The following is a 230,686-nucleotide window of genomic DNA, read 5'->3' as shown; positions in this document are numbered from 1 at the left end:
TATTTTCATTGACCTGGGCACCGTCTGTTGTGCTGAGTAGCTTTCCATCTTTGATCCATACAACATAGGGAACGCCCTGATGCGGAAACAAGGGATGAAAGAGCTGGTCTCCTGCTACGGAGACAACATTATTGAAACGCTGACCGTTTTTGGAGGTAAAGAACTTTTCAAGGGTCTGGCGGTCCTGGTTGCTTACTGCCAGGATCTTTACTTTATCCCCGAACTGTTCCTTAAGCTGTTCCATTTTGGGAAACGCTTTCAGGCAGGCACTACACCAGGTGTTCCAGAAGTCAAGCAGGATGAGTTTGTTCCTATCCTCAGAAAGGTCTAAGGTTTTTTGTGGATGGTTGACCACCTGAAAAGAAGTTGTCCAGAAGCTATCTGGAAGAAATTCTCCAACTTTAATAGATTTATTCTGGGCAAAGGAAATTGTGGCCACCCAAAGGGTAAAAACAAGGGACAGGATTCTCCTGCAAAAGATATTTTTCATACTTTTGAATAGGTTTTTAATAATTATTAATCACTGATTATGCTCTTTCCGTTTGGTCGCCAAACTCTTGCGGAAAGGGCTTTTTCTTTTCTAATGGTTACTGTAAATTATCTGTGTCTTATATCTGTTTTAGTTGTTGCTTGAAATGATATGCTTGAGAGGAGGCATCCTTTGCGGAGGTAAACCTCCTGCCCAAACAATCATAAAAAAATTAATATAAATGAAATTGTTTCCCGTGAAAGCTGTAAGCCGCAATGAGTTGTACACCTCATTGTATTGTGTCTTATGATACTGTATTTTGAAAGCAGCTTAGATTTGTAGAAATAGCGGACAGCATAGGTAATAAAAACGGCGTGGAACTCTACATTATCAGCTTTTGAGGCACTGGTATACCGAGAGACAGACAAGAGAGCCCACGCCTAGGTCGTGAGCTTAAAAACTTATCCTCTTGTCTCAATTAAAAATTACCAGTTTTCAAAAGCAAGATTCTAAGCAATAGCTTCTATTATTTTGTTGAAGTATCGCAAAGTTACATTTCAGTAACTTGTTTTACAAATATAGCAAAAATATTGACAATTCGGATTTAAGTCCGAATTATTTAGTAAAATATCACTTTTATTTGTTTACATGAAAATTGCAAATAGAAAGATTGTTGAATTTATAAGGGATAAATGGGTTATTCCTTTGAACAATAATAGTCAATTTGCAACTGAAAACAATATTGATGAGAAGACAGTAAGAAGAATTAGAGAAGATGAAACTTACCAAGTTAGTTTAATTACTATAATGAGAATATGTGAGGCTAAAAATATTAAATTATCCAAATTCTTTGAAATGGTTGGTCTTTAAAATAGATTAAAAATAAAAAAATCCTGACGAGAGTTAGGATTTTTTTATTTTACGGAAAACCGTAATGATATAATATTATACATCTTTACATTTACTTTACTAACCAAAAATTATTTATTATGAGCGACGATTTAAGTAATAGAAGACCTCAAGATGCAAGTAAAGTAAATGTGAACGAAACTTGGGAACTGGAATACTGGTCAAAAAAGTTTGGTGTAACCAAAGAGAAGTTGCAAGAAGCAGTTGAGGCTGTTGGAACTTCTGCTGCTGCGGCACAGAAGTATCTTGGGAAATAGTGAGTTTTTAATTTAATTAATGAATCCTGACGAAAGGTAGGATTTATTATTGCAGATTATACAAACCTTTTAAAATAATTAAAAAAATTAGTAAAAATACTGAGTGGAAACTTTGTAACGTTTTTTATTTTTGTTTTTTACGGAAAACCGTAATTATCCAATATTAAAAATATTTATTATTGTTAATAACGAAAATTATTTAATCTCTTTTTAGATATGAATATTTATTCAGAATTACATTTGTTTGACAAGTAATGAGAAATTGTGTAGACCTATTAAGAAAAATGAAACCAAAATGAATAATAAAAAAAAATATGCTAACATAGTAGTAGTTTTGTAAAACTGTTTGAAAAGGAAAAAATATACCTAATAAAATAATATACTGTTTTGCAAAACATTAAAAATTATATTTTATTGAAAGAAATAAACTTATATATAAAGTAAATTTTTGCGAGTCTAAAAAAGGATAATTTGAAGAGGTTTTTTAATTCCGAAGGGCTTTCTCCTAAAAAGTCGAGATAAATGATCACAATTGAATAAAATAATTAATTTCTCATCATTGAATTTTTTTTTAAAAAAATTGATTGCATTAATATACTTTTTAAATACAACACGACATACAATGAAATATATAATAGACTCATTTTCCAAGTTTAAAAAAGATGTTCTTTCAAGAGTTTTTTACGATGTACTAAAATATATCTTTCTTACATTCATTCTGGTGATCGTTCTAAAATATATACCATATATAAAAGAAAAACTTGAATTAGAAATTTCACTCACTTTTTGGACAGTTACAATTCTGTCATTGGTAATAGCACTGGCTTGTTTTACATTTTCATTTGTACTTTTTAATAATAGGTTCAAATCAATACAAGCAAAAAACCAAATTGATGAATTAACTGGTCTAAAAAATTATAAAGCATTAGAAAATGACTTAGAAAATTTAGAAAAAGGTAGAGAAAGTAAAGAAGAACGAATTTCTATTATTCTGTTTGATATAGATGATTTTAAAAAATTTAACGATAAGAATAGCTATGAGGTCGCTGACAAAATTCTAACAAAACTTGGAGATCTTTTAGCAAAGGATAGTCGAATAACGGATGAAACGTACAGATATTTTATGCGGGGCGATGAATTTTTAATTATTGCAAGACAAACATCATTATATAATGCTCAAGTTGCAGCAGATAGAAAGAGAAAACTTATTGCTAATTCTTCATTTGATATAGATGAAAATCATTTTAAGCTTACTGTTTCTTGTGGCGTAACTGAATTTAATAAGGGGGAATTGAAAATTGATGTATTAAATAGAGTTAGTAAAGCTTTGCAAAATGCTAAGAAGAAACAAAATAAAAATTGCACAGAAATAATAGTTTAAGATATGGCAAAATATTCCGAAGATACATTAACTAGTTGGACTAAACCACCAAGTGAAACAGAACAGACAAAGCTTGAGAACTCAGAAAGAATGGTTCGAGAAGCCATTAATGATGACCCAAAACTTAAAACAAAATCTACTGAAACTTTTGGTCAGGGTTCTTATGCGAATGATACCAATGTAAAGCTTAATAGTGACATTGATATTAATGTTAGATATACTGGTGGGTTTTACTTCGAATTACCAGAAAACACAACAGAAACAGACATTGGTCTAGATAAACTTGGTTCTACTGCATATACTTTCAAGGAGTTTAAGGATGATGTTGAAAATGCCTTAGTAAGAAAATTTGGAAGAAGCGAAGTGGTCAGAAATGACAAATGCATAACAATTAAAGAAAATACTTATAGAATACAGACTGATGTTGTTCCCACATGGAATTATAGACGCTATAATAAAAATGGAACCTTTGTTCTCGGAGCTAAATTTTTTCCTGACAACTCAGCTTGGGGAATTGTAAATTTTCCAAAGCAACATATTGAAAATGCGATAAATAAAAATTCAAATACTTCTAGAAGATTTAAACGATTGACTAGACTCCATCGAAAAGTTCGATACAAAATGATTGATGATGGAATAAAAGTAAGTGACAACATCACATCCTTTTTGCTTGAATGCTTAGTATGGAATACACCAAACCAAATTATGAATGAATATGACAGTTGGACAGAAAGATTAAAGCAATCAATAATTTATATTTACCAACAAACTACGGAGGATAGCACTTGCAAAGAATGGGGTGAAGTTTCTGAATTACTTTATCTATTTTACAGTGGTAGAAAGTGGTCAAGGTCAGACGTAAATGAATATATGGTTCAGCTTTGGAATTATTTAGAATTTTAGATTATGGTTAAACACAATATAAGAATTTTTGCATTTGCGATTTTATGGCTTGCATTTATTGTATATGCTATAATTTTTGTATCAACACAAAATTTAGATAGTATTGATTTTCAAAAGGCTATAACACATATATCTACGACAATTTCTATAAATATAGTTATATGGATGATATTTATAACCTGGGCTTGGAAATGGAAAATATTTTATCCTTGGCTTGTCCCTTTTCCTAATTTATCTGGAAATTGGGTAGGAACAGTTAAATCAAACTGGAAAGAAAAGCAACTTGAACCAATCCCGATTGAAATTTCAATAATTCAAAATTTCTTTAATATTCAAGTAAAAATTAAAACTAATGAAAGCCGTAGCTACAGTATAGGAGCATCATTTGATATTGATACTGAGCGCGGATTTCAACAACTATTTTATTCCTATTTAAACACTCCTAAATCTGGAGTAAGAGAAAGAAGCGAAATGCATTATGGCTCTACAATTTTGAACTTTGACGGTTTTAAAGTTGAAAAAATGGACGGTGAATATTGGACCGATAGAGAAACAACGGGTGAAATAACTTTAGAAAAAAAGAACAACTTATAAAATTGAAACTGTCTTATGAATATAAATGAATTATTAAATTCACTTAGTAAAGTTAATAATAAAGTTAATTCTTCATTATTTAGTTCCTCATTATCTTTACAACTTCAGGAATTATCTCAAAAAACTACTTTAAGTTTAAGCGCGCAAACTATGGCAGCATTTATGCCAATGTCTGAAGTATTCAAGAGTTATCAATTTAACGGACTTTTAGAGAGTCAAAAAAAAATGATGAATAGTCTTTCAGCGTTCAGTTCAATATCTTCAATATTACAACAAATTGCAGCTCCAAAAATTCCAGATTCGACAGTTATCGCATTGCAAGGAATTACTAGTTTACAAAGTATTCAATATTTTGAAACTTTAAAATCAATACAAAATGCAACATCCGTTTCTAAGCTTATCAATCCAACTTTGGAGATGCAAAAAATTGGAAATATAAATATAGCTTTTAATTCTCTTACTGCAAGACTAACACAACTAGCCTCAAATAATAATGAATGGGAAATATTAGAAGATTACCAAAGTTTTGTAAGTGAAGCACTCGAATTTTCAGATAATATAATTGAAAATACTGAAGAACAATTAGAAACATTTAACTTATTGTTCGATAAATTCACATTTTACTACGATAAACATAAGCAATCTGGTGCAATTATCCTTAAATTTTTTGAAATATTAATGATGTTTACAGCGATGCATCAATATTACGATTTTATACAAACTAAGCCTGAAATGGCCACAAAAAAAGATGTTATCGAATTAAAACAAGTGCAACAAAAAACTTTAGAATATGTAAAAAAAATAGAAAGTCATAGAGAGAAAAATATTGAAGAACAAAAGTTAATTCATACATCTAAAGTACTTTTGAAGCCCAACAAAAGAGCGAGCATAATTAATGAACTTCCTAAAAATTATTTTGTTGAGGTTTGGAAAAAGCAACCAACTTGGATTTTAATAAAATATATAGATCCAAAAGATGGAGTTCCGCAAATGGGATGGATTTTAAGAGATAATATAGAGTTTTAAAAGTGACTACAAAAATATGGCATTGATTTATAATAGAACAATTTTCAATAATATCTGTTTCAATTTGCTATTAAATTTTATAAATTCATTTCAGATTGGGGTACGGAATTTTTTAATTACTCCTTCCAATATGAGCTGCAAGAACATTTTATAAAATACAGACCCATAAAGCCCAGATCCCCCTCATCTAAATGGTAAAGTAGAAAGAACCAACAGACTAGCAAATCCGAATTCTGGTCGCTAGTGGATCTATCTAATCCAGATCTTGATTTAAATGCTTTAGCTATTGAATGGCAGGAGTTTTACAATAAGAAAAGACCACACTCTTCTTTGAAAGGAAAAACGCCTTGGGAAAAATTACAGTCTTTGGAACATCTCATCCCTATTCAGCCTGATGTTACTGCAAAATTTTGGGACGCAAATGAAGAAATATTGGCCAGAAATTATACTTACTTAAGTTACATAAGACAAAAAAATATTAATTTATTCTCAAAGCCTAAGAGGAAGTAGCCCTGCTGGGGAGCAACCTACCAGCAATAGGCTTTTAGATATACGAAAAGGGAGACCCAAAAAGGTCTCCTCTTTTTATTTCCGGTATCTTCTATAACTAAGAAAACCCTCTCTTAATTTGTAGCGAATCTATTGTTATAGCACACTTAATTCCTCTCTTAATCACAGTTTTTGAGCTATCTCCTGTTCTGTTTCTATAATCTCAATTTGATCTTTAACTTTTTCCAAATCAATTTTAGTACTATTCAACAACGTAAATGAAGGTTCAATTGATTTTTGTTTAATTTGGTGTGTAATTAAACGTATTTTTTCAATATTTTCATCATGATTTGAGAAGATCCCAGCAAAGAGCGAATGAAACCTCGTAACTAAACCTAGGTATTTCTTTTGCTCCGCAATGAACATCATGTTTTTGTCAATTAAGCCTTGCAACGCCTGTGCAATTTCACTATTCGCAGGGTTGCTAATCGCTGCTAACTTTCCTTCGTATATCCTTTCAAGCGACGTTAGCTTTTTAGGTCTAGCGTCTGCCAGACTTAAGTTCAATGTATTAAAGAAATCTTCGTTAAAAATTGATTTAAGCCGTTCCCTAGCTTTTTCTTGGAATGTTCTATGATGGCGTTGTGTCATTTTATTTAAATCATTTCTGAATTTGGCAAAAACGTTACCTGCAAGCGCCCATACCGCACTGCTAATCAGCCCAAATCCTATCGTCCAGCGAACGGAAGTGGGAGTAATCATATTCAGTTTTACCAAAAAGAAGTAGAATAAGATACCACAACCAGCAGCGATACTTGTCCATTTAATAATTGCTGTCCGCCTTGTTTTTCTCTGCTTTTTCTGTTGCCCGCTAAATTCCAGAAAATGCCCTCTATGGCTCTCAAAAGCAGTCATTAGTTTCTCCTTATATAACCTATTGACCTCGGTCTCCAACGAAAGCACTGCTTCCTCCATTACATCTGCAATTTTATATTCACCCTTTTGAAAGAAATTATTAATAGTCGAATCTCTTTTTATAGAAGAAGCCCCCAATTCTCTTTTGAGTTCCAAGATACGATCTTCTATTGCAGCCATATCTTTCTTCATATCCAATATCTTTTCATCTTTTTTCGGGTATATGGTAGAAATCGCTTCATCTTTTTTTGTTAATTTGTATTCCTCTGGGAATTCATCATCCAAATCGTCAAGTTGTTTTCCTATCCTTAATTTTTGAATGGTGTCTTTTGTATTTTTAGTCAGTACGCTTGCTTTGTACATTTCAATAACATCGAAATATTTATCGAAATTTTCCGAAATCGTATCTGCCCCTTGTTTATAGATATCTTCAAGCGCATTAATTAACTGCTGTCTGTTCATTACCCCTAAAAACTGTTCTAATCTTGCTATTAACGAGCTTCTTTGCTCATCTGCCAAGCGGTAAAGCCTATTAAGATAGTTAATCATTGGGGCATCCATTTTTGGAAAATCGATTTCCAGTTTTTCATCGATCTCTGAAAGATTTAGTCTTGCCGGAAAAGCCTCCCTGATATCTTCGACCGCCAAATCCGTATCATCGTTATCCAGAATGTTGTCGATATCCTGCTTAATTGCGAGGATTTTACCTTTTGAGAGATTATATAACTCAGCGGTGAACCTACCAATATTACCATTTGATTGATTTTCGATAAAAGTGGCCATACTTCTCTTTTCTATTGACATCTCTTCGGTATTGGACAGCATTGTTGGAACATTCGTTTTTATCATTCCGTCTAATTGCTCATGCTCTGCCTGTAGCGCCCTTTTAAGCTTCCGGTCGCCATCGGCCCAGACGTTTCTCAATTTCTCGTTGTTGACCTCTACCGCTGCATCGAATTTATGTATGTTTTCACCGGCAGTCCTTAAGAAATCTCCTGTAACCTTAATTTTTTCTTTTATGGTATTAAGAAAAAACAATTCTAGGTCCTTAAGGTTGCGGGAATAGAATTCCAATTTATGGCTGTGATTGTTCCATATTGAACTCTGCTCAAGTTCCGTAGACCAGTCGGAAATTTTTGTCCTCAGTTCTTCTATATTATACCCCTCCTTATTGTCTATAAAAACAAAATTCTTTTCAGAAAGCTCAGAAGCATCTGCAAATTCCTTAAGCCTGGACATCAATTGTCCTGTAAAACCATTCCTTTTACTTGTATCAATATTCCCTTCAGAAAGCGGGCGATCAACAACCAGTTTGAACTCATCTGATCTGGTTACAATAAAATACAAAGGAATGAATGGAAGTTTTTTATTTTTTTGAAGAAGCAATGGAATATCAGCCTGATCCACAGGATTCGCGGCTGAAACGAAATAAAATATGTAATCGCATATTGGTAGGAAATCCTGGATAAGCTCATTGGCTATATTGGGGTCGCCTGAGCCGGGTGTATCGGCAATGACCAGATTCTTCAAAAAAACTGAATCAATCGTTGCTGTTCTAACGGGAACGTAGACGCTCTCTTTTGTCATGTGGATGATCTTTTGCGAGTTTGCCTTATCAGTTATCAGCGTAATCGTCGTATCTGTTGGATTGAGGTCTGTATTCCTTTCATCTCTACTTCCTTTAATTTTTAGGATACTGTTGATGGTACTCGACTTGCCAGAAGAATAGTGACCAACAAAACCAACATAAACCAAATTTTGTTCCTTTGCTATATATTGTTCCAGACTAGAAACAAGCCGATCCAAAAGCCTTTTATTTTCTGCACTGATAGCAGCTTCTTTGATTTCGAGTGCTTTTGCAGCCAGATCCTTATTTATAATTACGTTAAGTTCCTTAGCCTTATAAAGGATTTTTCTTATTTGAGTTTCGTCCATGTGGTCATTAATTTAGATTTGAAAAATAAACAGATTTTGTTCGCCTACAATTTATGAAAATTTATAAAACCCAAAAGCCCAGCTGTACAATATTTTTGCCATATTGTATACGACTAAAGAATGTGATCCCTAATTATTTACCGCTAAAGTGCAAGTTGAAAAATGCTATAAAACTTCATAATAAGAATCTTATAAAGTAGTTATGAATCTGAATTTCTTATTAGATTAGAATTTTAAAATGTCTAAAAAAGTTTTAATTCCATTTTAATTTCATAAATATTATGAATGACCCTTTTAGAAGTTATTATTTTCTCCTCAGGTATTTTACAAGTAATGTGATCCTCAGTTTTTGTACTATATCTAAACAGCTGGGTTTCTTTTTTTGATTTTTTCATAAAAATTAAGATATTCAGAAGTGATAGTTTTAATAATCTTTTTAATATTACTATTAATTAATACATCACTAGATAAAATTTGATAATGATTATCTGCTCTTGGTTCAAAAAAGTCATTTAAATTAATTTGAGAAATTATATCAGGTATTTCAGATTGGGTTAAAATATGAATGTGAGAAAAGAAAATCTCTTTATACTGTTCTATATCTTCTCCAAATTCTTTAAAAGCCAACTCTATTTGGCTAAAATCATGGGAACCATCAATACTATTATAGCAGCGGCAGACATCTATTTGAGAATATATACTTTGAAATATACACCCATATAATGTACTAACTATATCCTCAAATTCCTGCATATTTGATTGTCCATTATAAGCAAATTTTTTAGGGTGGTTCCTCCTATGTTTTGCTTTTACTAACCCAGCATATTTATCATTATTGTACCAAATGTCAATATTAACAGGCTCTGAATATTCAAAATTTTCAAATAAAATTTGGTGTGCAACAAAATGACCTAGTTCATGAATCAAAACTTTTTTTAATTCATCTTCTTTGTAGTAGCTCATATTTTTAATTATTTTAATGCTTCTATTGCTTGATTAGCATTATTTCTAAGATGTCTATGTTTCAACATACCATCAAAAATATCTAGAGCTTGATTAATTAAAGTTTTATTTTTAATTATTTCTGAAACCAATTTACTATAAATTGCCAGGATTAATTGGATTGGTTCTTTGTCATAATATCCACTATCTTGAATATCAGGTTTGTCTCTAAAATCTATGTTTTGAAGTAATTCTAAGCATTTTTCAGGATGATTTTTTGAACATGTTGAAAGGTATTGCAAAAAGTATCTTGGGTCTTTTCTACATAATACTGTTTTTGAGTATTCATTAAGGAATGAGAAAAAAAATTGAAAATTTTCTGGTTTAAACTTTCTTAGAATCACACAAGAATATTCTTCTGCAAATTCTTTATCAGTTTCTGATAAAAACTCTGAAAGTATTTCTAATGCTTTTATATTTATTAATCCTGTATCCTCATTTATCAGAAATTCTTCAGCAACATCTATAGCGCATAACTTTGCATCTTTACCTTTTTCAATGAATTTGTTATATAGTTTTTTTTCATTGTCTAAATCCAGTAGCCAACTAGAAATCAATACATAATTTTGTTTATATATTTCAGGACATTCTAATACTCTTTTAAAATAACCATCCATTTTATTATGAAATCTGTTGTTAAAATATTGTGAAGGATTAATTGAATGTTTTAAGATTGTATGATCTGTGGTGTTAGTTAACTTCTCAAAAATTCTAAAAGCTCTATTAATATCTAAACGGTTAAGATGTGCTAAATCACTTAATAACATTATTTTTACAGAATTATTGCAAGTTGGTTTTTCAATCAGCTTCTCAATTGTAGAAAATATTATCTCTTCAAACTCTTTATTATAAAAACAATGAATTAATTCACTCACAGCAGAGCCTACAACCGAATTTACTGCATCATGTAATGGATAATTAGGATTATGTTCTTTCTCTTTATTAGGGTAATTAAGAGCTAAATCACTTAAATAAAGGACAATATCACTGTCAACATTCTTATTTTCAATAAAGTATCGAATATAATGGTTAACAATACTTCCATAATAACTATTAATAATATCAAGAGTAATTAATTGTTTGAATAGTTTCTTAACTTTATTAGGATTATAATTTCCATCAATTAATCCTCCAACTCCTCTTAAAATATACTTTTCTGAAATTTGGTTATCATTAAATAAGCTTTCTATGAATTCATAAAATTTACTTGGATCTTCTTTAACAATATTTTGGAATACTTTAGAGTGCTCCTCAATATTGCCAAATGCCCATCTATCTGACTTATAATTTTCATTGTACTTAATCATGCTTTTTTTCCAATGTTTCAAAGTCATTTTTTTACAAGCAGATTCTGATAAAGGAGGACTTACTGAAGACCATGTAGCTCCAGAAGTATCAGTAGCTATTCTAGGATTTAGATCTCCAAATTTTCTATCAAGCTCTTTGTAGGTTTTGAAGAGTAATTTGTTTTTAATTAATTCATCAAAAGGAAGAGCTTTTATAAAGAGATATTTCTTTTTTCCAAACTCATTTAAACTGATTCTTCTTTTTCCATTTTCATCTTTCCAAATCCAATAGTCATATGTGGTTCTAAGATCTAATAAGATATTATTAATGAATTCTCTTTGTTCTTTTTCTAATAATTTATAAACATTACTAATTATAATTCTGAGTTGAAGTTGCAAATGATCATCACTACCTCCAAATATATTTTTATAAGAAAGTATTTCAATCAATTCAAGAATTTCATTCTTATAAAATGAATAGTTAGAATCTAATTTTTTTATAATCATTTTTAGTAATAGAGTATCATCGGAATTTTTATAGTTCTGATAAAATTCTAAGAAAAATTTTGTGTTACTATTTAGAATAAATTCTTCCAAATAATCATCTAATCTATGTTCTCCAGAATAAATTCGATGAGAATCTTTATCATTTATTTTTGAACTCTTATAAAGGGGAGATTGAATTTTTCCATAATAGAAATATGGTATCTTTGTTTTATCAACTATTTCTTCATAGATGGAAAATAAATATTTAAAAGACTCTAATGGGGCTACAATACAAAAGTCTTTGACAATTTCATTTAAAGAGTATTCAAATCTATAATTGAATTCAAATTTTTCATAGAAATCAATAATAGCAATCCCAAGCATTTTATAAGCATAGCCTTTATTATGATAAAAGATTTTTTTTAATGCTTCATAAAAGTAGTGATTGTCTCTTTTTCCTTCAGATTCTTTTTTAAAAGGAATATATTTTTCAAAAAAAGGTAATAATTTTAGGTCACTCCAATCATCAATATAAATCATTAAGTCCGAAATGAAAGCTTCTTTTTTTTCAAAATCTAATGACTCTAAGTAGTTTAGAATCATTATTGGATTATTATTTATGTTATTTACAAACATAGACCAATTATAATTGAAATATTTTTTCTTCTCAAATATAAATTCCTCATCAGTATCAAAATTATTACTTTGTATGGAAAAATAGGTAAGAGGAATGTTTTCTGATATAAGAAATTTAACCCAATTTTCTGATTGCATAGAACTCATAAAAACATCTTCATAGTCAGGATTTTTTAGTATTTCATCAATTAAAAGTTTTTTTTCGAGATTACACGGGTTTTTAACAGCTCCTAAGTTGTTTATTATTAAGGACTTTATATGAAATCTATAATTAGATGAAGCAAGTATGTTTTTAATAGTGTTTACATATTTAGTAATGTCTGATTCTCTTAAATACTCCAAAACCATTTTTATCACTGACCTAACATATAAACTTTGTTCATTATCTATAATAAAATCTTCCAGATTACCTTGATTATCTACAAATTGTTTTGCAAATACATATTCATAAAATGTTTGATGAAAGAATTGAATTTCTTTATCATATTCAACTAGTATACTATTTGAATTTAGATATCCTATTTCAGAAAAATAATCATCTTCATAGATGTTTCCTACAGAAATTCTTTGTTCTTGATACATCCTTTGAACTACTTTAAATATAAGCTCCTTAAGTTTAAGTTCTTTCTGTGGAGAAATATATTTTTTCCATAAATGATCATATAAATCTTTTAGTGTATTAATTGAATCAATCTCACGCTTTGAACTATTATCATATATTCTACAAAAAATATCTAAATGATTAGGAGTCCTTAGTAAATGCAAAACTTTTTGTGAAGGGTGTTTAATATTAAAGGTTGTAAGAATACTTTTAACTTCTTCCTCAGAAAAAATATTAACCGATATTTTTTTATAACTGTCAGAATTATATATACTAAGTTCAGCATCATATTTTAAGTCATATGATCTGGAAGAAATAATAATTCTAATATTTTGATAGGTTTGTAATTTAGAAATAAGTTTATTATAGGTTTCAATATATTCTCTATTTGAGGAGAGTGTAAGAGACATAGCATCAATTTGATCAATTAAAACAACTAGCTTTTCTCCTTTTCCTACTGTTTCTTTAATTAACTTATCAAATGAAAGTAACTTATCAAATAATTTATTTTCAAGTTCCACAATTGATTTACAATAGAACTTATCTGCTTTTAATCCTAAAACATTATACTTCTCTAAGCTAAGTCGCTCATATAAATCTTTTAATATAGCAGACTTTCCTAATCCCTTTTCCCCTTTTAAAACCAAAACATTTTTTTGATTTAATGGTATATCTTGGATTATCCAATTATATATAGATGTAACTTCAGCTCTGACAATATGGGCGCTTGTTTTATCTTCAATGTAATTTCTAACTTGTAATAATGCATAGGAAGTATTCTTTAAAATACTTTCAATATCAATCTGTGAATCTCCCTTAACTAATACCTCATGAATTTCTTTTATTTTAATACTATCCTCTAATTCAAAGGATTGATTGTAAAGATTATATTCTTTTAGTAAATCAATTAGCTCATTTCCTTCTTTTAATGAAATGAAATCACTAGATAATTGATAAGTTTCTTCATTCTTATTTTTCCAAGAAGTCCACCATTTATTTTGTTGTAAATCTAAAGTGTTTATTATACATAGAGTCCAGCTTTTAACTTCATATTCTTGTGAAAACATTGCAGTTTTAAAAGATTCTCTAATTTGATTTTTTTGTGAATCACCAATACCAGAAACAAAAAACTTACATTGGATTACATCTATGGGTTCAATACCAATCTCACCTATAAATATATCAATTCCTCCATCACCTTGATTTACTCTTACAGTCCTTACTGTTTTTTTGGGATTTAGTTTTCTAAATAATCCCTCACAAATATTTTCGAATTTTGTTCTAGCACTTGCTTCATCAAACTTTTGGACTAAAACTAGCCAATCTTTATTCATTTCCATTTTATTTTAAGAAAAACTGATGTGATATTTTAATTCAAAAATTAATATTTTATTTTCAAAATTTTCTTCCATTGTCGAAATTATAGCAGGATTGATATTTACCTCATCTAATTCTAAATTAAATGAAATAAGAGAATTATATTCCTCCTTATTAATACATTTAGCTAGTTCAATAGAAAAACCATTTTTTAATAAAATAATTGTTTTTCTGTCACCACTTCCATATTTAACCTTATCGAAAAATGTGTGATCTACTAATTCCAATTCGCTTAATACTTCGATATATTTTAATAGATTAAATTCAATGAAATCTTGTTCTTCTTTAATTCTTAGTATTGCAATATTTACCCTTTCTGGTATATCTTTGTTTCTTAAGTCAATATATAAAGGCATTCTATCTGTAAAACTTCTTTTATCAACTCCCCATTTTGTCCCCACATAAATTAATAAATCCTCTCCTCTTAATGTTTCCCAATAGCGTAAAAAACTTGAAATCATTTCTTTATAAGATGCACTTCTACTACGCCATTCTACTAACATTGAATAAAATCTTCTTGCTGGAGGGTTTACTAAACGACTAATATTACTATCCTTTAAATCTATTTCATTAAAGAATATTGAAGCAATAGCTTCAATAAGATCATTGCTATTATTGATGATTGAGAAAAGTTGTCTCTTATAATTGTTCAGATTTTCAATAAGTTGTTTTTCAGATGTTTTTATGTCAAAATCATTAATATTGTTTTTATAACAGAGCTTTGCAATTTCTGATTGAACATAATATGGATTTTCTAAATCAGTAGTATTAGGTTCAATATTTTCTAAAGACTCTAATGAGTTTTTAAGTATTTCTTTTTCTTCAATATTTAAATCACCTACTGTTTTTAACAAAACATTATTAATATTATCTTCAATTTGGGATTCAATTCTAGCTCTTTGAGAAACAAAATTTTTAATATTTGCATTGCTAGCTGTATATTTATTTTTTAGTATATAAATATTAGGTTCCAATAATCGTAAATCTCCTGTTTCATTATTAAAAATTTCACTGAAACGATTTACTCTTCCTATTAAATTTTTGAATTGAGAATTTGTCAGATTTGTATTTTTTCCCTTCTTGATGGATAAAAGAAAAATTTTCTCTGCTGGTATATTGATTCCTTCTAGCAATGTAGAACTTGTTATAATAAATGAGATAAAATTATATTTTGAAAATATATCTTCTACATATAATCTTATCATTTCAGGCATACCTCCATGATGATATACAATTCCCTTTTTTATACAATTTATAAGTTTATAATTTGGATGTATGAAATCTGAAATTGTTTCCTCTATATCATCTATCTCGAAGGTATCCTCAATTTTATCCATTAGATCATTTGACAGCTCTTCAATATGCATAGGACGATTCAAATAGATGATATTTTTTTTTGAATTTTCATTTAGTAATAAATCAAAAATATCTTCATATTCAATATTCGTATTAAAAAACTGGTTAGAGAATTGATCATATAATTCTAATTGATTTTTGCCATTACGTAAATCACAAATAAAATACTTTTCAGTCTTAATAAACTCATCAATATTTTCAGATTCAAGCTCAAGTTCAATTTGGTTTATTTTTAAATTATTAAAGTCTGCAATAAAGGGAGAATAAAAATTTAATGATATATTAGGGTTCCTTTTCTTCAAAATAATTACTACCTGGGCTAAAAGAATTGCTCTTTCATCATCTTTTTTGTCCCCAAAAATATTATGAGCTTCATCAATTAAAATCAAATCAAGAGATAATTCTTCATTTTTTTGGAGTAATCTCAGTAATCTTTCTTGTGTTAATACTGAAATAAAACTTTCTTCAGTTCCTTTGTACATTTCAGGGTGAGTTATAACTCTCTGAATTTGATAATCAGAAATTGATTGATTAAGTAATCTTTTTTTTGTTTGAGCTAGTAATGCTTTACTAGGAACGATTACGCATATTTTCTTATTTAAATTATCCAGAATTTTCTTGATAATTATCTCTGATTTTCCATAAGAAGTGGGTGCAATGATTACAAGGTTTTTATCAGAACTGTTAGAAAATTCTGTTAGCTTTTTTTGACCATTTGACAAGTAATAGCTCTGCTCTTTAAAATTCTCATGAAATGCTGAAAAAAACATCTCAAAAAAGCTATCCTTTTCTGTACTATTTTTAGATTCTATAAACTTAGATATTGGTATAAAACCTTTGTTAATTGCAAAATCATATAATGGTTTGTAATCATTATATCTGTTAGAATAAACAACTAATATTTTATATCCTAACTTTTGGAGATAAGTATCCCCAAAATTCAAAAAGAATATTGCTGTTTTTAATAAATATTGTATTTCTTCATCAGAAATTTCTTTATTAAGTATTAATTTTTCAAAAAGACTTGTGAAGTCACTATTTTGACTTTTTTTTCTAAAATCTAATAACTTTAATTCACTCATGATATTGATTCAGATGTTAAAAAGTCTGCAATTGTTTCAAACATTCTTTTTTGTATACTTATGACTATTATATCTTCAAAGGTATCTTGAGTAATGGTGTCATCTGTAAAATCTGAAACACTCATTTCCTCTATTAATTCTGATAGTTCATTATATAAAACTGATGTTATGATCACATTCTTTTTTTGATTAGGATTGAAGCTTGGGGAATCATTAGCTAATAATCTTCTGATATCTGGAAGTCCATTTTCCTGTTTTATCATTAAGCTTGCATCTAATAAAGCAGACTCCCATAATGATTGTCTTCTTTCTTCAATCATGGAGGAAATAGCACTTCTTGATCTTTTCAAAAGAACTACATTAGCATCTGAACAATTTGGAGATTCATTTTTATGACCTGATTTCACTTCTGTATACCAAAGCTTGATATTTTCTAAATTATAATAAATGATATCAAATCCTTTTTTAACTTGTCTCTCTTCTTTATTCTTTAAAATAGATAAACATTTAAGATCATCCAATTCATTACCAAGTATAATATGACATAATAGTTCACCAATTATGCCTTTTTTTGCATCATCATGTTTACTGTTATATCTGTCAAGAAATGACTTTAAGGTGTTTTGATATGAATAAAATTCTTCTAATGACTCATATTCAGAAAAACCATGAAAAATACCTTGTAATTGACTTCTAATTAGCTCTTGAAGTTCATCAGAAAAACTTTCAATATAGAAAATAAGATATTTTCCATTTTGTATTGTTCTAATTCCATTAATTGCCATTCTATGATTATTAGTTTTAAGCTAATTTAATAAATATAAATGTTACTCATGAGGTTAGTTATATTAAAAATCAATATTTGCTGACTTGTTATATTGAGAAACTTAGCCTACTTCAAAGTTATAATAACTACATTAAAAAGTTAAGGGCATAGGAAATTTTGAAGGTTATACCTATCAACAAATTTAAAATCGAAATTTTGGACATTACTGATAGTGTATTCTTGCTAGAATAATATCCAATACATTTATAAATATGAGAAGCTGTTTTCCCCAAATATTATTGTATTAAATTTGGTTCAAGTGGAAATTTCAAATCTAAATCCGATGGTAAGGTTTATCCTTAAAGTACATTTCTTCTACTTTTAAGTTCCTGAAAAAAATCTAATGTTCGGTCAATTGCATCATTTGGCAAAAGACTCAAAAGTATGATAACGTATATCACCTTCGTTTTATAATATATTTTAGTTTTAATATAAATGCTATTTGTTTGCTTTACTTACATCTATTATTACTTTTCAATGATTATCATTCAGGGATTATTAGCTAAATCACCAAATGTTCATTGCTATATAAAGCAAACATGAGATTCCAATTAAAATAATCTACGTTTGTCAAGTCTTTTTAATTGTTATCTAAGACATTTTAAATATTATCTATATCTATGTATTAGATGATTAGAAAGTCCTTTACTGTTTACAAATAAGATAAAACATGAGGTCGTCTCAAAAGTGACCCATTTCTCGGAATCCTGTCTGATTAATTTTGCCGATTAAGAGACTCTCAGAGTATTATCAGTACTTTTTGAGGCGGTCTCATTTTAATCTTTAACTCTACTTAAATCCTGCAGTTTATTTCGTAAAACCGCCATGTCATCACTCACTTTCTTATCCAGAATCTTCGCATAATGCTGAGTAGTCTTAATATTCGTATGACCAAGCATTTTACTCACACTTTCAATGGGAACGCCATTGGACAAAGTAACAGTAGTAGCAAAAGTATGCCTTGCAATATGGAATGTTAAATCCTTATTGATGCCACAGACACTCGCAATTTCTTTTAGATACGAATTCATTTTCTGATTACTGAGAACAGGAAATAGAACATCTGAATTGACACACTGAGGATGATTCTCGTATTTTAAAACCAGTTCCTGAGCCACAGGCAATAACGGAACCCTGGTTGGGGTATCGGTCTTTTGACGATGGGTAAAAATCCATTGGTCCCCATCAATCCCAATATTGATGTTAGATTTTGACAATTGCTTGACATCCACATAAGCCAAGCCCGTATAGCAACTGAAAAGAAAAATATCGCGAACTTGGTTCAATCGGTCTGATGCAAATTCCTTTTCATAAATCATCTGAATTTCTTCTTTGGTAAGATAAGGACGTTCGACAGCTTTAATCTTTGCTTTGTAACCTAGAAAAGGGTCTTTAGTAATCCAGCCGTGCGCCATACATAGACGGATAATCTTTTTGAAATTCTTGAGATATTTCACAGCCGTATTATTTCCGCATTTACGCACACTGCGCAACCAGAAATCATAATCACTGATAAAACCGTGATCGATTTGCGTGATATCAATATCAGAAACTTTGTACTTCCAGTTAATGAATTCCTGTGTATGCTTTAAAGAAGTTTTATAACGCTCTAATGTTCCTGGGGCAAAATCCTGACCGACCAAAGCTTCAACTTTGTCATTATGCTCCTGAAAAATGGGAATAAGCATTCTTTGCTCGATATCCGTTCCAAGCAGTTTAGATTTTAAACTCTCTGCAGTTACAAAGTTTTCTTCTTTCAGCATCAGATAGTGGAAATCATAAACTTTTTGTTCCAAAGTTTTAAGATAGAGATTCAGTGTTTTGGCTTCTTGCGAATTACCTAATGCCTTGTGTGCTTTAACATCCCATTTCTTAGGATCAATATACCTTTTAGCAGCAATGTCGGCTGCCTTGCCGTCTATCGTGATTCGTAAATAGATGGGAGCGGTTCCGTTTGTTCTGATTTTATTCTTTTTGATAAAGAATAACAGGTTGAATGTTTTGTTCATTGTGTGATAACTTTAATGGTTTAATAATTTACTTTTTGTTACCACTTTTTGCAAGATGTACAATCGTTAGACTGCCTATTGGTCGGGCTTTCCTTGATTTTTCGTGACCCATTTTTGTAATTTTTTGAATGGGACACGAAATAGGACATATAAATCGTGACCTATTTTGATTTTTTTTGATACTGCGCTAAAATAAAAAACGCTGTAAACATTGATGTTTACAGCGTTTTAGCTTATTTTGGTTTCTAACCTGGCGGAGAGTGAGGGATTCGAACCCCCGGACCTGTTACAGTCAACAGTTTTCAAGACTGCCGCAATCGACCACTCTGCCAACTCTCCTTACTTGCTACGATTTCTCGTTTTCAGTGGTGCAAATATAGAAACCTTTTCCATTAAGACCAAATTATATTTGCAAAAAAAATTTAATTCTCTAATTATCAAAGCCTAAAATTAACTCTTCAGCATCTGAAAGCCTAAAAACACCATTATTAAACCTAAAATAAGACTTGATAAAGCATATAAAATCAACATTCCATAATTACCATTTTGCCAAAGTGAATAATTCTCCGCAGAAAAAGTGGAGAATGTAGTATAACCACCACAAACTCCTGTTATCAAAAGATATCTCAAAGAATTATCGACCTTCAGGAAATAAGCTGACAAAATACCAATCAGGAAGCATCCTGTCATATTAACAACGAATGTCCCCATAGGGAACCCATCTATGTTCCAAAGTTTCTGACTATAATTCGAGATCATGAAACGTGCAACGCTACCCAAGCCTCCTCCCAAGAAGATATAAATCAAATTTCTCATCTTGCTAAATTATAAAAAACAAAGAAAAACAGACTTCGGTACAGCCTTATTTTATTTGATTATAAATTGTATTTTTGAAAAAATCAAAGATCTGGACGCAATTTGGAGCTAAATCAAATTCTCCGATAAAGTAATTTTATATTTTTGTAATTATTAGTTATGAAAAAAATTGTTCTGATAGAAGATGAGTCCAGCGTTGTTTCCTTTATAAAAAAGGGATTACAGGAGTTGGGTTACGAGATTTCCGTAGCTCTGGATGGCTCTACAGGGATAAAGCTTGTGGAAGAAAATAGCTTTGACATAATCATTCTCGACATCATGTTGCCCGACATCAATGGGCTGGAGGTCTGCAAAGAGATCAGAAAAAAGAACAAAACCGTCCCTATCCTATTCCTTACAGCTTTGGATTCCTCAGAAAATATAGTGCTAGGGCTGGAAAGCGGAGGCGATGATTACCTGGTAAAGCCCTTCAAGTTCATCGAGCTTGTTGCCCGAATCAAATCTCTACTGAGAAGAAGCGGACATCATAACGGGCCAGAAACAACTGAGATCGATAATGAGAACATCTATCAATTTTCTGATCTCACGGTCAATGACTATACCAAAAAAGTAACCCGTGCCGGCATAGAGGTCTCTTTGACCTCCACAGAATACAAGCTCCTACTCTACTTTCTGAACAACCCTGAAAAAGTGATATCCAGAGCCGAAATACTGGAAGCCGTCTGGGGTGTGAACTACGAATTAGGAACAAACGTTGTGGACGTATATGTCAATTACTTAAGAAAAAAATTAGACAATCAGGAAGATGACAAGATCATCCATACCGTTATAGGAATGGGATACGTACTCAAAAAACCATAAACAATGCTGAAAAAGATAACCACCAATCAAACCAAGACCATGCTTCTATTGATGCTGGTTTTTTCAGTCGTCATCCTGCTGTTCAGTGGTTTGGTATATTTTTCCATCGTTAATTTTTCCCATCAACGTTTTTATGAACTGCTCAAGATCAGGGCAACCACCATCGTACAGATCGAAAAAAGCAAAGAACATCTCGACATCCCGGAAAATCACATTCTGAACAGCCTGAATGACGAAGAGCTGCCAATGGAAAAAGACTACGTATTTGCAGTTCCCGCAGATTCCAATTTCAGTACGATATCGAAGGAAGTTCATATACCTGATTCTTTTTTCAAGAATATCGTCAGAAAAGGCGAGGCCAATTATAACGACAAAGAGTTCTACTACATCGGGCAATCCTTCAGATCAGACAACAAAGAGTACATTGCCATTGCCTCTGCAAAGAACCATTATGTGGTGTATTATCTTGGGTTTCTGAAGAGAACATTGATCACTTGCATGATCCTCTCTTTCTTCTTTTCCATGATATTTTCTTTTTACCTTTCCAAGACCTTATTCAGACCTATCCTGAAGATCACCGGCAAGGTAAAGGAAATAAGTTCAGAAAACCTCCACCTGAGACTAGAAGCGCACCCGGGGAATACAGAACTGAATGAGCTTGTCGATACCTTCAACGATATGCTGAACAGGATAGAGACCTCCTTCGAGACACAGAATCATCTGATCGGTAATGTTTCCCATGAACTCAGGACTCCTTTGACCTCGATCATGGGCGAGGCGGATGTCGCATTATCTATAAACCGATCCGAAGAGCATTACCGGGAAACCCTTCAGATCATTCTGAACGAAGCCGAAAAACTTGACAGAAAGATCAAGGCCTTATTGATGATCGCCCAGACCGGCTTCGACGGGAAGATCCAGAAAATGGACAAAGTAAGGATGGACCAGCTCCTCTGGGATGTGATCGATACTGCAAAAAGAATCAACTCCAAGAACAATGTCTATATGGACATCAGCATGCTGCCGGACAACCCAAAAAAACTGAAAGTGCAGGGCAACGAGCAACTCCTGCATCTTGCCATGGCAAACATCATCAACAATGGCTGCAAATACTCCAACTTCCAACAGGTAAAAGTCTCTCTCGGTGCAACAGACGACCACCTTTATGTGATCATCAAAGACAGTGGGATCGGGATTCCGGATTCTGAGATGGACAAGATCTATGACCCTTTTTTCCGTGCATCCAACACCAAGAATTATGAAGGCTACGGGATCGGGTTGCCACTGGCCAGAAACATCATCAGGATGCATAATGGCGAGCTGATCGTCAATTCCAAGATCAATGTCGGTACCACGGTTCAGATCCGTTTTCCGATCTATGTTCGGATATCTGAGGTTTAAAATTAAAAAAAATAAAAGCGGTCAAGAACCGCTTTTATCATCTATTGAGGAGGATTGTAACTTCCTGATGCTTTCGCAGGATTAGAGTTCTTCGCCGCTTTCACCAGCTCATTGACATCTGCATAGAAAAGCTGCCAGTCGGCAACATCTTTCATAGCTGTGATCAGGTTCAGGAAAGATTTCAAAGACTTTTCCAGATCTTTGCGGATTCCCGATGCACTCTTCTGATTCCGAAGGTCGGCATTGGCGGAGGCTTGTTCTGCAAAGAGTTTTTCGAAATCCGCCTGCTTATCCTTCATATCATTAAAGGCAGCTGTGAGTTCCAGGTCTTTGATCTTTTGAAAGTTCTCTGCTTTCTCCAGTTCCTCGATCAGTTTTTTCATTTGAGCGGTTTGGGAAGAGTAACTCATTCTGTCTAGATTCAGACCGAATTGTCTGAAAATCCCATAGAGGTCATCTGCGGATTGATAGTTTGGTAAGGTTAGCATTTTGCGATAGCTGTTGAGGAAAGCTTTCAGGGTTGTGAAAGCCAGATCTCTTTCCCGATCTGCATTGGCAACATCATTTCCTATTCCGCTGAATGTCATTTTTGTATAGACCGCATCATAATCTGCATACTTTAGCTTAAGTTCTGCCAGAAGCGGATGACCATCGATAACTGGATAATTGCCTGACTCGGATGTGTTGATTGTTCTCTGCACAAGCGTTGCTAAATCTTTCGTACTTAGCTTTCTTAATGTGATTTTCATAAATCAAATGTGTTTTTGTTAATAATTTATTTAACTAATTCTTTGTTTAAATATATTATTTTTTTTAATTTACTGCAAAACAATCTGTTTAAACTAAAAATATTTTGTGTTTTGGTTTAAACGATCTGTTTAGAGAAAATCACAGTTGTGTTTTACTTTAAACAGGCTCGCGGAACAAAAAAACAGTTGTGGTTTGGTCTAAACAAGTTGTTTGGAGGAAATGTCAGTTGAGGTTTGGTTTAAACGGGGTATTTTTGATTTTGGAAGTTTTTATTAATTGCAGTATAAATACGGAAGAATGAGAATTCGGATTGTTTTATTTTTGACGTTACGGAAAACCGTATTTACATTGATATTGAGTTTGTATATTTGAGAATATTTTTATATAAAATTTCATCAGATTTTAATTATTTAAAATCAATTTATAATTATCAACAATTTATATATGATAAAAATAAAAGAAGTTTCCATCTACAATTATAAGTCTTGTATTAAAACAAGTTTTATAATTAATAATAATCTGTCTGCATTTATTGGTGTAAATGGTGCAGGAAAAAGTAACATTTTAACCTCTCTATTATTATTAAAAAATGTTACCAACCGTCATTTTTACAAAACTGATCTACATGATGAAGATAAATTTTTAAAAACAAGATTAGATTTATCATTAGATATTGATGAAATAGTCTACAATTTAAAAAGTGATTTTGTTGTAGATATTGATGAAAATAATAACGATGTTGTCAAATTTTCAAACTTAAGATTTAGAAACATTACCAATAAAGAAAAATTCAAATCATTGAATGAAGAGGTCATCGACGTTTATAAATATTTAGAACCAAGAACTTCAAATCCTCATTATCAAAGAATGAGTAAAGATTTGCTCGGTAGATTAAATTTAAGTGAGGAAGTAATTTCCTTTCATTTTAAATTAATAGAATATGTTTCTAATATAAATTATTATAGCGCAACCCAGTTTTCCAATCCAAAAAATTGTCCTACTTCAATTGATTTAGATAATTATAGATTATTGAGCTCACGTAAAAGAAGCTCACATGAAAGATTTATATATGATCTTTATACATCATATAAAGATGGTAAAAAATTGTATAAAAAATTTATTAATATGGTCGGGGGCTTAGGATTAGAACTTATTGAAAACATAAAATTCTATGAACATACTATTCCCAATAGCCAATTTAAAGTTAAGTCAGGAGGAAAAATTGAAAAAATTGATACTCTACGTAAAATTATTGTTCCTTCATTTATAATTGACAGTTTGAATTTATCGCCAAATCAATTATCAGAAGGAACTTTTAAAACTCTCGCTTTAATATTTTATATACTTAAAGACAATAGCAATTTATTAATTATTGAAGAGCCAGAAGTCTGTGTTCATCATGGCTTATTAAATAGTATCATTGAATTAATTAAATTTGAATCAAAAAATAAACAAATTTTTGTCAGCACCCATTCTGATTATATTTTAGATAAGTTAAAACCTGAAAATGTAATTTTAGTTGATAAGAGTAAAATAAAAGGGACAACAGCATATCCTTTATTAGAGTCATTCAGCAATGATAGTATGAATGATTTAAAAGAATATTTAGATTCCTCGGGTAATTTAGGAGAGTATTGGAAAGAAACTGGTTTTGATATATGAGCATAATTAAAACAGTTGGCATAATTGCGGAAGACAATAGTGATTTCGACACTATAAAAACAATTATAAATAAGTTCACTAGAAAAAAACTTAGTTATAAAAAAAATATTGGGAATGGTTGTGGTAAAATTAAAAGAAAATGTAAAGATTATATTGATGATTTGGAAAAAAGAAATTGCGATTTAGTCTTATTATTTCATGACTTAGATAGAAATGATTATAAATCTTTATATGATTCATTAAATTATAAAATAAAGGGTTGTAATATTAACAAAAAATTTATTTGTATACCAGTTGAAGAAATAGAAGCATGGTTTTTATCAGATGTCGATGCAATTAAGAATACATTTAAAATAAAAAAACAATTTAAAATAAGGGGAAATCCAGAAACTATTCCTTCTCCGAAAGAATTTCTTCAAGATTTAGTGTATAAGAATTCTAATAAAACTATTGTTTTTAACAATGTAAAACATAATAATAAGATTGCTGAAAATTTAGATTTAAATTTAGTAAGCAAATCTTGCCCCTCATTTAATAAATTAGAAAAATTCTTAAATAATTTAAAATTCTAAATTAAGATAAAAAAACCTGCTCAAAAGCAGGTTTTCATATTTATAAAGTAAAAATCTTAATGTCCAGATTTAGCATCCGCATCTTGTTTTACGTGACTAAGATATTTAGTACAATACGCACCAAAAATCAAAATCACAAGATAACAGAACACAGGAATAATAAAAGAATGTTGTACTCCAAAAGTATCTGCCAAATAACCTTGGAAAATCGGAACAATTGCCCCACCTAAGATAGCCATTACGACTAATGATGAACCTTGGCTCGTGTATTTTCCTAATCCTGAAATCGCCAATGTATAGATATTAGAGAACATAATAGAGTTGAAAATCCCAATTCCTAAGATGCTGTACATTGCCAATGGACCTTGATTCAACATTGCGGAAATTAATAAAACAACGTTCACTGCAGCAAAGATAGATAAAGTTCTTGCCGGAGCAGATTTCCCAATAAAGAATGCTACGAAGTTCAATGCAATAAATACCAAGAAGAAACTGATCTGTGCAAACGTCAAATCAACAATACTGAAAATAACCAAGAAAACAGCAGCTGCCGTACCTAACATATACAAAGCTTTCTTCCCTTGACCGATAGAATGATTCAATGAAATTGCTCCAAGGAAACGTCCAATCATCGCACCACCCCAATATAGAGACAGGTAGTTTTTACTTACAGATTCGGAAAGGTTCATCACTTGTGGCTGCTCCAAAAAGCTGATGATGAAACTTCCTACCGCTACTTCCCCACCAACATAACAAAACATTGCCAAAACTCCGAACTTCAAATGATTAAATTTCAAGGCACCAAAACCTTTTACCAGCTCCTCGCCTTCTGTTTTGAAATCAGGAAGTTTTACACGCGAAATCATCAAAGCAACCAATAGGAGAATCGCTGCAAAAATCAGATAAGGAATTTTAGTGGCAGATGCAGAGAAAGACCCGTCTGCCTCGGAGAACAATTCGAAGATCAAATGTCCACCCAAAACCGGCGCAATTGTTGTCCCGAAAGCATTGAAAGCCTGGGTCATATTCAGTCGGCTGGATGCAGAATCTTCCGGTCCCAAAAGAGAAACGTAAGCATTCGCCGTGATTTGCAACACTGTAAATCCAAGTCCCAAGATGAATAAAGCGCCTAAAAACAATGGATAAGAAACCAGACTAGCTGCAGGAAAAAATAATACGCAACCCAATGCTGCCAAAAAAATCCCGAAAAGGATTCCTTTCTTGTAGCCGACTTTATCAATCGGGTCGCCTTTGGTCGTCGAAACAAGAAAATAAATTAATGAGCCGATAAAATAAGCTCCGAAGAAACAGAACTGCACCAGCATCGATTCGAAGAACGAAAGCTTGAAAAGCTGTTTAAGGTAAGGAATGAGGATATCATTCATACACGTGATGAATCCCCACATAAAGAATAAAAGTGTAATGGTAATCAAAGGAACAGTATAGCTCCTTTTGGCTCCGGCGTCATTACTTATCATATTTTTTCATATTTTAAAAGAGGCTAAAGATAGCCCCTTTCGTTGATAATAACTGATTTTGAGACATTAAATTTATCATTAAAAATTTCTTTTTATAATGTCTTCGACTACGCTCAGACTGACATTCAATTTAGGCATTTAGCATTAGAGATGTCACACTGAGCCTGTCGAAGTGTCTTTTATTTAAGGTTTCAAATCTTCAAATTTAGTATCCGCAGGTAAAATGTGCTGTACTTTTTCTACCACCAATTCTTTCGGAACAGAGAATTCTGCCGTTTGTTTAAGGTCTAAAGAAGATGCTCCGACAAATACTTTGTAATTTCCGGCTTCTGCAACCCACGCAGATTTTGCGGTTTCATAGGATGCTAAATCTTTTGGATTAAGAGTCAAAGTAATCGTTTGAGATTCTCCAGGTTTCAAATCTCTGGTTTTAGCATACGCTTTCAGTTCAGATTTTGGCTTGTCAATATTTTTTCCCGGAGCTGAAAGATACAATTCTACTACTTCTTTTCCGGCAACCTTACCTGTATTTTTTACATCAACCATAACTTCTAATTTATTATTAAAAGTTGTTGAATTGGTTTTAATATTCGAATAAGCAAAATCCGTGTAAGACTTACCATAACCGAATTCATAAGAAGGTTTTACGCCAAACGTATTGAAATAACGGTATCCAACATACACACCTTCCTGATACGTCACATCTTTCGGATTATCCGCAGGAATTCCCGGAAAATTCTTTGCTGAAGCGTGGTCTGCGTAATTCACAGGGAAAGTCATCGTCAGTTTTCCGGAAGGATTTACTTTTCCTGAAATTACATCTGCAACAGAATGTCCACCTTCCTGTCCCGGCTGCCAAGCCAAAAGAATGGCATCAACTTTGTCTTTCCAGGAAGCGGTTTCGATAACACCACCGATGTTCAGAATCACCACCACTTTTTTTCCTTTTGCGTGAAAGGCTTTGGAGATTTTATCCAGCATTTCGATTTCTTCCGTCGCCAGATTGAAATCATTATCAACAACTCTGTCACCGCCTTCGCCTGAATTTCTTCCCAACGTCACGAAAGCAATTTCCGAAGTTTCTGCTTTTTTCGCATAGAAAGCATCGTCTAATTTCATTTCTGGAAGTCTTTCCGGCAAAGCCAAAATTCCTTTTGCTTTTCTTCTTTCTTTTTCAGCAGCGACTTCTTTTTCAGCGTGTGGTGTATATAAATCAACCAATTCTTTGTCTAATTTGTAATCTGCCGCATTCAAACCTTCCAAAAGAGAAACGGTGTGCTTGTTGTTCACACTTCCGCTTCCTGTTCCGCCTGTAATCCACGCGTAAGAAGTCACTCCAAATAACGAAACTTCTTTCTGCTTGTTGTCAAAAGGCAAAGTATTTTGTTCATTTTTAAGCAAAACCATTCCTTCTGTTGCAGCGTTTCTGGTTACTTCTGCGTGTTCTGCAAGATTAGGTTTGTCGCTGTATTGGTATCGGGCAAAAGTTGGTGTTTTGAAAACATATTCCAGGATTCTTTTCACATTGAGGTTGGCAACTTCCTGAGATACTTTCCCTGAATTTAAAGCTTCCAACAATACTTTTTTCTGTGCCGGGATTCCAGGCATCAAAAGGTCGTTTCCTGCATTCATCTGTTTTACAACATCGGAAATTCCGCCGCTTCTGATGGATTCAAATCCCGGGAAACCTCCGAACCAGTCGGTCATTACAATGCCTTTGAAACCCCATTCGTTTCTCAAAATCTGAGTTAATAAATCTTTTGAATCTGAAGTATAAACGCCATTCACTTTGTTGTAAGACGACATTACTGTCCAAGGCTGAGATTCTTTAACGGCGATTTCGAAGTTTCTAAGGTACAATTCCCTCATCGCTCTTTCAGAAACGTGAGCATTGATGGTTAAACGGTTGGTTTCTTCATTATTCGCAGCGAAATGTTTGATGGAAGTTCCCACACCCTGAGACTGAATTCCGTTCACAATGGCAGCGGCTGTTTTTCCTGAAATTAAAGGATCTTCAGAATAATATTCGAAGTTTCTTCCGTTCAATGGATTTCTTTGAATATTCAAAGCCGGCGCTAAAAGTACGTCCACACCATATTCTTTCACTTCATTTCCCATTGCTTTTCCAACCTGCTCCAGTAATGCTTTATTCCAGGTTGAAGCCAAAGCTGTTCCCACAGGAAACGCTGTTGCATAATACGTTTTTGAATCATTTTTTCTGGTTGGTGCAATTCTCAAACCGGCAGGTCCGTCCGCAACTACCGTCGCAGGAATTCCGAATCTCTCGAAATCTGCCGTTCCACCCGCCGCTCCGGGAACCAATCCTTGCTTTGAATCTCCGACAGGCCCTGTCAGAACTTCGATTCCGGGCATTCCGGTTCCGATAAGAAGATTGACCTTTTCTTCGTTGGTCATCTGTTTGATAATCGCATCAATTCTTTTGTCCGCAGAAAGTCTTGTATCTTCCCAGACATCGAGTTTACCATTTTTATTAAGGTCTTTGAATGTCTTTCTACCAACGGTAACCGTCGGATTATTTTGAGCTTTTGCTACAGACGATGCAACCAGTAAAGCAATGAACATTCCTGCGTATTTTGCTTTTTGAGAAATTGTTATCAATGTTGATATGTTCTTTTTCATTTCTTGATATTTTATATTTTCTGATTTATTTTTGATAGGATTTTATCCTATCCTTTAGTAAATCGTCCCTTAGGGACTAAATAAATGATGTTTAGAATATCTCGCTGGTTTTACAACTTTTGCAGATGAGAAATCTGCTTAATCTGCCTAATCTGCGAGAACAAAAACTATAAAAACTTATGGAATCTTAACCAATCCAGATAAACATTCGACCAGTTATCAACCGGACTATCCTGTTTTGCCATTCCGAAACCGTGACCACCTTTTTCATAAATATGAAGTTCTACAGGTTGTTTTGCATCGTGCCATTTGGTGTATAATAAAATAGATTTCGGAGCTAATTTCAACTGGTCATCACTTGCTGCACAAATGAATAATGGAAGTGGAGATTTCGGAATTTCTGTATCTAAAATTTCCTGACTTGGTCCGCCGTAGATTGAAGCTGCGAAATTTGGCAAAGTTGAAGTATCTTTGCTGTGAAGAACGCTTTCCAAAATTACACTTGCTCCAGCCGAGAACCCGATTACACCAAGTTTTTCAGGATTAATATTCAACTCTTTTGCGTGAGTTCTTACATAAGAAATTGCTGTTTTGATATCTTCACCTGCCATTACTTTGATTGGAGCCGTTCTTTTATCAAAAGCTGGTCTGTCTTTGATGTTTTCCATCATTTCTTTGGCTGGGTCATTGGATTTGGTTTCCAATAGTCTGTATTTTAAAACCACAGCGGTAATTCCGTTTTCTGCGAGTTTTTTTGCCATATCAATTCCTTCTCGGTTAATGGATAAACTTTGGAAACCTCCACCCGGAGCGACAACGACAACTGTTCCGTTGGCTTTTGATTTATCGGCTTCAAAAACCAAAATTGAAGGTTGTGTAACGTTGAAAACAACTTCTGTTTTAAACAATTCGTTGAATTGCTGTGCTTCTTTCTGTGTCCAGTTTTCTGTTCCCGGCGCTTTACCTTTATATAATGGAATTGATTTTTGAGCGTTGATACTTGTTAAACCTGCAAGAAATAGATTTGCTATGATTAATTTTTTCATTTTGATTTGATTTTAAATTTTAACGCAAAGAGCGCTAAGGTTTTTTGATTATTAAACTGTTTTTAAGTTCGCAAAGGCGTTTCACTTAGCAAAAACAGCATTAGATTGACAGTTAGTTTGTCATTCCGTAGGAATCTAAGCATAGAATTTTAAAATCATCGTTGAGATTCCTACGGAATGACAAAAAGATTGTTGAATTATTTTGTTAATTTTAACAGCGAATTTCACGCAGCCCGACTTGAGCGGAAATCCTTTTTTGCTTATACTTTAAGTTCTAGTAACCTGAAATCGTCTTGCAAATAAGATTGGGAGCCCTTCGACTTCGCTCAGGATAAACTTCAGGCGGAAATAGCTGCCCAAATAAATACTATTTTATTTGAACAACTGTGGAACAAATTCATTCAAATACGTTCTCCAATTGCTCCAAGTATGTCCGCCTTCTGATTCTACATATTGATATTTAAAGTTCATTTTGTCGAGCTTCTGACGGTATTCTGTGACGTTTTTGTAAAGAAAATCGGTCTTTCCGATGGCAATCCAATACAGTTTGTATGAATTGGTTTGCTGGGTTTTCAGTTTTTGGTCAAGATTCTGATAAACCGGACTTTTCTTTTCGTCAGGAGGAAGAATCGCCGGAGAAAAAAGACCGATGTAATCAAATGTTTTAGGCTGATTGGCAGAAATGTACAGCGAATGAAAACCACCCATCGAAAGTCCGGCAATCGCACGGTTTTTGGCATCCGCTTTTACCCGATAATTTGATTCTGTGAAATCCATAATTTCCTTGAAATACGTTTCCATATCACCACTGAAAATATCCGGCGTCCTCATATCGATTTTATAAAACCCTCTCGAAGATTCGCCCGGCGCTGCGGCATTGCTGATGTGACCGTTGGGCATTACGACAATCATCGGTTTTGCTTTTCCCTGGGCAATTAAATTATCCAAAATCTGCGATGCTCTTCCCAAAGTCATCCACGCCTCTTCGTCGCCACCCATCCCGTGAAGCAAATACAAAACAGGGAATTTCTCTTTCGTGTTTTCGTAACCTGGAGGTGTATAAACAGTCAGTCTTCTGTCTTCTTTCAGTCCGTTTGAATGGTACCATCTTTTGGAAACTGTTCCGTGCGGGACATTTTGAACTTTATAATTTTCGGATTGTTTTCCGTCAATCAAAATCATGCTCATCACCGACGAAACATCACGCACCTGGTAAGAATTGTTCGGGTCGTTGGCTTTTACGCCGTCAACAACGAATGAGTAGGTATAAATATCGGGGTTGAAATCATTTTTTGTAAACGACCAAACACCGTCTTTGTCTTTCTGTAAATCTACGGAACCGGGTTCCATTCCTTTGGACGGAAACCAGTTTCCCTGCAGTTTTACGCTGTTCGCATTGGGAGCGAGCAAACGAAAGGTCACATTCTGACCGTTGATTTCGGGAGAAATTAAGTTTTTCTTTCCGCTGAAATCAAGGTTTTCCTGAGCAAACATTAATGAACTTAGCATTAATGAATAGATTGTGTATCTGATTTTCATTTTCAATTTTTTGGCTTGTGATTTTAGCAACGCTTTCATTCAAAAATAAAATTCTGAGCCTGTACAATACAGACCCAGAATCATCAATTATTTTTTATATTTCTCAGTTCTCGCATCTTTAATAACACCAGACCAGTTCATTCCGTATCCGAAATCATAGTTATGACCTTCGGAATCTTTGTGCGTTTCCATATCGTAAGGTAAATCTTCTTTTTGCTTTTCAACGGTTGCCATATTCGCCGGCATCTGAAGCGGAAGCAACCCTGAAGGCTCATATTTTCCGGTAATGATATCAACAACCGCCTGATTTGACACATTGAAGTTCATTAAAATTGCATCAGCGTGCTTTTCAAATTCGTTGAAAACCATAGGCTTAGAAGCTGTTACAGAAACAATGACAGGCTTTCCGTTCATTGCTTTGTAAGCATTTTCAATGGCTAACAAATCAGTAAAATTGGTCGCAGTAGAAGTTTTATTTTTGAATGTTCTGTCGTGAACATTGGGTGCAACAACCGGGTCGCCCGCTGCGATACTTTTTTCACGAGCTTCTGTTGCTGTGTACGTTTTGTATTGAAGAGAAATCGGAAGGTAACCGTTTCCGCCTTCTTTAGCATCGATGTCGCTGTAACCGCCTTCTTCACTGTGTGGACTTTTCACGAAAACCAATGCAAAATCTGCTTTTGAAGGGTCTTCGGTTACGTTGAAATGTTTTTTTACTTTCTCGATATCAACGGGATATTCTAAAGACGGTGCGGTATAAACGCCCCACCAGTTGAACGTGGCCGGAGAATATCTCTTCGGAATGTAAACCGTTTTTCTTTCTTTGATTGGAAGAATATTCGCTTTGTTTTTCAACAGTACGATAGATTTCACCTGAGCTTCGTAACCAGCTTTCATAAATTCAGGATTACCAACGATTTTCTTGGTTTCTTCAACATTGACATAAGGATTTTCAAACAATCCTGTTCTAAAGAAATTTCTCAGCAAACGAACCGCAGACTGCTCAAATTTAGCACGATATGCTTTTTCGCCGTGTTCTTTCACGCCCATTTGATAGGCTTCCAAAACTGGGCCTTTGTCATTATTTCCTCCGAATTGGTCAACACCAGCTTCCAAAACTTTGTAATGACGCTGAGCGATTGATAATTTTTCAGCACCCCAAGGTTTTCCGGCAAATCCACCCGGCGTTTTTGGTTCGTCTGCAGTAATTAGCCAGTCTGTACAAACTACGCCGTCATATTTGTATTTTCCACGAAGTAAATCTGTGATTAAATATTTACTGTAACCATTTCCAACATTTTCGCCGTTCTTTGTGTCCTGATTAAAGCTAATCGTGTAATAAGGCATCACCGCAGAAGCTTCTTTAGTTCCGCCAGTTAGTTTGAAAGCACCTTCTGTAAAAGGTTTTACGTGATTTTGGAAATTATTTCCCGGATAAACAGCGAATTTTCCCATTGCCCAATGACCGTCGCGACCGCCTTCTTCAGGTCCGCCTCCCGGCCAGTGTTTTACCATTGCATTAACACTTTTATTTCCCCAACCATTCTTGCTTCCGTTGGTGGTTTGGAAACCGTCAATATAGCCTCTGGCCATATCTGCTGTCAATTCCGGACTTTCAGAGAAAACATAGGCGATTCTGTACCAACGCGGTTCTGTTCCTAAGTCGATTTGAGGTGACAATGCGGTTGAAATTCCTAATGCTCTGTATTCCTGAGCGGCAATATTTCCGAATTTTTTAACCAATTCCGGGTCGAATGTTGCGCCCATTGCTAAACCATCCGGCCAAAGAGAAATCTGTCCGCCGGCTCCTTCATTAAATTCGGCTGTTACCGTTGCGGAATGTCTCGGGTCTGTACTGTTGTTCGCAGGAATTCCCAATCCCAAACCTTCAATATAAGCCTGGATATTATTACTCCATTGTGCTGCAATTGCAGGAGATTCAACCGTTGTTACCAAAACGTGACGAAGGTTGTCTTCCTTTAAAAATTTCTTTTGCTGGTCTGTTAAATCAGAGGCTTTTGCGCCGCTTTCTTTATAAAATTTGCCGTTGTATTTTCCTGCCCTAATACCATCTGGCGGTGCAGGAACCGATTGATGGCCACTGTACAACATCAAACCTGCAATCTGCTCGACCGTCATTTTTGAAGCCAAATCTTTCGCTCTTTCATCAACAGGAAGTCTCCAGTCTTCGTATTTATCTAGTTTTCCGTTTTTGTTTAAATCCTTGAATTTATTTCCGCCAACCGTCAGAATTTTCACACCTGAATCTGCAGAATATCCCAAAACAGGACCTTTAGAATTCGTAACTGTCTGAATGTTTTGCGAAAATGCTGTTACTCCTAAAAATAATGCGGCAACATTTAAAACTGTTCTTTTCATTGTTTACATTTTAGAAATTAAAGCTTACTGATAACTGACCTGTTAGTGGCATAATGTACGTTCCTGTCAACAATTTTCCATAATATGGACTAGCATCGGTAATCAGTTCGGCACCGTTGATGGTTCCGCTTGCCCCTCTCTGGTTCAAGAAGTTGATGACTGTTGCACCAATGTTGATATTTTTGTTAACTGTATAACTTACCCCACCAAAAGTTTCCCATCTTGGAGCGAAGTATAAGGCATTCGTAAGGTTCGCATATTGTTTTGAGAAATACCTGAAACTTGCCCAGAACCTCCATTTGTCAATAGAATAACTAGGGTCGATTTCCATGAGAACTTTAGCAACGCCTAACACATTGTTATCACTGTAATTATAATCTTTTCCGAAGGCATTGAAATTAAATTTCTTATAAACCGGATTTTGGAACGTCACGAGATAATGTAAATTAAATCCTTTGAATGGTTTTAAAACAAAATCCGTCGTCCAGCCCAAAGTCTGAATATCGTAATAAACCGTTGTAGTCTGAGCTTGAGAACTGTTGGCAGGATTTACAAGGTTGTATCGGTTCAGGTTGTTGTTCTTTTTAAGATAAGTTGCCTGGGAAATCAGTTGAATCCAATTGGTATTCCAGAAAACTCCGAATGCGCCCAACGGACTTTTGATTTTATTGGTATTGGGTTCGAAAGCCTGTGAATAACTTTCAAGCCTCCTGTTTTCTTCAGTATACAAGAAGTTGGCTAACACTCCAAAGTTCTTAGTAATGTTATAAGTGGCATTCAAACTTCCTGCAATCTGGAAGAAACTTTGACTGATATGGTTGAACTGACTCGGGTCTGTAAAGCTGAAACCTACAGTTCTCGGCGTCAAAGAATATTCTCCGTCAAGGATGTGGTTTCTCAAATGTAAACCATAGCTCAGATTAAAGTTGTCGGTAACTTTCCATTCATCTGTACCATACAGTGAAAGTTTGTTCTCTGTTCCGCTATGGTATTCTCCACCTGCATTGTAGTTGTAGAATCCGTCAGCATCCGTATTTGGACCAATTAGTCTCTGAGGCTGTGGTTCAACACTCTGGAAGAAAAAAGTACGGTTGGATGTGAATTTGTCAACGTGATAGTACTGTTCCAATACTCCCAATGTCACGTTATGATTCCCTAGCTGTTTATTCAAAGAAAAACGACCGGCAACACTGGTAATCGGAGTCTCCGGTGTGTACATTCCCAAAATAGTTCCCACCTGCCCTGAATAAGGCTGACCATTGGAAGCCAAAGTATATCCTGCTGTAGAATTAGCATTGAAAATACTTAAAGGAATCATATTGGCCATCTTCACTTTTGAAAAATGCGCTCTTGTAGTGAATTTGAAATTCCAGCCGTTGCTTAATAGGTAATTACCAAAAATATCAATGTTGTGTGATGTCGACCTGTTATCTTTGCCACTCATGGACGCCCAATAAGATTCTCCCGTAAGAATATCTTTAATTTTCATCTGCCCGTCTCGTACGACATAAGAATCTCTACCAATTTTGAAATTATCAAGTTCTGTTACTTTCCCGTTTTCGCCGTATTGGAAAACTGCATAATTGGTAATGCTGTAAGAATCTGCATATTTGTATAAAATTGAGATTTTACCTTTATCATTATTGAAATATTTGGTAACTCCCGCTCTGAAAATCTTGGTCTCATCAGCATCTCTGGCAAAACCTAGTTTGTACGTACTTGGGTCAAAATTGGCAAAAGCACCTACAGTGTACGTCCAGCCGTTTTTAGAAATCGGTCCTGAAGCATTTACATCACCTTGTAACCAACCGAAAGTACTCGTTGTGAATTTTCCTTTTAATTTAAAATCCTTGGTTCCGGTTTGGGAGTAAGAATTCACCGCAAAACCGAGGTCGCCCATCGTATTGGCTAACTGGTCCATTTTCAACAATCCTGTTTTTTCCAAGCCTACACTTTGCCTCCATGTTTTGTTCGGAAGTTCCGGCCAGAAGAAATACACAGCTGGCAAATCATTTTCAAGAATGGTAATTCCGCCTACGGTTGATGGTAAGCCGATATTCACATCTCTCGGACTCGTGTTGTTGGCCGCATTCAACATGACATTCCTATTGTTGTCTTCCTTTGAAGATGTAGCCACGGTTTTTACGCCTTCTTCCTGTTTGGCTGCGGCATTTACCACATTTTTTACAGCAAGTGTATCTGTCTTTTCCTGACCAAAAGCTGTGGCGAAAGAAAACAGCAAACCTAATGCTGAAATTTTTAAAGTTGATTTTCTCATTGTACAGTTACAGTTATATATATTTTAATTTTTTTTAAAAAACAATAACAAGAAATATAGCAACATCAAAACATGAAGTTGTCAATAACACAATGATATTTAGGAATTTACTTCTGAATTATTTCAGTTTGAAATCGGATTTGTGGTGTTAAAAAATTTCTATGTTATATTTTAATATTCTCTTACTTTCTTAATGCTTCATATTGAAACATTACAATTGTACATCAAAAATTTTTATCCGCCAAATAAATGTTAATAAAAATTAACAATGTAAATAAAATACTGAAAATCAATTAATTAAATAATAGAAATAAAATTATTTTTCATTGTTTCCAATAGAATCAATGAAAAATAAGAATAAAATTCTTACCATTTTTATAGGTTAGGAGCCATTATTCTTATATTAACTAAAATTAATGCTAAATTTGCCTGTCTAGACTTTAATGAAACAGATGGATTCTAAGCAACAGATTTTGCTTCGCTCGGATGAAGCAAAAGGAATTTACTTATCACATATTTCTGCGGACCCTGTTATTTTCGGATTTGATGATAACAGGTTAAAAGTTCTGATGTTACAATTGAACTATCGTCAAAAATGGCTGTTACCAGGAGGTTACGTAAGAAAAGACGAAGATATGGACGATGCAGTTGTCAGAATTTTAAGAGAAAGAGCAGGTATTTCTGATGCTTACCTGGAAGAATTTGGTGTATTCGGGAAGAAAGACAGGAGCGAGTTCTTTTTTGAGGATTTTGATGATACCCTGTTCCATAAGCAGCGTTTTATCTCCATTGGATATTTAGCATTGTACAACCCATCTAACACAACACTGGTGAAAGATGACATCAGTAATGCCTGTGATTGGATATTTCTTGATGAACTGGACAATATCGATATTGCCATGGACCACAGGGAAATCATCGACAAAGCATTGCTTACCTTGAGAGAAAGAATTTCTATAAAACCAATAGGTTACAATCTCCTTCCTGAAAAATTCACTTTATCAGAATTACAAAAATTATACGAAACCATCTTGGGAAAAGAACTTAACAGAGGAAATTTTTATCGTAAAATAAAAAATCTGGGCATCCTGAAAAAACTGGATGAACAAAGACGTGGAGGTGCACATAAAGCTCCGGACCTATACTCCTTCGATGAACAGAACTACAACAAGGCCTTGGAAAATGGTTTGAATAATTGGTAAAACCATAATTATTTTCCGCCAGTATAATCAATATATTTTTATTAGTAATATATTCGTACAATAAAGTCAATGTTATGAGAAAAATAATTGTTTCTGTTTGTGCTATTGCTGTTTTAAATTCTTGTATTGTTTCTACAGCAGCAAAAGTTGTAAAAGGTGCTGCCACAGTTGGGTATAAAGCTGTGAAAGGAACCGTAAAGGGTGTTGGCTGGGCGGTAAGCAAAGCCAAAGGAAAAATAGATGACGATCGTATAGACGGAACCTGGAAAGTCATAGGCGTTTATAAAGGTTCTTTTGAAGCTTTTAGCAATGACCAAGCTCCCGACAGCTCTTTCAACAGTGAATGTGTAGAAGGTTTTGACCAAATTGTTTTCAATTCTAAAAAGTCAAAGTTCAAACCTGTCCACTGTAGCACAGAGAAAGAAGACTGGCAAAAGTATGATTTCGAGTTCGGGAAAAATCCTCTTACGAAAGAGAAAGAAAATTATATCGAATATAATTCCAACAATTATATTTCGGTTATTGATATCAATAACAAAACGATGGTCTTAGAAGGAAACCTGATGCCTAAATTGGCTTTTTCCGGAGCCAAACTGTACCTCTTGGAAAAAGTAAAATAAAAAAAAACGACCAAAATTATTTGGTCGTTTTTTAAGTAATTTTCAACTTTGCAGAGAGGAAGGGATTCGAACCCTCGATACAGTTACCCGTATACTACCTTTCCAGGGTAGCTCCTTCAACCACTCGGACACCTCTCTAATTGAGGTTGCAAATATAATGAAATATCCCGATTCCCAAAATATTATTGAAAGTCTTCTGTAACTTCTCCACAAATATTTTTGGTAAAGAGCTCCGAGAAGCTTTTATCGTACTTTGGATTTTTTAAAATATGCATACATTTGGTAATCGCCGATTCAGCAGTCATATCATTTCCACTGATAGCGCCAACTTTGGTAAAAATATTGCTATTGCTGTATTTCCCAAAACTAATTCCCCCTGAAACACATTGACTAATTACTACTATCTCGATTCCCCGAACCCTCAATTCCTGAAGAACAGACAAGGTTTTATCGCTATTGAAAATCGTTCCGGAACCAAAAACCTGTAAAACAATAGCTTCAGGTGTTTTCAACTCCAACAGAGATTCGAAGTTCATTCCAGGGAAGATCCTGTAGAAAAGAACATTTTCATTGAGATAAGTATCTAATTCGAAATCATTTTTGGGTTTCCAGAGCAAATCTTTTTCGATATTGAGATGAACACCAGACTGACCAAGAATCGGATAATTCGGGCTTTGATAAGCATCGAAGAATTCCGCTGAATATTTCAGGCTTCGGTTTCCGCGAAGAAGTTTGTATTCAAAATAAACAGCGACTTCTTTGATGACTGCTTCATCATTTTCATATAGACTTGCATAATAAAGACTTGTCAGGAGATTTTCCTTAGCATCCGTCCGCAGATCTCCAATGGGCAACTGAGAACCTGTAAGAATTACTGGTTTTCCAAGATTCTTGAGCATAAAACTAAGCGCGGAAGCGGTGTAAGACATTGTATCAGTTCCATGAAGAATTAGGAACCCGTCAAACAAATCGTAATTTTTATGAATCCATTCCGCAATCATTCGCCATTCATCCGGTCCCATATCAGAAGAATCGACAGGTTTTTCGAACGGATGAACAGAAACCTCACATTCGAGAAGATTCATTTCCGGGATCCTCTTGAAAATAGTGGAAAAATCAAACGGAACAAGACTTCCGGTTATGTAATCTTTTTCCATCCCGATGGTTCCGCCGGTGTAAATAAGTAAGACTTTTCTTTTCATAAGAGAATGTTGATTCAAAGGTGAAACTGCAGCTTACTTCGACTTCGCTCAGTATAAACTTTTTGAACGAATCCCGATGTAAAATCGGGAGGGAGCGGAAGACGGATTAAGCTGCCATAAAAACCTCAGCAAAAGTAAAATTTTAATACGAATCGGGAAAATAAAAAATGCCCGCTAAAAAAACGAGCATTATATTGTTATTTAAGTTAAATTATTTAACCAAAAGGATGCTGGCAATTTGATTGGCCAACTCAGTCCCTATTCTGTCCTGAGCTTCTTCCGTAGCCGCACCTGTATGAGGCGTCAAAGAGATTTTTGGATGCGTCAATATTTTTTCAGAAGGTGTTGGTTCATTCTCGAAAACGTCAAGACCTGCAAATGCTAATTTTCCAGAATCCAAAGCTTCTACCAAAGCTTCTTCGTCAATCACACCTCCTCTTGCACAGTTGACAATAGCTGCTCCGGTCTTCATTTTTTCCAATTCCGCTTTTCCAATGATCGGTCCATCCTGAGCCGGGACATGAAGCGTGATGAAATCAGAATGCTGGATCAATTGCTCCAACGGCTCCGTTTCTATTTCCACATTGATGTATTGCTGATTGTAAAAATCCACACGTACACTTGCTTTCCCGATTCTCGTGTCAGAAGCGATCACTTTCATTCCCAATCCAAGTGCGATTCTTGCAACCTCCTGTCCTATTCTTCCGATCCCTACTATTCCGATGGTCTTACCTCTCAGCTCAACACCTTTTTCGTAAGCTTTTTTCAATTTAGCAAATTCAGTATTACCTTTCACAGGCATCTGTCTGTTAGAATCCTGTAAAAATCTGCTTCCGGAAAAAAGATGTGCAAATACCAATTCCGCAACAGATTCCGAAGAGGCAGCAGGCGTATTGATCACATGTTTTCCTTTTTCCCTTGCATAAGCCACCTCGATGTTGTCCATTCCCACACCACCTCTACCGATGATTTCCAGGCTTGGACAGTTGTCCACCATTTCCTTCGTCACTTTCGTCGCACTTCTTACAAGTAAAACCGTGATCTGATTTTCATTGATATAAGTGATTAGATTTTCCTGAGCCACTTTGTATGTGATTACCTCGAATCCGTTTTCTTTCAGCGCATCTATTCCGGATTGCGTCAATCCGTCATTAGCAAGTACTTTCATTATAAATTGTATATTTTTTTGAAGAACAGAATCTGTTCAATAATTAATTGGTTTAGGAGCTTAATCCCGCTTTCCGCTATATCTTTTCCTTTTTTAGAAAAAAAAGAAAAAGGATACCGCTGCAATCGGGGCTATGGGTTTTGTCTTCAAATCAAAAATTCCCGAAATTATGAGACTCGGGAATTTTTGATTTAAAATATTTTTAGTCACGGAAAACCTCTATGGTCACTTGTTTTTCAACCATATCCGTGAATTTTCCTTTGTATCTTGTTGCTCTCACAAGGTGATTGTCTATCCAGTGATAATTTCCACCTCTTGGTTTTCCAAGCAAAACACTATGATATTTGAAACCATGTTTTTTCAGCCAAGTTTCTGTAATTTCTCTTAGATCCTCTGTTCTGGAAGTGAAGAAACAAATCTGATGGCCCTCGTCATACCATTTGTTAATAGTTGCCAAAGCATCCGGAAATGGCTCGCAAGTTACCATTCTTTCCGGTTCTTCGTTAGGAACATCGTCTGTAATCGTTCCATCGATATCGATCAGATAATTCTTGATATCGCCTTTCAGCATCGGGCTCAGATGTTCTTTGTATTCTAATTCCATATTTGTTAAAATTGAAGTTGCAAAATTATATATTTCCACCCAGACTAACAAATTATTATCAAAAGCTTAATAAAACTTTAATTTTATAGAATATTTTTAAGAATTTTATTCTTTTAGATTTATCCAAATAACCTTTCTAATGGATATTTTTAACCCAAATAAAAAAAACAGAGACTTTTGAAAAGAAGCCTCTGCTAAGATTAATTAGAGCTAGAAAACCAATAAACCCTGGCTATTTAAATTATTTCAAAGTTACTTCATTCACAACAACTCTTTTCTAGTATTTTTGAATACACAAAAGCAATAAAATTAACAGAATATGAATCTCTCAAGGTCATTGATAGTATATCATAAATTTAAGAAGTTATTTTATTCGAACTAGTTCAGCTTTGTAACGACCATTCGGCTAGAACCATCTGTTGTAAGCACATTGTTAGTATTATTACTTACTCCCTCAACAGTTATAATATCTCCCACTACACCTTGTATTACCATGGATATTGAGCATCTTGTAGTTGGTGACGGAATAAGATTATTAACCGATCCATTTCCATATGCGACAACAACTGAATTTTGTTTGATTGCACCAAATAAAGTCGCACTGTTTACAACACCAGCCATACTAACATTTACTAAAAATATCCCTGATGATGTTAAAGTATATGTAAATACAGATGAAGGAGTATTAGTAAGTGTGACCGTCGAAGAAACTGATTGAGTAGAAACAATACTAGCGCCACTTCCGCCACTACTCGGCGTTGACCAAGTTCCATCGCCTCTAAGATACGTGGAAGAACCTGCTGTTCCTGATGTCGTAGAAATTTTAGCTATAGTTACCGCACCGTCATTGATTTTACTTGTAGTAATTGCATTTGCAGCAATAGTGGTTACAGCTGATGAATTTATGGTAACATCGCCAGTTACCGTTTGAGGAACTCCGGGAGAATATGGTGCTACGGCACTGGTCAGAATAATCTGAGCACCTGTAGTTCCATTAGAAATACCGGCACCAGTACTACCTGTTGGTCCTGTAGGGCCAATCGCTCCTGTAGCTCCCTGAACACCTGCTGGACCTATTGCTCCAACCGGCCCTTGAGGACCAGTCGCTCCAGTAACACCTTGCGCACCTGTTGCGCCAGTTGCGCCTGCAGGGCCAGTATTACCCGTAACACCCTGAATGCCTTGGATTCCCTGAGGACCTGTTGCGCCAGTCGCTCCTACCGCACCTGTTATACCTTGTGCGCCTGCAGGGCCAGTATTACCCGTAACACCCTGAATGCCTTGGATTCCCTGAGGACCTGTTGCGCCAGTCGCTCCTACCGCATCTTATATTTTATACCATTATTGTATAAAATTTTAAACAAAAGAAATGATTTACGGATACATCAGAGTAAGCACAGACAAACAAACAGTAGAAAATCAAAGATTTGAAATCAATCATTTTTGTGACAAGCAACAAATTGTTGTGAACAAATGGATCGAAGAAACTATTTCAGGAGCAAAGAATGTTGATGACAGAAAATTAGGAAAACTTTTAAAAAAAATGAAAAAAGGAGATGTTTTAATTTGCTCAGAATTATCCAGGCTTGGAAGAAATCTTCTGATGATTATGGGCGTACTTAATGAATGTATGAATCGTGATATTCAAGTTTGGACCATTAAAGACAATTATCGCTTAGGAAGTGATATTAATTCTAAAGTGTTGGCATTTGCATTTGGTTTATCAGCCGAAATTGAAAGAAACCTTATATCCCAAAGAACTAAAGAAGCATTAGCTCGAAAAAGAGCAGAAGGTGTAATTTTAGGCCGTCCTGTGGGTAGTAAATCTTCTAAGACAAAATTAACTGGTCAGGAAAAGAAGATTCAAGAATTGATTGAAAAGAAAGTTTCATATTCTGCAATAGGTAGGATTTTAGGTGTGCACAGATTAACCGTTTCTAGTTTTGTAAAAGAAAGAATGAACTAATTACAACTACAAATTAAAATAAAAAACAGAAACCAAAGGTAATTCGCTTCCCAGTCCACCACCTAAATTCTGTCAAGGTCAAGCCCTCCGGATTTTCAGAAAAAGTTTTTGCGTATAACTATCTACGCAAAAACTTTTTCCAAAAAACCTTGACAGAATGCCACGCTCATTTTCAAAAGGCTTTCTTTTTTTCTTTTTTTTCGGTTTTTTCTTCGTTTTCTTTTAGGAATATTTCATCTGAGGAATTTCTTAAAAGAAAAAATGTTGTTAAATTTCAAATATGAATTCAAAAAACTTGTTAAAAATTTAGTAATCTTTACTTGCAAATTCAAACGAAAATTCCTAGTTTTACTACGTAAAATTTAAATTAGGATTTTACCACTTTTTTGCAAATGTCCTATTTGAGGCCATTCACAGAGATACTACAGCGAAAATCTTATCAATAAAGCGATGAGAAATGGGTACAAAATCCCTCACTCTCCGCCAGTTGGAGAAACAAACAAAATCAAAAGCCTTTAAATCTTAGTATTTAAAGGCTTTTTTGTTATTTTGGACCTTTGAAACGTATCAAATAAATACAAATTGAAAGGGAGTCATTCGGTGAGTACTATAAGACATTAGTTTGGACTCACCGAATTGCAGGCAAACAGCCTGTTCATCGGTTAAACATCTTGTAGGTTTTAAGATTCGCAAATACATTTATTAATCTTAAAACATCAACTGGTATGAACACTTACAATTTGCTATTCTATGCAAAGAAGACTAAAAACAAGCCCAAGATCTCTACCATTTATTTGCGGATAACCATTTTTGGTAAACGTACCGAGATATCGACAGGGCAAAAGATACCAACATCACAATGGAATATAAAGTCTGGAAAAATAACCGGCAATACTCCCAATGCAAAAAACTTGAACGCATTGCTGGAAGGGATACGTTCGAAAGTGTTCGAATGTTATACTTCACTTTTTAACAACGGTAAAGAGATCACCTGTGAGAGCCTACGAAATAAATATCTGAAGATCGATGAAAGAAAGATCACTCTCATGAATGTTTTCGAAGACCATAACTCAAGGATGAAAGAACTGATAGGTAAGGAATTTTCCAAAGGGACGTGGGAGAGATATGAGACTTCTTTAAGACATACCCGATCATTTTTGAAATGGAAATTTAATATTTCAGATATAGATGTTTGTAACATTAACCCTGCGTTTATTGCTGATTATGAGTTTTATCTTCGTACAGTCCGGGATTGTTCAAACAATACTGCCGTAAAATACATCAAGAATTTTCAGAAAATCATTAATATTTGTCTAAATAATGAATGGATCAGTAAAAGCCCTTTTATAAGATACAAGTCTAAAATAGAAAATGTCGATGTACGTTTCCTGACCGATTTACAATTAAAAAATATTCAATCTAAGGGCTTTGTTTCAGAACGCTTAAGAATCGTCAGGGATATATTTGTCTTCTGCTGCTATACTGGTCTAGCCTATGTCGACGTTAAGAATCTGACAAAAGGTAAGGTAAGTATTGGTATCGATGGAGAACTATGGATAAAAATTAAAAGAACAAAAACTAATATTGAAGCCAGTATTCCCTTGTTACCTGAAGCAAAGGAGATCTTAAAGAGGTATGAAGACCATCCAAGATGTATAAACGAGAATACTGCTTTACCTGTTATGAGTAACCAGAAAATGAATGAGTACCTAAAAGAGATCGGAGCCATATGCGATGTTGATTTTGACATTACTTTTCATACCGCAAGACATACATTTGCAACGACAATCACGCTTAACAATGGTGTCCCTTTGGAAACAGTGAGTAAAATGCTTGGTCACACCAACATACGAATGACCCAGCATTATGCAAAAATACAGGATAAAAAATTGGGAAGGATATATCTAATTTAAGAAATGTATTGATGGAGAATAAGTATGGATCGTAGTTATTTCTAAAAAAATCTCCTAGTAAACAATGAATAAAATTTAGCTCCGTGGACTAAATATATAAATAAAGATCATAATGATATACTTAAACATACCATATGAGAGCATGTACCGGTGAAAAGTGTGTGAAATAAGTGCAATTCATAAAGAACAATTATGTTATTTTTGCAGTGCTGTCGAATGTTTAACATGTTATCAATAAAGCCTTGAATAAGATTACTTATTTTTTGAATACCAATTTAAACATCCGGCTCAATTTTTATGCAGGATCAGTGTTGAGTTGCTTAATTTTCGAGCCGATTTTAATCTGACCTGTGCACATTTTGCGGAGGTTTCAGGTTTACGTGTATTAGATTATGCAGATTTATGATAGATGATTCATTAATCTCTTATACTAAGATTGATTATATTTGATTTACTTTGAAGTTTTTAAATGAATAACTTTTGTAAAGAAGCCGATGAATTACCAGACATTTGAACCGGATCGGGACTTGACAGCATTTATCAAATGTTATTGGACATTGGAAAGCCCGAAAGAAGAAACGCCTGAAAAACAAACCATCGTTCCTGACGGATGTATTGAGATGATCTTTCATTATGGCGATCTATACAAACAATACTTTGATAATGGGAATAGCATTATCCAGCCCAGATGTTTTGTTATCGGACAACTGACACGGCCACTGGAAATAGAGCCGACCGGCGAAACCGGAATTTTCTCCGTCCGTTTTCAGCCGGAAGGATTTTTGCCTTTTACCACTAATTCCATAAAAGAGATGGAAAATACCGCCGTTTCATTGGAAAAGCTTTTTGGAAAAGATGGACAGGAAATTGAGCAACAGATCTTAAATGCCAATTCTACTACGGAGAGAATAAAGCTCATTGAAATATTTTTACTAGATCGGTTGACTGACCTTGAAACTGTTGACCGCATTGTAAAATCAACGGTTGAAACGATTATAACAGCCAATGGACAACTTCCGGTTGACGAATTGTCCAAGCTTACCCAAGTCGATCGAAGACAATTGTTACGCAAATTTTCTTCAGCCATTGGTCTAAGCCCTAAACAACTATCCAGAACGATTCGATTGCAGGCTGCACTCAAAATGTTGTTGAACGATCAGTTCTCAAACCTTTCAAACCTTGCTTACGAAAACGAATATTATGACCAAGCGCACTTTATCAAAGAGTTTAAAGAATTTACCGGATCTACGCCCAAAGAATTTTATGGCACTCACCTCAAAATGTCTTCACTTTTTTACGGAACGGATTAGAATTGTCCCATTTTTACAATTTTAGTTTTTAAAAACATTACAACTTTGTCATCTAAACTTTCAGCAAGGAAGTTATCCAGTGTTTGAAATCGAATAAAATGACAATTATTCAATGAGCTAAGATTATGAAAACAGGAACAAAATTTTTTATTACGGTTGTTAGTTTGGCTATTCTTTATGGCTGGACAATAAAGCAGACAAAAGACATTCAAAAAGCTGGATGGCTGATCGGTACCTGGGAAAATAAAACCCAGAGAGGCAGCATCTATGAAGCCTGGACCAAAACTGGCGATAATGAATTTTCGGGGAAAAGTTATAGTGTCAGAGGCAAAGACACGATCGTTTTTGAAAATATCCGACTCGTGCAGGAAAATAAAAAGTTGTTTTACATTCCAATTGTTAAAAATCAAAATGAAGGTCTGCCTGTTCGTTTTGCCGCCAAAACTATTTCTGAAAATCAATTGGTCTTTGAAAATCCACAACACGACTTTCCGCAGATCATCGCTTACACAAAAATCACTTCAGATTCATTGATAGCCGAAATTTCAGGGACAAAAAACGGACAGAAACGCAAACAGACCTTCCCAATGAAACGAGTGAAAAGATAAAAACGTAATTAATATTTTATTGCAGCTAATTATTATTTCGGATATTTGAATATTGGCTAATTAAAATTTATGGGAAATAATGTTCACCTAAAAAGCTTCTTCTCATTTACCTTGTTGATCGTCTGTCTGGGAATGATTGTCTCTTGTTCGGCAACTAGGCATTCCCAGAATGCAATTCTTCAGACAACAGATCCGCTGTATAAAGAAATTGAAACATTAGGTAATGTAATAGCCACGACTTTATCTGACAATTATTTTTAAACCCTAACTGTCAGATAAAGTCGTGGCTATTACATTTTAGTTAACTACCCTTATAATTGATACAACAAAGCAAAATGGTACATTAAAGTATATAGTTGTCTTTTTTTATTCGCCAAATTCAAATACATATTTGCCTGGCTTTGAACGCCGCAATCTACTAATTCCTATTCTCATGGTTAGTTAAACGAAGCCCTAAACTCCAATGGCGTTTGATTGGTTTTGGTTTTAAATAGCTTACTGAACGATTGCGAATGCTCAAAGCCTAATTCATAGGCAATCTCAGATACAGATAAACTGGTTGTCGAAAGTTTTTCCTTGGCTTTATCAATCAACTTTTCATGAATATAATGTTGTGTATTTTGGCCGGTCAGCATTTTGAGAAGACCACGCAAATAGTTAGTAGAAACATTCAGCTGTTCAGAGATATGCTGAACGCTTGGCAAACCTCTTGTAACAAGGTCGTCGCCGTTGAAGTAATCATTCAACAAAACAGATAACCGGTCGAGGATTTGATGGTTGGACTTTTCCCTGGTGATAAATTGACGGTTGTAAAACCTTTCGGCATAACTCAAGAGATTTTCAAGATGTGAAACTATGATCTGCTTACTGAATTTGTCTATATTAGAATAATATTCGCTCCGTATATTATCGGCAATTCCATTGATGATGGCCTGCTCCTTTTCTGATAGAAACAATGCCTCGTTTACAGAATATTGAAAAAATTCATATTCCTTTATCTTTTTTGCCAAAGATGTATTCCAAAAAAAATCAGGATGTATGAACATCATCCAGCCCTTTGGCTGAGGTGCATCTAAATTATCTCTTACACCCAAGAGTTGATTAGGTCCCATAAAAGCCATCATTCCCTCATCAAAATCGTATTTCTGTTGCCCATAAGGAATTTTATCACAATCTGTTTTTAGGGAGATGGTGTATAGATCCAACATTACTCTTACGCCCGGTAGGCCAACTTTTCTCGGATGCATATCCTGACAATTCACAATGCTGATGAGCGGATGCGCAGGTGGTGGCAATTGTTGGGCTTTGTGACCGTCTGCTATTGTCTTTATATGAATTATTTTATTTTCCATTGTTGTAATCAATTAAATTTAAAAGGATATTTCAACAAGATCAATAGGAGTGGCATTGCCAAAAAGGGAATTTCTATTAATGCCATTTTATAGTTCCCCGCTTTTAGAGATAATGTCATTATTAATACTATTATGATCGCACGAAGCACATTGCTGATGAAAAATGTTTTTGGATGAAGCAACATCAGGCCGATAAGAACGGAAAATATTCCAAAATATGGCATGATCGCTTCATTGACACCCAGTATTGACATCATTTCCGCCTGTTCGGGAGTTGATGGTCGGAAAGCATCCCAACCGTGTTTAAAATTCAGGAATGCTGAGATTACCAAAAGTATGATACTAATAGTTTTCATTTTGTTTTCTAGTTGTTTAGTATTCTGATTTAAGATTTTATATTTATTAATGATTTCAACATTACACAATTTTTTCGGATTTTAAATAGGGAATTAATTTTCTGCTTATTATAAAACAACAAATCCCTGAAAGAACTATGAACAATGGCGATATCAGCAGTCCCATCTTCAAGCCGTTATCAACACCTGCAGCCGTAGCCGCATCGCTGATGATACCTACCAGAAGTGGTGACAGTGCAGCCGGCAAAAGTCCTGAACCCAGCATCAGTAACCCGGAAGATAAAGCCTGCTTTCCGGCACCAGCCACCAGATGTCCCGCTCCGAATCCATGAGGCAAGAGAAAGGCAAACGAGAACATACCAGGTATAAACAATGTAATGGACATCCAGCTTGCAGGCATGAACAAAGCTGCAGTGGTTGTTATAGCTGCTATACTAAAGACAATTGCCGGCGGGTTCATCAATCTACGTGAACCTCGGCTTACCGCCCTGTCAAACAACCTGCCCCCAAGAAGTGTACCTGCAACACCCATTAAACCTTGTAAAATACCGAACGATAAACCCACTTCCGCAGCAGTAAGTCCATAAGTTCTTATCAAAAACGGTGATACAAAAATGTAAAAAGGTGCAGATGCAAACCCAAGCAAATTGGTAGCAACAAACAACCATCGGAATGTGGGATTGGCCAATAAGTTTTTAGCAGAGGAAAAGAAATTCCCGGTATTGGCAATAACCGGTTTTGTTCTATTATTTTTTTGGATAAACAGAACCACCATGATCAATACAAATACGCCGAAAGCACCTGCTACGAAAAACGCATTTCTCCAGCCGATTGTATCATTTGCCCAACCACCAATAGAAAAACCAAACATTGTACCCAAAGGAATGCCCATCGAAAATAAGCCCAATGCTCTTCCCCTGAACTTTTCGGAAATTTTGTGGACGATAATGGCATGGCTTGCAGGAGTTCCTCCTGCTTCACCCAGTGCAACACCGAAGCGGGAAAGTGCCAATGTTACAAAACCTGTTGTCAAACCGCCAAAACCTGTCATAATGCTCCAGATTATAATGCACCAAAACAAAACCTGTTTTGCCAAACCATTGTCCGAAATTCGCGCAAAGGGTAAAGATGCAAAAGAATAACACGCTGAAAATGCCAGACCAGTTATCAACCCAAGCTGGGTATCGCTCAAATTTAAATCTGCTTTTATAGATTCTGCCATGATAAATGGTAAAATACGGTCTATCTGACTGAATATACTTACCAGCAAAAGGGTTGTCAGCAGCATATTTCTGCGCCAGCCTGTAAGCCATTGGTTCTTGTCTGTAATTATGTTTTTTTGGGAGTTATTCATCGGTGTTATTATTTTACACGGGTCCATTTAAATGTCTTACCTATCATCGGAACACCTTTATAACCTCTTGTTTCCAGACTATTCTCGCTCTTCAAAACTATAAGTATTACCGTCCTGAACGCTGTACAATTTACCATTAATAAATTCGCCGTCCTTATAGATCAGTTCTGTAATGTGTGTAATGCCTTGTCTGGAACGGTTTCTAAGCTTTTCATCGGGATTTTTACTGTCCCTCTTCGGTGTTTTGCCGTCTGCTTCAAATATATCTTTTGCCCATAACAATTTTGCCGAATAGGTTTGTCCGGATTTGAATATTTCAATTTTGAAATCGTCACACTTCCATACACCTGCAATCTCCGGGGGTAATTTCTGTGCGAAAGAAGCAACCGATATAAGTAACATCAAGGTTGAAGCAATCAGCTTTCTCATAAGGCTATTTCTTATTTTTTAATTGTTTAAGTTTTTTAAATTCTCCGTGCCCGAAGCTGATGAGGGAATTCGGGATTAGCCTGCTAAGTACTTTTATAACCCGTGCAAGACCTGGTGTTATCTCCTGCCTATCTTTCAAAATTCCGTTGATGACATCGCTTACCATTTTATCGGCTTCCATCATTCTTTCTTCCGGTGGTGGTAGTTCCCAACCTTTTTGGAGATTGGTTTTAACACCCGGCGGCAAAACCTCCATTACCTTTACATTGGTATTTTCCAATTGCAGGCGGAGCGCTTTTGTGTACGCATGGGCGCCTGCTTTTGATGCACTGTAAATAGGCGTAATGCTGTACGGAAGAAATGCAATGCTGGATGTAACATTGATGATGGCTGCCGATTTCTGAGTCAACAGATGGGGCAGAAACCGATGGTTCATTTGTATAATTCCCGTAAGATTGGTAGCTATTTCACGATTGATGTCTTCCAGGTTCAATGAGCTGTCCTGCAAATCTATCTGCCGCATGATTCCGGCGTTGTTGATAAGGATGCTCAACTCAGGGAATTGTTTTGTAACATCTTTGTACAAAGCTTCGATGTCTTGTGCCTTGCTCACATCGCTTTGGAAAGTGTGTACATCCGGAAACTGGTGTTTTATTTTGTATAATGCTTCAGGGTTACGCCCCGTAACGATGATATTGGCTCCTTGTCCGGTCAATTGTTTCACAAACTCCAGGCCGATTCCACTTGTTCCGCCTGTAATAAGGACAGTACGATTTTTTAATTTCATTATTCTTAATTTTTCTGTTCCTATAATTCTACCCTCACGCCAAATGTTGGGAAAACACCCAACCCTATATTGGAAATCCTGCCTGTTTCAGGAATGAACAATTCGGAGTTTACATTGAACCTGTTGGATATATTTACCATATCTACAAAGGCAGAAAAAGTTCCCCATTTTCTTTGTACGTTGTAATCTACCCTGATATCCAGACTGAAAAAATCAGGTAATCTTTCGCCGTTTACTTCGGTTATTTCCTGGGAATAGCGAAGCATATTGGGATCGTTCAATACATCGGAGTGAATGATATACTTATCGGTAGGACGGCCTGTACTGTAACGGAATTTACTTGAAAAAATCCATTTATCATTGGGTTTGTAACTTCCCATCAAGCTAACAGTATGCGGTATGTTGAAGATATAATTGTATTCGCCCATACCATCATTATCGTCTCTCTTGCTTTGCATATACGAGTAGCTGATGGAACCATAATAATTTTTTGAGAGCCTTTTTGTCAAGCTGAAATCGGCACCATATGCATATCCATCTCCATCATTTGTAAGGTAACTTTGTGCCCTGTTTGGTTGTACTACCACGTCGCTAAACTGTTTATGCCAAGCTTCTGCAACAAATTTCAAATCATTTGAAAACTGCATCTTATATCCAAGGATGGATTGGATTGAACGTTCATTTTTAAGCTTGTTGAAAGCAGACTGCCCGGCAATATCGGAATAGGCGGCATCCTGATAATAAATACCTGTGGCAAAATTGATGCTTTGTTTATCATTCAGCAAAACACTTCCGCTTAATCTTGGCGATATGGTATGCTGTTCAGAAAATCCGGTATAATCGTAACGTACTCCAGGATTAAGAGTCAACCTGTCCGTAACCTTCCAAGATAAATTAACATATCCCGACCCGTTAAAAGCAGAATCATCAAAAGCAGAATTAAACATTGACGGGTCCAGAACCTGATAATATCTTGTAGGATCACTGGCAATTTCTCTAGAGCGGAAAGAGTAAAGCGTATCGATACGGCTTAGCGTCCTTGCATAGTCAAGTTTGATCATCATTGCATCTACTCCTGCAGTAAGCGTTACTTTGTTGAAACGTTTTGTATAAATAGAACGGTAGCCGATCTCCTGCTGGTTATTTTTGATCTTTCTTAAACTATTTTCATATCCTCCATATACAGGATTTAGTATAACACCGTCTGCGTCAAAAGAAGGATTGAAGCGTCCAAAATTATTATCAACAGTAGATGAACGGAAGTACAGTACATTTTTGATATAACTTTTAGAATTGATCAATGTTCTCAGATTAAGGCCCACCAAAGTTTTACTGTCTCTATGATCCCATAGTATATTACGTCCGCTGTTGTCATCATTTAAATTGACTCCGGCTTCTACGTCATCAATGGTTCTGCTGGTATTTTCAGGATTGTACATGGCAATCACCGAAAGTTTGTTTTTGTCATTGAGTTGTGTGGTAGTTTTTATAATATAATCACCAAATGCTACTGTAGCAGGGTTTTCACCGATAAGATTGATAAGCATACCAAAATTTTGGTATCGGGCAGAAGTAAAAATGCTCGTTTTTTTGGATATAGGACCATCTGCGATCAACGTTCCTCCCAATAAATCGAGCTGACCGCTCAAACTCCAGGATTCTTTATTCCCTTCTTTGACGCCAAGTCCTAGATAAGATGAGGATCTCCTACCATTTGTAACATCAAAGCCACCGTTCTGAAATTGTACATTATCAATGATCCTTGGCGCAAAGATGCTGAACCTGCCACCATTTGGGTCATTAAAACCCGAATTAAAACCTTCTGCCTCCAGATGCGACAGATTGAACATCGGAATATCATCTACCATATAGACATTATCCTGAGTTCCCTGTCCTCTTGCTGCAATGGCTGAAAACTGGGAACCACCGCTTACAACGCCAGGCAAACTGGACAAAGCCCGCATAATATCGCCTTGAGCGCCCGGACTCCTGAAAATCTCTTCTCTGGAATAGGAATAAGAGGAAACCGGCGTCATAGGATTGTTTTCTCCTCTAAATGACCTGATCGTAACACCTTCCAATGTTGTTGATTTTTCAAGTAATTCTATTTCTGAGTAATAGGTCTTATTGGAAGAAATAATAATATCCGTAATATTTTTGGTCTGAAATCCGTCTGATGAAATCGTGACAGAATAGGTACCTGCAGGTATGTTGTTAATAGTAAAAATTCCTGTAGAATCCGTAGCACTTATTAACTGGGTGCCGTCAATTGTTACAGTAACGTCAGTAATTGATTGTTTGGTAGACTGCTCTATAATTTTCCCTTTCAAACTTCCTGTTGACTGGGCAAAAGTGATTCCGCTAACCAAGCATAAAACTAAAGTAATGAAGAAGTTGTTTACACTGTTTTTTAAATCCATAATTATTTTATTTTTTGATAAAACAAAATTGCAATGGTTTTAAAAAATACATGTAGCCTAAACGGCTTTTCTTGTAGTCTAAAGTTAGGCAACTAAATATTTCGATGTACCAAGTATATCATATAAAATAGTTAAGTATATGATCACCCATTTAAAACAACTTCTTTCCAACCGACACGCCTAGATGGATATTGCGTATCCAAATCATTGATTGTATCACCAGCTCTTAAGATTTGTTCCTTTTCATTAAAAAACTCTTGCCACATGTTCAAGTTTCTTCAGAAGACGAAGAGGTAAAATATCGAGATTTTTTTGTTTTAGGTCAAATGATCTATATTTGTTTAGAACATGCAATGCGAATGCAGCGGCAGAAAATGATCATTTAAATAATAGAAATGAGAAATACAACGATTCTACATGAGGCCAATGAATTTGTATCAAAAGGCGATTATGAAAGTTTTTTAGCTTATTGTACATCCGACACACGATGGGTATTTGTTGGTGGACGTATCTTAAATGGGAAAGAAGAGGTCCGAGCTTACATGAAAGAGTTCTACATCGAACCACCTGTCTTCAATGTTGAAAAGGCGATCGAAGACAGTGATCTTGTTATGGTGACGGGGGAGATTCGATTAAAAAATAAGGCGGGAAGCTATGATGATTTTGATTACTGTGATATCTGGAAATTCGAAGATGGGAAGATATCGGAGCTCAAAGCATTTGTTATTGAGAAAAAGCATTTACCGTAGTGATCTATTAGACAAAAAAGCTGCTCACTTGTCAGTATATGTCTTTCTGCTTGATTCCTATAAATGTGTCGCCGTATCGGATCTCATCAGATGTATGATGAGGATGATTAACAGTTTATATTGAATTGCAGTTATTGACAACCCATTTGATATTAGTCGTACAATCAAGTGTAAGGTTATAATTGCCTTTTACAACTAAAAGGTAAATTAGTTAAAATTATAGTTCCTGAAAAACTAACGGACCTTTGTCTTTTTGTTAGGCTCCGTTATTTTTTACCATATGATAAATGAGTGTTTTGAGCTCTGTATTATCTTTACATGATGAAAGCAATGATAAATTTTATCCTGCAATTTGGAGACCTGAACAAACGGCAGACCGAGTTTTTGCTGAGTAAGGTGGAAACCCTCGAATTCAAAAAAGGCGACTACCTCTCAGAAGCCGGGAAGGTGCCCCGTTATGTTGCGTTCGTTTTGGAAGGTGTTTTCCGCTTTTGTTATTATAACAATAAGGGTGAAGAGGTTACCAACTATTTTGTGGACGAAGGCAATTTTGTAGTTGATAATGAAAAATTTGAATCGCAGATCGTTGCATCGGAATATGTACAGGCGGTTACCGACTGCAAAGTGCTCGCTTTTAACAAAAAGGATTGGGACGAAATATCTGATACCATTGTTGGCTGGGAAATGATGAAGGCGAAGATGGTAAAAAAATGTCTTACGTTGGCTATGGAGCGGCGCAGCCCGTTGGTTTCAGAAGATGCGACCACACGTTATCTGTCGTTCATTGAGGCTTTTCCCAACCTTATCAACCGCATTCCGCTCTCATATGTCGCTTCGTATTTGGGCGTTACCCAACAATCGTTAAGCCGTATACGCCGCAATATCCGTTAACTTCACTTTTTACCATTTGGTAAATGTTTTTTTACTTTCATTTCCAATATTTGCATAGTCATTAAATAATAAAAAGATGAGCAAAAAGATCGTATTAATAACCGGAACAAATAGTGGTTTTGGCTGGCTTACCGCCCATAGTGTAGCCGCTTTAGGACACAAAGTGTACGCTACCATGCGTGATACTCAGGGCCGTAATGCTGATAAAGCAGCTGCCCTTGAGGCCTTAGACAACGTAACTGTTTTAGATGTTACCCTGACAGATGACGACAGCGTGAAACAAGCTGTTGACACCATTTTAGACAAAGAAGGCACTATTGATGTGCTGGTAAATAACGCAGGTTACGGTATGACCGGTGTAGCCGAGAGCTTTACCACGGCCGATGTACACACCACCTTTGATATCAACGTTTATGCCCCTTGGCGACTGATGAAACAAGTGCTGCCCGCCATGCGCAAACAATCCGAAGGACTGATCATTAACGTAACCAGCGGCTTTGGGCGGGTGTCATTTCCGTTCGCTACTATTTATGCAGCTTCAAAGTTTGCACTGGAGGGAATAAGTGAGGGCTTGCATTACGAGGTAAAGCGCTTAGGCATTGATGTAGCCATTGTGGAGCCGGGTGCTTTCCCTACGGAAATGCAGCAAAAGAACAACCCTGCATCTGATCAGGGGGTATTTGAAGGGTATGCTGCCATTGCCGATATCCCTAACAAAATGGTAGCCGCATTAGGTGGAGAGATGCAGGATAAAAAGCCTGATCCACAGGATGTTGCTGATGCCATTGTAAAACTTATTGATACTCCAAAAGGAAGCAGACCGTTACGCACCGTGGTTGACCCTATCACTGGTCAATATATTGAGTCTGCTAACCAAGCGGTAGCCGAACAATTTGCCAAAGGATTGACGGTGTTCGGAATGGGAGAGTTATTGTAAGCAGGAACAGATTTTAATAAACGGCAGTTGGGTGGCTACTGCCGTTTTGCTACTGTAGATAAGTATTCAGAAAATAGTGGTAGCGTTCCACATTTATTAAATAATATTGTTGCAATTACGCCATTAACTCGGCCTAAAAATGGAATCAATAAAGGAATTGTTGTAACATACAGTAAAATTCGTGAACAATTCAATGATTATCAGGAATCGATACCACTATGTCAACGACGGTTCTTGGTGAAACAGAATTATCATTTTAACCAAGTTTGGAAGCTTGGCTGTTGGTGCAAACAAGACCTTAAAATGATCAATAAAACATCAGGCCTCGATCTGATTTTTATTGATCATTTTTTTTTTAATTTTTTTAAATCCTTTTATAGCACTACTTTATTTCACTTGCCAATGCGATCTCTTTTTGTGCATCAAGAGCCTCTAATCTGGAAACTAAAGAAGTCCTTATATCTCGGTAAGCATCACCTCCAAGGGTTAGCCGCAATGATGACCTATCTGCCTCAATGTGATCTATAATGGCTTGAACACTGATATCAACGTTGTTATTAATAGGGAATGTGTTGGATTCAATAGCCCTTCTCACATCCCCGGCAGGCGTTTTATCGTAATCCTCAATGATCGGAGCTGTTTGCAGGTTAGATCCGAAAGAAGTGGAATGTGCACCCGGCTCTACAATTGTAACATCGATATTGAATGGCGAAAGTTCCTGTGCGATAGTTTCACAAAATCCTTCAACGGCCCATTTGGTTAAGTGATAGTAGCTAAAATTGGGATATGTAGTTTGACCTCCTGCCGAGGAAAGCTGTAAGATCTTTCCGTGGCCTTGTGCTCTTAGATGTGGCAATGCCGCTCTGATCACTTGAACCGAGCCTATAATATTCGTTTGGATTTGATGATTGATCTGTTCATCAGTAGCCTCTTCAACCGAGCAGAATAGTCCGTATCCGGCATTATTGACAATAACATCAATAGTCCCTGCATCTTTAAATGCCTTATCTACAACATTTTTTATCTGATCGGTATTCGTCACATCGAGTATGGAAACCGATAAAGTATCGGGATACTTTGTTATTAAATCCACTAGTGCATTTTGATTGCGTACGGTAGCAATGACCTTGTCACCCTTCGCCAGCAGCTTTTCAGTTAGAACTTTACCCAGTCCGGTCGAAGTACCTGTTATAAACCAAGTTTTCATATGTATTGAATTAAAATTTACAATACAAATTTAGAATCTCATCCCAAGGATTACAGACCTATTTCAAACTAAAACCGACCATTATCAATCAATGAACGGAACAACGTTGGCGTTTGCCCGGTGAGCGTTCGAAAGGTTCTTGTAAAATGGGTGGGCTCCTCAAATCCAAGACTTAGGCTTATCTCCGAGATGCTCAAATTGGAGTGTGCCAACAAAGCTCTCGCTTCCTGAATGATCCTTTCATTGATCAATTGTGTTGTCGTTTTTCCAGTGACTTCTTTTATTGCCCTATTAAGAGAATTGGTATGTACGGCCAATTTGTCGGAAAATTGTCTTGGGCTGCGTAATGTCATGATATTATTAGGATAAACGATCGGAAACTGACTGGCCAATAATCTTTTAAAGGATTCCACCAATTGCGAAGCTGCGGATTGGCCTCGGTTGTGGATATTGGGTTGTAATTTTAGTGCAGCATGGATACACTCTAAGACATACAGGAATAATAGGTCATACTTATTAATATAGCTGGAAGACTGTTCTTCAAACATTTTTTCAAAAATCACTTTAAATTGTATAAGTTCCTTTTCATTCAATTTGAATACAGACTGTCCTTCATTCCTAAATACGATCAGATCTGCAGGACGTAAAAAAGTATGTAATGGCAGAAAGTCTTCAGTAAACATGCAGGCATAGCCGTTACAGGCTCCATCGTGCACTTCCCAGCGGTAAGGGACCTCACAATTCGTAAATACCAATGACCACTCATCTTTTTTATTTTTATATTCCATCCCTTGGTAGAAATACGATGCATCACCGGTGATCAGTGATATTTTATAAAAATCCTTCCTGCTGTATTTGCTAGTCGCATCAAGGCTTTCTTTAGAAAATTCTCCTAAATGGGCAACTGTAAAGTATCCTCCTGAAGGATCTTTCACCTCCGCAATTTGCGGAGCATAAACATCAATGGAATGTGTATCGATCATATAACAAAAATGGCGATAATACTTTAGTGTACAAAATATATTATTGCCTACTTCTTTTAAGATCCAGTAGATATATGGACTTTTGAATAAAGTGAAATAGGACCTTTAGATAAATCGACTTCCTGGAGTATTTCAGAAATTTGCACTATGATTTAATATAAACATAAAAAATGACAAATAAAGAAACTGTACTGGTAACAGGCGGAAGCGGGTTTTTAGGCATGCGGATCATTGTCCAGTTACTTCAGAAAGGATATAATGTGCGTACCACGGTAAGAAGTTTGAAAAGTATTGAAAGAATAGGCAATGCTTTAAAATCAAATAGAATTCCTTCTGAAAATCTATCTTTTTTCGAAGCGGAACTCACCAACGATGCTAATTGGGAAGATGCGATGAAAGGATCCAAGTACGTATTAAGTGTTGCGTCACCAGTCTTTTTTGATAGACCAAAAGATGAGGAAGAAGCCTTGCATCCTGCCAGGGAGGGTGTTTTGCGTATTTTAAGGTTCGCTAGGAAAGCAGATGTGAAAAGAGTCGTGATGACCTCTAACTTTGGTGCGGTAGGTTTTACCCAGACCGACAAAAGACGGGCAACTACAGAGGAGGATTGGACAAATACCGGCAATACGGCGGTATCTGTTTACGAAAGGTCCAAAACTTTGGCAGAGATGGCAGCGTGGGAATTTATCAAGAGCGAGGGCGGAGATCTTGAGTTTACGACAATAAATCCCGTTGCAATCTTAGGTCCGTCATTGGATGAACACGTTTCCGGCAGTTTCCATTTGCTCCAAGATCTTATAAATGGTAGCATGAAAGCGGTACCCAATATTTCGCTAAACATCGTGGACGTCAGAGATGTTGCTGACCTGCACATTCGGGCAATGGAAATTAATGAGGCCAACGGGCATCGTTTTATTGCCACATCCGACGGGCAAATTTCTTTGCCAGAGATTGCACAGCTCATAAAAACCAAACGCCCAGAAATTGCAAGAAAGATCACTTCCAGAAAATTACCAGACTTTATTTTGCAGATTGCGGCCCTTTTTAACGAAAAGGCAAAAGAAGGTGTTCTGCTTAGCAAAATGAACCGGAATGTCAGCAATCGAAAGGCAAAAACAATATTACACTGGGAACCTGTTGCATCGAAAGAAGACAGCATCCTGGCAGCGGTGGATACCTTGATAAAGTATAATTTGATAAAATAATAAACAAATGACAGAACAAACGCTTACAATAAGGATAATCAGTGGAATGCTGCTTTTGCTCACCACTTATTTCGGCATAAGTCATGGCTCGCGGGTATTCCAGGAGCCATCCCAACAATATATGGAAATGATGAACTCTTTAGGGATAACCAATACATTAAGGATCCTGATCGGGATTTTATCGATAAGCTTTGCCATACTGATACTTTTTCAAAGTACATTTTTTATTGGTAATACGCTAAGAGCAGTGATGTTGATAGTGATGGCGGCTCTGGCATTGAGATCTGGAAACTACAAATTTGCATTGGTTGAGATCCCATTTATTATTATGCCTCTTATTTTAATATATTTAGGACACCCTTTTAAAAATGTATAATTTGAATAGAAATAATTGAAATGGTAAAAGGTGGTATAGCAACAGATATTTTAAAAGAACAGTTTATTCCTGACCATATTTTTATTTACGTGGTAAAAGGGTCATTGAGGATTTTTGATGGTAACAAGCGTTATATATTTAAATGGGGTGATGCTTTTCTCCTGCGTAAAAATACCCTGGTCAAATTCGAACTCTTGGAAGATATTTTTGAGCCTGTTGCTTTTTGCTTTGAAGAATCATTTTTGAAAGAATTCCAACAAAAGCATTCACTTATTTACGACCCAAATTCTGGGATAGTGGATGCGCTTATAGAAATTAAGACAAATACAATAATAAACAGTTTTATGGAATCTATAAAGCCTTACCACAAAGGATTTATGGAATTACAGAAGGGTTTTGAAGATTTGAAATACAACGAATTGCTACTCATCCTGTTGCTGGAGCGACCCGACCTTTCAGATATCTTGTTTGACTTTGCTGCCCCTGCAAAAATAGATTTAATGGCGTTTATGAATAAAAACTATAAGTTTAACATAGGCATTCTGGATTTTGCAAAATTGACGGGAAGAAGCTTGTCGTCGTTCAAGCGTGATTTTAAAAATCTATTTAATGCTACACCGGGCCGATGGCTCACAAAGAAAAGACTGGAAGAAGCGTATTTCCTTATAAATACAAAACATCAAAAACCGGTAGATATTTATCTTGATCTGGGCTTTGAAAGTTTGTCACATTTTTCAGTTGCTTTTAAAAAGGAATTCAATTTAACACCAACAAAACTCATCAATGAAATAAGAGGTTAGTGTTTGATTTCTTAACAAAAACATATACAGTTTTTACAAAAATTTGCTAATTTATCAAACGAACTTTTCCAAAGGCGTAAAAATGATCCGGATAAAAATATTATCTTTCCATAGATACCAGGCTAATACTGCACTGATGCAGATAATTAATGTTTATGAACCAAAGGGTTTAATTTTAGGCAACTGTATTTTCCATCTACCAATTTTTTTAGTGCAACGGGATTGTTTAAAAAAAATATTTCTAATACCATCATATTTTGTTCAACTAGGCACGGGTAATTTTGGTATGCATTAATGTACTTTATCATACAAAATTATTTTACTTACCGGATGCCTACTATCTTATTGGATCCTGATATACCATAAGATCCCCAGATCTTGAGAGAATGCCGACAAGTGCATTCACTAAAATGCTTGTTTGACCTTACTTCCGATCAGAACAAAAGGGATAATTCCCATTAGCAATAATGCCCAGAACCATAACGGATGAATGGTAATGATCCATAACCATATCACAACCATGACAATGCTGATTCCGGTAATGTACAGCTGTCTATTTTCACCGCCACACAAAGATGTCGTAACACCTCCTGCAACACAGCTAATGTAGACGCAGGCTAATTTGATGACAAGTTGAATAACATCGTAAGAGGTCCAATTCACATCCTCGAACAGTTGCAAAGAATTTGGAAATAACACACCCTGCAATTTGGCAAATATGGAACTTAAAAGCCCAATGGTTCCAAATCCAATGATAGGCGAAAGTACTTTTTTGAAGCTCATCTCTTAATTGATCTTAAAATTCAACTGCTCTTCAGTAAGTACGATGGGATCGGTCATTATTCCTTTCAGTTCGATGTCGGATGCAGACCTGAAAGAGTCGACAAACCGGTCAAGCTTCTGCGCATCAACAGGGATGAACGAAGAGGCATTGTTTCTGGCATTGCCCTGGAATTTACGGATGATGGGCTGCATCAATATATTATAATTGCTGCAGGCGGATGCCAGATCATCGGGCGTTTTGCTGATAAAATGTGATAATGCCTTTGCTCCGTAAATAGAAAGTGATGCTCCCATCCCGGACAGGGCGGTGGGGCAGTATCCTGCGTCACCCAGCAGAACAAGGTTCCCATTGACCAGATCAGGAGCCTCTACCATTCCCATCTTATCGACGAACATTAGGCCTTCCTCTGCAAAACGGGCGAGAAGATCCCTTGTCTCGCTGCTGTAATCACTGAAAGAGCTTTGTAATAGTTCTGCCGACCTCTGCTTTATCGTTGCAATATCACCCGTATGATGGATGTAACACTGGATTGCGATTTCGTTGTTTGCAATGGGATAGATAGAGAGCATTTTATTTACATCAATATAGACCTTAAAGGAGCCTACAGGATACGGATGTTCCGTCTGCAATCTTCCACCCATGTACAACGTATTGAAGTCTTCCATGTGTGGATTGGTAAAATAGCGTTCCCGTGTTGAAGAACGCAAGCCTTCAGATATAATTACAAGATCTGCTTCCATCCGAGATCCATCAGAAAGTGTCACCTCGGTTTTATTATCCGTCGTAGCGATCTCGGAGATCGTTGTGTCGAAAAGAATGTTTACATGGCCTTTTAGATTTTCATATAAGACATGGTGAAGTCCGCCACGGGATATCAACACCGAACGTTCAATATTCTGATTCATTTTTTCATAGCTGATGCGTTGGATGACCTGCTCATCTTTTTCTAAAAAACTCACAAACTCAGATGGGGAAGAGGCTGCTTGGAGTTCTTCTATCAAGCCGAGTTCTTCCATGATCCGGACACCGAAACTCTTCACGGAAATTAGAAAACCTACCCTCGTAAAAGATAAAGCCCTGTCGATCACCGTAACATGATGACCTTGCGCTGATAGCAATTTTGCGGCCGTCAATCCCGCAATTCCGCCACCGGATATTAAAATGTTCTTTTTCATTTCTAAAATTTTTTAAATGCTTATTGCAAAATTAGTTTTACATTTAAGTATAAAATAGTCCTGTTCGTAATAAAAATAGTCCATAAAAATGAATCTATCTGAAAACAAGAAACAGATGCTTGATCTGGCAGAGAAATTGGGAATGCCTGCATCCGACTTCAGTGATTCCCTGGACCTTTTGCGGCTTAATGAGGTCCACATTGTCGATATGCTTCCGGAAATGCTGGTGATGGCCCGTTCCGTCATTGCGGAAGAAACATTTACATACACACGAAAACCTATCGATGCTGTTAAAGGAGGTCTGCTTATTTCTTTCCAGAACATTTCCGGCCATTCTTCAGATAATAATGAGAATCAAGATCACGAAAAATCACGTCAAGTACGGCCTCATGTCCGGATAAGTCCTCTCCACCTGGAAAGTGAAGTGGTATTTCCTAAAGGATCTGCTATCAGCCAGATCACGATACTGGTCGAAATCGATTTTCTCAAAAGTTTTATCGGAAAAGACCAGAAGACATTCGGTTATCTTTTCAATGATGAAAAAACTTTATTGATAGAAGAATTTATGTCGCCTGGCATGGCCGACCTTGTTAATGAGATCGCCGGGACTCCTGAGATGGGTATCCTTTCGGAAGCTTATTACAAATTGAAAGCATTGGAGCTGCTGTACCTGCTCTTCAAAAATCTATCTAAAAGACAGCATGTCAAATATCAAAGTCTCCGTAGTGATGAGATAGAAGCAGTTTACCGTGTCAGGGACGCGGTTTCATCTTCTCTCGAACGACCGTTGACACAGGATGAGCTAATGAGGGTCAGTGGAATGAACGTGCTCAAACTCAGAAAGCTCTTTACGCAGATCTTTGGAAAGGGCATCTATGAGTATGGCCAATACCTGAGGATGCAGGAGGCAGCGAGACTGATGAGGGAGAAGAATCTTTCGGTCTCTGAAACCGGATATCAGCTAGGCTTTACCAATCTGAGTTATTTCGGTAGGTTGTTTGAGCAGCATTTTGGTATAAAACCTAAGAAATGGAGCGTGCAGGAACGTTTTAATAGAAAATAGACCAAGTGCCTATAATCTTATGACCTTTTTTCCATTTTAGCAGATCTATAAATTGAATTTAATATTTAGACACTCTTCCCAATTATATGATCTGGTAATTTTTTATTCTAAAATAACAATTTGCAAATTTTATTTCTAAATAATAAATAGATCAGAAACTGCCCAAACATAATATACTTTGAATGTATAGTAAAATATTTTGTAGGTGCTGTTGATAGTTTAAAGTTATGAGTAATAAATTTTGCAAGTAACCGTCCCACAATTGAGGCGGCTTTTTAGGAAATATTTAAATATCTCCAGGATTTACATCTGACCTGCATGTAATATCATTTCAAAAGCTAAAAGCGATATATTGACCCTTATCTCTGTAAAATAAAAATCTAAATAAAATAGTTTGAATTTAAACTAATTAACGTATCTTTGTTAAATTAAAATATGGTCATTTGCCATCATATAAGCATAATCATCATGCAGAATTTCGCTGACATCTGACTTCTGAACGCAGGAAAAAAATTTGAGCGATTATGAAAACCATACTGATACCGGTTGACTCAACTGCAACAAACGAAAATGCCGTTTTATTTGCTGCACAATGGGCTGAAAAATATGGCTATGATCATATCATTCTGATGAAAACATATGATTCTGTATTTGACTACATCAACATTTCGGAAGGTTACGCACTGGTGAACGAAGAAACGGTCAACAGGATCCGTGAAAACAACGAAGCATTGCTGGATCACCTGGAACACTTAATAAAAAAAACAGGTTTTATCACTAAGGTATCAAAAGTTACAAGTGCTCTTACCATATTGCGCAGCATCAATAATTATCTCAAAGCCGACAACACCATTGAGCTGCTTGTCCTGGGAACTGAAAATCGGGCAGGTAGCACCAGCAGCATTGTTTCAGAAGATATTATCAGTATTGCAAGGACAAGCCGGGTTAAGACATTGATCGTTCCCGAAGGAGAACATTATAAAGAGGTGTCTAATGTTCTTATCCCGTGTGATATCAGCCGGGCGGATCACCTGGAAAGATTGTCAGATTATAGGTCTTTTCTAAAAAACAGGAACCATCATCTAATGCTGCTTTATATCGATACCAAAGGTGAAAAGGATACCAGGGATCATAATAAGGAGATTTGGGAAGATTACGTGAATGACTATTTGAAAAATATACCTTACAGCATCCATTATTCTTTCGGTAAAGAAATCGTACGAGGAATATTAGCTTTTGCAGCGTCTCATGATACAGACCTTATTATTGCCTTGCCCGGAGAACACAGTTTTCTCTATCATATGGCCAATCGCAGTATTTCGGAGGCGATCTATCAGAATGTCAGCCGTCCTGTGCTGATATTAAAATAGCCTTCAGTAATATATTCAAAACATCAAATTTAATCAGATCAATGAGATGAAAGATCACGAAGTGAATGAACGTAAGGATACAAAGGAAACAATTCTCAAAAGTGCCGTGAAGCTCTTTTCCAGAAATGGTTATGAGCAGACGAGCATTCGTGATATTGCAAACGAAGCAAACATCAACTGTTCTATGATCAACTATCATTTTGAGAGCAAGGAAAATCTTTTGGTCACGATACTTCAGGATCTATATGTCAGCATAGCTTCAATTGATGAGTTGAGCGAAAATGATACTGAGGAAAAATCGCAGCTTGAACATTATATCAGATCTTCGGTACAGGAACTATTCAGGCTGGAAGGCATATCATTACTTTTTATCAGCGAGCAGGTCCATGCCTCAACGCCTAAAAGCAGACAATTGATTACCAAGATGGAACAGGCCCATTTCTACAGGTTTTGTAAGATCATGGACAAACAGCGTACCCAACTTAAGATTAAAAAGTCCGATCACGACTTTTTATACCATTCGATCTTTGGATTGGTCAAGCAGATGATCATTAAAGGAAGAAGGCGTGAGAGATTACAAAAACATACTGAAAAATGCACGGTTGATGATATCATGGATTATATCAACAGCAATATCCTTTGATCTAATTATTATAAGATTTTGAATCGAACATAAGCAGATATACCAAACTATAATCTCTTATTTGAAAACATTTCACAGGATCTAAGATAATTTATAGCCTTTGATGCTGTTGCCTCTCACCATCTTTCGCAACATAATGATGCGTCGGATATTAAAATTGCCATAAGAATGGGTGAATATGAATATCAGTACCGGAATAATTAACCAGCAGAGTGAGCCCAGCACTATCTTTGAAGAGGCCATCATCGCATTATAGTTAATATTTTGGTAAATGCCCATCCCGTCCTGTATATTCCCACTATCCAGGTAATTGGAAATATCACTGAGGCTCTGCCATTGTCCCTGGTAAATAGCCCATCCTACCAGCGCAGAACCCACAGCAGTAGATATTGCTGACCTGATAGGTATCAGTACAGCCATTATTCCCAGCATCTTTTCCTGTGAAAGGCCAAGCACCGTGTAAAACCATATCCCGATAAAGAGTGTTGCCATTCCCAGCCCTTTGATGACCATGGTGTATTCCAGGTAGCGGATGTCCATCTGAGGCTGAATCAGCAGGTATAAGCTTAGTGTATGTAAAAAAAGACATATAAAACCAAAACTGATATAATATTTGATTGGCCATTGGTATTTAAATCCGAATGATGCCATGATTCCCGCAAGGACAATTCCCGGAAGCATCCATAAGTTGATATCAGCATTGATCAGGTTATTATAGCCTAAAATTCCCAAAGTGAATTGTGAAAATGCAGTTGAGCTTCCCAGGTATATCCCCATAAATAATAACAGGATGGTGCCGTGAATGACATTTTTATGGCTGAAACATTCAAAATGGATCATTTTTCTTTTCAGGAACTTCTGCCTGTAGATCAGCAGCAAAAATAGGATCAGGCTTAATACTAATGATCCGGTGATATACGGTGAAGTGAACCAAGCCTGCTGCTTCATGAATACGAAGAAATAGGTGAGCAGCATGTACGAGGAAGCCAGCAACATTAGCGAAAGCCAGTCGATCTGGTGAAGCGGCATTTTGAAACTGAACCTCTGATTGTGCTGAAAGATCAGTGAAAGAATTGTTATAAGCAACATTAATCCTGTCATCAGAATGTATGGCCTCTCCCAACTGCCATTATAGACAAGGCTGGAAAAGCAATAGCCTGACAATTGCCCGAATCCTATGGAAAGCGGGTAGAATACAGAATAGAACTTTCCGCGGTCACCGGTAGGGGTGATCATAAACATCACGGGCAACAATATTTCGATCATGGGAAACATTTTAAGAAAGCCTATCAGAAAGCTGCACACGACCAGTACCCGGGGATCTTCGGTGGTACCGCACATATAGGAAAGTAATGCCAGTAATAGTGAACATGCCATAATGATATCTTTGCTGCGAAAACGCATCTTGACACGCATCATGATCATGATTGAAAGTCCCATACCGATAGAACCGGCATAATAGGCCAATGAGATGTATTCAGGATAGACCGACATGGCCCCATAGAGATCGGAGGCAATAGTCGTATAGGAGCCCGAAATCGCCATCATGGGAAAAAGAATGATCATCATGAGCAGCAGCATCACCGGCTTGGGTACCCAATGGGCAAATGGTCCTTTGTTGTACATCTTCTTTATTTTATATTGATCTCAACGTTCATTCCTGCACGGAGTTTCTTTAGCTCTTGCGGTGGATTATTCTTGGTAAATTCGATGCGCACCGGGATTCGCTGTTGAACCTTAACAAAATTTCCCGTCGAATTATCGACAGGCACAGCAGCGTATCTGGCCCCTGTTGCACCGGAAATTGCTGTGATCTTTCCTTCAAATTCTTCACCACCCAAAGCATCGACCTTAATATTTGCCGAACCGCCTATCTTAATATTACCCAACTGTTTTTCACGGAAATTGGCCGTTACCCAGATGTTGTTGATGTCCACAATGGTTGCGACCTGCTGACTTGCATTCAGCAACTGGCCGACATTCACAGTTCTTCTGCCCATAATTCCGTCATGTGGAGCGGTAATGACGGTGTAAGACAGGTTAAGCTTTGCCATCGCCAACGCATTGGCCGACCTCTTGATCTCAGCATCATTAAGCCCTAACTTGGATTGCACTTCCCGGACGGAAAGCTCGCTGGTCGTCCTTGAATTGATGACAGACTGGTATTGCGCGATCTGGGCTTCCAGTTGAGCCTTCTGCGCTTCATAATCCGTTTTTATCTGTTCGAACTGCTGCCTGGTCACGGCTTCATCATTCAATAGATTCTGGTATCTCTTAAAATTCTGTTCCGTATTCCATAAACGGGCTCTTACAGCTTCGATGTTGGCCTTAGCAGCTTCTACATTCGCACCAACAGTATACACATTATTGGCAGCCGTTTTCACTGAGGAGGAAGTTGCATTTTTGGATGCTTGTGCTGACATATAGGCGGCTTCTGCTTGTCCGAGCTGGGTCCGAATCTCCCTGTCATCCAAGATCAATAAGGTGTCGCCTTTCTTTACATATTGGTGTTCAGTGAAACGTATCTCTTTGATATACGCAGACACCCTGGTATTGATAGGGTTGATGTAGGATTCGATCTGGGCTGCGTTCGTGAATTTATCGTTTCCTACATTGAAATATGATCTAATAACAAAATAAAGACCTCCCAGGACCAGTACGAGTACCAAAAGGTTAATGATCTTCATACTGTTTCTTTTCTTCTTTTTCTTAGATTCAGGTGACTGGTGCAATCTCTGTGTATTGTGTTCTCCGCTCTTATGATCTTCAGGCTTGTGATTCGCTGTATCTTGTGACATTTTATTTCTTTTTTTTGTTGGATTATTTTAAGCTTCCGCTTTCCCTTAGCAATTTGTAGTAGGCATAGACAATATTGATCTCTGAGTTGGCGAACTGAAGTTCTGCATCCAGTTTGGCATTACTCGCATCGATCAGGTCAAGTAATATAGCCAGCTGATTGTTATACTTGCTGTTCATGATCCTGTAATTTTCATTCGCTAATCTCATATTGGTCTCAAGCGCAATATTCTGTGTGACTGACTCATTATACTTAATATAAGCGGCATTGATCGCAACATCGATGGCCTTCTCGGTTTCATTGACCTGAGCAAGAGCCTTATCTTTTTCAAGCCTTACCTGTTTCAATTTTTTTGGTGTCTTGTATAAAGCATCGATGTTAAAATTCAGTGACAATCCACTGCTCCAGCCATTGGAGTACATATCCATAGCCGGTATGACGGTAGTGATGGGTCTGGCAAGTTTGTTGCCTGCAAAAGCCGACAGCGTTGGAAGCATTTCTGCTTTGGTGATCTTTTCGGTAAGATTATAAACATCTACCGCTTTTTGGGTGATTAGCAGGGAAGGATTAAGTTTTCCATAGTCTTTGTAGTCGCTGATGGATAGTGCTTTTGGGGTATTTTCAAGAAGCGTATCGTCCGGCAAGATCTCGGTTGTCTCTGTCAGTCCCAAAGCTGTCGTCAATTGTTTGTTCAGGATTTGGCGGTTATTATTAACTACCTGCAGGGCCATATTCAGATTGGATAGCTGCAATTCGCCTCTGATGACATCGTTACGCGTTACCATGCCCTGACCATAGAATTTATTGATATTTTCCAGCCGTTGTTTGGCAAGCTTGATATTCTCCAGATATACAGAATGTTGGTTGGTCAGTTTGTAAAGATCAAGGTAATACCCCAGCGTTAAAAGCTTGATGTTTTGTTCATTGGACTCATAATTCAATTGTGCCAATTTTGCGTGGAGTGACTGAACCTTGATATTGTTCCGTACGGCACCGCCTTTCCAGATAAGTTCACTGGCGTCCAGGGAAAAAGTATTACCGAAATGAGGCATTTCAACATTTGTAAAGTTTGAAAAATCCTTATCCATTATAAATGCATTGCCAATATAATATCCCTGGAGGCCTGTGCTGGCATTGGGAAGCCGCGCATCTTTTGCAATTTCTATCCCTTGTCTTGCAATAGCGATGTCTACCTTTGATACTGCCAGATTAGGATGATTTTGTCTGACAAGCTCAAACAGTTCCGGAACAGATATTTTTCTTGCTGTTATTTGCTGCGCGTTAATATCAATATCAGATACGATTCCTACAGCTAAAGTCATTACTAATGTTTTTATATTCATCTCATTATTAATTCGTATTCATACGGTTTAAATTCAAACTATTTTGATGTACTTATAAATTTAAATATATTATTTATCAAGATTTCTACTTATTTGTTATATGATTATTCGCTGATAGTGTGTAGTATTATCTGAAGTTTGATCGTCGTATTTTCGATCTCCTGTATTAGGTCAGCAGTTAGTAAAGGTGCGTAGACCTCTTCCAATAGGGGAATTAACCTTTTCTGGTAATGTTCACCTTCCTCCGTCAATGAGATCAGCTTATTCCGCCTGTCCTGCGGGTCGGGATTCCGTTGCACAAGTTCGCGGGCATTCATATTATCGATCAGAGAGGTGATACTGGCTTTATTCCGGTTGGTTTTATCCACAATTTCCTGCTGGTTGACGTTGTCTTTGTCCCAAAGAATATATAAAACTTCCAGCATCTCGATGGTCAGGTCAAGATCATGATCTTTCATTTTCTTCATGAACTGGGTGCGTACCGCTTTCCTGATATCCCGCATGGTATCAATTAATCTTGAGATTTTGGCCAGATCCTTATGTTGACTAATTTTCATTTTGCAAAACTATAAAAAATAGTTTGAATTTAAACTATATGATTTTGTTAAAAAATAGGAGCCAATGCCGTGATTTGAAAGTTTGTATAGATTATGTCTGCCGAATCTGTTTGTAAGAAAGTTGCAATAGCATTGCAACCTTATGATCGACTTGAATAAAGAAAATATGCTTTACATGGTATGTTAATTAGGTTTTCTAACTCCAAAATGTTAGAATCCAAATAACCGATACTAATGCATTCATTTATTAGACATGTTTTTTCAATATCCTGTTAAGACTTCTCACGGTAACCCCAAGATAGGAGGCCATATCTTCTTTTGAAATAGAAATATCCTGTTTGGATTGCAGATTCAAAAGCTTAGTCAGGCTGTGTTCAATAGTGTAGACCTGCTGATATGAAGCTCTGGTTGACGTATCGATAATACGTTTGGCAAATACATCCAGCAACAGGTTGTTCAGTAGAAGGCTGTTTTTAATAAGCTGTGAAAAATAATCGGTACTGATGGCATAAGCCGTGACGTCTGTTAACGCTTCAATGCTGCATAAGCATGAGATCTGCCGGATAAGCTCGATCTCACCGATGATCTCACCATTACCTAAAAATTCGACGATATATTCCTTCTCGTTATGTTCTGTAAAAAAACATTTGGTGATGCCTTCTTTGATGACCATTACCTTCGTTGCATTTTCATTTTGAGAAAATAACTTCTGTCCTTTTGAGTATTGCTTTACGATAATATTTTCCTTCCGTTCCTGCTGTTCGTAAAGTTCCTGGACATAGGTCAAAAAAGATTGGTTGGTTCGTAACATATCGGTCGGGACAAATGTCCTTTTTTCAGGTTATTACTTTTCTGAATTTTGCTTTTTCAAAATACAAAAATAAAGAAATGAAAAACAAGATTAAAACGATCGCTTTCGATGCAGATGATACATTGTGGATCAATGAACCCTATTTTCAGGAAGCTGAAAGCCAATTCTGTATGTTATTGGAAGACTATCTTCCTCAGCATTCGGTGTCGCAGGAACTGTTTAAAATTGAAATGAAAAACCTGCACCTTTACGGCTATGGTGTGAAAGGATTTGTTCTGTGTATGATCGAGACTGCAAGCAGAATTTCCAACGCTACGATTCCGGTGAAATTGATCGATGAAATCGTCAATATAGGACATGAACTATTGCAGAAACCCATCGAATTACTATCCGGCGTGTCCGAAACTCTGGATAAGCTGAAAGGCAATTACAGATTGATCGTAGCTACTAAAGGTGATCTACTGGACCAGGAACGGAAACTGAACAACTCAGGACTGGAAGGTTATTTTCATCATATCGAAATCATGAGTGATAAAAAAATAAGCGATTACCAAAAGTTATTAAAACATCTCGACTGCAAACCAGAAAATTTCCTGATGCTGGGGAATTCCATTAAATCCGACATATTGCCTGTTCTGGAGCTGGGTGGCTACGCAGCTCATATTCCTTACCATGTCACCTGGACGCACGAGCAGCATGAACCTGTTTTGAAGCACGAAAATTTTATGGAGTTGAAAAGTATTGACGGTATTCTAAGTTACTTATAGAAAACGGGAATTGATGATACAAATTAAGAATACCCTGGCAAGTTTGGCTGATTTTCAGAAATCGTTTTCCTATTTTTGTTTAGTCAGCATACTTAGCTGAAATCTAGAGGAATACTTTACTTAACAAAAGAAGCAAAATTAAAGTCTATTAAAGCGATGAGCATAGAAACAGCAAAACAGCATTTAAGTAAGTGGAAGAAAGATAACGATATCATGATCCTTGATGTGTCAAGTGCAACCGTCGAGCTTGCTGCTAAGGCATTGGGAGTGACAGGCAGCGAAATTGCAAAATCGGTCAGCTTTTACGATAAAAGTGGCGGTGTTATCCTGATCGTTGCTTCCGGCACAGCCAGAATAGACGGCAGGAAGTTTAAAGATGAGTTTGGGCTAAAGGCAAAAATGCTTTCCTCCGAAGATGTAGAGCCATTGGTAGGGCATCCTGTCGGTGGCGTTTGTCCTTTTGGCGTAAAGCAGGGAGTCAAGATTTATCTGGACGATTCTCTCAAGCATTTTGAGTGGGTCTATCCTGCGTGCGGCAGTGGCAATTCTGCTATAAAACTTTCAATTGCAGAACTGGAACAGAGTTCGGAATACGTAAGATGGGTAAACGTTACCAAAGAATGATAAATTTAACTGGCCAAACCATTGGAAATGGAATATAGCATTGACTTATGGAAGCGGTCCGGCAGGATGGATTTTTTGTTTTTGTAAATTTGCATAACTACAGTAAAGCGATCTCATCATGGAAAATTTCTTCGAGAGTCCTTTCAAGGGAAAAATCATCAAGAATCATATTAAAAACCCGAATATCATCGCAGGTAAATATTCTTACTATTCGGGATACTACCACGGTCATTCCTTTGATGATTGTGCAAGATATCTGATGCCCGACCGGGACGATGTGGACAAGCTCATTATAGGCTCCTTTTGTTCGATAGGGAGCGGTGCCAGTTTTATCATGGCCGGAAACCAGGGACACCGGCACGATTGGATCTCAACCTTCCCGTTTTTCTATATGTCAGAAGAAGAAGATTTTAGAAATGCTGCTGACGGATTTCAAAGATCGGGAGATACCGTCATCGGCAATGATGTGTGGATCGGAGGTGAGGCCATGATCATGCCTGGTATAACGGTCGGAGATGGGGCCGTCATCGGCAGCAGGGCCTTAGTAACCAAAGATGTTGAAGCTTATGCGATCGTCGGTGGCAATCCCGCAAAACAGATCAAGAAAAGATTTTCCGGGGAACATATTGATAAGCTCCTGGAGATGCAATGGTGGCATTGGGATGAAGAGCTTCTGAAAAAAGCAATACCTTTGCTATGTGATAGCAATATCGACGGCCTGTATGATTTTTATAAAAAGTATTATAATGCCTGAGAGGTTTTTTAATACTTGGAAACAGATGTATTTTAATCAACTTTAATAAAGAATCTAACAATGACGGTACGAAAAATATTCTGGGAAGATCCCTATCAGACTGAGCTGACAACAAGTGTAGCCGGAATATCCGGTAATGTGGTAACATTAAAGGAGACCATCGCGTATGCATTTTCCGGTGGACAACAGTCAGACGACGGGACGATCAACGGCTTTAAAATCGTTAAGGCCCAAAAATCCGGCAAAGAAATCTTCTACACGATCGAGGAAGGGCATAATCTGAAACCTGGCGATATTGTAGAAGTAAAAATAGACTGGGACAAGCGTTATAAAATTATGAAGCTTCATTTTGCTGCGGAACTCGTTTTGGAACTTGTCAATCAGCACTTCGACAGCCCTCAGAAAATAGGCGCAAACATAACGTCAGAAAAATCGAGGATCGACTTTATATGGCCCAATAATATCTCCGGGATGTTTCCGGTATTGGAACAAAAATTAGAAGAGATCATTCTCGCAGATAAGGTCATCATAAGCGCGTTCAGTGACGAAGCGGAAGAAAGGCGATACTGGAAAATTGAAGGTTTTGGCCAGGTAGCCTGTGGTGGAACACATATCAAAAAGACCGGTGAGCTTGGTTCTTTAAAATTAAAGAGGAGCGGGCAGGGAAAGAATAAAGAACGAATCGAAATTTATCTGGCCTGAAAATTTGCATATAGTTCTAATTTTGTTTTAAACGGCAATAGATCAATGCTATTAAATAAAAATATAATCACGATCCAACACCCTGAATCCATCCATCATACAAATGGTATGATCGGTTCATGGACTGACTGGGAACTGACTGAAAAGGGAATCGTTCAGGCGGAAAACATCGCACGCAATATCAGGAAAGAATTTCAGGACATCAGGTTTGCAATATATTCATCACCTCTCAAAAGGACAAGACAAACTGCCGAAATTCTTGGGAAAGAGTTACGCAGCACTTCCAAGCTGACCGATGCGCTGAAAGAGAGAAGCCTCGGCAAGGCTATCGGAAGGTCTGTCCAATGGCTGAGAGAGAATATTGAGAACGAAGAAAAAACAATCTACGATAAATGCTTCAGCGATGCGGAATCCAGATTTGATGTTTGGAACAGACTATTACCTTTCTACAATGAGATCATGTCAAGTGACAATGAAAATATCATCATTGTTTCGCACGGCGATACCCTAAGCATCTTTAATGTGATGTGGTTAGGCTTAGATCCGGAAATGCTTAATGATATTGACCTATCCGGAGTGAGCGGAGGTGTTTCTTTCCTATACAGAAGATCATGTGGTAAGAAAATCATTAAAAGGTTGAGCGATACTTCATATAGGTTGCCTTTTTAGTCTTTTTCTTCGGATTTAAATTTTCTGCCGGTTTATTTCTGAAAGCTGAATGGATGTCGTTGGGATTCCATAGGGGATTAGCCTGTCTATAAGGTTTTCAAGGTGAGAACTGTCCCGTAAGATACATTCGGTAATTAGGCAATATTCGCCCGTAACTCTTTTGCAGTTCAGAACTTCCGGAAATTTCTCCAGATCTGCAGTAAATTTTCTGAAATCGTCATTTTTAAATTTCATACTGATCAGTACCTTCAGATCATAACCTAATTTCTGATAGTCTATCTCTACGCTGAACTGACGTATTATTCCATTATCAACCAAATTCATCACGCGCTCTTTTGTAGCAGATTGTGACAGTGAAATTAGTCTTCCTATCTCAGCATAGCTAAGTCTTGAATTCTGGCTTAAAATCTGAAGAATCTTCTGGTCAAAATCATCTAAAGTTATTTTCATTTTAAAATTAAATACTGACAATTAAATCAATCAAAATTACTAAATAATTCCATTAATTCCGTTTCATCACGTATATTTAAATATTGAAATTTGTGATGTAAATAAAAAATATGGTAAGAATTAAATTTTCGAACAATGGAAACACCCCATTTGAAAGACTTATCGGGCACAATACCGATTTTCTTAAAAAGTGGAATGATCTGGAGGAAACTTTATGGAAGAAAACGTTGCTGAACCCGGATCTGTTAGAGCAGGTTCGAAGAACAATGGCCTTTGGAAATGGTTGTGAATACTGCATGGTAAAAGGCGGAAAACCTGATTTTGACGAATCACAGATGAAGATCTCTACGGCGGCTTCTTTTGCAGAATTATTTTGCATAGACCACCGTTCTATCTCGGATGCACATTTTGAGATGCTCCGGGAATATTTTTCGGATAAAGAAATTTCGGAATTATGTGTTTTCATTACCTTTATAAATGCGTCACAAAAGCTGGGAAAAACAATGGACCTAACTGAGGACCTACAAGCAGAAGCAGTTGTAAAATTAAAAGATATAGAATAATGCAGATCATCGTTTTAAATAAAACCAGTCTCAAGGCAAATGTACAGGATCAGGTCTATGAGCTATTTAAACAACTGAGCCCTAACAAAAAACAGCTGAAACTGGATGAGATTTTAATGGAGGATAACCCAGTGACATTGCTCGGATGTTTCATGAGAAATAGAATCGTGGGAATTGCTTCCATGGCTATCTATAAGGTAATTTCGGGTAAGAAGGGCTGGATCGAAGATGTGATCGTGGATGAGAATTATCGTGGAATGGGAATCGGGATGAGGCTCATTGAAAAGCTACTGTCCATCTCCAGCGAGCAGCAGCTGAGTGAAGTATTGCTCTTTACCGAAGAGCACCGAACTTCGGCCATCAGCTTATATGAAAAGCTCGGTTTCACTAGAAAGGAAAGCAACATCTATGCACTAAAGAAAATATAGGAATTAAACGGTTGTGTTAATGAGAAAAGGATATATGGTATCAATCAGATTGTCTGCTATATTTGATAGTTGGGTTCTGCTTAACTGTTCTTAATTCCTGATTTGGCAAAGATTTCTATAGATTTACCTCAAAATCTGTCACGTTATTACCTTTGAAATTGTCTAACTCTAAAATCAAAAAATGGACGATTTAAATGTATTGAGCAAAAAACTGTTTCCATATGCTTACAACATTTTGGGAAATATTGACGATTGCCAAGACGTAATTCAGGACGTCCTGATAAAATTCAATGAAAAACAGGTCCGTTCAGTTTGTAATCCCAATGCGTATCTTATAAAAATGGTCATCAACCAGGCCATAAATCTTAAAAAGAAAAACAACAGAGAAAGGCAGCAAAAAATTGTGTTACCCGAACCAATCGTTACCAATCAGGGCGAAAGCACAATTGAGTTAGATGAAATACTCAACTATTCAATGTTCGTTCTACTCGATACTCTGAATGCCAAAGAAAGAGCCGTTTTTTTGCTCAGAGAAGCGTTTGATTACGGGCACGAAGAAATCGCTGAAATATTAGAGATTTCGGTGGAAAATTCACGACAGGTTCTCACAAGGGCCAAAAGGAAATTGAAATTACGCAAACCAGAAATCGCAATCTCGTCTGCAAAAGACCGAAAATATTTGGAAAAATATGTGTCCGCGATCCGTAAAGGCGATGTAAAAACCTTGGAACACATGCTATCTGATGAAGTGCAGGTTTTGGCAGATGCAGGAAATAAATTACAGGTCATAGCTGGACAGACCTCTGGAATTGACAACACCATTAAACTGATGACCTACGTCTATGAAAATCATCAAAAAGACCTTGAGATCAAAATCGAGGAAATCAATCATCAATCTGCATTACTGTTCTACAGAGGTACAACCTTGATAAACTGTCAGATATTTGAGCTAAATCCGGACGGAAAGATCACAAGTATCTTTTCTGTCGTTGATCCGGATAAATTGATGAAAATTTAAAATTTTTTCTACTTTCTGTCACGTTGCCTGATCTGAAATTGTCTTATAAAAACAATTAAATTTTATAGACAATGAAAGAATTTGTATTGATTTTCAGATTAAAAGGCATTTCCGATTTCAGACCAACACCTGAACAATTGCAGGAACGTATGAATTGGTTGGCAGGAATTGCTTCACAAAACAGATTGACGGACAAAGGCAACACGCTCTTGCCATTTGAAGGAAGTGCAAAAACCTTAAAGTCCAACAAGGAGGTAACTGACGGAGTTTACGCCGAGGACAAAGAATTTGTTAGCGGTTATGTTGTGATAAAAGCCGAAACTATTTATGAAGCGGTAGAGATCGCAAAAGCTAATCCTATTTTTGACCAGGTGGGCGGAAACATTGAAATAAGGGAAGTTTTGAAAAGAGATTAGCATCTAACAAAGCCCTGCAATAATTTCTATTGCAAGGCTTTGTTTTTCATGTATGGGTACAGAAAAGCTGAAGATAATGTCAACCAATAACAATCAAAAACGGTCATAAATACTCATGCTATGGAAGAGTAATTATATAGATCTCTACGGATGTGGCTAAGCATATGTCCAATCGAAATATCTCATATCCGATTTTGATAATCCGATGCTAATGGCTCAGTTTATATTTAGTCGTATTTATATCTTCAATTTATACCCATTTTGTAATGATCTGTTTGGAGAGTGATGGCGTAATAATATATAGGTCTAAAGAGAATGGTTTACCACATATCGCCCTCTGGCATTTCCTTCTAGTAGTGTGGTCAAAACATCAGACAGTTGCTCAATAGAGATCTCCTTTACTATATCTTTCAAATGTGTAGGCTTCCATTCCTTAGCCAGTAAATTCCATATTTCACTTTTAAATTCAACAGGCTGTTCAACAGAATCTATACCTAAAAGTTTTGCTCCCCTTAAAATGAAAGGAAAAATGCTTGTTGAAATTTCCGCAGAAGCCACATTGCCGCAAGTGGTTACAGCCCCATTGTATTTCAGCGATTTTATAATACCCGATAAGATGCTTCCGCCTACCGTGTCTATTCCTCCTGAAAAATCCGCCTTAGACATCGCCTTTTGATCGTAGGTCTCAACAAAATCTTTTCTTGAAATAATTGAACCGGCCCCTAATATCTGAGTGATAAAATGGTCTTCCTCTTTTCCTGATATCGCGACCACTTCATATCCCAATTTTGACATGATTGCAATAGAGATGCTTCCCACACCACCTGTGGCACCACTTACAACTATTTTCCCTTGTTCTTTTCCAATACCGGAATGTATGAGATTGTAAACAGACAGACCTGCTGTAAGTCCCGCAGTTCCAAGGCACATGGCCTCAAAAAGGGAAAGGTTTTCAGGCAGTTTGATTACCCAGTTGGCAGGTACGCTCACATATTCACCAAAGCCTCCCCAGGTATTCATGCCCAGATCATAACCCGTAACTATTACCTTGTCTCCTTCGGCAATGTTTTCAGAGGTTGAGGAAACAACCTGACCTGCTGCATCTATTCCCGGTATATGAGGAAACCGTCGTGTAACACCTTTATTTCCGGAAGCCGATAAAGCATCTTTATAGTTTACCGAAGAGTAGGCCACTTTTATCAAGACTTCATTCTTAGGGATTTCAGCCATAGAAATTTGTTCTACTTTAGTATTAAAAATACCATTGTCTTCTCTTACCATTAAGGCTTTAAACTGCCGTGTCATAATAATTATTTTTAGTAAATTTGAGAAATAAAAGCTTATTAAACAATAACTTACATTTTGTTTACATGCTGAAGTAAAGTGCAGTTTTGCTGACAATCAAACATATACAATAATATGCAGGAAGTAGAAAAAATTGAAACGGTGTGTCCATCAGATGTTTTCTTACAGGTAATAAAGGGTAAATGCAAAACCACCATCATCGTGCTTATCAAAAAAGGGCGTAATCGTTTTTCTGAGATGAATAAAACGTTGCCAACTATTAGTGAGCGGATGTTGGCAAAACAATTGGATGAACTGGAAAAGGATGGAATAATTACCCGAAAAGTATTTGCTGAAGTCCCTTTAAGAGTAGAATATTACTTGACAGAGTATGGAGAAAGTATATACCCTATAATCAATGATATGAGAAAATGGGGATATAGGCACCTTGAAATCCAGAAAATTTAGGCACCTATATACTTGGATGTACCGGATAATAAATTACAATATTATTTGTGTTTTGATCAAGTTTTTTTGTTTTACAGATCGTAAAATCGAAAGTATCAAGAACTGTACATCCAAGTATATAGGTGTCTGTCATTTTATTTACAACCACAATAATTCTATTCAATAAATTAGTAAATTTGAATATAAAATTGAATCAGAGACCTACATTTTAAAAGTGAGTAATGAAACCTGATTTCAGAAAATTTCGACAAATAAAGAGATCTAAAGAGCAGGTGGTTTTTCCCTCACTCTTTTTAATTTTTCTTTACGCTTCATTTTCTTCAAGAAAGCTATTATTCATTTATTAATTACAGTAAGAGATTCGTGGATTGGTACTATCTCTGCATTTGAATTGATATTTACCTTGCAGATATTTCGGAGTGGGATTATCTGTGACCTCAGGCGGAGCCATCGACTGTCCGTTATAGGAAGGCATGGTGACCTGTGCTGCGGAACCATTACCTAAGGCCACATTTTTGGCATTGCTGTTTCCATTGAAACTATAATCCATCATGGCATCCAAAAGACGGTAAACACCGTAATAGTCCAATGCATCGAAAGCTATTCGGGAACTTGGCATTGCGTGGTCTGTCACATAATTGTATCCATTTATAGTAGATGATCTAATGTAAATAAAATCTTTTTCAGCATTAGAAATATTGATATTTTTGAAGATATCGATTGCCATCCTGTGATCGTTTACATCATCCTCATCATAGACCTGGGTGATCATTTTGGTGTTGGAAGGAAAACTCTGCAATTGCTGTTGCGTAGTTAATGGACTGTTCCAGTTGAACGAATACCAGGGAGCCATGGTGAAAATAAAACGCCCGTTTTGTCCCCAGCCTTTCTCTTTAAATGCTTTATAGGATAGATCGATACTTGCCCCACCACCAAAGGAATGTCCCATAAAACCGACTTTCAGAGTGTCAATAATGTTGGGATAATCTGCAGCGGCCTTCGTGAAGCCTTCCCAAAGTGTCTGGTACCGGTGATCAACACTGATATCGATGGTGCGGTAAGGAACAAACACTGCCACATAACCTTTCTTTGCAATAAAGTTATACAGTTCTATATTGTATTCTTTGTCCTCACCCCCGAATGGATGCGAGAAGAATATAGTAGGCCTAGGAGAAGTTATCCCTTTAGGATAGAAAATTGAAACCTGTGTTCCTGTGTACTGTGGATTACTGAAGTCAATTTCTGCCACTTCATAGCTTCCGTCTGCACCATATCCCGACACAGGCTTTTGTATAGGTCCATCAAGGCTGGTGTCAAGTTTTGACTGGAGAGGAGCAGCAGCTTCGTCAGTATCGTTAGTGCCTTGAGAGCATGCAGAAGTGGTAATAACTATAATGATCAGCCATAGGTTTAATAGTGTTTTCATTTTCTTTTGTTTTTAATATTTTGCACCATCTCATCTTTGATTTCCTCATATTTTTTGTATTGTCCTGGATCCAGAATTTGGCTCAGAGCATTGGATTTTTCTTTCTGTAAAGCTTTTAGTTTTTTGAATTTAGAGAGTTTACCCTCATTACTTTGTAAGATCGGGTCATTCTTTAGGGCATACTGAAGATTAATATCAGAGACCTGCTCAACTTGTTTGGCATTTAAAGCTAATTTACTTGTCATCCACTCCGTCATCATCTTAGCACGCTGTTCGGGAGTACTGTCCTGTAACTTTTTTGTCTGTGCTGTCACATTTGCAAATGTCATACATAGAAATGCTATAACAAAAAGTACACATTGTTTTTTTTGTTTTAAAATCATCTTGGAAAATTTTAATTTTTAATGAAACAAATGTAGCAAGAACGATTATTTCCTTTAAGATAAAAAAGGATGAACCTGCTAAATTCCAGGGTGAAATTCTTTACTGGTCCAGCCACTTTCTAAAATGCATCGCCTTTGCTTTACTGACAAGGATCTGTTCCTGAGGTAATGGATGTATTTTGACAAGTAACCTCCCATTGAAAAAATATTCCACGGCTTCTACAGCGTTCTTATTGATGATGAATTGGCGATTAGCCCTGAAAAAGACGCTAGGATCCAATTCCTGTTCAAGTTGTTCCAGTGTGAATTCCACTATATATTGTCTGCCGTCGGTCATATGTGCGTATACAATTTCGTTTGCGGTATGGAACCAATTGATTTTAGCCGCTTCCACAGGGATAAGCCTGCCGCAGTAATGGATCAGAAAGGATTTTTTAAATTGTTTTGTAGTATTCTGGAGTTCCTGCAACAGAGATTCTGATTTGCTCTGTTCAATTTTGATATCAGCTGCAATAAGGGTATTGTATTTAAGTAAAGTCCGCTGTATTTCTTCCGTGTCAAAAGGTTTTAACACATAATCAATGCCATTGTTACGGAAAGCCTCGATAGCATAATCATTATATGCAGTAACAAAAATAACGGGTTTTGTTATATTTACCTGCCTGAAGATTTCAAACGATAACCCGTCAGAAAGCCTGATGTCTGAAAATATCAGGTCATGATCTTTATCATTTAAGGCAAACCAATCCACTGCCTGTGTTATACTTTGTAAAGTTTTCACAATTTGGATTTCCGGATTGATTTCTTTCAGGATATATTCGAGATTTCTTGCGGTGGCGGCTTCATCTTCGATAATTACAATGTCTAATTTTTTTTTCATAGCAATGGAAGCTTTACGATGAAATATTTCGTCGTTTGATTGATCTCTATCTCATGATGGGTTTGCAATTTGTATCTTTCATTCAGGTTGATAAGACCAAGTCCGGTGCCTTCTGCCTCACCGACAGCTGGCTGTAGATTATTTTTGATAATGAGCCAGCCGTTTTCTTCAAAAATTTCTACGGTTAAAGGATAGGAAAGTGTAGCTCTGTTATGCTTTACTGCATTTTCTACCAAAGGTTGCAGTGATAAATGAAGGATTTGCTTGTTTAAAAAATCTTCGCTGAAGTTGATTTGGATCTGAAAGGCATCTTCCAGCCGCATTTTTACCAACTGGATATAGGATTTCAGGTGCTCAAGCTCTTTCTCAAGAGTTACGAGATTGTTACCTGAATGGACCAGTGTATATCTGAAGATTTTGGAAAGATGGAGGATATAGTTTTGAGCCAGATTCGGATTCTCCCTCACTATAGCAGAAAGGCTGCTTAGGGTATTGAATAGGAAATGAGGGTTAAGCTGTTTCTGAAGCAATTGCAGTTGTGTCCTAAGGTAAGCGGAATTGAGCTGTTCGTTGATAAGGTCCTTATTTCTGCTTTCACGCATCAGAAGAATAAGGCGGATAACGACAGCGATCATGATACTGCTGAGAAAAAACCGGGCAAAATATCCTCTGATCCTACCTCCCGGAAGTTGGGGAGTTCCAAAAAACAAAGAATGGATCATGCTTCCAAGTATGAGAGTTGCCAGAACCGCCAAGACATTGAATGTATAGAGTTTCCAATATTGTTTGTTTTCTCTAAATACACTAAAAAATTTACCTTCAGAAAGATTAAGATAAAACAAGACGAGACAGAATATAAAATTGTAGATAAACTGAAAACCATACTCCCAAATATTGAACTGCCAGTAACGGGCAATAATCCCGTCACTGTTAAGGGCCATCAGTTTTGCAGAATTGACCATTAGTGTGATCAAAAAGGCACTGTAAAGATGTATTTTTCTCTCATTCTTAATCATTGATACAAAGAAAGTAAAATATTGAAACTAACAATACAATAAACCGGTGAAACTGTAAAATTGGGTGGCGAAAGAATAGATTCTGAAGACCATATCGTAAAAACTAGTGGATAGAAATAGACTTAGAGTATTCCATATATTTGGGAATTGTTAACGTTGTTCAAATGCAAGTCCTCATTCTGTTGTATTTACCATTAAATCCAACTTTAGATTTCATCATAATGCAAAATTATCTTCCGCAGATAAATCAGAGATAGAAAAGTGGGTAGCTGAAATTAAAGAACAGATTGAATAACAGCAAATAAAATCATGAATATTGTTCTATTATGACAAAAACATTCAGTAATTTTAATACTACATCCATTCATATGAATTATAATATCCCTGAAAATCTCAAAGGTCTTACAGAAGCGGAAGTTGAAGCTTCCCGAAAAAAATACGGATATAACCGGCTGGAAGCTGTTAAAAAGAAAACATGGACAGATATGCTTATTGATATTCTGAAAGAACCGATGCTTATCTTACTGATATGTGTTTCTCTTATCTATGTAGTTATAGGCGACTACGGAGAAGCATTATTCATGTTGGTGGCGATAATAGGAGTTACCGCAATTTCTTTCTACCAGGATAACCGAAGTAAAAAAGCTTTGGAAGAGCTTGAAAAACTGAACGAGCCTTTAAGTACGGTAATAAGAAATTCAAAGGTCATTAAAATACCCACTTTTGAAATTGTTGTCGGTGATCTTTGTATTACTGAGGAAGGAAGTTTAATTAATGCAGATGGGAAGATTGTTCACAGTAATGATTTTTCCGTTAATCAGTCTTCGCTTACAGGGGAAAGCTTTTCTGTTTTCAAAGACAATAAATCGGAAGATAATAAAGTTTCTAGCGGAACAATTACTGTTTCCGGATTGGCTGTTTTTGAAGTAGAACAAATAGGAAAAGAAACTAAGGTAGGAAAAATAGGACAGTCTATACTTGGAATAAAAGAAGAAATATCTCCTTTACAGCTTCAGATCCGGAGTTTTGTAAAAGGAATGGCGATTATCGGGCTGGTTGTATTTTTGGCAATATGCATTTTCAGCTATATCAAAACGCAGGATTTTGTTACCAGTTTATTAAGCGGTCTTACATTGGCAATGTCTGTACTTCCTGAGGAAATTCCTGTCGCTTTTACAACCTTTATGGCTTTGGGAGCATGGAAACTGATGCGTGAAGGAATTATTATCAAACGGAGCAGTATTGTGGAGACTTTGGGAAGTGTTACAGTAATATGCACAGATAAGACAGGAACAATTACCGAAAATTCTATGCAGTTAAAGCATTTGTATGATTATAGGTCCGATGCTATTTATGAACAGGAGGATTTTATGACAAAAGAGCTGGATGAACTCATTGATTATGCGATGTGGAGCAGTGAGCCTGTTCCGTTTGATCCGATGGAGATCACTTTGCATAAGATTTATGAGCAGACTAAGGATTCGGATAAAAGGAAAGATTACCAGCTATTTCACGAATATCCTTTGGAAGGAAGACCTCCGATGATGACGCACCTTTTCGAAAATGAACAAAAAGACAGGATTATTGCGGCAAAAGGTGCTCCTGAAGCAATCCTTAATGTTTCTGAGCTTTCAGAAGTAGAAAAGAATAAAATCAGAAAGATTGTAAAAGAATTAGGAGAGCAGGGATATCGGGTACTTGGGGTTGCCAAATCTCATTTTGAAGGAAATGATTTCCCTGAAAAGCAGCAGGATTTTACATTTGAATTTTTAGGATTGACTGTATTTTATGATCCTCCTAAAAAAGGAATAAAAGAGGTGTTTCAGCATATTTATGATGCAGGGATTAAGGTAAAAGTAATTACAGGGGACAATGCGGATACGACAAAAGCTATTGCATTACAGGCCGGGATCATTAATAATGCTCCGGCCGTTAATGGGAGTGAAGTGACCGCAAGTTCAGAAGATGATTTAATAAAGCTTTCTGGAAAAACAACTCTTTTTACAAGAATGTTTCCTGAAGCAAAGCTTGAAGTGGTGAATGCCCTGAAAGCGCAAGGTAACGTGGTCGCTATGTTGGGAGACGGTGTGAATGACGGTCCAGCATTGAAAGCGGCTCACATAGGAGTGGCAATGGGAAATAAAGGAACTGAAATTGCCAAATCGGCAGCAGCTTTGGTTATTACGAATGATGATCTGGAAAAACTGGTAGTAGGAATTGCTGCGGGGCGGAGAATTTATGCCAATATCAAAAAGGCCGTTCAGTATATCATTTCCATTCACATTCCCATCATACTTACTGTTTCCTTACCTTTATTCCTGGGATGGGTATTTCCTCACATATTTACCCCGGTTCATGTTATTTTTCTTGAACTGGTAATGGGGCCTACCTGTTCCATTGTGTATGAAAACGAGCCTATTGAAAAAAATGCCATGAAGAAACCACCGAGAGCACTTACAGATACTTTCTTAAACTGGAAAGAGCTTATGGTAAGTATTGTTCAGGGATTGATTATAACCGCAGGAATACTATGGATGTACCAATATTCTGTTGGGTTGGGGAATGATGAGCCCAAAACAAGATCTTTGGTATTCAGTACTTTGATATTTGCCAATATATTATTGAGCCTGGTGAACCGGTCTTTCTATTACAGTATTTTTGAAAGTTTTAAAAATCGTAATTTTTTATTGGCAGGAATTTCGGCACTGGTTCTTGTATTATTGTTTATCATTCTGTATATAAAGCCGGTATCAGGATTCTTTAGTGTAATCTTCCTTACCATACAGGAATTGGGGCTGACATTGCTAACTGCTGCTATTTCTGTATTATGGTTTGAGGTTTATAAGCTTATAAAAAGACGTTTAGGAAGAAAATAAATAATCATTCTTAACCTAAGGAAACGGAATAATTGGAGGTAATTTTAGAGAGAAAACCGTTTATGCTATAGTTTTTTTACCCGTTCACTATTGAAAAGTTCATTATAGTACTGAATATTGTTTATAAATTTGGACAGGATAAAGCTTTATAATTTTTTGAACCTTTGATCCTTATATTAATGAGATAATGGCTAAAAGAAACAGAGTATTTATTTAAATTATTTTTATATTTGAAAATGAATATTCAAAAAATATCTGACCCCGACTTTCGAAAAGAAATCGAAGCCAGCCAAGGCCTAAAAATGTTTCCGGCAGGTAGCGTAATTCTGGATATTAATTCATATATCAATTATATTCCTTTGGTGATTTCGGGGAGCATCAAAGTAATCCGCACGGAAGAAGATGGGCGGGAAATTTTGTTATATTACCTTACTCCGGGCGAAAGCTGTATTTCATCGATACTTTCCGGGCTTACACAGGACACCTCAAAAGTGAAAGTTGTAGTAGAAGAGGATGCTGAGATTCTGATGATTTCGCTTCAACAGGCAAAAGATTGGCTGAAAAAATATCCCGAGTGGACAGATTTTATCTTTGGACTTTACCAACGAAGATTTGAAGACCTGCTTTCTGTGGTAAATGCTGTCGCTTTTCAGAAAGTTGATACCAGAATATTACATCTCTTGAACCAAAAATCACAGCTTTACAAATCCAAAGAACTTAATGTAACCCATCAGCAACTGGCTGACGAACTCGGAATTACAAGAGAAGCCGTTAGCCGTGTTCTCAAACAGATTGAAACGGACGGTAAAATAAAACTTTCCCGAAATAAAATTACCCTATTGTAACCTTCATCACTGACAGGCTTTTATCCGCACCTTACATTTGCATCATCAATTTAAAAATCAATAAAATGTTAGATGCAATAAAAAACCTTTTCGGAATGGAGAAAACCGACTATGCGGCGCTTTTAAAAGAAGGTGCTGTAATCCTTGATGTAAGAAGCAAAAGCGAATATGACGGAGGACATATCAAAAATTCTATCAATATTCCTGTTGACCAGCTTCAGAAGAATCTTTCGAAACTGAAGGATAAAAACAAACCTGTTATTACCTGTTGTGCATCGGGAATGAGAAGCGCCTCTGCCAAAAGCATTCTTCAGAACAATGGGTACAACAATGTCCATAATGGTGGTGGATGGATGAGTCTTAACAATAAAATCTAATACTGATGGATGCTCATTTTTATAACGTAAACATCTCCTGGAAACAGGACAGAAAAGGAGAAATATCTTCACCGGAGCTTTCTCAATCTGTAGAAATCGCAACACCTCCGCAGTTTCCGAAAGGAGTAGAAAATATCTGGTCGCCCGAACATCTTTTCACCGCAGCAGTAAGCAGTTGTCTGATGACGACTTTTCTGGCAATTGCAGAAAATTCTAAATTGGAGTTTGTAAATTTTGAATGCAGTTCTAAGGGAAAATTAGAACAGGTTGAAGGAAAATTCCTGATGACAGAAGTTATTCTGGAACCTGTCGTTACTATAAAAAATGAATCAGACAGAGAAAAGGCAGTGCGTGTTCTCCAGAAATCTGAAGCCAACTGTTTGATATCCAATTCGGTGAAGTCTAAAATCACAGTGATTCCGCAGATAAGTTTGATGTAGTGTTTATTTCCATAGTTTATAATGTGACCGCCCTTGCAGGCGGTTTTTTTATAAATGCTTCAAAAAAAATCCCTTATGTAACTTTCATCACTGTACAGTAGATTCCGCCAATCTAATTTTGTCTTAAAATTAGAAAGAATGAAAAAAGTGTTCACCTTCATCATTTCAACAAGCTTTTTTACTTCGGTATTTTCACAGCAAACCGTAATGATTTCCAGAACCGAAATTGAAGCCAAATCGCTCAACGAAAACCTTCAGGTCAAAATGGCAAAAAGCGAAGCCAGCCTTGCTCAAACCGAACTTCTCGGAACACGTGCAATGTATCTTCCGAATGTGACCGCATCTTACACCTTTACCAATACCAATAATCCTTTAATGGCGTTTGGCTCGAAGCTGAATCAGGAACGTATTACAATGATGGATTTCAATCCGGATAATCTGAACAGTCCAAAAAGCATCTCCAATTTTGGGACAAAAGTTGAAGTTCAGCAGCCGATTATCAATATGGATGCAGTGTATCAGAAGAAAGCAGGACAAATAAAAGCCGATGTTCTGAACATAAAAACCGAACGCACCAAAGAATATGTGCAGTTTGAGTTGAAGAAAGCCTATATGATGCTTCAGTTGGCGTATAAAATGAAAGAAACGCTGGAAAATGCAAAGGAAACGACACTTGCCAACAAAAAGGTCATCGATAATTATTTCAAAAACGGAATGATTCAGAAATCGGAAGTTTTGTATATGGATGTTCGTATTAGTGAAATCGACAGCCAGATTCAGTTGGCAGATTCCAATATCAAAAATGCTTCGGATTATCTCTATTTTCTGTTGAATGAAGATTCAAAAGACAAAATTTTAAAACCGACCGAACCTTTGGAATATAATGGAAATTTGATTGAAAACGACTTTTCATTAAATACTTCCCGAAAGGATTTGAAAGCGTACAATAAATCGTTGGAAGCTTATGATTTAATGATTAAATCTTCCAAAGCAAAGTTTCTTCCGAGACTGAACGCTTTTGGAAGCTGGGAAATGTACGACAACAAAATTGCGCAATTTGATGCCAATGGATATATGGTTGGACTTCAGTTATCGTGGAATGTTTTCGATGGTCTGAAGTCAAAATCCGAACGGGAAAAATACAAATCCGAACTCCATAAAGCCCAAACCGAAATCGAGCAATACACCAAGCAAAGTCAGTTAGAACTCAACAAAGCAGTGAGGTCGGTTCAGGATGCAGATTCCAAAGTTACGTTCACGAAACAAGCTTGGGAACAGAGCCGGGAAGCCTATAGAATCAGGAAAAACAGGTATGACCAAGGCTTGGAGAAATCAGCGGATTTGCTTTCTGCCGAAACGTTGATGTCCCAAAAAGAACTGGAATATCAGCAAGCTATTTTCGAGCATAACACGGCAATTGCTTATCTGCAATTTTTGAAGAAATAATCAACTGTAAACAAACCTCATAGGTTTTTAAAACCTATGAGGTTTCAAAAAAAAGAAAACAATTACAATGAAAAGATACATTTATTCAACATTAATTCTAGCAGCGATTACTTTACAAAGCTGTTCCTCGAACCAGGAAAAATCTGCGGTTAATACCGATGCTCCTATTTCTGTAACCGTTCATAAGTTGGCAACAGGAGCGAACGGTACTTTTATCACAGCCAGCGGAAAACTGGTTGCAAAAAATTCCGTCAATATTTCCACAAGAATGATGGGCTATATCACTGCAATGAAAGCAGAAGTTGGACAAAACGTAAGAGCAGGGCAGCTTCTGGTAAGCATCAATGCCACTGATATTCAGGCAAAAGGCGGACAAGCCAATGCACAGATTTCCCAGGCTCAGGCCAATTATAATATTGCCAAAAAAGATTACGAGAGATTCCAGAATTTGTATAAATCCCAAAGTGCCTCCCAAAAAGAATTGGACGATATGAGAGCCCGTTACGAAATGGCACAGGCAGGGTTGCAGGCTGCACAACAGATGAAAAACGAAGTCAATGCACAATATCGTTATACCAACGTTACAGCTCCCATTTCCGGGACTATTACGGCAAAATTTGCAGAGCAGGGTGATATGGCAAGTCCGGGAATGCCTTTGCTTACGATAGAATCACCGTCATCTTTGCAGGCGCAGGTTCTGGTTTCCGAGCAAAATATCACACAAATCAATAACGGAATGTCCGTTCAGGTCACTCTGAAATCCTTGAATAAAACAGTTTCCGGAACGGTTTCCGAAATCAGCAAATCGGCAGCCAATACTGGTGGACAATATATGGTGAAAATCAATATTCACAATGCTGCAGATCTGCTTCCGGGCATGTTTGTGAATGTACAGTTTCCTATCAAATCTTCAGAGAAAATCAATCAGAGTTTTCAGGAAAGTGTGATGGTTCCAAAATCTGTTTTGGTAGAAAATGGTCAGCTCACAGGCGTTTATGTGGTCAGTTCACAAAATACGGCAGTATTGAGATGGCTGAAGACAGGAAAAACAATCGGAGATCAGATTGAAATCCTTTCAGGTTTAAATCCTGAAGAATCGTACATCATTTCTTCAACAGGGAAATTGTATAACGGGGCAAAAGTGCAAGTAAAATAGTGTAACAATATATCAATGTATCAATTTACCAATGAAAATCATTGTTACACTGTTAGATTGATTCATTGTTACATAAAAAAAATATTTTTTATGGAAAAAGGATTCGCAGGACGTATCGCCGAGTTTTTCATCAATTCAAAGTTAACAATTCTATTGATGATTGCTTTGATGATTATCGGGGTATACAGTTCTACATTAATACCAAGAGAAGAAGAACCTCAGATTATTATTCCGATGGCGGATGTAATGGTCGGTTACCCAGGCGCCAGTCCGAAAGAGGTGGAAAGCCGCATCGTAAAACCTCTGGAAAAGATTATTTCCAACATCAAGGGAGTAGAGCATATTCATTCGATGGCAATGAACGGACAGGCCATGATTATCGTTCAGTTTTATGTAGGGGAAGATACGGAACGTTCATATGTGAAGCTTTACGATGAGCTGATGAAGAATAAAAATATTTTTCCAAAAAATGTAATGGAACCGGTGGTGAAGACACGTTCCATTGATGATGTTCCGATGCTCGGACTGACTTTGTGGAGTGATAATCCTCATTATAATGATTTTCAGCTTCGCCAGATAGGAGAGGAATTATCTTCTGAAATCAAAAAAATAAAAGATGTGTCTCTTACCAAAACGATTGGTGGAAGAAACCGCCAGCTGCAGGTGATTCTAGATAAAGATAAAATGGCTGAACTGAGTGTAGACGCCCTTTCCGTAATGCAGATGATTCAGGCGAATAACGGAAGCTCCCAATCGGGGAGGTTTGATTCAGGCGATTCGGAATATCTTTTAACGACAGGTCAGTTTCTCAACTCAGCTGAAGATGTGGAAAATCTGGTTGTCGGAACATCGCAGAATATGCCGGTGTATCTGAAGCAGGTGGCAACCATAAAAGACGGAGCGTCCGATCCTGCGAATTATGTAAGCTTCGGATATGGAAATGCTGTAGAAAACGGTAAAAAGTTTAAATCGGAATATCCGGCGGTTACCGTTTCAGTTTCGAAAGTAAAAGGCGCTGATGCAATGAAAATTTCTGAACAGATTCTAAACAAAGTAGAAGGATTAAAGAAAAATCTCATTCCGAATGATGTGCATGTAGAAGTCACCAGAAATTATGGAGAAACCGCCTCACACAAAGTTTCTGAGTTGTTGATGCACCTTGGTGTCGCGATTTTGGCAGTAACTGTTCTGGTAATGCTGGCAATGGGTTGGCGAGGAGGTTTGGTAGTATTCTTTTCGGTTCCGTTGACGTTTGCTTTAACTTTATTCAGCTATTATATTTTAGGATATACCCTGAACAGGATTACATTATTTGCATTAGTTTTTGTGGTCGGAATTGTAGTAGATGACAGCATCATCATTGCTGAAAACATGCACAGGCATTTTCATATGAAAAAACTGCCGTTTAAACAGGCTGCAATTTATGCCATTAATGAAGTAGGAAATCCTACCATTTTAGCAACGTTTACGGTTATTGCTGCGATTTTACCAATGGCTTTCGTATCAGGAATGATGGGGCCTTACATGTCGCCGATGCCAATTGGAGCTTCTATCGCAATGATGCTTTCTCTTTTTGTGGCATTAACGGTTACACCATATCTCGGCTATCATTTGCTGAAAGTAAAAGACAAACAGGAATACACAGAAGAGCAAGGTCTGGAAACCGGCAGGATTTATAGAATTTATAAAAAGATAGAGCAGCCACTCCTAAATTCAAAATCAAAAAGATGGATGATGATGGGGATTACAGTTGTTTTGCTGCTGATTTCCGTAGCTGCATTTTTTACCAAATGGGTGGCTGTAAAAATGCTTCCCTTTGATAACAAAAATGAAATTCAGGTGGTGATTGACATGCCGGAAGGAACAACACTGGAAAGAACATCCGCGGTAACACAGGATATTGCGCAATACCTGAAGACTGTTCCGGAAGTGTTGAATTATCAGAATTATGTCGGGTCTTCTGCTCCGATTACATTCAACGGATTGGTTCGTCATTATGATATGCGTGGAAGCAGTAATACGGCGGATATTCAGGTGAACCTTCTGCATAAGGAAGACAGAGATGCACAGAGCCACGATGTTGCTAAAAACATCCGTCCTGAAATTCAGAAAATAGCTGCCAAATACGGAGCTAATGTAAAAGTGGTGGAAGTTCCACCGGGGCCACCGGTTCTTTCAACAATTGTAGCAGAAATCTACGGACCTGACTACGAAGGCCAGATAAAAGTGGCAAAACAAGTAGAAGATATTCTGAAGAAAACCGATGATGTCGTAGATGTTGACTGGATGGTAGAAGCGCCTCAAAAAGAATTCAAGCTTGTCCCTGATAAAGAAAAAGCAATGCTTAACGGTATTGTTCCTCAGCAAATCGTTGGAAATATGACTTACCTGATAGGTGAATATCCTATTGGAAATCTTTATGATGAAAAATCCAACGACCCTGTAGATATTGTAATGAAGCTAAAAAATGCAGATAAAACCAGTATCCAGGGTATTACAGGATTAAAAATCAAAGGACAGACGGGCTTGGTTCCGGTGAGTGACCTTGTGAAAGCAGAAAAAAAGGAGCTGGACAAAACCATTTATAGAAAAGACCAGAAGCGTGTGGTATATGTTCTTGCCGATATGGCAGGAAAACTGGAAAGCCCGGCCTATGCGATTCTCGGAATGGAAGAAAAACTAAAAAAAATCCAGCTTCCGAATGGATATTCAATGAATGAATTGTATATGAACCAACCTGAAGACGAGGGCAATTATACGGTGAAATGGGACGGAGAATGGCAAATTACATTGGAAGTTTTCCGTGATTTGGGAACTGCTTTTGCGGTCGTGATCATTATTATTTATATGCTGATTGTCGGCTGGTTCCAGAATTTCAAAACACCTATTGTAATGATGGTTGCGATTCCGCTTTCCCTTATAGGAATTGTACTGGGACACTGGATTCTAGGGGCATTCTTCACGGCTACATCTTTTATCGGAATGATTGCCCTAGCGGGTGTAATGGTAAGAAATTCCGTTCTTTTAATCGACTTTATAGAAATTCGTCTGAAAGAGGGAATTCCCATGAAGCAGGCCATTATTGAAGCCGGAGCTGTGAGAACAACCCCGATTTTATTAACAACAGGTGCGGTAGTAATTGGAGCCGTAATCATTCTTTTTGACCCGATTTTCCAGGGATTGGCAATATCACTCGTTTTCGGAGCCATTGTTTCCACGCTTTTGACTTTGATTGTCGTTCCGTTGGTTTACTATGCTACCGAAAAGAAAAAATGGGAGAAAAAGTCAGAATCTGACGACAAGTTTTTTGAAGCATAAAACCAATTAAACATTCATCTTATGAAACTATTATTAATCACCACAATAGAGGAATTAGAAGCAGATGTCATTGATATCCTGAAGCATTCGGGAGTGAAATCTTTTTCCTATCAATCCGTAAAAGGTTTTAAAAACAATAAAAACGAAATGAGCAATTGGTTCGGAAAAGATGATATTGCAGTAAATTCCCTGCTTTTCACGGTTTTTTCCGATTGCAATTGCATTGACGATATTTATAAAAGCGTCAACGAATTTAATCAAAAGCAGAAAACCGTTTCCCAGATTCATATGGCAACGATAAATTTAGAAAATGAAAATTTTAAGTAAAAAGAGATTCGTATCGCTTATCGGAGCTTTTACAGGAGGGGTTGCAGGGTATCTGTATTATTACTTCATCTGCAGTACAGGAAACTGTGCAATCACTTCCCGTCCTTTCAGCAGTATCCTTTATGGAGCAATAATGGGTTGTCTGCTTGTATAGGCTTTCGGAAAAAAAAAAAGTATTAATTGATTAATTAAAAACAACAGAATATTATGCAAACAAGAATAGTACACGCAGTAGCAGGAACCCTCATTTTAGTGAGTTTATTATTAGGAATTTATGTCGATCAGAATTGGTTTTGGCTTACAGGATTTGTGGGAGTCAATATGTGGATTCATGCCTTGACTGATTGGTGTTTAATGTATATGATTCTCAATAAGCTCGGCGTTAAAAAAGACGGCGGAAATTGTTCTGTGTGAATTTTTTTTAAATTGTAACCCTTTCATTATCTTAATGGAAGGGTTTTTATTTTATTGTTTCAACTTCTATGAATATACCATTAATTAAGTCCTGTGATATCCGAAAAAAGGTTAATCAGAAGAATAATTTTGCGGTACACAATCTCAGTGAGCTTGTGAAAGAAGATTTGTATATTCTAAAAACACCTCACAAACATTTTTTTTTAGATTCTTTATGTAAGCAAAGGTACAGGAATTCATTATGTGGATTTCCAGGAATGGGAAATAGAGGATGGGACAATTTTTTTCTTAGCCCTGGTCAGGTGCATGTCCTTAGATTACTTCCGAAAATACGGAACGGATTATGATTAATTTCAATTAAGATTTTTTTAACGATTTTTTGTCTCAGAAAGATTTTATCAATTCTCTGCCAATATTCAGTAAAGTGGGTAAATATGGCTTCCGCAAGGTCGACAGTTGTAAAAGTGAACTGGAATCTATTATTGCCAAGATTTTGAAAGTAATTAAATAATAATGAAAATTGGATTCCCAAATTATAAGGTCTAGGACTGGAATAATTTGCGATGGAAAGGAAATAGCAGCTATCCCACTAAAAGGATCGGCAATTTGATTATCAACTCCTGGCTCATTTGGTTGTGAAAAATGAAAACGATTACGGCGTTTATGGTCAATACTTATAACTATGTTACTTCTCTGTTATACCGAAAATTTATCTGTTTATTTTACAGTGATATTGGTAATAAAGACGCTATTATTTTTCATAAAATAATGAGCAGATAGATCAATTCAACTTGTTTCCAGATAACAGAACGATCAAAGACCATTAATGGAAATATTTTGTCAGGAGATGGAAGTTTTTACTTATTTTTGAGATAACATAAATATGAAAAAATGAATATCAGTAAACAAACCGTTCTATTGGTTGATGATCACAGCATTGTCAGAAAAGGTGTATATCTGCTTATAAAAAAGTATTTTGGCGATCCTACGGTCTTTGACGTTGCTTCCATTAATGAAGCTATTTCAATTGTCAAAAATAATTCTGTCAACTATATTATTTTAGATATAAACTTTCCTGAAGGCAACAGCCTGACTTTTGTCGAATATTTGCGCTCAATTAATAATGATGAAATTAAAATACTGATTTTCTCGGCCCTTGATGAAAACATCTACGCTTTCAAATATATAAAGGCTGGAGCCAATGGTTTTCTGAGCAAGCTTACCGAAGAACATCAGCTAGTGTATGCGCTTGGCAGATTTTTTGAGAATGGCAAGTATATAAGTGAAGAGCTGAAAGACCGGCTACTTGAAAATATGGTGAGAAACAAAAGCGTAAATGATCTTGATACGCTATCGGTCCGTGAATTGGAAATCGCGAGACTGCTTGCTTACGGTTATTCAAATACTTTTATAGCATCGTCGCTCAATATTCAGAAATCGACTGTAAGTACCTATAAAATGAGGATATTCGAGAAGCTGGGCATCAATAATATACCTGCGTTGGTAGAGATTTTGAAAATTAATTAGCGTCAAACTCCAGAAGGATTTTTGTTCCTTCATTTTTTTTGCTGTTTATCTGCATTTTGCAATTGATAAGCGGTAATAGATCTTTGATTATCCTCATGCCAACTTTTGGGTCGGATTCTCTGCCGGGATCATTAATGATTGCAATTTCATCCGCTGTCATTCCAATCCCGGTATCCTGGAATGAAATAATAAGCCCGCCAGCGGAGGATAAAGCAGAGATTTCCAGATATCCGGAATCTGTATATTTAACGGCATTGTCTATTATATTGTGAACAATGATGCTTAGTACATCCGGATTTGTATAAAGAACTATTTTGTTATCGATTTTATTAATTATTTCCAGCTGTTTAAACTCAGCAATTGCATTGAAGAACGACGATCTTTTATTGATAAATTTCTTGAGGTAAACTTTTTCATTTTTACTGAAACTGTTGTTTATAAAAACTTTATTGTAATGCAACGTAGATTCTATGAAAGAAGTGATCTTAGAAATGGAATCCTGAATGGAGTGCACGATTTTTTCCTTTTCGTTCCAGGGAATTGACGTGTCAAGCAGAAAATGAGAACTCATCTTAATATATTTTAAGGGCGTTGTGATATCGTGGGTTATAGTGGTTATAAATTTTTTTTTCCTGATAAGCTGCGCATAGAGTTCTTCTCTTGTGGCCGATAATGACGTAACGGTTTTCCGTAGTTCTATGGTGCTTTCCTCTATTTTTTTGTTCAGTAACATCTTCTCTCGGGTGATTTTTTTTAATCTTGCAGAATAGGTCCAATAGACAATGGTCAGAAAGCTCAGAATGATAAAAAGCCTGAAGATCGTGGTTTCCCAGTAAGCCGGTCTTACAGTCAGCACTATGGTCTTGTAAATGTGATCCGATGAGAAATTTTTAAGTTTCCTGAATATTACCTTGTGCCTTCCGGTATATAGGGAATTGATATATAGACTTCTGGTCTCATCCAGGCGCTGCCAGTCTTTGTTATCTATTTTATACTCGATGCGGTCATTTTTTATATTTCCATAGTTGGTATAGTCCAGAAAGATTCTTAGGTTGTCAAAATTTCTTTCCAGGCTGATTTCCTCTTTTGCAGATATTTCCTGACCATTAACATTTATTTTGTCTATGTAAAAATTTTCACTCGGTAATACCGGGCGGGCTTCATCTATATTAATAAATGCAAGGCCATCCATGGAAGGAAAAACGATGTTGTTAGCTAAATTAAGCCCGTTGGAGTTACTTCCTCCGTTGAACTCCATTGTGAGGAGACCATCTGCAAGCGTATATTTCTGTATATAGATATCACTTACTTTCCTGTAATAATAATCTATCAGGTCCTGCTTTCTTATTTGGAATAATCCATTGTTGGATGAGAGCCAGTAATAGCCTTTATTATCATCTATTACACAATGCACATAAGAAAACGTGTGTTGATTCATTTTGGGCGGACCATATACCTTCCCGGCTTTGTACATGTACAGACCCTTGCCATAGCTTTCTATCCAGACCACATTATCCGGATTACCATTGATGCTTCTGAAGTTGATTTTGGGGACCAGGCAATGTATCACCCTTGTATTACTGTTAAAATAATAAAGGCCGCTTTCTGATGCCAGAAGCAGTTTGTTATTGCCAAGATCGAAAATACCTCTTATAGGCATGGGAACGCTGTAGAATTTCAGCTCTTGGATTTTTCCCTCTTTTAAGATAATGTACCCGAGTTTGCAGCTTTTTTTCTGCCAGGCAGATAACCATATTTTTTGATCTTTTCCCTTGGAAATTGTACATATGGACGAATGGTTCATTCCAAAGTTTAAAAGTGGTGTCAGCTTGTTATTGAAATAATGGTAAAGAATCTCATTTCTTTTAAAAACATAGGCCTGCGGATCTGCTGTCGTTATGATTCCATAGTTGTCGGGCCCTTTTGGAAAAGGTAATACAGTCTTGATGCCCTTTTCATCCAACAATTCACCCTGGCTGGTAATGACATTGTTTCCGGATTTTTCGATGGCGTTGAAAATATTATTTGAAGAATTGCTGACCATATTTATAAAATGCTTTCTGGTCACCAGCAAACCCTTGGTACTCGTTCCCAGGAAAAGAGTTCTGTCCTTTTGCTCATAATAGATACTTGATAGGGAAAGTTTACGGATAGCTTCATTCTCATAGATCGGGGTTGCTACGATTTTTTTATTAGAATACTCAATAAGGTAGATTTTTTTCCCTGATCGGATAAAGACCTGCTGATTGGCATTATTGATAAAATAGGAGGCATTTTCAGGATTATTTTTCAGAGGTAAGGTGAAAAGAGTTCTGGAACCATCACGGTTGATTTCCTCAATCTTATTTGGATTCCTGATATAGAACAATTTGTTGTTCAGCAGAAAAAAACGATAATGCAAATAGTCATCACATTTTGTAATATATTTTTTAACACCATTATCTTGATAGAACAAATGATAATTATCCAGGAGATAGAACTTTTTTTTGGTTATGAAAAAATGAAACCTGTCTTTTTTGATATGTTCCATATTGTGTTCCAAAAGCCTTTGCAGGTTTTCAAATCCATATACGGATAGATCTCTGAAGGATTTTCCACAGCTGTCGTTTACGGTGAAGGCATTTCTTTTTGTTATGAGGGTAGGTATTTCTCCTGAGTTGTAAAATGTGAACAGCCAGTCATCGGACGCACTGCCGTCTATAAGGATGGTTCTGTTTTCAACGCCGGGTACAGTAATATCATATTTTTTGAACGAAGTGCCATCAAAACGGACCAGGCCGTTGTCTGTGGATATCCACAGAAAACCGTACTTGTCCTTCACGATAGATTTTATGGTGTTTTGAGGAAGTTTATCTTCCTGGCTGCTGTACCATCTTTCGTAGAAGTTGGTGTACTGGCTTTTTGCCCAGAAAAAAATGAGAAAACTGAATAGATAAAATTGTTTCATAACATAAAATGTTGCAAAAGAAAATAAAAAATAATGTTCCCTGTGTAGAATTAATACTACAACACGTAGTATTAATTCGGCTTATAAATCATATAAGTTCTAAGTTAACTCTAGGTTAAGCGCTTTAGATTTGCTGAAGTAAAATTAGGTAAACATATATAGGTTATTGCTATAAAAAACACATTACCTGATTTTTAAAAAATGCAAATGATGATTTTTATTTCGCTGATAACCATTGTTTTATAGCGTTCGGCCTTAAGGTATTTATTGAAGCACAAATTATTTAATCTAAAATTGGACAGCGGTGGATATAGACAATAAAATGTTTGCAAATGTATTTTCGGTAGGCATTTCAAAAGTTTTAATTCTTTGTCTTCTGTCATTTAACATTTTCGGACAGTCTTTCTCTGAGAATAACCCGGACATTCACATCATAAGTGGAACAGTTGTCGTTTTTGATGGTGCCCTGAAATTGCCTGTAGGGTCCTCAGGGGCTTTAAAATCAAAAATTTACAAAGCAAAAAAAAGAAGTAGTAAAGAAAAATCACTTTCAGATCGGCTTAGAGACAAAAATTTCAAAAAGAAAGCGGAGAAAGTGGTGTATGATAAACAGTTTTTGGCTACTGGTTCAGGAAGCATTTATACATTTGGTATTTCCAGAAGTTCTTCTTCTATGGCTGTTTTATCGGGCGGATATGGCTTGAAATTCCTGCTTTTAAAATCTCTTTTTTCATTTTCATTTCATTTTCAGGACAACGGAGGAGGTTCTCTATTCTCCGTTTACGATTCATTCTCATTAGATAAGATCTCAATATTTTTTTGTTGCCGCCCACCGCCCATATTAGTTTGAGAGGTGGGGACCCTGGAAAAAACTGTATTGATGATTCACCCTTATAACTAACTAAAAGCACCGTTAAAGAGGTGGATTTAGGTTACAATAGTGGTAATGAACAGGCGGTTTCTGCAGCGGCTCCTCACTGTTAGCAATAATAATTAATAATTATTTATAACTAATTTGATGAAAAAAAATACAATCTATGAGCCTCCTCAGAGAGGAGCTCTAATTAAAATATTCCTGTCGCGGTCGATAGCTGTTGTGCTGTTTCTGATGATAGGTCTTATATATGCGCAGAGTCCCGGCGGGGTCTCTGGTGCATCACTCTGGCTAAAGGCGGATAACGGAGTTAATACCGTTGATTATTTTCAGGTGCCGGGAGCCAATCGTACCGCCAGTAGCACTTATTCAGGTTTTTCTACTGCTAACTCGGTAATTGATTCGCAGACGAGTGGCTGGGCTGCTGGTAATAAAAGCAATGGTGAATACCTGACGCTCGATTTAGGATCTTCCCAAACAATATACGGTGTAGTAACCCAGGGAAGGTATGATTATGATCAATGGGTAAAAAGCTATACTATAAGCTATTTGAACAGTAATAATATTAACGATACGTTTACCGTATTGTCTGCTTTTCCGGGAAATACAGACCGGAGTACAAAAGTTATCAATATTTTTTCTGCACCTGTTATGGCACGTTACATTCGTATTACTGTTACAGATTTTAATGACCATCCTTCAATGCGTGCGGATGTCATTAAGAAATTGACTTCTGTTTCTGCAGACAATTCTGCGGCGTCGGTATGGATGGACCAGAGCGGGGCCAATAATCATATGATACAGACCGATAATAACAAAAGACCAACGTATCTGAATAGTGCATCATCTAGGGTCAATTTTAACCCTATGATTTCATTTAACGGATCAAATAATGAATTTACCGATGTCAACGGTATTTTAGGAACGGGAAACTACACCAATGTGTCAGCGTTTGTGGTCAGTGCTGTAGGTAATGTACAAAACAGTTCGATCTTCTTTGAAATGGCCAAAAACAATTCCGGTGGAGATTCGCAGTTTAATTTGCACGCCCCATGGGGGAATGGTTATGTGTACTGGGATGGAATCAATACAAGCAGAATTGAGGCACCTTGGGGTGGAACTGTGAACACGCCCTACATCTGGACAGGCTGGAATAATGCCGGCTTACCCACAAAAACTTCCTTGAGACGGAACGGAACACAGATCGCTTCTGGTACCACTATGAACAACTACAATGGGCAGAATAAGCCGATGTACATAGGCTCTGCTGGTGGAGGTACTTTTTACAATGGTAAGATGGGAGAAGTGATCATCTTTCGTACGGAATTGTCGGCAGATGAAAGGATTAAGGTAGAGTCTTATCTCGCTTTAAAGTACGGAACCACTTTGCCATCAGATTACAAGCTCTCGGATGGGACTATTGTTTGGAGCAATTCCTATAATGATGGATATAATAACGATATCGCCGGTATCGGGCGGGACAATCAGGATTCCGGGTTGTATCAGAAGCAGTCTCAGTCTGTAAACGGTGGTTTTCAGCCGGTGATTGGGAATGTGACAATTGCCGCTACCAATGCCGCAAACATCAGCACTTTCAATTTAGACAAAACAGCTTTGGTTTGGGGTTCAGATACGGGTAGCACAACCTTTGCCACTGCATTTGCTTTTGGCGAACTGAATAATAGAATGGCCCGCATATGGAAAGTGCAGGAGACCAAAACCGTTGGCACGGTAAAAGTAGCTGTACCGGTAAGCATGTGGCCGGGTGCACTTACGAAACCTGCTTTATTGGTTAGCAATACTACTACATTTGATGACACCAGCATCAGGACTATGGCAAAGGAAACCATAAACGGAGTAGATTATTATGTGGTATTGGTCGATTTCACTTCTGGTGATTTCTTCAGCTTTGCCGGATTTATAACGGCACCTGGGGGCGTACAGGGAGCAGCGCTTTGGTTAAAGGCTGACAATGGAGTTTCTTACAATGCAGCGAGCAATTATGTTTCTACATGGAATGACCAGACAGCCAATACAGCCATAACTACACAAGCTACTTCGCTTAATAGCTCTAATACAAGTACGGTTGACAATTCTATTGTCTGGGATTCAGGCGCTGTAAACTTTAATCCGTCTGTGGTATATAACTATAATTCGGGAAGAAGGCTGCAAGGCTATACATCCAGTACCTCCACATGGTCTGGTGCTTTAACTATATATGGTCTGGCTGCTCCAACAGGTGCTGGTTCATTTGCGGGAATATTTTCTTCCCAATTTAAAACTTTAGCCAGGGAGAATAATTCAGGTGGCTGGCTATGGGAGACAGATGCCAATGGAAGTACCTATTATGGTGCACAAGCAAGTATACCATTAAATCAGCCAAGTTTAGGAATTGGCATTTATAAAGATAATGGATTACTGAATAGTAGAATTTATAGGGATGGGACTGAATTTACGAGTGGAACACCTTCAAATTCAGATTCTTCTCCAAGCAATTTTTTTGAGATTGGAGGAAGAACTACGGGAGGCCAAAACGCGCGGGTCATGGATGGGAAAATCCCGGAAGTGATAGTTTATAATGCAAACCATTCATTATCTCCTTTAAGTATGTTGCGTATTAACAGTTATCTGGCTATTAAATACGGAACAACACTATCCCGTAATAACAATGGTAATAGTACTTCTGGAGAAATAATTTCCGGAGGTGTTAATGAAGGAGACTATATAGCTTCTGATGAATCAAAATTCTGGACTTCTGATGCTACCTATCAGAACAATATTGCCGGCATAGGTAGAGATGATGCTTCTGCATTAAACCAAAAGCAGTCGCAGTCTCAAGTGGTCAATAATGGTGCCCAGCCTATAATAGGCAATATCGATATCGCAGATACCAATGCCAACAATGCAAACGGGTTTGCTGCCGATAAGACCTTCATGATGTGGGGCTCTGATAGCGGCAGTGCTAATTTTGCTACGCCTTTTCCTTTTGGCGGGTTGAACAGCAGAATGGCAAGAATCTGGAAAGTACAGGAAACCGGAACTGTAGGCAAGGTAAGGGTAGCTTTTAAAGTAAGTGACCTTCCGGGAAGTGTCACTAAACCTACACTATTGGTAAGTGGCGATACTACATTTGATGGTACCGACCAAAGTTTCTCAATGACAATACAGACAATAGGGGGAGTAAAATACTATGTAACAGCTCTTAGTGAGGACATCAATTTCTCTTCAGGACAGTACTTCAGCTTTGCGGCATTTGTGACAGCACCTGGAGGGGTGTTGGGAACAACAAGTTGGTTCAAAGCAGATAAAGGAACCACTTTAATTAATGGTAAGGTAAGCACTTGGAGTAATCAGGCGAGTAATTCTGATCTTGTACAACTGACACAGCAAGCAGACTATCGCCAGCCTGCCTTTACAACTAAAGGCTGGAATTTTAACCCCAATATTACCTTTGATGGTTCTTCTGACATTTTGGATGGAACAATGTCGAGTCTGTTAAATGTTTTAGGTAGTCAAAGCAATGATGTATTTGGGATATTAAATCTTGCAGGAGGAGATAATGCTAAAGTTTATCTTCAGATATCAGATGATGGCGGTAATAACAGGCTTTCATTAGAGAATACTGTGATGCACTTTCCTACTTCTTCGTCATATATTTCTAATACAGGATTAGCTCAGAATAATTTCCCAAGCATATTTAATGCAGCCTCCGGAGCGGGCAATTTGTCGTATGCATTAAACGGAGGAAGTAATGCTACAGGGACTTTTTTGGGTACTATTACTGCAGGAACTACACCTCGTTATATGGTAGGAGGTTTCAGAGCAGGATCTGGTTATTATCACTTCATATCAGGAAACTTTCCTGAAATGATGACATATAATAAAACATTGACACCTACCGAAAAGAAACAGGTCCAAACGTATCTGGCAATTAAATATGGTCAAACCGTACTTCATGATTATCTGGCAAGTGATGGTCTTACGACTATATATACGATAAGCGGCTATAACAACAACATCGCCGGTATCGGTAGAGACGATGCTTCTGCATTGAACCAGAAACAATCTCAGTCTCAGCCTCAGTCGGCCAACACCGATATCCAACCAATCATCGGTAATGGGGACATTGCCGATACCAATGCGAATAATCTCAACGATTTTACAGCTGATAAGAGCTTCCTGGTTTGGGGTTCTGATGCCGGAAGCACCACTTTTTCAACACCATTTGCATTTGGTAGCTCCAATTACAGAACAACAAGAGTCTGGAAGGTACAGGAAACCGGAACTGTAGGTTTAGTCAAAGTAGCTATACCGGCAAGTCAGTTGCCTATCAGAGTTTCTAAGCCTTCATTGTTGATCAGCGGAGATGCAGCCTTTGATGGCAATGATACCCCTGTCGATATGGAACTGAAAACGATCGGCGGTGTACAATATTATGTAACAAAGAATAGTGTAGACTTCATATCCGGGCAGTTCTTCAGCTTTGCCGGCTTTGTAACGGCACCGGGTGGGGTGCTTACCAATCTTACTTTTTGGACAAAAGCAGATGCCGGAACCACAACCACTACCAACAATGCTACAACCACCAACTGGGTCAATCAGGTTACAGGGGTAGCATCAAATGGAGGAAATGGGGCAGTATATTTAAACAATAATATTAATTTCAATCCCGGATTAGGCTTTAACGGATCACAAACATTTACATTTGATTCTTCCGATAGTTTTGGAATGGCAGGAGATGTAGGTAATCCATCGTATGCACCCAAAAATTTCGATATGTTCGCGATGATAAAACCAACTAATGGAGGATTTTATCTATGCGGTCGTAATGGTGGGGTTCAGTTTAGTCTCTCAACCACAGGTGGAGCCTATTTGGAGGTTATAAATGGAGGAGTAATTACTCATGGAAATTCTATGTCATCCATTCCTAATATTTTAGGTTTTAGAAGAATAGGAGGAGGAACGGTGAACCAACAATATCTAAATGGTATTGCTGATGGTGCGGCCACCAATAATACCTATAAATTTTCACAAGGAAGTATAGGCCTAGGATACTGGTATGAATATAACAGTGCTTACCTTAATGGAAATATGAACGAGGTTATCATCTATGGTAATGGTGGATTAACCAATTTAACAGACAGAACGAAAGTTGACTCCTATCTTGCGGTAAAATATGGAATTACATTAGGTAATACTTCTAATTTTGTGAATTATCTGCACAGTACAGGAGGGACGATTTGGACAGGAGACGGCAATTTTCAAAATAATATTGCAGGAATCGGTAGAGATGATGCTTCCGCATTATTGCAAAAACAGTCTCAGTCTACAAGCACTGGTAGTCAGCTTATTATCGGGCTTTCCACGGTAGCAACTACCAATGCAGCCAATACCGGAACCCTTAACAACATGCAGTTCCTGATGTGGGGCGATAATAATGTAGCCGGTACAACATCTTTTACTGGAATTGCCGGATACAACAGCAGACTGAACAGGGTATGGAAAGTGCAGAATACAAATGCAATTGACCAGGATGTTCAGGTGCTTGTTCCGCTGACACTTGTTCCTTCTAACAGCAGCTTATTATGTGGTAGCGATAAAGACTTTGCAGACAACACTTATCAGGCGTATAACCCTGTTCCTGGCACTGTGATAATAAACTCGCTGACTTATCGTGTATTTACTGTTCCTTCTTCAATGATCAGCCAGGCTTCGTTCTACATGACCTTGGCTTTCTATAAGCAGTCGCCAGGTGGAGTAAGAGATCCAAAATTGTGGCTTCGCGGCGATGCAGGTCTTGCAGGGCCTAAGAGCTGGCTGGATCAGAGTGGTGATCCGGATCAAAATGATCTTAGGTGGGACATCAGTGACTGCGGAGGTGCTACTAGTGGACAGATGGAATTAAACAGTCTTTTGAACTTCAATAAAGTGGCAAGTTTTAACGGAGGAACTTGGGGACATACCCAGACCAGCATTTCTCACGAAACATCGCCTGATGCGGATGTGGCCATTATTTATAAAGCTAATTCTGCAATAGCTCAGGATGTGTGGAGTACCGATTTTGGCGGTGCATTGGATGAGAGATCATTGACAACAACTCAGGTTTCCAATGGTAATAATGGTATTGCTTATCCGGGAGGAAACTCTGCGGCTGCTACCATCAATATCGCTTCATTTAATGGCTTCGTTGCTGGTGGGTCCAATGTAGTGGTTAACGGTGATAACAGACTGAATTTTACGGGAAATCCAAGGTACCCAAGTTGTGCGGTCATGCGTTTGGGTGATATCCATGGTGCTGGAAATATATTTTCAGGTCTGATAGGCGAGTACATAGTCTATAATACAAAGAATATGACGTCTATTGAGCGCATACAGCTCAACAGCTACCTGGCGCTGAAGTATGGTATTACGCTCGGAAGAAATAACGATGGAGATGATAAGATTGGTGAAGTAATATCAGGCTCTATTAAAGAAGGCGATTACCTGGCAAGTGACGGTAATACCCAAACTTGGGTTTCCGATGCGGTGTACCAGAACAACGTGGTGGGACTCGGAAGGGACGATATCTCGGCCTTCCATCAGCGTATCACGACCAGCCAGTCGGCTGCGGCGGATATTATCACGCTGAGCACCGATAGCAATTTTACCAATCCGAACCAAAGCGGTACCAGCGGGCATACCGATATCATCAATGATAAATATTTCTTTGTCACAGGTAATAACAACAGTCCGACTTCTTATACCAAAACATCCGGATTGAGCAATGGACTTAATGCCTTGATGAAACGGATATGGAAGGTAAGGCAGAGCGGTACGGCACAGGATGTCTATATCAGTACGACGGACAATCTGGCTACCTATCTGGTGTACAGTAGTAATGCTGCATTCTCCACGGACGTAACTTATGTACAGTTATTCGGAGGAGCTACTAACGGAATAAAGATACCGAGTGGCAGCTACTTTACGTTTGCAACCTTTATGAAGTGGCCTGGCGGTGTGGAAGATGAAGTGGTATGGCTTCGCGGCGATATCGGTCTTACAGGCGCTCAGACCTGGCTTGATCAAAGCGGTAATAGCAACAATCTCCGTTTTGATATCAATGACTGTATGGCAGGCTCAGCAGGTCAGATGACGTTGGGCAAAACCTTCAACTACAACAGTGTAGCAGGCTTTGGACCCGGTACAGGCTGGACCTGGGGCATGATCCAGGCAGATATCTCCCGTGTATCATCACCTGATGCCGATGTGGCTATTATGTACAAGGCAGATGCAGTGAAGGAGCAGGATGTATGGGGTACAGACCTGGGAGGTATCCTTGATGAGCGATCCCTGCTTACTACTAAAATTACCAATGACAACAATTCAATTGGTTACAGCGGCGGTAACAGTGGTTATGGTACTATCAACATGGCTTCGTTTAGGAATACGGTTTCTGACGGGTCAAACGTACTCATCAACGGAAATAATGTATTGAATTTTACAGGTAGCACTACTTACAACGGATGCAGCGTGATACGTCTGGGCGATGTCCCTGGGAACAGGGAAGATTATAATCCTTTTACAGGGGTCTTCGGCGAGTTTGTGGTGTATAAGAAAAACATCACGGCAACACAGCGGATCCAGCTCAACAGTTACCTGGCGCTGAAATATGGAATTACATTAGGTCGTGACAATGACGGTGACGGAACATCCGGAGAGGACGTATCAAACCCTGTTAAGGAAGGAGATTACCTGGCCAGTTACGATAGTACCGTTCGTATCTGGGAGAGCGATGCTGTGTACCAGAACAATGTGATCGGTATTGGCAGGGACGATATCACAGCACTGCATCAACGCATTACGAAAAGCCAGATGCCAGTGTCGGATATCATCACGCTGAGCACGGATAGTAATTTTACAAATAACAACCAAAGCGGTGCCAGTGGCCATACGGATATCGCAAATGATAAATATTACTTTATCACAGGTCACAATGGCGAGGCTACAAGCTTTAGACTGAAGTCCGGGCTCAATAACAGCCTGAGCGCCATTATGAACCGCGTTTGGAAAGTGCAGCAGAACGGTACGGTTCAGGATGTGTATGTTAGTGTGAATAACGCAAGAGCAACATATCTGATCTATAGTGATGACCCTACGTTCTCATCCGGCGTTTTTTATGCAGAGTTGAACAATGGAATTACTCCGGGGATCAGGATACCTACAAGTAACTACTTTACATTTGCGGCACCACTTACGGGTCCTGGTGGTGTAACGGATAACCTGGCAAGATGGTACCGTGCAGACAGGGATGTGACCACCGGTAATACGCTTACCTGGGCAGATCAGACAACTATCGCTGATGCAGTACAGGGTGTAGCGGATAACCAGCCTGCGTACAATGTCTCCGGCACTTCATTGCTGAACTTCAACCAGTCTTTCACATTCAATGCAACAGCTCCGTCACCGGATTTTATGTCCTTCAGCGATGCAGGGTTAGCATACGGCGATATTGCAAGATCGGTATTCGGTGTAGGAAGAACTTCGGTTACCGGAGGCACCTTCGAGTGGCTCACCAGCTATGGTACCAGTGGTGTTTCCGGTCAGAACTTCGGTCTGATGAGATCGGGTGACAAAGTTCTGGTAACCACCTTTGGCAATGATTTCTACCCGTATAATTCTAACAGTCCGTATGCGTCCAATACGCCAGTGTTGTCTTATGGTGCAGCATCAGTAAATACAATTTATGGGACATACAATGCACTTCCGATAAAAAGCGGAACTTACACGGTGAATACTGTGCTGAATACAGGAATGATAGGAACACGTCAGTCCGGCGGAGAAAACTGGAACGGTATTATTGGCGAAGTGGTGTATTATAATAAGATTCCTAATTCCAATGAAAAACAGCGTATAGATTCTTATTTAGGATTGAAATACGGGGTAACATTGGTGGGAAGCACCACAACACCGTTTGACTATATGGATTCTGCAAGCAAAATTTTCTGGACAGGCGATACGACTTATCAGAATAATATCGCCGGAATCGGAAGGGATGATATCAGTGATCTTATCCAGAAGCAGAGCCAGAGTGTGAACAGTGGTGACCAGGTGATTATCGGTCTTGGCAGCGTGGTGGCGAGCAATAATGCCAATACTGGCAGTTTTGAGAACAACCGCCAGTTCCTGGTCTGGGGAGACAACAATATTCTTACCGGTGCCACTACGGCCTTCACTTCCGTATATCCTTATCAGGATAGGCTGACAAGAGTATGGAAAGTGCAGAATACCAACAATCTGTCTAAAGATATTCAGGTGCTTATCCCAGCCAATTATATCAAGAATCTGAAGATATCATCACTGCTTTACAGCACGGATGCCACATTTGCCACGAACAACCGAATCTATACCAGCAATGGTACTGTAACGGTGAATTCGGTAAGCTATAGCACCTTCACGATTCCTGCTGCGCAGGTGAACCTTGATCCGAACACGAACACTGCTGTCTTCTACTTTACGATGGCTTATTATAAAAAGTCACCAGGAGGCGTTGTGGGAGAGAATCTATGGCTTCGGGCAGACGACGGCGTTTCGGCAACTGTGGATGACACAGCCGTAGCCCAGTGGAATGACCAGAGTACCAACAACAGCCACGGGACCCAGGCAACCCCAGCAAAACAGCCGGTGTACAAGAACAATGCAGCGAATAATATGAACTTCAACCCTGTGCTTGCTTTCAGCAGTACTGCATCGCAGAACTTTGATATTGCAGGCGACCTGGGAATCGGTAATCAACCGGCAGTAGCAGCTTTCGCAGTGTCAGACACACCTGCAGGCGCGGGCGCACGCTACTTCCTGGAGCCTAAAGGAACAGGTAATAACATGCTTCAGTTCCGTTCTTCTGCCCCGGGCAGCGCTATGCTGTCTCTAAGCAATGGCACTTCGGTGAGCAATACATTGGCGGGAATCGGATCTTCAGTCCTTTATTCGGGCTGGCGTACCACAGGAAACCTTTTCAGTGGCGTAAATGGTAATCCGGGAACATCGTTAGCCAATGCCACCAGCTGGACAGCGGGAAGTCTTGCCCTGGGTGCTGCATACAACCAGACTACCTTCACTACCGGTAAGATTCCGGAAGTGGCAGAGTACTCAAAAGCACTTACTCCCACGGAACTCCGGAAAGTGAACAGCTATCTGGCCCTGAAATACGGGATTACAATGGATCAGTCGACTGCGCAGGACTATCTGGCATCAGACGGCTACACGAGCTGGACGGCGGATAATACGTATAAGTATAATATCGCAGGGATCGGTAGAGATGACCTTACGGCACTCAATCAGAAGCAGAGCCAGAGTGTGAACACAGGAAGTCTTGGAATCGACAGTGACAGCCAGATGCTGGTGGCACTCGGTGCTGCAGAGGCAACCAATACGGCCAACAACAATACCTTCAGCTCGGATATGCAGTATCTGGTATGGGGTAATGACAACGGTCTGCTAAGCGCTAAGGTAACTACGGGCAACATAACAGCCAACGGTCTTACATACAGCAAGCGCTTCAGCAGGGTGTGGAAGGTGCAGAACAAAGGAAACTTTGCCGATAAGATTGGTATTTATTATCCTGTTTCGGCATTCGGAAGTGCAGCTGCCAGCTCTGTGGGACTTATCTATGCCTCTACAGCAGCCAAGCTGAATGACGGTACTGCTTCGGTAATTGCCAACAGCGGCAAAGAGACCATCAATGGGACAGACTATTATGCTTTCTATGTATCCGGGGGCATTGTACCTTCTCTTAACTATATGTCTTTTGCTACCGCTACTTCAGTATGTTACAAACCGCCGGTTACCACCGGTGCGCCACTGGACACCAAGTTGGGAATAAGTACCCTGGACAGGGCCGGTGCAGATGATGCAGACAACTGGCCGATGGTACGCAAAGGTGGCTGGATAGCCCTGGAAGCCCAGACCAAAGGTATGGTGATCAATAGGGTGAGATTTAAAGACTTTGGTACTCAGGGTGTACCAGACCTCAGACCGGTGGCAGATGATGACACGACTCCTATTCTTACTTCTCCGGTGGAAGGGATGATCGTGATGGATCTTTCCAACAGGGCCCTTAAGGTCTATACCACCAAAGATGGCGGTGTGAGCTACGGATGGTATGTACTCAGTAAGCAGGCTTGTCCTGATTAATAAACAGATGTATCAGTTCTTGTCCGCACACATGGATGTGTGTGCGGAAAGAATTGATCTTATTAACAGATAAAATGATCAAAATGAAACAAATATTAACTTCAATAGGACTAACACTTTCAGTGGTAGGCTACTCACAAGTGTCTATCGGTAAGAATTCCCTCACCAACAGCGATGTGTCCCTGGAGTTTGCCGATACCGAAAACAGAGGGCTGATATTGCCTTGGGTAACTTCGGAGAGCGATATTGTAAATGGTGTGGACGGGACAGTGATCTTTGATACCAGCGATAGTAAAGTTAAGGTACTGAATGCAGGGGTTTGGCAGACACTGATTGTAGACTCACCCGACCTTCCGACTGGTATTGTGGATACCTCACTTCAGAAAACTAAGGATGAGATTGCTTCTGCCAAGGTAGTGATAGGGCAGACGATAGATCCGGATGTAGATGGTGTGCTCGTACTATCAGACAAAAATAAGGCGATGATCCTGCCCAAAGTGGCAAGTCCGCACCTGAACATCATCAATCCGGCACCCGGTATGATTGTGTATGATACTGCGGCTCATCAGGTGGCGGTATTCAATGGGCAGGCTTGGAGCTTCTGGGCAGGGCTGTAGCCTGGCAATAAACACTATTTAATGATTCGGTCGTTGCCTTCCAACCTACCTCTATAGGAGAACGGCCGGATTTATTAGCAATGACAACCATTAAAAGACTCGGCCTTATTTATAGTGCGTATTTGTATTGCACAATTAGATTTACAGTAATACATAGAGTTCAAATTGGAAGTTAATAGCATACTAATAAATAAAACTAGAAATGTCCGACATCTTAAGCATTATCAAAACGATATGTTTTAGCTAAGAAATGAGCATTGATCAACAGCTAATTAACTTGCAGTCTTTAGATAAAGAATATATAATTTATGATCTGATAGCAACAAAAATGCATTAATCTAACCTCAACAAGGTTTATATGACAACTATTTCAAAACCAATAACAATGTCAACAATCCTACACAAGATCAAAGCGTATCTATATGATAACGTTTTAACCAAAGATAATCACAATGATTGGCCAGCGAGCGGTCACTCTCCGTACAGGATATCTGCCAGGCGGCGGTCCAGCGGGGCGGTGCCGATGTTTCGGCATCGGCCATGGCCCACGCCGTGGAGCTGTTCCTGAGCGAGATGGCGTACCAGCTGTGCGACGGCTATTCCGTGAACACGGGCTACTTCACTGCCAGCACCACCATCCGGGGGGTGTTCGACAGCCCTTCGGAGACGTTCAACAAGGACAAGCACAGTGTGCTGTTCCAGTTCAACCAGGGTGAGAAGCTGAGGGCGGAGGTGCCCAACATCCAGGTGGACATCCTGGGAGTGGCGGAGGCGTCTGCCGTCATCCTGCAGGTGACGGATATGAAAAGCGGCTCCGTGAATGACCTGCTGACACCGGGCAGAAACCTGAAGGTCAGCGGCAGCAAGATCAAGCTGGCGGGAGACCATCCTTCGGTAGGTGTGTTCTTTATTGATTCTAAACAATCCAGGATACAGGTGGACCCGTCCGATATTGTGGTCAACAATCCGTCCGAGCTGATGGTGGTGATCCCCGAACTGCCAGCCGGGAGCTACAGCCTGGAAGTGGTGACACAGCACACGGCAGGGGCGCTGCTGAAAGACCCGAGAACGGCCGCCTTGGACAAGTTGCTGACGGTATTGTGATAACCGCACTGTCAACACCGCCTTGACCGTCCGTCCCCCACAGTATCGACCGCCCGATCACGGATGCCTTGACCGCCCGTCTTCCACCAGGTTGACAGTACGGAAATGGGGGGCTGAATATAGATGCCCAGGTATGAGTAAAGTGTTTCATATTTAATGTTTTTCGAAAATATCTTACCTATCCAACCTGAGCTCTATAAAAATAGGGATCTATTGATACTACCGATACGGTCTTTCTTTTTTCCATTTTGAATATGATGATAGAAAAGATATTGAAAACCGAAAGCTGCATCAACACACACACACAAATGTCACTATAAACACCCGATGCGGTCTTTCTTTTTCATTTTGAATATGATGATAAAAAAATTATTGGGGACTGAAGGGCTGCATCATTTTGAAAACAAAATTAGATGATATAGATATTGATACCGATGCGGTCTTTCTTTTTTCATTTTGAATATGATGATAAAAAAATTATTGGAGACTGAAGGCTGCATCATTTTACAAACAAGACACAAATAATGAGAATAGCAAACAAGATAGGACCTCTGCTCCAAAGGGTCACCTCCTCGGGCGAGAAGCTGCTGTACATAGACGGCCTTCGCTTCTTTGCGGTGATGAGCGTTTTCATCTTCCACTTCATCGACCACTACGATGACCACCACAAGGCGATGCCCGGCGATCCCGTCCTGGGCGTCAGATTGGAGGGGGGTGTCATGGGGGTCATCCTGTTCTTTGCCATCAGCGGCTTCCTGATAGCGATGCCCTTTTACAGCTCCTATGTCACCAGGGATAAGGACTTTGACCTGGGGGACTACTATTTCCGGAGACTGACCAGGCTGGAGCCGCCCTATATCGTACAGCTGCTCCTGCTGTTCTTCCTTTCGGTCTTTGTCCTCGGGACCAGGGGCTTTGCGGAGACGCTTCCCCATCTGTTGGCCTCGGTGTTCTACTGCCACGAGATGATATATGGGACCAAGCCCTTGCTGAACCCGGTGCTTTGGACCCTGGAGATCGAGGTGCAGTTCTATCTGCTCGCACCACTGCTTGGCCAGATGTTCAGGCTGAAGACCTATACCAGAAAATCTGTGCTGTATTGCCTGCTGTTGTTCTTTACATTCTACAGGCCTGTCGAATTTGGTTTCCCGACGATCTTCCGTTATATCCACTATTTCCTGACAGGCTTCCTGGCCCTGGACATGTACATGGACATGGGGGATAGGAAGGATAGGCATCCCTTCTTCGATATGGTCTGCTTTGCTGCCCTCACGTTGCTATGGTTCAGCACCACGGCCTATTTCACGGTGGTCCTGTTGTTCCTCCTGCTGGTGTACGGGTCCAGGACCTTCCTCTTTGTGAGGATGCTTGAGAACAGGCTGGTCTGCACGATAGGTGGGATGTGCTACAGCATCTACATGTTCCATCAGAAGGTGATCTACCTGGTGTCGGGAGACCTTCTGTCACGGAAACTGATAGGGGGCAGCTACCTGGTGGATCTCTTCATCAGGATGGCATATGCCTTCTTGGCCACATTGCTGCTGGGCGGCATCTTCTTCATCCTTGTGGAAAGGCCGACGATGAAGAAGCAATGGTGGAGGTACAGGTCTGTCAGGAAGCTTGTTTTCGAGTAGCTCTGCCATCAAAGTAAACAAATGGATACAAAGATGAACCTATTGAAGAACCTTTTGACCTATCTGTATGATAACGAAGACCAGGCCGGGCATCCTGGTCCGGACAAAATGGAAAGGCCTTCCTTCCCTGACGATCGATCTGTGATCGATAGTGGTCCTGACAATGATGATGACGAGACGACGTTCTGCAGAGATCGTGGTGGCCCTGAATTGCTTGACCGGACAACCCTGCCACGGACGGACGATCTTAAAAGGCAATAATGCCTGTGTGTGGAATACCAAAGAAGGAGATATCCAGTTTGTTGGCATTTCCGACATGATACCAGATGAGGAAGGTTGAAATACGGGTGACGGCGTTCACCTGGACGGATACGTTTATATCGGACTAAGAAATCAATTATTAAAATATCAGAATGATGATAACTAGAAAATTTACGACCCCAGGGTCAGAGTACACACTGGAGGACATCGAAGAAATGATAATAGGAAAGACCCTGGAAGAGGTCATTGACATCCTGGACCGGAACCCGGAATACTGTGACCGGGAACAAGCGATATTTATCTTGCAGAGATACTGTTTTGGTCTGGTCAGGCGAAAGCTGTTTGTCTATTTCCTGGATGATATTGTCACAGATTATTTTATTGGCATTTTATGATCCTTCTAAAGATGAGACATAAAGAGGGTCAGGAACTCATTGGCAGGTCAAAAAGTGAAATTCTCGATCGCCTGGGTGCTGAATTTAATTTTTTTCCTTCAGATGAGTGGTCGTATGAAGTGGAAAGGAGATGGTTTTATTTCAGGACCATTCTGACCCTTCATTTTGAAGATGATGTTTGCACGTCTGTCAATTACAGAACTGTATTAAGGCTTTTTTAAATTCCAGTTAAACCAATCATCAAATATTTAATTATGAACAAATCATCTAAAGATTACGACCTTATGGAAATACTTACCGGAGAAGTGAGCATGGATGAGCTCTATGCATCTGTTGAGACATGGTTTGATGCCCTGTCTCCGGAATCGAGAGGGAGGTACCATGACCTGGGAAATATCATTCAACGGATCAAGAAGGACGGCTCCTTTGATCATACCTCTATGCAGTCTTTTCTGAGCTCTATTCTGGAGGTACAGGAGGCCGGGGGAGGTCCAGTTCTCATCAATGTCAACATTGGTTGATCCATGATGGTTTTGACAGGTCAAAATCTATTTTCGGACTTCAGTCATCGGATGCTTAATTCCATTGATCTCACCAGAGAAAAAACATATTACAACCATGCTATACAATTTTTAAGAACATCCATGTTGATAAGCTGGAGACAATGTTGTAACAGGCAAAAATGGTAATGTTTCAAATATAGTTATATTAAATTTTAAGATTTTAATGGATTGATCTTCAATACTGATTGAAATTTAAGTTATAAAAGCGAGTAAGAATAACCTTGTTCTCGTTTATTTTATACAAAAAACATATCGCAAATGATTGAGAATCATAACAGGTGTTCCAGATCTAGTGATTTAACTGCGTACAGAAGTTTCACAGGCTTTGCGAGGGCGGAGATTTCACTATTTCCATAGGTGGCTAAGTAGATGCTACTAAATAGATTATCATTTTATTTACATCTAACATAATATTCAATATAAATCAGTAATTTGACCAATAAAATGGATTAGAAACCTACATTTTTAAAGTAAGTAATTCGATGAGTAGCTGAACCTGATCTCAGAACATGTCAACAAATAAAGAAATCTAAAGAGCAGGTGGTTTTCCCTCATTCTCCGCATAAAAAATAAGTCCTGCACGGTGTTAGTGCAGGACTTATTTTTTATGGTATAACATAGATACAACATTTTTATACGGTCATATTCGCTAAAAGATACTTTTTTTCTGCCATTGGGAACCTGTCCCAACGGTCAGTATATTTTCTACAAAGTTGGAAAAGTAGCGCGGGTTCCGTCTTCTCTTTTCTCCTCAAATCTTGATGCTTGCAATACTTTCCGTTTCATCCGGTGTCGGCCCGCCCCACACCGAAGACATTCGCATACACCCAAGACCCAGCTTAGATACCATAGGTCCATTCTGACCCAATTGAATTTTTGTAATTTCTGACATGTGATTGATTTAATGTAACAGGACAAAGGTCTCCATTTATCAACCAACTGACTTTCCTGTACGGTTCAATTTATTTACCTGTACGGTTCAATAATGGCACAGTAAAGCAAGATTATGAAATATGTTCTTCGTTTACAATTTGATTTAAAAATATCATTTTTCACAGGAGATCACTTCCTTCTCCAATTGCTTATTGCCCCAATGATGCAGATGTTTGATGAAGGGGATCAGTTCCATCCCAGTTTCGCTTAAAGCATATTCTACTTTTGGTGGTACCTCGTGGTACACTTTTCTGGTAATCAGCCGGTCGTCCTCCAGTTCCCTTAAAGTCTGTGTCAGCATTTTGGTGGTAATATCGGGCAATGTCCTTCTCAGTTCCCCATAACGTAAGACTTCTTTGGAATTGAGGTGCCACAATATCCTTCCCTTATATTTTCCTCCAATCCGTTTAAAGGCATAATCCACACCACATTGCTGATTGATCTCAGCAGCAGCTATTTTATTTTTCATCTTTTTATAAATTTAATATATTGATTTTCAGTAATACATACCTTTTAGTTCATAGATTACCAAAAAGTACATACTTGTGGTAAAGATACCATTAAATTAATTTTGTACCATCATTTTAAAAAAATTGAAGATGCAACAATCAGATAAAAACCAAATCAGTTTTGGAAAAGATAAAATAATGAAAGCCATACGTCAGCATGAGTTCGGAGGTTCTGAAGTACTGATATATGAAGATGCTCCTATTCCAGAATTAAACAAAGGAGAGGTACGGGTAAAAGTTAAGGCAATTGGCCTCAATCCACCTGACTGGTATCTGCGGGACGGATATAAAATGCTACCTCCCGAATGGCAGCCAAAGGTTCCTTTTCCCATTATTCTGGGTACAGATATTTCGGGAGTTGTTGAATCGGTTGCCGATGATGTGGAAGAATTTTCTGTAGGTGATGAAGTATATTCTATGGTGAGATTTCCAAGCTATGGTCCAAGTCAGGCTTATGCAGAATATGTTAACGTGCCTGTGTCAGAACTTGCCCTAAAACCTGCGGGCATCGATCATATCCATGCAGCCGGTGCTCCGATGTCGCTTCTTACTGCCTGGCAGTTTATGATTGAGGTAGGTCACGATGAGCAGAATCCCCTTCAACCGAATAAACACATACCGGTTCCTCTTGAAGGTAAGACCGTACTGATCAATGGAGCTGGGGGTGGAGTAGGTCATTTCGCAGTACAGATCGCTAAATGGAAAGGCGCCAGAGTGATTGCCGTAGCTTCCGGGAGACAGGAAGAATTAGTAAGAGAGCTGGGTGCCGATGAATTTATTGATTATACCAAAACAAATGCTGACGAAATTTTAAAAGATATCGATCTGGTGATTGATGCGGTAGGAGGCCCTAAAACAGGAAGATTCTTAAAGATATTGAAGCCAGGCGGATCATTATTTCCGATCTTCCCTTTGGGATTTTCAGATCATGATGAAGCAGAAAGGTTAGGAGTCAGTGTTTCGGCAACTCAGGTACGTTCCAATGGCAAGCAGCTTTCAGAACTTGCAGCCTTACTTGATCAGGGAATTATCCGTGTTGTGATCGACAGCAGGTTTCCGCTTGCTGAAGCCCGTCAGTCTCATGAGAGAGCAGCTTTAGGACATATACAAGGAAAAATAGTCTTAACTGTAGACGAGTAATTCTAAATGTGGTCATAAATACATAATAGCAATACAGGTCACCAAGACTTTCTGAGTTAAAGGAAGCCTTTAATTATACTTTAACAAGAACGTAATGAAAAAAACATTGACAGAAGACAAAATACAGCTCAAAGAACTTATAGACCAAGTATCCATTTTGGGAGATCAAAAAAATTTCAACAAACAAGTACAGTTTTTTACAGAGAATGCCCTATCAGAAACAAGAGCTGAGGGTAAAGTTATTATGGAATTGAAAGGACGCGACATTATGGCTAACGCTTTCGCAGAATTTCTTAAAGATGTGGATACTGTTTACCATTTTAACGGACAATCCCTATTTACTATCGAAGGAGATGAGGCCACAGGCACCTGTTATTGTCTGATCACAATGGTCAGTAATGAAAAAGATAAGAAGATTAGGAATACAATAGGAGTTGTTTACAATGATCACTATGTTCGTAAGGGCTATCAATGGCTTATTGACAAGCGTATAGGAGATTTTTTGTGGCAAGAAAAATACGAAACTCACTCTTCCGAATTATGACGGCCATTCGTAATTAGATTTCAGATCGGGTAATTAATTAAGAATAGTATAATGAGTCTTGATTAATTCCAGACGATTTGATATTCGACTCTCAATTTCTACTATTTATTAATGATTGGTTCTAATTTTTTGCTCTTCTCGATTATACTTCTGCAGTCTAATCTTGGCTATCCTCCTTTGCAGCCTTAGCGAAGGAAGTAGAAATGATCGAACCCCAAGCTAAGAAAGATATTCAAACGGATTTTCGGAAGTGACATATTCGAATACTATCAAGGAGCCTGTATGTAGTAGCAGTCCGGCTGCTTAGCAAAAATCGGATCGTGGTATCTGAGATAGGTTATCAGGTGGGATTTACCAATCTGAGTTATTTTTCATGGGGCTTTGAGCAATATATCGGAATGAAGCCGAAGAAATTTGCCACTCAGCAGGGAGAAAAGTTAAATAATTCCCAATGAATATTTCGAAGTCAACCCTCAAAATTTTTTGAAAACATCGACGAAAAATAATTTAAAATCAGCAATATCAAGGTTTAACATTAAATTTATACAGAAGTCACAGATATCATTCATTTTTGGTAAAGAATTTGTTTTTTGCTTAAAATTAAAATATATAACTATGAGTCTGGACATTTCCTTTTTTGATTTTAAAAATCTGTCGACAAACGAGCAGTATAAAATAGCTGAGAGTTATGGTATTATTGTTAATAGGAGAGAGAGCCATGACCTCATCTTCATAACTTATGAATTTCATTTTTTCTCAGTTGAAATTACTTATGCAGTAAGAGATCACAAGTTTACTTCCTTGAATGCTTATCAGCATAAATTTGAGAGAGCTATGTTTATTTAATTGGATGGAGGTTGTAATTTTTCTCATTATCTATTTGATGTGATTATGGCAGATTCTAAGCTATTGCCCAATCAGATTAATGGATTACATGCTTTTTTTGATAGCTATTCTCATTAATAAAAATACGATGACCAAAATTATTTCTTTACGATTTAAGTTTTAAGATTCGATTTCCAGCTAAGAAAATTGAGGGTCTGACCGCATTTTGGAAAGGACGTCAACACTTTTATCGTTTATACCTTTTAAAAAATTCAAATTGAAAAATTTGACAGTTCGGAACGGTGTTTGTAATTAATGGATTCCAAACAAATTTATTAATATAAAAAATAAAAGTTATGAATCACGATGCATGTATCGAGGCATTGAATGACCTCATCAAGATCAACAATGACAGAATTGAAGGCTATAAAAAGGCAATCGATGAATTACGGGATGATGAACATTTTGATCTGAAAACGGTTTTCAGCAGTATGGTCACGGAAAGCCAGGAATATAAAAATGAACTGCAGCAAAAAGTGCACGAATATGGTGGCTCTACAGAAGAAGGTACGACTACTGCCGGAAAGATCTACAGAGTTTGGATGGATGTCAGATCTGCATTGGCAGTCAATGATAGGGCTTCCGTGCTAAGTAATTGTGAAGCAGGTGAAGATGCGGCCCAAAAAGCCTACAAAACTGCTATCGAGGATGAAAGCGTTATGGAAGAAACCAAGGTTTTGCTTCGCGAACAAAAGCAAAGTTTAAAAACTTCTCACGATAAAATTAAAGCTTTACGAGATAAGGCAAAAGCTTAATTACATTTATTTGACCAAAGAAAAACCTTCTTGCAAAAGAAGGTTTTTTTGATCAAACAACAGAATTTTGTAACTAATTGATATATTCTAACCCCCATTTATAAAGTTCATTAATAATAGGTTCCAATTTCCTTCCTTTAGGTGTCAAATTGTATTCAACGGTTGGTGGGACGGTCGCAAAAGCTGTACGGGTAACAATGCCGTTTTCTTCCATATTCTTCAATTCCTTCACCAGCATTCTCGTGCTTATTCCCGGGATCATCCTTTCCAGCTCTTTAAAGCGTTTTTTATCAGAAATAAGAGCATAAATAATAGACATCGACCATTTTCCCCCAATAATATCCAGAATTTTTTGGAGTTCACATTTATTTTCCGATTTTTCAATATTTTCTTTGTTCATAACTATTTGATTGTCAATAAAAGTTACAGGAATGTAGATAGTGTACAATCGTGTAACTACTTGCAAAAATAAAGTAATGGGGATAGATTTGCAACTTAATTTTTAAATATGATCCATTATGTATGATTCTTTAAAAGGAAAAATGGCCTTGGTGACAGGAGGAACAAAAGGAATAGGTAAATCTATTGCTGATAAATTGAGCGCAAACGGAGTGACCGTTGTGATCACAGCACGTAGCAAATCAGAGGATGCTTCTAGCAACCATCATTTTATAGCTGCAGATCTAACCCGGGCAGACAGTGCAGGGAGAATTGCAAAAGAGGTATTGGAAAAGTACGGTAAGATAGATATTGTCGTAAATAATGCCGGAGCTAATTTAAGTCCGGGCGGAGGATTTAATACATTGAAAGATGAGGACTGGTCCAAAGACTGGGAACTCAATTTCATGTCAGTAGTTCGTATGAACAAAGCACTATTGCCTGCTATGCTAGAACAGAAAGAGGGCGTTATCATCAATATATCCACAGGAGCGGCCAAACAGCCCATCTGGGAAATGACCATGTCATATTCATCGGCTAAGGCTGCATTGAATGCTTATAGCAAAGCATTGGCGAATGAAGTTGGACCTAAGGGCATCAGGGTGAATACGGTTTCTCCGGGTGTCGTGAGAACGCCGCTAATGAATGATTTCATTGAAAATATTGCTCAGCGGTCAGGAACAACTTTTGAGGAATCCTTCCAAAGTATAGTCGATAAAGTTGGCGTGCCTATAGGGAGGATGGCGGAGCCCGAGGAGATTGCCAATATGGTGGCTTTTCTTGCTTCATCAGAAGGCCAATATATCACAGGGGCTAATATCTCTGTAGATGGTGGGGCATCACCAACTGTTTGATCAATAAAGGTATTTGGCGATAAAGCCATTTATGATCTCAGCCTATCGAAGCATTGATTTGACCATCCGGTTAAATCGATGCTTTTTTGCGAAAAAACGACAGCGGATGAAGGTTAGAACCATAAATATTTAGCTTTTAAAAAAGAGATATTTGAACTCCTTCAATATATCCTATATCGTTGTACCAACTGATTAAGCTGTTTCATTGGGAAAATTAAGATATCTGTATCATTTTTTGCTATATGTTGTAAGTAAACACTATTGCAATGTAATAAAAGACGGCTTAGGATTGTCATTATAGAACAACCACTAAAATGACAACCATGCTTAAAACAATGTCGTCAGTTTTACTGCTGATGCCCTTATTTGCTCTATCACAGAGTATCAACGGAACGGTCAAAAGATCAAAAAATACGATCTCTTACGCAGAGATTATTGCCAGAAAGAATCAATACAAACAATCAACGATTTCAGATGAGAAGGGCCATTTTAACTTGAAACTGGCTGAAAACGGAATCTATACCATGGAATGCATATATGAAGGAAAGACGCTCTATCAGGCGGAAATAAAGGTCGACGGTAATATAGATCATGACCTTTTGATCACCAATGAAGACGAAAAGCAAATTGAAGGCGTAACGGTGACGGCCAGGAAAAAGCTGATCGAGAGAAAGGCAGACCGTTTGATCTTCAATCTGTCCAACTCCGAGGCCTCGCAAGGGATGGACGGTATACAGGCATTGGACGCCACACCACAGGTCAAGGTAGATGAGAATGCAGGGATAACGATGGTCGGAAAAAGCGGTGTTTCAGTGATGGTCAATGAGCGGATGCTGAACCTTTCCGGATCTGAATTGATCAATTATCTCAAAAGCCTTCGCTCGGAAAATATTGAAAAGATAGAGGTCATTACAGCGCCGCCAGCCAAATATGAAGCACAGGGAAACAGCGGTCTCATCAATATCGTTCTGAAGAAAAATCAAAACCTGGGCTGGAACGGCAGTCTTACCACCGGTCTGTTTCAGACCACTTATACAGGGAACTCGAATTCAGCCACAGTGAACTACCAGAATGAAAAGCTAAGGTCTTCATTAAAGCTGAGACAATATGACAGCCAGAAACATTCCTATGAAAATTACAGGATCATCGGTTCGGACGGCCTGCATAGTTCTGACGACAGGAGGGATTTTTGGAAAGGCACAGGCCTTAACTTCAGCTCGGATTATGAGATCAATAGCAATTCCAGTGTTGGATTTGTATTTGATTACGGATCAGGAAGGTCGGGAATGGATATTACAAACACCTCGGATTATTTTCAGGGTCAAAACTACACGAATACCTTGTTGACCTATGCGGAACATCGCAATGACAATAAGCAGACCACGGCAAGTGCCTATTATGATGTCAAGTTCGGAAAGCGGAGCAATAAGCTTAGCGTAACTGGTAACTATTTCTCCAACACACCGGGCAGCAATATCGATTTTACCACCAAAGATAATTCCGCTAATTCCTATGTCGTGAGAACCCCATCTGAACTAGATTACAAGATCTATTCCGGTCAGGCCGACCTCACACTGCCGTTTGAATTTGCCAAGACAGAGGCAGGGATCAAATTTACTAATTTCGATAACAATTCGGATCTGCAATATCAAAACCTTATCGGTCAGGAGTATGTGACCGACCCTCAAAAAAGTGATCTTTTCAATTACAACGAAAAAAATTATGCCACATATATAGGAATGGAAAAACAGCTTGGCGAAAAATGGACCGTAAAAGCCGGGCTTAGGTATGAGTATTCCACCATCAGAGGAAACTCTGTTTCATCTGGACAAAGCTCAGAGAATTCCTATGGCAAATTTTTTCCGACGGCCTACCTGACCTACAAGGCCAATGACAATAATACGTTCAATCTCAATTATTCCAAACGGATTAACAGACCAGGTTTCCGGGCGCTCAATCCATTCCGCTGGTACACGAACATCAATTCCTACTACTCCGGAAATCCTGCCCTCAATCCATCCGTCAATCATAATTTTGAATTGTCATATCTGTATAAAGGTAAGTTTTCTGTTTCCACCTACTTCCAGAGGGAGCTGAATGCCTTTGCGCAACTGGTTATCCTGGATGGTGAGAACAAGACCAGTAATTTTTATAACTTCTTCAACAAAAACAGTACAGGCATCTCCTTGAATTATTCCGATACCTTCTTTAACTTTTGGGAAGCTAACTATTCCGCAGATCTTTCTTATATGAAAACACAGGTATTTGCCACTGATGCCGCCTCCAGAAAAGGAAACAGTACCAGTTTTGATATCAGGAACAATTTCTCTCTGACCAAAGATAAAAGCGTTCAATTCCTAATGAACTACTGGCTTCGCCTGCCTTCCAGTATAGGCAATACCTATTCCTACTTTGTCGGTAACTTTACGACAGGATTAAAATTAAGTCTAATGAACAAGAATCTTCTGATGAATGTCTATGTCTCCGATATTTTCAGGCAGGCCAGAAGTCATGGTGAGATCTACTATGTGGATTCTACCCATTATTTTGATAACTATTATGATGGCAGAAACCTGTCTGTTTCACTGACCTATAACTTTGGAAACCGCAAAGTCAAAACAGGAGGACGGCAGGTGACGTTTGATGAAAAATCTAGGGCCAATTAACTGTAATTTTTGGGATAAATGTTTTGGATGAGGTAAGAAAGGGTATTGATCCTGTTATCGTTCTTATCTCATCTTCAATTGATTAAGTAACATCTTGGAGAATTTGTTTGTTTCAGAAGTAATAAAAATGGCTTTTAAGTTGTCAGTATGATATAATTAATAACTACAATATGAGAAAAATCTGTTATACAATACTATTACTTCTTTCAACTTATTTATGTTTACCTGCACAGGTCAAGAATATCAACCAAATTTCTAAAAGATACATTGATACTTCCAGAGGGAATCGTTTGCTCCTTACAGAGATCTGGTATCCAGAGAATCTTGTTCATGAAAATAGTAAAGAGACATTTGACATTTCTAAAACTGTCGTCCGAAAACACCCGTTGGCTCTATTGTCCCACGGCACTGGAGGTAACAGGTTCAGTTTAATCTGGCTGGCAAATATACTTGCAGAAGAAGGGTTTATAGTAGCATCGGTCGATCATTTTGGGAATACGACAGATAACAGGATCCCTGAATATTTTGTGAGATATTGGGAACGGCCATTGGATATTTCGTTTGTGATAGATCGGCTCCTGGAAGATTCGAATTTCTCGGACATAATAGATCATAACAGATTGGCAGTGGTGGGCTTTTCACTTGGTGGATATACATCACTGGCCTTGGCAGGGGCCAAATTAGATTGCTCTCTGATCAAAAAAACAGCCAAAAGCAAACAGGGAAAACAGGAACTGAATGTCCCAGAAATGGGAGACCTAACTCAGCTCATTGATAAGATCGACTGTAAACAGATATCAGAGAATCTAAAAGATCATAGGATAAAGGCGTTTGTTGCGCTTTCACCGGCCTTAGGTTTAGGATTTTCCACCAAAGACCAGTTTAACGTAGAAGCACCGGTCCTTATCATTGGAGCTGAAGGCGATACAATTGCCCCAATAAAAAGTAATGCTCTAAAATATCATCGTTTTATTCCCACATCACAGATCAAAGTGCTTAAAAGGAATATTGGTCATTACATTTTTCTACCGAAAGTAAAAGAATATAACCCAGATGAAGCCATTTTTTTTAAGGACCCACCTGATGTTGACAGGACACAAGTACATCAGGAAGTTGGAGGAATAATATTAAATTTTCTAAACAGAAGCTTATAAGACTCTACATATATTGACTACTTAAAGAAACAGGTTTACCACAGAAGAAACGATTTAAAGGTATCATTTGCCAACTGGCGTAGTATAAAAAAATAATGGTGTTTGACTGAACATTCCATCAACATATCTTAAAAAGGTGATCTATATTACAAAATATATCTTTTTGCAATAAATAGATTATTGTCAATATTTAAATTAACAGAATGAAAAAATATATTGATCATATGATCAAATATTCTTTCGAGAAACGGAACAATAATACAGGCTCGATATAATTATTATTTGATTTTTGTAATCTATTGTTTCTATTTTGTTAGAAGTGATGCCGATTATCGTTCTAATTTTGTACTGTAAATAAAATTAGGGTATGGATACGAATAAAGTATGGTTCGTAACGGGGGCATCCAAAGGATTGGGACTTGCGTTAGTGAAAAAACTTATCGAAAAAGGATATAAGGTAGCTGCAACTAGTAGAAAATCTCAGAGTTTAATTGATGCTGTCGGACATTTTGACGGGCAGTTTTTACCGTTGGAAGTGGATCTAACGAGTGAGGTATCCATTAATGAGGCTATTGGGAAAACGGTTGCTAACTTCGGAAAAATCGACATTTTGGTAAACAATGCAGGCTATGGAATTGGTGGAGCAGTGGAAGAATTGAATCAGAAAGAAATCAAGGACAGTTTTGATATCAACGTATTGGCTGTCATCAAAACCATGCAGTCCGTGATGCCTTACTTCAGACAACAAAGATCAGGAAACATCATCAACATTTCTTCGATTGCGGGATTTGCCCCGGGAATCGGTTGGGCCATGTATGCTGCAACAAAATATGCGGTAACGGGACTTTCCGAGGTCATGGCAGAAGATGTGAAGGAGTTCGGTGTAAAAGTTACAGTAGTGGCGCCGGGAGCCTTCAGAACTGAGTTTCTGGAAGACAGTTCCCTTGTTTTTGGAGAAAAGAAAATAGACGGGTATAATGCGATCAGAGCTTCACATGCGAAGTATGCGGCTATGAACGGAACACAGATCGGCGATCCCGAAAAACTTGCTAAGGTTTTTATCGATCTTGCAGATGATCCGGACCCGCCTGTTTGTCTGTATGTCGGAAGCGATGCCTATAATCGTGCAACGGAAAAGATCAATTTGCTTTCAGAAGAATTGGAAAACAATAAGAACCTTTCTTTTTCTACTGACTTTTAAGTGAAGACCCCCAAGTGAAAATTAACAGTGTTGTCATTAGAAACGGACAACACTTTTTGTTTGATCTTCGTACATTTATCAAATGGAAAAAATGCAGTCACTTGAAGAATTTTATCGGTCAAAATTTAACCATGTTCCCGAAAATATTCGAAATGGGGTAGGACATTTCAATATTTTTACGATAGATGAATACGCAGGTGGACAGGAGAAACCGGTTGTCTATAGCCGGAAAGATTATTTCAAGATCACACTGATTATCGGGAGAAACAGGATTCACTATGCTGATAAGGTCATTGATATCCAAAAGCAGGCATTATTTTTCACCAATCCACAGATCCCTTACAAATTTGAGTGGATTGACAACCATAAATCCGGATTTTTCTGTGTGTTTACGCCTGCATTTTTTTATCATTTCGGGAACCTGAACGACTATGAAGTTTTTAAACCTAATGTAATACCGGTTTTTGAGCTGACGGATGAACAGCTGGAAGATGTGACGCAGATCTTCAGTAAAATGCAGGCTGAAATTGTTTCCGATTATGTACACAAATATGACCTGCTGAGAAACCTTGTGTTTGATCTACTGCATTATACACTTAAAATGAAACCGGCTTCAAAAGCTGAAAAGCAACAAGCTAACGCTTCTCAAAGGATCACCCATCTGTTCCTGGAACTTTTAGAGCGTCAGTTTCCGATTGAAGATGCGGGGCAGCGGATACACTTTCGGTCGCCATCGGAATTCGCCCATCAGCTTTCCCTTCATGTCAATCATCTTAACAGAGCTGTGAGAGGGGTTACAGAAAAAACAACTTCAGAGATTATTGCCGGGCGCCTATTACAAGAGGCAAAAATTTTACTCAGACATACCGAATGGAATGTTTCGGAAATCGCCTATTCATTAGGTTTTAAAGAAGCTACGCACTTTAATAATTTCTTCAAGAAAAATATGCAAATTACCCCGGTCCAGTTTCGGGAAATGAAGTAGATCTTTGAATATCGACTTATAGAAACTGATGTAAAAGTATTTTCAGAATAATTTACCCCTTTGATTTTTTGGCTTCTGGTAATGCTGTGGATTTTTGCTATAAATGAACCAATGGAAAAAGCAGGTTTGGTCTGACATAGAACGTACAAATGATGTACTAAGAGAAAATGATGGAATACTTATTGCACAAGTGAATATGTTTACCTCACTTCTATTAAATTAAAAATCATTAATATGCGAGCAATTTGGAACGGAGCGATAGGATTCGGATTAGTCAATATTCCCATCAAACTATATTCGGCAACGGATTCAAGCACCCTTGATCTGGATATGCTGGACAGCAAGGATTTGAGCAATATCAGATTCAAGCGTGTCAATGAAAAAACAGGTAAAGAGGTGGTTTGGGAAAATATCGTAAAAGGTTACAAAATCGAAGATAAATACATCGTTCTGAATGATGAGGATTTTGAAGCCGCAAGTCCCGAGAAATCTAAAGTTCTGAGTATTTCTCAATTTGTAAAGGAAACTGAAATTGACCCGGCATTTTTTGAAACGCCTTATTTTTTGGAACCTCAGAAGAATGGAGAAAGTGCTTACAAATTATTATTAAAGGCCTTGACCAAAACTAAAATGGCCGGCATTGGTTCATTTGTTTTGAGGGAACGAGAGGTTCTCTGTCTGATTCGTCCTTATGAAGACAAGATATTAATGGTCAACAGAATGCGTTATCCTGAGGAAATGCGGGATTTTGAGGATTTGAAGATCCCATCAGGCAGTGCGCCAAAACCTGCTGAATTGAAAATGGCAGAGCAGCTGATCAAATCTTTGGCAACAACTTTTGAACCTACGAAATATAAAGATACTTACAATGCAGACCTTTTGAAAATTATCAAACAAAAAGCAAAAGGTAAAAAAATAAAACTGGCGGAGGTCAAAGAACCGGAAGGTAAAGCAACCGATTTGATGGCAATGCTGAAGGCCAGTCTGGAAAAAGGCAAGAAAAAAGCAGGATAGTACTTGAAAAATTTAAGAAATGGCTTTAGAAGATTATAATAAGAAACGGAATTTCAAAGAGACATCTGAACCGGAAGGCAAAGAAAAAGCGAGCGGGAAGAAACTGAGATTCGTGATTCAAAGACATGCTGCTTCGAGACTTCATTATGACTTTCGTCTTGAGATGGAAGGTGTTCTGAAAAGCTGGGCAGTTCCAAAAGGCCCTTCGCTAAATCCTTCTGACAAACGTTTGGCAATGATGGTGGAAGACCACCCGTATTCTTACAGGACATTTGAAGGTTCGATTCCAAAAGGTAATTATGGTGCTGGTGAAGTTGAGATCTGGGATGAGGGAACTTATGAGCCAATCGAAAAAATAGAAGGTAAAAGTGACGATCTTGTAATGCGTGCGGAACTTCATAAGCAGTCACTGAAATTCACTCTTCACGGAAAAAAACTGAAAGGCGAATTCGCATTGGTAAAAATAAAAAATTCTAAAGATGAAAATGCATGGCTGCTTATCAAACATAAGGATAGATTTGCTGTTGATAAAGATTACAATGCTGAGGATCATACTTTAAAAACTTCCAAAGTGACCGCTTATCTCGAAGAGAAAGAAGGTAAAAAAAAAATACTTCCGCCGAAAGCCTGAAGCATTATAAAAACTATGCGCCGGCACTTTCCCGCGAAAAAAAGCTATCAGAATTTATAAAGCCAATGCTTTGTAAAGTCGCTGATAAAGAATTTGATGACAAGGATTGGGCGTTTGAGATCAAATGGGATGGCTACCGAGCGATCGCTGATTTAAGCAAAGATGAGATCCGATTATATTCCAGAAATGGTATCGATTTTTCTCAGAAATTCAAAAAAATAACGAATTCACTTAAGTTACAGGAACACCCGATGATTCTTGATGGCGAGATTGTAGCTTATGATAATAAAAGAAGACCTAACTTCCAATGGCTCCAAAGAATTGGCGATAACCCGGATCTTGCATTGATTTTTCAAGTTTTTGATCTGTTGTGGCTGAATGGACATTCAACGGAGAATCTGTCTTATCTGCAACGAAAAGAATTGTTGAAAGAGGCTCTAGTAGAAAATGAGATCATCAAATACAGTGACCACATTTTAGAACATGGCGAAGAATTTTTCCAGGCTGCGAAAGACATGGGACTGGAAGGGATCGTTGCCAAGAAGACAGACAGTACATACAAAGAGAATATCAGAAGTTCAGAATGGCTGAAAATCAAGATCCATAAAAGTGATGAAGCGATCATTTGTGGATTCACTGCTCCAAAAGGCTCGAGGAAAAAATTCGGAGCATTGATCCTTGGAAAATATCTTAATGGTGAAATGGTATTTTGCGGTCACACGGGCGGTGGTTTTAATGATCGATCACTTTCCGAGATTTATGATAAGATGCAACCCCTGATCACAGAAAAACCGGTATTTAAGATCACACCTAAAACCAATACCAAAGCTACCTGGATAAAACCGCAACTGGTTGCTGAGATCAAATTCACGGAGCTGACAAAAGACTTTATTTACAGGCATCCGATATTTCTTAGACTAAGGGATGATATCAAGCCTCAGAATGTAGAATTTAATTCTAAGAACCTGGCAAAAAAAGAAATTATGAAAAAAGCGGACCCCAAAAAAAGAACTGGAAAAGATGATTTGATAAAGAAAATAGGAAAGCAGGAACTGAAGCTGACCAACCAGAACAAGATCTATTTTCCGGAAGATGACATTACAAAAGGAGATGTGATCGATTTCTATCAAAGCATTTCAAAATATATTTTGCCACATCTGAGAGACCGTCCACAATCTATGAACCGTTATCCTAACGGTATCAAAGGTTTAAGTTTTTTCCAAAAAGATGCCGCAGAAGAAACGCCGGACTGGATAGAAACGCAAAAGGTCTTTTCGGAAAGTTCTGACAAATATATCAATTACATTATTTGCAATGATAAAGAAACGTTGGCCTATCTTAATAATCTCGGCTGTATCGAATTGAATATCTGGACCAGCAGAGTCAAAAAAGCAGACAATCCGGATTATCTCGTTCTTGACCTTGACCCGTCAGACAAAAATTCTTTTGAAGATGTAATAGAAACCGCTCAGGCTGTGAAAGAAGTTCTGGACCTGGCAGGAGTTGATGGTTATCCTAAAACGTCGGGCAGTTCCGGGATCCACGTTTATATTCCGATGAATGCAAAATATTCATACGAGCAGGTCAAGGATTTTGGACATCTTTTGATGCAGATGGTCCAGCAAAGATTACCAGATCTGACGACCTTGGAAAGAAGCCTTCAAAAAAGAGATAAGAATAAGATTTACCTGGATTATCTTCAAAATAGAAGAGGACAGACCTTAGCAAGTGTTTACAGCCTTCGTCCGAAAAATGGAGCACCTGTCTCAATGCCCTTGGAGTGGGAAGAAGTTAAAAATGGACTCAGACCCACGGATTTCAATATTCATAATTCATTAGACCGACTGAAAGAAAAGGGCGATATTTTTAAACCCATTTTAGGAAAGGGAATTGATATGTTGAAAGCAATTAGAAAGTTAGAAGAATAATTATATCAGATCACGATCTTTAGTTGTGCTGTTTATTCCTGGGCGTTTTTTAAAACCAACTTCTTCTCGTTGATTATCTGGAATGCTGTTTTTGTTGTGGTGGAGCTTCAGTATATGTTTTTTATTTACCTGAAGACCCTATTTGTTCTTTTTAAAAGTAATTGAAAATCAATGTTATAATGTGCCTTGTTCTTCCATTGCATTCCGTTCAGTGACCTAGTAATATGACACTGTGTGATTCTTGTCAATAAAAGCTGTAAATGTGTTTTTTGATGGTATCATATACTAAAAAAGAGCATCATTCCTTAAATATTTTTCTTATTTTAGATGGATTAAAATATTGAAAAATTATTTTCACATGACTAAAAAGCTGTTATTGACTTTAGTGGTAAGCTTAGTATTTAGTTTGCAGATAAAAGCACAAAACAAGACAATTGTCCCATCTGATGTCATTCCGTTTCAGGTAACTGTCGAAAAATCTAACTTTAAGGGTAAAAATGCTTTAGCCATGGAAATACAGGGCGAGACTGATGGGGACAAAACACTTGCAATCCTAAAGGATATTGATTTTCACAACGGTATTATTGAAGCAACGATTTCCGGGCAGCCACTTGCCAATGCCGGAGAAACCGCGCGTGGGTTTGTAGGAATTGCGTTCAGGACGGCTTCGGACGCTTCCAAGATGGAGGTTTTCTATTTGCGTCCTACCAATGGCCGGGCCAATGACCAGGTACGAAGAAACCATTCCAGCCAATATATTTCCATTCCGGGATACCCTTGGGAAAAATTACGAAAAGAAGCCCCGGAACAGTATGAAGCCTATGTCGATATTGTGCCTGCGGAATGGACCAAAATAAAGATCGTAGTAAAGGATGAAACTGCCAGACTGTATGTTAACGGTGCTTCTCAGCCTACTTTGATTGTGAATGACCTGAAACAGGGTAAAGATATCCGGGGAAGTATCGGGTTATGGATAGGCCCCGGAACATTAGGCCACTTTACAGACATTATGGTAACCAAAGAGGATTGATGAACATGACGTAAACTGTTGGCAGTTATTTTTGTAAAGTCCAGAAACTAATTAAAACTAAGCTTTTCATATAATTTCAAGAAACACTACGCCTTAGTATATCAAATTGTGTTCATTACTCAAAAAAGGAATTTAAACTTGGTTGGATAAATAATTTAGTTAGATACCGTTGTTTTTTATTTAAGCTTTGGTATATTTGAATATATAATTATCAATCTCCTTATCCTGCTAGTCGTTCAAAGTGTTCGCCAAGTAATATTACCTGTTGTTGGTGATTGATATAATTGAGAAACATCTGCTCTGTGGAGTGGCCGGTGGCCCGTATCAGCAATGGAGTGGGAATTTTTCCATAAAAATTAGTAGCGAAACTTCTTCTGCCAATATGGCTGGTCACGACCTCCCATTTCTCCACATTTTCCATTCGACTTCTGAAGCCTCGCTTTTTTCTTGTCCTCAGGATCTCGGTCAGGCCAGACAGTTTTGCAATTTCTTTTATTTGCCTGTTATAGATTTGTGGCGACAGATGTTTTGGGAAATCATCCTCACTTTGTTCCATGATCTTTTTAATGTTCGGATGAAGGGGAAGCAATATGTGCTTCTTTGTTTTCTTTTGGAAAAATGACAAGTATGGCTTTCCATCGATGAATTGCATTTGTTCTTTGGAAAAATCCATGAAATCTGAGATCCTTTGTCCTGTATAGCAACTGATGATTAGCCATTTTTTTGCATCCTGCAAAGCTTTTGGGACTTTCAGTTCTTCTATTTTGTAAAGTTCCTGCTCGGAAAGGGTTATAACGTTTTTTAGATGCGCGGTTTTTTTTACTACCAATTCTTCACTATATGTCCGTATGCCTTTTCTTGCTGCGAAATTGAGGATAGTTCTGACAAAATATATGGTCCTATGGATAGTACTCTCGCAATATTCCTCTTTTTTCCCAAATAGTAGAAAATTTCTTACAAAATCAGAATTTACACTCTCAATAGATATTCTTTTGGAGACATATCCTTCAAAACGTTCAAGAAGACGTAAAAAGACCTTATATCGTTTCATCGTGGAATTACATATCAACCCATTCTTTTTTTCGATGTATTCTTTCACATAAAATAAAAGGTCATCTTTCTGGTGTTCAATTTCTTTTTGGCAAAAATATTTTTTGATATGAGATATCAGAACCTTTTGTGAGATGATTTTCTTTTTCATTATTCTTTCCTTGATACGCTCCGTTAGAAAGATCTTTAGCTTGTCCAATTTCGCATTCAGTACCTTATGTTTTTTTAGATAGATGTTTTTTGGACGTTGCTTTTCTGTATCCCATTCCTCACTAATGATGCGCAAAGGCAGCAGAAAGAGGAGTTCGATCTTTAGGTTTTCATCTGTTAAGTTGAGGTTTATACTGCAAGTACGGGATGTATTGCTGGGAGAAAGAAAATAATAAAAATTCATCGTTGAAAATATTTTTAACATTAATATTCAACGAAATTACAATAAAAGGGAGTCTAATCTAGACTACTTATTTTCAATATGATCATGTGTCAATGAAACATATTTTAGTCTTGCGAAATTACACATGTATTTAATTAAATATTTGAGTTTGTTGTTAGAAATTCGGAAATAAACTTTGATTTGTTCATTATTCTTCTAATTAAAAAAAACATTTAACCTTCTGTACATCATTCATTTGCATGAGATTAATTCCGAATTCATAACATCATTAATCAGATTTTTATGAAATTGCTGCTTTTAATATGTTTGATCTTATTATTTATAGAATTGTTTTTAAATAATTTTAAATGTTAAGACAATCTTCTATATAGTTATTTCGTGGTCTTTTTCATAAGATATCTTGTGTTAAAACAAGTTAGCAACAAAAGTAGTCTAGATTAGACTCCTTTTGTACTAAGCCAAATGATGAAAATAACACAAATAAAATGGGATATATACCAGAAATCTCATATGGGCAGTAAATTGTTTACACTTTTGCTGTTTTTATCGTTGTGTTGCAATAGTGCTTTTGGGCAACTTTATATTAATGAGGGAACGGTAGTTTTTGTAGCAGATAAGGCATTTATTTGTGAAAATGAAGTGGTCAAGATTCCGGAAAATTTTTCAGATACAGACATTACCGGTGATACTTTAGATTTTACAGTAAATGAGGAAATATCTGTAGATCACAGTATCAATGAGGTTAAAAAGAAGGTGTCTAAACCGGAGCCGGAAATTGAAAAAATTGTAATGACCGAAGAAGTTGCAACGTATAATTTTTCTTCCGGGACAGACCAATATTTTACCTTTTTCAAAAAGAACGGAAATATTGCTACGGTTCTTATTCAGAATCCTAACTTATTGATTCCTTTCCAACCTGTGGTTGAGCAGGATAAAGATTTTACTTTTTTTTCTATACTATCACCTGAGAAATTATCAGAACTATACAAGAACAGTCTATTATATTCCTCTTCAGCCATACGTCCGCCTCCATCAGAAGATGTCCTGCCAGTGCAGAGTTGCTAAAATAGGATTTTTGTTTTCATGATGTTTCCCAAAAACACGCAGGAATGTTATCATGGTTTTATGTCCTTTTAACTGTCATATCAGCTACTTTCAAAGGCAATTAAGTTATAGATTGTCACAAAAAGGGTAAATGACCCATGATGATCATAGGCAATTTTCTTGTCTATGAAATAGATTATAAGATCTATAAGCTACATTTTTTTGCAGCCTTCCACTTGATCGGATTAAGTTGGGAATTGCTTGGAATCAATATTTTTCATGATTGCACAATCATCTAGTTTATTATCAATGATTTGTCCTGCGTATGTAGGCATATTTCCATGTGAAAAAATTGAATATAGGCATGATAATAAAATATCGCTTTTTCCCCAATCATGGAATATTCACTTTATTATAATATTCAGCGAGCTGGATAATACAATTATAGTTCATAACAATTAAAAACACACTAAAAAATGAAAAAATGGAAAAAATAGAAACTTAGCTGAGCAACTTACAATGCTGAGAGTTATAACGTTAGCTTAACTCTTTACTAAAAGCTATCTAAGCTTTAAAATATTATTTAATAACACAAATTTATGAAACCAAAAAACAATTTTTTCCAGAAGCACAGCTTCAGGTTAGCATGGTTTGTTTTGATGACATTTAGTGGAATTACAACCATAAAGTCACAAAATCTGCTGACCGAGAGTTTCAATTATGCTTCGGGGACAACACTCACAAGTTCGTCCTGGATCCAACAGGTAGCAGGAGGCACACCTAACGTCACTGTTTCTGCTGGAAATTTGACTTATCCAGGTACCATTGCCAATAATTTTGGCAATAAAATATCTTTAACGAACACTGGACAGGATGTTTTCCGTTACTTTACCGCAACATCATTAAATACAACTACTCCTGCGATCTATGCAAGTACAGTTGTTAATGTATCAGCAGCGCAAGCTATAGGGGATATTTTCTTTGGTCTTGGTTCAACCACCTATAGTAATTCATACTATTATTCGACGTCGGTGGCTAGATTGTATATCCGTTCCAATGGATCAGGATTTAGCTTTGGAGTAATGAGGTCGTCCGGTACAGTAGAATATGAATCTACTGTCAGACCTTTTAATACCAATATGAAAGTTGTTCTGAAGTATGAACAGGTAGCAGGAACAGTGAATGACATTGTCAAGCTTTATGTAGATCCTGCTTCGGGATCTGAGCCTGCAACTGCAGATATTTCCCATACAGGGACTGCGACTGATGCTACTTCCTTTTCTTCGGTAGAGCTTTATCAAGGAAATGTTGCAAATGCTCCTACATTGGAAATGGATGGCATTAACGTTGGCACAACTTGGGCAAGTGTAAACTCTGCAGTATATGACTATGGAGACACCCCTACAAGCTATGATTTTACTAAGGATGGCGTATATGCTCCTGCTGTGCATACTCCAGTTTCAGGTTTGTTATTAGGAAGTATTCTTCCTGATTTGGAACTTGCTCCCAGCAGCGTAGCTGCAGGTGCTGATAACAATGGAACAAACGGAGATGGTACCGATGAGGATGCTATTGCCGTTTCGGCCAACCAGATCAGAAAAGGTGTACCTTATACTTTAAGCGTACCGGTAACCAATCCATCCGGAACAAAATATTTGTATGGTTGGATCGATTTTAATAACGATGGCAAGTTTCAGTTAGAAGAGGCAGCAACAGTTGTTTCGTTTAATACTGCAGGAAGCAGTACCCAGACGCTTAACTGGACAGGGGTACAAACCGGTACACTTGCTATGGGAGCAACTAAGCTTTATATGAGACTTAGACTTTCAGATAGAAGCTTAGCTGATTTTTTAACAGCAGCCTCAGGAGGAGCTCTTATTGATGAAAGAAGTATTGGAAATGGAGCTACAACAGCAAGTAATGCAGCTGATTATGCGACAGTAGCCAATGGCGAAGTAGAGGATTATCAAATAGAGGTAGTTAATACCTTTGATTATGGAGATTTACCTGCTACATTCGAAAATGATATAAATGGTACTGCTTTGCCAGCATTGCATGCACCGCTTTCAGGATTTAACACAGGAACACTTTTGGACTTAGAGAGTGCACCAAGCAGTGTTGTTGTAGGGGCAGATAATAATGGTACAAACGGAGACGGCGCAGATGAAGATGGCATTACAGCCCTTACAAGTGTAACCCCGGGTGTTATATATAACGTTACCGTCCCGGTAAATATACCTAGTACACTTACAGGAACCAAATATCTGTATGGATGGCTGGATTTGAATGGAGACGGACGTTTTCAAGCAGGGGAATTAGCAAGTAGTATAGCGACGACGACAGCTATTACAGCTACAAATATGACCCTGACTTGGAATGCTGCCCAAACCACAACCATTGCACCCGGAACAACAAAGATCTATCTAAGATTGAGATTGTCAAATCTTAATTTGCTGGATTTTAGCTCAGGCACGCATAGTGGATTAATAGATGAAAGAAGTGTAGGAAACGGAGCTACAGCAGCAAATAATGCAGCTAATGCTCTTACGACCCCTTTTGGAGAGGTCGAAGATTATCAGTTAGAGGTTGGCCTGTATGACATGGGAGACGTTCCGATATCTTATGATACTTCAAAGGATGGTGTGGTTTTGCCCGCTGCACACATGTCGCTAGCCGGATTTATGTTAGGTAGCATTGCCCCAGACCTAGAGCAAGTACCATATAGCGTTGCTGTAGGAGCAGACAACAACGGGACAAACGGAGATGGGTCTGATGAGGATGCTATAAATACTTCAGCAAATAAGATCAAAATCGGAGTACCTTATGTTCTAAGCGTACCAGTAACCAATCCGAGTGGATCCACAAAATATCTTTATGGTTGGATCGATTTTAATAACAATGGTAAATTTGAAGCTGGTGAATTTGCAACAGCTTCGACAAGTGCCGTAGGAAGCAGTACATTAACACTCACATGGACGGCTGTTCAGACAGCTACAATTACTGTCGACAAGCTTTATATGAGGCTGAGGCTTTCCAACAGAGCATTGCTGGATTTTACGAGTGGAACCGGTGCCACGGATATGGATGAGAGAAGTATTGGGAATGGTGCAGCAGCAGCCGGTAATCCGTCGAATCACGCCACTCCAGTTAATGGAGAGGTGGAAGACTATCAGATAGAGTTAGATAACACTTTTGATTATGGAGATGTACCTTCTACATTTGAGATTGATAAAGATGGTAATCCATTGCCTGCATTACATGCTTCTATTTCAGGATTTACCATAGGGAAACTTATAGACCAGGAAGAGGCACCAAGCAGTGTAGCTACGGGAGCAGACAATAATGGAACAAACGGAGATGGTGTCGATGAAGATGGTCTTACAACGCTTACAAGTGTAAGCCCGGGTGTTGCATACAGCATCGATGTTCCTGTAAATATTCCAAGTACACTAGCGGGAAGCAAATATCTGTACGGATGGTTGGATCTGAACGGTGATGGACGTTTTCAAGTCGGAGAAGTTGCAACAGGAAGTGTAACAGGTGTTGGCGAGCAGCTTTCCACCCTTACATGGTCTCAGGCCCAAACTTCAACCATCGCATCTGGAACTACAAAGATCTACCTAAGATTGAGATTGTCAAATCTTAATTTGCTTGATTTTAGCTCAGGTACGAATAGTGGATTAATAGATGAAAGAAGTGTTGGAAACGGAGCTATTGCAGCAAATAATGCAGCTAACGCTCTTACAACTTCTTTTGGAGAGGTCGAAGATTATCAATTGCCGGTTGGCCTGTATGATTTCGGAGATGCGCCCGTAAGTTATGATACGAATAATGCCACTGCTTTTGTTCCTGCAAGACACAGGGCAAATCCGTTATACACTATCGGAACAATTGTAGATGCAGAACAAGCAGCACAAAATGTTGCTCCAGGTACCGATAACAATGGAGCCAATGGTGACGGTCAAGATGAAGACGGAACAGGTGTTGCCACCATTACCAGAGGAGCGCCTTTCAGCTTTTTTACAAATATCAATGCACCAGCAGCATCCAATGCCATTGCATGGATCGATTTTAATAATGATGGTAAATTCCAGACTTCTGAAGCAGCTTATGCTACTTCTACAGCTACAACTAATGGATATCAGACTACATCTACGGGAGCTAGCACAGTGAATTTCTGGTTCAGAGGTGCACAAACCAGCTTGATACCGGCAGGGGTAAACAATCTGTATGTTAGGGTAAGACTTAGCCAGACTGCAGGCGCAGATAATACCGGGACTGCAGATATTGATGAGCGTTCTATAGGTGATGGAGCAAGTACAGGTGTGTACACCTTGCCAAGCTTTGGAGAAGTAGAAGATTACCGCTTTACAGTGGGTAATAACATTTATGATTTTGGAGATGCTCCGATAAGCTATGAGATGGACAAAGATGGAACAGTTGATCCAGTCAATTTCAAACCTGCTAGAAATTTTAGCTCACAAAATTTATATCTGGGAACAACTTGGGATCACGAATCTGGTCCGGCTTCTGTAACCAATCCAAATGATAATAATAATCCTAACGGAGATGGTTCTGACGAAGATGGTATCACAGGTCCTTTGTACATTAATCCGGGTGCGATCAATACATATACCTTGGGAGTAAAGAATTACACAGGTGCTAATGCCACATTAATGGTTTGGATTGATTTCAATAACAATGGAAGATTCGAGGCAGGCGAAAGGCAAACTTTGTCTGTTCCCGTAGGAGGATATGCGCAACCAATATCTTTTACGGCAGCGCAAACTGCTCTTGTTTCTACCTCAACAAACAAAGTATATATGAGGGCAAGGTTGATGCAGGCAGAAGGTGGGGTGACACTTGGAGACTTAACTACTGGTACTAATTCAGGCGTGGTAGACGAATATGCTATCGGTGATGGATTGTCTTCAGGAGTGTACGGATACGTAGCTCTTGGTGAAGTTGAAGACTATCAGTTGCAAGTGGTTCGTGATTTTGGAGATGTACCTGCTTCCTATGAAAATGGTAGTCCTGCTTTCCATTCTAATGGTGCAGAACCAGACTTGTACATGGGAGTCGATGTTGATTATGAGTTTGCTCCTCAAAGCGTAGCTGCAGGAGCGGATAATAATGGGACTAATGGTGACGGAGCAGATGAAGATGCATTCTCTTCACCCCTGACCATTACAAGCGGAAGCCAGTTTACGATGAGTGTTCCGGTAACTACAAAAACAACGGGAACCAAGTACTTGTACGGATGGATCGATTTTAACGGTGACGGAGTATTTAATGGTAACGAAGCTGCTACAACCTCTGGATCTATTGTAGCAGGTACAGCCGGTCAGTTGAGATTAACCTGGACCAATACCAATGCTTCTCCAGCTGTTCTTGCAGCAGGAAAAGTCTATGTAAGATTAAGACTGTCCTCTGCTAGTCTTGGTACTTTTGCTAATTCTCCTGCTACAGATACACGCAGTTACGGTGGAAGCACCGCTTTGGGTGAAGTAGAAGATTATCGATTCAACATCGTAAGCGGAATTTATGACTACGGAGATGCTCCGGCTATTTACTCCAGAAATCAGGTTGGCTCAAATGTGGAACCAAGACAATCACAATCTGATGTATTGAGACTTGGATTGACAGTAGATACAGAATTTGCTGCAAATACAGTAGCAGAAGGTGCAGATAATAATGGGACCAATGGAGATGGAACAGATGAAGATGGTATTACCACAGTAATGCCGGTGTATAAAGGTACAGCCTATTATTCTGACGTAGAAGTATTCAATAATTCGGGATCAGCTAAAAATCTTTACGGATGGATTGATTTTGATAACGATGGTTATTTTGAATTATCTGAAGTTGCCACAGTGTCTGTGCCTAGTTCTGCTGTACAACAGAAAGTTCAGCTGACTTGGAATAATACAACAACTGCAACGATTCCTGTAGGAGCAACCAACGTGTATATGCGTCTTCGTATTTCAGAAGGTACATTGGCCAATAATGCAAATGCTTTACTGGATGAACGTTCCATAGGAGATGGACTTACTACAGGCGTATATGGGACTGCCTTTGGTGGTGAAGTGGAAGATTATAGATTACCAGTAGCTATCACTTATGATTATGGAGATGCTATCGACAGCTATGATACCAGCAGAAATGGAGTTATTGCACCTGCAAGACAAGCTGTCAGCAGTGCATTGTATATTGGAAATGCTGCTCCGGATTCTGAGGGAAGTAAACAAACCTCAGCAACAGCAATCGGGGATGATAATAATGGAACAGATGATGAAGATGGTGTAGAGATCTCCCCAATGTATGCAGGCGGGGGTTACGCTTATTCTGTACGTGTAAAGGCATACAATAATACAGCAGGACCTAAAACACTTTACGGATGGATCGATTTTAACAACGATGGCCGTTTCCAAGTTGGAGAAGCGACAAACGTATCCGTACCTATTGCTGCAACCCAAGGATATGTCACCCTTAACTGGACAGCGGGACAGAATGTAATTGCAGGAAACCCTGACAATCTAAAGCTACGTTTACGTTTATCTGAGGGAACTCTTACGGATTATACTACGGCACCCCTTGGTGATTTGGTAGACGAAAGAGCCTTAGCTGACGGATTAAATACTGGTGAATATCATGCTACAACACCTGTTATCTATAATGGTGAAGTGGAAGATCACATCATCCCTATGACCACACAGCTTGATTATGGTGATGTTCCTTTGTATTTTGAAGATAACTTCATAGGAACTTCTGTTCCTGCACGTCACAGACAAGTTGAAGATCTTATTATAGGAGCCACGATTGATCTTGAGAATGGGGCCCAAAGTGTAACAGGCGGTTCGGATAATACCGGGACCAATGGTGACGGTTTGGATGAAGATGGTATCGATAATACCGTTCCATTGCCTACACTTTATTCAGGGGCAGAATATGCTGCATTGATTAACATCAGAAACAATCTTGCCACTGCAGCAACATTGCATGCCTGGATTGACTTGGATGGAAATGGACGATTCACATCTAATGAATATACTTCTACTGCGATTCCAGCAAACGCAGGAGATTATGTTGGCAAATTAACTTGGGCTGCACCCACTTATACAAGTACGGCAAACTATACTTATATGAGGGTCCGCCTTACCAATGCTGTGCTTACGGATAATACCAGTACGGATAATGTGGACGAACGTTCCATAGGAGACGGGCTCACTACAGGAGCGTATGGTACGATACCGCAAAACGGTGAAGTAGAAGATTATTATCTGCCGGCAGTGCCGAACGACAATACGACAATAGATTGTACTAATGATGATGACCGTTTAGGCGTGTTGGATCCTTTGCAGGCCTTATTCCATGGTACAATCGTTAAATTACGTAATTCTGAGTTTCTTGTTTTTGGAAATAGTGCAGCCGCAAATGGTACTGATCAGATGAATCCAATAAAAGTGACCCCAACCAACGGATATAATTATGCCGGAGTTCCTTTATTGCTTACAGGTGCGTCTAACGCATGGAATCACCAATATATGTTGCTTTCATCTGCAGGATTGTATGTATGGGGACAAGGAAATGTTAATGCTACTCCAGGTTCTCCTATAGTATTTCCTGGAGGTACAGGTTTCCACCAGGTGGCATTACCTACAGGAGTTGGTCCTGCAAACATCCAGTTTATGGATGCAGGTAGTTCTTCGTCTTATCTAGGTTCATTGATGCTTCTGACTAAGACAGGAGAAATTTGGGTGTATTCCAATACAGTAGGAAGCGATGTACAAGGAGATGGAAATACGGTTGCTACCGGATGGCATCAGGTAATGACAGATGCCGGAACACCGCTTACCGGAATGAAAGATGTTCGCTCAGCAGGAGGATCTGCCATAGCAACAAACGGAAACGAGTTTTACACATGGGGTAGGAATGTATTTTTGGGTGATGGACAAAATCAATCCAACAAAAGTTATGCAACCAAGATGACAACTCCTACCGGCATCAGTCTTCCTGTAAAACAACAGGATATTGCTAATGCTAATACTCCTTCTACATCATATTTCTTAAGAGACAGTGCCGGAAAGGTTTTTGTTTTAGGAAACAATGCTAGTGGAGAGTTAGGTTTAGGAAATACCAATGATTCTAGAATTTGGCGTACCATCAATTTTATGAATGAAGAGCCAAACGCCGCAGGGAATCAAACGGATGTCACAAAGGCTATAAGACCTGTTAAATGGATCTCTGCAAGTAATCATGATAATACTTACGGAACATTGTTCAGTGTGATTACCGATGAAAAAAGAATCTATAGTACGGGCTCTAATTCAGGTTCCAGAAGTGGGGTGGTAAATCCTACAAGCACACAGATACTGACAGCAGTAACTATTGGGAATGGTACAGCAATGCTTCCGGGAGAGATGACCTATGTAGAAGCAGGTGGACATATATCCATAGCTGTACAAGCAGGTAGCGACCGTTTTGGTTATGTAGGGCATACGATAGATGGAAGTGATGGATGTGGAGGTTGTACAGGAACACCTACAGAATATAACTTTACCAAAACCCCAGCAATTGGGCAGGTATGTGGTAACAAGCTGCTTGATTATGGAGATCTGGATGATAGATATAATCTGGGCGATAAAGCCAGCCATGAAATTTCATACATACCGGAAGACAACAAACTATTTTTAGGAATAGTGCCTCCGGATGCTGAAAATGGACCGCAATTTACGGTTACAGGAAGTGGCAACGATGCTTTCGGAGATGACACTACTGGATTCCCTGATGATGAAGATGCATTAAATGCGACACATTATATACCAGCCCAACCAGCTCAACCAGCTATACCTGATAATCCTGCTACGCCTGATATAGATGAAAGTAGACCTGAAATACCTGCACAGCCAGAAAGGCTTGAAGCATTTTTACCTGTAAAAACAGCAGGCTCAACCTATACATTAAGTATACCGCTTACCAATAATACGGGAAGCACGGCGTACCTGTATGGCTTCATCGATTGGAACTATAACGGCATCTTTGAACCAGGGGAGGCAATAGAGGTACCGGTACCTTCTTCGGCAGCACAGCAGACGATAGATCTTACATGGCCGGATAATTCTGCCATATGTGGAACTGAAGTTGTAAGAAGTTTTGTACGTTTACGTTTAACGACAGAGCAGTTTGTAGATGATACCACCACCGCTGCTGACGAGCGTAGTTTCTTAGCTGCACCGGATGGGGAAGTAGAAGACTATTATGTAGATTGGACTCCAGCTGCATGTCAGAACTTCTGCTACAAACCAGGAGCAACAACAGGAGGGGATACTCTGGATACTAAAGTAGGGGTCACTTCTCTTAGCAGAGCAGGAATGGATGATTCAGACAACTGGCCGATGGTTCGCAAGGGAGCATGGATTGCATTGGAATCCAAGACCAAAGGTTTTGTGGTAAACAGAGTTGCTTTCTCAGATGCGGACAATGATCCTGCAACCATGGATGTACCAACAGGTATCCCTTCTGAAAATTTTGTTGAAGGAATGATGGTATATGACACTACAAACAAATGTCTTAAAATGTATACAATTAAGGACGGAGATACTGTGCCGGCATGGCATTGTATCAGTACTCAGGCTTGTCCCGATTAATAATAATTTGAGCCGTAAGCAAAAAGCAACAGTTTTTTCTGTTGCTTTTGCCCAAAGCTTTTGATTTAAATTTTATATAATGAAAAAAATAAAGATACACACAAAAAAAAATGGTCTGTTCTTTCTGGTAATGCTTTCTGGTCTGGCTTATTCTCAGGCAATTGAAGGGTCGATAGATAAAAATCCTGTATATTCTATTGAAGGTACTGGGTATCAGGAATCGGGATCGAAAAGACAGTTCATCTTTTCAAATCTAAATATTGAGGGCGACAATAAAAATGAAATTATTCTGAATAACAATGAAATTACCGTGAAAAAAGATGGTATATACAGAATAAGCCTATCCTCAGAAATTAACAAAGGAGTGGAAAAAGAACAACAATTGCAATATTCCATTCATCTGAATGATAAGGAAGCTTTTCTGTCTGAAAAGGGAGCTATTTCGCCGGAAGGATTATATTATTTCCAGATACAGATGAAGAGTGGAGATACATTAAGCTTTGATGTTCTAAGTGATAAAGTGCTTGGTGCCACTTCGAAAAACAAACTGTCCGTAAGATTTACAGACCCTAAGCTAATAACGTTCTCTGATCATAATCATTAAGATTAATTAAATAATAGTAACAACAATGAAAAAAATAATAACAACACTTATCATTTTTTCTGCCATTGCCATAAAATCACAGATGGCAATAGGGAAAGAAGGTATAACCAATACTTCAGTATCTCTAGAATTTGCAGATACGGAAAATAGAGGGTTGGTCCTTCCTTATATCGAGGACAAAAATGGTATTGTTGAAAACGGCACAGTTATCTACGATACCACTGATAAGAAAATTAAGTATCTGAAAGATGGCGGTTGGTTTGACCTTAGCGTTGATATCACAGGTGTGGTCGATCTTTCCATTCAAACCCCAAGAGATGAGAAAATGACCGCTAAGATGGGCATCGGCGTTAATGGAGCAACCGATTCAACAAATGGTATTCTAGTATTGTCCGATACGGACAAGGCGATGATCTTACCTAAAGTTGCAAGCCCGCATTTAAATATCATCAATCCAAGTGCAGGAATGATGGTGTATGATATGACAAAAAGACAACTGGCGGTTTATAACGGTACAATGTGGAGTTTTTGGAAACCTTGATTATTAGATCCATAACCTCCTCTCTCCGATCGGGCAATCTTTTCCATAAGCTTCGTCCCGATCGGGGATTTTAACCCTGACAGAATATTCATATGATAAAGAAAAACACAGATAACAGGTCTCCTCTTGGTATGACCAAGAAAGAAATAGTGGAAGAATTTGGAGAGGGTCCGAATTCCTATACTCATGATGTCTGGCATTATGAGCTAGGCAGAACTTGGTGGGGGCTAAGGACTATTATGTTCCTTGAATTTGAAAACAATATGGTAAGTACCAAATATATCAAATATTTATTTAGAGGGAACAAAAAATTACTTGAAAAATGAATAGTCATTTTAAGAACATACATATAGGCAGTTTGGTAAAGCAAAGAGTGGTGGAGCTTGATATGGATACACAGCGTATCTGTAATTTTTTCAAGTGCAGCAATGCAGAGATAGAACAAATGTTCTTACACGAAGAATTAGCCACCGGTATTTTATTGAAATGGAGCAAACTATTGGAATACGATTTCTTCCGTTTATATACCCAGCACTTGATATTGTATGCCCCGCAAGGGAACACGAATTATAATGACGTATCAAGTCAAAAAAGGTCAAAACTTCCACAGTTCAGGAAAAATATATATACCAAGGAAGTGATAGACTTCATTCTTGAAATGATAGAGAATGGCGAGAAGACCAAAAATCAAGTATTAGAAGAATATAAGATCCCTAAGACAACATTGTATAAATGGATAAGCAAATACAATTCAAAGAAATAATGATAGAAGAAGATATGCTGATCGGAAGCTCTATGGAAATAATTGAATCCCTACTTGGCGAGCCAGATCGTAAAGGTCATGATGAATGGATCTATGTCATTGATAAATATTGCTTCGGGCTTATAAAAAAAAGACTTCATCTATTCTTTTTTCAGGAAAAAGTAAGAGACTATTATCTTGGAATGTGAAAATGAAGGACAAATATCTTCAGTATCGATTAAAAGAGTAAAAATTGAAAGAACTGGATACTCATTTTCTATCCATCAAAGGTCAACACATATTATTTCAACACCAATTGTTTGGTAGAAAACCATACTATTTCCGGTTCTCTAAACACAAAGTAAAATAGAGTCAATTTCAAAATATTATGAATGGATCAAATCCTGATTATCATCGTATCTATAACGATATCATAGATAAAAAATATCCTGATAGGAAAAAAGAATGCAAAACCTTGTTAGATAAACAAAACCTCTCCATATTGGACATCATAGAGCTCAATCGCAGGATTTTTGGTCTGCCGGACCGCTCCACGGAAGCATTCAATCAAAAGCATCGTTCTTATGACATATCGGCCATCCTGAAAATACTGGATTACCAGAAAGTCCATAAGCTTAATAATATACAGCTTGCACAACATTTCAAATTGAGTAGGAATACTGTTACAAAATGGAAAAGGTTGTTCTTGCCCACATCAGGACAGGACTTCCGGAAGGAAAAGATATAATACAATATTGAGGCTCAATTCAATCAAAAATAGAGTTCATAAATTTTAATTACATAAACTTTTTTGGATAAGAAAACTAATTGTTGTATTTAAAATATAACAATTAGTTTTTTTATATCTTTGCATACAATTAAACACAAAAAAATGACTTCTAAACAAAAAAGATCTATCAAGGCCACTGTTCCGACACTAAAAACAAATGGTCTCGACCTTACAAAACATTTTTACAAGAGAATGTTTTTTTACAACCCAGAGCTCAAGAATGTTTTTAATATCGGTAATCAAGCAAATGGAAAACAGCAGAATGCACTGGCGGGAGCAGTGCTTGCCTATGCAGAGCATATTGAGAATCCGGGGATATTGATTGAGACATTGGAGACCATCGGCAACAAACATGTAAGCCTCAATATAACTCCCGAGCAGTATGATATAGTAGGAACACATCTTTTAGCATCAATAAAAGAAGTGCTGGCAGATAAAGCTACGGATGATATCATGGAGGCATGGACACAAGCATATAATGAACTTGCAGCGATAATGATCTCTATTGAAGAAAAATTATACCAAAATAATCTGACAAAAAAAGGCGGGTGGAAAGGTTGGAGAGCATTTACTATTTCAAGCATAGTAGACGAAAGTAAAGAAATAAAATCATTCTATCTGGAACCTAAAGATAAAAAAGATATACCACAGTATTTCCCGGGACAGTACATCACCATTAAAATGTTTATTCCGTCATTGGGATATGAGCAGCCCAGACAATACAGTTTGTCTTCCGTATTTATTCCCAACCACTATAGAATATCAGTGAAAAAAGAAATAGGAAAGGATAGAATCCCAGATGGCATGGTGTCCAATCATATGCATGAAAAGGTAATTGGTGATGAGATCTGGGTAAGTTCACCATCCGGGACTTTTTATGCTGATGTTGTTTCTGATGATACATTGGTGCTGATAAGCGGCGGGGTAGGTGTCACACCAATGATGAGTATTCTAGGAGCATGCAGCAACTCCGGTATGGGCAACAATGTTGTATGGGTGCATGGATGCAGGAATGAAGAGTCTCATACTTTTAAGTCCGAGGTAGAATTACTACAGCAAAGGAATGATTGGCTTTCGTCTTTTGTTTTTTATGAAGAGACAGAATTTGAAAACGAGGTTGTACGAAGAGGAAGAATCGATTTGAATGCACTTGAAGCTAAAATTATTATCAATGGAGCAAAATATTATATTTGTGGACCAGAACCATTTATAAAAGCCCATTATAACTCCTTGATCACACTTGGGGTTAGTAGAGATAAGATATTTTATGAAGAATTTGGACCTCAACTATTACACCTCAACTAATAAATATAAAAGATGAGATTGAACCATTTTACCGATTTCAGTATGCGTGTCCTGATGTATTTGAATAAAAAGAATAATACCGATTCAAGCTCATTGGATGAATTGACGGAACGGTTCAATATTTCACGAAATCATCTGGTCAAGGTGGTTCAGTTTTTATCGAATAATGGACTGGTCTTAACAAAAAGAGGTAAAAACGGAGGCATTTTAATATCAGAAAAAGCGACTCAAATGAGACTTGGTGATCTTATCAACTTATTGGAACAGGACGAAACACCTGTGATAAGCTGTATTTCAAAACCTTGTGTGTTCTCATCTCATAACTGTAAATTAAAATCCTTTTTAGATATTGCTTATCAAGCTTTTCTTGACAGTTTGAACAAAAATCGGCTGTCCGACTTAAAATTCGAAGATTGGAATTCTATTTTCAGCCCATGAATGTATTAAACTAATATTGAACTTGCAATTATTGATTATATTGAATCTTACGCTTTTATTGTTAAACTTAGTGATACTTAATTTTTCAATGTCAATGATTTGATTATCAGCAGTAATTTAAATTTAATTTATAAAAACAAGAGCTAGAAAACCTTGCTCTTGTTTATTTTTTTATGAAAAATATGCAGCATGATCGTCCGCATTTTGCAGATCTATCATGTGCGTAATGTACAAATAAAACAATGAAAATCAATCAATTATATTTATTGTTTTTAATTTCTTTTCCCGTACATTTGCAAAGTGTTCATAAGACAGGTTCCTGCCTTCGCTAAAACTGATTCATTTAGATTGATCAGTCTTGCTTCTCCAGATACCCAAATTATTAATCCGATTTTTGATAATAACGAGAGTCTTGCTCCTGTTGATTATAGGAAATGATACGTCATTGCAGGCCGACCATTGCTATTTTGCTTTTAAATAGATCATTGCGGAGCTAAGCAAAGAAGCTGATAAACAGTAGATCCTGATTTGTTTATCCTCTAAAACATACTTTATTTTCTAAAATGGGATCTGTAAAGTGTACAGATATCATCATATTTAATTTCAATATTTATTACAATGCAAAAAGGCACAGTAAAATTTTTCAATGAAGCAAAAGGCTTCGGGTTTATAGCTCCATCAGAAGGTGGCGCAGACATATTTGTACATTCTTCAGGACTTGATTCAAAATCAATCCGTGAGAACGACCAGGTTGTTTTTGAGGTACAAAAGAGCGATAGAGGTTTGAACGCTATCAATGTGAAATTGGCATAAACTAATCAGTATTACTAATAATACTCGTTATATTTATATCAGCCTCTCACTTTATGTGAGAGGTTTTTTGACGCCTATGCCGGTCAATTAACTGAATTCCTGAAGACTTATCAATAATTAAATCAAGTAATGCTTAATGGTTATCATCAACAATTACGAAAAATATAAATCGCTGGAGGGAGTTATGGTTGGCAGCTCTTCCTGGCATACCATCGATCAGGCTCAGATCAACAGATTTGCAGATGCCACATTGGACCATCAGTGGATACACGTAGATCATCAGAAAGCATTGGCGGAAGGGCCTTACAGATCAACGATAGCGCACGGCTATTTGACGCTGTCCCTCATTCCTTATCTTTGGAAGCAGATCGTTGAAGTAAAGAATGTAAGTCTTGAGATCAATTATGGGATAGAAAATTTCAGATTTGGTGTTCCTGTAAAAGTAGATTCCGAAGTTTCGCTTCAGGCCACGATCAGATCTGTTAAAGATCTGCGTGGTACGGTCAAAGTTATTGTCGGGGCCAAGCTCATGATCAAGGGCGAGTCTAAACCTGCGTACACTGGTGATGTGGTCTTTCTCTATCATTTCAAATAAAGAAAAGTCTTTTTTTTCGTTGATACTGAAAATCCTTGCCTATAGAATCTATAGTACCAAGGATGTCAATCCTTCTGAATCGTCACTTAATTGAGTGTTATGACTCAAATCATAAACCATTTTCGAACTTCATTCTATCTTTGAGTTATACCAAGCCAACAATCTTTAAAGATCAATAAAGAATAAAAATCAAAATAAGTTAGTATGAAAAATAGTAAAAATGAAAAAAGTACGAATATTAAAGTCGATCAACTCCAGGATCACACAACAGACAACTCTGGTGAGATGCTAACGACCAACCAGGGATTAAAAATCAACAATAATCAAGATTCTTTGAAGTCAGGGGAAAGAGGACCGAGTCTGTTGGAAGATTTTATTCTGAGAGAAAAGATCACACATTTTGATCACGAGAGAATTCCGGAAAGAATTGTACACGCACGCGGCTCCGGAGCACACGGAGTTTTTAAGATCAATAAAAGCCTGGCCAAATACACCAAAGCAAAGTTTTTGTCCGAAGAAGGTAAAGAAACCCCTGTTTTTGTGCGTTTTTCTACCGTTGCAGGAAGTGCAGGAAGCACGGATCTTGCCAGAGACGTAAGAGGTTTTGCCATTAAATTTTATACGGAAGAAGGGAACTATGATTTGGTCGGAAATAATATTCCTGTGTTTTTTATACAAGATGCGATGAAATTTCCTGACCTGATCCACGCTGTAAAACCCGAACCGGATAATGCCATTCCACAGGCTGCATCTGCACACGATACTTTTTGGGATTTTATTTCCCTGATGCCGGAAAGCATGCATATGATCATGTGGGCAATGAGTGACAGGGCAATTCCGAGAAGTTACAGAATGATGGAGGGATTTGGTGTTCACACGTTTAAATTTATCAATGATAAAGGAAAAATGCATTTTGTGAAATTTCATTTTAAACCAAAATTGGGTGTTCATTCCGTAGCTTGGGATGAAGCGACTAAAATTTCAGGAAAAGATTCGGATTTTCACAGAAGAGATCTCTGGGAGGCCATTGAAAACGGAGCTTTCCCGGAATGGGATTTTGGAGTACAAATTATTCCTGAAGAGGATGAGCATAAATTTGATTTCGATCTGCTCGATCCTACCAAACTGGTCCCCGAAGAAGAAGTGCCGGTAGAATTGGTCGGAACTTTAACTCTGAACAGGAATCCGGATAACTTTTTTGCAGAAACAGAACAGATCGCCTTCCACCCGGGACATTTGGTTCCGGGGATAGATTTTACGAATGACCCGCTTCTACAAGGCAGATTGTTTTCTTATACAGATACACAGTTATCAAGATTAGGATCACCGAATTTCCACGAAATCCCGATTAACAGATCGATCAATACGATTCATAATAATCAACGTGACGGACATATGCGCCAACAGGTCGTCAAAGGGAAAGTAAGCTATGAACCAAATACCATTGGTGGTGGCTGCCCATTCCAGGCGATGATGAAAGACGGTGGTTTTACTTCACAGGAAGAACGAGTGGATGGACAGAAAATCAGAGCAAGAAGCCAAGGTTTTGTGGACCATTATTCTCAGGCTAAATTATTTTATAACAGCCAGTCGGAACCTGAGAAAACACACCTTCAGAATGCATTGATCTTTGAATTATCAAAAGTAACGATTCCTGCGATCCGTGAGAGAGTCGTTGGTCAATTAAATTTTATAAATAAAGAATTAGCATTACTGGTTGCTAAAAAAGTAGGTGTCGATGTAACCAAATTACAACAACCTAACGGAAGTATCCCTGCAGATGCCGATCCAAAAACGTTGCAAAGTCCTGAAAAAGAACCTTTAACTAAAAGCTCTGATGCTTTGAGTATGAAAAATACGGTTAAGGATACCATAAAAAGCCGTGTGATCGGCTTTATTATGGAAAATGGCGTGAATGCTAAGGATGTAAAAAAGTTGAAATCAGAACTTGAAAAAGAAGAAGCCGTTGTACAGATCATTGCCGGAAGTCTTGCGCCTGTAAAAGCGGACGACGGAACGACTTTCGAGCCGAAACATTCTCTTACAAGTACAGCCAGCGTATGCTTTGATGCTTTGTATTTGTGTAGTGGTAAGAATTCTGCAGAAAACCTGATGAATGAGGATAACAAGCCGGGAACACTTTTATTTGTGAACGAAGCTTATAAACATTGTAAAGCGATCTATTTTGGAAAAGAAACAGATGGGATTTATAATGCAAGCAACGTGAAAAGTAAAAAGCACGAAGATCCGGCGATCATTACTTCGGAAAGCAATAATTCTGATGAATCTTTCATCAAGGCCATAGCCAATCACCGTGTTTGGGAATTGGAAAAGGATAGAAATAATCCGGCATAGAAATCAGGTCACATCATAAACATTAGAATTATATTATGGAAAAGCACATACAAACCACGGATGAGATCGGAAGTATGGGTGTGTAAAAGTCGTTCTGGATCCCTGATGTAATTGGAAAATCAACAATTTGAACTTATAAAATTTTATTTATGAAAAATATATTATGGTTAGTAGCAGCGCTTTGTATCTTCATTTGGCTTCTAGGAATGCTCGGTGTGATCGAAGGCCTGAGTACTGGATATTTGGTACACGTGCTGTTGGTAATAGCAGTTGTGGTTGTGCTTTACAATATTATATCGGGCAGAAAACCGCTTGATTAATTGATAATTACATATAAATTTAAATTTTCAAAAAGAGGATCCCGCTTTCACAAGTGGGATCTCTGTTTTTTTTATGATCTTAATTAATAATAAATATTCCTGTCTATGATCTTAAGCAGCTCCTGCTTCTCGAGATTTTTAATAGTTCGGATAACAGTTTCCACTCGTAGCCCAGTTATCGAGGCCAGCTGTTGTCTGGTCAATGGAACCTGATAAGAATACATACTCCTGTCCGGACTGAAACTTTTATGATAGTCCAAAACACCTTTGATCCTGACATCTGCCTGCAGAGAAGCATTGTTTTCCAACATTACAAATTTGTAATATAGCCGTTCCGAGAGGAACTTATTAACATCTCTTGAAAGCCTGGGATGGTCATCCAGCATTTTTATAAACTTTGCCTTTGACAACTTCAGTACAGTACTTTCTTCAAAAACCACGGCATTCACTGGGTATTTTTTATCAATAAAAAGCAAGAGTTCGCAAACACTTAGCCCTGGCTGAAGAATTGCTAATATCAATTCTTTTCCGGCTTCATTATAATGATTGAGCTTTATCCGTCCCTTTACGATCTGATAATAATATTTTGGGGAATCTCCTTCACTGAAAATAATGTCGCCACGTTTGAAATTTTCAAATTCTGCACCGTATGATAATAGTATTTCTTCCGCGATCATTTTATTATGATATTTAGTTTGGTTTAATGAATTAATCAGGAGGCAATTAGCTCAATATATAATAAATCCTATGCCAATTAGCTTCTCGTATCCTTTTAAGTCCTGTTTTCGGTATGCGAAATTAATCGACAACCTATTTCTTTATTATGATGCAGGTCATAAGTTTTAGACTTCGATTGCGGTAACTTTGAAGAATACCTAAAAATAAATTATTATGAAAAAGTTATTCTTACCGATGATCGTTCTATTCATCATTAGTTGTTCAAAAAAAGACACTACCGAAAATTCGATGCCTAATGACCTCCTGACTTCTGACAGTACCGTCGCAATCCCAAATCCTGCGCCACAGACAGATAGTACGACAACTTCTGCTTCCGGACCTGTGTCAGACAGTAGTAAAACGACACCTGGCGGCAGAAGAGATTCTGTAAGATAGGTTTTAATCGTAAAGGTTCCTTCCGGATTTATAGAGATCCTGACAGCAGTTACTTGAATCAATAAGATTACTAAGAAAACCTTATAGAATTAGGATCTCTTTTCAATTGGTGAAGATTTCTAAATTAACTATAGATAATTAATAGTATCTTTGAAGCGTTATAATATACGTGTGAAGCTGCTGATTTTAATGTGATTAAATTCGGTGGCCATTCGCTTCACTTTAATTTTTGTTGTATAAATGGCATACAGCAGTTTATTCTATATAGTTATGAATGCAGTAGCATTAGATTTTCCCACAGTTTCATATGGAGAATTCCTTTCTCGTTTCAAAGCTTCTTTGGGCTCTTTGTTTCAAAAAGAAAACATCGATCAGCTTAGTCTCTCCAGAGGCCTGCCTCCCAATGTCTGGAAAGAGATAATGAACTTGAAGCCACTTTCTGTTGCTATCCCGAAAGAATTCGGTGGAAGAGGTGTGAAGGTAAAAGAATGCTTAGGTATCCTTTCTGCTGCTTCTTATGAGTCACTACCGTTGTCCCTTACATTTGGGATCAATATAGCTTTGTTCCTTGAACCTTTGGCAAAATATGGTAATAATATTATCAAAGGTGACATTTTCAAACATTTCTTGGATTTTGGGGCAATGGGCGGATTGATGATTACAGAGCCGGATTATGGAAGCGATGCTCTTAGTATGAGAACTCAGAACGAACTTAAAGATCGCAAATACCACATCAAAGGAACAAAACACTGGCAAGGTCTTACAGGTTTGGCCAACTATTGGTTGGTAACATCCAGAAATGTCAATTCCGATGGTAATCTTGCGAGAGACGTTGATTTCTTTATAGCAGATACGCATAAGCCGGAACAAAATATCGAAGTTCAGGAATATTATGACAATGCAGGCTTATATATGATCCCTTACGGTCTTAACAAACTTGATATCAAAGTTCCCGAAGAAAATAAACTGATTCCGGAATCGACGGGTCTTAAACTGATGTTGGATCTGCTTCACAGAAGTAGATTGCAGTTTCCGGGAATGGGAATGGGATTCTTAAAAAGAATGATGGAAGAAGCGATGACCCAATGTAAAGAGAGAATTGTTGGAGCTTCCAACTTATTCTCACTGGATCAGGTTCAGTATCAATTGGCAAAATTGCAGTCATTCTTTACCCTTTCTTCGGCAATGTGCGCAAAAAGTACACTTATAAGTGGGATTGACAAAGATGTATCCGGAAGCGGAGTTCATGCAAACAGTATGAAGGCTTTTGTGACAGATATGATGCAGGAAGCTGCCCAGATTTTGGTGCAATTGTCCGGAGCCAAAGGTTATAGATTAAGTCATATCGGTGGAAGAGGTATTATGGACAGTCGTCCTTTTCAGATTTTTGAAGGTTCTAATGAAATGCTCTATACGCAGATCTCTGAAGGTGTTTTAAAAGATATGAAAAAGAAGAAGATGGATAATCTGGCTGATTATCTTTCTATTAATGAAATTACTAAGGATGCTGCTAAGTTGTATTCAAAGGAATTGAATTTTACTATTAATGCACCACTTTCTCAAAGAAAAATGATCGACCTGGGGAAAATCATTTCAAGAATTGTTACAGTAAATGATTTGACAGAGCTGAATGATGCCGGTTTCAATCAGGAGCTGACAGATAACTCGATAGAAATTGTAAGGCAGGAAGTTGTAACGCTTATTGCATCTATGAATCATCATAGAAATATCAATGCGATCTGCGATACGAGTGAAAAAAGTGATTGGATGGACTTTTTCTGATTCAAATTCAGATCATAGATAAAGGTGATGCCTCTAATTTTGGAGGCATTTTCTGTGTCTCATAAATTTGTCGTATATTTGTAACATAATTTCTAAACGGTTTTCTGTATCTGCTGATGCAACATTCTCTTTTATTTTGTGTTCTCGGCCTTGGCTAATGTTTTTATTGGCGACACAACTTCTGGATAGTAGAAACAGAATAACTTTTTAATCTTATTAGGAATCGATTTTCAAATTCCATTAATGAAGATTTATTCTGAATTCATTTTAATTCAATTTCAGAACATTAATTTAAAATAATAACAAATAATTTATGGCAGATTCTTTCTCAAAAAAAGAAAACTTCAAGAAAAAACTTCAGAAACAAAAAGACAAAGCACTTCGTCGCGAGGAGCGTAAAACTAATAATGACAAAGGAAAAGAAACCGAATTCATGTATGTGGATGCATACGGAAGGCTGACTTCTACACCACCGGAAGAAAGATTAGAGGTTGATTTGGACAACATTCAGTTAGGAGCAGCTCCTATAGAAGCTGAAGAAGCTGTGAAGACGGGAATTGTAACTTTTGTTAGTGACAAAGGTTATGGTTTTATCACAGAAAATAAAACCAACGAAAATATCTTTTTCCATAGTAACAACTGTGCGGTGCCCATAAAAAAAGGTAACAAAGTATCTTTCGAAAAAGAAAGGTCTCCAAAAGGGTTTTCTGCAGTTAATATTGAGCTGGTAAAATAATAAAATAAGGGCAATCCATTTTGGGATCTTTTATATAGCAATTACAATATTCAACCGGGTTATCCCGGTTTTTTTATGCTCAATTAACAAGTATTGTTTTTTTTCAACTTAAAATTTATTTTAAACAAGGAACATTTGTATCTTTGTTCCACGCTTTAGGGGTATTCTGAAAAAGAATTGAGAGAGTCCCTTTGAACCTGATACGGCTAACACCGACGTAGGGAAAAGCAGGAATGCATCTTTTGATGCTTTCTTTCTTATTCTATTTGTTTTCCTAAAGCCTATTTAAATTAATTTATAAGTAAATGGAAAACAACCTTTGGAATAATTACATTCAATCTGTAAAAGATCAATCGCCACTTGTACACAATATGACCAATTTTGTGGTCATGAATAATACCGCCAATGCATTGTTGGCAGTCGGAGCTTCTCCGATCATGGCCCACGCAAAATCTGAAATCAAAGAAATGGTTGCCATTTCAAATGCTGTGGTCATCAATATCGGAACACTTGACGAAGATTGGTCTGAATCAATGCTGATTGCCGCAGAAGAAGCGCATCGTACAAAAAAAACGTGGGTTTTAGACCCGGTCGGGGCTGGCGCAACTTCTTTCAGGGATGAGGTTTTAGCAAAGCTTTTACAGTTCAATCCAACCGTTATAAGAGGAAATGCATCGGAGATCATCGCTTTGGCAAAAGCCAATAAAACAATTACAAAAGGAGTCGACAGTACGGCAGAAAGTAATGAAGCTGTTTTTGCAGCTCAAAGTCTTGTTGAGAAATATCGGTCTGTAGTCTGTATTTCAGGAGCTACGGATATTATTATTGATGATAAGGAAACTTATTTTGTTGAAAACGGACATCCGTTAATGACCAAAGTAACAGGTTTGGGTTGCTCCGCTTCGGCAATTGTTGGAGCCTTTGCCGGAGTTTCTGAAAATAAAACCGAATCCACCGTTGCGGCGATGGCTCTTCTTGGAATCGCAGGAGAACTGTCGGAAAAAATCTCAAAAGGACCGGGAAGTCTTCAGATGAATATTTTGGATAAACTGTACAATATTTCCGAAAAGGAATTTTTTGAAAACGTAAATGTTTCTAAAAAATGAGTTTGATAAAATCATTTCCTTATCAATTGTATCTCGTGATTTCTGAAGCTGATTGCAAAGGTCGCAACTTTCTTGAAGTTGCCGAACAAGCGATTCTGGGTGGGGTAGATATCATCCAGTTGCGTGAGAAAAAAGCTTCGGATGTAGATTTTCTGGAAAAAGCAATTCGTTTAAAAGAAATCACCGATAAATATGGAATTCCTTTAATTATCAATGATAATGCTTTCGTTGCCAGAGAGATTGATGCTTTCGGAATTCACGTCGGGAATAATGATACACAACCAACTGTACTACGGGAAAATTCTTTAAAAAATAAAATGATCGGCTATTCTATTGAGTATTTGACACAGCTTGAAAATCAGGAAACCAAAGTCTCGGATTATTTGGGAGTCAGCCCGGTTTTCAGGACGGGTACTAAAACCGATACCGTCACAGAATGGGGATTGGAAGGATTGATGAAAATCAGGAAACTGACGGAAAAACCATTGGTTGCCATTGGGAATATTCACTTAAGAAATGCTAAGGCTGTGATGGAGGCAGGTGCAGATTGTATTGCGGTAGTTTCAGAGATCTGCAGTGCTGGCAATCCTCAAAAAGCCGCTTTTAACCTAAAAAACGAAATCTTGAAATGACAAAATACAAATATCCATCAGTTCTCACGATTGCCGGTTTCGACGGAAGCGGAGGCGCAGGAATTCAGGCTGATATAAAAACTATTTCCGCCTTGGGATGTTACGCAACTTCTGTTTTAACAGCATTGCCGGTTCAGAATACGATGGGCGTTCGGAATATTTTCCCGATTCCCGTTGAGGCTGTTTCAGAACAGATCGAATCTATTTTGGACGACATTTTTCCTGACGCCATCAAAATCGGGATGGTCCACACACCAGAGTTGGTCGAAACCATTGTTAAGACTTTGGGCAAATATAAAAAAGTACCGATTGTTTTTGACCCTGTAATGGTTGCGACAAGCGGGCATCGGCTAATTGAGGAAGAAACCATTCAGACGATTATTGAAAAGCTATTCCCGATTTCAGATATTATTACCCCGAATATGGATGAAGCGGCAATATTGGCAAACAGGGAAGTGAAGACTTTGAACGATATGAAAATTGCAGGAGAATTCATCAAAAAATTAGGCTGTAAACACATTCTGTTGAAAGGCGGTCATCAAACCACTGAAATAATTACATCCCTTTTGTACAATGATAAGGACGATTACCAAACTTTTGAATCGGTAAAATTAAATACCAGAAATACACACGGTTCGGGTTGTACACTATCATCTGCAATTGCCTCTTTTGTTGCCCGCGGAAAATCTATGGATGAAGCTGTGGCTTTGGCCCAAAACTACGTTTCAGAAGCTATTCTCAAAGGAAGCGACGTACAGACCGGACAAGGGAATGGTCCTCTGAATCACTTTTTTAACCCACAAAAACTAATCAAAAATGAATTGGTCTGAAAACGCCTGGAAATCAATTGAAAATATCTACAAGGACATTATTGAAATGCCTTTTCTCAAAGAGCTGTCAAACGGAACTTTAGACAAAGAGAGATTCCAATTTTACATTGCACAGGATTCATTGTATCTCGAACATTTCGGAAGAACTTTGGCTTTAATTGGCAGCAAGGCACATGAGATTGAAGATGCTTTGGCCTATATGAGATTTGCCGAAAATGCGATAGTTGTGGAAAATGCTTTGCACGAATCGTATTTTAAAGAATTTGAAATTTCGGAAAAAGGAATTTTACAACCCGTTTGTCATCATTACATTCACTTTTTGAGAAGTACGGCCGCTTTTGAACCAGTGGAAGTGGCTTTGGCTGCGACTTTGCCTTGTTTTTGGATCTATAAGGAAGTCGGAGATCATATTCTGGATCTTGTTGAACAAGCATCAGAAAATCCTTATCAAAGCTGGATTGATACTTACGGCGGAGAGGATTTTGCCGTTGCCGTTAAAACCGCTGTCGACATTTGCAACAAAGCGGCTGAAAACACAACTCCCGAAATAAGGATCTGGATGAATGAAGCATTTATTACAGCTTCACGTCTGGAATTTCAGTTTTGGCAAGCTGCTTATGATCTGAAGGTTTGGGAATGATCCGGGCGTATCCCTTTGCGTTTTGCCAACGCCAAATCCCAATCAAAAACACAAGCGGGTCGGGCTATCCGCTGTATCTTTTTGTCATTGCGAACGACGTGGAGCAATTTCTTGAACTTTTCGACTATCGCAATGACAAAAAAGGATGCCGCTACTATCCCTTACGCAAAAGTCCGCCCAACAGATTCGTCGGACGGACTTTTATAATTTTAGCTTATCCCGATTTAGCAGATAACAAATCATAAACAATTTTGATCTCCTGCCAAAGCGTCTTTAAATTCTAAATCCTCCTGCAACTTCTATTCTTTGTGCATTGATCCACTTAGAATCATCCGAACAAAGGAAGGCAACCACACTTCCGATATCATCAGGCAAACCGACTCTTCCTAGCGCCGTTTGAGATGACACCAACTGATTGTATTCTTTACTGTCACGTACAGCTCCACCACCAAAATCGGTTTCGATAGCACCCGGCGCAATAGAATTCACTCTTATTTTTCTGCTTCCCAACTCCAATGCCTGATATCTTGACAGGGAATCTATCGCTGCTTTCATCGCTCCATAAGCGGAATATCCTGCAAATGAGAATCTTGCCAGACCAGAAGAAGTGTTTACTACGCTGCTTCCGTCATTCAGTAATGGTAATAATTTTTGAGTTAAGAAGTAAGGTCCTTTGAAATGGATATTCGTCATTGCATCCAAGGTTTCTTCAGTCGTCGTTTCAAAACTTTGATTGATACCGATTCCGGCATTATTTACCAGAGCATCTAATTTTCCAGAAGCAAATTGGGTGTCCAAAATATGTTTCACTTCTGTTACAAATTGGTCGAAACCTGCGGTTGAAGAAATATCCAGAGGCAATGCGTACGCTTTTTGTCCGATATTTTCGATTTCTTTTACCACTTCATCTGCCGCTTCTTTTTTTGTTTGGTATGTGATAATAAGGTCGAATCCTTTTTTCGCTAATTGTAAAGCTGAATCTTTGCCCAATCCACGGCTTCCGCCGGTTACTAATGCTATTTTACTTTGATTGTTTGACATTGTTTAATGTTTTTAATTAATGATACAAAGTTGAAGAATTTCAGGATCGGATTATTTGTATAAATCAAATTAAAATTTGTGAAAATCAAACAATCAATAATTCCCGGTAATGTTGTGGGGATTGTTTGCTGTGTTTCTTGAAGAAGTTGGAAAAATGTGCTACTTCCTCAAAGCCTAGTGTAAAAGCGATTTCAGATATGTTCCATTGTGTTTGTGCAAGCAATAATTTTGCTTCCTGGAAAATCCGGCTTCCGATGATCTCGCCGGTGGTTTTTCCTGTTGTTTCTTTTAAAACTCTATTGAGATGATTAACGTGGACCCCTAATATTCCTGCAAAATCTGCAGGTGTCTTCAGTTGTAGCAACTGGCTGATGTTTTCAATAGGAAACTGCCTTTCTAATAATTCAATGAAAAGAGTAGTGGTTCTGGAAGCGGCGGTCTTGTTATTTTCAACAGGTAAAATCGGCTGTAATTTCTGACCAAAATGTATCAATTCCATTACGTAGTTTCTAAGAAGATCATACTTGTAAGTATAATCAGACTTGATTTCTCCGTGCATTTTCAAAAATATTGCTTCGAATTGATGAAATTGTTCTGTCGAGATTTGAAAAATAAAATCGCTCTGAGCCGAGAAGACAGGAAGCAGGTCAAGTTCCAATCCGATCTTCGAAGTGGGTAAGAAATCTTTGGTGAAAACACAGAAATGTCCCGATTGATCGGTACAGAGATGCGTGTAATTGTAAGGGATTTTCGGAGAGGCAAAAAGAACGGCGCAATCTTCAATCTCAATGGTTTTATCTGCGTATTCTACTTTATTCCTGCCGTTTATCAGGCTTATTTTGTAATAAGTTCTCCTGTTGTAAGGCATTTCGGTTTTCGATTTGCAGGTTCTGTAGATTTCAGAAATATCAAAAATGTTGAAATGACCAATATCCTTATGGATGTTTTCATTGAGGAATTGATTGATGTCAGGACAGGTGTCTCCCAAAATATCCTGATAAAATTCTTTGATGGTTATCGAACTCATTGGTTTGTAAAAATCAAAGATATGATTTTTTTTAATTATAAAATCTTCAAGTCGGAACTTCACTCGGCGATATTCCAAATTCTTTTTTGAAGGCAAAAGAGAAATGTGATAGATCTTCAAATCCTAGATCCAAATAAATATCATTGGGTTTTCGTTTCTCATTCTGAAGCAAAAAATGGGCTTCTTCCAATCGCTTCTGTATCAGCCATCTTCCGGGGTTCATTCCGAATATTTTCTGAAAATCACGTTTAAAAGACGACAGACTTCTTCCCGTTAAATAAGCAAATCTTTCAAGATGAATATTGAATCGAAAGTTGCGCAGCATAAATTCTTCCAGATCAATTTTTTCAGGTGCTCCGAAGTTGAAGAATACATTCGCCAGGTCAGGATCATTCTTTAACAAGATCAATAATAGTTCTTCCCTCTTGATATCAGAAAATTCTTCATCAATTTTTTCACCATCGGCATAATATGGTGCTAAAGATTGTATGAAATTCTGAATCAGCAGATTTTCTTCGACCTCCAAAAACGAATTATCATTTGAAAATGGCTTTGTAGAATAATGATTTTTTTGTAGAAATCTTTTCAGAAATACTTCGTCAAAAGTGATGATTATTTTCTCGAAAGCGCCGTTGATTTTATGCTTTGTATATCTTATCAGATGGTTTTTTCGGACAATGTAATACTCTCCTTCGTATAGCTGATAGGTTTTATTTCCGTCAAAAGCTACCATGGAACCCTTCGTCAAAACAATAAAAAAATGCTCCGGAATAAATTGTTCGGGAGATATTTCCGGACCTAAATGACATGACTGGATGTTGTTAAATTTCATTTGGATGATTCTGTTTTTTTTGCGCCACAAATACACGAATTATTTATTCTATTATAAAATATCATTATGTGGGTTTGTTGCATAGCTCCCATCTTTTAAATAATTGTTGATATCAGTTGTGTTTTTTGTGAAATTAATTTACAAAATTTATATCCACCCACAAATTTTAATTGGAAGATATATACAACGTGACTAATTTGTTAATGCCACAAATGCATGAATGATACTCTTGGCTTATTTAATTTATGTATTCGTGGCAAGAGATCATTTTAAGCTGTCAACACTAGATAATATCGCTTCTTCACGACTTCTTGGTATCCAGCCCAAGATGGTTTTTGCCTTTTCATTAGACATTTCTTTATAAAATTCAGGTGCTGTTTTATCCATTTTTGCAATGTTTGCAGACTTTTCGGGTCTTTCTTTTTTGATTAATTCTGCAACATCATAGAAGCTCATTACACCGTCTGAATTTGCCAAAAATCTTTCTCCTGCAGCTTCCGGACTTTCCATCGCCTTGATGTGAAGGTCTGCAACATCACGCACATCTACAACGCCCATTGTAAAATTACCGCTTTGATTGGTGGTCCCGTTTAGAATTCCAATAATGGCAATATCTAACGAGGCTGAAGTGATTTCACCTAAAACAGGACCAAAAATTCCGACCGGACAGATAACAGAAATTTCCAAACCTTTCCCTTCATTTTCTATAAAATCCCAAGCAGCTCTTTCTGCAACGGTTTTCGATTTGATGTAGGCAGGAAGTGGAATATTGGTGTCCGTCCAGTCTTTTTCTGTGAAAATATGACCATCGATATTAATGCTGTAGCCAACTGCAGCAAAAGAAGAAGTCAGCACAACACGTTTTACACCGGCTCTTTTGGCTGCCTTCAAAACACGCAAAGCACCATCCCGGGCCGGAATTATCAATTCGTTTTCATCTTTTGGTTCTTGTACGGGAAATGGCGATGCAATGTGCAGAACGTAATCGCAATCCTTTACTGCTTCATCCCATCCTTTGTCCTCAGTAAGACTGGCTTCAAAAAAATCTAAATTTTCAAAATTGGAAATTCCACCTTCTTTCAAAGCGTTGATCACGGTATCTTTTTTTGATAAAGAACGAAGTGTTGTTTTTACCAGATAGTCTTTTTGTAATAATTGAAGAATGGTGTGAACACCTACGAATCCCGTGGCTCCGGTTACTAATATTGTTTTATTTTTCATTTTGTCTAAATTTATTTAATGCAAAATTCCACAATAAAATTTCGTATTACTTTGTTGTAAAGTTCAAATTTTGTTTGTTGAAAAGTTCAGATTAAAATTTAAGTGAAAATATTTTCCGTCATTTTGGCTACAACCAAACTCATTTTGGCAACATTTCCATCTGCGCTTCTGCGGACATTTGTATTATAAAATTTAAACAAAATTTACAATGCAAAAAACAATTTTCATTACAGGCGCTTCTTCAGGATTAGGGAAAGCTACTGCCAAATTATTTCAGTCAAAAGGTTGGAACATCATCGCAACGATGAGAAGTCCCGAAAAAGAAACCGAACTTTCCCAATTGGAAAATGTAACCTTACTTCCGTTGGACGTTACCAATCTGGAGCAGATTCAGGAAACGGTAAAAAAGGCGATTGAACTTCATACTATCGACGTGGTTTTCAATAATGCCGGTTACGGTCTGATTGGTGCTTTGGAAGCTTTGACAGACGAACAGATCGTGAAACAATTAGACACCAATTTATTGGGCGTGATTCGTGTGACGCAGGCTTTCATTCCTTATTTCAGAAAAAACAGAAACGGATTATTCATTACCACGACATCAATTGGCGGACTGTTGACTTTTCCTTTGGATTCGCTTTATCACGCTACAAAATGGGCCTTGGAAGGCTGGAGCGAAAGTATGTCTTTTGAACTGTCTTTGCATAATGTAGGGATAAAAACTATTGCGCCGGGCGGAATTAAAACTAATTTTGCAGGAGAATCTTTAGCCATTGCCAATCATCCCGCTTATGAAGATGGAATGCAGAAATTATTTGGGCTGATGAATCCCGATAACTTCGAACCTGTGGAGTGGATTGCAGATGTGGTTTATGAAGCTGCCACAGACGGGAAAAACCAGTTGAGATATGTGACGGGAGAATTTGCCAACCAGTTGTACAACCGTCGTTTGGAAATCGGTTCAGAGGCGGCAGTTCAGGAGATGAAACAGATGGTTTTTGGAAATTTGCTCAACTAAAAAAAATTAAGAAATGAATAATCCGATAAAAGTAGATTCTATATCCCGGCTCCATGAGATGTTGAATTTTGGTAAGCCTGTTCATCCTTTGATCAGCATTAACGATAATACGAATATGATTGTTGAGGATGATCTTTTGAACCAGCATTTTCTGTTCAATTTCTACAAAATTTCTTACAAGAAAACTCTGAAAGGTAAAATTGGTTACGGACAAGGCTATTACGATTTTGATGAAGGCGGAATGGTTTTTACGGCCCCGAATCAACTGCTTTCCACAAGCATGGATGATATGGAGTATGAAGGTGTGACTCTGTTGATCCATCCCGATTTTCTGAGAAACTATTCATTGGCAACCCGAATTAAAAGCTTCGGATTTTTCTCTTATTCGGCGAACGAAGCCCTGTTTTTATCGGACAAAGAAAAGCAGATGATTTTTTCGGTTTTTGATAATATCAAGGAAGAACTGAATAACACGATTGACGATTTCAGTCAGGATGTCATCATTTCACACATAGAGGTTCTGCTCAATTACAGCAACCGCTTCTACAAGCGGCAATTCATTACCAGAAAAGCTGTAAACAACGATTTACTTTCAAAAATCGAAGAGCTTTTAAATGTTTATTTCGACAAGGAACAAGGTTTGAATAAAGGTTTGCCAACGGTCGAATTTTTAGCGGCCAAACTCAGTCTTTCCCCAAGATATCTGAGCGATATGCTTCGTTCTTTAACGGGACAAAACGCCCAGCAACTTATCCATGAGAAACTCATCGAAAAGGCCAAAGATTACCTCACTACAACTCAGCTTTCTGTCGCAGAAATTGCTTATCTACTGGGTTTCGAGCATCCTCAGTCTTTCAACAAGTTATTCAAAAATAAAACCAGCCAGACGCCTGTGCAATTCAAACAAGGTTTTTATCATAACTAATTTTAAAATGAATATAGAAAAGTTTATCAACGATTGGATTGTAGTCAGCAACAGTTACGACACCGAAAAATATCTGGAATTTTATCTGGAAGATGCCATTTTAGATGACCCGTCAGTTGGAAGAAAATTTATTGGTCACGACGGAATCAAAGATTATTTCGAAAGTTATTTTATAGGTTATCAAACTCAAACAGAATTGAGAAAATTAGAAATCAAAGAAAATTCCGCTTATCTGGAAGTAGAATTCACAGGTGATTTTCCGGAAGGTAAAATTGGAGGAAGTTTTGATTTTATTTTTAAAAATGATAAAATTGCGTTTGTAAAGGCAGATTTGATTCATTAGATCATCACCTGGAATTTATGATCGTGATGAGAATTCTTATCACTGTTTTTTGTTTTAAAGTTAATTTATAATAGATTATCAGGTTTTGTATTGAATTTCAATCAAATGACCAACATCAGTTTTTTATAAAGCTATTTTATATATCTTTGCGCCAATCTGGTGAGCTGTAAAAAGCACTTAATAGGGAATCCGGTGAAAATCCGGAGCAGACCCGCTGCTGTAAGCTTCACACAAAGGTTTTTGAAAATTATATCCACTGTTCGCCTTGGCGGATGGGAAGGATCTCAAAAATGAAGTAAGTCAGAAGACCTGCCAGAAGTTTAAAATAATTGACGCTTTCGTGGAATAAAGCTTAGTCAACAATGATTTTGTACAATCCAAATTGTACTTTGTCATTGCTTTCTTACATCCATTGGCGTCATCATTATTCGATATGAGCTAATGGTGACACGATTTACTTTTCGACTTTATAAAACAGTTGTTGCAATAGTGGTGACAGCTTCCTCGCTATGTTTTTCCCAGTCCAGAAAAGATACGGTCGAGACAGAGATTCTCAAAGTTGATGTTTACAAAAAGGATTTCAAAGAGATTCTTCCTGCTCAGACAATTTCCGGAGAGAAACTGGAAAGACTCAACAGTCAATCTGTTGCAGACGCACTGCGATATTTTTCAGGCGTTCAGATCAAAGATTACGGTGGAATTGGCGGACTGAAAACCATCAATATCCGAAGTATGGGAAGCCAACATGTTGGTGTCTTCTATGACGGAATTCAACTTGGGAATGCGCAAAATGGATTAGTCGATCTAGGAAGATTTTCTTTGGACGACATCGAGGAAATTTCTCTTTACAACGGACAAAAAAGCGAGATTTTCCAGCCTGCAAGAGATTTTGGTTCATCAGGTTCGATTTATCTTCAACCAAAAACGCCTCAATTTAAATTTAATAAAAAAACAAATCTCGTTCTTAGGCTCAAAAATAGTTCTATCGATTTGTTCAATCCTTCTTTCCGGTTGGAACAGAAGATTTCGGACAGAGTTTCGGCTAGTTTCAGTTCAGAATTTTTGCAAAGTGATGGTATTTACAGATTCCGTTATCACAAAAAATATCCGGATGGCACAACAGCTTATGACACGATTGCAAAGCGGTTCGATTCCGACATCAAGGCCAAACGTTTCGAAACCAGTTTTCACGGCATTATCAATAACGGAAGTTGGAATATCCGAAGTTACGGCTATCTCTCTGACCGTGGCATTCCAGCGGCAATTGTCAATAACCGGTTTGATGGACGAGGACAAAGGTTGGTGGACGAGAATTATTTTATTCAGGCCAATTTCAGAAAGAAGTTATTTCCCAAATTAGAAACGCAGTTCAAAGCCAAATTCGCTTACGATTTCACACATTACATCGATACGGTTTCATCCATAAAAATCCAGAATCAATACATCCAGAGAGAGATTTATTTGTCTTCCTCCAATATTTATTCCGTGACTCAGAACTGGGATTTCAGCACCAGTTTTGACTTCCAGTACAACAATCTGGATGCGGATCTGGTCAACTTTTCGTATCCGACGCGTTACACTTCGTTGCTTGCTTTTGCCACAACCTACCAATGGGAAAAACTGAAATTCCTAGGAAGTCTGCTTGGAACTTTCGTGCACGAAGATGTGGAGAAAAATGCCAAATCGCCGGACAAAACCGAATGGACGCCGGCCGCTTTTCTCAGTTATCAGCCTTTTGATTACAATGATTTTACGGTGAGAGCTTTTTACAAACGGATTTTCCGAATGCCGACTTTTAATGATTTGTATTACACAATGATCGGAAATGCTTTTCTGAAACCAGAATTTACCAATCAGTACAATCTTGGATTCACGTATCAGAAGTCTTTTGAGAACTGGGTTCTTCAAAGTTTCTATGCAAAAGTCGACGGTTATTTTAACAAAGTGAAAAACAAAATCATCGCGGCACCAACCGGAAATATGTTCCGCTGGATGATGCTGAATCTTGGCGAAGTGGAAATCATCGGAACAGATGTCAATGTTCAGGCTGATTTGCTCGTTGGGAACATCAAGCTTAAACCTTTGGTAAGTTACACCTTTCAAAGAGCGAGAGATTTTTCCGACAGGAACGAAACTTATTTTGGTGACCAAATTCCTTATACGCCTCGGCATTCCGGAACTTTTTCTTTGATGTCGGATTACAAGGATTGGAGTTTCAATTACAGTTTTATGTATGTCGGCGAGCGTTACGATGGCCAGCAGAACAACATCCAATACAATTATATCCAGCCTTGGTACACACACGATTTATCGATCCAGAAAAAAATGAATTGGAAAAATAATCAGTTCAAAGCCAGTTTAGAGGTCAATAATATCTTCAATCAATACTATGACGTGGTGCTTAATTATCCAATGCCCGGACGGAATTTCAAACTCATTTTAAGCTTTACATTATGAAGAAAATAAACTTTTTTATGTTGATCTTACTTTGCCTCATGTCTTGTAGAACAGATGAAATAATCGTTCGCCCTGAAGTTGAAGAAGGTCTTGCTCCACCAGAAAATACCGCTATCAAAGGGTTTTATCTTTTGAACGAAGGCAATATGGGAAGCAACAAGGCAACTTTGGATTTCTTCGATTACACAACTGGAACATATCACAGGAATATTTATGCGAGCATCAATCCGGATGTGGTGAAGGAATTGGGCGATGTTGGAAATGACATCAAAATCTACGGTAGCAAAATGTACGCGGTCATCAATGTATCCAACAAAATCGAAGTTCTGGACGCAAAAACTGCCAAACGAATCAAAACCATCAATCTTGAAAATTGCAGATATGTCACGTTCAAAGACGGGAAAGTTTATGCTTCAAGTTACGCAGGTCCGGTTGTTCTAAATCCAAATGCGCCACTTGGAAAAGTCGCTGAAATTGACACGGTTTCGCTTTCCATAAAAAGGGAAGTTGTGGTTGGTTATCAGCCTGAAGAAATGCAGATTGTCGGGAACGATCTTTATGTGGCAAACTCAGGTGGTTATCGTTTTCCTAATTATGATAGAACCGTTTCAGTCGTTGATTTGAACACATTTACTGAAACTAATAAAATCGATGTGGCAATTAATCTTCATCACATTGCGAAGGATAATGATGGCGATCTGTATGTGAGTTCCAGAGGCGATTATTATAATGTTCCGTCAAGTTTATTTTTAGTTGATTCCAAAATCGGAACGGTCAAAAAAGACTTTAAAATTGCGGTCAGCGAGATGACGATTGTGAACGGCAAACTCTATTATTATGGCAACGAGTTCAATTACAACACGCACGCCTACACCAAATCTTTCGGCATCATCGATGTGAAAACGGAGCAGATCATCTCCAGCAAGATCATCGACCAGGAATATGTAGACGCGATCAAAACGCCTTACGGAATCGCCGTCAACCCGATCACAGAAGACATTTATATGACCGATGCACGGAACTATGTTTCCACGGGATTTGTCTATTGCTTTGATAAAAACGGAAAATTCAAATGGAAAACCGAAGCCGGAAACATCCCAGCACATTTTGTTTTTCTGTATAAGTAGCTATGAGATATGCATTTAGAGATATAACACAATATTGTCATTCCGTAGGAATCTCGGCAGTTTAGATTCCTACGGAATGACAAACAATCTTAATAAAATTAAATCAACAAAAATGAGACATAAATTTCTAAAACTTACTTTATTGTCATTGTTTACTATAGGAATAATTTCCTGTAAAAACGATGATGATGACAATACATTTAGTCTTGCGGAATCTTACTCAGTTGACCGTTTTAAAGTCCTGAATATCCTAACCAACATTTCAGGAACTTTCACTTGGAGTGTCAATGATTCTGTTATTTCAGAGAATTCAACCTTGGAATTTATTAGTCCATTCGCGAAAACTTATCCTTTAACTCTGAAGGTTGAAAGTGATGGAAGAACGACAACTTACAATTCAAAAATCATTGTCAACAAAGAATCTGTTTCTTACAGCAAATACATTTCAAACGTTTTTGATTTCCGTCCTGCGGTGGGACAATTCATAAACGAGATTCCTGAATATATTGCCGGAAATACTTCGGAACAGATGATTCAGAAAGCGAAACACTCCTTGGTGGGTTCCAATTCTTCGATGATTTCGCTGGGCGGATTTGGAGGCTATGTCACTTTCGGTTTCGACCACACGATTCCAAATATGAATGGGCGTGATTTCAAAATTTTGGGTAATGCTTTTTGGGGCGATCTATCTTCGCAAGAACGTGCAGGTTCTTGTGAGCCGGGAATTATTCTCGTGGCCTATGACAAGAATAAGAACGGAAAACCCGATGAAGACGAATGGTACGAGATTGCTGGCAGCGAGTATTTCAAAAATACAACGGCCAAGAATTACGCGGTCAATTACTTCAAACCCGATGAAAACAAACCGCCAGTTCCCGGAAACGAATATTGGGAAAACGATGTGGAATATATAAAATGGACAGATAACTTGGGGAATTCAGGCTTTAAGACCAAAAATGTTTTCCACATTCAGAGTTATTATCCATTATGGATTTCGGATGCTTGTTACAGTTTCATGGGAACTAAGTTAGCAAACAATTACTACGACCAAAGTGGAACCGGAACTTATTGGGTTGGAAAATCCTATGAATTTGGATACGCGGACAATGCTCCGAATAATGACGAAGCTTCCAACATCGATATCTCTTGGGCAGTTGACAAGAACGGCAATTACGTCAAACTTCCCGGAATCGATTTCGTGAAAGTTTATACCGGAGTCAATCAGGAAGCGGGCTGGCTGGGAGAAGTTTCTACAGAAGTTGCTGGTGCTTACGATTTACATTTAAAATAAAATTCAACAATAAAATTATTTAAATCAATTAAAAATGAAAAAGTTTTATCTTTTGACATTGCTGTTGTTCTTTGCATTTTTTACCAATGCACAAGTCACAGTTCAGGGAATTCCGAGAAATGACCTCAAAACGAACTCTATTAAAAAAATTCAATCCAAAAAATCAGATTTCACGATGGATGATATCGTCTATTGGGTTGGAACAGGTTCTAACAAAGCGGCTTTTGTTGTTCAATGGAATGATGCTAAAAATCCGGATGCTCTGGTTTGGGGCTTCAAATGGGACGGAAACGCAACGGGCGAAGATATGCTGAAAGCGATTGCAAAGGCAGATAAGCGTTTCTTTTCATTATTATACCAAGGAACACAATTTGGAAGTGCAATTGGTGGACTTGGTTTTGACCTTGATGGAAATGATACTAATGCTCTTATCAAAGGAGGGAATGCAACATATCCGTTTTATCCAGTTGATGGAATTATCAATACAACAGCTTATGATTTTGACGATTACACAGCAAAGGATGCTGATGACCATTGGCAAGCTGGTTGGATGAGCAAAGGTTATTGGTCGTATTGGGTAAAAGACCCGGCAGATGCAGATTTTGGATATTCTGGGTTGGGAGCTAGTAGCAGACAGTTGGAGAATGGTTCTTGGGATGTATGGAATTTCAATCCAGAATTTAATTCACCAGATATTTCTTCAACATTGACACCAGTTTCCGTTTACTCTTCACAAGCAGATTTTACCAAAGGTTATTTTATGGTGAATGAAGAATGGTTTGGTCATACGAACGGTTCTGTGAATTTTGTAGGAGACAATGACCAAATCTATTACAGAGTTTACAGCGAGAAGAATAATAATCAGGCTTTTGGTGCTACAACTCAGTTTGGAACAATCTACGGGGACAAGTTCTATTTTATTTCCAAACAAGCGGCTGACGGTGGAGATACGCAATACACACCGGGCGGAAGATTGGTTGTTGCTAATGCTATAACAATGGAGAAAATCAAAGGCTTTGACAACATCGGTGGAGGAGACGGCCGTTCTTTTCTTGGTGTGAATGAACATTTGGGCTACATCGGTGCATCCAACGGAATCTTTTTATTTGACATCGATAATCTACAGGTTGGAAGTATGATTGCGGGAACTGGCGGAGGTTCAGCTTATGCGGGTCAAATCGGGAATATGGTGAGAACTTCGCAGTATGTTTTTGCTGTGAAACAATCTACAGGCATTTTGATTATCGACCCAAAAACCAATACTTTGATTCAGACGATTTCGGGTGCTTTCCATTCGGTTGTTCAGGCGAAGGATGGAAGTGTTTGGGCGATTCAAAATCAGAAGTTGATTAACATTGATCCAACAACTTTTGCTACAACAGAATATGCGCTTTCTACTGCAACCCAATATCTAGGTTCTTGGGGTGCCTGGAACGCAGGAAGTTTTACTTACAGTAACCAGCAGAATGCATTGTACTGGATGAACTCGGTTAATGCTTTTACGTCTGGAACGAAGGTTATTAAATTTGATGTAACCACAAAAACATTGGTTGACAATTTTATCACGATTCCTGGTCAGGAAGGAACTTACAAGCAAATTCCTTACGGCGCGGCGTTGAGAGTTAATCCTGTTTCTGACGAATTAATCCTTAATACAACAGAAAGCGGTTACGGTGCACATTATCAGAAAAACTGGATTCATACTTACAGCAATACAGGTGCTTTACTGAATACAAAAACCTTGAATGATTATTATTGGTTTCCAGCTGTCACAGTATTCCCTGACAATACTTTGCCGGTTGTGAGTTCTGCTTTTCCTTCAGAAATCAATGCAAGTGCAATTACAAAGATTGACCTGAAAACGATTGTGACCGATACGGATAATCTTTCTGTTTCTATTTTGAAATCAATTAAATCTAATAGCAATATCAATGTGATTTTAGCTGAAATCAATCCTGATGAAGAATTGGTTCTAACGCCACAAAATGCAGGAACAGCAAATATTGTGGTTAGTTTTAATTCTAACGGAAAAGTGGTTGATAAAACCTTAACTGTAGTATCCTCTTCGTTGGCTGTGAATGATAATGTTAAGAAAATCAATCTGAGTATCTACCCAAATCCAACAGCCGATGTACTGAATATCAAAACTCAGGACAAAATTTTTGAGATTTCTGTATTTGATATTACAGGAAAAGTCATCAATACCAAAATTGTTGATGGAAAAATCAATGTTTCTCAATTATTGAAAGGAAATTATATTTTAAGAGTAGTAACCGATAAAGCAATTTATCAGGAGAAATTCATCAAGAAATAATATTGATTAATTCAGTTGTTAAAAACCTTTAGATTATTCTAAAGGTTTTTTATTTGAATAATTCCAAAATCTCGTCAACAGTCACTTTTCCGAAATAATCTGTGATGTTGGTTTTAGAAAGAATTTGGTTTAAATTTTCAATATCGTGCTTTTCATCGATTAATAAATCTTCCAATTCTTCAATAGGTTTTGAAGCAAAAAAGTCACCGAATATTTTGGCTTTTTTAATAATTCCTTTTTCAACGTCCAAATGGATTTCTATAAAACCTGCGGGAATCTTAATTGCTTTTTTGAAATTATAATTCGGAGAAAATCCGAAGTTCCAATCCCAAGTTTCATATTTTTCTTTTACTAATTTCTCAATGGCTTGAATATCTTCATCTGTGAAATTGTAGATTTGTCCATTGTCGGAACCTTTCAGGATTTCGTCAATCAACTTTTGTTTCAGAACTTCTATCGTAGTTCCTTCTGGTAAATAATCAATCAGATTGATCACTCTGGAGCGATTGGATTTTGTGGCTTTATCAAGAAATTTTAAAGGATTGACTTTCAAAGCATCACTCAGAACACTCATTTCAGAATCGAACAAAATCGTTCCGTGCTGAATCATTTTTCCGCTTCGAGCCAATTTTGCATTACCACTGAATTTCTTTCCGTCCACCAAAAGGTCATTTCTGCCTTCCAGTTTTGCAGGAACATTCCAATCTTTCAAAAGCTGAAGAACCGGACTTGTGAATTGTGAAAAATCCATAAAATCATAACCGCCCAAAAGCGTGTGAAAAGAGAAATTAAGATTCCCCAAATCGTGATAAACTGTTCCTCCGCCCGACATTCTTCTTACAACTTTGATGTTATTTTCGTTAACATAATCCAGATTGATTTCTGCCAAAGTGTTCTGGAATTTCCCAACAATAATCGAAGGTGCATTGATATAAAGAAGGAAAATATCTTCGGTCGGAAATTTGGTCAGCAGATATTCTTCGGAAGCAATATTGAAAAAAGCGTTGTGAGAAGGGGAGTCTATGATGAGCATATTGTTCTATTTTCTAACAAAATTACTGAGTTTTTGCCGTTAATAAAATTGATTTTACTCACTTATTTAAACACAAAGGACACAAAGGTTCTTTCACGAAGAACATTAATTTGTGACCATTGTGAGCTCTTTGTATTCCTTGTGGTTAAGCTTCACTAAAAAAGAGCACTCTTCAAAAAGAAGAAATGCCCTTTAAAAATAAAAACCTTAAAATTCAAAAAATTTATAATGACACCCCTCGTTTCCAAGGGATAAATACATCCTGTTTCAATTGGTCTGCTTTTGTTTCTACGTTGCCGCTTGCCAATTCGATTATATAATCTACGATTTCTTCGCCCACTTCCTGAATGCTTTTTTCTCCCGTAATCACGGTTCCTGCATTCACATCAATGATATCCGACATTCTGTTGATCAATGCAGTATTAGACGATATTTTCACAACCGGCGCGATTGGATTTCCCATTGGATTTCCCAGACCTGTTGTAAACAAAACGACTGTTGCACCGGCACCCACTAACCCTGTGGTACATTCGGCATCGTTTCCTGGCGTATTCAATAAGTTCAGACCTGGTTTTGAAATATATTCGCCATAATCCAAAACATCCACAATCGGTGCAGTTCCACCTTTTTTAGAAGCACCTGCCGATTTCATAGCATCGGTGATCAAACCGTCTTTGATATTTCCCGGCGATGGATTCATATCAAATCCTGAGCCTGCATCCACAACGGATTTCTCGAATGCTTTCATCAGTGATAAGAATTTATCTGCTTTTTCTTCGTCCACGCATCGGTTCATCAATTCCTGTTCTACACCGCACAATTCCGGAAACTCGGCCAAGATTGTTTTTCCGCCCAAGGCTGCAAAAATATCTGAGACAATTCCTAAAGCAGGATTCGCAGAGATTCCCGAGAATCCATCAGAACCACCACATTCCAGACCTATGCTCAGCTTGGAAACCGGTGCAGGTTTGCGTTCTATTTTGTTGGCTCTTTTGATGGCTTCGAAAGACTCTTTGATGACCATCTGGAACATCTTGTCCGTCGTTCCGATTTTCTGTTGCTCAAATATCAGAACTTCTTTATCGCTATTTGGACTTATTTCCTTTAAAGCATTCTGGAAAATGTCCACCTGAAGATTCTGGCAGCCAAGGCTCAAAACCGTTGCACCAGCTACATTCGGGTTGTTTACATAACCTGCGAGCAATTTCGCCAACAGTTCCGAATCTTGTCGGATTCCTCCGCAACCACCCTGATGATTGATGAATTTCACCTCGATATTATCCAGAAGATTTTCGTTTCTGGATTGGTCTTCCACTTCTTCCACGCTTTTTTCTTCAATCAGAGAGCGTAAGAAATTTTTATAAGAGACTTCTTTTTTCGGTAATAGTTCGTTCTCGAAAATGTCTTTCAGCTTCTCAATATTTTTGTTTTCACAGAAAACCAAAGGGAAAAACAACCAAACATTTTTGGTTCCGACTTGCCCGTCAGAACGGTGGTAACCATTGAAGGTTTTATCTTTCCATTTATCGACATTTGGCGGAGTCCAACCCAAATCTCCTGTCTTTTTGAAAACCTCTTCACTCTCGTGTTTTACGTTTTCCGTCGTGATAACTTCTCCTTTTTGGATTGGGAGATTCGCTTTTCCAACGATGACGCCATACATAATGATATGGTCACCCACCGCAAAATCTTCTGCCGCGAATTTATGTTTTGCTTTCGTATCTTTCAGTACCGTGTAATCCGCACCGTCAAGATGCACGATTTCTCCGGCAGGCAAATCCGTCAGCGCAACTATGATGTTGTCTTTCGGGTTTACTTTTAATACTTTCTTCATAATTTCTAAAATATTTAAAAATTAATTGTTATTGACTAATTTTTTGGCAGCCTTTCCGCCCGTTCCCGCTATCCACCGGATGCTGATGAACTCCAAGTCGGTGCTGCAATTCAACGCTTAAACCCTTCGACAAGCTCAGGGTGATATCGCTAATACTAACAGTTATTAGAACTGTCAGGCTGAGCTTGTCGAAGCCTTTTCAATTATTGATTAGTAAAACGTTTATAACCTTCTTCAATTCCTGTGGAATCGATTGCACTCAAAGCCTTGGTTACAGTTTCTGTCAATCCGGGAACCTGGGTCAGATCTGTATCCCAGAAACTCAATTCTGATAAAGCATTTTTCGCTACTTCTCCAAGGTCATTGGTCGACCAGATTTCTTTGAATCTTTCCAAAACAGGCGCATCATCGCTCACAGGAAGTTGTTTACCGTCAAACTCACCTTGATAGAATCTGATCAATGCTGCTAAAGCGAAAGTCAGATTAATAGGCAATTCATTCTTGATTTCAACATATTTCAACAAGCTTGGTAAGACTCTCACTTTGAACTTCGAAACCGAATTTAGTGCAATGCTTGAAAGCAAATGCTTTAGGAACGGATTTCTGAATCTATCAAACACTTCATCTGAGAACGCCGTCAATTCTTCTGTTGATAGATCCAGAGTAGGGATGATCTCTTTATAGACCGTATCGGAAATCCATTGTCCTGCAAAGTCTGCATCAATAGCTTCTTTCACAGTTTCTTTTCCGTCAAGGATAGAGAAAGCCAACATTGCTGTGTGAGCACCGTTCAGGATTCTCACTTTTCTGGTTCTATAAGGCGTGATGTCATCAACAACCAAAACCTGGTCATCAATTTTATCAAAAGGAATCAAAGCTTTCAGTTTCTCATCGCCTTCGATAACCCAAAGTAGGAACGCTTCGCAAACCACCATCAGATTATCATCATAATCCAACTTCGCTTCGTACTTATCTTTTTCTTCTCTTGGATAACCCGGAACAATTCTGTCAACCAAAGTATTATGGAAATAGTTGCTGTTCTCCACCCAAGCAGAGAAACCTTCTTCAAGATTCCATAGCTGAGCATATTTCAGAATATATAGTTTTAAAGTTAAAGCATTGTTTTCTATCAATTCGCAAGGAATGATGTGAAGACCTTTCTCAGAATCTCCGTTAAAATGCTTGAATCTTTCGTAAAGAAAAGCAGTTACTTTCGCAGGGAAATTCTTGTGAGGACCTAAAGCCAAAGACGTTTCAGAATCGTCAAAAGCAATTCCGGCTTCTGTTGTATTAGATAAAATGAACTGCAGATCTTCGCCTTTTGCCAATTCAAGGTATTCAGCGTAATTTTCATAAGGGCTGAAAGAACGCTGGATTGCAGAAATCACTCTCTGTTCATCCACAATTTGTCCTTTCTTCACACCTCTTACGAAAAGTGTGTAAAGATTGCCCTGACTTTCCAACATATCAACAAGACCACCAACTGTTGGCTGAACAACGGCTACACCAGCGTTGAAACCAGCTTCTTTGTTCATCTTGTCGATAAGGTAATCTACAAATGCACGAAGGAAATTACCTTCTCCGAATTGTAAAAATTTGATTGGAAGTTTCTCAGTCGAAGCTGAGTTTTCACGGTTAAGTTTTTGTTTAGTTTGGTATTCCATTTCTTTATTCTTTAATGATTTTATATTTAGGAACCAATGATTTCATCACAAACCAGGCAATAAGATAAGCTACGGCGCAGATTGAGAAAATGATCATATATCCTTTGTCGATACCGTCTGAAACAACAGCACCGGAATTTTTCAATTGTTCAAATAGATTATCAGGAAGACGCTCCTCTGCATATTGAGGGAATTTCTCCAAAAGCGGAACACCATTAACAGTTGTCCAGGCTTTGTGTGCGTGGTCGAATAATAGTCCTGAACCTTTATTAATCAGGAAAGAACCTATTCCGCCAGCCATTCCGCCGATTCCTGTGATTGTAGCGATTGCTTTTTTCGGGAACATATCGCCAACTGTTGAGAAGATGTTAGCCGACCAAGCCTGATGTGCTGCTCCAGCGACCCCAATAATTAAAACCGGAATCCAATAACTGATGCTTCCTGCAGGTTGTGCCACCAAAGCTAATAATGGAAAGAAAGCGAAAATCAACATCGCACGCATTCTTCCTGCGTAAGGATTCATTCCTTTTTTGTCTACGAAATATTTTGGAAGCCAACCTCCGACAATGGAAACCAAGGTTATCATATACAAAACGAAGAGTGGTAATGCACTTTGCGTGCTATCCATTCCGTAAACTGAACTTAGGTAGGCCGGAGTCCAGAAAAGGTAAAACCACCAAACACCATCTGTCATAAATTTACCAAAGATAAAAGCCCAAGTCTGTCTGTATCCAAAAGCTTGTTTTAAGCTCATTTTTTTCTGAGGCTCATCAGACATAGTTTCTACAACATCATCCTGGTCTTGCTGGATATAAGCCAATTCGTGTTCGTTAACTTTCGGATGCTGATGAGGTTTTTTGTAATAGAAAATCCAAAGTCCCATCCAAACGAATCCAAGCGCACCAATGATGATAAAGGCCATTTCCCAACCCATCGATTTAGCAATGAAAGGAATGGTAACAGGCGCAGCCAAAGCTCCAACCGTTGCTCCTGCATTGAAAATACTTGTAGAAAACGCCCTGTCTTTTTTAGGGAAATATTCCGCAGTGGTTTTAATCGCCGCAGGGAAGTTTCCTGCCTCACCCACTGCTAAAACAAATCTTGCAAAGATGAAAAGCGTCACACTTGTACTTGTAACAAGCGAAATATTGTTGAGAGTTCCAATGATTTCTTTTGATTCTGCAAATCCTACCAACCAGTTTCCTGTTAAGATTCCCGAAGTTGCAATACCGCAGAATGCGTGTAAAATAGCTCCAATTGACCAAATGAAGATTGCCCAAAGAAATCCTTTTTTCGTATCCATCCAATCCACAAACTTTCCGGCAAACAACATACTGATCGCGTAGAATATGGAAAATAATGCCGTGATGTTTCCATAGTCATTATTATTCCAATGGAACTCGGGCTGGATAAAATCTTTCCAGGTCAGAGAAAGAACCTGCCTGTCAAGATAATTAATCGTTGTAGCAATGAACAGAAGTCCGCAGATGGACCACCTGAAATTACTCGGTTTTAAGGATTTGACTGAACTCATATTGGTTTTAGGAATTTAGTTTTCAATAATTATTTAATAGATTGGATGATGTCCAATACTTTTTTCGTTTCGTTTTCGATAGTTGCGTAATCTTTGGCAGCCATTAGTTCTTTACTGACTAACTTACTTCCCATTCCAACAGCGGAAACGCCGGCTTTAAACCAGCTTTCAATGTTTTCTTTGGTGGTGTCAACACCGCCTGTTGGCATAAATTTCAGATTCGGAAATACATCTTTTATGGCGCTCATAAATCCTGTTCCCAAAGCATTTCCAGGGAATAACTTTACGAATGTTACACCTGAATTTTCAGCTTCGATGATTTCAGTTGGCGTCATACAGCCCGGACTGTACAACACATCTTTCGGAATCAGGAATTCTGCAACTTCAGCTACAAATCCAGGGCTGATGAAAAAATCAGCACCAACATTATAATAATCTTCCGCTTGTTTTTGATTTTTAATGGTTCCGATTCCAAGCAGCATATCCGGCATTTCGGCATTACGGATTTCTACCATTTTTGTGAAATTACTTAGTGCAGATTCTCCTCGGCTTGTATATTCTACTGCTCGGATTCCTGCTTTGTAAAGCGATTTCAGTATTTCTAAAGTTACCGTTTCATCAGCATTATAATACAAAGGCAAAAGCCCTTGCTTGATGATGGCGTTTGTAACTAATTGAATCTTTGTCATTTTTTTTAAATTTTTACTTTAAAAACTATTTTTCTAATGAAACCATTTCCAATCATTGGTGCGTGGACATCATTTGGATAAAAAATAGCAAACTGATTTTCGTTTAATTGGAAAAACATATCCGGATTATCATTGTAAAAAAGAACATCTTTTTCTGCATTGTATTCTCCGATTGGTTTTGTGCATTTTTGCCTTGATTTCCAACCAATATTTTCTATTCCCTTCAGACAAATTTGAATATCAATATTTTGATTATGACATTCGAATTTGGAAAGACTTTCTTCTTTTGTTTTGGCCATTTCATCAAAAACAATCATTCGAAGACCTTCTTCAATCTCTGTAACTCCAACTTCTAAAGCATCTAAGTTTTTGTCTTCTAAATAGTCGAAAGCTTTTTCAAATAATGGATTGAGTAAAGAATATTGAGAAGCGTTTTCTAATGTATCTATAATCATTTTTTCTAAATTATCTTTTAATTCTTCCTCCTGAATTGCCGTTCATTACTTCCAAAATATCGTTAGCGCTGCTCAGATTTATATCGCCTAAAATGGTATGTTTGATGGCGCAGGCTGCATTGGCAAACTTCAAAGCTTTCTCATCATCGAAGTTGATTAAACCGTAAATCAAACCTGCTGCAAAGGCATCGCCGGTTCCGATTCTGTCCACAACAGGATTCACTTCCAGACTTTCGGTTTCAAAATATTGTCCGTTAACGAAAGCTCTTCCTTGTGTCGCCTGATTGCTCGCTGTAACACCAATTCTGGTTTTATCAAATACTTTTTTGATGGAAGGAATTTCTTTCATCAATTTATCCGCAGCCTGGATAAAACTGTCTTTGTCATAACCGAAAGTTGTTCCCAGAATTTCATTGATTTCATTTACTCCGCCTATGAAAATCGTAGAGTAGGAGATGAGTTCCTTAAGAACCGTGAATCCTTCTTTTCCGTATTTCCAAAGATTGGAACGGTAAGCCGGGTCAGCTGTGATTTCGATTCCTTTTGAATAGGCTAATTGCAAACCTTGCTTCAAAGTTTCGTAAGCACCTTCCGAAATTCCTGGAGAAATTCCTGTCCAGTGGAAATATTCTGCACCTTCCAAAGCTTTTTCCCAATCCACCTGTTCTGGTTTAATGTTGGCAAAAGAACCGTTTAATCTATTATACGAAATTCTACTGGCACGCATCGCAGAACCCACTTCCAGGAAATATAATCCAATCGGATGTTCTGTTCTGTTTACGAATTGCGTATCAATCCCGTAACTTTTCATTGTTGCAATGGCGGATTCTCCGATGAAACAATCGGAAACGTTTGTGATGTGTCTCGTTTCGCATCCCATAATGGCCAAAGACGCACCGACGTTCATTTCCGTTCCTCCGAAGAAGAATTCCATTTCGCGGCTTTGTCTCAGCATTTTGCTGTCGGACGGAGATAATCTCATCAACACTTCGCCAAAGGTTACAACTTTGTTCATTAATCTAGTTTTATTTTTTAGAATCGAGATTCTTAATTTTTATTTTTTCTTAACGCAAAGAGCACAAAGATTTTTTTATTTAATTCTATGTTTTTAAGTTCACAAAGGCGTAAAACTTAACAATGTTCGCAGAGAGAAATTAATTACTTTATAAAATCTTCTCTAAACGGACTGAAAACATCTACCAAAATTCCGTCTTCCAGACATTCGACGCCGTGAAGAACATTAGAAGGAACAAAGAATGAATCGCCTTTTTTCAAAATTGAAATATCTTCGCCGATGTTGACTTCAAACTTTCCTTCTGCAACATAAGTTACCTGAATGTGAGGATGTTTGTGCTTGTAGCCAATCCCACCTTTTTTGAAACGGACATTCACCATCATTACAGATTCGTCGTAGCCAACGATTTGGCGGTCGATGTATTCATCTATTTTCTCCCATTCTGTTGAATCGGATTTGTAATATATTTTGGATGTTTGTTTTGTTTCCATTTTTTATTCTAATTCTTTTTTGAACACAGAGTCCGCAAAGATTTTTTATTTTGTTCAATGCTTTTAAGGTCGCAAAGCCGCTTCGCTTAAATAAGCTTTTATCCGTTGAATCACTCGCGGCCCGACTTGAGCGGGAGTCCTTCGATAGTTCGACAAGCTCACTACAGGCTAAGCTCAGGATAAACTGTAGGCGGATTAAGCTGCCCTGATTATTCTGAAATCCTTCGAGAGCCTCAGGATGACATTTTAAAAACTGAAATATTCCTTAGCGTTAAAATAACAAATATCTGCCACCACTTTTCCTACCAAATCCAAATCCTCTGGAAGTTCGCCAGACTCTATTTCGTTTCCTAAAAGGTTACACAATACACGTCTGAAATACTCGTGTCTTGGGAACGAAAGGAAACTTCTGGAATCGGTCAACATCCCGACAAATGTGCTGATGAGTCCCATATTGGAAAGCGCATTCATCTGTTTTTCCATTCCGTCTTTCTGGTCCAAAAACCACCATCCAGAACCAAATTGTACTTTTCCTTTTACTGAACCATCATTAAAATTCCCAATCATTGTTGCCATAATCTCGTTATCGGCAGGGTTTAAATTATAAATAATCGTTTTAGTCAATTTATCTTTGGAATCCAATGTGTTAAGGAATCTCGAAAGGTTCGCAGCCTGACTGAAATCGCCAATGGAATCCCAACCTGTGTCTGGTCCAAGTACTTTCAACATTCTTGCATTGTTGTTTCTCAATGCGCCCAAATGATATTGCTGAACCCAGCCAAATGAATGGTAAGTCTCTCCCAAAAACAACAAAATGGCTGTTTTAAACTGCTCAATCTGATGTGGCGTCAAGGTTTCCCCTTTTCTTTTAGTTTCAAAAATCGAGTTGGTTTCTGAATCTGTGAACGTTTCAAAAGAAATGTTATTCAATCCGTGGTCACACAATCTGCATCCATTGGCGTGAAAGTATTCAATTCTCTTGATTAGCGCATCCTGTACATCCTTGTAAGAATTAATTTCGATTCCTGCAGATTCGCCTAACTTATCGATGTAAGCATTATAATCTTCGTTATCAATCAAGATCGCTTTGTCAGGACGGAAAGCTGTGCTAACTTTGATTCCGATATTATTTTGTTTGATTGTTTTATGATATTCTAAAGTATCAATCGGGTCTTCAGTGGTACAAACTGTTTCCACGTTTCTCATTTTCAACAAGCCGTGAACAGATTTCTCAGACGTTTGAAGCTGAGCGGATACATTTTCGTAAACTTGGTCAGCATTTTTTTCGCTTAACAAATCATAAACGTCGAAATATCTTGCTAATTCCAAATGTGTCCAGTGGAACAAAGGATTTCTCAAAGTATTCGGAACTGTTTTTGCCCAAGCAGCGAATTTTTCTTTGTCAGAAGCATCTCCGGTAATGAATTTTTCGTTAACGCCCATCGTTCTCATCGCTCTCCATTTGTAATGGTCGCCACCGATCCAAACCTGGGTAATGTTATCAAACTGACGGTTTTCGGCAATCTCTTTCGGAGGCAAGTGGTTATGATAATCGATAATCGGTTGGTTTTCGGCAAATCTGAAATACAACTCTTCAGCAAATTTGTTTTTTAATAGAAATGTATCTGTGATAAATGGTTTTGTAAGTGTGCTCATAAGACTAATAGATAATTGACTGATAGATAAAAGACATTATTCGTTTGAAGGTTTTCCGATGGTTGCAAGGATTCCGCCGTCAACGTAGATGATTTGCCCATTGATAAACTGACTTGCTTCGGAAGCTAAGAAAATAGCTGTTCCAGCCAAATCTTCGGGGTTTCCCCAACGACCTTCTGGTGTTCTGCTGATAATGAACTCGTTGAAAGGATTTCCGTCAACACGGATTGGTTCTGTCTGAGACGTTGCAAAATATCCGGGACCAATTCCGTTCACCTGGATGTTATGTTTTGCCCATTCTGTAGCAAGATTTTTAGTCAGCATTTTCAATCCGCCTTTTGCAGAAGCATAAGCCACAACATTGTCACGACCCAACTCACTCATCATAGAACAGATGTTGATGATTTTACCGGATTTTCTGGCAATCATACTTTTTGCAACTAACTGGGACATAATGAAAGGTCCTGTTAAATCTACATCAATGACTTTTCGGAAATCGGAAACTTCCATTTCCAAAGCTGGAATTCTTTTGATGATTCCTGCATTATTAATAAGGATATCGATTTTTTTGTGATTCGTTTCGATTTCTGCCACTTTTTCAGCAGCAATTTTTTCATCGGTCACATCAAAAATATAACCTGTCGCTGTATATCCTTTTGACTGGTAATAAGCAATGGCTTCTTCCAATTTGGATGGAGTAGTGCTGGTTACGACCAATTCTGCTCCTGCTGAAGCCAAACCTTCCGCCATTGCCAAGCCTAAGCCGTGTGTTCCACCAGTTACAAGAGCTATTTTTTCAGTTAAGTCAAATAAATTTTTCATCTAGAAATATCGTTAGATAATTTTTTTATTCTCGCAGATTTCGCAAATGATGCAGATTTTAAAATCAGCTAAATCGGCAAAATTTGCTAGAAAATATTTCATTATTTTAATTCGTCAGTTTTTACAGCATCCATATCACCGTAATCCATATTTTCTCCTGCCATTCCCCAGATAAATGTGTAGCTGGAAGTCCCAACACCAGAGTGAATCGACCATTCCGGAGAGATTAATGCATCCCTGTTTTTAAGGAAGATGTGTCTTGTTTCCTGAGGCTGGCCCATAAAATGTGAAACCGATTGCCCTTCTTCCAAATCGAAATAGAAATAAGCTTCCATTCTTCTGGTGTGCGTATGAGAAGGCATTGTGTTCCAGACACTTCCTTCGTGCAACTCCGTCATTCCCATTTGAAGTTGACAAGTTTCCAGAACGCTGTTTACCAATAATTTGTTGATCGTTCTTCTGTTAGCATATTTAGAATCTCCTAATTCTACAATTTCTGCTTCATTCTTAGTGACCTTTTTTGTAGGATATGTATGATGAGCCGGTGCGGAATTGATATAGAAATAAGCTTGTTCACCCTCGATGCTTTCGAAAATGACTTCTTTATTTCCTTTTCCTATATATAAGGCTTCCTTATTATTAAGTTCGTAAGCAGTTCCGTCAACTGTTACTTTTCCTTTTCCTCCAACGTTGATGATTCCTATCTCTCTTCTGTCTAGAAAGTTTTCGGCTTTCAATTCATCTATTGTTTCTAGTTTAAGAGCTTTGTCAATAGGCATTGCTCCTCCAACAATCAGTCTATCGTACATTGTATAAACCAATTTAATTTGTCCTGCCTGAAATAAATCGTTGATGAGGAATTCTCTTCTAAGGTCTTCGGTGTTATATTTTTTTACATCATCCGGATGATGCGCATATCTGAATTCTGAATGAGTCATTCTATCTATTTGGGTTAACTGAAAATTAATTTGTGTAATCGATTGCATTAAAATATGCTCTTTTTGAGACAAAAAATAATCTTTGTAAATATATATATAAATATTAACCAAGGAAGAAAAATATTAAATATTTTTTAAATTATAGAAAAACAGTTAGTTATGGTTATTTTTGGTGTTCTTTTTTATTGTTTGGGTAACTTTTTTTGTGCAATATTTAGCTTTTAAAAGCCAAAATTTGTGCAACTTGCAAAATTATGTTGTCTTTAGTAATTTATTATTAATATTCTCTATAAATAATTTTAAATACTTGATTATCAGGTGTTTTTTTATTTCATATATTATTAATTTTAATTTCTAGCTTAAAAACTAACAATTTTTATAAAAAAAATATGATTTTGAAAAAAAATGGACCTTAAGTTAATTTTTGGTTAATTGACTTTGCGTGAAAAATGAATTTTTGAGCTAAAATGAATCTTCAAAAATGTTAAAATTTTGTTAATTCATATAATTGCTATTATTCTAGTATAGATTCTAATTATCAATTAATCAGACGTTTATAATTAATATTGGAATTTGTTCTCTACTTATGTTAAATTAATATTAATAAAAAAAATATAATTGGCATTTGTCAATTAAAAAATAATCTTAGTTTAGTCGAGTTAAGAAAACTTTAAAAAACAAGTGCAATCGATTGCATTTTTTAGTGAAGAATTAACACTTTTATTAAGTAAAGAATAAATTACTAATTATAAAAACTAACAAATATCTATGAGTAGTTTAAAACTAGGTATCCATAGTGCTTTTATTAAAACGACGATCGCATCTGTCTTTTTACTGCCGGCATTTGGATTAGCTCAGGAATTAATTAAAGTTTCCGGAACAATTACTTCTGATCAAAAGAAGGCAGTTTCGAATGTGGAAGTTACTGTGAAGAATTCCAAATTCTCTACAATGACTGACAGGTCCGGTAAGTATGAACTCAATGTTCCTAAAAATGCAACTCTGGTGATCCGTGCAAAAGGATACGAAGAGCAGGAGGTAGATGTCAATGGAAAGAATGTGATCAATATCGCATTGGCGAAGTTTGATTCTAACAAGGAAAAAACTATTGACGAAGTAGTTCTGGTAGGGTATACGACTGTTTCCAAAAAAGATGTGACCAACTCTATCGCATCCGTAAAAGGGGAGCAATTGGCTGATATGCCTGTAAACAGTGCGGCAGAAGCTATCCAAGGGAGAATGGCTGGTGTTCAGGTGACTTTTGGAGAAGGTTCTCCGGGTTCTGATCCGGAAATCAAAGTTAGAGGGGGAACTTCCATTACCCAGGATAATGCGCCGCTTTACATTGTGGATGGGATTCAAATGGATAACGCTTTGTCATTGATCTCACCAAAAGAAATAGAGTCTATAGAAGTTCTTAAAGACGCTTCTTCAACCTCTATCTATGGCGCAAGAGGTGCAAACGGTGTTGTTTTGATCACAACTAAGAGTGGTAGGAAAAATGTAAAAACGACTGTTAACTACAATGGCTATACAGGTATAAGAAAAATCGCAAAAACTCTGGACGTAATGAGTCCATATGATTTTGTACAATATCAGTACGAACTTTATAACAAAGATGGTTATGCGGACCTGCAGGAAAAATTCATAAAGTTATATGGCAGTTATGATGATATTGATCAATATAAAACGATTCAGGCTAAAAATTGGCAAGATGAGGTTTTTGGTAAAGAAGCCTTCAACTATACCCATAACTTAAACATCACAGGAGGTAACTCCAACTCTGCTTTTACGTTGTCTTTGAACCATGTGGAAGAAGATGGTATCATGATCAATTCCGGTTACAAGAGAAATATGGCCAACTTCAAATATGATTTTGATATCAGCAAAAAATTGAAAGTTGGTTTGACGGCAAGATATAGTGAGACCTCTATTCTTGGGGCGGGTACATCAACTACCGGTTCACAAACAACGAACAGACTTAGAAACATCATCCGTTACAAACCTTTTGAAGATGGTTCTTATGCAGGTGCAGGTTCTGATGAATTCGATTCTGATGATTATGCAACTACAAACCTGATCAATCCGTTGATCCTGGTTAATAATGAGATCAAGTATAACAATACTGATAACCTATTTTTGAATGGAGTTATTACTTATAACATCATGAAGGACTTAACATTCAAAAGTGTGATTGGTTATGTTAAAAATGATCAGGAAATACAGCAATTCTCAGGACCCTCGACATATCTTTCCAGAATTAACTCTGATATGTCTGTTGTCCAATTGACCAATACCCAAACTAGAAGGATTACGAATACCAATACCTTGGCATACAAAAAGAAACTTGGTGATCACAAGATGGATTTCTTATTAGGTCAAGAGATCGTTCAGACAGATGGAGATAGACTGGATATGACAATCAGATGGTTGCCAACATCATTGTCTCCCAAACAGGCCTTCGCAAATATCCAATTGGCAATGCCGCCAGCAGGCATGATCCAAGATGCGCCGGCAACTTCCATGACGGTTGGGAGACTAGCTTCTTTCTTTGCCAGAGCTAACTACATTTATAATAATAAATATATTGCAACATTCTCTATAAGACGAGATGGGTCTAATTCTTTTGGACCTTCTAACAGATGGGCCAATTTCCCTTCAGCTTCATTGGCTTGGAAAATTGGAGAAGAAAACTTCTTGAAGGATTCTAAAATCGTAAATGACCTTAAGTTACGTCTAGGCTATGGGCAATCCGGAAATGATAGAATCACGCCATTCTTATTCGATACTTTTTATACGCCATCCAGCACTTATGGATATACAGGAGGAACAGGAATTATTACAGGTTCTGCGCCAGGTAATATTATGGCGAATCCCAACATCAAATGGGAAGCGACTGTTTCTCAGAATGTTGGTGTAGATTTTACATTGTTTAATAAAAGGGTCTATGGAGCGCTCGATGGATATATCACTAATACCAAGGATTTACTTTTATTAGCTAAAATTCCTCAAACTTCAGGGTATGAATTCCAATACCAGAATTCAGGAAAAACTCAGAACAAAGGTTTGGAATTAAGTTTAGGAGCAATTGTAGTAAGCAATGAAAACTTCCAGTGGAAAGCAGACTTTAACATTGCTTCTAATAAGAATGTTATCAAAAGTTTAGGGCCACTTACCAATGCTGAAACGAATTATTATCTTCAGCCATCAGGATGGGTTAATAATTTGTATGACTTCAAAGTTCAGATCGGGGCACCTGTCGGAACTTTCTATGGATATGTTACAGAAGGCAGGTATGAGATCAGTGATTTTGATTTCAACTCGGCAAATAATACCTATAAATTAAAAGACGGTATTCCAAGTTCAGGTTCTGTAGCTCTAGGAAACAAAGCGCCTCAACCAGGGGATCTGAAGTTAAGAGACCTTAATGGAGATGGGGTAATTGATGTAAAGGATCAAACAGATCTTGGAAATGCCCAACCTAAATTCTATGGAGGTTTCAACCAGACCTTCCGTTACAAGAACTTTGATATGAGCCTATTCTTCAACTTCTCTGTAGGGAACAAAGTTTATAATGCAAACAAAATTGAGTTTACAACAAAATACCAGTACACAGACCAGAATATGTTAGCAGAAATGGCTAACCGTTGGAAATGGTTTGGAGCTGATGGTGTGAAAGTTACCAACCCGGAAGCACTTGCAGCATTGAATGCTGATACAACAATGTGGACGCCGACAGGGGGTAATTATTTCTTACATTCGTATGCAATCGAGGATGGGTCGTTCCTGAGACTAAACAACGTGACAATTGGGTATACACTTCCGAAAGATTCTTTAAAAATGCTTGGAATCACCAATTTCAGGCTGTATGCAACGGCTAATAACGTATTCACAATTACAGGATACTCTGGATATGATCCGGAAGTGAGTACAAGAAAAAGCACCCTTACGCCAGGTGTGGATTATGCGGCTTTTCCTAGAAGCAGATTTTTCTTAACAGGTGTTGATGTAACTTTTTAATTCGAAAAAAAATGAAAAAACATAAACTTATAATTGCAATATTAAGCTGTACACTAAGCTTCACTACAGTTACTTCTTGTAGTGAGTTTTTGGATGCGGAAAATATTTCTAATTCAAATGAAGAACAACAATTTGATAGTGTGGCAGATACCTTCACAGCATTGATCGGGGTTTACAATCAGGTGATCGGAGATGATGGATATGGCCAAAGAATTAACCTATACTATCCACAGACTGCTGATGATTTCAAAACTTCTGGTGATTATAACTGTAATGACAGAAGAGGAATAAGTACCTATGGGGCTTGTACTTCCAATCCTGATCTCAACAAACCATTCTTGAAATTATATTCCGGGATTGAAAGAGCAAACCTTTGTATCAAGAATATTCCTTTGTCTCCGGTTTTCCAAACAGGTTCCGAAGCTGACAAAAAATTAATGAACCGTTATTTGGGAGAAGCTTTGACATTGAGAGCAATGTTCTATTATGATCTGATCAAGAACTGGGGAGATGTTCCGATGCAGATGGTCCCGTCTTCGGATCTGGAATCGGTTTATTTGCCAAAAACAGATAGGGATGTTATTTATGATAAGATCATTGCCGATCTTGCAACTGCAGCAGAACTGGTTCCTTGGAGGTCAGAAGCAGCTACTACTAATGTGAGATTCACAAAAGCTGCTGTAAAAGGACTTAGAGCAAGAATAGCTTTGGCTAGAGCCGGATATTCTCTTAGAAGAGATCCAAGAATTATGGCAAAAGGTTCTAATTCTGAAGCATATTATCAAATAGCTTATGACGAATGTAGAGATATCATCAACTCTGGTCAACATGGCTTGAATGCTAATTATGAAGCGGCTTTCAGACCATTGCATGACAATACAGAAGATGCAGCTCACGAGGTGATCTTTGCAGTAGGGGCTTATGGTGGTAATGCTGCGACGGATAGTAAAATTGGTTACTACAATGGCATGAGACATGGTGATAATTCTAACTGGAAAAGTAGTGGAGGTATCAATGCGATCGCAACCTATTTCTATGAATTTGGTAAATATGATGTAAGAAGAGACCTTACAGTGGCTTCTATGCAGATCAATGACGCCAATCAGGCGATTTTGTCAACTGGTGTGCTTTGTACAGATGGTAAATTTAGAAAATCATGGACCAATGTTACCGGAACCGCACAAAATCTTGCTATTGACTGGCCATTGCTGCGTTACTCAGATATTTTATTGATGTTTGCAGAGGCAGATAACGAGCTGAACGGTTCTCCTTCTCAAGATGCTATCAATGCGGTACAATTGGTAAGAAATCGTGCTTATGCTGGTAATGTTGGGCAGGCTGGTTCTATCCCGACAGATAAAACTGGATTCTTTAATTATATCGTTCATGAAAGATTATTGGAATTCGGTGGGGAAGGTCTTAGAAAATACGATCTTATCCGTTGGAATCTCTTAGCAACAAAAATTGCAGAAACAAAACAAAAACTTTCAGATCTATTAAACGGAACTGGCCAGTATGCTAATGTACCTTCATATTTATATTACAAAGCTTCGGCGTATGACAGGACAAAAACTGCACAGGCAGCGCTTCAATCGGTAGATATCTATGTTCCTGCAGGTGTTAACAGAGCGGATATTTATTATACGCCTTCAGTAGCAGATACGCCTTCAGGTTATACAAAACTAAACTGGAGAGCGGCAATGACAGCAGCTTATATTAGCGATCCGGCAAAAGGTTATGCTCAATATTTCGAAGCCAACAGAAAAGAATTATTGCCGATCTACCAGGATATTATCCAGTCTAATTATAATCTGACCCAAGATTACGGCTATTAGAAAAGAAAGAATTCTGGACTAGGATTTTTTAAGTTATTATATTTTTAATTTTTTTTGAAGACTCACTCTGTCAGGGTTTTATACCCTGATGGAGCTGAATCTAAGAATTGTATTGACTTAATTCTGAAAAAAAACACAACTATTATTTAAAATTAGTTAATGAGATGGGTTCGTTGAAGGTCAACACTAATTATAATAATTACAATTAATTAAAACTCATAAAACTCATTAAATATATTTTATATGAATAAATTAAAATTACTTTATCTATTCTTTCTACTTGCGGTCATGCAGGTATCAGGACAGTCTGTTACATTCAACGAATCAGCAGGCTGGGTAGAGACTGCTTTTGTAAAATGGCAGCCGGTGACCAATGCCGGAAGATATAATGTTTACTATTCCGGTGAAGGAGTAGTGAACAAACAGATTGATGATTATTTGATACGTAGTTATGGATCATATTTTAGAGCTGATGTTCTAGGTTTAAAAGCAGGTAATTATACCATTACTGTAAAACCTGTGATTCTGGGAATAGAAGGTGAAGGTTCTACAACAAGCACGTTGACGGTTCTTCCTCAGGACAGAAATGGTTTCGCTTTCCATGGCGGAAGAGTTCCCGGCGGTTACAAAGCGGACGGAACGCCGAAGGATAATGCTGTGATCCTATACATTACAGAGAAAAGTAAGAATACGATTTCTTTCAATGTGATCACTAATAATAATGGCAACACGACTAATTATGTTGGCTTCCAGAATATCTTTTCCGGCATCAAGAAAGGGATTGACAAGAGACCCTACATTTTCCGTTTAGTTGGTAATATCACAGATTTTACCGATATGGAAGGAGGTGATCTGGTTGTAGAAAATAAAAATAACGATCAGAGCTACATTACAGTAGAAGGAGTTGGTGACGATGCTACAGCTAATGGCTGGGGAATCCGTGTGAAGAATGCTACCAATATTGAAGTGGCTAATCTTGGTTTTATGAATTGTGACAGCAGCGAAGGTGATAACATCGGGATGCAACAGAACAACTCATACATCTGGGTTCACAACAATGACCTTTTTTACGGAGATGCAGGCAGTGATGCCGATCAGATAAAAGGAGACGGTGCATTGGATAACAAAGGGACAACTTATGCAACTTATTCTTACAACCATTTCTGGGATTCGGGAAAAGCAAGTTTGTTGGGGCTTAGTGAGAATACAACTTCTGGTTTGTATGTTACCTATCATCACAATTGGTTCGACCATTCAGATTCCAGACACCCTAGAGTTCGTTATTATTCGGCTCATATTTATAATAATTATTTTGATGGCGTTGCCAAATATGGTTCTGGTTCTACAGAAGGTTCATCTCTGTTTTTGGAAGGAAATTATTTCAGAAATTCTAAAAATCCAATGATGATCTCTCTGCAGGGAACAGATGTCTGGAGTCCTACAAAGCAAATGAACGACCCGGCTAATCAAGGGACTTTCTCCGGAGAAGGTGGGGGTATGATCAAGGCTTTCAACAATACGATGGATGCTGATATTGCTACCAACTCAATGAGGTTTGTTGCTTATGCAGACCCGAATCCTTTATATAATATCGATGGAAAAATCAGTTCTTTGACGGATTTTGATGCTTACCTGGCCGCTACTCGAGGTGAAACAGTTCCCGCAACGGTTAAATCAAAAGTTGGAGCAAAAACTTATAACAATTTTGATACAGATGCAACTCTTTATATCAAAAATTTGGTTATAGAAGATCCTGCAGCTGCAAGAGACAGAGTGAAAATATATTCTGGTCGTGTGGAAGGTGGAGATTTCAAATGGACTTTCAATAACGCTGTGGATGACAAATCTTATGCAGTTATTACGGGACTAAAATCTGCTTTAACAAACTATGGAACGTCTATGGTTTACATCCAGGCAGAAGGCAGCTCTCAGACTTTGGTAAACACTTCAGGAAACAAAGATCAGACTATAGCAACAGGTTCAGCAATATCACCAATTGTATTCACTTGGGGTGGCGATGCAACAGATGTTACGGTTACAGGGATCCCTGCCAACGGACTTTCTTTCACGAAAGATGCAGCTGCCAAAACACTTACGATCAGTGGGACGCCAACAATTACAACAAGCTATACAGTAACAACGGTAGGTACTGGAAATTCAGTTTCTATCAGCGGGACAGTTAAAATTGGTCCTGGAAATCCAGGTGAACCAGATGGATTGATTCATAACTTCACGACTTCAGGGAAAGTAAGTACATTCTATGCCATCAATGGTAATATGAACTCTACGGACGGTTCTCAGTCTTACGATGGATTGACTTTGACGAAGCGTTTCAAAATGGAATCTTCTACAAGCATAACTTATACAACAACTGCGGAGTCTACACTGACATTGGTTTTCGATGCGGACTTTTCTAAAAATGTTAAGTTTGATGGAACGAATTATACTGCGGTAAATGGTATTCTTACAATTCCAAATGTTGCTGTGGGTGCACATACCATTACAAAAGGGGACACTACCAATTTGTTCTACATCAAGACAGCTTATGCAACAATGGCAACGTCTGATATCGGCAAAGCTCAAGTTAAGTTGTATCCAAATCCGGTTTCAGATTATCTTAATATCAATGGTGCAGGTCAGAAAATTATCAGCGTTAAGGTTTACAATTTTGCAGGAGCACTAGTGAAAAATAATGTGGCTGTGAATGGTGATTCAGTAGATTTAAGAAACTTGAACGCAGGTAATTATATTATCAGCATTACAACTGATAAAGGAACGATCAACAGTAAGATCATCAAAAAATAATCAATATCATTAATGCTTTTCTGAAGGATTTTTAGGTGGCATTATGAAATTGATATTCATACAAGTTTTCATCTCGAGAGGGATGGAAACTTGTATATTTAAAAAATAGGATTCAAGAATCTGGATTTTAAAATAAGAATCACAAAAATGGAGAGGTTAGAAACTAAAAGTCTTTTATTGCTTTTTTCTTTTATTCTGGTTTTGGTCTGTATCAATTCTTTCAGTATTAGTCATATTGATCCTGAAAAAGTTTATACAGTTTCCCAAGACGGAAATGGAGATTTCAAAACGGTTCAGGATGCAGTTAATGCAGTGGAAGATGGACTTGATACAAGGACCAAGATTTTTATTAAGAAAGGAACTTACAGAGAAAAGATCACTATTCCTTCTACAAAAGGTGCAATTTTTTTCGAAGGTGAAAGTTTGACAGAAACGATTATCACTAATAATGATTTCGCATCGAAGAAAAATGCTGAAGGAAAAGAAATGGGGACAACAGGTTCTTCCACTGTTTTTATTTTCGCTAATAATTTTTCAGCCAGGAATATTACTTTTCAAAATGATGCAGGTAAAGTTGGACAGGCTGTTGCTGTATTGATTACTGGCGATAAAGCCATTTTTGAGAATTGCAGGTTTCTGGGATTTCAGGATACACTCTATTTGAAAGGAGAACAGGATGTACCGGCTCCCAAACGAGAAGTCCGCCATTATTTCAAAAACTGCTATATCGAAGGAACCACCGATTTTATTTTCGGTGCTGCAACGGCAGTTTTCAAAGATTGTACGATCTATGCCAGGGAAAGCGCAACTTACCTCACGGCTGCCTCTACGCCGGAAGGTAAAAAGTTCGGATTTGTCTTTATCGATTGCAAGGTCGTAGGCGATGCGAAAATGGAGTCGGTTTATCTGGGAAGACCTTGGCGACCGTTTGCTAAAACAGTTTTTATCAATACAGAAATTTCAAATATCATAAAACCAGAAGGTTGGCACAATTGGAATAAACCAGACGCTGAGAAAACAACTTTCTACGCAGAATATAATTCTAAAGGTGCTAGTGCAAACGCTGAAAAACGAGTTCCCTGGTCTCATCAGTTGACAAGACAACAATCAAAGGAATATCAGACCAAAAATATTCTCTCAGGAAAAGACAATTGGAATTTTAAAATGAAATAATTAAAAAGACTTGTATTAGCAATGTCACACTGAGCAGAGTCAGAATGCCCTGACTAAGCAAAAGGCTTATCTAAGCGAAGCGGCTTTGTGAACTTAAAACATAGAATCAAACAAAATACCTTTGTGTTCATTGTGTTCAAATAGAAAGTAAAAAAATGAAATTCAACAAAATCAAAATATTATCCATTACGGCATTTGCTTCGATTAGTATCTTATCTTGTGCGCAAAAGCCACTGCAAAATTCTTCAGTTCAAAGATCAACAGAGATTTCCCAAAATGTGATTTCCTCAAAATTACCTTGGTCTGAGAGAATGATGCAATCCGAGATGGAACGTTTTCCCGAAGCCTGGATGCTGGATTTTCACAAATCTCCAAAATGGAGCTATCCTAATGGTTTGGTTTTGAAAGGTGCGGAACTGTTGTTTAAGAAAACCGGAAAAAAACAATATTACGATTATATCAAAGGCTACGCAGATGATTTGGTCAACGAGGATGGTACAATAAAAACCTACGATATCAGCAAGTACAACATCGATATGCTGAATTCTGGTAATGTATTGATTTATCTATATTCAGTTACAAAAGAAGAAAAATATCTGAAAGCGATCAAGTTGCTGCGTTCTCAATTGGACAGTCACCCAAGAACTACCGAAGGCGGATTCTGGCACAAAAAAATCTATCCAAACCAGATGTGGCTGGACGGATTGTATATGGGAGAACCATTTTATGCCAATTATACAAAATTGTTTTCTACAGGAGCAGAAGCCGACAAAGCTTACAATGATATTGTTAATCAGTTTGATGTGATCCAGAAACATATGGTGGATCCTAAGACAGGATTGCTATACCACGGTTGGGATGAGAGCAAAGAGCAACAATGGGCGGATAAACAGACCGGGCTTTCTCCGAATTTCTGGGGAAGGGCAATGGGCTGGTACGGAATGGCAATCGTGGATGTATTGGATTATCTTCCACAGAATCATCCGGGAAGGGAAAAGCTGATTGATTATCTGAAATCTTATTCAGAAGCTTTACTGAAGGTTCAGGACAAGAAAACAGGGCTTTGGTACCAGGTTTTGGATAAAGGCGGTGAAAAAGGAAATTATCTCGAAGCATCAGCGTCATCGATGTTTGTTTATACTTTTGCGAAGGCAGTTAGAAAAGGCTATTTGCCAACTTCTTATAAAGCAGTTGCAAAAAAAGGTTATGATGGAATTCTGAAAAATCTCATCAGCGTAGCACCTAATGGAATCATTAACCTGAATCAGAATTGTGCCGTAGCGGGCTTAGGCGGAACGCCTTACAGAAGTGGAACTTACGATTATTACGTAAATGAAGAAATCCGCTCCAATGATCCAAAGGGAACCGGACCATTCATCCTCGCCAGCTTAGAATTAGAAAAATAAATCAGGATATTTTTAATTGTTTGTATTTCTTCAATAAGTTTCACGCCTTTGTTTACCACAAATTATTTTCAATAAGTTCAAAAAATCTTTGCGGACTTTGCTTTAAAAAATCTTCTAATAAAAAGTTAAATATTGAAAGTCAATAAAAAATATATCATCCTATTCTTTTTTGCATTAGCAATCAACCATGTTGCAGCACAGAAGACGAAACCTTATGTCTCAGAAGTCTGGGTTCCGGATTTAGGAAACGGAACATATAAAAACCCCGTTTTGTATGCAGATTATTCTGACCCGGACGTGATCCGGGTTGGGGATGATTATTTTATGACGGCTTCCAGCTTCAACGAAATGCCAGGTTTACCAATTCTTCATTCGAAAGATATGATCAACTGGAAGCTGGTGAATCATGCCATCACGGATTTAATTCCAAAAGAACATTTTGACAAACCAAGACGTGGCGACGGTATTTGGGCTCCAAGTATCCGTTTCCATAACGGCGAATATTACATCTATTGGGGTGACCCGGATTTCGGGATTTATATGGTGAAAACCAAAGATCCTTTTGGAAAATGGGACGAACCAATTTTGGTAATGGAAGGAAAAGGTCTCATCGATTCTTGTCCGTTTTGGGATGATAATGGGAAAGCTTATCTCGTTCACGGTTGGGCAGGAAGCAGAGCAGGCGTCAAAAGTCTGTTGACCATTAACAAAATGAATCCGGAAGGAACAAAAGTTCTTGACAAAGGTATTCACGTTTTCGACGGACACGATGCGCACCCGACTGTTGAAGGTCCTAAGATGTATAAACGAAATGGTTATTATTACATTTTTGCTCCCGCTGGAGGCGTTGCAACAGGTTGGCAATTGGCTTTGCGTTCAAAAAATATATACGGACCTTATGAAGAGAAAATTGTCTTAGAAAAAGGTTCGACTAAAATCAACGGGCCGCATCAAGGTGCTTGGGTAGATACACAGATTGGCGAAGAATGGTTTTACCATTTTCAGGATGTGGATGCAGGAGGAAGAATTGTCCATCTTCAACCGATGAAATGGGAAAAAGACTGGCCGGTCATTGGTATCGATAATAATAAAAATGGAATCGGGGAACCTGTTCTAATATTCAAAAAACCGAATGTTGGAAAATCATATCCAATAGAAACACCAGCAGAATCAGATGAGTTCAATGATGATAAAATCGGTTTGCAATGGCAATGGAGCGCAAATGAAAATATCGTTTGGTCAGCCAAACTTCCTGGTAAGGATTATTTAAGATTGTTTTCAATCAAAATTCCGGATGGCGAAAAAAATCTCTGGAATGTCCCGAATCTTCTAACCCAGAAATTTCCAGCTCCGAATTTCGTAGCAACCACCAAAGTCAAATTATTTCCGGAAGATGCTAAAGAAGGAAAAACTGCAGGACTTCTGATAATGGGGATGGATTACCAGTCATTAGTGATTACAAACAAACCTGACGGATTTTATCTTCAATTAAGAAATGCTCAAAAAGCTGATAAAGGCGGTGAAGAAAAAATTCTGAACGAAATCAAATTAAAATCAAACGAAGTTTACCTGAAAGTCAATATCAACGAACCTAACGGAATCTGTACATTCAGTTATAGTGAAAATGGAAAGAAGTTTGAGAATATCGGCGAGAAATTTCAGGCAAAACCAGGAAAATGGATTGGCGCAAAAGTCGGAATTTATTCGGTCAGCGATTCCAAAGTTTCAAGAGGCGGTTACGCTGATTTCGATTTCTTCAGAATTACCAAAAACTAAGTAAGTGATTCAAAAGTTAGTATTAGAGATGTCATCCTGAGCTTGTCGAAGGATCTTAGGATTAGAAAATATAATGAAATTCGTTACGCAAACCTTTGTAACTTGAAAAATGAAGTTTAAAATAAATGATTAGCGCCTTTGCGTTAAAGAAAAATGAAAAGAATCAAAAATATCTCAACAGCATTGTTTATCGCAGCTTTTGTAATGACCTTTGCTCAGACAGAACAGGGTGATCAAAAGGAGAGAATCGTTCAGCCTTCTAAAGATAAAAACACGACCAACATTTTTCTGGCCGGCGATTCCACGTTGACCGATTATACTTTGGAAAGCAATTATCAGGAAAAACGTTATCCACAGCAAGGTTGGGGCGGTGTTTTTCAGGAATTTTTTGTCACTGACAGTCTCAAATCGTTTAAATCGCCATTGACAAAAAATGTTTTGGTCGTTGATAAAGCCAAAGGTGGAAGAAGTACGCGAACCTTTTTTCAGGAAGGCAGATGGCGTTACATTTTTGAAAATCTGAAACCAAAAGATTGGGTTTTGATTCAGTTTGGTCACAATGATGAATCTGAGAAAAAAGTCGACCGTTATGTTGATGTTCCGGGTTATAAGGAATATTTGAGATTGTACATTCATCAGGTTCGGGAGAAAGATGCGACGCCGGTTTTGGTAACACCGGTTTCCAGAAATTATCCTTGGAAAGACGGTGTCTTGGGTGATAGTCACGTCGATTATGCCAAAGCAATGATAGAAGTCGGGCAGGAGCAAAAAGTCGATGTCATCGATTTGAACAGATTGTCCAAAGAATTTTTTACGAGAAAAGGAAAAGACTTTGTCACAGCAACTTATTTTATGAATCTTCCTGAAGGCAAATTCACAGCTTATCCGAATGGACAAAAAGATGACACCCATTTCCAGCCGGAAGGTGCAAAAGCAGTCGCTCAGCTGGTTTATAATGAATTCAAAAAAATAGCTAGCAAGAAATAAATACTCAAAATTTATCTCGCAGGTTTTGTAGATTCAGCAATTTTAAAATCAGCAAAATCAGTCTAATCTGCGAGAATTTAAAAAGATAATAATGAAGAAATCGATTAAAATTTTAGCTTTAAGCTTAGCAACATTAGTTTCAGGAAACGCTTTTGGGCAGAACATTTCTGATATTTACAAAGGTGTAGAATTCAAAATGCCAACGGTAGCAGAAACGTCTTTTCCTGCAACTTCTGTTAATATCAAAAATTTTGGTGCTGTTTCTGGCGGTATCGTCAAAAATACCGACGTGTTTAGAAAAGCCATTGATGAAACCTCTCAGAAAGGTGGCGGGACAATTATCGTTCCAAGAGGAATATGGTTGACGGGACCAATTGTTCTGAAAAACAATATCAATCTGCATCTGGAAGACGGCGCATTGCTGATGTTCAGCAGAGATTTCGCAGATTATCCTTTGGTAGAAGTTAGTTTCGAAGGTCTAAACACAACCCGTTGTCAGTCTCCGATTTCGGCAAAAGGCGCGACCAACATCGCCATCACTGGAAAAGGTGTGATTGACGGAAACGGTGATGCCTGGAGGTATGTGAAAAAAGGCAAAATGACCGATGGACAGTGGAAAGAATTATTGTCAAGAGGTGGCGTTTTGTCAGCCGATAAAAAGATTTGGTTTCCAAGCGAAAGCTCGAAAAGAGGTTTTGAAAGCACGGCTAATTTCAACATTCCGGAAAAGCTGACAACAAGAGAACAATTAGAATCTGTAAAGGATTTTCTTCGTCCCGTTATGGTAAGTTTGGTTGGTTGTGACAAAGTTCTTTTGGACGGTCCAACTTTCCAGAATTCACCAGCTTGGAATCTTCATCCATTGATGTCAAGCAATTTAATTTTGAGAAATTTAACTGTTAGAAATCCCTGGTATTCTCAGAATGGCGACGGTTTGGATTTGGAATCTTGTAAGAATGTTTTGGTTTATAATAATACATTTGATGTCGGTGATGACGCGATTTGCATCAAATCAGGAAAAGACAAAGACGGCCGTGACAGAGGTGTTCCGACAGAAAATGTCATCATCAAAAATAATACGGTTTACCACGCTCACGGCGGAATTGTTATCGGAAGTGAGATGTCCGGTGGTGTGAAAAATCTCCACGCTTCAGATTGTACGTTTATCGGAACAGACATAGGGCTTCGTTTCAAAACGACGAGAGGTAGAGGTGGCGTTGTGGAGAATATTTGGATTAGCAATGTGGATATGACGGGAATTCCTGCTCAGGTAATTGGTTTTAATATGTTTTATGAAGGTAATTCGCCGATTATAGAAGAAGACCAAAATGCTGACGACGAAAAAAGAAAGGAGAAAGATATTGCCGTGACTGAGGAAACGCCTATTTTCAGAAATGTATTCTTCAAAAATATCACGGCTTCCAATTCTTATGAAGCTTTATCGCTCAATGGTTTATCTGAAATGAACCTTAAAAATATCGTGGTGGAAGATTCTTACTTCGATACCAAAAAAGCTTTGACAATAGTCGATGCAGACGGAATTACATTAAAAAATGTTAAAATAAAATACACCGACGGAACAGGGGCAACAATTTATAATTCTAAAAATATTGACATCTCTGGTTTGACTTTGGAATCTTCTAAAACGCCTTTGGTAAAGGTTATCGGAAGTAAAACTAAAGCTATCAAATTGCCAAAAGGCATCTCTGGCGATAAATTATCGATTTCCAAAGATGTTCCGAAGAATGCTGTAAAATAACTCGTCAGTTCGAGTATTTTTCGAAATGGAATGAAGAAAAATGTATCGAGAACTTTTCTTTAAATTTCATTCTTTCTAAAAATAACTTGAAACGACTTTAAACAAATAATTTTTCTTATATTTTTTCTTAAAACGGATGAAGCCAACCAAAGTTAACTTGAATCACAATAGTCACCTGCGGAAGATTTTCATCCGTTTTTCTATTGTTTTGATTTCGATTTCTAAGTTTTTTTCTCAGGAAATCGAAAGACCAAAAGCACAGCCTTACACCATTGAAACAACTTACGAAAAACTGAAAAAGAAATATACCTTCATCCAGCCTTTGGATCTGGAATTTCCGAAAAACATCAAAGTCAAAAAAGATATTCTATATAAAACAAGAAACGGAAAATCACTTTTAGCAGATATTTATTATCCTAAAGATTCGACTCAGAAATATCCCGGAATTATTCTGGTTCACGGCGGCGGTTGGATTTCCGGAAGTAAGGAAAATGAGAAATTTATCGCTCAGGGATTAGCTTCAAAAGGTTATGTGGCGATGGCAGTCAATTATAGTTTGAGTGATGACGCCAAATATCCTGCAGCAGTCGAAGATATCGAAGATGCTTTAAAATTTTTGAAAAAACAACATAAAGATCTCTCTCTTAATAAAAAGAAAATTGCATTGGGTGGAAATTCTGCAGGCGCGCAACTGGCAACTTTGGTTGGCGTCAAAAAGAAGGTTCAGGCGATTGTAAACATTGATGGAATCGTATCTTTTATTCATCCGGAATCTGAGGAAGGAACTTATGCCGCCTACTGGCTTGGAGCTACGAAGGTTCAGGATTTTCAAATATGGAAAGAAGCTTCGCCTTTGGAGTATGTTGGGAAACGTACGCCGCCAACATTATTTATAAATAGTTCTCAACCGAGATTTCACGCCGGGAGAAATGATATGATGAAATTATTAAAAAGTTATAATATCCCGACGGAATTTCACGAAATCAAAGATTCTCCTCACTCATTCTGGTTGGTCCAACCTTGGTTTGATGAGACTTTGAGATATACTGTAGATTTTCTGGATAAAGTTTTGAAAAATTGATTCAATGAAAAAGCGTTTTTTATTTCTAAGTTTTTTATGCGTGATTTTGAATTTTGCTCAATCGCCTTACATCACAATTACGGTGGCAAAGGATGGTTCCGGAGATTTCACGACGATTCAGAGTGCGATTAATTCGATTCGGGATTTAGGTCCGGCTGAAGCTTTAATTAAAATCAAATCAGGAATTTACAATGAAAAAGTGGTGATTCCTTCTTCAAAACATCGGATCACCATTGAAGGCGAGAACAAAGACAACACAATCATCACCAATGACGATTTTTCCGGAAAACCGAATCCTTTGACCAATGAGAAACTCAATACCTTTAATTCTTATACATTTTTGGTTGCAGGCGATAATATTAAGATTTCAAATTTGACCATCAAAAATTCGTCTTGTAATCAGGGTCAAGCTGTTGCGCTTCATGTGGAAGGCGACCGGTTTGTGATGAAGAATTCTAAAATTTTGGGTTGCCAGGATACGCTTTATACAGCGACTGACCACAGTAGGCAATATTATGAAAACTGTTATATAGAAGGCACTACGGATTTTATTTTCGGGCAGGCGACTGTGGTTTTCAAGAATTGTGAAGTCAAAAGCTTAGCCAATTCTTACATCACAGCGGCTGCAACAAGCAGGGATAATCCATACGGTTTTGTTTTTATTGATTGTCATTTAACAGCAAAAGAAGGTGTTAGCAAAGTCTATCTCGGGCGACCGTGGCGACCGTTTGCGAAGACTGTTTTCATTAATACAACTATGGAAAGCCATATTTTGCCAAAAGGTTGGAATCCGTGGAAAGGTGATAAAATGTTTCCAGATAAAGAAAAGACCACTTTCTATGCAGAGTTTGGAAGCAAAGGAAACGGTTCAAATCCAGACAAAAGAGTAGAGTGGTCTCATCAGCTTTCCAAAAAAGAATTGAAGAATTATACGATCAAAAAGATTTTTCAAAAAGCTAATAATTGGATTCCATAAAATTGTTGCACAAATTATAATTTCCAAAAATTCCCAAAATTGACTTTTTAGTTTAGATTTTGGGAATTATTATGCAATCGATTGCTTAGGTTTTGAACTGTATTATTTGCATTTTCTCAAAATGATTTTATTTAATTAAAAATTTATTTAAACATGTATTTAATTCATGTAGTCTTTAAATAAAGGAAAATTAAATTGAATGTTAATCAAAATTAATATTTAAATTAGGAAATTTTCACAAAAATATTGCACGAATTAGAAATAATTTTATATTAGAACCGTCGATTTATTACAAAAATTTGTGTAATCGATTGCATAATGAAATTAAATAAACGATTAATAAATTACTTATCATGAAAAAACTATTATTTTCTTTAATATTTGCAGGCATTTCTGTAGCAAATCTTAGTGCACAGTCAAAGACTTGGGATTTTAGCGATACTGCGAAATTTGCTGCAGGTGCAATTTCAACTGATACGACAATAGACGGATTGTCATTTGTTACAGGTGGAAGCAATCTTACAATAGCTACCAATAGTCTTGCGACGTTCGGTGATGGATATGCTCCGACACAACGTTTGCAGTTTGGGGGTAATAGCTATGGTGGTTCTACCAATCCGGCTGTTGGAGCTACTTCCATGCCTACAAGGAGGTACACGCAGTTTGCTGTGGCTGGAAATGCTGTGATTAGATTATGGGCGAGAGGTGGTGGTGCTGGCAGGTCAATCTTGATCTCTGATGGCACAGGAAAGGTTTTAAGTTCGACAACTTTTGCGGGCAACGGAACTTCGGATATTGCCATTATTTCATATACATATACAGGTGCTGCGGGAAATGTAATAGTATCTACCGGAGGTGGGGATAATAGTCTGTATAAAATAGAATATACGGACAATTCTACCCTGGCGGTGGGAGAAACAACGTCAGAGATAAAAGCTAATGCTTTTTCAGTTGGCAACAAAATTTATGTAAAAGATCTTGCCTCAAAAAACACAATGGTGAATGTTTATTCTGCCAATGGCATGCTCGTTAAGTCCTTAAGAACTTCTGCTGATACAGATTTTGAGATTAATGGGAGAGGTGTTTATTTCATTAATCTAAAAACCGATGTTGGAGAAAGATCAGTCAAGGTGCTGCTAAGATAGAACGTGTAAGTAGTAATTTTTTTCATATTAATTTTTTGAATAAGCCTGATGAACAATAGTTTATCGGGCTTTTTTATTTAATTGCGCTTAATGATTCGAGATGATCATTTCTGTTTGTTCGTTTAAAATTTTAAGGGTTAGCGAGGTTGTAATTATGATAGACATTTTTTTTGAAATCTCGTTTTTTGGTCAGATCAGTTATGATTTTGGTAAATTTAAAACAATCGATTGCATTGAAAATTTTATTTAAAATTGATTTTTATTGCCCCATCTATTTCTAAAACTGAAAGTATAATATTCCTAGAACCATTATTAATAAAGGATATTTCATTAATGTTAAAGTTAATTAACATTAAATTAAAAAAAAATATCTTGGAATTGAATAATAATTTTATATTAGAACCATAGAAAAGTTACACAAAATTGTGTAATCGATTGCATTGAAATTTAAACAAACAATTAATAAATTACTTTATCATGAAAAAAACATTACTTCTTTTAGCTTTTTCTGTTGTTGCAACTGTGAGCAATTTCAAAGCACAAACGACTTGGGACTTCTCTTCTTGGGATGTTGTTTCAGGGGTGACAACAAGTACCGTGAAAAATAATCTTGCCATGGTCCCAGGACCGGAAACGGTGGTGAACTTTGGAGCTGTAGAAGCTAACACGGCTAATTTTTCCGATGGTTATGCTGCATCAAAGCGTTTCAAATTGAACGGTGGTGGTTTTACCTCAACAGGAGTTAATACTACGCCAACGCAACGTTACATATACTTTAAAACAAATGGTAACTCATCCATTACTATCTGGTACAAAAACGGCGGCGGCGGAGACCGTACTTTATACATTGGAACAGGAACTGCGGTCTTGACCTCTAAAACTTATTCTAACTCTTCAGACGGTATTATCTACACTTATGATTATGTAGGACCTGCAAGGGATATTTACATCTACGGAGATCAATCGCTGAATCTTTACAAGATCACTGCGACCAACGTCGGGACAACTGTTCTTGGTGTGAATGATGTGAAGAAGAATATGAAAGCTACGGCTTATTCTATAGGGAACAAGATCCATGTATCGAACCTTGAAGCTAAGAACACTGAAGTGAATGTTTATTCTGCAACAGGATCTTTGGTTAAAACAGCTAAGGTTTCTGCAGATACAAACTTTGAAGTAAATACTAAAGGTGTTTATATCGTGAATCTTAAATCTGAAGCAGGTGTGAAATCTGTGAAAGTTCTAATCCAATAAGAACCGGGATATATCAGTTAAACTAGAATCAATAAAATTTATAGATAATAAATTTTTCATTAATCAAGGTTTGATGAAACTTGCTTTCATTAAACCTTTTTTTTACCCGATTTAAAATTTAACATACTGTCAATTGGACTTTTAATCAGGTTGTTATGATTTATTGGGCGATTTCTAAGATCTAAATTTCAACATACTTAATGATTACGACATCATGAAAAAGATACTTTTATTAGCTTTTTTTGCTATTGCTACAAGCCTTGAGGTCAAGGCACAATGTCCTGTTTCCGGATGGGCTTCCACAAATGGTGTGACTGGGGGAGGGAACACGACGCCAACAGTTGTTACAACCTATGCAGAACTAAGAACTGCTGTCAATACTGCATCGGTAAAAGTGATCCATGTTTCCGGACAAATCACTTTTCCTAGTGCGGGAAGACTGACACTTAATAACCAAACGAACAAATCTATCATAGGATTGGCCGGGGCAAGATTGATTTCAACCGACCTTACAGCCGGAGGTTCGGGAATTTTAACTTTGAAAAACAGTTCTAATATCCTTATCAAAAACCTTACGTTTGAAGGGCCTGGTGCCTATGACGTAGATGGTAACGATAATATGACGATAGATAATTGCACCAATGTCTGGGTAGACCATTGCACTTTTCAGGATGCATTGGATGGCAATCTTGATATCAAAAATGCTTCTGATCTGATATCGATAACGTGGACAAAATTCGAATATCTGAAACCGCCAATTGCAGGAGGCTCCGGAGGAAGCAACGACCATAGATTCTCAAACCTTTTCGGGTCATCTGACAGTGATACGCAGGACGATGGAAAGCTGAGGATCACAATGCAATATTGCTGGTGGGCAAACGGAGTGCGAGAAAGAATGCCGAGAGTGAGGTATGGAAAAGTACATCTGGTGAATAATTACTTCAGTAGTTCTGTCAGCAATTACTGCATCTATGCAGGGTACAAAGCGGATTTGTTAATTGAGGGCAATTATTTCGATGGTGTGAAAAACCCGATCAGGTTAGAAACCGGGAATTTCACAGCGGCGCAATCCGTTGATAATACATTTGTTGGAACTTCCGGCACGGCGGTTGGCTCCGGAACGGCATTCACGCCACCTTATTCATTAACCAAAATTCCTTCTCAGGATGTGAAACAAACTGTAATGGCAGGGGCGGGAGCTGTACTTTTACAACCGACGGACTGTCTTTTTTTAGGAACTAAAGAAACGGTTTCAAAAAGTATTTCTAATGCTTCTTTTTATCCCAATCCAGCTTCCGGAAATATTGCTTTAAAAATTTTCTCCAATTCCAATAACAGACCTGTAACAATTAATGTCACCGATTTTTCGGGCAAGTCGGAAGGAGTTATTTACAAAGGAACTTTAACAAAGGGAAATAATACCATTAATTCTATTCCCCTGGAAAAATTAGGCAAAGGTGTTAAACTTTTTGAAGTTAAAACCGAAGATGATTCCTATATCCAAAAAGTGATCATCAAGTAAACTTTAAGATAAAATCATTTCACGAACAATTAATTAATAAATTACCCATGAAAAAAAATCTGATCTTCCCAATTGCACTTTGCAGTGCTCTGATGATTTTTGGAATCGGAAAAAGTATTTCTTTTTTTTCAGATTCATCTTATGAGCATTCACAAACCTCTTTCTCAAAAATCGATAAAATTGAGCAGACAAAACGATCCTCAAAAAAATATTCGAAACCATTTGAAGCAACGCCAGCTTCTGTCAACTGGCCGCTGATCGCAGATGTTACGACCAAATCTTTGGAAGGTAATCTGGAGTCTGGTCTGGTCTATCCAACAGCTGTATTGAAAACTGAGGTCAATTCTAAAGTTGATTTCACTGGCGACGGAATAGTTGATAGCAACATCGATTTCTATCAATATAATGGAACCAGTAATAGCTGGACAGGAACCGGAAGTACAACCGTCATAGATGAAACCAAATATGTTCAGTTTGATGTCAACGCAACCAACGGCGGAACTTTCACGATCAATAGAGTGGAAGCTTTGGTGGGAGGCGCTGGAACAAGTAATATGTATTATCAGGTATTTTACAGTTTGAATGCGGATTTCTCCGACAGGGTCCAGATCAAAAGCGCAACACAATTAACCCCAAGTGGCAAAGCACAAACATTGGATGTAACGCTTGCAACGTCTGTTGTGATTTCGGGAAGCCAGAAGTTCTACCTCAGGTTTTATCCTTATCTGGCATCTGCTACCACCGGAAAACAGTTTGCACTTAGGAATGTGAAGATCTCCGGAACTATGGAAGGTGATGTTGCCAATCCGGCAACGGTTTCTACTACTGCAGTTTCATCTGTCTCAACAACAACAGCTAAAACCGGTGGAACTATTTCCAGCAACGGTGGTGGAGCAATATCGGAAAGCGGTGTGGTTTGGAGCACGAATCAGAATCCCACCATTGCAGACTCCAAAACTACAGAAAACGCAACTTCTGGTTCTTATGTAAGTGCTTTAACTGGTCTATTGCCCAATACGACGTATTACGTTCGTGCCTATGCAACCAATTCAGCAGGCACATCTTATGGCTCCCAGGTCAGTTTTACAACTTTGGCAAGCATTGTTGTGCCAACAGTTACCACAACTTCGCAATCCCAGGTGACAAATAAATCTTTTGTAGTTTCGGGGAATGTTACCGATTGGGGCGGAGCGGAAATAACAGAAAGAGGGATTGTCTGGTCAAAGACAGAAACAACGCCAAGCATCGAAAATGCAACCAAAGTATCAACAGGTTCCGGTTTAGGGGCTTTTTCTTCCTACGTTTATGGTGTTGATCCTTCAACTCTTTATTACGTAAGGACATTTGCGACCAATTCAGCAGGGACATCTTACGGAAGTACGGCGACGGTAACAACAAAAGCAACTGATCCGGATGTTCTCAGAACGATTGCTAAGGATGGTTCAGGAAATTACACGACAGTTCAGGCTGCTTTTGATGATGTTCCTGACAATTATACAGGAAGATGGATCATTCATATCAAACCTGGGACTTATACAGAACGACCTACACTGTTGTCTGCAAAATCAAACGTATTCTTAATAGGAGATGATGCTGCAACAACGGTTATTACCAATAATATTTCTGCCGGCGACATCAATCCTGATACAGGAAGTGCTTACGGAACATCACTTTCTCAAACGATGGCGATTTTCGGAAGTGATTTTACAGCTTCTAAAATTACCATTGCCAATACTTTTATGAACTCTACAGCTAATACACAAATTAATTCTCAAACACAGGCTGTTGCTCTTAAAACACAAGGCGACCGTCAGGCTTTCTATGATTGCAGGATTATCGGTTATCAGGACACTTATTTAGGAAACAGTATTGGTAGGGCTTACTTCAAAAATTCTTACATAGAAGGAAATGTAGATTTCATTTTCGGAAGACAGACTGTGGTTTTCGACCATTGTACAACTTATATCAATCGAAATAACAGTGTTGTTACAGCGCCTTCAACAGAAGCGACCACCAAATTCGGGTTTGTTTTCCTGGATTGTAATTTGACGGTTCCTGCTGCTGGAACAGCTGATTTTAACGGTACCACGATCAGTAACTTCCACTTTGGAAGAGCTTGGCAAAATACACCAAAATCTGCTTTCATCAGATGTGAAACACCTTCTATGCTCAATCCAACGGGTTGGACAACACCTATCAATGGGGTGATTCCTGTGACGTTCGTAGAATATGGAAATACAGGGGACGGGGCAACGCCAGACAGATTGGCCCAGAGAGCAAATGGAGGAATGGTCCTTACACAGCCGGAATCTTTGCCATATACGATTTCCAATGTTTTCAAAAAAGATACTGATCCTTCATTCTTATTCGATTGGATGCCGGAATCTTCCGTTAATATTGATTTTGGGACTTTGGCTGTCAACGATATCAAAGGCAACAAAACTTTGGTTTATCCAAATCCTTTTTCTGAACAGGTAACGATTGCTTATACTCTGAAGTCCAATTCTGATGTGGTACTTACCATATATGACGTCAACGGAAGGATTGTGAAGAATATCAGAAAATCAAATGAGAAATCTGGACAGAAAGAATTGGTTGTTTCTACAACAGATTTGAATTCAGGGGTTTATTTCTATACTTTGAAAAATAGCACAGAACAGATCAGCGGAAAATTGATCAAAAACTAAAAAACATTAATTTTCCATAAATAAAAGAGCCGTCTTCATTTCGGTGGAGCGGCTTTTTATAGAAAACAAGAAATGCGGAACTGAAAAAAAGATATCAAAAGATTTTGATTCCAAAAGCAGTTGGGACGGGTATTATTTATATATTTACAACAACCAATATTCATCAACGGATATATGACGAAAAAAAACACGACGATATATGACATTTCCAAAAAACTGAATGTGAGTGTGGCGACTGTTTCCAGGGCGCTGAACGACCATCCAAGAATCAGCCAGGAGACCAAAGAGCTGGTAATGGCTGCTGCCAAGGAAATGAATTATAAACAGAATAATCTTGCAAAAGCGCTTAAAAGTGGTGAGACAAAAACCGTAGGTGTCATTGTTCCTTACATTAATACCAATTTCTTCTCATCGGTTATCAGAGGTCTGGAAGAAGAACTGTCCCCGCATGGATATCATGTGATCATCTGCCAAAGTCATGAGGATGCTGCGATAGAAAAGAAACAGCTCAATACTTTGCTGAATACACAGGTCGACGGGATTTTTATTTCGATTTCCAGAAATACTTCTGATATGGAATATATTAAAAAAATACTGGCAACCACCAATACGCCAATTATCTTCTTCGATAGAAAGAAGGATATTCCGGGAATCAGTACGATCACGATCGATGACCACAAGGGTGCTTTTATGGCGACGGAACATCTTATTAATCAAGGATATAAAAATATTTGTCATTTTTCGGGTGACCAGAATCTGGAGATCTATCAGAATCGTCTCAATGGTTACATCGATGCGCTTAAGGCCAATAATTTACCTGTTGTTAAAGAAAATATCATTAATACAGGAAGTTCCATTGAAGAAGGAATAAGTGCAGTAAAAAATCTTTGGAAGCGCAAGATAAAGCCGGATGCCATTTTCTCTGCTTCGGATTTTACGGCATTAGGTGCCTGTAAAGAAATTAAGAATCTTAAGGTCAGAATCCCGGAAGATATGGGTGTGATCGGTTTTAGTAATGAGCCTTTTACCCAATTTATGGAATTGTCTATCAGTTCTGTGGATCAAACACCGGTCGTAATGGGAAAAATAGCAGGAAATGTTTTTCTGGAAAGAATAAAAGACAACTCATCAGGAATCAGCATAGAGAAGAAACTGGTTCTTTCACCGACCCTTCATATTAGACAATCATCCAGCAGAAAAAAATAAGAAACTCCCAATTTTGGGAGTTTCTTATTTTTACTTTTTTATTAGATTCAATTATTTGTAATTGATTTTTCCACCAACTACTTTTTTATCATTTCTGGTTTTTGGATCTCCATAAACATCGATCACGCCGCCAGCTCTGGTGGTAGCTGTAACAGACTCGGAGGCATAAACAGAAGCTTGACCGCCAGCGTTGGTTGTGATACTTGTGATGTTTGTTTTCAGGTTTTGTCCATCATATTGACCACCCGTATTTACAACTACAGATTGGGAATCTGCTTCACCGGATAATTTCAGTGAACCTCCGGTATTGACTTTTCCTTCAACTACACTTGCATCTACATTCAGATCGATCTGCGAACCTTCATTAGAGGTAACCTGAAGTTTAGAAGCTTTCAAAGCATCACTTGAATTAATGACCGCCCCTTGGCTTGCCTGGATATTGTTGATGTCTTTATAGTATAGAACCACTTTTACCTCGTCACCTTGTAAAAGTTTCAGGGTTTTCATTCTTAACTTTAGTTCGTTTCCGGAGTTTACGAATTCTATGTCATCCGATTTCGACCCACTAAGTTCCGCTTTGTAAGAAGAGGAAGATACTAATTCTACGGGTATTTTATCAAATACTTTCAACGAGGTAAAGGCACCTACCTCTTTGGTTTGGGCAAATGAAAACTGCGAGAATAGAAATACAGACGCAGCTACAATTATATGTTTCATAATTTTTTTCGATTTACGTCTCAATAACAAATTAGAAACCACTTTATGTTAGAATATGTTAAAGTTGGAGTGTGCTCCTCTCTTTATAATGTAAAAACCTTAAATTTAATTTTATTAATTATGAGAAAGGTCCAATATCTGTTTCTATTTATAGTTATAATGTCTTGTCAATCTGTCAGGAAGAATAATCTGTTTTTAGAAAAAAAGATACCTGTGGCGCAACTTAAGAAAGATGTTGATTTTACTTATGATAAACTTAAGAGATTCCATCCGGAACTTTACTGGTACATATCCAAAGCTGATCTGGACCATAAATTTGACAGTCTGAAAACAACTATTACAAAACCTCTGACGCCTAATGAGTTTTTTTTCCAGTTCTCTCCGGTCATTGCAAGCATCAATGAGGGGCATCTTAGGCTGAAAGCTATCCCAAGGAAATATACCAAAGCAGAGCAAAAGGCTTTCAGGACCAAAAGACCGTTATTTGGATTGATGGATTATCAGGTTGTTGGTAACAAGATGTTTGTGAAAGAAAACAAGGAAGATGTTAAGAATATAAAGGTAGGAACAGAGATACTAAAGATCAATGACGAAAATGTATCTGACCTGATCAGTAAATACAGAAAGCTTTATAGCTCGGATGGGAAGAACCAGACCTTTCAGAAGTATTTTATGAATCTTTCTTTTTTTAATTATTATACCTTGGAAAAAGGTTATCTTGACAGCGTTATCTTGCAGACGAAATATAATAATGTCATTTCTGACGTTTTTATTAAAAGAGAGAAGAAAACAGATCAGCAAGTGAATATAGATAGGGTAAAACCGAAAATAACCACTGTCCAGAAAGTGCAGGATTACGATGCCGGCTCCAAGACCTACAACAGGGATCTGAAATTCCTGAAGAGTGATAGCAGCGTAGCATATATCAAAGTGAAAACCTTTTCGGCGACCCTTGCTAAGAAATTTTACAAAGAGACTTTTGCAGAGATCAAGAATGCACAGTCAGATTATCTGATCTTGGATATCCGGGATAATCTGGGGGGATCACTTTCAGAGATCAATACCTTATATTCTTACCTTACTGACAAAGAATTTACACTGATCAAATCTCCCGAGATGACCTCCAGGACCTCGGGTCTTCATCAGAACTACTTCCGAGGACAGACTATTCTCTCTTCCATTTTCAGTGCGGTAGGTTATCCGTTTTTCTTGGCCGGAAACTACTTTTTATCATCCAGGAAAGGAGATCGGTATTACTTCCGTGAATTCGCATCCAAGCCAACGAAACCAAAAAAGAATGCATTCCGGGGCAAGCTCTACGTTTTGGTCAATGGCGGTAGTTTCTCGGCGGCGTCCATTATTTCTGCCAAGTTGAAGTATGAGAAAAGAGCACTGATCGTAGGCGAGGAAACAGGCGGTGCGAATGACGGAACTGTAGCTGGGGTAAATAACACCGTGATCTTGCCCCATTCCAGATTAGTGCTTCCCATAGGACTTTTCCTTATCCGCCCGAATATCGAATTCGATAACAACAGTAGAGGGGTGATGCCCAATGTGGAGATAGATATTAACTTCGATGATATACCTGGCTGCGAGGAAGACAAGATGATGAAGTGGGTTTTGGATGATATAGATTTCCGAAATTCTATTGTACGGAAAGCAAAGTAACTTTAACATAAAAATATTAAAACGATCAGTGCTATTAGCTTTAGATGTACACTACCGGGAAGAAGAAGCGAAAGCGGTTGGTGTATTATTTCATTGGAAGGATCCAGATCCGCAAAATATTTTAATAGAATATATCAGCGAGGTAGATGCATATATTCCGGGATTATTCTACAAAAGAGAGTTGCCTTGTCTAATAAAGATCATAGAGAAATTGGATATTAGCGAACTCGAAGGTATTATTGTAGATGGATATATTTATGTGGACAACGACCATAATTATGGACTTGGAGGGAAACTCTATGAAATTTTGGAAAATAAAATACCGATCATTGGCGTTGCAAAAACGCCTTTTTATAATAACAAAGAAACTGTAGCTGAAATCAAAAGGGGAGAAAGCAATAATCCCTTATATATTTCAGCCATTGGAATAGATCTCTCTACTGCCGCCCAAAAAATTCGGGATATGTATGGCACCTTTAGAATCCCGAATATTCTTAAAACTCTAGATCAGATTACAAAATCTGATAATAATTAATTGTATTTATTTAATTGTACGAATGATGCGTCTTTCTTCGAGCGGAGAAAGCATCGTTCTACGTTCGAAGAAATAACCTTTCTCTGCCCGAGGAACACGCTCTTCTCAAAATAATATTCGAAATATTCTTAAATTCAAACTCTGCCTAATTGTCAAAAAAACAGAATTGGCAAAGGAATTGAAAAACCTATCCTGTAAAATTATCGAAATGGAAGAAAACAAAGATATACACGAGGAAAACCTTAATTCTGAAACTCAACAACCTGAAACGACGGAAACGGACAATCAGGAAAATGTGTCACAACAACCGACTGCAGAGGAACTTTTGGCAGAAGAAAAAGACAGGTACATCCGTCTTTATGCAGAATTCGAAAACTATAAGAAAAGAACTTTAAAGGAAAAGAATGAGTTCTATCTGTATGCATCAAAAGACCTTATGACATCTATGTTAGGTGTTTTGGACGACTTCGAAAGAGCATTGAAGGAGATTGCTAAAAATGGTAACGAAGATGACCTGAAAGGTGTGGAATTGATCTATCAGAAATTTAAAAACAAATTGGTTGAGAAAGGTCTTAAACCAATCGAAGTGAATGCCGGAGATGTTTTCAATGTGGATTTCCACGAAGCTATTACCCAGATTCCTTCGCCTACCCCGGAACTGAAGGGCAAAATCGTAGATGTTATCGAAACAGGTTATCAGTTGCATGACAAGGTCATCAGATTTGCTAAGGTTGTGACCGGAAACTAATATTTATAAATGATAAGAAATAATTGATAAATGATTTTTTCATTCTAAATATCAATTATTATTAATCAACTATCAATCATCAATTATGTCAAAACGCGATTATTACGAAGTTTTAGAAATATCCAAATCGGCAAGTGCTGATGAAATCAAGAAGGCCTACAGAAAAATGGCCATCAAATATCACCCAGACAAAAATCCAGGTGATAAAAACGCAGAGGAAAAATTCAAAGAGGCAGCAGAAGCTTATGAAGTTTTGAGCGACAGCAACAAGAAAGCGAGATATGACCAGTACGGTCATGCAGGAATGGGCGGTGCAGCTGGAGGCGGCGGTTTCGGTGGATTTGGAGGCGGAATGAATATGGAGGATATCTTCAGTCAGTTCGGTGATATTTTCGGCGGAGGCTTCGGTGGAGGTGGTCAAAGACAACAGCAGTCTCGTGGCTCCAATCTTCGTGTTCGTATCAAACTGAACCTTGAAGAGATGATTTCCGGAACACAGAAAACGATCAAGGTCAAAAAGATGAAACTTGCTCAGGGTGTGACCTCAAAGACCTGTCCTACCTGCCACGGTAGTGGTGTACAGGTCAAAGTGATGAACACGATGTTCGGCCAGATGCAGACGCAGACAACTTGCGGAACTTGCCAGGGTGTTGGTAAAGTTGCAGATAAAATTCCGTCCGGAGCTAATGCTCAAGGTCTTATCAAAGAAGAGGAAGAGATAACCATCAACATACCTGCTGGAGCTAGAGACGGCATCCAACTGAATGTAAGAGGAAAAGGGAACGATGCGCCACTTGGTGGAACGCCTGGAGATCTGCTTGTGGTGGTTGAGGAAGAGGTGGATAAAACTATCAAGCGTGAAGGCGACAATCTTCATCAGGAACTGTATATTTCTTTTGCAGAAGCAGCTTTGGGAACAACTAAGGAAATAAACGTAGTTGGTGGAAAGGTGAAGATCAAAGTGGATGAAGGAACGCAATCCGGAAAGATATTAAGATTAGCCGGAAAAGGTCTTCCAAACATTGAAGGTTACGGCGGAAAAGGCGATATGTTTGTTCATATCAATGTCTGGACACCTCAGAAGCTGACGAAAGAACAAAAAGAATTTTTCAAAAGCCAAATGGAGAACGGCGATATGAATGCCGAGCCAACCGGAAAAGAAAAGACATTCTTTGATAAAGTAAAAGATATGTTCAACTAAAAGATAAAAAAGAGACTTAATTTTAAGTCTCTTTTTTTATCTCATTGATTACGTTTGCACTGGGAAACCCGAAGGGTTTAATCTCAGTAGCCGTAGGTAAAACCTATGGAAAATAAGAATATTATAATGATTCAAATTTAATATTAGTTCAGATAAGAGCTATGGAATCCAAGCTGGTTATCTCACCAACAATCTGTCACAAACTGTCTTACTAAAATTCTCCTCCTGATTATTATAAAAAACCTTCATTGATTGGTCAAAATCTTCTTTCTGCAAAACCTTGATAATAGTTCCTAGACCAAGATTTCTTTTATTAAGAAAATTCAGGAATTCTTCAGAAGAAGTGGTTACTGAGGCTAATTCTACTGTTTCATTCTCTTTGCATTTGCTGAGTTTTTTAAGTTCAGGCTGGATAACATTCCCATCTTTGTCCGGGATTGGTTCGCCGTGCGGGTCCACTTTTGGGTAATTCAGGATTTCGTCCATTTTGTCAAAGAAAACATCAGAATGGATGTGCTCCAATTGTTCTGCGATCTCGTGGACATTTTCCCACCCGAATCCCATTTTTTCTACCAGGAACATCTCTGTTAGTCTATGCTTTCTTACGATAAGTGATGCTTCTTTTTTTCCGGATTCCGTAAGCTTGATCGGTTTGTAAGATTCATATTTTACCCAATTTTTATCTGCAAACTTCTTGATCATACTGTTTACAGAGGGCATCTTGATATTGAGTTGCCTGCTCAGATCATTCACGGAAACTTCATCATTCTCATTCACAAGATGATAAAGTGCTTTCAGATAATTTTCTTCGGTTAGAGAATTCATAATTCAAAGTTAAACAAAAGTTAGATAAGATCAGGTTTTGTTCTAACAATTTAACCTTCAGTTTAATTTTATCTTGATTGATAAATCAATAACTTTGATTCTTTAAAAAAGAAGTAGAAATAATGAAGAAATACTCTTTCAAAAATGATTATTCAGAAGGTTGTCATCCCAATATTTTAGAAGCATTGACCAAAACAAATCTCGTGCAGGAAAACGGTTACGGTTATGATGTGTATTCTGACGAAGCCAGAGAATTGATCAGACAAAAAATGAATCATCAAAATGCAGATATTCATTTTGTAAGTGGCGGAACTCAGGCTAATCTTTTAGTTATTTCCTCAATTCTTCGTCCTCATGAGAGTGTTATTTCTGCTGAAACAGGCCATATTTTCACTAATGAAACCGGAGCGATAGAAGCAACTGGACACAAGGTTCACGGACTTGTTACGGAAGACGGAAAACTAATACCGGAACATATTCGATCGGTTTTAGATACTCATACGAATAAACCTCATCAGGTCAAACAAAAACTCGTTTATATTTCTAATTCTACAGAGATCGGAACTATTTATAAAAAGAAGGAATTGCAGGAATTATCAGAATTTTGCAAAACCAACGATCTGTATCTCTTTATGGACGGAGCAAGATTAGGACAGGCTTTAACTTCTGAGATCAGTGACCTGACATTGGAAGATATAGCTAACTTGACCGACATTTTTTATTTGGGAGGAACAAAAAATGGAGCTTTGCTGGGAGAAGCAATTATTATAACAAATGATAAATTGAAAGAGGAATTTGGATTCCATGTCAAGCAGAAAGGTGCAATGTTGGCAAAAGGAAGGTTGTTGGGCATTCAGTTTCTGGAATTGATGAAGAATGATCTGTATTTCGATTTGGCAAAACATTCCAACGTTCAGGCAATGAAGATCAAATCTGCTTTTCAGAACAAAGGTTTCCAATTTTTATCTGATACACATACCAACCAGATCTTCCCGATCTTGAATAATTCGAAAATCGGGAAACTGTCAGAAAACTTTGATTTCTATGTATGGAAAAAGATGGATGAAGAGAGTTCTGCGATTCGATTGATCACATCTTGGGCCACTTTTGATGAGGTTGTGGAAGAATTCTTAGGAGAAATATCATTATTATAATTTTTAATACAGATGGTCATCGATTATAAAAAAATTGATCTGTTCGGAAAACAATTTATTCAAAAGGTGGTCCTGCAACCGCCTTTTGATTTTACTTTCCCTGTTGCTGAACAAGCTTGTTTTTTGTATATGTTAAAAGGAGAGATGCAATATCGATCAAATGATGATCATATTGATATTCCTACGAAACATTCACTATTGCTGAATTGTATAAACTCAGGGAACGAGATCCATGAAACAAGATCTGTTGAAAAAGGTGAAATTGTGATCGTTACTTTTCATCCGGATATTTTGAAAAAAATTTATGGCAAGGAGCTTCCGTCCGTATTTCAATCCAATAATAAAGCAAGCAATCAGTCAAGCGAAAAAATAAATAATGATTTTTTGATTCAAAGATATATCGAAGGACTTTTGTTTTATTTTGATAATCCGTCTTTGGTTAATGATGATATCTTGATTTTAAAACTAAAAGAGATCATCCTTTTGCTATCCCAGACACAAAATGCCGAGACCATAAAAGTCATTTTATCCCAACTTTTCTCACCAATTACTTATACTTTCAAACAAATAATAGAAGCTAGTTTGTTTTCACAAACAGGAATCGAAGAGTTGGCAAACAAGACCAATCTGAGCCTTTCTTCCTTTAAGCGGGAATTTAAAAAAATATATAACGATTCTCCGGCCAATTATATCAAAAATAAGAGGTTAGAAAGAGGTGCCGAATTACTATTGATATCCAATGAGCGTATCACAAGCATCGCTTTTGACTGTGGATTTAATGATTTGGCAAGTTTCACCAAAAGTTTTCATAACAAATATGGCATTACGCCGACGAACTATCGCTTGACCCGAATTTCCAAATAATTGACCTTATTTCTAAAACCATTCTGTTTTTTGAATCGCAATTTTGTGATGTCAATAATGACATTCAAATTTAAAATTACATTATGGGATTATCAATTTTGGGAATTTTTCACACATTTATAGGTATTGTCGCAATTGTTGCTGCAATTGTAGGATTTATAAAAAATGGCAAGATAGACCTTGGTAAAATCACAGGGAAAGTCTATTTCTATTTTACACTTGTCACATCATTAACTGCCTTGGGATTATCAAAACACGGCGGGTTCAATCCGGGGCACGTCTTCGCACTCTTCATCGTGCTTATGATTTTGATAGCTTACTTTCTATATTATAAAAAACAGGAAAGTGAAAGGGCGCGTTTTTTTGAGAATTTCCTTCTATCATTCAGTTTTTTCTTATCACTGATTCCCACGGTTAACGAAACGTTTACCCGAGTTCCACTTGGTCATCCTTTAGCAAAAGCCCCTACAGATCCGATTATTGCTCAAACGCTTCTTGTGCTTTTTGTTTTATTTTTGGTAGGCTCTGTTTTTCAATTCAGGATGCAGAGGAAAATTAATAAGATTAAATAAAAAACTCCCAAATCTGGGAGTTTAATTTTTTATACAGTTGTTTCTTCCTTCGGAAGTTTGAATTTCTTAGAATAGATCATGATCACCAATCCGGCAACCATGAACGGGATACTCAGAACCTGTCCTGTATTGAGTCCTGCAAACTGAATGATCTCGTCGCCCTGTGGCTCTTTCAGGAATTCTACAAAGAAACGGATGGCCCAGAGAACAATGAAAAACAATCCAAATAACCAGCCTTGCTGATATTTTTTGTCTGTTTTTTTATACAAAAACCAAAGCACGAAAAAAAGACAAACGTACCCGAACGCTTCAAAAAGTTGTGTCGGATAACGGGGAATAGTTACGCCATATTCAGAACTTTGCTGAGGGAAAAGGATAGCGAAAGGAGAATTTGGGTCAACCGGTTTTCCTAAAATTTCAGAATTGAAAAAATTTCCCATCCTCACAAAAGCACCTCCCGAAGCTACAACAATACCGATTCTGTCATAGACCCAAAGCGGGTTTTTCTTGATGATCTTTAAACTGTAATATAAAGTGGTTACAATCACCGCAATTGCTGCACCATGACTTGCCAAACCGGAAAATCCTGTGAAATGCAAACCGCCTTTGGTGCTAATTGGTAAGAATACACTCAAGAAATCTTCTTTGAACAATTCTGGTTGATAGAAAATAACGTGTCCCAATCTAGCACCAAGAATAGTTCCTACCAAAGTCCAGGTGAAAAACGGTTCCAGATACTTCTCGTCCACGCCATCGATCTTGAAGATTTTTGCCATTATAAAATAGCCTAATCCAAAAGCGAAAATGAACATCAAACTATAAAAATGAAGCATTACAGGTCCCAATTTGATTCCTTTTACGGGATCCCAGATTTTGAAACTTGTTTCCAGTTCTACGTTGTCAGCTGGTTTCAAAACCGTATTCGATTTTAATAGATATTTGAAATTTTCAATATTTTTCTGTTCCAATGTGGCATCCACAGGTTTGAAATCCTTATCCAAGAATTGAAATTTATTGCTCTTGAAAGATCCTAAAATGTTCTGGATACTGCCAAGATGTTCTGCCGATTCCGGAGTGATATTATCTTCATTTAAGATGACTAGTTCGTTTGGAATATTACGAGAGGCAGCATTGTATAATGAATCTGTTCTTTGGGTTGCGAAGATTTTCACAGCCAAAGTTTCTTTGTTATTTATTTTCAAAGTCCCGTCAGAAAGACCTGTGTTAGAATTTTGAGCAGAAACAACCTGGAAAACTCCTGCAAAAAGAATTAGATAAAATCTAAAAAAAATATTATTCATTGATAACTGATTTTAATGTTGTTTTGGTGGAACAGGGTCGTAACCTTCACCGCCCCAAGGATGGCAACTTGCGATTCTTTTAATAGAGAGCCAGCCTCCTTTGAAAAATCCGTGGACTTTCAGCGCTTCCAAAGTATAATGTGAACAAGTAGGGTCATATCTGCAGTTTTTCCCCAGCCAAGGCGAGATAGCAAATTGATAAAACTTTATCAATGCGACAATCGGAAAAATCAGGATCTTGTTCAGCATAATAGTTTGAGCTATGCAAAAATAATAGAAAAAAGATTAGGGAAATCAAAATTAACGAACAATAACAATTGTATTCTGAATACTTTCATCTTTAATGTTAACCATATTTAAACAATAGTTTAAATCAATGATACGATTATAGATTTTATAATATTCAAATTTGAATTTAATTGATAAAATCTTGATTTTTGCAAAATGGATAAAAGAATACTTCCGTTGACTTTAGGCGGATTGGCAATTGGTACTACAGAATTTGTGATAATGGCGCTTCTGCCGGATGTAGCAAGATCTTTGAGCATCTCTATTCCGCAGGCAGGACATTTTATCTCTTCTTATGCTACAGGTGTTGTAGTTGGTGCACCGGTTTTGGTAGCTTATGCTGCAAAATTTCCTCCAAAAAGAATCTTGATCTTTTTGATGATCGCTTTCACCATCTTTAATGGATTATCGGCTTTAGCAAATGATTATTATACCATGATGATCCTTAGATTTTTATCAGGACTTCCTCATGGTGCATTTTTCGGTGTGGGGATTGTTGTTTCTTCACGATTGGCAAAGCCGGGAAAACAGGCGCAAAGTATCGCAGTGATGTTTGCAGGTCTCACGCTCGCAAATCTTGCGATGGTCCCTTTTGTGACTTGGTTGGGACATCAGTTATCTTGGCGATATGCGTTTGGAGTTGTTGCTTTGATAGGATTGATTACAATAATTGCACTCAAATTTCTCCTTCCTTATATGGATAGTTTGCGAACAGTTACTTTGAAAGACGAATTGGAGTTTTTTAAAACAATGAAAGCCTGGCATATTATTTCGATTTCAGCAATTGGATTTGGTGGTTTGTTCGCTTGGTTCAGTTACATTACTCCTTTGATGACCAATGTTTCTAATTTTCCTACGGATTCTATTGCTTATATTATGATTCTTGCCGGTTCGGGAATGGTTGTTGGAAATTTTCTTGGAGGAATAATGTCTGATAAGATGAGGCCGGCTTTGGCTGCTTCTATTCTTTTTCTGGCAATGATCTTGGCTCTGATCTGTGTGTTTTTCTTTTCAGAGAACAAAATAGTTTCTCTTGTTCTGACTTTCGTCTGTGGTGTTTTATCAATGGCGGTAGGAACACCTATCAATATTATAATGCTCCGTACTGCAAAAAACTCAGAAATGATGGCTGCTGCTTTTATGCAGGCTGCTTTCAATATTGCTAATTCTCTCGGTGCATTTTTCGGCGGATTGCCTTTAGAATTTGGATTGTCTTATAATTATCCATCTTTGGTAGGAGCAGGCTTATCCATTATAGGATTGTTACTTTGCCTCGGATTTATGAGAAAATATAAGCCTGTTATTTAGATTTATCAATTGTTCGGAAAGTCAGACTGATTCTTGGTTTGATGATTCTTGTCGTTGTTGGTAATCTGTGAAGCCAGAATTTTTGAGTTGTATCTTTCATCATCAAAAGACTTCCGTGCTCAAGAATAAGAGAAACCAATTCTTTGGTCGTTTTATGCTTGAAGTTGAATTTTCTCTCAGCTCCAAAACTTACAGAGCTGATGGCGCCATTATCTTTCAGATCTTTTTCGCCGTCACTGTGATAAGCCATTCCTTCTGAACCGTCGTGATACAGGTTTAGTAAACAGGAATTGAATGTTTCTCCGCTCACATTCTCAATTTTTTCTTTGATTTCGAGAAGTGTTTTGTTCCAGGGCAAAGCTGTTTTTGTTCTTCCGGAATAAGTATAACTGAATTCTTCGTTACCATACCAAGCGACTTTCCTTTTGGTTTCAATCAGTTTTCCGAAGATAACGGCTTCATCACTTTTCCATTCGATTTCGGTCATTAGTTTTTTGAAATAATTATTTGCTTCTTCTTCAGAAAAAATTTTTCCATAGTAGGAAGTTGTTCCGTCGTAGGGCAGAATATTTTCAATGATTTCAAATTGGTCGTCAAAAAGGTTCATTATTTGGTTTCGTCAAAATTGTCGTAGTAAGTAAGGTCTTTGGTTATTTTTCCATTCTCGATGGTAAAAATAGTGCAAATCGGGAGTTCAAATTTTGAATTGTCAGGAGCAGTTCCCGTTGAAACGAATTCTACAATCACATTCTTATCTCCGGAGACGTAGATCTGCTTTATTTCATCTTTCAGGTCTGGGAAAATATGATTCAGTTCAGAATATTTTTTAATAAAATCTTGCTTGCTCTGTTTCACTATTCCCGTTCCCAAGCTTGGGTCTTTGAATTCTGCATTTTCGATATATAGCTCTGAAAGCTCTTTCCATTTGTGGGCATTGAACAATTCGAAATATTGCTTTACCAACTGCTCATTCTCTGTGTTTTTTTCACAAGAAGATTCGCAGCAGGCGATCAGAAAGAAACTAATTAATAAAAAAAATAAAGATTTGATGCTTTTCATTTGAATCGGTTTGGTGACTAATTTACAATTTTACATTGAAATTGGAGAAGTTTGGTCTTTCCTTTTTTATAATATTAGCTATAATCCGTATTTTTGCACGCGATTATTATTTATCAAACCTCATTTATCAAATATCAAATGAAGCCGAGCTTAGCAAAAGGAACAAGAGATTTTACTGCGAAAGAAGTTTCCAGGAGAAAATATATCATCAATATCTTACAGAATAATTTCGAATTGTTTGGCTTCCAGCCTTTGGAAACTCCAAGTTTCGAAAACCTTTCTACTTTGATGGGTAAATATGGCGAGGAAGGTGACAGATTGATTTTCAAGATCCTGAATTCCGGAGATTACGCTTCGAAAACGAATGAGGAAGATTGGATGGCTAAAAATTCGCAAAAACTGATTTCCCAGATTTCTGAAAAAGCGCTTCGTTATGACCTCACTGTTCCCTTCGCAAGATTTGTTGCGATGAATCAAGGGCAATTGGCATTTCCATTCAAACGCTATCAGATCCAGCCGGTTTGGCGTGCGGATCGTCCGCAGAAAGGGAGATTCAGAGAGTTTTATCAGTGTGATGCAGATGTTGTTGGAAGTACAAGTCTTTGGCAGGAAGTTGAGTTGCTTCAGTTGTATTTCAAATCGTTCAAAGATTTGAAATTATCAGTTTCGGTTCATATCAATAACAGAAAAATACTTTCCGGAATTGCAGAATATGCTGGAATTGCTGATAAATTAATTGATTTTACCGTTGCGCTTGACAAACTGGATAAAATTGGAAAAGATGGCGTGACTAAAGAAATGCTGGAAAAAGGAATCTCGGAAGAAGCGATTTCAAAATTGGATTTCCTTTTTGATCAGACCAATGATGCACTTGAGAATTTATTAAACTTAAAAGAAAAATTTGCTGGAAACGAAACCGGACTGAAAGGAGTAGAAGAACTGGAGTTTGTGATCAGTAATGCATTATCTCTCGGCATAGATTCCCAAAACCTTGTTTTTGATATTACTCTAGCAAGAGGATTGGATTATTATACAGGTGCGATTTTCGAAGTGAAAGCTGATGAGGTTGCGATGGGTTCCATCGGCGGAGGTGGGCGTTATGATAATTTGACGGAAGTTTTCGGTGTGAAAGATGTTCCTGGAATTGGTATTTCTTTCGGGTTGGACAGGATCTATCTTGTGATGGAGGAATTAGGGATCTTCCCGGAAGATTCTGATGTAAAAGTAAAATATCTTTTTGCCAATTACGGAGAAAAAGAATCTATCGAAGCTTTGAAGCTGATTTCTGAGCTTAGGGATAGAAATATTTCTGCCGAACTTTATCCCGAAGCCTCTAAATTGAAAAAACAGTTTGCTTATGCTGAGAAAAAAGGAATTGAAAACCTTGTTTTTTTAGGTGAGCAAGAAATAAAAGACCAAACTGTTACGGTCAAAGATCTTTTTTCCGGTGAACAAAGGTCTTTGAAAATAGAAGAATTCTTAAAATAAATTTATTATTATAACAATCCGTGAAGTCTTTCTAAGGGAGAAAAATTATTGCCGTTATTATTTTCGAGCTCTTTTTTCCTTTTTCGGATGAAGTCTGTAGGACGGATGCCATTGATCTCATAAAAAAGATCTGAAAAGTTTTGTCGAGACGCAATGCCACATTCCTTTGCCAAGGTATCTATGGTATAATTGAGATAGATGCTCTTCTCAAACATAAGTCTCGTAATGTATCTGATTCTTAAGTCACCCAGATACTTATTGAAGTTCATTCCTTTTTGCTCATTGATGACGTTGGATAGATAATTTGTATTCGTATCCATTTGAATGGCAAGCTTTTGTATTGTAAGACCTTTTTGGGTAAATTGTTTTTTCTCTTCGAAGGATTGCAGTTTCCTTAACAGGTCCCTTTTTATAGCTGCCGCAATTTGGGTTTTTTTCTCATCCAGTGAGTCAGAGGTTAAAATAGTGGCAGGCGAAGTTCTTGTGGCCGTATTTTCTGAGCTTACATAGCTGTTATTCTTCATCTTGTCTTCCAAAAGAAGATATTTGCTAAGCGTATCTTTTTCCTTTTTGTACTTCTTGTTTAGAATAAAGACGATGACGCCTCCTGAAATAAATAAAGCAGCAATCAGGAATCCTCCCCAGGTATTTGCGGTCTCTAGCCTTCCTTTTTCTTCTATAAGCGTGTTTGTATCATATTCGCGGTGGATCTTCAAAGAAAGATAGGCAAAGTCTCGGGAAATAATACTGTCCGCTTTCAATAATTGTGTTGTATAGAAAAGTTGCTTTTCGTGGTCTTTATTTATTTTGTAATGATTAATGAGCAATTCATAATTTTCTCTCAGTTCGGGAAGTATAAAATCATGCTTTGTAAAGATGGAATCGGTTTTTTTGAAATTGGAGATTGCTTTTTCTTCATCTTTGAGGGCAAGATAGCTTTTACCGATGTAAAAATAATCTACAGATATCCAGGCAAAATCATCTTTTATCAAACTTAGAGATTCGCTCAAGTAATCAATGGCAGAGGTATATTTGTTATTATTGTATTCAGAAAGTCCTTTGCATTTCAAGAAATAACTTCTTTCCAATAAAAAATCTTTATCATTAAAGGTTTTTAAAAGACCAACATCTATAAGGGAGTCTGTTTTTTTTGTATCCTTTAGGTTGCTGTAGCAGATCACCATCTGATGTAAGCTATTAAGGTAGCCTTTTTTGTTATTGAACCTTTGAGATTCGTGTGATGTTTTGTCATTGGATTCTGCCTCAAAATAGGATACGCAATTTTTGAAAAGTTCTAAAGCTTCCTCATGGTAACCTAAATAATTTTTGACAACGCCAAGATGGTAAGAAACTTTGTTTTTTAAGTAGAGATCCCGAGTGTCTTTAGAATATTTGTATGCCATCAGATATTCATCCAATGCAGGTTTGTATTTTCTGTAATTGGCGTAGTATACACTCCCTTTCAAGACATAGGCCGTTGCTATCCTGTTATCATTCGAAGATTTATACGCAGCATCTAGACAACTGTCCGCATATTTCAATTTTTTTTCCAAAGATTTGGAATAGTAAACGGCATCACGGTAACCTTGGAAAAGTTCCAGATCTCTTTTTTCTGCTTTTGCCTTTTTGATGTAGGAATTTAAATATGGAAAAGCACGGCCATCATCTTCAGGAAAATTACTGTATTTTTTTCTTAATATCTCATAGCTTTTTGGGCTAGTGTCTTCTGAAAAAACATAGCTGGAAAATAACAGAAATATGATCAAGAAAAAATTCTTCATTATAATTATTATCTCAATCATTTGTGTCCTCAAAAATACGGAAATATGAAATATGTTTGAGAAATTTTTAATAAAAAAACGTTATGACAAGTGAACTGTTAATAATAAATTTAATCAGTTGTAAATCAATAATTTAAATATGTCCTTATTTATGAATTAGGACGTCAAGATTTCCAAATCGAGACCATATATGTTTTTATAAATGGTCTTTTGCGCATACTTTTGCGATGTATTTCAAATGAAATATTTTTTAAACCGACTCATTTTAATAAACATTAAACATCATTTATATCATGAAAAAATTTATTTCCATTTTAGCGATTGCTGTCATCACTACAAGCTTCGTTTCTTGCCGACAAGAAGACGAGACTGCTGACCTACAAGAGAGTGTCACACAACAAAATAAAAATCTTAGAAAAACAGACGATTCTACGCAGGTAGGCACAGCTACTAATACTACAACTTCTGCAGCCGCTGCACCGGAAGTAGATCCAGATCCACCAGTGAGAGATGGAACTAGATGGTAGTCTAGAGACAACCTTATAATTAATAGAAACATTCATTATTTGCATTTTATATCTGCCTCATTTCTTTTGAGAATTGGGGCAGAGTATAAAGTAGGGTTCATTCGATTCAGTGTTACTACTGGTAACGAACATAAAATAAGATCGAGAAACAGTATAAGCTTCACGTTCTGAAAAAACTAATTTTATGAAAACGATATATTTCTTAATTTTTGGTTTGTTATTTATCAATATCAAATCACAGATTGGAATAAATACACAGAAACCTTTAGCTAATCTAGAGGTACATAAATCTTCACTAATTACAATTCCGGACGGAATTATACCGCCCCGAACCACGGCAGACTCACTGAAAATGAAAGATCAACTCTATGGTTCGCCCCAAAACGGTGCATTTATCCATATTGTTGCCCCGTTATCTTCACCTGCGTCCCCTAAAACTCAGAATATGACAAGTTCTGGTTACTATATTTATGATGCACATTATACGCATGCAGATAAGACGAAAGGGCTTTGGAAAAAAATGTTCAGTGATCCCAGTGCTTTTGCCGCAAAGGGAGTGTCTGGATTATCATTGGTAAGTTCGGGAACCGAGTTTTTGGGTTCTGATTTTAAGATTCTTCAATTCAACGCCCAATTGGTACAAGAGATGGGACAGGAATTTGTAAAGGATAACCAATATATAGTTCCAGAAACTGGACTGTATATGATTAATTATTCTCTTAGATTCGGAGATGGACTGACCAAAGATATTCCAGCTTCTGCAAAACCTGGTCTGGTGATTTCCAGAACCTCATATGCCGGAAAGGTACCTACATTATTAGACCATGTTTTATTAGCAAATGGTACAATTCCGGTCATCGCAACCAAAGTTTCTTTAACAGAAGGCCGTATTGATCATATTTATAACCTGAAAGCGGGTGAGAAACTTAATTTCGGGATTGTGACAGGCGGTATGGATCTTTCTGTTTTGGGAGATATTTCTACAGAGATTTCAATTTATAAAATAAGATAATCATTATGTCAAAATTCAATAACTTAATAATAGTAAAATTAGTTGCCATCATTTTGTTTGTTTTGAAAATGTTTTTTGGCGAAGAGATATTCCGAAAAAGACCGGACTACGAAAATAATTGATTTTTTTTCCGGACTTTCTTTTTATATAGATTTGTTGACCAAGGGTGCAGATGTCTAACAAAAAATGATTCTTAAAAGTCAGATTAGAAAAAGTATCTGTATTTTTGCAGGAAATTCAATTTTATGAAGCCCGGACAAACTCAAACTCTTACGATCTCTGAACAAATATCTTCTGGATACATTCTGCGAGATGACAATGGCGAAAAAGCCTTTATTCAAAAGGTCTTTGCAGATGATTCTTGGGAAGTTGGCAGAGAAGTGGAGGTTTTTGTTTATCAGGAAGAAGGTAATCTGAAGGCAACAACCGAAAAAGCCAATGCAGAGATAGGAGAATTTGCTGTAATGACCTGCGTGCAAAGTCTGCCGACAGGAGCGTTTATGGATTGGGGAATCATCAAAGATCTCTTTATCCCCTACAAGCAACAAAAATCTAAAATAATAGAAGGTAAACGTTACTTAGTGTATGTGTATATTGATGAGGCAACCGGCTTGATTACCGGGACAACCAAATTCAAACGGAATCCACAATACGAAGATCTGCCTTTCAGAAGCGGAGACAAAGTCGATCTGATCATGATGAACGAGTCTGAATTGGGATGGAATGTCATTATCAATAAACAATACATAGGATTGATCTATGCATCCGATGTTTTCAAAAAATTATATCCTCTATCTGAGGAGACCGGTTATATCAAAACAATCCGCGAAGATGGTAAAATAGATGTTACGCTTCAGCCGCAAGGCTTTGAAAACGTAGACGAATTCAAACAAAAAGTCATAGACAAGCTCAACGATAACTATGGACTTCTTTATCTTTCTGACAAATCTACGCCGGACGAGATCAAAGATGAGCTCGGAATGAGCAAAAAGAACTTCAAAAAAGCGATAGGAAGTCTTTATAAAGATAAAGTGATCGAGATTTTGGAGGATAAGATCAGATTGTTGTGATTATTATGTCAATTATCAGATTTACGAAACTTATTTTATAATTGTTTTTCATTGGAATCGTTTTTGTTTGAAAAGACGAAATAAAAGCAGATGAAAAAGATTCTCATAAGTGGTGCAACAGGACTTGTTGGCAAAAAACTTTCCCGGAAATTATACGAGCGAGGTTATCAGGTAGAAACCTTGGTCCGCTCTAGATCGAAGAGATCCAGCTTCAAATCATACGTTTGGGATTATGAGAATGGCTTTCTGGAAGAAGGTGCGCTGGATAATACATATATTTTCATTCATTTGGCAGGAGCACCGATCAGCAAGCGCTGGACAGAATCTTACAAAAAAGAGATCTACACAAGCAGGATAAACTCTGCACAGTTTATTTATGAACAGATGCAGAAACAAAATATCCATCCCGAAGCAATTATTTCGGCTTCTGCTGTCGGGTTTTATGGGCAGATCACATCAGGACATATTTTCTCGGAAGAAGATCTGCCTGCAGAAGATTTCTTAGGAAGAGTTTGTAATGATTGGGAGCAGAAAGCTTTACAATTTCAGAATTTGGGAAGCAGAGTTGTGAGAGTTAGGACTACAACCGTTTTATCCGAAAAAGGTGGTGCATTGGAAGTCTTAAGAAAACCGATTGATTTCAATATTGGCTCGGCATTGGGAACGGGTCAACAGTACTTTCCGTGGATCCATATCGATGATCTCGTAGATATCTATTTCAAAGCTGTGGAAGATGTTTCTATGAATGGCGCATACAACGCTTCAGCACCGGATTTTGTAACTAATGAAACCTTAACTGAAAAATTGGCTTCACATCTTCATAAAAGAATATGGTTACCTAACATTCCAAAATTTTTAATAAAAGCAATTTTGGGCGAAATGTCAGTTTTAGCTTTGGAAGGAAGCCGCATTTCTTCCAGAAAAATTGAAGACCTGGGCTTCAAATTCAAATATAGTAATCTGGATTCTGCATTGTCTGACATT

General features: G+C 37.7%; 192 protein-coding genes, 2 tRNA genes and 2 riboswitches (2 of these 196 only partly in view). Of the genes, 125 read left to right on the top strand and 69 right to left on the bottom strand.

Annotation, left to right across the window (positions count from 1 at the left end; genetic code table 11):
• Window positions 1-490: the 5' portion of a TlpA family protein disulfide reductase gene (locus K319_RS0113070; protein WP_084403446.1), read on the bottom strand. 809 nt of this gene lie to the left of the window's left edge; only the first 490 of its 1,299 coding nucleotides appear in the window; the start codon lies at window positions 488-490; its stop codon lies beyond the left edge, outside the window.
• Between the two features lie 627 nt (window positions 491-1,117).
• Here K319_RS0113070 and K319_RS0113065 point away from each other — a divergent pair.
• From K319_RS0113065 to K319_RS20435, 7 genes are all read left to right on the top strand, one after another.
• On the top strand, window positions 1,118-1,339 hold the full coding sequence (locus K319_RS0113065) for a helix-turn-helix domain-containing protein (RefSeq protein ID WP_027384000.1): 222 nt from the start codon (window positions 1,118-1,120) through the stop codon (window positions 1,337-1,339).
• Window positions 1,340-1,458: 119 nt separating this feature from the next.
• The gene (locus K319_RS21360) at window positions 1,459-1,635 is read left to right on the top strand and encodes a DUF3606 domain-containing protein (protein ID WP_084403445.1); all 177 of its coding nucleotides are present in this window, start codon (window positions 1,459-1,461) and stop codon (window positions 1,633-1,635) included.
• Between the two features lie 622 nt (window positions 1,636-2,257).
• The gene (locus tag K319_RS0113055; protein ID WP_027383999.1) at window positions 2,258-3,016 is read left to right on the top strand and encodes a GGDEF domain-containing protein; all 759 of its coding nucleotides are present in this window, start codon (window positions 2,258-2,260) and stop codon (window positions 3,014-3,016) included.
• A gap of 3 nt (window positions 3,017-3,019) precedes the next feature.
• A complete protein-coding gene (locus tag K319_RS0113050; RefSeq protein ID WP_027383998.1) occupies window positions 3,020-3,919 on the top strand; it encodes a nucleotidyltransferase domain-containing protein in 900 nt (299 codons plus the stop codon).
• Between the two features lie 3 nt (window positions 3,920-3,922).
• Complete coding sequence (locus K319_RS0113045; protein WP_027383997.1) at window positions 3,923-4,513, top strand: Cap15 family cyclic dinucleotide receptor domain-containing protein; 591 nt, start codon at window positions 3,923-3,925, stop codon at window positions 4,511-4,513.
• Window positions 4,514-4,528: 15 nt separating this feature from the next.
• Window positions 4,529-5,539: a hypothetical protein gene (locus K319_RS0113040; RefSeq protein ID WP_027383996.1), complete on the top strand. Its 1,011-nt coding sequence runs from the start codon at window positions 4,529-4,531 to the stop codon at window positions 5,537-5,539.
• Window positions 5,540-5,782: 243 nt separating this feature from the next.
• Entirely contained in the window at window positions 5,783-6,049 is a 267-nt protein-coding gene (locus tag K319_RS20435) for an integrase core domain-containing protein (protein WP_051230672.1), read from the top strand.
• A 162-nt stretch (window positions 6,050-6,211) separates the two neighbouring features.
• Here K319_RS20435 and K319_RS0113030 read toward each other — a convergent pair whose 3' ends face one another.
• The 8 genes from K319_RS0113030 to crcB form a co-directional block, all read right to left on the bottom strand.
• A complete protein-coding gene (locus tag K319_RS0113030) occupies window positions 6,212-8,878 on the bottom strand; it encodes a GTPase domain-containing protein (protein WP_027383995.1) in 2,667 nt (888 codons plus the stop codon).
• Between the two features lie 360 nt (window positions 8,879-9,238).
• Complete coding sequence (locus K319_RS0113025; protein WP_027383994.1) at window positions 9,239-9,841, bottom strand: M48 family metalloprotease; 603 nt, start codon at window positions 9,839-9,841, stop codon at window positions 9,239-9,241.
• Window positions 9,842-9,849: 8 nt separating this feature from the next.
• Window positions 9,850-14,223, bottom strand: a complete 4,374-nt coding sequence (locus K319_RS21135) for an ATP-binding protein (RefSeq protein WP_169712671.1) — start codon at window positions 14,221-14,223, stop codon at window positions 9,850-9,852.
• Window positions 14,224-14,235: 12 nt separating this feature from the next.
• A complete protein-coding gene (locus K319_RS20425; protein ID WP_051230668.1) occupies window positions 14,236-16,704 on the bottom strand; it encodes a DEAD/DEAH box helicase in 2,469 nt (822 codons plus the stop codon).
• Entirely contained in the window at window positions 16,701-17,489 is a 789-nt protein-coding gene (locus K319_RS0113010; RefSeq protein WP_027383993.1) for a Hachiman antiphage defense system protein HamA, read from the bottom strand. Before K319_RS0113010 ends, K319_RS20425 begins: the two co-directional genes overlap by 4 nt.
• An 817-nt stretch (window positions 17,490-18,306) precedes the next feature.
• Window positions 18,307-19,539 carry a site-specific integrase gene (locus K319_RS0113005; protein ID WP_027383992.1) on the bottom strand — a complete coding sequence of 411 codons (1,233 nt, stop codon included), beginning with the start codon at window positions 19,537-19,539 and terminating at the stop codon, window positions 18,307-18,309.
• Between the two features lie 251 nt (window positions 19,540-19,790).
• Window positions 19,791-19,878 (bottom strand) — tRNA-Ser (locus tag K319_RS0113000).
• A 111-nt stretch (window positions 19,879-19,989) separates the two neighbouring features.
• A complete protein-coding gene (gene crcB, locus K319_RS0112995; RefSeq protein WP_027383991.1) occupies window positions 19,990-20,355 on the bottom strand; it encodes a fluoride efflux transporter CrcB in 366 nt (121 codons plus the stop codon).
• 159 nt (window positions 20,356-20,514) lie between these two features.
• On the opposite strand from crcB, the gene K319_RS0112990 reads away from it, so the two are divergent.
• Both K319_RS0112990 and K319_RS0112985 read left to right on the top strand, forming a co-directional pair.
• A complete protein-coding gene (locus tag K319_RS0112990; protein WP_027383990.1) occupies window positions 20,515-21,216 on the top strand; it encodes a response regulator transcription factor in 702 nt (233 codons plus the stop codon).
• 3 nt (window positions 21,217-21,219) lie between these two features.
• A complete protein-coding gene (locus K319_RS0112985; protein WP_027383989.1) occupies window positions 21,220-22,617 on the top strand; it encodes a sensor histidine kinase in 1,398 nt (465 codons plus the stop codon).
• Window positions 22,618-22,658: 41 nt separating this feature from the next.
• Here the strand turns inward: K319_RS0112985 and K319_RS0112980 are convergent, their stop codons facing one another.
• Window positions 22,659-23,366 (bottom strand): DUF6261 family protein, encoded by a 708-nt coding sequence (locus K319_RS0112980; RefSeq protein WP_027383988.1) that lies wholly within the window; start codon window positions 23,364-23,366, stop codon window positions 22,659-22,661.
• Between the two features lie 445 nt (window positions 23,367-23,811).
• Here K319_RS0112980 and K319_RS0112975 point away from each other — a divergent pair, with 445 nt between their 5' ends.
• Both K319_RS0112975 and K319_RS21130 read left to right on the top strand, forming a co-directional pair.
• On the top strand, window positions 23,812-25,029 hold the full coding sequence (locus K319_RS0112975) for an AAA family ATPase (protein WP_027383987.1): 1,218 nt from the start codon (window positions 23,812-23,814) through the stop codon (window positions 25,027-25,029).
• A complete protein-coding gene (locus tag K319_RS21130; RefSeq protein ID WP_051230666.1) occupies window positions 25,026-25,601 on the top strand; it encodes a DUF4276 family protein in 576 nt (191 codons plus the stop codon). Before K319_RS0112975 ends, K319_RS21130 begins: the two co-directional genes overlap by 4 nt.
• A 56-nt stretch (window positions 25,602-25,657) precedes the next feature.
• Here K319_RS21130 and K319_RS0112965 read toward each other — a convergent pair whose 3' ends face one another.
• The 6 genes from K319_RS0112965 to K319_RS0112940 form a co-directional block, all read right to left on the bottom strand.
• Complete coding sequence (locus K319_RS0112965) at window positions 25,658-27,079, bottom strand: sugar MFS transporter (protein ID WP_027383986.1); 1,422 nt, start codon at window positions 27,077-27,079, stop codon at window positions 25,658-25,660.
• A gap of 183 nt (window positions 27,080-27,262) precedes the next feature.
• Window positions 27,263-29,719 carry a glycoside hydrolase family 3 C-terminal domain-containing protein gene (locus K319_RS0112960; protein WP_027383985.1) on the bottom strand — a complete coding sequence of 819 codons (2,457 nt, stop codon included), beginning with the start codon at window positions 29,717-29,719 and terminating at the stop codon, window positions 27,263-27,265.
• Window positions 29,720-29,886: 167 nt separating this feature from the next.
• Window positions 29,887-30,765 (bottom strand): alpha/beta hydrolase, encoded by an 879-nt coding sequence (locus K319_RS0112955; RefSeq protein WP_027383984.1) that lies wholly within the window; start codon window positions 30,763-30,765, stop codon window positions 29,887-29,889.
• Between the two features lie 372 nt (window positions 30,766-31,137).
• Entirely contained in the window at window positions 31,138-32,304 is a 1,167-nt protein-coding gene (locus K319_RS0112950; protein ID WP_027383983.1) for an esterase, read from the bottom strand.
• Between the two features lie 87 nt (window positions 32,305-32,391).
• A complete protein-coding gene (locus K319_RS0112945) occupies window positions 32,392-34,683 on the bottom strand; it encodes a glycoside hydrolase family 3 protein (protein WP_027383982.1) in 2,292 nt (763 codons plus the stop codon).
• A gap of 10 nt (window positions 34,684-34,693) precedes the next feature.
• On the bottom strand, window positions 34,694-36,961 hold the full coding sequence (locus K319_RS0112940; RefSeq protein ID WP_034671742.1) for a TonB-dependent receptor: 2,268 nt from the start codon (window positions 36,959-36,961) through the stop codon (window positions 34,694-34,696).
• 452 nt (window positions 36,962-37,413) lie between these two features.
• Here K319_RS0112940 and K319_RS0112935 point away from each other — a divergent pair, with 452 nt between their 5' ends.
• Together K319_RS0112935 and K319_RS0112930 are read left to right on the top strand one after the other, a co-directional pair.
• Entirely contained in the window at window positions 37,414-38,163 is a 750-nt protein-coding gene (locus K319_RS0112935) for an NUDIX hydrolase (RefSeq protein WP_027383980.1), read from the top strand.
• A gap of 74 nt (window positions 38,164-38,237) precedes the next feature.
• Window positions 38,238-38,783: a hypothetical protein gene (locus K319_RS0112930; RefSeq protein WP_027383979.1), complete on the top strand. Its 546-nt coding sequence runs from the start codon at window positions 38,238-38,240 to the stop codon at window positions 38,781-38,783.
• Between the two features lie 51 nt (window positions 38,784-38,834).
• Here K319_RS0112930 and K319_RS0112925 read toward each other — a convergent pair.
• The 4 genes from K319_RS0112925 to K319_RS0112905 all read right to left on the bottom strand — a co-directional run bounded on the left by K319_RS0112925 (window position 38,835) and on the right by K319_RS0112905 (window position 41,757).
• Window positions 38,835-38,921 (bottom strand) — tRNA-Ser (locus tag K319_RS0112925).
• 44 nt (window positions 38,922-38,965) lie between these two features.
• Window positions 38,966-39,985, bottom strand: coding sequence for an asparaginase (locus K319_RS0112920; RefSeq protein ID WP_027383978.1), 1,020 nt, complete (start codon window positions 39,983-39,985; stop codon window positions 38,966-38,968).
• A 211-nt stretch (window positions 39,986-40,196) separates the two neighbouring features.
• Complete coding sequence (locus tag K319_RS0112915; protein WP_156907102.1) at window positions 40,197-41,153, bottom strand: D-2-hydroxyacid dehydrogenase; 957 nt, start codon at window positions 41,151-41,153, stop codon at window positions 40,197-40,199.
• A gap of 202 nt (window positions 41,154-41,355) precedes the next feature.
• Window positions 41,356-41,757 carry an LNS2 domain-containing protein gene (locus K319_RS0112905; RefSeq protein ID WP_027383976.1) on the bottom strand — a complete coding sequence of 134 codons (402 nt, stop codon included), beginning with the start codon at window positions 41,755-41,757 and terminating at the stop codon, window positions 41,356-41,358.
• A gap of 430 nt (window positions 41,758-42,187) precedes the next feature.
• Between K319_RS0112905 and K319_RS21735 the strand changes: the two genes are divergently transcribed.
• The 5 genes from K319_RS21735 to K319_RS0112880 all read left to right on the top strand — a co-directional run bounded on the left by K319_RS21735 (window position 42,188) and on the right by K319_RS0112880 (window position 47,554).
• A complete protein-coding gene (locus K319_RS21735) occupies window positions 42,188-42,475 on the top strand; it encodes a hypothetical protein (RefSeq protein ID WP_213083438.1) in 288 nt (95 codons plus the stop codon).
• A gap of 651 nt (window positions 42,476-43,126) precedes the next feature.
• Window positions 43,127-43,723, top strand: coding sequence for a master DNA invertase Mpi family serine-type recombinase (locus tag K319_RS0112895; protein WP_027383975.1), 597 nt, complete (start codon window positions 43,127-43,129; stop codon window positions 43,721-43,723).
• A 725-nt stretch (window positions 43,724-44,448) separates the two neighbouring features.
• Window positions 44,449-45,636 carry a site-specific integrase gene (locus K319_RS20405; protein WP_034671739.1) on the top strand — a complete coding sequence of 396 codons (1,188 nt, stop codon included), beginning with the start codon at window positions 44,449-44,451 and terminating at the stop codon, window positions 45,634-45,636.
• Between the two features lie 494 nt (window positions 45,637-46,130).
• Complete coding sequence (locus tag K319_RS0112885) at window positions 46,131-46,946, top strand: helix-turn-helix transcriptional regulator (RefSeq protein WP_027383974.1); 816 nt, start codon at window positions 46,131-46,133, stop codon at window positions 46,944-46,946.
• A 125-nt stretch (window positions 46,947-47,071) separates the two neighbouring features.
• A complete protein-coding gene (locus tag K319_RS0112880) occupies window positions 47,072-47,554 on the top strand; it encodes a DUF6265 family protein (protein ID WP_027383973.1) in 483 nt (160 codons plus the stop codon).
• A gap of 437 nt (window positions 47,555-47,991) precedes the next feature.
• Here the strand turns inward: K319_RS0112880 and K319_RS0112870 are convergent, their stop codons facing one another.
• From K319_RS0112870 to K319_RS0112845, 6 genes are all read right to left on the bottom strand, one after another.
• Window positions 47,992-48,906: a helix-turn-helix domain-containing protein gene (locus K319_RS0112870; protein ID WP_027383971.1), complete on the bottom strand. Its 915-nt coding sequence runs from the start codon at window positions 48,904-48,906 to the stop codon at window positions 47,992-47,994.
• Window positions 48,907-48,914: 8 nt separating this feature from the next.
• Window positions 48,915-49,262 (bottom strand): hypothetical protein, encoded by a 348-nt coding sequence (locus K319_RS0112865; protein ID WP_027383970.1) that lies wholly within the window; start codon window positions 49,260-49,262, stop codon window positions 48,915-48,917.
• Window positions 49,263-49,323: 61 nt separating this feature from the next.
• A complete protein-coding gene (locus K319_RS0112860; RefSeq protein WP_213083437.1) occupies window positions 49,324-50,616 on the bottom strand; it encodes an MFS transporter in 1,293 nt (430 codons plus the stop codon).
• A gap of 78 nt (window positions 50,617-50,694) precedes the next feature.
• Window positions 50,695-51,045 carry a DUF2147 domain-containing protein gene (locus K319_RS0112855; protein WP_027383968.1) on the bottom strand — a complete coding sequence of 117 codons (351 nt, stop codon included), beginning with the start codon at window positions 51,043-51,045 and terminating at the stop codon, window positions 50,695-50,697.
• Between the two features lie 4 nt (window positions 51,046-51,049).
• Window positions 51,050-51,832 carry an SDR family oxidoreductase gene (locus K319_RS0112850; protein WP_027383967.1) on the bottom strand — a complete coding sequence of 261 codons (783 nt, stop codon included), beginning with the start codon at window positions 51,830-51,832 and terminating at the stop codon, window positions 51,050-51,052.
• Between the two features lie 20 nt (window positions 51,833-51,852).
• Window positions 51,853-54,252: a TonB-dependent receptor gene (locus K319_RS0112845; protein WP_027383966.1), complete on the bottom strand. Its 2,400-nt coding sequence runs from the start codon at window positions 54,250-54,252 to the stop codon at window positions 51,853-51,855.
• 395 nt (window positions 54,253-54,647) lie between these two features.
• On the opposite strand from K319_RS0112845, the gene K319_RS0112835 reads away from it, so the two are divergent.
• From K319_RS0112835 to K319_RS0112825, 3 genes are all read left to right on the top strand, one after another.
• Window positions 54,648-55,001 carry a nuclear transport factor 2 family protein gene (locus K319_RS0112835; protein WP_027383965.1) on the top strand — a complete coding sequence of 118 codons (354 nt, stop codon included), beginning with the start codon at window positions 54,648-54,650 and terminating at the stop codon, window positions 54,999-55,001.
• A gap of 321 nt (window positions 55,002-55,322) precedes the next feature.
• The gene (locus tag K319_RS0112830) at window positions 55,323-55,892 is read left to right on the top strand and encodes a Crp/Fnr family transcriptional regulator (RefSeq protein ID WP_027383964.1); all 570 of its coding nucleotides are present in this window, start codon (window positions 55,323-55,325) and stop codon (window positions 55,890-55,892) included.
• Between the two features lie 76 nt (window positions 55,893-55,968).
• Window positions 55,969-56,829 (top strand): SDR family oxidoreductase, encoded by an 861-nt coding sequence (locus K319_RS0112825; protein WP_027383963.1) that lies wholly within the window; start codon window positions 55,969-55,971, stop codon window positions 56,827-56,829.
• A gap of 382 nt (window positions 56,830-57,211) precedes the next feature.
• Here K319_RS0112825 and K319_RS0112820 read toward each other — a convergent pair whose 3' ends face one another.
• Window positions 57,212-58,036, bottom strand: a complete 825-nt coding sequence (locus K319_RS0112820) for an SDR family oxidoreductase (protein ID WP_034671738.1) — start codon at window positions 58,034-58,036, stop codon at window positions 57,212-57,214.
• A gap of 68 nt (window positions 58,037-58,104) precedes the next feature.
• On the bottom strand, window positions 58,105-59,019 hold the full coding sequence (locus K319_RS0112815) for a helix-turn-helix domain-containing protein (RefSeq protein ID WP_027383961.1): 915 nt from the start codon (window positions 59,017-59,019) through the stop codon (window positions 58,105-58,107).
• 170 nt (window positions 59,020-59,189) lie between these two features.
• Here K319_RS0112815 and K319_RS0112810 point away from each other — a divergent pair, with 170 nt between their 5' ends.
• From K319_RS0112810 to K319_RS0112800, 3 genes are all read left to right on the top strand, one after another.
• Window positions 59,190-60,224: an SDR family oxidoreductase gene (locus K319_RS0112810; protein WP_027383960.1), complete on the top strand. Its 1,035-nt coding sequence runs from the start codon at window positions 59,190-59,192 to the stop codon at window positions 60,222-60,224.
• 127 nt (window positions 60,225-60,351) lie between these two features.
• The gene (locus K319_RS0112805; RefSeq protein ID WP_156907100.1) at window positions 60,352-60,600 is read left to right on the top strand and encodes a hypothetical protein; all 249 of its coding nucleotides are present in this window, start codon (window positions 60,352-60,354) and stop codon (window positions 60,598-60,600) included.
• A gap of 20 nt (window positions 60,601-60,620) precedes the next feature.
• On the top strand, window positions 60,621-61,400 hold the full coding sequence (locus tag K319_RS0112800) for a helix-turn-helix domain-containing protein (RefSeq protein ID WP_034671735.1): 780 nt from the start codon (window positions 60,621-60,623) through the stop codon (window positions 61,398-61,400).
• Window positions 61,401-61,805: 405 nt separating this feature from the next.
• On the opposite strand, the gene K319_RS0112790 is transcribed toward K319_RS0112800, so the two are convergent.
• Together K319_RS0112790 and K319_RS0112785 are read right to left on the bottom strand one after the other, a co-directional pair.
• Window positions 61,806-62,183, bottom strand: a complete 378-nt coding sequence (locus tag K319_RS0112790; protein ID WP_027383956.1) for a hypothetical protein — start codon at window positions 62,181-62,183, stop codon at window positions 61,806-61,808.
• A gap of 3 nt (window positions 62,184-62,186) precedes the next feature.
• Window positions 62,187-63,359, bottom strand: coding sequence for an FAD-dependent monooxygenase (locus K319_RS0112785; RefSeq protein ID WP_027383955.1), 1,173 nt, complete (start codon window positions 63,357-63,359; stop codon window positions 62,187-62,189).
• An 88-nt stretch (window positions 63,360-63,447) separates the two neighbouring features.
• Between K319_RS0112785 and K319_RS21125 the strand changes: the two genes are divergently transcribed.
• The 3 genes from K319_RS21125 (at window position 63,448) to K319_RS21120 (ending at window position 66,435) form a co-directional block, all read left to right on the top strand.
• Complete coding sequence (locus tag K319_RS21125) at window positions 63,448-64,422, top strand: helix-turn-helix domain-containing protein (RefSeq protein ID WP_051230664.1); 975 nt, start codon at window positions 63,448-63,450, stop codon at window positions 64,420-64,422.
• Between the two features lie 524 nt (window positions 64,423-64,946).
• Window positions 64,947-65,792: a universal stress protein gene (locus K319_RS0112775; protein WP_027383954.1), complete on the top strand. Its 846-nt coding sequence runs from the start codon at window positions 64,947-64,949 to the stop codon at window positions 65,790-65,792.
• A gap of 46 nt (window positions 65,793-65,838) precedes the next feature.
• Window positions 65,839-66,435 carry a TetR/AcrR family transcriptional regulator gene (locus K319_RS21120; RefSeq protein WP_027383953.1) on the top strand — a complete coding sequence of 199 codons (597 nt, stop codon included), beginning with the start codon at window positions 65,839-65,841 and terminating at the stop codon, window positions 66,433-66,435.
• Window positions 66,436-66,516: 81 nt separating this feature from the next.
• On the opposite strand, the gene K319_RS0112765 is transcribed toward K319_RS21120, so the two are convergent.
• The 5 genes from K319_RS0112765 to K319_RS0112745 form a co-directional block, all read right to left on the bottom strand.
• On the bottom strand, window positions 66,517-67,701 hold the full coding sequence (locus tag K319_RS0112765) for an MFS transporter (RefSeq protein WP_235696107.1): 1,185 nt from the start codon (window positions 67,699-67,701) through the stop codon (window positions 66,517-66,519).
• A gap of 365 nt (window positions 67,702-68,066) precedes the next feature.
• Window positions 68,067-69,233 carry an HlyD family secretion protein gene (locus K319_RS0112760; protein ID WP_027383951.1) on the bottom strand — a complete coding sequence of 389 codons (1,167 nt, stop codon included), beginning with the start codon at window positions 69,231-69,233 and terminating at the stop codon, window positions 68,067-68,069.
• 22 nt (window positions 69,234-69,255) lie between these two features.
• Window positions 69,256-70,554 carry a TolC family protein gene (locus K319_RS0112755; RefSeq protein ID WP_213083436.1) on the bottom strand — a complete coding sequence of 433 codons (1,299 nt, stop codon included), beginning with the start codon at window positions 70,552-70,554 and terminating at the stop codon, window positions 69,256-69,258.
• Between the two features lie 125 nt (window positions 70,555-70,679).
• Window positions 70,680-71,132 carry a MarR family winged helix-turn-helix transcriptional regulator gene (locus tag K319_RS20390; RefSeq protein ID WP_034671734.1) on the bottom strand — a complete coding sequence of 151 codons (453 nt, stop codon included), beginning with the start codon at window positions 71,130-71,132 and terminating at the stop codon, window positions 70,680-70,682.
• Between the two features lie 247 nt (window positions 71,133-71,379).
• Window positions 71,380-71,943 carry a Crp/Fnr family transcriptional regulator gene (locus K319_RS0112745; RefSeq protein ID WP_027383949.1) on the bottom strand — a complete coding sequence of 188 codons (564 nt, stop codon included), beginning with the start codon at window positions 71,941-71,943 and terminating at the stop codon, window positions 71,380-71,382.
• A gap of 77 nt (window positions 71,944-72,020) precedes the next feature.
• Here K319_RS0112745 and K319_RS0112740 point away from each other — a divergent pair, with 77 nt between their 5' ends.
• The 5 genes from K319_RS0112740 to K319_RS0112720 all read left to right on the top strand — a co-directional run bounded on the left by K319_RS0112740 (window position 72,021) and on the right by K319_RS0112720 (window position 75,459).
• Window positions 72,021-72,710, top strand: a complete 690-nt coding sequence (locus tag K319_RS0112740) for an HAD family hydrolase (protein ID WP_027383948.1) — start codon at window positions 72,021-72,023, stop codon at window positions 72,708-72,710.
• Window positions 72,711-72,866: 156 nt separating this feature from the next.
• On the top strand, window positions 72,867-73,334 hold the full coding sequence (locus tag K319_RS0112735; protein WP_027383947.1) for a YbaK/EbsC family protein: 468 nt from the start codon (window positions 72,867-72,869) through the stop codon (window positions 73,332-73,334).
• Between the two features lie 118 nt (window positions 73,335-73,452).
• A complete protein-coding gene (catB, locus tag K319_RS0112730; RefSeq protein ID WP_027383946.1) occupies window positions 73,453-74,088 on the top strand; it encodes a type B chloramphenicol O-acetyltransferase in 636 nt (211 codons plus the stop codon).
• Window positions 74,089-74,148: 60 nt separating this feature from the next.
• On the top strand, window positions 74,149-74,790 hold the full coding sequence (locus K319_RS0112725) for an alanine--tRNA ligase-related protein (protein ID WP_027383945.1): 642 nt from the start codon (window positions 74,149-74,151) through the stop codon (window positions 74,788-74,790).
• Between the two features lie 45 nt (window positions 74,791-74,835).
• The gene (locus K319_RS0112720; protein ID WP_027383944.1) at window positions 74,836-75,459 is read left to right on the top strand and encodes a histidine phosphatase family protein; all 624 of its coding nucleotides are present in this window, start codon (window positions 74,836-74,838) and stop codon (window positions 75,457-75,459) included.
• A 15-nt stretch (window positions 75,460-75,474) separates the two neighbouring features.
• Here the strand turns inward: K319_RS0112720 and K319_RS0112715 are convergent, their stop codons facing one another.
• Window positions 75,475-75,909, bottom strand: coding sequence for an Lrp/AsnC family transcriptional regulator (locus tag K319_RS0112715; RefSeq protein ID WP_027383943.1), 435 nt, complete (start codon window positions 75,907-75,909; stop codon window positions 75,475-75,477).
• 110 nt (window positions 75,910-76,019) lie between these two features.
• Between K319_RS0112715 and K319_RS0112710 the strand changes: the two genes are divergently transcribed.
• The 4 genes from K319_RS0112710 to K319_RS0112695 all read left to right on the top strand — a co-directional run bounded on the left by K319_RS0112710 (window position 76,020) and on the right by K319_RS0112695 (window position 78,334).
• Window positions 76,020-76,472: a carboxymuconolactone decarboxylase family protein gene (locus K319_RS0112710; protein ID WP_027383942.1), complete on the top strand. Its 453-nt coding sequence runs from the start codon at window positions 76,020-76,022 to the stop codon at window positions 76,470-76,472.
• A complete protein-coding gene (locus tag K319_RS0112705) occupies window positions 76,472-76,900 on the top strand; it encodes a GNAT family N-acetyltransferase (RefSeq protein ID WP_027383941.1) in 429 nt (142 codons plus the stop codon). Before K319_RS0112710 ends, K319_RS0112705 begins: the two co-directional genes overlap by 1 nt.
• A 181-nt stretch (window positions 76,901-77,081) precedes the next feature.
• Complete coding sequence (locus K319_RS0112700) at window positions 77,082-77,918, top strand: sigma-70 family RNA polymerase sigma factor (protein WP_027383940.1); 837 nt, start codon at window positions 77,082-77,084, stop codon at window positions 77,916-77,918.
• Between the two features lie 71 nt (window positions 77,919-77,989).
• Entirely contained in the window at window positions 77,990-78,334 is a 345-nt protein-coding gene (locus K319_RS0112695; protein WP_027383939.1) for a YciI family protein, read from the top strand.
• A 306-nt stretch (window positions 78,335-78,640) separates the two neighbouring features.
• On the opposite strand, the gene K319_RS0112690 is transcribed toward K319_RS0112695, so the two are convergent.
• Entirely contained in the window at window positions 78,641-79,639 is a 999-nt protein-coding gene (locus tag K319_RS0112690) for a YhdH/YhfP family quinone oxidoreductase (RefSeq protein WP_027383938.1), read from the bottom strand.
• Window positions 79,640-79,753: 114 nt separating this feature from the next.
• Between K319_RS0112690 and K319_RS0112685 the strand changes: the two genes are divergently transcribed.
• Window positions 79,754-80,086 (top strand): winged helix-turn-helix transcriptional regulator, encoded by a 333-nt coding sequence (locus tag K319_RS0112685; RefSeq protein WP_027383937.1) that lies wholly within the window; start codon window positions 79,754-79,756, stop codon window positions 80,084-80,086.
• Window positions 80,087-80,429: 343 nt separating this feature from the next.
• On the opposite strand, the gene K319_RS0112680 is transcribed toward K319_RS0112685, so the two are convergent.
• From K319_RS0112680 to K319_RS0112665, 4 genes are all read right to left on the bottom strand, one after another.
• Window positions 80,430-81,512, bottom strand: a complete 1,083-nt coding sequence (locus tag K319_RS0112680; RefSeq protein ID WP_027383936.1) for an alpha/beta hydrolase family protein — start codon at window positions 81,510-81,512, stop codon at window positions 80,430-80,432.
• Window positions 81,509-81,895, bottom strand: coding sequence for a hypothetical protein (locus K319_RS0112675; protein WP_027383935.1), 387 nt, complete (start codon window positions 81,893-81,895; stop codon window positions 81,509-81,511). Before K319_RS0112675 ends, K319_RS0112680 begins: the two co-directional genes overlap by 4 nt.
• A gap of 100 nt (window positions 81,896-81,995) precedes the next feature.
• Entirely contained in the window at window positions 81,996-82,775 is a 780-nt protein-coding gene (locus K319_RS0112670; protein ID WP_027383934.1) for a LytR/AlgR family response regulator transcription factor, read from the bottom strand.
• Complete coding sequence (locus K319_RS0112665; RefSeq protein WP_027383933.1) at window positions 82,772-83,791, bottom strand: sensor histidine kinase; 1,020 nt, start codon at window positions 83,789-83,791, stop codon at window positions 82,772-82,774. Before K319_RS0112665 ends, K319_RS0112670 begins: the two co-directional genes overlap by 4 nt.
• 368 nt (window positions 83,792-84,159) lie before the next feature.
• Here K319_RS0112665 and K319_RS0112660 point away from each other — a divergent pair, with 368 nt between their 5' ends.
• From K319_RS0112660 to K319_RS0112605, 11 genes are all read left to right on the top strand, one after another.
• Window positions 84,160-86,667, top strand: coding sequence for a cation-translocating P-type ATPase (locus K319_RS0112660; protein WP_027383932.1), 2,508 nt, complete (start codon window positions 84,160-84,162; stop codon window positions 86,665-86,667).
• Window positions 86,668-86,903: 236 nt separating this feature from the next.
• The gene (locus K319_RS0112655; protein WP_027383931.1) at window positions 86,904-87,512 is read left to right on the top strand and encodes a Crp/Fnr family transcriptional regulator; all 609 of its coding nucleotides are present in this window, start codon (window positions 86,904-86,906) and stop codon (window positions 87,510-87,512) included.
• A 65-nt stretch (window positions 87,513-87,577) separates the two neighbouring features.
• The gene (locus K319_RS0112650) at window positions 87,578-87,889 is read left to right on the top strand and encodes a rhodanese-like domain-containing protein (protein ID WP_027383930.1); all 312 of its coding nucleotides are present in this window, start codon (window positions 87,578-87,580) and stop codon (window positions 87,887-87,889) included.
• A 5-nt stretch (window positions 87,890-87,894) separates the two neighbouring features.
• Window positions 87,895-88,329: an OsmC family protein gene (locus K319_RS0112645; RefSeq protein WP_027383929.1), complete on the top strand. Its 435-nt coding sequence runs from the start codon at window positions 87,895-87,897 to the stop codon at window positions 88,327-88,329.
• Window positions 88,330-88,467: 138 nt separating this feature from the next.
• A complete protein-coding gene (locus K319_RS0112640) occupies window positions 88,468-89,775 on the top strand; it encodes a TolC family protein (protein WP_027383928.1) in 1,308 nt (435 codons plus the stop codon).
• 67 nt (window positions 89,776-89,842) lie between these two features.
• A complete protein-coding gene (locus tag K319_RS0112635; protein ID WP_027383927.1) occupies window positions 89,843-90,931 on the top strand; it encodes an efflux RND transporter periplasmic adaptor subunit in 1,089 nt (362 codons plus the stop codon).
• 90 nt (window positions 90,932-91,021) lie between these two features.
• A complete protein-coding gene (locus K319_RS0112630) occupies window positions 91,022-94,249 on the top strand; it encodes an efflux RND transporter permease subunit (RefSeq protein ID WP_027383926.1) in 3,228 nt (1,075 codons plus the stop codon).
• A gap of 21 nt (window positions 94,250-94,270) precedes the next feature.
• Complete coding sequence (locus tag K319_RS0112625) at window positions 94,271-94,576, top strand: polysaccharide deacetylase family protein (protein WP_027383925.1); 306 nt, start codon at window positions 94,271-94,273, stop codon at window positions 94,574-94,576.
• The gene (locus K319_RS21655) at window positions 94,560-94,730 is read left to right on the top strand and encodes a DUF6132 family protein (RefSeq protein ID WP_169712670.1); all 171 of its coding nucleotides are present in this window, start codon (window positions 94,560-94,562) and stop codon (window positions 94,728-94,730) included. The genes K319_RS0112625 and K319_RS21655 overlap by 17 nt, the downstream gene beginning before the upstream one ends.
• 53 nt (window positions 94,731-94,783) lie before the next feature.
• Window positions 94,784-94,990 carry a YgaP family membrane protein gene (locus K319_RS0112615; protein ID WP_027383924.1) on the top strand — a complete coding sequence of 69 codons (207 nt, stop codon included), beginning with the start codon at window positions 94,784-94,786 and terminating at the stop codon, window positions 94,988-94,990.
• An 891-nt stretch (window positions 94,991-95,881) separates the two neighbouring features.
• Complete coding sequence (locus K319_RS0112605; RefSeq protein ID WP_027383922.1) at window positions 95,882-96,517, top strand: response regulator; 636 nt, start codon at window positions 95,882-95,884, stop codon at window positions 96,515-96,517.
• On the opposite strand, the gene K319_RS0112600 is transcribed toward K319_RS0112605, so the two are convergent.
• The gene (locus tag K319_RS0112600) at window positions 96,510-99,464 is read right to left on the bottom strand and encodes a ligand-binding sensor domain-containing protein (RefSeq protein ID WP_027383921.1); all 2,955 of its coding nucleotides are present in this window, start codon (window positions 99,462-99,464) and stop codon (window positions 96,510-96,512) included. The genes K319_RS0112605 and K319_RS0112600 overlap by 8 nt on opposite strands.
• Window positions 99,465-99,786: 322 nt before the next feature.
• Here K319_RS0112600 and K319_RS0112595 point away from each other — a divergent pair, with 322 nt between their 5' ends.
• The 9 genes from K319_RS0112595 (at window position 99,787) to K319_RS0112540 (ending at window position 116,039) form a co-directional block, all read left to right on the top strand.
• Window positions 99,787-100,314, top strand: a complete 528-nt coding sequence (locus K319_RS0112595; RefSeq protein WP_027383920.1) for a hypothetical protein — start codon at window positions 99,787-99,789, stop codon at window positions 100,312-100,314.
• A gap of 168 nt (window positions 100,315-100,482) precedes the next feature.
• Entirely contained in the window at window positions 100,483-111,507 is an 11,025-nt protein-coding gene (locus K319_RS0112590) for a discoidin domain-containing protein (protein ID WP_027383919.1), read from the top strand.
• 83 nt (window positions 111,508-111,590) lie between these two features.
• Entirely contained in the window at window positions 111,591-112,124 is a 534-nt protein-coding gene (locus tag K319_RS0112585) for a hypothetical protein (protein ID WP_027383918.1), read from the top strand.
• Between the two features lie 456 nt (window positions 112,125-112,580).
• Window positions 112,581-113,228, top strand: coding sequence for a DNA-binding domain-containing protein (locus K319_RS20385; RefSeq protein ID WP_051230662.1), 648 nt, complete (start codon window positions 112,581-112,583; stop codon window positions 113,226-113,228).
• A 524-nt stretch (window positions 113,229-113,752) separates the two neighbouring features.
• The gene (locus tag K319_RS21350) at window positions 113,753-114,862 is read left to right on the top strand and encodes an acyltransferase family protein (protein ID WP_084403444.1); all 1,110 of its coding nucleotides are present in this window, start codon (window positions 113,753-113,755) and stop codon (window positions 114,860-114,862) included.
• A 169-nt stretch (window positions 114,863-115,031) separates the two neighbouring features.
• A complete protein-coding gene (locus tag K319_RS21540; protein WP_156907099.1) occupies window positions 115,032-115,202 on the top strand; it encodes a hypothetical protein in 171 nt (56 codons plus the stop codon).
• 73 nt (window positions 115,203-115,275) lie between these two features.
• On the top strand, window positions 115,276-115,518 hold the full coding sequence (locus K319_RS21650; RefSeq protein ID WP_027383914.1) for a hypothetical protein: 243 nt from the start codon (window positions 115,276-115,278) through the stop codon (window positions 115,516-115,518).
• 11 nt (window positions 115,519-115,529) lie between these two features.
• A complete protein-coding gene (locus K319_RS20380; RefSeq protein ID WP_156907098.1) occupies window positions 115,530-115,739 on the top strand; it encodes a hypothetical protein in 210 nt (69 codons plus the stop codon).
• Window positions 115,740-115,772: 33 nt separating this feature from the next.
• Window positions 115,773-116,039 (top strand): hypothetical protein, encoded by a 267-nt coding sequence (locus K319_RS0112540; RefSeq protein WP_027383913.1) that lies wholly within the window; start codon window positions 115,773-115,775, stop codon window positions 116,037-116,039.
• A gap of 793 nt (window positions 116,040-116,832) precedes the next feature.
• Here K319_RS0112540 and K319_RS21535 read toward each other — a convergent pair.
• Window positions 116,833-116,973: a hypothetical protein gene (locus K319_RS21535; protein ID WP_213083435.1), complete on the bottom strand. Its 141-nt coding sequence runs from the start codon at window positions 116,971-116,973 to the stop codon at window positions 116,833-116,835.
• A 153-nt stretch (window positions 116,974-117,126) separates the two neighbouring features.
• Entirely contained in the window at window positions 117,127-117,483 is a 357-nt protein-coding gene (locus K319_RS0112530; protein ID WP_027383912.1) for a winged helix-turn-helix transcriptional regulator, read from the bottom strand.
• Window positions 117,484-117,613: 130 nt separating this feature from the next.
• On the opposite strand from K319_RS0112530, the gene K319_RS0112525 reads away from it, so the two are divergent.
• The 3 genes from K319_RS0112525 to K319_RS0112510 all read left to right on the top strand — a co-directional run bounded on the left by K319_RS0112525 (window position 117,614) and on the right by K319_RS0112510 (window position 120,847).
• Window positions 117,614-118,663, top strand: coding sequence for an NADP-dependent oxidoreductase (locus tag K319_RS0112525; RefSeq protein WP_213083434.1), 1,050 nt, complete (start codon window positions 117,614-117,616; stop codon window positions 118,661-118,663).
• A gap of 94 nt (window positions 118,664-118,757) precedes the next feature.
• Window positions 118,758-119,207, top strand: a complete 450-nt coding sequence (locus K319_RS0112520; RefSeq protein WP_027383910.1) for a nuclear transport factor 2 family protein — start codon at window positions 118,758-118,760, stop codon at window positions 119,205-119,207.
• A 1,181-nt stretch (window positions 119,208-120,388) separates the two neighbouring features.
• Window positions 120,389-120,847: a PA2169 family four-helix-bundle protein gene (locus tag K319_RS0112510; RefSeq protein ID WP_034671732.1), complete on the top strand. Its 459-nt coding sequence runs from the start codon at window positions 120,389-120,391 to the stop codon at window positions 120,845-120,847.
• Between the two features lie 73 nt (window positions 120,848-120,920).
• Here the strand turns inward: K319_RS0112510 and K319_RS0112505 are convergent, their stop codons facing one another.
• Window positions 120,921-121,247 (bottom strand): winged helix-turn-helix transcriptional regulator, encoded by a 327-nt coding sequence (locus K319_RS0112505; protein WP_027383907.1) that lies wholly within the window; start codon window positions 121,245-121,247, stop codon window positions 120,921-120,923.
• Between the two features lie 118 nt (window positions 121,248-121,365).
• Between K319_RS0112505 and K319_RS0112500 the strand changes: the two genes are divergently transcribed.
• From K319_RS0112500 to K319_RS0112455, 9 genes are all read left to right on the top strand, one after another.
• Window positions 121,366-122,139 (top strand): SDR family oxidoreductase, encoded by a 774-nt coding sequence (locus K319_RS0112500; protein WP_034671731.1) that lies wholly within the window; start codon window positions 121,366-121,368, stop codon window positions 122,137-122,139.
• A gap of 335 nt (window positions 122,140-122,474) precedes the next feature.
• Window positions 122,475-124,805 carry a TonB-dependent receptor family protein gene (locus K319_RS0112495; RefSeq protein WP_169712669.1) on the top strand — a complete coding sequence of 777 codons (2,331 nt, stop codon included), beginning with the start codon at window positions 122,475-122,477 and terminating at the stop codon, window positions 124,803-124,805.
• 170 nt (window positions 124,806-124,975) lie between these two features.
• Window positions 124,976-125,959, top strand: coding sequence for an alpha/beta hydrolase family protein (locus K319_RS20375; RefSeq protein ID WP_051230655.1), 984 nt, complete (start codon window positions 124,976-124,978; stop codon window positions 125,957-125,959).
• Window positions 125,960-126,326: 367 nt separating this feature from the next.
• The gene (locus tag K319_RS0112485; RefSeq protein ID WP_027383904.1) at window positions 126,327-127,160 is read left to right on the top strand and encodes an SDR family oxidoreductase; all 834 of its coding nucleotides are present in this window, start codon (window positions 126,327-126,329) and stop codon (window positions 127,158-127,160) included.
• A 91-nt stretch (window positions 127,161-127,251) separates the two neighbouring features.
• Window positions 127,252-128,145 carry a helix-turn-helix domain-containing protein gene (locus K319_RS0112480; protein ID WP_235696106.1) on the top strand — a complete coding sequence of 298 codons (894 nt, stop codon included), beginning with the start codon at window positions 127,252-127,254 and terminating at the stop codon, window positions 128,143-128,145.
• Window positions 128,146-128,379: 234 nt separating this feature from the next.
• The gene (gene ku, locus K319_RS0112470) at window positions 128,380-129,159 is read left to right on the top strand and encodes a non-homologous end joining protein Ku (RefSeq protein WP_027383902.1); all 780 of its coding nucleotides are present in this window, start codon (window positions 128,380-128,382) and stop codon (window positions 129,157-129,159) included.
• Between the two features lie 19 nt (window positions 129,160-129,178).
• A complete protein-coding gene (locus K319_RS0112465; protein WP_027383901.1) occupies window positions 129,179-129,790 on the top strand; it encodes a DNA polymerase ligase N-terminal domain-containing protein in 612 nt (203 codons plus the stop codon).
• Window positions 129,791-129,855: 65 nt separating this feature from the next.
• Window positions 129,856-131,718, top strand: coding sequence for a DNA ligase D (ligD, locus tag K319_RS0112460; protein ID WP_027383900.1), 1,863 nt, complete (start codon window positions 129,856-129,858; stop codon window positions 131,716-131,718).
• A 358-nt stretch (window positions 131,719-132,076) separates the two neighbouring features.
• Window positions 132,077-132,748 carry a hypothetical protein gene (locus K319_RS0112455; RefSeq protein ID WP_034671730.1) on the top strand — a complete coding sequence of 224 codons (672 nt, stop codon included), beginning with the start codon at window positions 132,077-132,079 and terminating at the stop codon, window positions 132,746-132,748.
• A 220-nt stretch (window positions 132,749-132,968) separates the two neighbouring features.
• Here K319_RS0112455 and K319_RS0112450 read toward each other — a convergent pair whose 3' ends face one another.
• Window positions 132,969-134,192, bottom strand: coding sequence for a phage integrase SAM-like domain-containing protein (locus K319_RS0112450; protein WP_027383898.1), 1,224 nt, complete (start codon window positions 134,190-134,192; stop codon window positions 132,969-132,971).
• A gap of 462 nt (window positions 134,193-134,654) precedes the next feature.
• Here K319_RS0112450 and K319_RS0112445 point away from each other — a divergent pair, with 462 nt between their 5' ends.
• The 14 genes from K319_RS0112445 (at window position 134,655) to K319_RS21530 (ending at window position 153,386) form a co-directional block, all read left to right on the top strand.
• On the top strand, window positions 134,655-135,257 hold the full coding sequence (locus K319_RS0112445; protein ID WP_156907097.1) for a hypothetical protein: 603 nt from the start codon (window positions 134,655-134,657) through the stop codon (window positions 135,255-135,257).
• Window positions 135,258-135,835: 578 nt separating this feature from the next.
• Window positions 135,836-144,883: a GEVED domain-containing protein gene (locus K319_RS0112435; protein ID WP_027383896.1), complete on the top strand. Its 9,048-nt coding sequence runs from the start codon at window positions 135,836-135,838 to the stop codon at window positions 144,881-144,883.
• 79 nt (window positions 144,884-144,962) lie between these two features.
• On the top strand, window positions 144,963-145,487 hold the full coding sequence (locus K319_RS0112430; protein WP_027383895.1) for a hypothetical protein: 525 nt from the start codon (window positions 144,963-144,965) through the stop codon (window positions 145,485-145,487).
• Window positions 145,488-145,512: 25 nt separating this feature from the next.
• Window positions 145,513-146,028, top strand: coding sequence for a hypothetical protein (locus tag K319_RS0112425; RefSeq protein WP_027383894.1), 516 nt, complete (start codon window positions 145,513-145,515; stop codon window positions 146,026-146,028).
• Between the two features lie 92 nt (window positions 146,029-146,120).
• Window positions 146,121-146,354: a hypothetical protein gene (locus tag K319_RS0112420; protein WP_034671729.1), complete on the top strand. Its 234-nt coding sequence runs from the start codon at window positions 146,121-146,123 to the stop codon at window positions 146,352-146,354.
• The gene (locus K319_RS0112415) at window positions 146,351-146,791 is read left to right on the top strand and encodes a helix-turn-helix domain-containing protein (protein WP_027383892.1); all 441 of its coding nucleotides are present in this window, start codon (window positions 146,351-146,353) and stop codon (window positions 146,789-146,791) included. The genes K319_RS0112420 and K319_RS0112415 overlap by 4 nt, the downstream gene beginning before the upstream one ends.
• The gene (locus tag K319_RS0112410) at window positions 146,761-146,979 is read left to right on the top strand and encodes a hypothetical protein (RefSeq protein ID WP_027383891.1); all 219 of its coding nucleotides are present in this window, start codon (window positions 146,761-146,763) and stop codon (window positions 146,977-146,979) included. Before K319_RS0112415 ends, K319_RS0112410 begins: the two co-directional genes overlap by 31 nt.
• 179 nt (window positions 146,980-147,158) lie before the next feature.
• Entirely contained in the window at window positions 147,159-147,518 is a 360-nt protein-coding gene (locus K319_RS20370) for a hypothetical protein (protein WP_051230653.1), read from the top strand.
• Between the two features lie 144 nt (window positions 147,519-147,662).
• Window positions 147,663-148,865, top strand: coding sequence for an NO-inducible flavohemoprotein (gene hmpA / locus K319_RS0112400; RefSeq protein WP_027383890.1), 1,203 nt, complete (start codon window positions 147,663-147,665; stop codon window positions 148,863-148,865).
• A 12-nt stretch (window positions 148,866-148,877) separates the two neighbouring features.
• The gene (locus K319_RS0112395) at window positions 148,878-149,303 is read left to right on the top strand and encodes an Rrf2 family transcriptional regulator (protein ID WP_027383889.1); all 426 of its coding nucleotides are present in this window, start codon (window positions 148,878-148,880) and stop codon (window positions 149,301-149,303) included.
• Window positions 149,304-149,921: 618 nt separating this feature from the next.
• Window positions 149,922-150,116, top strand: coding sequence for a cold-shock protein (locus K319_RS0112385; protein ID WP_027383888.1), 195 nt, complete (start codon window positions 149,922-149,924; stop codon window positions 150,114-150,116).
• Window positions 150,117-150,252: 136 nt separating this feature from the next.
• Complete coding sequence (locus K319_RS0112380) at window positions 150,253-150,711, top strand: MaoC family dehydratase (protein WP_027383887.1); 459 nt, start codon at window positions 150,253-150,255, stop codon at window positions 150,709-150,711.
• Between the two features lie 204 nt (window positions 150,712-150,915).
• The gene (locus tag K319_RS0112375; protein WP_027383886.1) at window positions 150,916-153,066 is read left to right on the top strand and encodes a catalase; all 2,151 of its coding nucleotides are present in this window, start codon (window positions 150,916-150,918) and stop codon (window positions 153,064-153,066) included.
• A 149-nt stretch (window positions 153,067-153,215) separates the two neighbouring features.
• Window positions 153,216-153,386: a lmo0937 family membrane protein gene (locus K319_RS21530; RefSeq protein WP_027383885.1), complete on the top strand. Its 171-nt coding sequence runs from the start codon at window positions 153,216-153,218 to the stop codon at window positions 153,384-153,386.
• An 83-nt stretch (window positions 153,387-153,469) separates the two neighbouring features.
• Here the strand turns inward: K319_RS21530 and K319_RS0112365 are convergent, their stop codons facing one another.
• Window positions 153,470-154,063: a Crp/Fnr family transcriptional regulator gene (locus K319_RS0112365; RefSeq protein ID WP_027383884.1), complete on the bottom strand. Its 594-nt coding sequence runs from the start codon at window positions 154,061-154,063 to the stop codon at window positions 153,470-153,472.
• Between the two features lie 214 nt (window positions 154,064-154,277).
• On the opposite strand from K319_RS0112365, the gene K319_RS0112360 reads away from it, so the two are divergent.
• The 7 genes from K319_RS0112360 to tenA all read left to right on the top strand — a co-directional run bounded on the left by K319_RS0112360 (window position 154,278) and on the right by tenA (window position 160,225).
• Window positions 154,278-154,499, top strand: coding sequence for a hypothetical protein (locus K319_RS0112360; protein ID WP_027383883.1), 222 nt, complete (start codon window positions 154,278-154,280; stop codon window positions 154,497-154,499).
• A gap of 270 nt (window positions 154,500-154,769) precedes the next feature.
• Window positions 154,770-156,281 (top strand): acyl-CoA dehydrogenase family protein, encoded by a 1,512-nt coding sequence (locus tag K319_RS0112355; RefSeq protein ID WP_027383882.1) that lies wholly within the window; start codon window positions 154,770-154,772, stop codon window positions 156,279-156,281.
• A 313-nt stretch (window positions 156,282-156,594) separates the two neighbouring features.
• Entirely contained in the window at window positions 156,595-157,017 is a 423-nt protein-coding gene (locus K319_RS0112350) for a cold-shock protein (RefSeq protein ID WP_027383881.1), read from the top strand.
• 147 nt (window positions 157,018-157,164) lie between these two features.
• A riboswitch (TPP riboswitch) is annotated at window positions 157,165-157,258 on the top strand.
• A gap of 64 nt (window positions 157,259-157,322) precedes the next feature.
• A complete protein-coding gene (gene thiM / locus K319_RS0112345; RefSeq protein WP_027383880.1) occupies window positions 157,323-158,123 on the top strand; it encodes a hydroxyethylthiazole kinase in 801 nt (266 codons plus the stop codon).
• Window positions 158,120-158,755, top strand: coding sequence for a thiamine phosphate synthase (thiE, locus tag K319_RS0112340; RefSeq protein WP_027383879.1), 636 nt, complete (start codon window positions 158,120-158,122; stop codon window positions 158,753-158,755). Before thiM ends, thiE begins: the two co-directional genes overlap by 4 nt.
• Complete coding sequence (gene thiD / locus K319_RS0112335; RefSeq protein WP_027383878.1) at window positions 158,752-159,585, top strand: bifunctional hydroxymethylpyrimidine kinase/phosphomethylpyrimidine kinase; 834 nt, start codon at window positions 158,752-158,754, stop codon at window positions 159,583-159,585. Before thiE ends, thiD begins: the two co-directional genes overlap by 4 nt.
• The gene (tenA, locus tag K319_RS0112330; RefSeq protein WP_027383877.1) at window positions 159,572-160,225 is read left to right on the top strand and encodes a thiaminase II; all 654 of its coding nucleotides are present in this window, start codon (window positions 159,572-159,574) and stop codon (window positions 160,223-160,225) included. Before thiD ends, tenA begins: the two co-directional genes overlap by 14 nt.
• 273 nt (window positions 160,226-160,498) lie before the next feature.
• Here tenA and K319_RS0112325 read toward each other — a convergent pair whose 3' ends face one another.
• The 4 genes from K319_RS0112325 to K319_RS0112310 form a co-directional block, all read right to left on the bottom strand.
• Entirely contained in the window at window positions 160,499-161,266 is a 768-nt protein-coding gene (locus tag K319_RS0112325) for an SDR family NAD(P)-dependent oxidoreductase (protein ID WP_027383876.1), read from the bottom strand.
• A gap of 85 nt (window positions 161,267-161,351) precedes the next feature.
• Window positions 161,352-162,293 carry a helix-turn-helix domain-containing protein gene (locus K319_RS0112320; protein ID WP_027383875.1) on the bottom strand — a complete coding sequence of 314 codons (942 nt, stop codon included), beginning with the start codon at window positions 162,291-162,293 and terminating at the stop codon, window positions 161,352-161,354.
• Window positions 162,294-162,339: 46 nt separating this feature from the next.
• The gene (locus K319_RS0112315) at window positions 162,340-163,125 is read right to left on the bottom strand and encodes a helix-turn-helix domain-containing protein (RefSeq protein ID WP_027383874.1); all 786 of its coding nucleotides are present in this window, start codon (window positions 163,123-163,125) and stop codon (window positions 162,340-162,342) included.
• Window positions 163,126-163,389: 264 nt separating this feature from the next.
• Entirely contained in the window at window positions 163,390-164,346 is a 957-nt protein-coding gene (locus tag K319_RS0112310; protein WP_027383873.1) for an SDR family oxidoreductase, read from the bottom strand.
• A gap of 208 nt (window positions 164,347-164,554) precedes the next feature.
• Between K319_RS0112310 and K319_RS0112300 the strand changes: the two genes are divergently transcribed.
• The 7 genes from K319_RS0112300 (at window position 164,555) to K319_RS0112270 (ending at window position 173,821) form a co-directional block, all read left to right on the top strand.
• Window positions 164,555-165,364, top strand: a complete 810-nt coding sequence (locus K319_RS0112300; RefSeq protein ID WP_027383872.1) for an SDR family oxidoreductase — start codon at window positions 164,555-164,557, stop codon at window positions 165,362-165,364.
• Window positions 165,365-165,377: 13 nt separating this feature from the next.
• Window positions 165,378-166,289 (top strand): helix-turn-helix domain-containing protein, encoded by a 912-nt coding sequence (locus K319_RS0112295; RefSeq protein WP_027383871.1) that lies wholly within the window; start codon window positions 165,378-165,380, stop codon window positions 166,287-166,289.
• A gap of 7 nt (window positions 166,290-166,296) precedes the next feature.
• Window positions 166,297-166,632 carry a nuclear transport factor 2 family protein gene (locus tag K319_RS0112290; protein WP_027383870.1) on the top strand — a complete coding sequence of 112 codons (336 nt, stop codon included), beginning with the start codon at window positions 166,297-166,299 and terminating at the stop codon, window positions 166,630-166,632.
• A gap of 140 nt (window positions 166,633-166,772) precedes the next feature.
• A riboswitch (cobalamin riboswitch) is annotated at window positions 166,773-166,963 on the top strand.
• 110 nt (window positions 166,964-167,073) lie between these two features.
• A complete protein-coding gene (locus K319_RS0112285) occupies window positions 167,074-169,089 on the top strand; it encodes a TonB-dependent receptor (protein WP_027383869.1) in 2,016 nt (671 codons plus the stop codon).
• On the top strand, window positions 169,086-170,216 hold the full coding sequence (locus tag K319_RS0112280) for a YncE family protein (protein WP_027383868.1): 1,131 nt from the start codon (window positions 169,086-169,088) through the stop codon (window positions 170,214-170,216). Before K319_RS0112285 ends, K319_RS0112280 begins: the two co-directional genes overlap by 4 nt.
• A 112-nt stretch (window positions 170,217-170,328) precedes the next feature.
• The gene (locus K319_RS0112275; RefSeq protein WP_027383867.1) at window positions 170,329-171,507 is read left to right on the top strand and encodes a hypothetical protein; all 1,179 of its coding nucleotides are present in this window, start codon (window positions 170,329-170,331) and stop codon (window positions 171,505-171,507) included.
• A gap of 34 nt (window positions 171,508-171,541) precedes the next feature.
• The gene (locus tag K319_RS0112270) at window positions 171,542-173,821 is read left to right on the top strand and encodes a DUF5074 domain-containing protein (RefSeq protein WP_027383866.1); all 2,280 of its coding nucleotides are present in this window, start codon (window positions 171,542-171,544) and stop codon (window positions 173,819-173,821) included.
• Window positions 173,822-173,870: 49 nt separating this feature from the next.
• On the opposite strand, the gene K319_RS0112265 is transcribed toward K319_RS0112270, so the two are convergent.
• The 11 genes from K319_RS0112265 to kduI all read right to left on the bottom strand — a co-directional run bounded on the left by K319_RS0112265 (window position 173,871) and on the right by kduI (window position 185,952).
• Window positions 173,871-174,854, bottom strand: coding sequence for a lipoate--protein ligase (locus K319_RS0112265; RefSeq protein ID WP_027383865.1), 984 nt, complete (start codon window positions 174,852-174,854; stop codon window positions 173,871-173,873).
• 223 nt (window positions 174,855-175,077) lie between these two features.
• Window positions 175,078-176,688 (bottom strand): UxaA family hydrolase, encoded by a 1,611-nt coding sequence (locus K319_RS0112260; protein ID WP_394330686.1) that lies wholly within the window; start codon window positions 176,686-176,688, stop codon window positions 175,078-175,080.
• 203 nt (window positions 176,689-176,891) lie between these two features.
• Window positions 176,892-178,352, bottom strand: a complete 1,461-nt coding sequence (locus tag K319_RS0112255) for a tagaturonate reductase (protein ID WP_027383863.1) — start codon at window positions 178,350-178,352, stop codon at window positions 176,892-176,894.
• Between the two features lie 4 nt (window positions 178,353-178,356).
• Window positions 178,357-179,886, bottom strand: coding sequence for an MFS transporter (locus K319_RS0112250; RefSeq protein WP_027383862.1), 1,530 nt, complete (start codon window positions 179,884-179,886; stop codon window positions 178,357-178,359).
• 29 nt (window positions 179,887-179,915) lie between these two features.
• Window positions 179,916-180,575 (bottom strand): beta/alpha barrel domain-containing protein, encoded by a 660-nt coding sequence (locus tag K319_RS0112245; RefSeq protein WP_027383861.1) that lies wholly within the window; start codon window positions 180,573-180,575, stop codon window positions 179,916-179,918.
• A 5-nt stretch (window positions 180,576-180,580) separates the two neighbouring features.
• Window positions 180,581-181,030: a YhcH/YjgK/YiaL family protein gene (locus tag K319_RS0112240; RefSeq protein ID WP_027383860.1), complete on the bottom strand. Its 450-nt coding sequence runs from the start codon at window positions 181,028-181,030 to the stop codon at window positions 180,581-180,583.
• A gap of 10 nt (window positions 181,031-181,040) precedes the next feature.
• Window positions 181,041-182,045, bottom strand: coding sequence for a sugar kinase (locus K319_RS0112235; RefSeq protein ID WP_027383859.1), 1,005 nt, complete (start codon window positions 182,043-182,045; stop codon window positions 181,041-181,043).
• Between the two features lie 143 nt (window positions 182,046-182,188).
• Window positions 182,189-182,536 carry a cupin domain-containing protein gene (locus tag K319_RS0112230; RefSeq protein ID WP_027383858.1) on the bottom strand — a complete coding sequence of 116 codons (348 nt, stop codon included), beginning with the start codon at window positions 182,534-182,536 and terminating at the stop codon, window positions 182,189-182,191.
• A gap of 246 nt (window positions 182,537-182,782) precedes the next feature.
• Window positions 182,783-184,192: a glucuronate isomerase gene (gene uxaC, locus K319_RS0112225; RefSeq protein ID WP_027383857.1), complete on the bottom strand. Its 1,410-nt coding sequence runs from the start codon at window positions 184,190-184,192 to the stop codon at window positions 182,783-182,785.
• Between the two features lie 36 nt (window positions 184,193-184,228).
• Window positions 184,229-185,014, bottom strand: a complete 786-nt coding sequence (locus K319_RS0112220; RefSeq protein WP_027383856.1) for a gluconate 5-dehydrogenase — start codon at window positions 185,012-185,014, stop codon at window positions 184,229-184,231.
• 101 nt (window positions 185,015-185,115) lie between these two features.
• Complete coding sequence (kduI, locus tag K319_RS0112215) at window positions 185,116-185,952, bottom strand: 5-dehydro-4-deoxy-D-glucuronate isomerase (protein ID WP_027383855.1); 837 nt, start codon at window positions 185,950-185,952, stop codon at window positions 185,116-185,118.
• A 768-nt stretch (window positions 185,953-186,720) separates the two neighbouring features.
• Between kduI and K319_RS0112210 the strand changes: the two genes are divergently transcribed.
• The 15 genes from K319_RS0112210 to K319_RS0112135 all read left to right on the top strand — a co-directional run bounded on the left by K319_RS0112210 (window position 186,721) and on the right by K319_RS0112135 (window position 211,584).
• Entirely contained in the window at window positions 186,721-189,972 is a 3,252-nt protein-coding gene (locus K319_RS0112210; protein ID WP_084403441.1) for a SusC/RagA family TonB-linked outer membrane protein, read from the top strand.
• A gap of 11 nt (window positions 189,973-189,983) precedes the next feature.
• The gene (locus K319_RS0112205) at window positions 189,984-191,807 is read left to right on the top strand and encodes a RagB/SusD family nutrient uptake outer membrane protein (RefSeq protein WP_027383853.1); all 1,824 of its coding nucleotides are present in this window, start codon (window positions 189,984-189,986) and stop codon (window positions 191,805-191,807) included.
• A 243-nt stretch (window positions 191,808-192,050) separates the two neighbouring features.
• Window positions 192,051-194,612, top strand: coding sequence for a pectate lyase family protein (locus K319_RS0112200; protein ID WP_027383852.1), 2,562 nt, complete (start codon window positions 192,051-192,053; stop codon window positions 194,610-194,612).
• Window positions 194,613-194,759: 147 nt separating this feature from the next.
• Window positions 194,760-195,785 carry a pectinesterase family protein gene (locus K319_RS0112195; RefSeq protein ID WP_034671727.1) on the top strand — a complete coding sequence of 342 codons (1,026 nt, stop codon included), beginning with the start codon at window positions 194,760-194,762 and terminating at the stop codon, window positions 195,783-195,785.
• A gap of 155 nt (window positions 195,786-195,940) precedes the next feature.
• Window positions 195,941-197,191: a glycoside hydrolase family 88/105 protein gene (locus K319_RS0112190; RefSeq protein WP_027383850.1), complete on the top strand. Its 1,251-nt coding sequence runs from the start codon at window positions 195,941-195,943 to the stop codon at window positions 197,189-197,191.
• 153 nt (window positions 197,192-197,344) lie between these two features.
• Window positions 197,345-198,967: a glycoside hydrolase family 43 protein gene (locus K319_RS0112185; protein WP_213083440.1), complete on the top strand. Its 1,623-nt coding sequence runs from the start codon at window positions 197,345-197,347 to the stop codon at window positions 198,965-198,967.
• Between the two features lie 153 nt (window positions 198,968-199,120).
• Window positions 199,121-199,954, top strand: coding sequence for a rhamnogalacturonan acetylesterase (locus tag K319_RS20365; protein WP_034671726.1), 834 nt, complete (start codon window positions 199,121-199,123; stop codon window positions 199,952-199,954).
• Window positions 199,955-200,045: 91 nt separating this feature from the next.
• Complete coding sequence (locus K319_RS0112175) at window positions 200,046-201,713, top strand: glycoside hydrolase family 28 protein (protein ID WP_027383848.1); 1,668 nt, start codon at window positions 200,046-200,048, stop codon at window positions 201,711-201,713.
• Window positions 201,714-201,849: 136 nt separating this feature from the next.
• Window positions 201,850-202,794 (top strand): alpha/beta hydrolase, encoded by a 945-nt coding sequence (locus K319_RS0112170; RefSeq protein ID WP_051230650.1) that lies wholly within the window; start codon window positions 201,850-201,852, stop codon window positions 202,792-202,794.
• A gap of 4 nt (window positions 202,795-202,798) precedes the next feature.
• Window positions 202,799-203,770 carry a pectinesterase family protein gene (locus K319_RS0112165; protein WP_027383846.1) on the top strand — a complete coding sequence of 324 codons (972 nt, stop codon included), beginning with the start codon at window positions 202,799-202,801 and terminating at the stop codon, window positions 203,768-203,770.
• 353 nt (window positions 203,771-204,123) lie between these two features.
• Entirely contained in the window at window positions 204,124-204,915 is a 792-nt protein-coding gene (locus K319_RS0112160) for a T9SS type A sorting domain-containing protein (RefSeq protein ID WP_027383845.1), read from the top strand.
• A 477-nt stretch (window positions 204,916-205,392) separates the two neighbouring features.
• A complete protein-coding gene (locus K319_RS0112150) occupies window positions 205,393-206,169 on the top strand; it encodes a T9SS type A sorting domain-containing protein (protein ID WP_027383844.1) in 777 nt (258 codons plus the stop codon).
• Between the two features lie 214 nt (window positions 206,170-206,383).
• A complete protein-coding gene (locus tag K319_RS21115; protein ID WP_051230648.1) occupies window positions 206,384-207,691 on the top strand; it encodes a pectate lyase family protein in 1,308 nt (435 codons plus the stop codon).
• A 47-nt stretch (window positions 207,692-207,738) separates the two neighbouring features.
• Complete coding sequence (locus K319_RS21110) at window positions 207,739-210,378, top strand: pectinesterase family protein (RefSeq protein WP_051230646.1); 2,640 nt, start codon at window positions 207,739-207,741, stop codon at window positions 210,376-210,378.
• Between the two features lie 174 nt (window positions 210,379-210,552).
• Window positions 210,553-211,584, top strand: coding sequence for a LacI family DNA-binding transcriptional regulator (locus K319_RS0112135; RefSeq protein WP_027383843.1), 1,032 nt, complete (start codon window positions 210,553-210,555; stop codon window positions 211,582-211,584).
• A 51-nt stretch (window positions 211,585-211,635) separates the two neighbouring features.
• Here the strand turns inward: K319_RS0112135 and K319_RS0112130 are convergent, their stop codons facing one another.
• Window positions 211,636-212,301: a head GIN domain-containing protein gene (locus tag K319_RS0112130; RefSeq protein WP_027383842.1), complete on the bottom strand. Its 666-nt coding sequence runs from the start codon at window positions 212,299-212,301 to the stop codon at window positions 211,636-211,638.
• 120 nt (window positions 212,302-212,421) lie between these two features.
• Between K319_RS0112130 and K319_RS0112125 the strand changes: the two genes are divergently transcribed.
• The 4 genes from K319_RS0112125 to dnaJ all read left to right on the top strand — a co-directional run bounded on the left by K319_RS0112125 (window position 212,422) and on the right by dnaJ (window position 216,453).
• Window positions 212,422-213,969, top strand: a complete 1,548-nt coding sequence (locus K319_RS0112125; RefSeq protein WP_027383841.1) for a S41 family peptidase — start codon at window positions 212,422-212,424, stop codon at window positions 213,967-213,969.
• Window positions 213,970-213,997: 28 nt separating this feature from the next.
• Window positions 213,998-214,504 (top strand): endonuclease V, encoded by a 507-nt coding sequence (locus K319_RS0112120; protein ID WP_027383840.1) that lies wholly within the window; start codon window positions 213,998-214,000, stop codon window positions 214,502-214,504.
• 208 nt (window positions 214,505-214,712) lie between these two features.
• A complete protein-coding gene (locus tag K319_RS0112115; RefSeq protein WP_027383839.1) occupies window positions 214,713-215,252 on the top strand; it encodes a nucleotide exchange factor GrpE in 540 nt (179 codons plus the stop codon).
• 85 nt (window positions 215,253-215,337) lie between these two features.
• Window positions 215,338-216,453: a molecular chaperone DnaJ gene (gene dnaJ / locus K319_RS0112110; RefSeq protein WP_027383838.1), complete on the top strand. Its 1,116-nt coding sequence runs from the start codon at window positions 215,338-215,340 to the stop codon at window positions 216,451-216,453.
• A 177-nt stretch (window positions 216,454-216,630) separates the two neighbouring features.
• On the opposite strand, the gene K319_RS0112105 is transcribed toward dnaJ, so the two are convergent.
• Window positions 216,631-217,278, bottom strand: a complete 648-nt coding sequence (locus K319_RS0112105) for a metal-dependent transcriptional regulator (RefSeq protein WP_027383837.1) — start codon at window positions 217,276-217,278, stop codon at window positions 216,631-216,633.
• A gap of 122 nt (window positions 217,279-217,400) precedes the next feature.
• Here K319_RS0112105 and K319_RS0112100 point away from each other — a divergent pair, with 122 nt between their 5' ends.
• From K319_RS0112100 to K319_RS0112090, 3 genes are all read left to right on the top strand, one after another.
• Window positions 217,401-218,432 (top strand): threonine aldolase family protein, encoded by a 1,032-nt coding sequence (locus K319_RS0112100; RefSeq protein WP_027383836.1) that lies wholly within the window; start codon window positions 217,401-217,403, stop codon window positions 218,430-218,432.
• Window positions 218,433-218,444: 12 nt separating this feature from the next.
• Window positions 218,445-219,296, top strand: coding sequence for a helix-turn-helix domain-containing protein (locus tag K319_RS0112095; protein ID WP_027383835.1), 852 nt, complete (start codon window positions 218,445-218,447; stop codon window positions 219,294-219,296).
• A gap of 83 nt (window positions 219,297-219,379) precedes the next feature.
• Entirely contained in the window at window positions 219,380-219,868 is a 489-nt protein-coding gene (locus K319_RS0112090) for a hypothetical protein (RefSeq protein ID WP_027383834.1), read from the top strand.
• Between the two features lie 29 nt (window positions 219,869-219,897).
• On the opposite strand, the gene lgt is transcribed toward K319_RS0112090, so the two are convergent.
• Complete coding sequence (gene lgt, locus K319_RS21780; RefSeq protein WP_034671755.1) at window positions 219,898-220,758, bottom strand: prolipoprotein diacylglyceryl transferase; 861 nt, start codon at window positions 220,756-220,758, stop codon at window positions 219,898-219,900.
• Between the two features lie 423 nt (window positions 220,759-221,181).
• Window positions 221,182-221,418, bottom strand: coding sequence for a membrane protein insertion efficiency factor YidD (gene yidD / locus K319_RS0112080; RefSeq protein ID WP_027383832.1), 237 nt, complete (start codon window positions 221,416-221,418; stop codon window positions 221,182-221,184).
• 195 nt (window positions 221,419-221,613) lie between these two features.
• Here yidD and K319_RS0112075 point away from each other — a divergent pair, with 195 nt between their 5' ends.
• Window positions 221,614-222,765, top strand: a complete 1,152-nt coding sequence (locus tag K319_RS0112075; RefSeq protein WP_027383831.1) for an MFS transporter — start codon at window positions 221,614-221,616, stop codon at window positions 222,763-222,765.
• Here K319_RS0112075 and K319_RS0112070 read toward each other — a convergent pair.
• Window positions 222,758-223,372 (bottom strand): alpha-ketoglutarate-dependent dioxygenase AlkB family protein, encoded by a 615-nt coding sequence (locus K319_RS0112070; protein WP_027383830.1) that lies wholly within the window; start codon window positions 223,370-223,372, stop codon window positions 222,758-222,760. The genes K319_RS0112075 and K319_RS0112070 overlap by 8 nt on opposite strands.
• Window positions 223,372-223,824 (bottom strand): nuclear transport factor 2 family protein, encoded by a 453-nt coding sequence (locus K319_RS0112065; RefSeq protein ID WP_084403439.1) that lies wholly within the window; start codon window positions 223,822-223,824, stop codon window positions 223,372-223,374. Before K319_RS0112065 ends, K319_RS0112070 begins: the two co-directional genes overlap by 1 nt.
• A gap of 138 nt (window positions 223,825-223,962) precedes the next feature.
• Between K319_RS0112065 and hisS the strand changes: the two genes are divergently transcribed.
• Window positions 223,963-225,312: a histidine--tRNA ligase gene (gene hisS, locus K319_RS0112060; RefSeq protein ID WP_027383828.1), complete on the top strand. Its 1,350-nt coding sequence runs from the start codon at window positions 223,963-223,965 to the stop codon at window positions 225,310-225,312.
• 8 nt (window positions 225,313-225,320) lie between these two features.
• On the opposite strand, the gene K319_RS20345 is transcribed toward hisS, so the two are convergent.
• On the bottom strand, window positions 225,321-227,093 hold the full coding sequence (locus tag K319_RS20345; protein WP_051230642.1) for a helix-turn-helix domain-containing protein: 1,773 nt from the start codon (window positions 227,091-227,093) through the stop codon (window positions 225,321-225,323).
• Window positions 227,094-227,386: 293 nt separating this feature from the next.
• Between K319_RS20345 and K319_RS0112050 the strand changes: the two genes are divergently transcribed.
• The 4 genes from K319_RS0112050 to K319_RS0112030 all read left to right on the top strand — a co-directional run.
• Complete coding sequence (locus tag K319_RS0112050) at window positions 227,387-227,620, top strand: hypothetical protein (protein ID WP_027383827.1); 234 nt, start codon at window positions 227,387-227,389, stop codon at window positions 227,618-227,620.
• A gap of 184 nt (window positions 227,621-227,804) precedes the next feature.
• Window positions 227,805-228,632: a hypothetical protein gene (locus tag K319_RS0112045; protein ID WP_027383826.1), complete on the top strand. Its 828-nt coding sequence runs from the start codon at window positions 227,805-227,807 to the stop codon at window positions 228,630-228,632.
• Window positions 228,633-228,877: 245 nt separating this feature from the next.
• Window positions 228,878-229,702, top strand: a complete 825-nt coding sequence (locus tag K319_RS0112035; RefSeq protein WP_027383825.1) for a CvfB family protein — start codon at window positions 228,878-228,880, stop codon at window positions 229,700-229,702.
• 90 nt (window positions 229,703-229,792) lie between these two features.
• Window positions 229,793-230,686 carry the 5' portion of a TIGR01777 family oxidoreductase gene (locus K319_RS0112030; protein ID WP_027383824.1) on the top strand. Its footprint extends 9 nt past the window's final position, so only the first 894 of its 903 coding nucleotides appear in the window; its start codon is at window positions 229,793-229,795; its stop codon lies off the right edge, out of view.

Origin of the sequence: Epilithonimonas caeni DSM 17710 (assembly GCF_000426465.1) — a bacterium.
Lineage (GTDB): Bacteria > Bacteroidota > Bacteroidia > Flavobacteriales > Weeksellaceae > Epilithonimonas > Epilithonimonas caeni.
This window is presented reverse-complemented; position numbering and strand designations above follow the sequence as displayed.

Bases quoted from the DNA above. Each gene is read 5' to 3' on its own strand.
- K319_RS0112990 (WP_027383990.1), top strand. From the start codon at position 20,515: ATGAAAAAAATTGTTCTGATAGAAGATGAGTCCAGCGTTGTTTCCTTT.
- K319_RS0112255 (WP_027383863.1), bottom strand. From the start codon at position 178,352: ATGGAATACCAAACTAAACAAAAACTTAACCGTGAAAACTCAGCTTCG.
- K319_RS0112195 (WP_034671727.1), top strand. From the start codon at position 194,760: ATGGAGAGGTTAGAAACTAAAAGTCTTTTATTGCTTTTTTCTTTTATT.
- K319_RS0112280 (WP_027383868.1), top strand. From the start codon at position 169,086: ATGAAGAAAATAAACTTTTTTATGTTGATCTTACTTTGCCTCATGTCT.
- K319_RS0112815 (WP_027383961.1), bottom strand. From the start codon at position 59,019: ATGATCGATACACATTCCATTGATGTTTATGCTCCGCAAATTGCGGAG.
- K319_RS0112960 (WP_027383985.1), bottom strand. From the start codon at position 29,719: ATGAAAAAGAACATATCAACATTGATAACAATTTCTCAAAAAGCAAAA.
- K319_RS0113030 (WP_027383995.1), bottom strand. From the start codon at position 8,878: ATGGACGAAACTCAAATAAGAAAAATCCTTTATAAGGCTAAGGAACTT.
- K319_RS0112175 (WP_027383848.1), top strand. From the start codon at position 200,046: ATGAAGAAATCGATTAAAATTTTAGCTTTAAGCTTAGCAACATTAGTT.
- K319_RS0112190 (WP_027383850.1), top strand. From the start codon at position 195,941: ATGAAATTCAACAAAATCAAAATATTATCCATTACGGCATTTGCTTCG.
- K319_RS20345 (WP_051230642.1), bottom strand. From the start codon at position 227,093: ATGAAGAATTTTTTCTTGATCATATTTCTGTTATTTTCCAGCTATGTT.
- K319_RS0112160 (WP_027383845.1), top strand. From the start codon at position 204,124: ATGAAAAAACTATTATTTTCTTTAATATTTGCAGGCATTTCTGTAGCA.
- K319_RS0112885 (WP_027383974.1), top strand. From the start codon at position 46,131: ATGAATTACCAGACATTTGAACCGGATCGGGACTTGACAGCATTTATC.
- K319_RS0112290 (WP_027383870.1), top strand. From the start codon at position 166,297: ATGAATATAGAAAAGTTTATCAACGATTGGATTGTAGTCAGCAACAGT.
- K319_RS21110 (WP_051230646.1), top strand. From the start codon at position 207,739: ATGAAAAAAAATCTGATCTTCCCAATTGCACTTTGCAGTGCTCTGATG.
- K319_RS0112980 (WP_027383988.1), bottom strand. From the start codon at position 23,366: ATGAAAATCACATTAAGAAAGCTAAGTACGAAAGATTTAGCAACGCTT.
- K319_RS0112940 (WP_034671742.1), bottom strand. From the start codon at position 36,961: ATGAGAAAATCAACTTTAAAAATTTCAGCATTAGGTTTGCTGTTTTCT.
- ligD (WP_027383900.1), top strand. From the start codon at position 129,856: ATGCTTTGTAAAGTCGCTGATAAAGAATTTGATGACAAGGATTGGGCG.
- K319_RS0112720 (WP_027383944.1), top strand. From the start codon at position 74,836: ATGCTATTAAATAAAAATATAATCACGATCCAACACCCTGAATCCATC.
- thiD (WP_027383878.1), top strand. From the start codon at position 158,752: ATGACAAAATACAAATATCCATCAGTTCTCACGATTGCCGGTTTCGAC.
- K319_RS0112760 (WP_027383951.1), bottom strand. From the start codon at position 69,233: ATGTCACAAGATACAGCGAATCACAAGCCTGAAGATCATAAGAGCGGA.
- K319_RS0112855 (WP_027383968.1), bottom strand. From the start codon at position 51,045: ATGAGAAAGCTGATTGCTTCAACCTTGATGTTACTTATATCGGTTGCT.
- K319_RS0112660 (WP_027383932.1), top strand. From the start codon at position 84,160: ATGAATTATAATATCCCTGAAAATCTCAAAGGTCTTACAGAAGCGGAA.
- K319_RS0112645 (WP_027383929.1), top strand. From the start codon at position 87,895: ATGGATGCTCATTTTTATAACGTAAACATCTCCTGGAAACAGGACAGA.
- K319_RS0112275 (WP_027383867.1), top strand. From the start codon at position 170,329: ATGAGACATAAATTTCTAAAACTTACTTTATTGTCATTGTTTACTATA.
- K319_RS0112105 (WP_027383837.1), bottom strand. From the start codon at position 217,278: ATGAATTCTCTAACCGAAGAAAATTATCTGAAAGCACTTTATCATCTT.
- thiM (WP_027383880.1), top strand. From the start codon at position 157,323: ATGGAAAACAACCTTTGGAATAATTACATTCAATCTGTAAAAGATCAA.
- K319_RS0112455 (WP_034671730.1), top strand. From the start codon at position 132,077: ATGACTAAAAAGCTGTTATTGACTTTAGTGGTAAGCTTAGTATTTAGT.
- K319_RS0112945 (WP_027383982.1), bottom strand. From the start codon at position 34,683: ATGAAAAGAACAGTTTTAAATGTTGCCGCATTATTTTTAGGAGTAACA.
- K319_RS0112115 (WP_027383839.1), top strand. From the start codon at position 214,713: ATGGAAGAAAACAAAGATATACACGAGGAAAACCTTAATTCTGAAACT.
- K319_RS0112205 (WP_027383853.1), top strand. From the start codon at position 189,984: ATGAAAAAACATAAACTTATAATTGCAATATTAAGCTGTACACTAAGC.
- K319_RS0112210 (WP_084403441.1), top strand. From the start codon at position 186,721: ATGAGTAGTTTAAAACTAGGTATCCATAGTGCTTTTATTAAAACGACG.
- K319_RS0112920 (WP_027383978.1), bottom strand. From the start codon at position 39,985: ATGAAAAGAAAAGTCTTACTTATTTACACCGGCGGAACCATCGGGATG.
- K319_RS21130 (WP_051230666.1), top strand. From the start codon at position 25,026: ATGAGCATAATTAAAACAGTTGGCATAATTGCGGAAGACAATAGTGAT.
- K319_RS0112320 (WP_027383875.1), bottom strand. From the start codon at position 162,293: ATGAGTTCGATAACCATCAAAGAATTTTATCAGGATATTTTGGGAGAC.
- K319_RS0112630 (WP_027383926.1), top strand. From the start codon at position 91,022: ATGGAAAAAGGATTCGCAGGACGTATCGCCGAGTTTTTCATCAATTCA.
- K319_RS0112850 (WP_027383967.1), bottom strand. From the start codon at position 51,832: ATGAAATTAAAAAATCGTACTGTCCTTATTACAGGCGGAACAAGTGGA.
- K319_RS0112315 (WP_027383874.1), bottom strand. From the start codon at position 163,125: ATGAAATTTAACAACATCCAGTCATGTCATTTAGGTCCGGAAATATCT.
- K319_RS0112295 (WP_027383871.1), top strand. From the start codon at position 165,378: ATGAATAATCCGATAAAAGTAGATTCTATATCCCGGCTCCATGAGATG.
- K319_RS21650 (WP_027383914.1), top strand. From the start codon at position 115,276: ATGATGATAACTAGAAAATTTACGACCCCAGGGTCAGAGTACACACTG.
- K319_RS0112785 (WP_027383955.1), bottom strand. From the start codon at position 63,359: ATGAAAAAGAACATTTTAATATCCGGTGGCGGAATTGCGGGATTGACG.
- K319_RS21350 (WP_084403444.1), top strand. From the start codon at position 113,753: ATGAGAATAGCAAACAAGATAGGACCTCTGCTCCAAAGGGTCACCTCC.
- K319_RS0112100 (WP_027383836.1), top strand. From the start codon at position 217,401: ATGAAGAAATACTCTTTCAAAAATGATTATTCAGAAGGTTGTCATCCC.
- K319_RS0112510 (WP_034671732.1), top strand. From the start codon at position 120,389: ATGAATCACGATGCATGTATCGAGGCATTGAATGACCTCATCAAGATC.
- K319_RS0112955 (WP_027383984.1), bottom strand. From the start codon at position 30,765: ATGAAAAAATTAATCATAGCAAATCTATTTCTTGCAGGTTTAACAAGT.
- K319_RS20380 (WP_156907098.1), top strand. From the start codon at position 115,530: ATGAGACATAAAGAGGGTCAGGAACTCATTGGCAGGTCAAAAAGTGAA.
- K319_RS0113010 (WP_027383993.1), bottom strand. From the start codon at position 17,489: ATGGCAATTAATGGAATTAGAACAATACAAAATGGAAAATATCTTATT.
- K319_RS0112270 (WP_027383866.1), top strand. From the start codon at position 171,542: ATGAAAAAGTTTTATCTTTTGACATTGCTGTTGTTCTTTGCATTTTTT.
- K319_RS0112635 (WP_027383927.1), top strand. From the start codon at position 89,843: ATGAAAAGATACATTTATTCAACATTAATTCTAGCAGCGATTACTTTA.
- dnaJ (WP_027383838.1), top strand. From the start codon at position 215,338: ATGTCAAAACGCGATTATTACGAAGTTTTAGAAATATCCAAATCGGCA.
- K319_RS0112420 (WP_034671729.1), top strand. From the start codon at position 146,121: ATGATAAAGAAAAACACAGATAACAGGTCTCCTCTTGGTATGACCAAG.
- K319_RS0112395 (WP_027383889.1), top strand. From the start codon at position 148,878: ATGAGATTGAACCATTTTACCGATTTCAGTATGCGTGTCCTGATGTAT.
- K319_RS0112130 (WP_027383842.1), bottom strand. From the start codon at position 212,301: ATGAAACATATAATTGTAGCTGCGTCTGTATTTCTATTCTCGCAGTTT.
- K319_RS0112915 (WP_156907102.1), bottom strand. From the start codon at position 41,153: ATGAAAGTACTTGCTAATGACGGATTGACGCAATCCGGAATAGATGCG.
- K319_RS0112790 (WP_027383956.1), bottom strand. From the start codon at position 62,183: ATGAGCTTCAAAAAAGTACTTTCGCCTATCATTGGATTTGGAACCATT.
- K319_RS0112825 (WP_027383963.1), top strand. From the start codon at position 55,969: ATGAGCAAAAAGATCGTATTAATAACCGGAACAAATAGTGGTTTTGGC.
- K319_RS0112735 (WP_027383947.1), top strand. From the start codon at position 72,867: ATGAGCATAGAAACAGCAAAACAGCATTTAAGTAAGTGGAAGAAAGAT.
- K319_RS0112375 (WP_027383886.1), top strand. From the start codon at position 150,916: ATGAAAAATAGTAAAAATGAAAAAAGTACGAATATTAAAGTCGATCAA.
- K319_RS0112845 (WP_027383966.1), bottom strand. From the start codon at position 54,252: ATGGATTTAAAAAACAGTGTAAACAACTTCTTCATTACTTTAGTTTTA.
- K319_RS0112075 (WP_027383831.1), top strand. From the start codon at position 221,614: ATGGATAAAAGAATACTTCCGTTGACTTTAGGCGGATTGGCAATTGGT.
- K319_RS0112360 (WP_027383883.1), top strand. From the start codon at position 154,278: ATGAAAAAGTTATTCTTACCGATGATCGTTCTATTCATCATTAGTTGT.
- K319_RS0112625 (WP_027383925.1), top strand. From the start codon at position 94,271: ATGAAACTATTATTAATCACCACAATAGAGGAATTAGAAGCAGATGTC.
- K319_RS0112150 (WP_027383844.1), top strand. From the start codon at position 205,393: ATGAAAAAAACATTACTTCTTTTAGCTTTTTCTGTTGTTGCAACTGTG.
- K319_RS0112230 (WP_027383858.1), bottom strand. From the start codon at position 182,536: ATGGAAACAAAACAAACATCCAAAATATATTACAAATCCGATTCAACA.
- K319_RS0112265 (WP_027383865.1), bottom strand. From the start codon at position 174,854: ATGCTCATCATAGACTCCCCTTCTCACAACGCTTTTTTCAATATTGCT.
- K319_RS0112260 (WP_394330686.1), bottom strand. From the start codon at position 176,688: ATGAAGAAAGTATTAAAAGTAAACCCGAAAGACAACATCATAGTTGCG.
- K319_RS0112385 (WP_027383888.1), top strand. From the start codon at position 149,922: ATGCAAAAAGGCACAGTAAAATTTTTCAATGAAGCAAAAGGCTTCGGG.
- K319_RS0112685 (WP_027383937.1), top strand. From the start codon at position 79,754: ATGCAGGAAGTAGAAAAAATTGAAACGGTGTGTCCATCAGATGTTTTC.
- tenA (WP_027383877.1), top strand. From the start codon at position 159,572: ATGAATTGGTCTGAAAACGCCTGGAAATCAATTGAAAATATCTACAAG.
- K319_RS0112975 (WP_027383987.1), top strand. From the start codon at position 23,812: ATGATAAAAATAAAAGAAGTTTCCATCTACAATTATAAGTCTTGTATT.
- K319_RS0112820 (WP_034671738.1), bottom strand. From the start codon at position 58,036: ATGAAAACTTGGTTTATAACAGGTACTTCGACCGGACTGGGTAAAGTT.
- K319_RS0112835 (WP_027383965.1), top strand. From the start codon at position 54,648: ATGAGAAATACAACGATTCTACATGAGGCCAATGAATTTGTATCAAAA.
- K319_RS0112065 (WP_084403439.1), bottom strand. From the start codon at position 223,824: ATGAAAAGCATCAAATCTTTATTTTTTTTATTAATTAGTTTCTTTCTG.
- K319_RS0112615 (WP_027383924.1), top strand. From the start codon at position 94,784: ATGCAAACAAGAATAGTACACGCAGTAGCAGGAACCCTCATTTTAGTG.
- K319_RS0112095 (WP_027383835.1), top strand. From the start codon at position 218,445: ATGGTCATCGATTATAAAAAAATTGATCTGTTCGGAAAACAATTTATT.
- K319_RS20390 (WP_034671734.1), bottom strand. From the start codon at position 71,132: ATGAAAATTAGTCAACATAAGGATCTGGCCAAAATCTCAAGATTAATT.
- K319_RS0112410 (WP_027383891.1), top strand. From the start codon at position 146,761: ATGGATAAGCAAATACAATTCAAAGAAATAATGATAGAAGAAGATATG.
- K319_RS0112200 (WP_027383852.1), top strand. From the start codon at position 192,051: ATGAATAAATTAAAATTACTTTATCTATTCTTTCTACTTGCGGTCATG.
- K319_RS20375 (WP_051230655.1), top strand. From the start codon at position 124,976: ATGAGAAAAATCTGTTATACAATACTATTACTTCTTTCAACTTATTTA.
- K319_RS21135 (WP_169712671.1), bottom strand. From the start codon at position 14,223: ATGAATAAAGATTGGCTAGTTTTAGTCCAAAAGTTTGATGAAGCAAGT.
- K319_RS0112285 (WP_027383869.1), top strand. From the start codon at position 167,074: ATGGTGACACGATTTACTTTTCGACTTTATAAAACAGTTGTTGCAATA.
- uxaC (WP_027383857.1), bottom strand. From the start codon at position 184,192: ATGAGCACACTTACAAAACCATTTATCACAGATACATTTCTATTAAAA.
- K319_RS0112935 (WP_027383980.1), top strand. From the start codon at position 37,414: ATGGATTCTAAGCAACAGATTTTGCTTCGCTCGGATGAAGCAAAAGGA.
- K319_RS0113065 (WP_027384000.1), top strand. From the start codon at position 1,118: ATGAAAATTGCAAATAGAAAGATTGTTGAATTTATAAGGGATAAATGG.
- K319_RS0112725 (WP_027383945.1), top strand. From the start codon at position 74,149: ATGACGGTACGAAAAATATTCTGGGAAGATCCCTATCAGACTGAGCTG.
- K319_RS0112810 (WP_027383960.1), top strand. From the start codon at position 59,190: ATGACAAATAAAGAAACTGTACTGGTAACAGGCGGAAGCGGGTTTTTA.
- K319_RS21655 (WP_169712670.1), top strand. From the start codon at position 94,560: ATGAAAATTTTAAGTAAAAAGAGATTCGTATCGCTTATCGGAGCTTTT.
- K319_RS0112865 (WP_027383970.1), bottom strand. From the start codon at position 49,262: ATGAAAACTATTAGTATCATACTTTTGGTAATCTCAGCATTCCTGAAT.
- K319_RS0112045 (WP_027383826.1), top strand. From the start codon at position 227,805: ATGAAAACGATATATTTCTTAATTTTTGGTTTGTTATTTATCAATATC.
- K319_RS0112310 (WP_027383873.1), bottom strand. From the start codon at position 164,346: ATGAAAAATAAAACAATATTAGTAACCGGAGCCACGGGATTCGTAGGT.
- K319_RS0112905 (WP_027383976.1), bottom strand. From the start codon at position 41,757: ATGGAATTAGAATACAAAGAACATCTGAGCCCGATGCTGAAAGGCGAT.
- K319_RS0113050 (WP_027383998.1), top strand. From the start codon at position 3,020: ATGGCAAAATATTCCGAAGATACATTAACTAGTTGGACTAAACCACCA.
- K319_RS21540 (WP_156907099.1), top strand. From the start codon at position 115,032: ATGACGAGACGACGTTCTGCAGAGATCGTGGTGGCCCTGAATTGCTTG.
- K319_RS0112530 (WP_027383912.1), bottom strand. From the start codon at position 117,483: ATGAAAAATAAAATAGCTGCTGCTGAGATCAATCAGCAATGTGGTGTG.
- K319_RS0112170 (WP_051230650.1), top strand. From the start codon at position 201,850: ATGAAGCCAACCAAAGTTAACTTGAATCACAATAGTCACCTGCGGAAG.
- K319_RS0112380 (WP_027383887.1), top strand. From the start codon at position 150,253: ATGGTTATCATCAACAATTACGAAAAATATAAATCGCTGGAGGGAGTT.
- K319_RS0112035 (WP_027383825.1), top strand. From the start codon at position 228,878: ATGAAGCCCGGACAAACTCAAACTCTTACGATCTCTGAACAAATATCT.
- K319_RS0112640 (WP_027383928.1), top strand. From the start codon at position 88,468: ATGAAAAAAGTGTTCACCTTCATCATTTCAACAAGCTTTTTTACTTCG.
- K319_RS0112325 (WP_027383876.1), bottom strand. From the start codon at position 161,266: ATGTCAAACAATCAAAGTAAAATAGCATTAGTAACCGGCGGAAGCCGT.
- K319_RS0112300 (WP_027383872.1), top strand. From the start codon at position 164,555: ATGCAAAAAACAATTTTCATTACAGGCGCTTCTTCAGGATTAGGGAAA.
- K319_RS0112520 (WP_027383910.1), top strand. From the start codon at position 118,758: ATGAAAAAAACATTGACAGAAGACAAAATACAGCTCAAAGAACTTATA.
- K319_RS21115 (WP_051230648.1), top strand. From the start codon at position 206,384: ATGAAAAAGATACTTTTATTAGCTTTTTTTGCTATTGCTACAAGCCTT.
- K319_RS0112605 (WP_027383922.1), top strand. From the start codon at position 95,882: ATGAATATCAGTAAACAAACCGTTCTATTGGTTGATGATCACAGCATT.
- K319_RS0112650 (WP_027383930.1), top strand. From the start codon at position 87,578: ATGTTAGATGCAATAAAAAACCTTTTCGGAATGGAGAAAACCGACTAT.
- ku (WP_027383902.1), top strand. From the start codon at position 128,380: ATGCGAGCAATTTGGAACGGAGCGATAGGATTCGGATTAGTCAATATT.
- K319_RS20425 (WP_051230668.1), bottom strand. From the start codon at position 16,704: ATGAGTGAATTAAAGTTATTAGATTTTAGAAAAAAAAGTCAAAATAGT.
- K319_RS0112450 (WP_027383898.1), bottom strand. From the start codon at position 134,192: ATGAATTTTTATTATTTTCTTTCTCCCAGCAATACATCCCGTACTTGC.
- K319_RS0112950 (WP_027383983.1), bottom strand. From the start codon at position 32,304: ATGAAAATCAGATACACAATCTATTCATTAATGCTAAGTTCATTAATG.
- K319_RS20365 (WP_034671726.1), top strand. From the start codon at position 199,121: ATGAAAAGAATCAAAAATATCTCAACAGCATTGTTTATCGCAGCTTTT.
- K319_RS0112670 (WP_027383934.1), bottom strand. From the start codon at position 82,775: ATGAAAAAAAAATTAGACATTGTAATTATCGAAGATGAAGCCGCCACC.
- K319_RS0112700 (WP_027383940.1), top strand. From the start codon at position 77,082: ATGGACGATTTAAATGTATTGAGCAAAAAACTGTTTCCATATGCTTAC.
- K319_RS0112250 (WP_027383862.1), bottom strand. From the start codon at position 179,886: ATGAGTTCAGTCAAATCCTTAAAACCGAGTAATTTCAGGTGGTCCATC.
- K319_RS0113025 (WP_027383994.1), bottom strand. From the start codon at position 9,841: ATGAGCTACTACAAAGAAGATGAATTAAAAAAAGTTTTGATTCATGAA.
- K319_RS0112500 (WP_034671731.1), top strand. From the start codon at position 121,366: ATGTATGATTCTTTAAAAGGAAAAATGGCCTTGGTGACAGGAGGAACA.
- K319_RS0112465 (WP_027383901.1), top strand. From the start codon at position 129,179: ATGGCTTTAGAAGATTATAATAAGAAACGGAATTTCAAAGAGACATCT.
- crcB (WP_027383991.1), bottom strand. From the start codon at position 20,355: ATGAGAAATTTGATTTATATCTTCTTGGGAGGAGGCTTGGGTAGCGTT.
- K319_RS0112485 (WP_027383904.1), top strand. From the start codon at position 126,327: ATGGATACGAATAAAGTATGGTTCGTAACGGGGGCATCCAAAGGATTG.
- K319_RS0112895 (WP_027383975.1), top strand. From the start codon at position 43,127: ATGATTTACGGATACATCAGAGTAAGCACAGACAAACAAACAGTAGAA.
- K319_RS0112860 (WP_213083437.1), bottom strand. From the start codon at position 50,616: ATGAATAACTCCCAAAAAAACATAATTACAGACAAGAACCAATGGCTT.
- K319_RS0112590 (WP_027383919.1), top strand. From the start codon at position 100,483: ATGAAAAAAAATACAATCTATGAGCCTCCTCAGAGAGGAGCTCTAATT.
- K319_RS0112365 (WP_027383884.1), bottom strand. From the start codon at position 154,063: ATGATCGCGGAAGAAATACTATTATCATACGGTGCAGAATTTGAAAAT.
- K319_RS0112600 (WP_027383921.1), bottom strand. From the start codon at position 99,464: ATGAAACAATTTTATCTATTCAGTTTTCTCATTTTTTTCTGGGCAAAA.
- K319_RS0112775 (WP_027383954.1), top strand. From the start codon at position 64,947: ATGAAAACCATACTGATACCGGTTGACTCAACTGCAACAAACGAAAAT.
- K319_RS0112135 (WP_027383843.1), top strand. From the start codon at position 210,553: ATGACGAAAAAAAACACGACGATATATGACATTTCCAAAAAACTGAAT.
- K319_RS21535 (WP_213083435.1), bottom strand. From the start codon at position 116,973: ATGTCAGAAATTACAAAAATTCAATTGGGTCAGAATGGACCTATGGTA.
- K319_RS0112805 (WP_156907100.1), top strand. From the start codon at position 60,352: ATGATGAACTCTTTAGGGATAACCAATACATTAAGGATCCTGATCGGG.
- K319_RS0112705 (WP_027383941.1), top strand. From the start codon at position 76,472: ATGCAGATCATCGTTTTAAATAAAACCAGTCTCAAGGCAAATGTACAG.
- K319_RS0112505 (WP_027383907.1), bottom strand. From the start codon at position 121,247: ATGAACAAAGAAAATATTGAAAAATCGGAAAATAAATGTGAACTCCAA.
- catB (WP_027383946.1), top strand. From the start codon at position 73,453: ATGGAAAATTTCTTCGAGAGTCCTTTCAAGGGAAAAATCATCAAGAAT.
- K319_RS0112090 (WP_027383834.1), top strand. From the start codon at position 219,380: ATGGGATTATCAATTTTGGGAATTTTTCACACATTTATAGGTATTGTC.
- K319_RS0112495 (WP_169712669.1), top strand. From the start codon at position 122,475: ATGTCGTCAGTTTTACTGCTGATGCCCTTATTTGCTCTATCACAGAGT.
- K319_RS0112445 (WP_156907097.1), top strand. From the start codon at position 134,655: ATGATGAAAATAACACAAATAAAATGGGATATATACCAGAAATCTCAT.
- K319_RS0112245 (WP_027383861.1), bottom strand. From the start codon at position 180,575: ATGACAAAGATTCAATTAGTTACAAACGCCATCATCAAGCAAGGGCTT.
- K319_RS0113040 (WP_027383996.1), top strand. From the start codon at position 4,529: ATGAATATAAATGAATTATTAAATTCACTTAGTAAAGTTAATAATAAA.
- K319_RS0112355 (WP_027383882.1), top strand. From the start codon at position 154,770: ATGAATGCAGTAGCATTAGATTTTCCCACAGTTTCATATGGAGAATTC.
- K319_RS0112350 (WP_027383881.1), top strand. From the start codon at position 156,595: ATGGCAGATTCTTTCTCAAAAAAAGAAAACTTCAAGAAAAAACTTCAG.
- K319_RS0112830 (WP_027383964.1), top strand. From the start codon at position 55,323: ATGAAAGCAATGATAAATTTTATCCTGCAATTTGGAGACCTGAACAAA.
- K319_RS0112765 (WP_235696107.1), bottom strand. From the start codon at position 67,701: ATGATCGAAATATTGTTGCCCGTGATGTTTATGATCACCCCTACCGGT.
- K319_RS0112525 (WP_213083434.1), top strand. From the start codon at position 117,614: ATGCAACAATCAGATAAAAACCAAATCAGTTTTGGAAAAGATAAAATA.
- K319_RS0112540 (WP_027383913.1), top strand. From the start codon at position 115,773: ATGAACAAATCATCTAAAGATTACGACCTTATGGAAATACTTACCGGA.
- K319_RS0112595 (WP_027383920.1), top strand. From the start codon at position 99,787: ATGTTTGCAAATGTATTTTCGGTAGGCATTTCAAAAGTTTTAATTCTT.
- K319_RS0112675 (WP_027383935.1), bottom strand. From the start codon at position 81,895: ATGATTTTAAAACAAAAAAAACAATGTGTACTTTTTGTTATAGCATTT.
- K319_RS0112430 (WP_027383895.1), top strand. From the start codon at position 144,963: ATGAAAAAAATAAAGATACACACAAAAAAAAATGGTCTGTTCTTTCTG.
- K319_RS0112965 (WP_027383986.1), bottom strand. From the start codon at position 27,079: ATGATAAGTAATGACGCCGGAGCCAAAAGGAGCTATACTGTTCCTTTG.
- K319_RS0112880 (WP_027383973.1), top strand. From the start codon at position 47,072: ATGAAAACAGGAACAAAATTTTTTATTACGGTTGTTAGTTTGGCTATT.
- K319_RS0112425 (WP_027383894.1), top strand. From the start codon at position 145,513: ATGAAAAAAATAATAACAACACTTATCATTTTTTCTGCCATTGCCATA.
- K319_RS0112695 (WP_027383939.1), top strand. From the start codon at position 77,990: ATGAAAGAATTTGTATTGATTTTCAGATTAAAAGGCATTTCCGATTTC.
- K319_RS20370 (WP_051230653.1), top strand. From the start codon at position 147,159: ATGAATGGATCAAATCCTGATTATCATCGTATCTATAACGATATCATA.
- K319_RS0113045 (WP_027383997.1), top strand. From the start codon at position 3,923: ATGGTTAAACACAATATAAGAATTTTTGCATTTGCGATTTTATGGCTT.
- K319_RS0112585 (WP_027383918.1), top strand. From the start codon at position 111,591: ATGAAACAAATATTAACTTCAATAGGACTAACACTTTCAGTGGTAGGC.
- K319_RS0112125 (WP_027383841.1), top strand. From the start codon at position 212,422: ATGAGAAAGGTCCAATATCTGTTTCTATTTATAGTTATAATGTCTTGT.
- K319_RS21360 (WP_084403445.1), top strand. From the start codon at position 1,459: ATGAGCGACGATTTAAGTAATAGAAGACCTCAAGATGCAAGTAAAGTA.
- K319_RS21125 (WP_051230664.1), top strand. From the start codon at position 63,448: ATGAATCTATCTGAAAACAAGAAACAGATGCTTGATCTGGCAGAGAAA.
- K319_RS0112745 (WP_027383949.1), bottom strand. From the start codon at position 71,943: ATGTTACGAACCAACCAATCTTTTTTGACCTATGTCCAGGAACTTTAC.
- K319_RS0113005 (WP_027383992.1), bottom strand. From the start codon at position 19,539: ATGAACAAAACATTCAACCTGTTATTCTTTATCAAAAAGAATAAAATC.
- K319_RS0112740 (WP_027383948.1), top strand. From the start codon at position 72,021: ATGAAAAACAAGATTAAAACGATCGCTTTCGATGCAGATGATACATTG.
- K319_RS0112165 (WP_027383846.1), top strand. From the start codon at position 202,799: ATGAAAAAGCGTTTTTTATTTCTAAGTTTTTTATGCGTGATTTTGAAT.
- yidD (WP_027383832.1), bottom strand. From the start codon at position 221,418: ATGCTGAACAAGATCCTGATTTTTCCGATTGTCGCATTGATAAAGTTT.
- K319_RS21120 (WP_027383953.1), top strand. From the start codon at position 65,839: ATGAAAGATCACGAAGTGAATGAACGTAAGGATACAAAGGAAACAATT.
- K319_RS0112690 (WP_027383938.1), bottom strand. From the start codon at position 79,639: ATGACACGGCAGTTTAAAGCCTTAATGGTAAGAGAAGACAATGGTATT.
- K319_RS0112070 (WP_027383830.1), bottom strand. From the start codon at position 223,372: ATGAACCTTTTTGACGACCAATTTGAAATCATTGAAAATATTCTGCCC.
- K319_RS0112930 (WP_027383979.1), top strand. From the start codon at position 38,238: ATGAGAAAAATAATTGTTTCTGTTTGTGCTATTGCTGTTTTAAATTCT.
- hisS (WP_027383828.1), top strand. From the start codon at position 223,963: ATGAAGCCGAGCTTAGCAAAAGGAACAAGAGATTTTACTGCGAAAGAA.
- K319_RS0112665 (WP_027383933.1), bottom strand. From the start codon at position 83,791: ATGATTAAGAATGAGAGAAAAATACATCTTTACAGTGCCTTTTTGATC.
- K319_RS0112220 (WP_027383856.1), bottom strand. From the start codon at position 185,014: ATGAAAAATTTATTTGACTTAACTGAAAAAATAGCTCTTGTAACTGGT.
- K319_RS0112240 (WP_027383860.1), bottom strand. From the start codon at position 181,030: ATGATTATAGATACATTAGAAAACGCTTCTCAATATTCTTTACTCAAT.
- thiE (WP_027383879.1), top strand. From the start codon at position 158,120: ATGAGTTTGATAAAATCATTTCCTTATCAATTGTATCTCGTGATTTCT.
- hmpA (WP_027383890.1), top strand. From the start codon at position 147,663: ATGACTTCTAAACAAAAAAGATCTATCAAGGCCACTGTTCCGACACTA.
- K319_RS0112985 (WP_027383989.1), top strand. From the start codon at position 21,220: ATGCTGAAAAAGATAACCACCAATCAAACCAAGACCATGCTTCTATTG.
- K319_RS0112050 (WP_027383827.1), top strand. From the start codon at position 227,387: ATGAAAAAATTTATTTCCATTTTAGCGATTGCTGTCATCACTACAAGC.
- K319_RS0112415 (WP_027383892.1), top strand. From the start codon at position 146,351: ATGAATAGTCATTTTAAGAACATACATATAGGCAGTTTGGTAAAGCAA.
- K319_RS0112480 (WP_235696106.1), top strand. From the start codon at position 127,252: ATGCAGTCACTTGAAGAATTTTATCGGTCAAAATTTAACCATGTTCCC.
- K319_RS20405 (WP_034671739.1), top strand. From the start codon at position 44,449: ATGAACACTTACAATTTGCTATTCTATGCAAAGAAGACTAAAAACAAG.
- K319_RS0112715 (WP_027383943.1), bottom strand. From the start codon at position 75,909: ATGAAAATAACTTTAGATGATTTTGACCAGAAGATTCTTCAGATTTTA.
- K319_RS0112655 (WP_027383931.1), top strand. From the start codon at position 86,904: ATGAATATTCAAAAAATATCTGACCCCGACTTTCGAAAAGAAATCGAA.
- K319_RS21530 (WP_027383885.1), top strand. From the start codon at position 153,216: ATGAAAAATATATTATGGTTAGTAGCAGCGCTTTGTATCTTCATTTGG.
- K319_RS0112710 (WP_027383942.1), top strand. From the start codon at position 76,020: ATGGTAAGAATTAAATTTTCGAACAATGGAAACACCCCATTTGAAAGA.
- K319_RS0112680 (WP_027383936.1), bottom strand. From the start codon at position 81,512: ATGAAAACACTATTAAACCTATGGCTGATCATTATAGTTATTACCACT.
- K319_RS0112870 (WP_027383971.1), bottom strand. From the start codon at position 48,906: ATGGAAAATAAAATAATTCATATAAAGACAATAGCAGACGGTCACAAA.
- kduI (WP_027383855.1), bottom strand. From the start codon at position 185,952: ATGACTCATTCAGAATTCAGATATGCGCATCATCCGGATGATGTAAAA.
- K319_RS0113055 (WP_027383999.1), top strand. From the start codon at position 2,258: ATGAAATATATAATAGACTCATTTTCCAAGTTTAAAAAAGATGTTCTT.
- K319_RS0112435 (WP_027383896.1), top strand. From the start codon at position 135,836: ATGAAACCAAAAAACAATTTTTTCCAGAAGCACAGCTTCAGGTTAGCA.
- K319_RS0112235 (WP_027383859.1), bottom strand. From the start codon at position 182,045: ATGAACAAAGTTGTAACCTTTGGCGAAGTGTTGATGAGATTATCTCCG.
- K319_RS0112755 (WP_213083436.1), bottom strand. From the start codon at position 70,554: ATGACTTTAGCTGTAGGAATCGTATCTGATATTGATATTAACGCGCAG.
- K319_RS0112800 (WP_034671735.1), top strand. From the start codon at position 60,621: ATGGTAAAAGGTGGTATAGCAACAGATATTTTAAAAGAACAGTTTATT.